Annotated in this window: 144 protein-coding genes and 1 pseudogene (1 of these 145 cut by a window edge); 68 read left to right on the forward strand and 77 right to left on the reverse strand. The window is 34.4% G+C overall.

What is annotated here, in order from left to right; translation table 11 throughout:
- The 8 genes from IRZ80_RS01000 to ychF form a co-directional block, all read right to left on the reverse strand.
- On the reverse strand, window positions 1-1,821 hold the 5' portion of the coding sequence (locus IRZ80_RS01000; RefSeq protein ID WP_194639352.1) for a DNA gyrase/topoisomerase IV subunit A. 891 nt of this gene lie to the left of the window's left edge; 1,821 of the gene's 2,712 nt are visible here — the first part of the coding sequence; it begins with the start codon at window positions 1,819-1,821; the stop codon falls past the left edge of the window.
- A gap of 48 nt (window positions 1,822-1,869) precedes the next feature.
- Window positions 1,870-2,778: a DUF4435 domain-containing protein gene (locus tag IRZ80_RS01005; protein WP_194639354.1), complete on the reverse strand. Its 909-nt coding sequence runs from the start codon at window positions 2,776-2,778 to the stop codon at window positions 1,870-1,872.
- Window positions 2,775-4,112 carry an AAA family ATPase gene (locus IRZ80_RS01010; RefSeq protein WP_194639356.1) on the reverse strand — a complete coding sequence of 446 codons (1,338 nt, stop codon included), beginning with the start codon at window positions 4,110-4,112 and terminating at the stop codon, window positions 2,775-2,777. The genes IRZ80_RS01005 and IRZ80_RS01010 overlap by 4 nt, the downstream gene beginning before the upstream one ends.
- A gap of 324 nt (window positions 4,113-4,436) precedes the next feature.
- Window positions 4,437-6,308 carry a DNA topoisomerase IV subunit B gene (locus IRZ80_RS01015; RefSeq protein WP_194639357.1) on the reverse strand — a complete coding sequence of 624 codons (1,872 nt, stop codon included), beginning with the start codon at window positions 6,306-6,308 and terminating at the stop codon, window positions 4,437-4,439.
- A 373-nt stretch (window positions 6,309-6,681) separates the two neighbouring features.
- The gene (locus IRZ80_RS01020; protein ID WP_194639360.1) at window positions 6,682-7,659 is read right to left on the reverse strand and encodes a transglutaminase domain-containing protein; all 978 of its coding nucleotides are present in this window, start codon (window positions 7,657-7,659) and stop codon (window positions 6,682-6,684) included.
- A gap of 3 nt (window positions 7,660-7,662) precedes the next feature.
- Window positions 7,663-8,184, reverse strand: coding sequence for an NADPH-dependent FMN reductase (locus tag IRZ80_RS01025; RefSeq protein WP_194639362.1), 522 nt, complete (start codon window positions 8,182-8,184; stop codon window positions 7,663-7,665).
- 20 nt (window positions 8,185-8,204) lie between these two features.
- The gene (locus IRZ80_RS01030) at window positions 8,205-8,876 is read right to left on the reverse strand and encodes a hypothetical protein (protein WP_194639363.1); all 672 of its coding nucleotides are present in this window, start codon (window positions 8,874-8,876) and stop codon (window positions 8,205-8,207) included.
- Window positions 8,877-9,212: 336 nt separating this feature from the next.
- Complete coding sequence (ychF, locus tag IRZ80_RS01035; RefSeq protein ID WP_194639365.1) at window positions 9,213-10,307, reverse strand: redox-regulated ATPase YchF; 1,095 nt, start codon at window positions 10,305-10,307, stop codon at window positions 9,213-9,215.
- Window positions 10,308-10,529: 222 nt separating this feature from the next.
- Here ychF and IRZ80_RS01040 point away from each other — a divergent pair, with 222 nt between their 5' ends.
- Complete coding sequence (locus tag IRZ80_RS01040) at window positions 10,530-13,166, forward strand: TonB-dependent receptor (RefSeq protein ID WP_194639367.1); 2,637 nt, start codon at window positions 10,530-10,532, stop codon at window positions 13,164-13,166.
- Window positions 13,167-13,300: 134 nt separating this feature from the next.
- Here the strand turns inward: IRZ80_RS01040 and IRZ80_RS01045 are convergent, their stop codons facing one another.
- Both IRZ80_RS01045 and IRZ80_RS01050 read right to left on the reverse strand, forming a co-directional pair.
- The gene (locus IRZ80_RS01045) at window positions 13,301-14,464 is read right to left on the reverse strand and encodes a hypothetical protein (RefSeq protein ID WP_194639368.1); all 1,164 of its coding nucleotides are present in this window, start codon (window positions 14,462-14,464) and stop codon (window positions 13,301-13,303) included.
- A gap of 167 nt (window positions 14,465-14,631) precedes the next feature.
- Window positions 14,632-14,982, reverse strand: coding sequence for a 4Fe-4S dicluster domain-containing protein (locus IRZ80_RS01050; RefSeq protein ID WP_194639370.1), 351 nt, complete (start codon window positions 14,980-14,982; stop codon window positions 14,632-14,634).
- Between the two features lie 155 nt (window positions 14,983-15,137).
- Here IRZ80_RS01050 and IRZ80_RS01055 point away from each other — a divergent pair, with 155 nt between their 5' ends.
- From IRZ80_RS01055 to IRZ80_RS01080, 6 genes are all read left to right on the forward strand, one after another.
- The gene (locus IRZ80_RS01055; RefSeq protein ID WP_194639372.1) at window positions 15,138-16,196 is read left to right on the forward strand and encodes an acyl-CoA reductase; all 1,059 of its coding nucleotides are present in this window, start codon (window positions 15,138-15,140) and stop codon (window positions 16,194-16,196) included.
- Window positions 16,197-16,374: 178 nt separating this feature from the next.
- Window positions 16,375-17,445, forward strand: coding sequence for a 3-phosphoserine/phosphohydroxythreonine transaminase (gene serC, locus IRZ80_RS01060; protein ID WP_194639374.1), 1,071 nt, complete (start codon window positions 16,375-16,377; stop codon window positions 17,443-17,445).
- Window positions 17,446-17,563: 118 nt separating this feature from the next.
- The gene (locus tag IRZ80_RS01065) at window positions 17,564-18,514 is read left to right on the forward strand and encodes a D-2-hydroxyacid dehydrogenase (protein WP_194639376.1); all 951 of its coding nucleotides are present in this window, start codon (window positions 17,564-17,566) and stop codon (window positions 18,512-18,514) included.
- A 103-nt stretch (window positions 18,515-18,617) separates the two neighbouring features.
- Window positions 18,618-19,175: a DUF937 domain-containing protein gene (locus tag IRZ80_RS01070; RefSeq protein WP_194639378.1), complete on the forward strand. Its 558-nt coding sequence runs from the start codon at window positions 18,618-18,620 to the stop codon at window positions 19,173-19,175.
- An 81-nt stretch (window positions 19,176-19,256) separates the two neighbouring features.
- Window positions 19,257-19,691: a DUF6146 family protein gene (locus tag IRZ80_RS01075; protein ID WP_194639380.1), complete on the forward strand. Its 435-nt coding sequence runs from the start codon at window positions 19,257-19,259 to the stop codon at window positions 19,689-19,691.
- 175 nt (window positions 19,692-19,866) lie between these two features.
- A complete protein-coding gene (locus tag IRZ80_RS01080) occupies window positions 19,867-20,166 on the forward strand; it encodes a DUF6787 family protein (protein WP_194639382.1) in 300 nt (99 codons plus the stop codon).
- 14 nt (window positions 20,167-20,180) lie between these two features.
- Here the strand turns inward: IRZ80_RS01080 and IRZ80_RS01085 are convergent, their stop codons facing one another.
- The 3 genes from IRZ80_RS01085 to IRZ80_RS01095 form a co-directional block, all read right to left on the reverse strand.
- Window positions 20,181-20,486: a hypothetical protein gene (locus IRZ80_RS01085; protein ID WP_194639384.1), complete on the reverse strand. Its 306-nt coding sequence runs from the start codon at window positions 20,484-20,486 to the stop codon at window positions 20,181-20,183.
- A 407-nt stretch (window positions 20,487-20,893) separates the two neighbouring features.
- Window positions 20,894-21,988: a hypothetical protein gene (locus IRZ80_RS01090; RefSeq protein WP_228520765.1), complete on the reverse strand. Its 1,095-nt coding sequence runs from the start codon at window positions 21,986-21,988 to the stop codon at window positions 20,894-20,896.
- Between the two features lie 61 nt (window positions 21,989-22,049).
- Complete coding sequence (locus IRZ80_RS01095) at window positions 22,050-23,558, reverse strand: sulfatase-like hydrolase/transferase (RefSeq protein ID WP_194639385.1); 1,509 nt, start codon at window positions 23,556-23,558, stop codon at window positions 22,050-22,052.
- 348 nt (window positions 23,559-23,906) lie between these two features.
- On the opposite strand from IRZ80_RS01095, the gene IRZ80_RS01100 reads away from it, so the two are divergent.
- From IRZ80_RS01100 to IRZ80_RS01130, 6 genes are all read left to right on the forward strand, one after another.
- On the forward strand, window positions 23,907-24,605 hold the full coding sequence (locus IRZ80_RS01100; protein ID WP_194639386.1) for an ABC transporter ATP-binding protein: 699 nt from the start codon (window positions 23,907-23,909) through the stop codon (window positions 24,603-24,605).
- A gap of 5 nt (window positions 24,606-24,610) precedes the next feature.
- The gene (locus IRZ80_RS01105) at window positions 24,611-25,375 is read left to right on the forward strand and encodes a TIGR02757 family protein (RefSeq protein ID WP_194639387.1); all 765 of its coding nucleotides are present in this window, start codon (window positions 24,611-24,613) and stop codon (window positions 25,373-25,375) included.
- 667 nt (window positions 25,376-26,042) lie between these two features.
- Entirely contained in the window at window positions 26,043-27,104 is a 1,062-nt protein-coding gene (locus IRZ80_RS01110; RefSeq protein ID WP_194639388.1) for a HEAT repeat domain-containing protein, read from the forward strand.
- A gap of 113 nt (window positions 27,105-27,217) precedes the next feature.
- The gene (locus tag IRZ80_RS20890) at window positions 27,218-31,030 is read left to right on the forward strand and encodes a sulfatase-like hydrolase/transferase (RefSeq protein ID WP_228520766.1); all 3,813 of its coding nucleotides are present in this window, start codon (window positions 27,218-27,220) and stop codon (window positions 31,028-31,030) included.
- Entirely contained in the window at window positions 31,031-32,323 is a 1,293-nt protein-coding gene (locus tag IRZ80_RS01125) for a YaiO family outer membrane beta-barrel protein (RefSeq protein WP_228520767.1), read from the forward strand.
- A gap of 393 nt (window positions 32,324-32,716) precedes the next feature.
- Complete coding sequence (locus tag IRZ80_RS01130; protein ID WP_194639389.1) at window positions 32,717-34,066, forward strand: DEAD/DEAH box helicase; 1,350 nt, start codon at window positions 32,717-32,719, stop codon at window positions 34,064-34,066.
- Between the two features lie 42 nt (window positions 34,067-34,108).
- Here IRZ80_RS01130 and IRZ80_RS01135 read toward each other — a convergent pair whose 3' ends face one another.
- The 3 genes from IRZ80_RS01135 to IRZ80_RS01145 all read right to left on the reverse strand — a co-directional run bounded on the left by IRZ80_RS01135 (window position 34,109) and on the right by IRZ80_RS01145 (window position 36,415).
- Window positions 34,109-34,648 carry a peroxiredoxin-like family protein gene (locus tag IRZ80_RS01135; RefSeq protein WP_194639390.1) on the reverse strand — a complete coding sequence of 180 codons (540 nt, stop codon included), beginning with the start codon at window positions 34,646-34,648 and terminating at the stop codon, window positions 34,109-34,111.
- A 68-nt stretch (window positions 34,649-34,716) separates the two neighbouring features.
- Window positions 34,717-35,292: a Crp/Fnr family transcriptional regulator gene (locus IRZ80_RS01140; RefSeq protein ID WP_194639391.1), complete on the reverse strand. Its 576-nt coding sequence runs from the start codon at window positions 35,290-35,292 to the stop codon at window positions 34,717-34,719.
- A gap of 10 nt (window positions 35,293-35,302) precedes the next feature.
- Entirely contained in the window at window positions 35,303-36,415 is a 1,113-nt protein-coding gene (locus IRZ80_RS01145; RefSeq protein ID WP_194639392.1) for a lactonase family protein, read from the reverse strand.
- A gap of 392 nt (window positions 36,416-36,807) precedes the next feature.
- Here IRZ80_RS01145 and IRZ80_RS01150 point away from each other — a divergent pair, with 392 nt between their 5' ends.
- The 4 genes from IRZ80_RS01150 to IRZ80_RS01165 all read left to right on the forward strand — a co-directional run bounded on the left by IRZ80_RS01150 (window position 36,808) and on the right by IRZ80_RS01165 (window position 41,140).
- Window positions 36,808-38,736, forward strand: coding sequence for a vWA domain-containing protein (locus IRZ80_RS01150; protein WP_194639394.1), 1,929 nt, complete (start codon window positions 36,808-36,810; stop codon window positions 38,734-38,736).
- Between the two features lie 78 nt (window positions 38,737-38,814).
- On the forward strand, window positions 38,815-40,068 hold the full coding sequence (locus IRZ80_RS01155; RefSeq protein ID WP_194639396.1) for a dihydroorotase: 1,254 nt from the start codon (window positions 38,815-38,817) through the stop codon (window positions 40,066-40,068).
- Window positions 40,069-40,119: 51 nt separating this feature from the next.
- Window positions 40,120-40,452 carry a hypothetical protein gene (locus IRZ80_RS01160; RefSeq protein ID WP_194639398.1) on the forward strand — a complete coding sequence of 111 codons (333 nt, stop codon included), beginning with the start codon at window positions 40,120-40,122 and terminating at the stop codon, window positions 40,450-40,452.
- Between the two features lie 40 nt (window positions 40,453-40,492).
- Window positions 40,493-41,140, forward strand: coding sequence for an alpha/beta hydrolase (locus IRZ80_RS01165; RefSeq protein WP_194639400.1), 648 nt, complete (start codon window positions 40,493-40,495; stop codon window positions 41,138-41,140).
- Window positions 41,141-41,221: 81 nt separating this feature from the next.
- On the opposite strand, the gene IRZ80_RS01170 is transcribed toward IRZ80_RS01165, so the two are convergent.
- Window positions 41,222-41,722, reverse strand: coding sequence for a hypothetical protein (locus tag IRZ80_RS01170; RefSeq protein ID WP_194639402.1), 501 nt, complete (start codon window positions 41,720-41,722; stop codon window positions 41,222-41,224).
- 4 nt (window positions 41,723-41,726) lie between these two features.
- On the reverse strand, window positions 41,727-42,491 hold the full coding sequence (locus IRZ80_RS01175; protein WP_194639404.1) for an MBL fold metallo-hydrolase: 765 nt from the start codon (window positions 42,489-42,491) through the stop codon (window positions 41,727-41,729).
- 98 nt (window positions 42,492-42,589) lie between these two features.
- Between IRZ80_RS01175 and IRZ80_RS01180 the strand changes: the two genes are divergently transcribed.
- Entirely contained in the window at window positions 42,590-44,053 is a 1,464-nt protein-coding gene (locus tag IRZ80_RS01180) for a TonB-dependent receptor (protein WP_194639405.1), read from the forward strand.
- 296 nt (window positions 44,054-44,349) lie between these two features.
- Here the strand turns inward: IRZ80_RS01180 and IRZ80_RS01185 are convergent, their stop codons facing one another.
- Window positions 44,350-45,312 (reverse strand): hypothetical protein, encoded by a 963-nt coding sequence (locus IRZ80_RS01185; protein ID WP_194639407.1) that lies wholly within the window; start codon window positions 45,310-45,312, stop codon window positions 44,350-44,352.
- 455 nt (window positions 45,313-45,767) lie between these two features.
- Window positions 45,768-46,220, reverse strand: a complete 453-nt coding sequence (gene bcp / locus IRZ80_RS01190) for a thioredoxin-dependent thiol peroxidase (protein WP_194639409.1) — start codon at window positions 46,218-46,220, stop codon at window positions 45,768-45,770.
- A 179-nt stretch (window positions 46,221-46,399) separates the two neighbouring features.
- On the opposite strand from bcp, the gene IRZ80_RS01195 reads away from it, so the two are divergent.
- Window positions 46,400-47,050 (forward strand): endonuclease III domain-containing protein, encoded by a 651-nt coding sequence (locus tag IRZ80_RS01195; RefSeq protein ID WP_194639411.1) that lies wholly within the window; start codon window positions 46,400-46,402, stop codon window positions 47,048-47,050.
- A 102-nt stretch (window positions 47,051-47,152) separates the two neighbouring features.
- On the opposite strand, the gene IRZ80_RS01200 is transcribed toward IRZ80_RS01195, so the two are convergent.
- Entirely contained in the window at window positions 47,153-47,296 is a 144-nt protein-coding gene (locus IRZ80_RS01200; RefSeq protein ID WP_194639413.1) for a hypothetical protein, read from the reverse strand.
- 51 nt (window positions 47,297-47,347) lie between these two features.
- Window positions 47,348-47,932 (reverse strand): RNA polymerase sigma factor, encoded by a 585-nt coding sequence (locus IRZ80_RS01205; RefSeq protein ID WP_194639415.1) that lies wholly within the window; start codon window positions 47,930-47,932, stop codon window positions 47,348-47,350.
- Between the two features lie 490 nt (window positions 47,933-48,422).
- Here IRZ80_RS01205 and uvrA point away from each other — a divergent pair, with 490 nt between their 5' ends.
- The gene (uvrA, locus tag IRZ80_RS01210; RefSeq protein WP_194639417.1) at window positions 48,423-51,218 is read left to right on the forward strand and encodes an excinuclease ABC subunit UvrA; all 2,796 of its coding nucleotides are present in this window, start codon (window positions 48,423-48,425) and stop codon (window positions 51,216-51,218) included.
- Between the two features lie 184 nt (window positions 51,219-51,402).
- Here uvrA and IRZ80_RS01215 read toward each other — a convergent pair whose 3' ends face one another.
- From IRZ80_RS01215 to IRZ80_RS01235, 5 genes are all read right to left on the reverse strand, one after another.
- Window positions 51,403-51,699, reverse strand: coding sequence for a hypothetical protein (locus IRZ80_RS01215; protein ID WP_194639419.1), 297 nt, complete (start codon window positions 51,697-51,699; stop codon window positions 51,403-51,405).
- A gap of 531 nt (window positions 51,700-52,230) precedes the next feature.
- Entirely contained in the window at window positions 52,231-53,697 is a 1,467-nt protein-coding gene (locus IRZ80_RS01220; protein ID WP_194639420.1) for an oligosaccharide flippase family protein, read from the reverse strand.
- A 47-nt stretch (window positions 53,698-53,744) separates the two neighbouring features.
- On the reverse strand, window positions 53,745-55,043 hold the full coding sequence (locus IRZ80_RS01225; RefSeq protein WP_194639422.1) for a glycosyltransferase family 4 protein: 1,299 nt from the start codon (window positions 55,041-55,043) through the stop codon (window positions 53,745-53,747).
- Window positions 55,044-55,116: 73 nt separating this feature from the next.
- Window positions 55,117-57,564, reverse strand: coding sequence for a YfhO family protein (locus tag IRZ80_RS01230; RefSeq protein ID WP_194639431.1), 2,448 nt, complete (start codon window positions 57,562-57,564; stop codon window positions 55,117-55,119).
- Between the two features lie 126 nt (window positions 57,565-57,690).
- A complete protein-coding gene (locus tag IRZ80_RS01235) occupies window positions 57,691-57,975 on the reverse strand; it encodes a DUF4834 family protein (protein ID WP_194639433.1) in 285 nt (94 codons plus the stop codon).
- Window positions 57,976-58,359: 384 nt separating this feature from the next.
- Here IRZ80_RS01235 and IRZ80_RS01240 point away from each other — a divergent pair, with 384 nt between their 5' ends.
- Window positions 58,360-60,276, forward strand: coding sequence for a DEAD/DEAH box helicase (locus tag IRZ80_RS01240; RefSeq protein WP_194639435.1), 1,917 nt, complete (start codon window positions 58,360-58,362; stop codon window positions 60,274-60,276).
- A gap of 259 nt (window positions 60,277-60,535) precedes the next feature.
- Window positions 60,536-61,303: a carboxypeptidase-like regulatory domain-containing protein gene (locus IRZ80_RS01245; RefSeq protein WP_194639437.1), complete on the forward strand. Its 768-nt coding sequence runs from the start codon at window positions 60,536-60,538 to the stop codon at window positions 61,301-61,303.
- 211 nt (window positions 61,304-61,514) lie between these two features.
- Here IRZ80_RS01245 and IRZ80_RS01250 read toward each other — a convergent pair whose 3' ends face one another.
- Window positions 61,515-62,174: a TrmH family RNA methyltransferase gene (locus IRZ80_RS01250; RefSeq protein WP_194639439.1), complete on the reverse strand. Its 660-nt coding sequence runs from the start codon at window positions 62,172-62,174 to the stop codon at window positions 61,515-61,517.
- Window positions 62,175-62,246: 72 nt separating this feature from the next.
- Here IRZ80_RS01250 and IRZ80_RS01255 point away from each other — a divergent pair, with 72 nt between their 5' ends.
- Window positions 62,247-62,945, forward strand: a complete 699-nt coding sequence (locus IRZ80_RS01255; RefSeq protein WP_194639441.1) for an SIR2 family NAD-dependent protein deacylase — start codon at window positions 62,247-62,249, stop codon at window positions 62,943-62,945.
- Here the strand turns inward: IRZ80_RS01255 and IRZ80_RS01260 are convergent.
- Complete coding sequence (locus IRZ80_RS01260) at window positions 62,929-63,891, reverse strand: ion channel (protein ID WP_194639443.1); 963 nt, start codon at window positions 63,889-63,891, stop codon at window positions 62,929-62,931. The genes IRZ80_RS01255 and IRZ80_RS01260 overlap by 17 nt on opposite strands.
- A gap of 161 nt (window positions 63,892-64,052) precedes the next feature.
- On the opposite strand from IRZ80_RS01260, the gene IRZ80_RS01265 reads away from it, so the two are divergent.
- From IRZ80_RS01265 to IRZ80_RS01280, 4 genes are all read left to right on the forward strand, one after another.
- Window positions 64,053-65,966, forward strand: a complete 1,914-nt coding sequence (locus IRZ80_RS01265) for an SPFH domain-containing protein (RefSeq protein WP_194639445.1) — start codon at window positions 64,053-64,055, stop codon at window positions 65,964-65,966.
- 277 nt (window positions 65,967-66,243) lie between these two features.
- Window positions 66,244-66,942: a hypothetical protein gene (locus IRZ80_RS01270; protein WP_194639447.1), complete on the forward strand. Its 699-nt coding sequence runs from the start codon at window positions 66,244-66,246 to the stop codon at window positions 66,940-66,942.
- 192 nt (window positions 66,943-67,134) lie between these two features.
- Complete coding sequence (gene pepT, locus IRZ80_RS01275) at window positions 67,135-68,388, forward strand: peptidase T (protein WP_194639449.1); 1,254 nt, start codon at window positions 67,135-67,137, stop codon at window positions 68,386-68,388.
- Between the two features lie 18 nt (window positions 68,389-68,406).
- On the forward strand, window positions 68,407-68,970 hold the full coding sequence (locus IRZ80_RS01280; RefSeq protein WP_194639451.1) for a YdeI/OmpD-associated family protein: 564 nt from the start codon (window positions 68,407-68,409) through the stop codon (window positions 68,968-68,970).
- A gap of 282 nt (window positions 68,971-69,252) precedes the next feature.
- Here IRZ80_RS01280 and IRZ80_RS01285 read toward each other — a convergent pair whose 3' ends face one another.
- Window positions 69,253-69,483, reverse strand: coding sequence for a hypothetical protein (locus IRZ80_RS01285; protein WP_194639453.1), 231 nt, complete (start codon window positions 69,481-69,483; stop codon window positions 69,253-69,255).
- 106 nt (window positions 69,484-69,589) lie between these two features.
- Between IRZ80_RS01285 and IRZ80_RS01290 the strand changes: the two genes are divergently transcribed.
- Window positions 69,590-69,772 carry a hypothetical protein gene (locus IRZ80_RS01290; protein ID WP_194639454.1) on the forward strand — a complete coding sequence of 61 codons (183 nt, stop codon included), beginning with the start codon at window positions 69,590-69,592 and terminating at the stop codon, window positions 69,770-69,772.
- 82 nt (window positions 69,773-69,854) lie between these two features.
- On the opposite strand, the gene yajC is transcribed toward IRZ80_RS01290, so the two are convergent.
- From yajC to IRZ80_RS01305, 3 genes are all read right to left on the reverse strand, one after another.
- On the reverse strand, window positions 69,855-70,130 hold the full coding sequence (gene yajC / locus IRZ80_RS01295; RefSeq protein ID WP_194639456.1) for a preprotein translocase subunit YajC: 276 nt from the start codon (window positions 70,128-70,130) through the stop codon (window positions 69,855-69,857).
- A 65-nt stretch (window positions 70,131-70,195) separates the two neighbouring features.
- Window positions 70,196-71,107: a transcription antitermination factor NusB gene (gene nusB, locus IRZ80_RS01300; RefSeq protein ID WP_194639642.1), complete on the reverse strand. Its 912-nt coding sequence runs from the start codon at window positions 71,105-71,107 to the stop codon at window positions 70,196-70,198.
- 214 nt (window positions 71,108-71,321) lie between these two features.
- Entirely contained in the window at window positions 71,322-72,425 is a 1,104-nt protein-coding gene (locus tag IRZ80_RS01305) for a Glu/Leu/Phe/Val dehydrogenase (RefSeq protein ID WP_317174700.1), read from the reverse strand.
- 200 nt (window positions 72,426-72,625) lie between these two features.
- On the opposite strand from IRZ80_RS01305, the gene IRZ80_RS01310 reads away from it, so the two are divergent.
- Both IRZ80_RS01310 and IRZ80_RS01315 read left to right on the forward strand, forming a co-directional pair.
- Complete coding sequence (locus tag IRZ80_RS01310; RefSeq protein ID WP_194639458.1) at window positions 72,626-74,386, forward strand: ABC transporter ATP-binding protein; 1,761 nt, start codon at window positions 72,626-72,628, stop codon at window positions 74,384-74,386.
- A 66-nt stretch (window positions 74,387-74,452) separates the two neighbouring features.
- A complete protein-coding gene (locus tag IRZ80_RS01315; RefSeq protein ID WP_194639460.1) occupies window positions 74,453-74,833 on the forward strand; it encodes a PUR family DNA/RNA-binding protein in 381 nt (126 codons plus the stop codon).
- Window positions 74,834-74,952: 119 nt separating this feature from the next.
- Here IRZ80_RS01315 and IRZ80_RS01320 read toward each other — a convergent pair whose 3' ends face one another.
- The 4 genes from IRZ80_RS01320 to IRZ80_RS01335 form a co-directional block, all read right to left on the reverse strand.
- Entirely contained in the window at window positions 74,953-75,453 is a 501-nt protein-coding gene (locus IRZ80_RS01320) for a hypothetical protein (protein WP_194639462.1), read from the reverse strand.
- Window positions 75,454-75,569: 116 nt separating this feature from the next.
- Complete coding sequence (locus tag IRZ80_RS01325; RefSeq protein WP_194639464.1) at window positions 75,570-76,688, reverse strand: GTP cyclohydrolase; 1,119 nt, start codon at window positions 76,686-76,688, stop codon at window positions 75,570-75,572.
- Window positions 76,689-76,714: 26 nt separating this feature from the next.
- Window positions 76,715-77,665, reverse strand: coding sequence for a transporter (locus IRZ80_RS01330; protein ID WP_194639467.1), 951 nt, complete (start codon window positions 77,663-77,665; stop codon window positions 76,715-76,717).
- Between the two features lie 93 nt (window positions 77,666-77,758).
- The gene (locus IRZ80_RS01335; protein ID WP_194639468.1) at window positions 77,759-78,349 is read right to left on the reverse strand and encodes a non-canonical purine NTP diphosphatase; all 591 of its coding nucleotides are present in this window, start codon (window positions 78,347-78,349) and stop codon (window positions 77,759-77,761) included.
- Between the two features lie 381 nt (window positions 78,350-78,730).
- On the opposite strand from IRZ80_RS01335, the gene IRZ80_RS01340 reads away from it, so the two are divergent.
- Complete coding sequence (locus IRZ80_RS01340) at window positions 78,731-79,177, forward strand: YhcH/YjgK/YiaL family protein (RefSeq protein WP_194639470.1); 447 nt, start codon at window positions 78,731-78,733, stop codon at window positions 79,175-79,177.
- A 338-nt stretch (window positions 79,178-79,515) separates the two neighbouring features.
- Window positions 79,516-80,244, forward strand: coding sequence for a type ISP restriction/modification enzyme (locus IRZ80_RS01345; protein WP_194639473.1), 729 nt, complete (start codon window positions 79,516-79,518; stop codon window positions 80,242-80,244).
- A 97-nt stretch (window positions 80,245-80,341) separates the two neighbouring features.
- Here IRZ80_RS01345 and IRZ80_RS01350 read toward each other — a convergent pair whose 3' ends face one another.
- A complete protein-coding gene (locus IRZ80_RS01350; protein ID WP_194639474.1) occupies window positions 80,342-81,850 on the reverse strand; it encodes an FMN-binding glutamate synthase family protein in 1,509 nt (502 codons plus the stop codon).
- A gap of 214 nt (window positions 81,851-82,064) precedes the next feature.
- Window positions 82,065-82,868 carry an NYN domain-containing protein gene (locus IRZ80_RS01355; protein WP_194639476.1) on the reverse strand — a complete coding sequence of 268 codons (804 nt, stop codon included), beginning with the start codon at window positions 82,866-82,868 and terminating at the stop codon, window positions 82,065-82,067.
- 733 nt (window positions 82,869-83,601) lie between these two features.
- Between IRZ80_RS01355 and IRZ80_RS01360 the strand changes: the two genes are divergently transcribed.
- The 6 genes from IRZ80_RS01360 to IRZ80_RS01385 all read left to right on the forward strand — a co-directional run bounded on the left by IRZ80_RS01360 (window position 83,602) and on the right by IRZ80_RS01385 (window position 89,298).
- Complete coding sequence (locus IRZ80_RS01360; protein ID WP_194639478.1) at window positions 83,602-84,864, forward strand: aminotransferase class I/II-fold pyridoxal phosphate-dependent enzyme; 1,263 nt, start codon at window positions 83,602-83,604, stop codon at window positions 84,862-84,864.
- A gap of 460 nt (window positions 84,865-85,324) precedes the next feature.
- Window positions 85,325-86,149 (forward strand): alpha/beta hydrolase, encoded by an 825-nt coding sequence (locus tag IRZ80_RS01365; protein ID WP_194639480.1) that lies wholly within the window; start codon window positions 85,325-85,327, stop codon window positions 86,147-86,149.
- A 1-nt stretch (window position 86,150) separates the two neighbouring features.
- On the forward strand, window positions 86,151-86,696 hold the full coding sequence (locus IRZ80_RS01370) for an RBBP9/YdeN family alpha/beta hydrolase (RefSeq protein ID WP_194639482.1): 546 nt from the start codon (window positions 86,151-86,153) through the stop codon (window positions 86,694-86,696).
- Between the two features lie 251 nt (window positions 86,697-86,947).
- The gene (locus IRZ80_RS01375) at window positions 86,948-87,766 is read left to right on the forward strand and encodes a sulfurtransferase (RefSeq protein WP_194639485.1); all 819 of its coding nucleotides are present in this window, start codon (window positions 86,948-86,950) and stop codon (window positions 87,764-87,766) included.
- Window positions 87,767-88,145: 379 nt separating this feature from the next.
- Window positions 88,146-88,676, forward strand: a complete 531-nt coding sequence (locus IRZ80_RS01380) for a dihydrofolate reductase family protein (protein WP_194639487.1) — start codon at window positions 88,146-88,148, stop codon at window positions 88,674-88,676.
- A complete protein-coding gene (locus IRZ80_RS01385; protein ID WP_228520768.1) occupies window positions 88,657-89,298 on the forward strand; it encodes a YceI family protein in 642 nt (213 codons plus the stop codon). Before IRZ80_RS01380 ends, IRZ80_RS01385 begins: the two co-directional genes overlap by 20 nt.
- Window position 89,299: 1 nt before the next feature.
- Here IRZ80_RS01385 and IRZ80_RS01390 read toward each other — a convergent pair whose 3' ends face one another.
- The 10 genes from IRZ80_RS01390 to IRZ80_RS01435 all read right to left on the reverse strand — a co-directional run bounded on the left by IRZ80_RS01390 (window position 89,300) and on the right by IRZ80_RS01435 (window position 99,519).
- On the reverse strand, window positions 89,300-89,635 hold the full coding sequence (locus IRZ80_RS01390; protein WP_194639489.1) for a tRNA-binding protein: 336 nt from the start codon (window positions 89,633-89,635) through the stop codon (window positions 89,300-89,302).
- A 160-nt stretch (window positions 89,636-89,795) separates the two neighbouring features.
- On the reverse strand, window positions 89,796-90,728 hold the full coding sequence (locus tag IRZ80_RS01395) for a peptidylprolyl isomerase (protein WP_194639491.1): 933 nt from the start codon (window positions 90,726-90,728) through the stop codon (window positions 89,796-89,798).
- Between the two features lie 60 nt (window positions 90,729-90,788).
- Window positions 90,789-91,925, reverse strand: coding sequence for an MFS transporter (locus IRZ80_RS01400; protein WP_228520769.1), 1,137 nt, complete (start codon window positions 91,923-91,925; stop codon window positions 90,789-90,791).
- 69 nt (window positions 91,926-91,994) lie between these two features.
- Window positions 91,995-92,342, reverse strand: a complete 348-nt coding sequence (locus IRZ80_RS01405) for a cupin domain-containing protein (protein ID WP_194639495.1) — start codon at window positions 92,340-92,342, stop codon at window positions 91,995-91,997.
- A gap of 163 nt (window positions 92,343-92,505) precedes the next feature.
- On the reverse strand, window positions 92,506-94,368 hold the full coding sequence (locus IRZ80_RS21185; RefSeq protein WP_317174701.1) for a TlpA disulfide reductase family protein: 1,863 nt from the start codon (window positions 94,366-94,368) through the stop codon (window positions 92,506-92,508).
- A gap of 212 nt (window positions 94,369-94,580) precedes the next feature.
- Window positions 94,581-95,024, reverse strand: coding sequence for a hypothetical protein (locus IRZ80_RS01415; RefSeq protein WP_194639497.1), 444 nt, complete (start codon window positions 95,022-95,024; stop codon window positions 94,581-94,583).
- A gap of 138 nt (window positions 95,025-95,162) precedes the next feature.
- Window positions 95,163-95,987: an SIR2 family NAD-dependent protein deacylase gene (locus tag IRZ80_RS01420; RefSeq protein WP_194639499.1), complete on the reverse strand. Its 825-nt coding sequence runs from the start codon at window positions 95,985-95,987 to the stop codon at window positions 95,163-95,165.
- Between the two features lie 157 nt (window positions 95,988-96,144).
- Window positions 96,145-96,483, reverse strand: coding sequence for a lysozyme inhibitor LprI family protein (locus tag IRZ80_RS01425; RefSeq protein ID WP_194639502.1), 339 nt, complete (start codon window positions 96,481-96,483; stop codon window positions 96,145-96,147).
- 141 nt (window positions 96,484-96,624) lie between these two features.
- Window positions 96,625-96,933, reverse strand: a complete 309-nt coding sequence (locus IRZ80_RS01430; protein ID WP_194639504.1) for a CPBP family intramembrane glutamic endopeptidase — start codon at window positions 96,931-96,933, stop codon at window positions 96,625-96,627.
- A gap of 474 nt (window positions 96,934-97,407) precedes the next feature.
- Window positions 97,408-99,519, reverse strand: a complete 2,112-nt coding sequence (locus IRZ80_RS01435) for a M3 family metallopeptidase (RefSeq protein WP_194639506.1) — start codon at window positions 99,517-99,519, stop codon at window positions 97,408-97,410.
- Window positions 99,520-99,669: 150 nt separating this feature from the next.
- Here IRZ80_RS01435 and IRZ80_RS01440 point away from each other — a divergent pair, with 150 nt between their 5' ends.
- From IRZ80_RS01440 to IRZ80_RS01465, 6 genes are all read left to right on the forward strand, one after another.
- Window positions 99,670-100,113: a DUF1569 domain-containing protein gene (locus tag IRZ80_RS01440; RefSeq protein ID WP_194639508.1), complete on the forward strand. Its 444-nt coding sequence runs from the start codon at window positions 99,670-99,672 to the stop codon at window positions 100,111-100,113.
- A 29-nt stretch (window positions 100,114-100,142) separates the two neighbouring features.
- Window positions 100,143-100,790, forward strand: coding sequence for a DNA/RNA non-specific endonuclease (locus IRZ80_RS01445; RefSeq protein WP_194639509.1), 648 nt, complete (start codon window positions 100,143-100,145; stop codon window positions 100,788-100,790).
- Between the two features lie 360 nt (window positions 100,791-101,150).
- Window positions 101,151-101,828 (forward strand): tRNA (guanosine(37)-N1)-methyltransferase TrmD, encoded by a 678-nt coding sequence (gene trmD / locus IRZ80_RS01450; protein ID WP_194639511.1) that lies wholly within the window; start codon window positions 101,151-101,153, stop codon window positions 101,826-101,828.
- 66 nt (window positions 101,829-101,894) lie between these two features.
- Window positions 101,895-102,266 (forward strand): hypothetical protein, encoded by a 372-nt coding sequence (locus tag IRZ80_RS01455; RefSeq protein ID WP_194639514.1) that lies wholly within the window; start codon window positions 101,895-101,897, stop codon window positions 102,264-102,266.
- A 208-nt stretch (window positions 102,267-102,474) separates the two neighbouring features.
- A complete protein-coding gene (rplS, locus tag IRZ80_RS01460) occupies window positions 102,475-102,825 on the forward strand; it encodes a 50S ribosomal protein L19 (RefSeq protein ID WP_194639516.1) in 351 nt (116 codons plus the stop codon).
- A gap of 288 nt (window positions 102,826-103,113) precedes the next feature.
- A complete protein-coding gene (locus IRZ80_RS01465; protein WP_194639518.1) occupies window positions 103,114-105,351 on the forward strand; it encodes an NADP-dependent isocitrate dehydrogenase in 2,238 nt (745 codons plus the stop codon).
- 121 nt (window positions 105,352-105,472) lie between these two features.
- Here IRZ80_RS01465 and IRZ80_RS01470 read toward each other — a convergent pair whose 3' ends face one another.
- On the reverse strand, window positions 105,473-106,483 hold the full coding sequence (locus IRZ80_RS01470) for an alpha/beta hydrolase (RefSeq protein WP_194639520.1): 1,011 nt from the start codon (window positions 106,481-106,483) through the stop codon (window positions 105,473-105,475).
- A gap of 326 nt (window positions 106,484-106,809) precedes the next feature.
- Between IRZ80_RS01470 and IRZ80_RS01475 the strand changes: the two genes are divergently transcribed.
- From IRZ80_RS01475 to uvrB, 9 genes are all read left to right on the forward strand, one after another.
- Window positions 106,810-107,409 (forward strand): TetR/AcrR family transcriptional regulator, encoded by a 600-nt coding sequence (locus IRZ80_RS01475; RefSeq protein WP_194639522.1) that lies wholly within the window; start codon window positions 106,810-106,812, stop codon window positions 107,407-107,409.
- 2 nt (window positions 107,410-107,411) lie between these two features.
- Complete coding sequence (locus IRZ80_RS01480) at window positions 107,412-107,639, forward strand: hypothetical protein (RefSeq protein WP_194639524.1); 228 nt, start codon at window positions 107,412-107,414, stop codon at window positions 107,637-107,639.
- 6 nt (window positions 107,640-107,645) lie between these two features.
- Complete coding sequence (locus tag IRZ80_RS01485) at window positions 107,646-108,917, forward strand: MFS transporter (RefSeq protein WP_194639526.1); 1,272 nt, start codon at window positions 107,646-107,648, stop codon at window positions 108,915-108,917.
- 77 nt (window positions 108,918-108,994) lie between these two features.
- Window positions 108,995-110,047: an alpha/beta hydrolase gene (locus IRZ80_RS01490; protein WP_194639528.1), complete on the forward strand. Its 1,053-nt coding sequence runs from the start codon at window positions 108,995-108,997 to the stop codon at window positions 110,045-110,047.
- A 363-nt stretch (window positions 110,048-110,410) separates the two neighbouring features.
- Window positions 110,411-112,813 (forward strand): TonB-dependent receptor, encoded by a 2,403-nt coding sequence (locus IRZ80_RS01495; RefSeq protein WP_194639530.1) that lies wholly within the window; start codon window positions 110,411-110,413, stop codon window positions 112,811-112,813.
- A gap of 4 nt (window positions 112,814-112,817) precedes the next feature.
- Window positions 112,818-113,654 (forward strand): DUF4249 family protein, encoded by an 837-nt coding sequence (locus IRZ80_RS01500; protein ID WP_194639531.1) that lies wholly within the window; start codon window positions 112,818-112,820, stop codon window positions 113,652-113,654.
- 146 nt (window positions 113,655-113,800) lie between these two features.
- Window positions 113,801-114,463, forward strand: a complete 663-nt coding sequence (locus IRZ80_RS01505; protein ID WP_194639533.1) for a thiamine diphosphokinase — start codon at window positions 113,801-113,803, stop codon at window positions 114,461-114,463.
- Window positions 114,464-114,564: 101 nt separating this feature from the next.
- The gene (gene rlmF, locus IRZ80_RS01510; RefSeq protein ID WP_194639535.1) at window positions 114,565-115,569 is read left to right on the forward strand and encodes a 23S rRNA (adenine(1618)-N(6))-methyltransferase RlmF; all 1,005 of its coding nucleotides are present in this window, start codon (window positions 114,565-114,567) and stop codon (window positions 115,567-115,569) included.
- A gap of 58 nt (window positions 115,570-115,627) precedes the next feature.
- Entirely contained in the window at window positions 115,628-117,619 is a 1,992-nt protein-coding gene (gene uvrB / locus IRZ80_RS01515; RefSeq protein ID WP_194639537.1) for an excinuclease ABC subunit UvrB, read from the forward strand.
- A 140-nt stretch (window positions 117,620-117,759) separates the two neighbouring features.
- On the opposite strand, the gene IRZ80_RS01520 is transcribed toward uvrB, so the two are convergent.
- Window positions 117,760-118,191, reverse strand: a complete 432-nt coding sequence (locus IRZ80_RS01520) for a TerB family tellurite resistance protein (protein ID WP_194639539.1) — start codon at window positions 118,189-118,191, stop codon at window positions 117,760-117,762.
- Window positions 118,192-118,218: 27 nt separating this feature from the next.
- Between IRZ80_RS01520 and IRZ80_RS01525 the strand changes: the two genes are divergently transcribed.
- Window positions 118,219-119,025, forward strand: coding sequence for an alpha/beta hydrolase (locus tag IRZ80_RS01525; RefSeq protein WP_194639541.1), 807 nt, complete (start codon window positions 118,219-118,221; stop codon window positions 119,023-119,025).
- Between the two features lie 25 nt (window positions 119,026-119,050).
- Here the strand turns inward: IRZ80_RS01525 and IRZ80_RS01530 are convergent, their stop codons facing one another.
- Window positions 119,051-120,562, reverse strand: a complete 1,512-nt coding sequence (locus IRZ80_RS01530; RefSeq protein WP_228520771.1) for a thioredoxin-like domain-containing protein — start codon at window positions 120,560-120,562, stop codon at window positions 119,051-119,053.
- Between the two features lie 171 nt (window positions 120,563-120,733).
- On the opposite strand from IRZ80_RS01530, the gene IRZ80_RS01535 reads away from it, so the two are divergent.
- The gene (locus IRZ80_RS01535; protein ID WP_194639545.1) at window positions 120,734-121,201 is read left to right on the forward strand and encodes a DUF1456 family protein; all 468 of its coding nucleotides are present in this window, start codon (window positions 120,734-120,736) and stop codon (window positions 121,199-121,201) included.
- A 46-nt stretch (window positions 121,202-121,247) separates the two neighbouring features.
- Here the strand turns inward: IRZ80_RS01535 and IRZ80_RS01540 are convergent, their stop codons facing one another.
- Window positions 121,248-122,813, reverse strand: coding sequence for a protein adenylyltransferase SelO (locus IRZ80_RS01540; protein WP_194639547.1), 1,566 nt, complete (start codon window positions 122,811-122,813; stop codon window positions 121,248-121,250).
- Window positions 122,814-123,000: 187 nt separating this feature from the next.
- Here IRZ80_RS01540 and IRZ80_RS01545 point away from each other — a divergent pair, with 187 nt between their 5' ends.
- The gene (locus IRZ80_RS01545) at window positions 123,001-124,143 is read left to right on the forward strand and encodes a geranylgeranyl reductase family protein (protein WP_194639549.1); all 1,143 of its coding nucleotides are present in this window, start codon (window positions 123,001-123,003) and stop codon (window positions 124,141-124,143) included.
- A 91-nt stretch (window positions 124,144-124,234) separates the two neighbouring features.
- Here the strand turns inward: IRZ80_RS01545 and sucC are convergent, their stop codons facing one another.
- Window positions 124,235-125,428, reverse strand: coding sequence for an ADP-forming succinate--CoA ligase subunit beta (gene sucC / locus IRZ80_RS01550; protein WP_194639551.1), 1,194 nt, complete (start codon window positions 125,426-125,428; stop codon window positions 124,235-124,237).
- Between the two features lie 399 nt (window positions 125,429-125,827).
- On the opposite strand from sucC, the gene gltB reads away from it, so the two are divergent.
- From gltB to lysA, 3 genes are all read left to right on the forward strand, one after another.
- Complete coding sequence (gltB, locus tag IRZ80_RS01555) at window positions 125,828-130,345, forward strand: glutamate synthase large subunit (RefSeq protein ID WP_194639553.1); 4,518 nt, start codon at window positions 125,828-125,830, stop codon at window positions 130,343-130,345.
- A 2-nt stretch (window positions 130,346-130,347) separates the two neighbouring features.
- Complete coding sequence (locus IRZ80_RS01560) at window positions 130,348-131,802, forward strand: glutamate synthase subunit beta (protein WP_194639555.1); 1,455 nt, start codon at window positions 130,348-130,350, stop codon at window positions 131,800-131,802.
- 322 nt (window positions 131,803-132,124) lie between these two features.
- A complete protein-coding gene (lysA, locus tag IRZ80_RS01565; RefSeq protein ID WP_194639557.1) occupies window positions 132,125-133,351 on the forward strand; it encodes a diaminopimelate decarboxylase in 1,227 nt (408 codons plus the stop codon).
- 56 nt (window positions 133,352-133,407) lie between these two features.
- Here lysA and IRZ80_RS01570 read toward each other — a convergent pair whose 3' ends face one another.
- From IRZ80_RS01570 to mnmA, 6 genes are all read right to left on the reverse strand, one after another.
- Window positions 133,408-134,373 (reverse strand): c-type cytochrome, encoded by a 966-nt coding sequence (locus IRZ80_RS01570; protein WP_194639559.1) that lies wholly within the window; start codon window positions 134,371-134,373, stop codon window positions 133,408-133,410.
- A gap of 137 nt (window positions 134,374-134,510) precedes the next feature.
- Entirely contained in the window at window positions 134,511-136,127 is a 1,617-nt protein-coding gene (pafA, locus tag IRZ80_RS01575) for an alkaline phosphatase PafA (protein WP_194639560.1), read from the reverse strand.
- 425 nt (window positions 136,128-136,552) lie between these two features.
- Complete coding sequence (locus tag IRZ80_RS01580; protein WP_194639562.1) at window positions 136,553-136,966, reverse strand: hypothetical protein; 414 nt, start codon at window positions 136,964-136,966, stop codon at window positions 136,553-136,555.
- Between the two features lie 38 nt (window positions 136,967-137,004).
- Complete coding sequence (locus IRZ80_RS01585; RefSeq protein WP_194639573.1) at window positions 137,005-137,949, reverse strand: NAD(P)H-dependent flavin oxidoreductase; 945 nt, start codon at window positions 137,947-137,949, stop codon at window positions 137,005-137,007.
- Window positions 137,950-137,960: 11 nt separating this feature from the next.
- Window positions 137,961-139,574 (reverse strand): S8 family serine peptidase, encoded by a 1,614-nt coding sequence (locus tag IRZ80_RS01590; RefSeq protein WP_194639575.1) that lies wholly within the window; start codon window positions 139,572-139,574, stop codon window positions 137,961-137,963.
- Between the two features lie 26 nt (window positions 139,575-139,600).
- Window positions 139,601-140,788 carry a tRNA 2-thiouridine(34) synthase MnmA gene (gene mnmA / locus IRZ80_RS01595; RefSeq protein ID WP_194639577.1) on the reverse strand — a complete coding sequence of 396 codons (1,188 nt, stop codon included), beginning with the start codon at window positions 140,786-140,788 and terminating at the stop codon, window positions 139,601-139,603.
- A gap of 462 nt (window positions 140,789-141,250) precedes the next feature.
- Between mnmA and IRZ80_RS01600 the strand changes: the two genes are divergently transcribed.
- A complete protein-coding gene (locus tag IRZ80_RS01600) occupies window positions 141,251-143,128 on the forward strand; it encodes a PEP/pyruvate-binding domain-containing protein (protein ID WP_194639579.1) in 1,878 nt (625 codons plus the stop codon).
- A 46-nt stretch (window positions 143,129-143,174) separates the two neighbouring features.
- On the opposite strand, the gene IRZ80_RS01605 is transcribed toward IRZ80_RS01600, so the two are convergent.
- From IRZ80_RS01605 to IRZ80_RS01650, 10 genes are all read right to left on the reverse strand, one after another.
- The gene (locus IRZ80_RS01605) at window positions 143,175-143,732 is read right to left on the reverse strand and encodes a DUF4956 domain-containing protein (protein WP_194639581.1); all 558 of its coding nucleotides are present in this window, start codon (window positions 143,730-143,732) and stop codon (window positions 143,175-143,177) included.
- Between the two features lie 32 nt (window positions 143,733-143,764).
- Window positions 143,765-144,484, reverse strand: coding sequence for a toxin-antitoxin system YwqK family antitoxin (locus tag IRZ80_RS01610; RefSeq protein ID WP_194639583.1), 720 nt, complete (start codon window positions 144,482-144,484; stop codon window positions 143,765-143,767).
- A 177-nt stretch (window positions 144,485-144,661) separates the two neighbouring features.
- Window positions 144,662-146,557 (reverse strand): membrane protein insertase YidC, encoded by a 1,896-nt coding sequence (yidC, locus tag IRZ80_RS01615; protein WP_194639585.1) that lies wholly within the window; start codon window positions 146,555-146,557, stop codon window positions 144,662-144,664.
- A gap of 120 nt (window positions 146,558-146,677) precedes the next feature.
- Window positions 146,678-148,291, reverse strand: a complete 1,614-nt coding sequence (locus IRZ80_RS01620; protein WP_194639587.1) for a CTP synthase — start codon at window positions 148,289-148,291, stop codon at window positions 146,678-146,680.
- Window positions 148,292-148,539: 248 nt separating this feature from the next.
- Window positions 148,540-148,770, reverse strand: coding sequence for a DUF3820 family protein (locus IRZ80_RS01625; protein WP_194639588.1), 231 nt, complete (start codon window positions 148,768-148,770; stop codon window positions 148,540-148,542).
- Window positions 148,771-148,836: 66 nt separating this feature from the next.
- Window positions 148,837-149,238: an OsmC family protein gene (locus IRZ80_RS01630; protein ID WP_194639590.1), complete on the reverse strand. Its 402-nt coding sequence runs from the start codon at window positions 149,236-149,238 to the stop codon at window positions 148,837-148,839.
- 55 nt (window positions 149,239-149,293) lie between these two features.
- The gene (locus tag IRZ80_RS01635) at window positions 149,294-151,240 is read right to left on the reverse strand and encodes a LysM peptidoglycan-binding domain-containing protein (protein ID WP_194639592.1); all 1,947 of its coding nucleotides are present in this window, start codon (window positions 151,238-151,240) and stop codon (window positions 149,294-149,296) included.
- Between the two features lie 90 nt (window positions 151,241-151,330).
- Window positions 151,331-153,211: a LysM peptidoglycan-binding domain-containing protein gene (locus tag IRZ80_RS01640; protein WP_194639594.1), complete on the reverse strand. Its 1,881-nt coding sequence runs from the start codon at window positions 153,209-153,211 to the stop codon at window positions 151,331-151,333.
- Between the two features lie 62 nt (window positions 153,212-153,273).
- Window positions 153,274-154,803: a glutamine-hydrolyzing GMP synthase gene (gene guaA / locus IRZ80_RS01645; protein WP_194639596.1), complete on the reverse strand. Its 1,530-nt coding sequence runs from the start codon at window positions 154,801-154,803 to the stop codon at window positions 153,274-153,276.
- Window positions 154,804-155,146: 343 nt separating this feature from the next.
- A complete protein-coding gene (locus IRZ80_RS01650) occupies window positions 155,147-155,872 on the reverse strand; it encodes a hypothetical protein (RefSeq protein ID WP_194639599.1) in 726 nt (241 codons plus the stop codon).
- 609 nt (window positions 155,873-156,481) lie between these two features.
- Between IRZ80_RS01650 and IRZ80_RS01655 the strand changes: the two genes are divergently transcribed.
- From IRZ80_RS01655 to IRZ80_RS01680, 6 genes are all read left to right on the forward strand, one after another.
- Window positions 156,482-156,868: a RidA family protein gene (locus IRZ80_RS01655; protein ID WP_115809958.1), complete on the forward strand. Its 387-nt coding sequence runs from the start codon at window positions 156,482-156,484 to the stop codon at window positions 156,866-156,868.
- A 66-nt stretch (window positions 156,869-156,934) separates the two neighbouring features.
- Complete coding sequence (locus IRZ80_RS01660) at window positions 156,935-158,191, forward strand: chloride channel protein (protein ID WP_194639601.1); 1,257 nt, start codon at window positions 156,935-156,937, stop codon at window positions 158,189-158,191.
- A 67-nt stretch (window positions 158,192-158,258) separates the two neighbouring features.
- Window positions 158,259-159,263 (forward strand): DHH family phosphoesterase, encoded by a 1,005-nt coding sequence (locus IRZ80_RS01665; RefSeq protein WP_194639603.1) that lies wholly within the window; start codon window positions 158,259-158,261, stop codon window positions 159,261-159,263.
- A 4-nt stretch (window positions 159,264-159,267) separates the two neighbouring features.
- Complete coding sequence (gene gldI / locus IRZ80_RS01670; RefSeq protein WP_194639605.1) at window positions 159,268-159,906, forward strand: gliding motility-associated peptidyl-prolyl isomerase GldI; 639 nt, start codon at window positions 159,268-159,270, stop codon at window positions 159,904-159,906.
- A gap of 11 nt (window positions 159,907-159,917) precedes the next feature.
- The gene (locus tag IRZ80_RS01675) at window positions 159,918-161,042 is read left to right on the forward strand and encodes a peptidylprolyl isomerase (protein WP_194639607.1); all 1,125 of its coding nucleotides are present in this window, start codon (window positions 159,918-159,920) and stop codon (window positions 161,040-161,042) included.
- Between the two features lie 51 nt (window positions 161,043-161,093).
- Window positions 161,094-162,311, forward strand: coding sequence for a peptidylprolyl isomerase (locus IRZ80_RS01680; RefSeq protein WP_194639609.1), 1,218 nt, complete (start codon window positions 161,094-161,096; stop codon window positions 162,309-162,311).
- Between the two features lie 76 nt (window positions 162,312-162,387).
- On the opposite strand, the gene IRZ80_RS01685 is transcribed toward IRZ80_RS01680, so the two are convergent.
- Complete coding sequence (locus IRZ80_RS01685; RefSeq protein ID WP_194639612.1) at window positions 162,388-162,825, reverse strand: hypothetical protein; 438 nt, start codon at window positions 162,823-162,825, stop codon at window positions 162,388-162,390.
- A 229-nt stretch (window positions 162,826-163,054) separates the two neighbouring features.
- On the opposite strand from IRZ80_RS01685, the gene IRZ80_RS01690 reads away from it, so the two are divergent.
- Window positions 163,055-164,974, forward strand: coding sequence for an ATP-binding protein (locus IRZ80_RS01690; RefSeq protein WP_194639614.1), 1,920 nt, complete (start codon window positions 163,055-163,057; stop codon window positions 164,972-164,974).
- Between the two features lie 390 nt (window positions 164,975-165,364).
- Here the strand turns inward: IRZ80_RS01690 and IRZ80_RS01695 are convergent, their stop codons facing one another.
- From IRZ80_RS01695 to IRZ80_RS01720, 6 genes are all read right to left on the reverse strand, one after another.
- Window positions 165,365-165,967, reverse strand: a complete 603-nt coding sequence (locus IRZ80_RS01695; RefSeq protein WP_194639616.1) for a GNAT family N-acetyltransferase — start codon at window positions 165,965-165,967, stop codon at window positions 165,365-165,367.
- Between the two features lie 105 nt (window positions 165,968-166,072).
- Window positions 166,073-166,396, reverse strand: a complete 324-nt coding sequence (locus IRZ80_RS01700; RefSeq protein ID WP_194639618.1) for a hypothetical protein — start codon at window positions 166,394-166,396, stop codon at window positions 166,073-166,075.
- A 19-nt stretch (window positions 166,397-166,415) separates the two neighbouring features.
- On the reverse strand, window positions 166,416-166,772 hold the full coding sequence (locus tag IRZ80_RS01705; protein WP_194639620.1) for a hypothetical protein: 357 nt from the start codon (window positions 166,770-166,772) through the stop codon (window positions 166,416-166,418).
- Window positions 166,773-166,860: 88 nt separating this feature from the next.
- Complete coding sequence (locus IRZ80_RS01710) at window positions 166,861-168,039, reverse strand: AIR synthase related protein (protein ID WP_194639622.1); 1,179 nt, start codon at window positions 168,037-168,039, stop codon at window positions 166,861-166,863.
- A gap of 209 nt (window positions 168,040-168,248) precedes the next feature.
- Entirely contained in the window at window positions 168,249-169,133 is an 885-nt protein-coding gene (locus IRZ80_RS01715; RefSeq protein WP_194639624.1) for an OmpA family protein, read from the reverse strand.
- A 75-nt stretch (window positions 169,134-169,208) separates the two neighbouring features.
- On the reverse strand, window positions 169,209-170,333 hold the full coding sequence (locus tag IRZ80_RS01720) for an SDR family oxidoreductase (RefSeq protein WP_194639626.1): 1,125 nt from the start codon (window positions 170,331-170,333) through the stop codon (window positions 169,209-169,211).
- Window positions 170,334-171,426: 1,093 nt separating this feature from the next.
- Between IRZ80_RS01720 and IRZ80_RS01725 the strand changes: the two are divergent.
- Window positions 171,427-173,124, forward strand: a pseudogene (locus IRZ80_RS01725) (hypothetical protein); the annotation flags it as partial.

Raw genomic sequence — 173,124 nt, forward strand, 5'->3', positions numbered from 1 at the left:
TTTTCCGTCACGGTAAATCATGTTATAAATGGTGCGTTTGTCACTTTTGTCAAAAATCGCAACGTGAATAATATCTTTTCCTACAAAGGTTTTGGCATCAACTTTTGTAATCATCATTTTTCCGTCGCGCATAAACAAAATCACATCATCAATATCAGAACAATCAGCAACATACTCGTCTTTTTTTAGACTGGTCCCTACGAAACCTTCCTCCCTGTTTACATACAATTTGGTGTTTCTCAAAACCACTTTTGTCGCTTCGATATTATCAAAACTGCGCAGCTCCGTTTGACGTTCTTTTCCTTTTCCATATTTCTCCTTTAATTTGGTAAAATATGTAATAGCAAAGTCAGTAAGGTGTTCCAAATTATATTCAACCTCCTTCATTTCGTCTTCCAGCTTCGCTATAAAATCATCAGCTTTATCAGAGTCGAAACGAGTAATACGAATCATCGGAATCTGAGTCAAACGCTGTAAATCTTCATCATTAATTTCTCTGACAAATGATTTCTTGAACGGCTCAAACCGGTCGTATAAATATTTATATAAAGACTCTCTGTCTCCATACAATTTGAAGTCAATATACATTTCTTCACGGATGAAGATTTTTTCCAACGTCGAGAAATGCCATTTGTTTTTTAACTCCTCCAATTGGATTTCCAATTCCTGACGAAGCAGATCAACCGTTCTATGCGTTGAAATTTTCAGCATTTCGGAAACTCCGATAAATAACGGTTTGTTGTCTTCGATTACGCATCCCAAAGGCGCTACCGAAGTTTCACAGGCCGTAAAAGCAAATAAGGCATCGATAGTTTTGTCCGGAGAAACGCCCGGAAAAAGATGAATCAAAATCTCTACTTCGGCCGCTGTATTATCTTCAATTTTTTTGATTTTGATTTTACCTTTTTCATTGGCTTTCAAAATACTGTCAATCAAAGTTGTCGTATTTGTCGAAAACGGAATTTGGGTAATCACCAAAGTATTTTTGTCAAGCTGGCCAATTTTAGCACGAACACGAACACGTCCGCCACGCATTCCGTCATTGTAATTCGACACATCTGCGATACCCTGAGTCAGGAAATCCGGATAAAGCGTAAATGGTTTTCCTTTCAATATCTTGATTGAAGCATCTATCAGCTCATTAAAATTATGAGGCAGTACTTTTGTCGAAAGACCAACCGCAATACCTTCGGCTCCCTGTGCCAAAAGCAGTGGAAACTTTACTGGAAGATTGTTCGGTTCAGCACGGCGTCCGTCATAAGAAACGCCCCAATCGGTAATTTTAGGCGAATACAAAACCTCCAAAGCAAATTTTGATAAACGTGCTTCGATATAACGAGAAGCTGCTGCGCCGTCACCTGTTAAAATATTTCCCCAGTTTCCTTGGCAGTCAATCAATAATTCCTTCTGTCCAATCTGCACCATCGCATCGCCAATACTCGCATCTCCGTGCGGATGATACTGCATCGTGTGCCCAACAACATTGGCAACTTTATTGTAACGACCGTCATCCAGCTCTTTCAAAGAGTGCATAATACGGCGCTGTACCGGTTTGAATCCGTCTTCGATAGCAGGAACGGCACGCTCCAGAATTACGTACGAAGCATAATCCAGAAACCAGTCTTTGTACATTCCTGTAACTTTCGTAATCACGTCCTCGCCTTCTTCTTCCTGATTTTCGTAAAAATGTGCGCCTTCAAAATGCTTGGCTTCTACGTTAATAATTTCGTCATCTCCTTCTTGATTTTCATCAATTGGGTTTTCATCGAAATTATCCTCGCCGTCATTTGGAATTATGTTATCGTCTTCTTCGTCTTTCATTGATTTTACAGGAAATTTTTAAACTCGCTTTAAACTTTTTTAATAAATCTAATTAATTACTTCTTTGATGTAATCATCCAAACATACTGGTGTTTCAGCATAAGCACTGAAAATAGAAATTGCTTGTTGATTGGTTAAAGGACTTCCAAAAGAAAACTTTAGAGATTCCTTATTTTCTTTTGAGTTGATAAGCATACAATCAATAAATTTAATCAAAAATTCCATTTCATATTTACCTCTAAACGTTTTCGATGCATCACAATCTTCAAACTCTAGAATTTTATTATCTAAATCTCCTTGACTTATTTGAGTGGCATTAGGAAATATATCATTCAAATCTTGAAAAACATAATTTTGTATAACTTCATCAATTGATATCTTTATTAATCCTTTTGGCAATTTATCTTCCAATTGAACTCCTGTAAGTATACTTTCTTTATTTCGAATTGAAATCATGCATGCATACCAAGCATTAAACATCAAAACTGTTCGATGAAATTCATTTTGTCTATCTTTAAAAAGATTCAAATATTTCTCGTGTAAAACATTAGTAGTTTCAGATAAGTGAAATTCATTACTCAAAATTTGTTTAAAAACACCTTCGCTAACATATAAATTTTCTATCGAATAACATGGAGTTTCATAAATAATTGGATCTTGTAAAGGTAAAGCCTCATTAAAATCCTTATCTATAAAGAATGCTTTTTTATATCTTTTATAAACATCTTGGTTTTTTATAAGATCATGTATTTCTAATACTTTTGATCTTCCTCCACATTTTATTGGATGAAAATCATTTGTATGTTTTTTAATTCTTGGTACGTAATATGAATTATCTTTTCCTTCAAAAAAACAAAATAAATGATTCGGTAATTTTCCGGTTGAATTCATAAATTCTGTATAGGCAACAACAGATCTCGTCGTACTATTTCTTAATTGCTCTACACTCAAACTCATAGTAAATTCTCCTTAGAAATTGAATAATATTCATTAAGTCCAACTGCATACTTATCTAATTCATTATCAAAAATAAATGGTGAGTGTGTAACTGCTAATAGAAAATCACATTTGTTTGAATTCACAATGTCTGGTAACAATTCTTTTTGCCAAATCATACTAAGAGAAAGTTCTGGCTCATCAAACAGAACAATAAACCTTTTATCTTCAGAAGAAAGGTAAACTTTAGAAAAAATAGAAACTATTTGCTTTTCTCCAGATGATAAATTTTTTAAATCAATTATATTATTAGTTATTTTAGATTTGATATATATATTAATATTACTTTCATCATAAAAAACTTCCTTATTAACAAGATACTTATTGCATGCATCTTTAAATATTTTTATTAATTTATCTAATGGTTTTTGTTTTTCATAGCTTTCAACTAACTTATTAAGTAAATGAATAGATAATGGATTATTTACTTTTTTTGCAATAACAATATTTTTTATAGATTCTTTTTGCACATCGGAAAGTAAGGACCCAACTCTAGATAATATTAGATTAATATCTTCTTCATTAGTTTTCTCAAGAACATTATTTTCAAATTCGTTATCATCAATAACTATATTTAATACATCTTTTGTAAACTGAGTTAATCCCTCTTTTAATAACTTATCTATTTTACTTTCCAATTGAGTAAATTTTCTTTGAACATCATCCATTCCAAATTGAATTAATGTAGTATCCTCCTCAAGAAATTCATCATCATTATATCCTAAATTATGTAAATCTTCTTCAACTCTTCTATAAGTTGGAAAATACATGATCTCAGAACTTCCCAATTCTTTTTGAATTTTTAAATCTAATTCTTTAAAAGCTGGATTAAATTTAAATTCTTTTTCAAAATCTTCAAAGAATCTAAATAACCTATGAATTGGATATTTTCTGAATTTTGAATTAGTTTCAAGCAATCTTTCTAGCTCATAGGAATTTCTCTTCTTTTGATTAAATCTTTTACTTAAAGATTCAAATTGAGCATATCCAAACTCTTTAATGAATTCTTTGATTTCAGTTTCTTTATAAAGTTTATCAATTGATTTTTGAATTCCATCTTTTTTTATTTCAATATATTTTTTTTCGTCATTTTCAAATACAATAATTAATTTTTCGAAATTGAAATCATTTAGTCTCAAAAAATTTCTTGTAAGTGTATAGTATAATAAATTAAGAATTTGAGTTTTTCCTAATCCATTTTCACCTATTAGTATTTTCTTATTTTCATCAAAAAGAATATCAACATTGTTTGTTCCAAACAATCCTACTACACTAAATCTTTTTATATAATTCATATTTTTTTGAGTTTTATTAAAACAAAATAATCCTTTTGTAATTTATTTTGAAAAAAAACGTGTAATCTTTATAGTTAAATCTGCCATACTTCATCGAATTTTCTATTTCAGAAAACGTAATCAGTGGTTGTAATTTTTTATTTTCAGAAACCCAGTCAGTGACTGAGATATCTTAGTATTCAATTCCCCAGTCACTGACTCGGAAATTTGTATTTGAGATTTCGTCATCAATGATGACGAATTTTGGTTTTCAAAAATACGAGACAGTGTCTCATAAATTTGAATATCGCAGAAAGTGTCTGCGATATTCAATATACTCTTAAATTATTTCACCTCTTCCAAAACATCCAACTCTACTTTCAGATTCTTGATAATAAAATCCTGTCTGTCCGGTGTGTTTTTACCCATATAGAAAGACAACAGCTGTTCTATCGAAGTATGTTTGTCCATCATGACCGGATCAAGGCGGATTGTGTCTCCGATGAAATTCTTGAACTCATCTGGCGAAATCTCCCCCAAACCTTTAAATCGGGTGATTTCCGGTTTCGGCTTTAATTTTTCGATAGCCTCTACACGCTCTTCTTCAGAATAACAGTATATCGTTTCTTTCTTGTTTCGAACCCTGAAAAGCGGTGTCTGCAAAATATATAAATGCCCTTCCTTGATTAATTCAGGAAAAAACTGAAGAAAAAAAGTAATCAGCAATAAACGAATGTGCATACCGTCGACATCGGCATCGGTTGCGATTACAATGTTGTTGTAACGCAATTTTTCCAGTCCGTCTTCAATGTCAAGTGCAGCCTGCAGTAAATTGAATTCTTCGTTTTCATACACAATTTTTTTACTCATTCCGTAGGAATTCAAAGGCTTACCGCGCAGACTGAAAACTGCCTGTGTATTCACGTCACGGGATTTGGTAATCGACCCGGAAGCCGAATCTCCCTCGGTAATAAAAAGCGTACTTTCAAGGTTTCGAGGATTTTTGGTATCCGGAAGATGCGCTCGGCAGTCTCTTAATTTTTTATTGTGAAGATTTGCTTTTTTGGCACGGTCTGTAGCCAGTTTTCTGATTCCTGATAATTCTTTTCGCTCTCGTTCTGCCTGCAGAATTTTACGCAATAAAGCTTCAGCAGTCGGCGGATTTTTATGCAGGTAATTATCTAATTTGGTTTTAATAAAATCATTTACAAACGTACGAACTGAAACCGGCGGTGTTCCATCATCAGAACCCATATCCATCGATCCCAATTTGGTTTTGGTCTGTGACTCAAAAACAGGTTCCATTACCTTAATACTGATCGCACTGACAATCGATTTACGAACATCAGAAGCTTCAAAACTCTTGTTGTAAAACTCACGAATTGTTTTTACAATTGCTTCACGATAAGCAGCTAAGTGCGTTCCTCCCTGAGTAGTATTCTGACCATTTACAAAAGAGTGGTATTCCTCGCTATACTGAGTTTTACTGTGAGTAAGAGCAATCTCAATATCATTATCTTTCAAGTGAATAATTGGATATTCCAAATCCTCAGCATTAATGGTTTCTTCCAATAAATCGCGAAGACCATTCTCTGAATAATATTTTTCACCATTGAAAATAATCGTCAGACCATTGTTTAGGTAACAATAGTTTTTGACCATTTTGATGACATATTCCAAACGGAATTTGTAATTTTTGAAAATCGTTTCGTCCGGCGTAAAAGTAACTTTAGTACCTTTTCTCTTTGTAGTTTCGATAATATCTTCTTCGGAAACTAAATTACCAGCCGAAAACTCAGCTGCTTTTTGTTTCTCTTCGCGTACCGATTCTACTCGAAAATAATTCGAAAGCGCATTCACGGCTTTTGTTCCCACACCATTCAAACCAACCGATTTCTGGAAAGCTTTGGAATCGTACTTTCCTCCTGTATTCATTTTCGAAACTACATCGACCACTTTTCCCAGCGGAATACCGCGGCCGTAATCACGAACCGAAACCGTTTTGTCCTTGATAGTTACCTCAATTGTTTTCCCCGAGCCCATCACAAACTCGTCGATACAGTTGTCGAGAACCTCTTTTAAAAGAATGTAAATACCATCATCCGGCGAAGAACCATCTCCGAGTTTTCCAATGTACATCCCGGGACGCATACGGATATGTTCTTTCCAGTCGAGAGAACGAATATTATCTTCGGTGTATTGATTTTGATCTGACATTTTGGGATTTTAGCGAATTTAACTGCTTTCTGTTCGGCATTTGCCATTTACAAATACCGCGAATGTGCTAATGTAGTGTAATTCGGGAAAATTTAAAAGAGGAAACCCGCAAAGTTATCAAGAATAATATTGACAGAGGCTTCAGATTTTAGATTGCAGATTTTAGAAGGCTGATATTTAGATTTAAACTCTAATTAATTGTTTTTGGGAGCAGAAAAATACAACATTTTCAAGAAGCATTGGTTCCGCTTTTCGTTTCACAGGAGCAATAGTGAACTGACGAAGTAATCGAAAATAAAAGGAAAATTAGGCCTTTTGTATTCAAAACAGCAACAATCAATTTTAAATCATGATTCATATTATCATTAAAACGCTATTGCTTTCTCTTAGGCATTATCTTAAAAACAGCAATTGCAGAACCTGACGCATAAATTGTTACAAACCTACCTTCTCTCTTATTATAATTCACATCAAATTGTTCAATATCATTTTCAACATTCACTGGATTTATTTTCATTAAAGTATCTGATTTCATACGATAACCTATCTCCTGATTTTTTGAACGATTTTTGATTTTAAAACTTATTCTTTGATTTCCCTCAACCTCTATAACTCCTAATTTTGGTTCTAAAATCACTACCTCTTTATAAAAATATTCCTCATAGAAAAGAGGTGATTGCAAAAAATAAGTTCCATCAATCGCTTTATTATCCCAAACTTTTGATATCGGTAAATGTTTGGTAAAAAATATTTCAGGACTCGCATCAAAATAAATTGGATTAAACTTTTTAACCCATAAATTATTTTCATTTACTATTGACCCAGCTCCCCAGGTAGCATCAACCAATCTCCATTTTCCGTCTATTAATACTGAGTTCCATGCATGATTTTGTTCGACACGCTTTCTGCCAATGTCATTAAATTTTGTTTTTGAATCTCCTTCAATAATTAATGCATGCAATCCAACTAATGTTGCTAAATGAGAATACAACAATGAATACCCACTGCAAACTCCCTTATGCTTCCTAAAAACAGTATTAATTTCATCATTTTTAATTTCATGAAGTTTTAAATCTTTTTCCTGTTCATTATTAAAAGAAAAGGTTTTAGACGCCTTTGGATTTAAATAAGCATTCATATCATAAGAAATATTCAATGCCATCCATGTAAAAACTGCTCTAGCCTTATCACTTTCAGTTGTAAAATCTAATTTAATTTTATTTGCTAAATCCAAAGGAGCACGAAAGGATTCCGGATAACTCCGTACAATATCATCTACTCTTTGATAATTTTGGGAATAACTTGTACTAAAAAAAAGAAGGATAATTAACAGTTGAAATCTATTTTTCATTATTTAAAAATTCTTTATAATCTCTTTTAATTGATTGTCTAATTCGGAGTTTGAAATAACATTTCTTTCAGTATCAAAATTATCATTGAAACTTGGCAGTAAGAAAACTGCTTTTATATCGGCGTTGAAGCGTGGAAAGTTGTTTTTGGCAATTTCCAAAACGCTTGCCCCGCCTCTTGCTCCAGGCGAAGTAGCCATTAATAACATTGGTTTTTCCTGAAATATTTTTCCGTTTATCCTCGAACACCAATCGATTGTGTTTTTGAAAGCAGCACTATAATTACCATTATTTTCGGCAAGGGAAACTACCAAAAGATCAGCAGAGGCTATTTTTTCTAAAAACGCTTGCGCTAAAGAATGCTGTCCAATCACAGCTTCTTTATCTACACTGAATAATGGCATTTCATAATCGTTTAAATCCAAAACTTCTACTTGAGCATTTTCGAATAAACTGGATGCATAAGTAACTAATTTTTTATTGATTGATTTTTTGCTTGGGCTTCCGGCAAAGGCGATGATTTTCATAGCGTTATATTTTATATAAATTAATTATTTTTCACTTTTTTATATTCTCTGATTTTTCCAAAGTTTTTTAAATTTAAAATTCGCTTAAATTCGTTTCTTGAAGGCTTTAGAATAAATAAAGTAGAGTCAATCATAGTTGATTTTATTTTTGTTAGTGAATCCATTCTTTTAAAATCTTCTTCAGAATAAATGTATTTTATTTTAAGGATATTCTTTTCTACATTGATGGTTTTTATTTTCCAATAAATCGAATCTTTGTAATTAAGCACCAACTCTCCATCGATTCGTTTTGCTTTTTGAGTATCCGAAAAAATAAAAAATGTATCAATCTGTTTATTTGAAAACTCAATAGAATCACCAATATACCTGTAATCATAAACATCATTATTGAGTTTTGAAATATATTGATCACCTTTTAAATCAAAAAAAACTTTTATAGAATCTAATTCTTTTTTGTGAAATCGGGATTTGTTATAATACTCCTGAAAAATCATTTTGTCAGTAATATTAAAATAAACAGAATCCGAATCCATAAAAAGCCCTCTGAATTTATTTGGAATTTTAGACAATTCTGAATCATTTATAGGCTGCGGGTTTTCAAAACGCATAGCAAAACCTTCTTCAGCAGGAGCATCTGCTCTTTTACAAGCCACTAAAAACAGAAATCCCAGAAACAAAAAGCATACTTTCATTTTATAGGCAAATAATTCAAGGTGAAATGTACGTATAAAAATCATAAAATCAATTCAAATAATTTTAGATCACGACATTCGCATTTAAAAAAGATAAACACGGATTTCACCAATTAACACTAATTCTTATCAAAATTGAAATCAAATTTTACAGTTTCGAATATTTTGTGTAATTAAACAGCAATCTTAATTCGTGCAAATTAGTGTAATTCGTGTCAGAAACTTTTATAAGCGAATGCCGTGATTTTAGATCAAAAAGGAAATTAAGTCCATAAAAAAACCTACAGGTTTTACTCCTGCAGGTTCTCTATTCTCTATGTTCTATTCTCTAAAAAACTACACGTTAAATCTAAAGTGCATTACATCACCATCTTTCACAATATATTCTTTTCCTTCAACTTTGAATTTACCGGCTTCTTTAGCTTTAGCTTCAGAACCATATTGAACGTAATCATCGTATGAAATCACTTCGGCGCGGATAAATCCTTTTTCAAAATCAGTATGGATAACTCCAGCAGCCTGTGGTGCTGTAGCTCCAATATTAATAGTCCAGGCACGAACTTCTTTTACACCAGCAGTGAAATACGTCTGCTGTTTCAATAACTTGTATGCTGCACGGATTAAAACCGATGCACCTGGCTCAGTCAATCCCATATCTTCCAAGAAAACCTGACGCTCTTCATAGCTTTCCAATTCAGTAATATCAGCCTCTGCTCCTACTGAGAGGATAATTACTTCAGCTTCTTCATCTTTCACTAATTCGCGAACTTGATCTACATACTTGTTACCTGAAACTGCCGAATTTTCATCAACATTACAAACATACAATACGGGTTTTGCAGTAATCAGCTGAAAACTCTCCAGCAAAACCTCTTCCTCATTACTTTGAGGAGTAATAACCCTCGCTGATTTTGCCTGCAATAAAGCTTCTCTGATTCTATCCAAAAGCGCTTTTTCAGTCTGGGCTTCTTTGTTTCCGGTTTTAGCTGCGCGGTTTACTTTTTCTAAACGTTTTTCAACAGTTTCCAAGTCTTTCAGCTGTAATTCAATATCAATTGTTTCTTTGTCGCGGATAGGGTTTACATTTCCGTCAACGTGAACAATATTATCATTATCAAAACAGCGCAAAACGTGAATAATAGCGTTACATTCTCTAATGTTTCCAAGAAATTGATTTCCTAAACCTTCTCCCTTACTTGCTCCTTTTACTAAACCTGCAATATCTACGATATCTACAGTTGCCATCTGAACGCGTTCTGGTTTTACTAATTCTTCCAATTTATTAATTCTTGGATCTGGAACGTTTACAACTCCAATATTTGGTTCGATAGTACAAAACGGAAAGTTTGCACTCTGCGCTTTTGCATTGGATAAACAATTGAACAATGTTGATTTTCCAACATTTGGTAACCCTACAATTCCTGCTTTCATGGTATGTCTGTTTACAAATAACAGCGGACTGCTACTTATTTTTTTGAAATTCTTTTTTAAAGTGTGCAAATATAATATTTAAAAATGCTAGTAAAGCAATTTTTTGAAATTAAAAGCTGTCATGTATTTCTTAATATTATTTTTAACATTTTACAGTATTTATGTTAAAAATAACTATATTTATACCAATAAACAACCAATTACCAAACAATACAACCAATTATGAAAAAAATTATTCAATTATTCTTTTTGCTAAACATCACATTTATGTTTGCACAAAAGGAAGTATCAGGAGTCGTAAAAGACAAAACAGGCAATCCGCTTCCAGGAGTTAACGTTCTTGAAAAAGGAACTAAGAATGGTGTACCTACTGATGTCAATGGTACATATAAACTAAACGTTAGCGAAGGAGCAACTTTGGTATTTAGCTATATTGGCTACAAAACTATTACTAAACCGGTCACCGGGCCTATAATTGACGTAGATTTATCTGAAGAAAGAGAACAAGAGCTGAAAGAAGTACAGGTCGTGGGTTCCAGAAACAGTAAAAGAACCGTTGTAAATTCTGCTGTACCCATCGATGTTATAAGCATGAAAGAGATTACTACTCAAAGCGGAAAGATAGAAGTTAACCAGCTGCTTCAATACGTCGCACCTTCCTTTAACGCTAATAAACAATCTGGATCTGATGGAGCCGATCACGTGGATCCTGCATCTTTAAGAGGAATGGGGCCGGACCAGACCTTAGTTTTAATCAACGGAAAAAGAAGACATCAATCCTCGCTTGTTACTCTTTACGGTACTCGCGGCCGAGGAAATACAGGAACCGACCTGAATGCTATTCCAGCATCTGCTATCAAAAGAATTGAAATTTTAAGGGATGGCGCTGCAGCACAATATGGTTCGGATGCTATTGCCGGAGTAATCAATATTGTTTTAAATGATAATGTTGACCAACTGAATGGCTCTATTACTTATGGCGCATTTAATACCAATGCAAAAGGTGATTTTTTACCAGGAACTCCAAATACGAAAGATTTTAGATTAGATGAAAATGGAAATGGCAACACTTATGGCAAAAACAAAACCTTTGATGGCAATGCGGTAAAATTAGGTGCAAATTATGGTGTTGCTCTTGGCAAAAATGGTGGTTTTGCTAATTTTACCACAGAGTATTTCAGTAAAGACAAAGTATTACGTCCTGGGTATGATTTCCGAAAAGGTTTTGGCGAAGCATCAATGGACAGTTTCAACTTTAGCGGAAATTTATCTGTTCCCGTATCAGACAAAACCAGTGTTTATGCTTTTGCAGGAAGAAATTACAGAGATACTGATGCCTATGCTTTTACAAGAAACAGCGGTAATGCCAATGTGGTAGAATCTGTTTATCCTGGAGGATATACTCCCAGAATCACTTCTATAGTCTTAGACAATTCAATAACAACCGGGGTTAGAACAGAAACTGAAAGTGGCTGGAAAATTGATATCAGCAACACATACGGAATAAATAAATTCCATTATACAATTAAAGGAACAATGAATCCTTCTTTATTAGAAGCATCACCTTTAGAATTCGATGCAGGCGGACATAGTCTGGCTCAGAATACAACCAATTTTGACTTAACAAAAAATTACAGTAAAATTTTAAAGGGACTGAATTTAGCCTTTGGAGCCGAATACAGAACGGAAAATTTTATCATTTTTGCAGGTCAGGAAGCATCTTATTCAACTTACGACACCGATCGGCAGGTTATTACTAACCCAGCTACCCAATCTCCTCCTGTGGATCCTGTTTCCGGTGAGCCAAGACCAGGAAGTTCACAGGGTTTTCCTGGTTACAGCCCTTATAATGCAGTCGATAAAAACCGCAGCAATCTTTCATTATATGCTGATTCCGAATTAGATATTACAAACAGTTTCATGCTGAGCGGTGCCGTCCGCTATGAAAATTACAGTGATTTTGGCAGTACTATCAATGGAAAGTTAGCTTCGAGACTTAAAATCACGGATCAGATTAATTTAAGAGGATCCATCAGTACTGGTTTTCGAGCTCCTTCATTGGCTCAATCGTATTATGGTCTTCACTTTACTAACATAGATTCAAATGGAGCAACAGAGATATTGCTTTCACCAAACAACAGTCCTATAACAAAATCTTTTGGAATTCAAAAACTAAAAGAAGAAACTGCTTTAAATGGTTCATTGGGAGCAACAGGTTCCTTTGGAAATTTCACAGCTACAATAGACGGCTATTACATTAAGATAAAGGACCGAATTGTATTGACAAGTTATTTTGACGCATCGGGTTTAGGATTAGGAGTCGATCAGACACAATTTTTTGCAAATGCAGCTGATACAAAAACACTTGGGTTGGACGCTGTTCTTGCATGGAAAAAAAGATTTGGCGACACAAACCTTAGTGCTGCCCTTGTAGGCAATATTAATCATATGGAAATTACAAAAGTTAATAACGGGAATCTTGATGCCGAAACTTTTTTCGGCACACGTGAACAGCACTTTTTATTAGCTTCTGCTCCAAAAAGTAAATTTGGTTTAAATCTTAATTATTCTCGAAATAAATTCGATGCTGGATTAGCTTTTACCCATTTCAGCGAAGTTATTTTAATTGACTATTCAGGCGAGGAAGATGTGTACAGTCCTAAAACTATAACTGATTTAACAATTGGATACCAAATAACAAAAGAATTAAAACTGACAGTCGGCAGTAATAACCTCTTCAATGTTTATCCGGATAAACAGGATGAAACTGGTAACACCGAAGCTGGAGGATACTGGGATGCTGTACAAATGGGATTCAACGGAGCTTATTACTACACGAGGCTAGGTTTCACTTTCTAAGACAATAAAAAAATAAAGGGCTGTCGAAAAAACAGTCCTTTGTTTTCAAATTTTAAAATCCTAAAAGTAATTAACAGAAAAACTTATGCTTATGACACTTATGTGATTATGACTCAAAAAAAAGCAAACTTGATTTATTTACTGATTTTATTAATTATTTCTAATTCTTTAGCGGTAGGAGTCAAACCTGAGAAATTCCAATATTCTGTCAGAATAGAATTTTTTGCATTAAAGAGTGTTTTGTCTTTAAAAACCTGACTATCGTTATAAGTAAAATTCTGAATATTAAAATTAGTCGTAACTAAGTTATTCAATATCTCAATGTTTTTTATTTCATTCCCTGTGTTAACACTGTAATTAATCTCCTCATTGGAACTGACTAAATAATAGTTTTCAAAATCTGCTCTGTAATTTGTTTTAAACTTAGACCTGATTATATTTTTAACCCCTTTTGTGGTGTTTTCCTCAACTGCTGCCAAAGCTTCTGGTGATATAACCGCCGTCACTTCTATTATGAGTTTTCTTTTAACATCATAAACAATTTTAAAATCGTCTAACAGCTCTTTAGATTTTTCGTCAGGAATTGGAGTTGCTATTATATTGTTATAGTCTTGATTTAAAGTATTTACTTTTACTATAAAATTGTACTTTTTTCTTATTTTATCATCTAATAATGGTCTCAAAACAGAAAAAACATAATATTTTTCCATCATGGAATTTAAATTATATCCCAGCAGATCTGAAGAAATATCGTCACCTACCAAACCAAAAGACCTGTTTTGCTCTAATAATAAAACTGATTTTACCTTTTTTTGCTCTTTATATAATTGAAAATTAATGAGCCCGTCATTAAAATAAGCATAATCTCCATTTAATTTAAAAAACTCTCTGGAATACACTTTCAGTCTTGCAGGCACATTCAGTCTTTTAGTAGAATTATTAACTAAATCTTTAATGATTTCCTTAGGATCTTTATTAGTTATTACAATATCATCCAGTGTATTGAGTTTACTTTTAAGATAAAAAATATTCTCCGGCTGATTTAATGAAGCCCACTTTATTGTAATTGGCAGATAAGAGGAATGAGTAACTTTTAAATTTGAACCTCCCTTAATTTCAAACACCACAGTACCTTCAGCGTTAGTCATTAAAACCTGTTTTGTTTTTAAAACCAAAACAACAGCCTCATCAATTGGCTGATTGGTGTCCAAATCCAATAGTATTATTCTTTTTTCATTAATTTGTGAAAAAACAGTAAAACTTATTACAAACTGAAGCAAAACAAGTATTCTTCTCATATTTATTCAATATAAATAACTAATTGCTGAAAGATATTCTAAAAATATAAAAAATAAATCATAAGCTTAACATTTCCAGAAGAAAAGAAATCAAAAAGTAAGTTTTTTATCTAAAAAAAAATACCTGCGTAAAACACAGGTATATATTTTGTATAATCTGACTGCTGCTATTCGTTATGCAGAAAAGACTGTCTGTTTAACAAAGTCTCTTCAGATTCAACATGATTATCATCTGGAATACAGCAGTCAACAGGACAAACAGCAGCACATTGAGGTTCATCATGAAAACCTTTACATTCTGTACATTTTCCTGGAACAATGTAATAGATTTCATCAGATATCGGCGTTTGTGCCTCATCTGAATCCACTTCGGTACCATCTGGCAAAATTACTTTCCCTCTTAATTTTGTACCATCTTTATATCTCCAGTCATCAGCACCTTCATATATTGCTGTATTTGGGCACTCTGGTTCACAAGCCCCGCAATTGATGCATTCGTCAGTTATTATAATTGCCATCTTCTTTAGCTTTATGCTTTAAGCTTTATGCTTTAAGCTATTTTTTTAATATCTAATTTTTAATCTAAAGCTTATTGCATAAAGCCTAGTGCCTAATGCTAAAAAAACTTATTTTTGTGCAAAATTACAATCAAAACTTTTCATAAACAAACATTATGACATTAGATACAAAAAAAAGTACATTTGTTAAACTAGGAGAATTCTTAAGCCAATTTAAAGATAAAAACTGCAGCAAGAATGAAACTGTATTTGGCAATGATTTATTTTTTGAAAAATTTACCGATTTAATTCAGCTTTCTCAATCTCATAATGGCTGGTATACCCCAGAACAAGTTCATTTTGCAATTGCCTCTTGGGCAGAAGCATTAACGGAAGAAAATCTAACAAAATGGCTTTCTAAATATGATTTCAGCACTGTAAAAACTAAGAATGTAGCCTTGATATTAGCGGGAAATATTCCGCTGGTAGGATTTCATGATTTCTTGTGTGTTTTACTGTCTGGACATAATGTCTTGGTTAAAACATCATCAAACGATCAGCACTTATTGCCATTTTTGTCCAATTATTTAATCGCTGCTGAACCCGATTTTAAAAACAAAATCACATTTATTGAAGGAAAACTGGAAAATTTTGATGCCGTAATTGCAACCGGTAGCAATAACACTGCCCGTTATTTTGAATATTATTTCAAAGACAAACCTTCAATCATACGAAAAAACAGAAATTCTGCTGCAGTATTAAATGGGGAAGAAACCAAAGAACATCTAATAGCACTGGGAGAAGATATTTTTAGATATTTTGGATTAGGATGCCGAAATGTATCCAAATTATTTGTTCCAAAAGGCTATTCTTTCGAACCCTTTTTTGAAGCTGTTTTTGAATATCAGGATGTGATTCATTATGAAAAATACGCTAATAATTATGATTACAACAAAGCGGTTTTCCTAATGAGTAATTTCAAATTGCTCGACAATGGATTTTTGACCATCAAAGAAGATTCAAGTTACAGCTCCCCTATTTCGAGCGTATTTTATGAATATTATGAAAATCTGGAGGATTTACAAAAGCGTTTAGACGATGAAAACGAACAGATTCAATGCATTGTAAGCAACAATCTTGTAAAAAACAGCATCCAATTTGGAACTACACAAAAACCAAGTTTATGGGATTATGCAGATAACATTGACACCATTTCTTTCTTATTAACAATATAATTCAATCTTATTATATTATTACGAAAAATTTAATGGTTATTCGTCTCCTATTTCCGAAATTTGCAGTCTTAAAATTCACTTTAAACTATAGTAATTTGTCTTATTTTAATAATTAATTGAAATTTGACATATTTTCAATAGTTATCAATTGAAAACAACTAAAAAAAGTTACAACACCATGAAAAAACACAACTACAGCGCAGGACCTTGCATTTTACCACAAGAAGTTTTTGAAAAATCAGCTCAGGCTATCTTAAATTTTAATGATTCTGGTTTATCACTTTTAGAAATTTCGCACCGTAGTAAAGATTTTGTCGCCGTAATGGAAGAAGCGAGAGCTTTAGTTTTAGAACTTTTGGATTTAAAAGACAAAGGATATCAAGCCATTTTTCTTGGAGGAGGAGCGAGTTTAGAATTTCTGATGGTTCCTTACAACTTAATGAAAGAAAACGGTAAAGCAGCTTATTTGAATACTGGTACTTGGGCTTCTGGAGCAATAAAAGAAGCAAAATTTTTCGGTACAACTACTGTTGTTGCTTCATCAGAAGAAGAAAATTTCAATCATATTCCAAAAGGATATACAATACCTGCTGATGCAGATTATTTTCACTGTACAAGTAATAATACCATTTTCGGAACTCAAATGAAGGAATTTCCAGAAACAGATATTCCAGTTGTTTGTGATATGAGTTCTGATATTTTTTCCAGAAAAATTGATTTTTCAAAATTTGATATTATTTACGCAGGAGCACAAAAAAATATGGGACCTGCAGGAACTACTTTGGTTGTTATCAAAGAAGAAATTCTTGGTAAAACCGGCCGTACCATTCCAAGTATGTTGGATTATGCAAAACATATCAAAGCAGACAGCATGTACAATACACCTCCCGTTTTTCCTGTTTATGCGTCTTTACTAACTTTACAATGGTTAAAAAAAATAGGCGGCATTGAGGCTATCGAAAAAATAAACGATGCTAAAGCAGCTTTACTTTATAATGAAATTGATAGAAATCCATTATTTAGAGGAACTGCAGCTGTTGAAGACCGTTCTAATATGAATGCTACCTTTTTATTGAATGATGAATCCCATGCTGCTAAATTTGACGAAATGTGCAAAGCTGCTGGAATAAATGGATTGCCAGGACATCGTTCTGTTGGGGGCTATAGAGCTTCTATGTACAATGCGCTTCCCCTGGAAAGTGTACAGGTTCTTGTTGATGTAATGAAAGATTTGGAAAGTAAAGTTTAATCGGTTAATTGTTTAGTTGTTTAATCGAAATAATCAAACATTTTAATTCAATTCTCAAAATAATAATTTATGTTAACCATCATCTAAACGATTAAACGGTTGACCAAATAAACACTAAATGAAGATATTAGCAAACGACGGAATTTCTAAAAGTGGTATTAGTGCTTTAGAAACCGCTGGATTTGAAGTTATTACTACAAAAGTAGCACAAGAACAAGTTGCTAATTTTATAAACAAAAATGACATTGGAGTCTTATTAGTACGCAGTGCTACTAAGGTTCGGAAAGATATTATTGATGCCTGCCCAAGTTTGAAAATTATTGGACGAGGCGGTGTCGGAATGGACAATATTGATGTTGAATATGCCAAAAGCAAAGGAATTCATGTCATAAATACTCCGGCATCTTCGTCAGAATCTGTAGCTGAACTGGTTTTTGCACATTTATTTACAGGCGTACGATTCCTGCATGATTCGAACAGAAACATGCCTCTTGAAGGTGACACCCAATTTGAACAGCTGAAAAAAGCCTATGCCAATGGTATTGAACTTAGAGGTAAAACCCTTGGGATAATTGGCTTGGGACGTATTGGTAAAGCGGTTGCAAGAATGGCTGTAAGCTTTGGCATGAAAGTTATCTACAGCGATATGGATGTTCCTCATAAAGACTTAAAAATTCATTTTTTTGACGGACAGACCATCAGCATATCACTTACCTCCCAATCTCTTGAATCGTTATTTAAAGAGTCTGATTTTATCACTTTGCACGTTCCTGCTCAAGACGGGTATGTGATTGGTGAGAAAGATTTTAAATTGATGAAAGACGGCGTTGGAATTATTAACTGTGCCCGCGGCGGTGCTATCGACGAAGTTGCTTTGATAGAAGCTTTGGACAGCGATAAAGTATTGTTTGCAGGACTGGATGTTTATGAAAATGAACCTAATCCAGAAATTACAATTTTAATGAATCCAAAAATTTCATTGACGCCACATATTGGTGCTGCAACTGCAGAAGCTCAAGACAGAATAGGCATTGAGCTGGCACATCAGATTATTCATTTATTAAACTAAACATTTAATTTAAAACCACATAGCGGTAAATTATTAACTCTCAATTAATAATTTACCGCTCCTTTTTTGATTATATTTGATATGAATCTTTAATCAAAAAACGATGTTTGAACAATTAACGCAGTTAGTACAGCAGTTTGGCCAGGATGCAGTTGTTAAAAACAGTGCAGTTCCTAATGAACATAATGAAGCTGTAATGGAAGAAGCCGGAAATTCTATCTTTTCGAGTTTACAACAAATGGCTTCCGAAGGAGGTGCCGAGAAAATTGCCGGATTACTCCAAGGAAATAATGCACAGGACTCTTCGAATCCAGCAGTTCAGCAGATTACCCAGCAGCTTACAGGAAGCTTGGGAGAAAAATTTGGCTTAAGCAGCAGTGATGCGGCAGGGGTTGCCGGCAGTATGATTCCAAAAATACTTGGAGGACTGGTCGGTAAGGCCAATGATCCTAATGACAGTTTTCAGCTGACGGATTTAATCGGAGCTATTTCTGGAGGCGGTGCGCAAACCTCTGGAATAATGGATGCCATTTCAAAATACGGAACTCAATTTGGATTAGACCAAAATGCCGACGGAAAACTGGATTTAAATGATGCTGTTGCAGCAACACAAAGTAAAGGCGGTATTGGCGGACTTTTAGGAAAGTTATTTGGAAAATAAGGTTTATGTTATCCTAAGACTTATTATAAAAAACAGCGGTAAAACCTTAAACACATTTTTATAACACTTAAAAAATAGGTTATGAAAAATTCTATCTGCATATTACTTTTACTCAGTATAATAATTGCGTGCAGTACTTCCAAATCTAATGTTTCCACGGCAGAGAAACCAAAAGCCGCAAGCAGTAATGACACTATAAAAATAGTTAATGAAGAATTAGAATATGAAGTCATTATCATAGAACCTGGTTTTGATTTCTGGCTGCAGTCAACAGCATATCCCAGAGGTTATTATTCTCAAGGCTATATGGAAAACAAAAACAATTTTTATATTTTGGAATGGAACAGCCGCGTGCGCCAGCCGCAAATCTATCCGCCTAATTTATATGAAATGACCATTGATTATGATCCGACAATCAATTACGGATATGAAGTAAACTATCTTATTTACAATTATATGATTTATTTCCAAAACAAATACAACCAGAGACTTTATGGACGAGTTCCTCCCAGATAGAGTAAGAGGTTTTAAAATTATTATAAAAAAAACAGTTTTCTTTAAATTACCGAAGTTTTAAAATCACTTCAGCGATATTCCTATTTTAGCCACAAAAAATGATATTGTTTTTCGCGTGTAATACTGTTTTAAATACCAAAACCTGCTATATTTGTAAAAAGGAATTAAATTAATAATGAAAGGATTAAAACAGCGCTGGGGGCTCACATCCAATTGGCAATTGGCAATAATATTTGTGGTTTTTGCAATTACAGGATCAGCATCTGCGTGGCTTTCTAAACCTTTTTGTGTATGGCTGGGAATTGCCAAAGAAGATTTAGGCCATTGGTACACTCCTCTACGGCTATTACTGATTTTCCCTATTTATCAGGTTTTATTAGTTGCAATAGGTTTTGTTTTTGGACAATTTAAATTTTTTTGGGCTTTTGAAAAAAAAATGCTCAAAAGTATGGGGCTGGGATTTATTTTTAAGTAATAAAAAATCAGTCTTTAAGCTTTATCACCGCCACTTTTAATCCAATACACATATATCCAGGTTAATGTAAAGGATGGAATCACATCGGTAAACGGAATTATTTCTTCCAGAAAAGTCAAAACACCAGCCATCTTACCTACCCGGCCCTGATACATTCTTGTCATTAAAAAACCCGCCAATGGTGCCCAGACTATATCAATGTATTCAGCAAGCCCTGGAATTCCATATGAAACCATTCCGACAGCATCAAAAAGCAGTCCCAATAACAGTTTGTTTGTTTTCTGTTTTTCAAAAGCTGCTACTGTTTTTAAATTATTCATTTGCGTAAAATTGATTCAGATATAAAATTACAAAATCCAATTCGTATTACATAAACCTTGAAATTTGTATTTTTTAACTATTTCTGGATTAAATGCTTAATCAAGTACAAAGAAAAATATGTTAAAAACAGAAACATTATTGTCTCCTTCTGTCCATGCATGCAGAAAACAATATACGCTAATAAAATACATAATATTGAAAAACAGAATTATCATCAGCCCTTGTAAAAACTAATTGCTTGAAGAAAACCAAATGCAAAAACAGAGTTTACGGCTAACCACCAAACGAATTAAAGCATCTTTAGTGCATTAGCTCAGTTACATAAAACCTCGAAAGCATTTTGCTTTCGAGGTTTTTTATTCTTCAAATTACAGTATTTTTTATCAAACTTTTTGTTTTAACATTTTTAATCTATAATTGTAGCACAATATGAAGAAATCAATGTTTCTTTTTGCTCACTGTTTTTTGAAACATAAATACCAAGTACCTTATTCAAATAAACAGTATTGGCACTTGTTATTTTTACATTCTCTTCTGGATAAGCAATATCTTTCCATTCTGCAAAACCAAAAGAGCCATTTTTATTTCGCTTTACCGTAACAAATGAGGCTCCTTCTTGAGTGCCTTGCATCCAATCGCTAGGCATATTATAACCATCATTAGTTTTATTTAGAGTAATACCTTCAAAATGAACATTTACTGTAGGTGTACTTTCGTTGTGATAGCTGAAGAATTGTAAGTTACTGAATTTTCTTGTCAGGTAATCATAATCAACCAGAAAGGCTTGTGATACTGTATCTCCAATTTTACGGGCTGAATTACCTCCCGCCATAGTGTAACTATTACCTCCATTATGCCAAATGCCATACAATGTAGGAGCCTTTAAATCATCAACAATAAAGTCGATACATTCTTGTGTTTTGACATCATAAATAAAAGCATTAACATTAATTGTATTTTCATCTGCTGCATCAGATTGATAATTGCCAACAGCCAGCCTTCCCATAACACTGTGCATAAAAACATTTTTGTTATTCCCATTATTAGGTGTCACAGTTCTCCATGTACCGCTGCCATCTATCGGGCCATTATAATAAAAACCAAGATTATTTTTTGGGCTTGAACTTTTAATATAAGCCCCCACAATTTCTACAGTCCCATTTTCACCATTGTTGGGTCCATAACAGGAAGTATTAAAAACAATATCATCGTCATCATCTTCGAGTTTGTATTGCAGCAGATGCCAGTTTTCAAGCTTGTCTGCATCTTCCAGTCTGCCTTTATAAATAAATCCCTGCCAGATGTTTTTAACTTCTGTCTGAACTTCCTGAGGCAAATCAATACCAACCAGTCCACCAGAAATATAGACTTCATGCTGTGATCCGGATACGGCTCTGATGCCTTCAATTATAGTGCGTCTTGATGTTATACCTAATGAGGGATAGTTAAAAGGGATATAATCAACCTCTTGTACTGTTATATTACTTTTTGTATGTGACATAATGTTTGTGTTTTAGAAAAGAATATTTATTCTGCTATACTATTTATTTGTTATTCAGTGTTTAGGATGAAGGAGTGTTTACTCTTAATTTTTCAATTTCGAGATCATGTAATTGTTTCGCTAATTCCTTTTTAACTTCATCGTAGTCAGGATCATAAGCAAGATTCGTATACTCTGAAGGATCATGTACCAAATCATATAGCTCATATTGCTGAAAATAAGCATTAAAGGCATCAAAATAATAGGCATATTTCCAGTTTTCTGTTCTGATACAGCGAATACGATTGGCCGCTTTTACGATGTTCCAATTACTATTTGATCCTGCCTTTATATCATCATAAGTAAACAGTATACTGTCTTGTATTGGCTTTCCGTCTTCAATAATCGGAAGCAAACTGGTTCCTGCAAGTCCATCAGGCGGATTTGAAACATTGGCCAACTCTAAGAAAGTGGGCATGATATCTGCAAGTGTGGCTAAGTTCATCGAATTTTGTTCTTCTGGCTTATCAAACAAAATTGGATTTGAAATTACTAAAGGTACACGCAGGGCTTCTTCATAAGCTACAAAAGTTTTTTGACGCAATCCACCATGTGCTAATCCCATTTCGCCATGATCTGATGTAAAGGTTACAATAGCAGTATCTGCCAACCTTTGCCCATTTGAATCTTCTTTGTATAATTCATCAATAAAAAGACCGATCTCTTTATCTACTTTGGTCAAAAGGGATGCATAAAAATTGATGTAATTTAGTTTGTCTTCTGTAGAATTAATTTCGCCTAAACTAACTGCCATATTTAATAAAATCTGTTCTTGTACCATTGGCTTTTTATTAAGAAGCAAATGTTCATCAACAGTATCCGGTAGTCCAACCTCTCTTTTTAACCAGCTTTCGGAATAGTATCCAGAGGTTCCGGCTGTTTTGGGATACGCAAGAACATCATGCGGATTTACAAGAGACAATACCAAGAGATAAGGCTGATGATGACCATTTTTGCGTTTCTCTTTTACTTGCTTTAAATAGGCAATAGCTTCTGCAGTATATTTAGCATCATGATTAGCAAATCCACCGCCAAAATTAAGTGGGTTAACGTCTTCTCCCGCATCAGGAGCTACCCAGCCCATAGCACCATACAATGAAATATCGGCTGCGGTAAGGTCTTCATAATTTGTTTTGGTCCCGTTTGGAGCCACTCCTTTACTCATGTGCCATTTACCACGGTACTGCACATCATAGCCGTCTGCCCAAAGCGTATTCATTATATTAGGCAAAGAAGTACTAAGTGTGGGCTCCTGAGGAGATAATAAACCACCTTCTGTAAGTGTCTGGCTTACACCATGTTTTGCAGGATAAATCCCTGTAAACAAAGTTGTACGACTGGGAGAACACATACAAGTGTTGCAAAAAGCCCTGTCAAAACTAAAGCCATTTTTCTTAAGAAATGTAAGCGTCTGGAGGTTTTGCTCTTCCCATCCTGGTGGAAAATGCTGGGTTGCACGTTGCTCATCGGTTATGATGAGAATCAGGTCAGGTTTTGGACCTATTTTTTCTAGTTTTTGTTTAAAATCCATCCTATTTATTTATTGATTAGTTTCTAAAAGCAAATTTTTTTTTTGACCTTATGCTGTCTTACAACATTTTGAAATATTTTTCAATTTAGGAAATTTCTGAAAAAAAATAATATCAACAAAGCGTATAAATACCTGAATTTAAAACAGATAAATATTTACTAAAAAACACTAACACTTATACAAGTTGACTAAAATTCTATTATCGGGAGTATTCACCAGAAAAATATTTTGTCTGCAGAAATATTCTAATCATACTAAAATCGTGGCCGAAGTCATAAGTTAAAAATTGCCAAAGCCACTATAATATCGACAGAAACTTTTGTTTCTTTGCGGAAACAGTTTCAAACAATGATACACGCAAAAAATATACATAAGTTTTACGATCAGCTTGAAGTATTAAAAGGAGTAGATTTACATATTAAAAAAGGCGAAATTGTTTCTATTGTTGGAGCTTCAGGTGCAGGAAAGACGACACTATTGCAAATATTGGGAACACTTGACAAACCAAGTATTCCATTAACTCCAAAAGAAGGAACTGAAATCGATAAAAACGCCATTTCATTAAGTATAAATGGTGAAGACATCCTAAAAATGAACGACAAATCATTGTCCAGGTTTAGAAATTTGAATTTGGGGTTTATTTTTCAGTTTCACCAGTTACTGCCTGAATTTACTGCATTAGAAAATGTGTGCATCCCTGCTTTTATTGCCAATAAATCCAAAACCGAAACCGAGAAAGAAGCCATAAAACTTCTAGAATATTTAGGTTTGGCTCACAGAATAAACCACAAACCAAACGAACTTTCGGGAGGAGAACAGCAGCGCGTAGCTGTGGCAAGAGCATTAATCAATAAACCCGATGTTATCTTTGCCGATGAGCCTTCTGGAAATTTAGACACCCATTCTGCCGAAAATCTGCATCAATTATTTTTTCAGCTTCGGGATGAATTCGGACAGACATTTGTCATAGTAACTCACAATGAAGAATTGGCCAATATGGCTGATAGAAAATTAGTTATGGTTGATGGTCAAATCAGCAATCCATAGCTAAAATGACTAAAACCGAACTCAAATCCTTCCTTGAAGAAAAAGTCATTCAATACAATACGCTTGATTTTATTGATAGCGACCCTGTCCAGATTCCGCATTTGTTTTCTCTAAAAGAAGATATCGAAATTGCTGGTTTTTTGAGTGCAACTATTGCTTGGGGCAACCGCAAAATGATTATAAAAAACTCCCATAGAATGATGGAACTGATGGGGAATTCTCCTTATGATTTTGTGATGTCACATACCGAAAATGATCTGGAACAGCTGGAATCATTTGTACACAGAACCTTCAACGGGCAGGATTTTGTTAGTTTTATAAAAGGATTACAGCACATTTATAAAAACCATGACGGTTTAGAATCCGTTTTCGAAAAATACAGGGAAACCGATTCTATGCAAAAAAGCATTTCTGAATTCAAGAAAATATTCTTCGAAATCCAGCATCAAAACCGAGCCCAAAAACACATCTCAGACCCAATGAACGGTTCTGCGGCTAAGAGGATTAACATGTACCTTCGGTGGATGTGCCGTCAGGACAATAAAGGTGTAGATTTAGGAATCTGGAAAAACATTTCGCCCTCACTCCTGTCATGTCCTCTCGACGTGCATTCCGGAAATGTTGCTAGAAAACTAGGCTTATTAACCCGAAAACAAAACGATGGAAAAGCATTATCCGAATTGGATGTAAAATTACGGGAACTAGATCCAAATGATCCAGTTAAATATGACTTTGCTTTATTTGGATTGGGCGTGTTTGAGGGATTTTAATTTTTTTTCTTCAAACTAAATCTATGGACTAAAAATACATAGATTTGGCTATCGGACTTAAAGCCTGCATCCTGCTAGTCTTCAATTATGAAGTTATCATTCTCATTCGGTTTTCTGTGATGTTCCAAATATTGATTCACCATTTCATCTGTGATATTACCAGTACTCCAACATATTCTATAAGACATTAATTCAGACCACCGATTTAATTATTTTTTCAATATATGACTATCCGTGACTCATACCAAAAGTCTAACATATTGAAAATATGCTTTGCGTCCCTACTCCTTTGCGTGAAATTTGGCAAAGACGCAGGGACGCAAAGAATAGAGAGAATAAAATACGCTGCAACTAATTTATTCTGAGAAATAGTACTAGTCACGGATAGTCACATTCAAATAAAGATGTATTTGTGAAAATTAAACTATAATTTATTAAAAAAACTCCCTTCCTTTAACCTTCAAGAAATACTTGTCGTTCTTTCCAATATTAGGAATTGTGCTACTCACAGGAATCCGAACATACATCCTCTAACAAAGTGTTTTTATATTATTTTATTAAAAAACATCTGGAATAATCATTATCTTTATGTAGATTTTTTTTTATTAAATACCAAAAACCAGTAATGTCTTAGTTTTTGTATCTTACCAAAACACAAACTCATTTAATGGATGTATTAATATATTATTTTGTCCTAATCGTTTTATCCGTATTGATATGTGGATTTATTCTATTAATATCTGTATTAATCATCAATAGGTTTCGATACGATTTATTCAAACCAAAATTTGATGCCGTCAAAAGCGACATAGGCAGTTTTCTAACCAAAATGATTTTTTCTCCTTTTGACGAAGCACAGTTTAAAGCCGAAATTGAACAGTTCAAAAAAACAATTCCTTTTGAAAAAAAATGGTGCAGAAAATTAATCCTTAATGAAATTATTTTTTTGAAACTGAATTTAAAAGGTGAAGTAACCAACACTTTCCATTTTTTATATGAACAGTTTGATTTATTTGAATATACCAAAAGACTCTTGAACAGCCATTGGTTTTATTTAAAATGTTCTGGAATGTACCAGCTGGAATCTTTGGAATACAAAAAAGGAATTTCATACGTCACACCTTTTCTAAACCATAAAAACAGAGATGTAAAATCAAGTGCTTTTCTATCGCTAATATCATTGGAACCGGATAAACTGGAAACTCTAATCAATTTTTCGCATCAGATCACGATTGCCGAAGAGATAAACATAATGGATATTTTACATCAGAAAAAAACAAAAATGCCAGCCAATTTGGATCAATGGATTATTTCGGATAATGACACCATCATAAAATTAGGACTTAAACTAATGATGTTTTACAATTACACGAATAAGAATAAAACCATAATTCAATTATTAAAGCATCCAAATAAATCGGTGCGTTTTGAAGCTATTGCTGCTGTTAACTTTTTATACATTTATGAAGCTGAAAACGTTTTGATTGAACGGTTTCAAAGCGAAGATACCCAAAACAAATTAGAAATTTTCAATGCTCTTTCCATTATTGGAGCCGCCGATTCTGAGAATTTCATTTCACAGTTATTAAAAAATAAAACAGACGAAAATATCAAACTGGAAGCGGTATATTGTCTCAATAAAATAAACAGTAATTATTTTGAAAATCACTTTTTGGATAACGAAGATGTACTGCAAATGGTAAAACACGTAAAAACCCCTTATTTATAATGCGGAATGATATCCTGAACATATACATTTATTTCATAGGCGCTTTTTCGTTTACCTGTGTCATCTGCATTGCAAAATTACAAGTCAAAATTCACTCTTTTTAAACAGACATTATGATGAAAACACTATTAGATATGTATGAAATATTTGTTGGATTTTTTTCCATCACATATATTTTGTGCTATATAGTATTTGCTTTTTTATCCTATTATGCCATAAAAACATACCTCAACACCCAGCATTTCATTCCGTCCAACGTATTGATAAAATCGAATCACATACCTGGAGTGTCAGTAATTGCGCCTGCATTCAACGAGGGAGCAACGGTGGTTTATAATGTAAAATCACTGCTCTCACTTACTTATCCAAAATATGAAGTGGTCTTGATTAATGATGGAAGTTCCGATGATACACTAGAAAAACTGATACGCGAATTTGAGTTAGTCAAAGTCGATTTCTACTATGAAGCCAAAATCCCAACCGGGCCAGTTCGAGGGCATTACAAATCGACCAATCCACTGTATTCAAAACTTTTGGTGGTTGATAAAGAAAATAGAAAAAGCAAAGCCGATGCCTCAAATACAGGAATAAATTCAACCAAATACCCGCTGATATTATGCACCGATGTAGACTGCATCTTAAAAAATGATGCCGTAATAAAACTAGCAAAACCTTTTATTGAAAGCGAAAAAAGGGTAATTGCAACCGGAGCCGGCATCCGAAGTTCCAATTCTTGTGAAGTAAAGGATGGTTTTTTGGTAAAAGTTCATTTCCCAAAAGGCTGGTATCCGCGTTTTCAGGAACTGGAATATGTAAGAGCATTCCTGTTTGGGCGTATGGCTTTGAGCCAAATCAACAGTTTACTATTGGTTTCGGGAGGTTTAGGAATGTTTGACAAAGAAATTGTAATCAAGGCTGGCGGTTATTGGCACAAATCATTGGGTGAAGATATGGAACTCGTGATCCGAATGCGGAAATATATGTACGATAACAAACTTCCGTTTTTAATAAAATACATCCCAGAATCACTCTGCTGGACCGAAGTTCCTTCGACCAAAACCATCTTAATCCGTCAGCGGATGCGCTGGGCCAGAGGATTGATTCAAACTTTATACCTGCATCGAAATTTGGTTTTTAACCCAAAATATAAAAAAATGGCTTTCTTCATAATGCCTTATTTTATTATTTTTGAGTTTATGATTCCAATTATGGAAGTTGTTGGAATCCTTGCTACCATTCTCTTTTTCATATTTTTTGAGGTCAACTTTTTGTTCTTTTTTTATATTACATCTCTGGTTTTCATATTCTATCTGATACTCACGATTGTTTCGATTTTTCTGGATGACGTCATTTATAAAAACTACGCCAATACTAAAGAAATAATCGTTTTAATTTTAATGTCCATTATCGAACCCTTGTTTTATCATCCCGTAAACACCTATGCTTCCCTGAAAGGTTATTACCATTTTATAAAACAAAAAGAACAAAACTGGGGAAATATGCAGCGACAGGGCTTTAGTAAAAAACCTGAAAAACAATTTAATATAGAAAAGAAGAACCCAGTCTCAATAACTAAAATCAAAATGAAATCTCACTACTTAAAATACTTATATCTTACTACTTCGCTAATAGCTGCCTTTTGGCTGTCGAGTTTGTTTGAAATATATTCAAAAGTATCAAATGGGATTGAAATTCCTAATATTGGTACGGATATCTGCTGCAAACTAATTAATGATTTTTGGTCTGTCATAATTATAAGTGTAATTCTTTTGCCATTATTTCTGCTAATTGGATATATACGAAAAACATTTTCCATACCATTTATGAAGGTGTTTTTTACTCTAATTGTACTCATTCAATTTGCATTGATAAAATACAGTTCTACTACGCTTGTCAACTTGGGTGCCGATTTATTAGGCTATTCATTTTCGGACATGTATCTCACGGTAACAGCATCAGAATCATTCTCTTTTATATTCTTTTTGCCATTTATTATCATTCCGCTGTTATATTTAGGAATCAATTTTGCTTTTACAAAATTAGACAGCAAACGTCCGGTTTTAATTATTATGCTGACATTGCTTCTTATTGCAGGCAGTTTAAAATTATTTCTTCCTGATTTATCCGATAGCAGATATGAAAATAAATTAGCGTTTCTAACAAAGGATATTATTCGGCTTGAAAAAGATAAAAACTTAGCCGGCAATGGACAGAACATCAAATTCAAATCGGAATATCCAATGCTGAAACCTTTCAAATCGACACCAGATGTTTTGGCTCCTTATTTTAACATTACCGATGAAAAACCAAACATTGTTTTTATTATCGTTGAAGGTTTAGGAGATGAATTTATTGGTAAAAATGAATACGCAGGATTTACCCCTTATTTGGATTCAATGACTTCAAAATCATTATATTGGGAAAATTTTTTAAGCAACGGAGGAAGGACTTACGCTGTCCTTTCATCATTATTGGGTTCACTAACCTATGGCGAAAAAGGATTTTTGGAACTAAATCCGCTGCCTTCACATTTGTCTGTAATAAATATACTGAAAGCTAATAAATACACTACCTCTTTCTATTCTGGCGATGATTCCAGTTTTGATAGAAAAATTCTTTTTTTAGAGAAAAACGGTATTGATAATATAACCGATAAAAATAAGTATGGTTCTGGATATACTCAAACCAAAGCAAATTCTGAAGGTTTCTCCTGGGGATATCCTGATGCCGAAATTTTCAAGAAAGCATTGATCGAAACTGATAAAATAAAATCACCCCGACTGGATATTATACAGACACTTACCAATCACGAACCTTTTGATTTCCCGACAAAAAATGAATATTTGAAAAAAATTGACGGCATAATTGCTGCGCATCCAAATCTCAGCTCTCAAAAAGAAAATATCAATTCTTATAAAGACATTTTTGCCTGTTTGAATTATACCGATAATTCAATCAAAGAATATATGGGAGCCTATGCCAAAAGACCCGATTATAAAAATACGATCTTTATAATTACCGGCGACCACCGTTTGATACCGATTGAACAAAAAGATAAATTATGCCGTTTTCACGTGCCTTTATATATTTTCAGCCCAATGCTCAAGAAGGCTGAATCTTTTAAATCGGTTTCTTCACACTGGGACGTTACGCCAAGTTTGATCTCTTTTTTATTTAATAATTACAAATTCAACAAACTGGATCAAACTGCCTGGATGGGTAAAGGACTTGACACTGCAAAAGAATTTAGAAATTCCCAAGACATTCCTTTGACTCGAAACAAAGGAACTATTGATGATTTCATTTACAAAGATTACATGTATTCAGGAGGCGGACTGTACAAAATAAAAGAGAACTTTGATACCGAAAAAATCAGTGATGATGCTGTTTTAAACACAATATCTGAAAAATTTAATGCTTTCAAACAACTGAATGCCTACTTAACAAAGAAAAATAAAATCATTCCAAAATCATTGGATTTAAACAAGCAGCAAGATTATCAGTTTTCAAAAGAAGAGCAGATCACTATTAATAAATTGACAAAAGGGCTGAATAGTGACCAAATTTTCATAACCGCCAGAGATTTGGCTGGCAAAAAAGACTACAAAACAGCTCGGTTACTTTGCGATTTTATACTCAATGAACTGCCTAATTATACTGATGCACAAATATTAAAAGCCAAAACATTGGGCTGGGAAGGAAACTTTAAAAAAGCAGAAGAACAATTGCTTATTGTAATCAAAAATGCGCCATTTTATGACGAGGGTTATTTAACTTTGATGGATGTCTATTGGTGGGACAATCAAAACCAAAAAACCATAGAAATAGGTAAACTTGCATTATCAAAAGGCATAAAAGACCCTAATATCAAGAAAAAAATGGCAAGGTCTCAAGAAATAATAAACAAATCAAAAAAACAAAAGTAGATGAGTAATCATATAAAAAGCGAATATAAAAATTTTCGGAAAATTTATATTTTTCTTATTGTAACGTTATTTTCAGGCACGTTTTTAATGATTGGACAAGAAAAAGCATTCAAAGGCGACCCCGATGTGTCGTTTAAAACGGCTCGTGATCTGGCTTTCAGTAAAAATCGAAAGCAGGCACAAGACACACTGCTCCATATCCTGACAAAATATCCCGATTATCATGATGTACGTGAATTTTTAGCCTCTACTTATGCTTGGGATGGAAATTATGAAAAAGCAAGGGCCGAATTTCAAAAAATTTTAGGAAAAGATTCAAAAAGAAAAACCACATGGGCAGCAGCCATTAAAAATGAAATGTGGGCAGACAATCCTTTTCTTGCTTTAAAGTTATCCCAAAAAGCATTGAAACATTTCCCAAAAGATACAGAAATACTGAACCTTCAAAAAAGTGCCCAAGAAAGCACCATGCTTCCTACTGCTGGCGCTGGCGCAGTACAAACGATATCAAGTAAGATTCCAAACGATTCTATACCCAAGGAAACTGAATCGAATTTAGAAAAGACAGTTCGAAATAATACAATCGGTGTTTCTTCTGAAATCGATATTTACTCGGAAGTGTATGATCCTATGATTTACAATGCTATAAAATATGGACGGCAAACCAAGTACGGAAGTATCATTGCCAGAGCAAATATCGACAGAAGACTTGGTGAATACGGGACTCAGTTCGAGGTAGATTTATATCCAAAAATTGCAAAAGGAATGTACGCCTATTTAAACTTTGGTGTATCAGGTTCGGATTTATTTCCTGATTATAGATATGGCGCCGAAATTTTTAAATCGCTTCCCAAAAGTTTTGAAGCTTCTATAGGACTTAGAGCATTACAATACGACACGACCACTATGATTTATACAGGTTCTGTAACTTGGTACAACGGAAATAACTATTGGTCCTTTCGTCCTTATTTTACTCCGGGGGACAACGGTTTAAGCACTTCAGGAACACTTTCGTTCAGAAAATACAGAAGTGATGCTGATAATTATTTCGGAATCAATGCCGGAATTGGAATTTCACCAGAACTTAATCAGAATTATTTCTATGCAAATGATAAACGAATTGTGAATCTTAAATCCCAAAAACTGAATGTTGGATATTACTTTTCTACCAGCAATAAACAAAATGCATGGGGAGCACAGCTTGGAATTATTCATCAGGAAATTCCATTCGACCAAGGCAATTTTTTCTGGATTTCGACGCTTTCATTGTCATGGGAAATCCGATTTAGGTAATAACATTGGTACATTTTTACAAAACATTTTGCGGTTTAGTCAGGTAATCAAATAAAATTAATTTGGGCTTGCCCCCACAGGCCAGCTTTCTTTTCCCGATTTTTTATCCAAAAAAACGATTATAGAGGTTTATTCGTTTTATGTGATTTAGGATTTTTCCAAATATTTATAAATAATTACCCTTTTGTCCCAATAAAAAGAAAATATAGCGGGTTTTGTCTCGTTCAAAAAAGACAACATAAGACTCGTACGTTTTATATAGAAAGCTGTAATCGTAAATTGCTAAAATCTGCCAGCCATCTTTCAAAAACATATTATATCTCATTCCTAATCAATAAGAGTTTTGCCTCCTTAGTTTCAAAAAACCTATCTTTGCACAAAATTTAAATACAAATGAGTACTTTCGAACAATTCAATCTCCCTAAATCTGTACAAAAAGCAATAGACGATTTAGGTTTTACATCGCCAACTCCTATTCAGGAAAAAACTTTTTCTGTAATAATGTCAGGCCGTGATATGATGGGAATTGCCCAAACAGGTACTGGTAAAACATTTGCCTATTTATTGCCTCTTTTAAAATTATACAAATTTACTCCGGGACATACTCCAAAAATTGTAATTTTGGTTCCAACCCGCGAACTTGTTGTTCAGGTTGTGGAAGAAGTCGAAAAACTGACTAAATATATGTCGGTTCGTACTATTGGTATTTTTGGCGGAGTTAATATTAACACCCAAAAAACTACAGTTTATCAAGGATGTGATATTTTGGTTGGAACGCCTGGACGGGTTATGGATTTGACATTAGACAATGTGATTCGTTTTGAAGAAATGCAAAAACTGGTAATCGATGAGTTTGACGAAATGCTGAATTTAGGTTTCCGTACACAGCTGACAGCGATCTTGGCTATGATGCCAAAAAAACGCCAAAATATTCTCTTCTCGGCTACCATGACTGATGAAGTAGATACTGTTTTGAATGACTATTTTGATTATCCGGAAGAAGTGACTCTTTCACCATCAGGAACACCTTTAGAAAATATTACACAAATTACTTATCAGGTTCCTAATTTCAATACCAAAATAAATCTTTTAAAACACTTATTACAAAACAATGAAGACATGAGCCGTGTTTTGGTTTTTGTGAATAACAAAAAGATTTCGGATATGGTTTTTGACCAAATTGAGGAAGATTTTCCAAATCAGTTTGGAGTAATTCACTCTAATAAATCGCAGAATTACCGTTTGAGTACGATGGCTGAATTTCAGAAAGGAAATCTTCGCGGATTAATCACCACTGATATTATGGCAAGAGGTTTGGATATTTCAAACATCACGCACGTCATCAACTTTGAAATGCCGGAATTACCAGAATTGTACATGCACCGTATTGGTAGAACTGGTCGTGCCGATGCAACAGGAACTGCCATCAGTTTCATCGCTCCCCGCGAGGAAGAATCAAAAATCGCGATCGAAATTTTAATGGATATGGAAGTGGTTTATGAAACTTTCCCTGAAGAAGTCGAAGTTTCGGATAAACTAATTGGCCCTGAAAAAGACAGACAGCCGATTAAACTCCTATTCAAAAAACAAAAACAGGAAGGAGACGGCGCTTTTCATGAAAAAAGCAAGAAGAACCAAAAAGTCAATTTAGGTGGCCCTGGCGTTACCAAGAAAAAAACACACGGTTCTGTCAATAGAAATATGCTGAAAAACCAAGCTAAGAAGCGTAAGAATAAAAAGTAAATTCCAAAGCCTAAAAATGAGTTACATTTTTAGGCTTTTCTTTTAGATATTTAAAAGTAACTCCTCTAGCGGAAAATGGTCAATTACACTATTTCCATAATGTGCTATTTGAATCTCTTTGTCTTTACCAATTAAAAAATCAGCTGGAATTTGATGAAACGTTCCTTCCACTTTTCCTCCTGCCTTAAAACCTAATTGAATTGCTTCTGACAAATGCTGAAATCCCTTAACAGACATTGTTTGCATTGTTTTTAACCAAGATGGACGTACTTTATAAAGATTGTACAAATCCCTATTAGTATCAGCAATGATTGTGAAGTCAAAATTGTGCCGATCTGCAATACTTACTTTTAGACTTTCTGCAGGCGATTCGAAAACGGTTATCAATTTTATTCCCTTTTTATCAATTGCCTCCTTATGTTTCATAATTTTAGAAATTTGAAGATTGCACATTGCACATTCAGCGTAACGAAAAAAACTCAACAGAATTTTTTGGTTTTGAATCTGATCCAAATCTATAGTATTTCCAAAAATATCTTTGGCAACAAACAAAGGTGCTTTTTGTCCTGAAACTAATTTCATAATCAATGATTTTTAAATTTTACAATGACAAATTTGAAATTTTAAAAATCCATTCTTCTTGATTAAAATCAAGAAATCTTGGCTCGGATCCTACTCAAGGTTTCAGGTTTCATCATAAGGTAAGAAGCAATATATTTCAAAGGTATTCTATTAATAAGATGTCCGCTTCTTTTAATAAATACCGAATATCGCTCGTAGGGTTTTAATGTAAGTAACTCCACTTGTCTCTGAATATGTCCTGTCAAAGTATATTCTAACATTGACTGATACCATAATGCAATTTCAGAATTCGTATGAATTAACCGCATTAAATCAGCTTTGGCAATGGCAATCAATTCAGTATCCAAAATGGCTTCAATACTCATCAACGAAGGTTTCCCTTCTATAAAAGTCTGAAAACAGGTAATCAATGAATTTTCATAACCAAAACCCAAATTAATTTGTTCTCCATTCTTATCAATCACAAACAAGCGCACACAGCCTTCCTTCACAAAATACAAATTAGAATCCTGTTGATTGAAATTCAATAATATTTCTTTGGATTTAAGTCTTTTATCCTTATTCCAAAACTTTAATAAAATCTCAACTGAATCAGCTCCTAAAACTGATTTTTGGGATAAGAACTGTGATAATTCAGTCTCCATAATTATACACTTATTTAGCAAACACCAAACAGACGGGTGAACACAAATCAAATCTTTTCTTGGTATCAGTAAGCGTTCCTTTACTTTTGTTAATCTTAAAAATAATAATGTCATTGGTGTATTGATGTGCAACCAAAAGAAATTTGCCCGTTGGGTCAATCGTAAAATTTCTTGGGCCTTTACCTAAAGTGCTTATCTGCCCTTTCAGTGTTAACTTCTTTCCCTTTCCTGAAATTTTAAATATAGAAATATTATTGGCATCACCTCTGTTTGAAGCGTATAAAAATCTTCCGCTTGGCGAAACGTGAATATCTGCTGAGCTGAAAGTGCCGGTGTAATCCTTTGCTAAAATGGTGGTTTCGCCTATTTGAGTCAGCTTTCCTTCTTTATAACTAAAAGTAGTCAGCGATCCGTCCAATTCCTGTAACAGATAAACATATTTCCCTTTTTTGCTAAATGTTAAATGTCTTGGCCCGCTTCCTGCTTTTACCGAAACACTGTCTTTTAAAACTAAAACATCATTCGTAGCAGTTGGGTTATAACTATAAACATATACCTTGTCGTTTCCTAAATCATTGCTCAAAACGTATTTTTTATCCGGCGAAAAATAAACCATATGCACGTGTGGTTTTTCCTGTCTAACAGTATTCGGCCCTTTACCATAATGCTGAACAACCTGCTTGGCTTCTGTCAGACTGCCGTCAGCATTTTTTCCAAAAACCGATATATTTCCACCCGAATAATTAGCCGTAATAACATTTTTATCATCATTGATAAGATAGCACGGATCGGCTCCTTTGGAACTTACACTATTGATAAGAAGTGGTTTTCCGCTTACCGGATCAAACGAAAAAGAACTCACAGTACTTTCTCCGCCGTTTTCATTTACTGCATACACGAATTTTTCGTCTTTGGATAGCGACAGATAACTTGGATTAACAATACTGTCTGATGATTTTTTTAATCGTATCTGGGCATTATTGGTGTCAAATTCATATACGTAAATCCCTCTGCTCGAACACGAATTGGTGTAAGTCCCAACAAGAAGATTGACTTTGTTTTTTTGCGCTTTTATTGAAAAAAAAGAAAAAACAAGAAGAAAAAAAAGAAAAGCTTGTTTCATTTATTTATGATATTGATTTAAATTTATTATTGTATTTGTTATTGACATTATTATTTGTCGTTATTATTTATTGGCTAAAAGTTTTTTGGCTAGCAACATTACCTCCTGCTGTGCCACTTTCAAAATACAATGCTGTTTCTTTTGTCATTTTTCTAAATTGAATATAAAAGAGGAAATTCCACATTTAACACATTAAAAAACAATAATTTATTTGGCTTATATTTTTGTAAAAAGCTAAAATACTTATTTTCTTTCAGAATTGCCCTATTTACAGGCTATTTTGAAAAATAATAACAACTGCATAAGAAACTGTCAACAAATTTGTATTTTTGACTCACAAAATTCGGCGAAGCCCATTTTCATTAACTCCGTGAAGCAAACAAAATCTCAGAATGCATTTTAAACACCCCGAAATTCTATATTTTTTGTTCTTATTGATTGTTCCAGTTTTGGTGCATTTATTTCAATTAAGGCGTTTTAAAAAAGAATATTTCACCAATGTCCGTTTTCTGAAAGCTCTTTCGATTCAGACCCGAAAAAGCTCCAAAATTAAAAAATGGCTGCTTTTGGCGTGCCGGCTGCTTTTAATTGCGTTTATTATTCTTGCGTTTGCACAGCCTTTTTTTGAATCCAAAGACAGTAAAAATGCCAGCAACGAAATGTACATTATACTCGATAATTCGTTTAGTATGCAGGCCAAAGGAAAAAAAGGCGAACTGCTAAAACGTGCCGTTCAGGAACTGCTGGAAGAAACACCTGAAAGTGCCAATTTTTCTTTGCTTACCAATAATGAAAACTATTGGAACACCGATATAAAAACGATTCGAAGCGAACTGCAAAATCTAAAATACAGCGCAGTTCCTTTTCAATTGGACAATATTCTCGCAAAGGTAAAAGCGCATAAATCAGCTTTCAAAAAAGACATCGTTATCATTACCGATGCGGTTGGCTTGACGGCAAACCAGTTAAAAAACATTGGGACCGATAACATTCCGTATTTTATTATTCCAAAAGCGGAACAAAAAAATAACGTGTCAATCGATAGTGTATTTATCCGCCAGACACTTGATAATTTTTACGAATTAAGTATCAACACCACAAATTACAGTGATGATTTCAAACCCATTTCTGTGGCTTTGTACAACCAAAACAAATTGGCTGCTAAAACAATTATCAATTTTAAAAACAAAAAGGAAACCATCAATTTCACGATTCCAAAACAGGCTTTTCATGGATACGTTTCGATAGAAGACAATGACTTGACTTATGACAACAAGTTGTTTTTTAGTATTTCAAAAATTAAAAAAACGAACATCATCAGCATTGGAACTCCAGAAAAAAATAATTTCCTCTCCCGAATTTACACTAATGATGAATTCAATTATGGTTCGTTTACACTAAACGCATTAGATTACAACAGCATAGAAAAACAGGACGCTATTATCCTGAACGAGCTTGATGAAATTCCGCAGGCTCTGCAGACTACATTAAAATCATTTGTAAACAAAGGCGGAAATCTGATTGTAATCCCGTCCGAAACTGCTTCAATTCCCAATCTGAATACCTTTTTGAAGCAATTTGGCTCCACGCAGTTTCAATCATTAGAAACAAATGAAAAACTGATTACCAAAATCAATTTCAGCCATCCATTATTTGCAGGTGTTTTCGAAAGTAAGACCAATAATTTTCAATATCCAAAAACAAAAAAAGAATTCACTGTTTCGGACACAAGTCCTGCGGTTTTAAATTTTGAGGATCAATCTCCGTTTTTAACGGGAATCCGAAATGCCGTTTCCTCAGTTTATGTATTTTCTGCACCGATAAATATTTCAAATTCCAATTTTCAGCAGTCACCTTTGATTGTTCCCGTATTTTACAAAATGGCTTTGAGCCAGTTAAATAACGGCATAAACGCCAATATAATTGGCAACAGCAGTTCCTATCTTGTTTCTGTTTTATTGTCCAAAGATGAAATTCTGACTGTAAAAAATCAAGAGGAACAATTTATTCCAGTACAGCAGTTACTGAATAATAAAGTACAATTATTCTTTAATGACTATCCTGAAAAAGCAGGTAATTACACGATTTACGATTCCAAAAATCCAATAGAAAACATCAGCTTCAATTACCCAAGAACCGAGAGCAATCTCGATCAGGTAAACGATAATCTGTTATCCGATTACAAAACCAGCGATTCAATCGCAACGATTTTTGACACCTTACAAACCAGCCGGACAGACAATCAGATTTGGAAATGGTTTATTATCTTTGCGCTGTTATTTTTAGCATTGGAAATGGCAGTTATCAAGTTCATGAAATAATTTTTTACCATTAAGAAATTAAGTTCTAATGTTATAAACATTTTTTTTATTATTTCAATTAAAGTAAATTCCCTACATATGAAAATAATCATCCGAAGTGCCAAAATTATTGATTCGAAAAGTCCTTTTCACAATCAGACTGTAGATCTTTTAATTGCTGATGGTTTTATTAAAAAAATAGGAACGGCACTTCCAAATACAGACAATCTTGAAGAACTGAAATTAGAAAATCTTCATATTTCACAAGGATGGTTCGACAGCAGTGTTTCCCTTGGAGAACCTGGTTTTGAAGACAGAGAAACCATCGCAAACGGACTCGAAACTGCAGGAAAAAGCGGTTTTACGGGAATTGCACTGCAGCCCAACTCTTTCCCTATTATAGACAATCAAGCGCAGGTTAATTTTGTAAAAAACAAGGCTAATGGTTTTGCCACAGAACTTTACCCAATTGGAGCTTTAACCAAAGGAAGCGAGAGTAAAGATATGGCTGAACTGTATGATATGAAAAACTCTGGTGCTGTGGCTTTTGGTGATTATGCTAAAAGTCTGGATAATGCCAATCTACTGAAAATAGCCCTGCAATATGTACAGGATTTTGACGGACTGGTTATTGCTTTTGCACAGGACGAAAAAATAAAAGGTAACGGCGTTGCCAATGAGGGAATTGTTTCCACAAGATTGGGACTGAAAGGAATCCCAGATTTGGCCGAAGAACTTCAAATTGCCAGAAACTTATTTTTATTGGAATACACCGGCGGCAAAATGCACATTCCGACTGTTTCCTCTCCAAAATCAGTCCAAATGATTAAAGAAGCGAAAGCAAAAGGATTGAACGTAACGTGTAGTGTAAGCGTACATCATTTGGTTTTAACCGATGAAAAACTGGAAGAATTTGATACTAGATATAAAGTAACCCCGCCGCTGAAAACAGAAAGTGACAGACAGGAATTGATTAATGGAGTTCTTGACGGAACCATCGATTTAATCACTTCTGACCACAATCCAATCGATATCGAACATAAAAAAATGGAATTTGATTTGGCTAAAAACGGAACTATTGGTTTAGAAAGCGCTTTCGGAGCTTTGATGACCGTACTTCCGCTAGAAACGGTAATTGAAAAATTCACCGGTGGAAAAGCAGTTTTCGGTATTCCAAACCACAGCATCAGCGAAGGAGAAACTGCCAATATTTCTTTATTCAACCCCGAAGGCAATAGTGTTTTCACAAATGAAAATATACTTTCAAAATCCAAAAACTCAGCATTCCTTGGCACCGCTCTAAAAGGAAAAGCATACGGGATTTTGAACCAAGGGAAATTAATTTTAGGATAAAAACAAGACCTGACAAGTTTTTAAAACCTGTCAAGCCTAATTCATACAAAAATGAACAATAATACAATCGAAGCTGGAAAAACAACCGCAATAACCAGCTATATTTTAGGAATTGGCGTATTTATTGCCATGTCCATGAATAGCGGAGAAGACAAAAACGAATTTGCTTCTTTTCATATCCGCCAGGGATTAGGACTCACAATTACTTTTTTTTCATTGGGATTAATCATAGGCAATTTTGACAGCCTTATGATTTCTGCTCCTATGTGGATTTTCATTTCTGTTTTATGGACTTATGGAATATTTAGCGCAATAAAAGGCGAAACAAAACCGGTTCCGCTGCTTGGTGAATATTTTCAAAAATGGCTTAAAAGCATCTCGTAAAAAATCAAATAGTCAAAACTGAACACTGATTACTAAAAAAATGAATCTATCTTTAGAATATAAAATACGTGAACCCAAAGTCATACTTGACAAAAACCCTGTATTGATTCTGCTTCACGGCTATGGCAGTAATGAATCGGATTTATTTTCCTTTGCCAGCGAACTGCAGAACGAATATTACATCATATCTGCTCGAGCACCTTATGATTTACAATACGGCAGTTATGCCTGGTATGCCATTAATTTTGATGCTGACCAAAACAAATTTTCGGACAACGACCAAGCCCGGATTTCAAGAGATATTATTGCTGGATTTATTGATGAATTGACAGCCAGTTACCCTATTGATACCAATGAAGTAACTCTAATTGGTTTTAGTCAGGGTTCTATTTTGAGTTATGCGGTGGCACTTTCCTATCCAGAAAAAGTAAACAAAGTAGTTGCTATGAGCGGTTACCTCAATTTGGAAATCGTTGCGGAAGATTACTTGAAAAACAATTTAAGCAAACTTAAAATATTTGCTTCCCACGGAACAGCCGACCAGGTAATTCCAGTGGAATGGGCTAGAAAAACGCCCGGAATTTTAGAAAAATTAGGGGTAGCCATCACTTACAAAGAATATCCCGTAGGCCACGGTGTGGCACCGCAAAACTTTTTTGATTTCAAGAATTGGATAACTGAAAATTAATATTTATTTCTTGCCCGCAAATTCGCAAATTTTTTAAATGACTTTCAATTGTAATAATCTGCGAATTTGCGGTGTTTTTTTTTATTTCTGATAAATAACCGATTGGATTATTTCGAAAGAAACGCTTTCATCATCATTGATAAAATATTTCAGCAGCACTTCGCCCCAATATTCGCCATCACTGTAATCAGCAATTATCCATCGGTGGTTCAGTACTTTTACTTTATTAATCGAAAATTTATTAGCTCCTAACTGCACTTGACCAGTATAAGGATTTCCTTTTGGATTGGCATTTAAATCCAGAAGCTGCTCGGTAACGTAAGGAATTAAAGTCTCATAATTTCTGATTTTGTCAGACTTAGCCGATTCAAAATAATTTTGTGCATTTTCATTTTTCTCTAAAGAAAAATAATTTATATCAGCCATTTTATTGGTAACCGCCTGCACACTGTCTTTTAATTTAGTGGTTGATTTTTTATATTTATCCTGCTCAAAAGTTACTTCTTTGCTCAAATACATATAGGTATAAACATTAAAAACTAAAGACAAAATTAAAGCATAAAGGAGTAGTGATTTTTTCATTGTATTAAATTGTAATTTCTAAATTATCATAGGCTAGAAAAACATTGTCAGGCAGCTTTTTTTGAACTTCCTCGTGAAAACCAAGCATGTGGCTAATATGTGTAAGATAAGCTTTTTCAGGTTTCAGCAAAGCTATAAAATCAAGGGCTTCCTGCAAATTAAAATGTGTATTATGAGGCTGTTCCCGCAATGCATTAACAACTAAAACCTTGAGTCCCTTCAGCTTCGCTGTTTCCTCTTTATCAATGGTTTTTACATCTGTTAAATAAGCAAAATCATCGATTCTAAAACCAAAGACCTGCAGATCACCATGCCAGACACTTACTGGAACAGCAGTTTTGCTGCCTATTGAAAAAGGCATATTATTTTCAATCTCAAAAGTTTTTACTGAAGGTGCTCCCGGATATCTATTCACCGTTTCGAATATATAACTGAAGCGCTTTTCGATATCGGTAAGTACTCTTTTATGAGCATATATCGGAATGGCTCCCTGCTTAAAATTAAAAGGACGAATGTCATCCAAACCGGCTGTGTGGTCAGCATGTTCATGCGTAAACAGGATTCCGTCTAATTTCCGGCAATTCGACGAAAGCATCTGCTGTCTAAAATCGGGGCCACAATCGATTACATAAGAGTGGTCTTCCCATGTAATCCAAACGGAAACCCGTAGTCTTTTATCCTTAAAATCAGTGCTTTTGCAAACTTCATGATCAATCCCAATAATTGGAATTCCCTGAGACGTACCAGTACCTAAAAAATATACCTTCAATTGCTTCGTTTTTTTTACAAAAATAGGATTAATTTCTCTTTCATTAAGAGCCTAATTAATTAACTTTGTAACATAATTGCCGAATTTAAATTAAAAAAATGGAAGCCAAACAGATAAAACTAAAAGGAGACAAGGTTATCGAGCAGATTCCTTCCCTCAAAGATAAAGCACTTCGTATTAATCTTAACGAAAACATATACGGAACTTTTGCTGAAATTGGAGCTGGTCAGGAAACAGTCAGACATTTTTTTAGATCAGGCGGATCTTCTGGAACAATTGCAAAAGCAATGTCTGCTTACGATAAAGATTTTAGCGATGCTGTTTATGGAACTGAGGAAGACGGCCGCTATGTAACTGAAAGCAGACTAAAAAAAATGCTGACTTTTGAAGGAGAATTAATCGAAGAACGGTTAAGCCGGACAAAACATCCTAACAAAATGTTTTTCAGTTACGCTAATACAGTTGCTACCATAGATTTTGCAAAACAATTTAAAGGCCATGGCTGGGTTGGAATCCGATACCAGCTGGATCCAGCCGAAGACTATAACGAAATTATCATCCATATCCGTTTCAAAGAAACTGATTCCCGATTACAGCAGGAAACACTAGGAGTTTTAGGAGTTAACCTTATTTATGGTGCCTTCTACAAATACAATGATCCAAAAAAATTACTCCGTTATTTATATGACCACCTTGACAAAGACCAATTAGAAATTGATACTATTAACTTTTCAGGCCCTCGTTTTGCCGATGTTGACAATCGTCTGATGAGTTTACAATTGGTAAAAAACGGAATGACTGATGCCGTAATGTTCAATCCAAAAGGTAAAAATGTCCTGCCGGCTGCAGTTCTTTACAAAAAAAACATCCTTGCTTTTAGAGGAAGTTTCCGTCCGGTTACTAAGGTAAACATGGACATGTACAAAGAATCCCTGAAAATGTTTCTGGAAGAGAACAAAGTAGAGAAAGAAAACACCTTGGTTATTTTCGAAATCACATTATCTAACCTCCGATCTGACGGAGAAATTGACGAAAGAGATTTCATGGACCGTGCCGAACTGCTATGTTCATTGGGACAAACGGTAATGATCTCTAATTTTCAGGAATATTATAAAGTAGTTGAATATTTCTCCAATTATACCAAAGCCAGAATGGGGCTTTCAATGGGTGTCAACAACTTAGTAGACATATTTGACGAAAAATATTACCGTCATCTGAGCGGCGGAATACTGGAAGCCTTTGGTAAATTATTTTACCGCGACATGAAAGTCTTTTTGTACCCAATGCTGGGGGAAGAAGGAGAAATCATTACTTCCAAAAATCTAAAAGTACATCCAAGAATGAAAGAATTATACAAATTCTTTAAATTTAATGGAAAAGTAGTTGATATCGAAGATTATAATCCAGAAATCCTGGAAGTATTCTCCCGTGAAGTATTAAAAATGATTAGTGCCGGAAAACCAGGATGGGAACCAATGCTGCCACCAGGAGTTCCAGAAATCATTAAAGAAAAAGGTCTTTTTGGCTATCAGTCCAATCCGCTTTTAGAAACGAGCAAATAGAGGTTAATAGCTTTTAAAAAACAAATCCAAGAAAAGATAATTTTTTCTTGGATTTGTTTTTTGTAAAAATAAAGTCTTTTAAAATCATTTGGTTGTGCCTCCGTCCCGATAAAAAGGGCAATTCTCTTTGTGGTGACACCCCTTTTTATCGGGATGCTGTCGTGCTGTCCGCGCTACTAGGTAACTTGCTCCCATCACTAACGTGGATTAAGCTATAACAAGAAATTAGATTGCTAATAGTTTGATAACACTTAACTGAACAATTTTTGATATTCTATTCTCGCTTTCAGATAATGTTATTCTTTTTTAATTTCAGTCGCAATTTGTTTTTTTATACTTGGATACAAACTGTTTTTTTTGTCTAAATAATTTACAATCAATTTGTATGGGATTGTTATTTTTGAAGTATATTCCCCAATTTTCTCTCTTTTTTCATCCATGTTTAAATTTCCATCTATAACATTCACTGTAAAAATAATACCCTTAGGACTAAAATAATAAAAATCATTTGAATTAATTTTGCATTTTATTTTATTTAAACTGTAATCTGATTGTTCAAAGGCAAGCATAGAATGATATAATAAATCACCAAATCCTTGAGATTCTCTTTCTATATAATTTTTTACTATCTCTTTTTTACGATTATAGACATAATTTAAAATAGTTTTATCAAATGCACTTAATTGATTAACTGCTATTAATGAATTAAAATCGACCAATTTCATTTTATTTAAATCTATATTTAAAAACTCATCATATGGAGATACTTTATCATTTGAATAAACTTCAACATTATAAACGAGTATTTTATCTAAATAAAACACATTTGAGGAAATACTTTCTTGACCATTAATAATTTGCATTTCTTCATACATTTTTTGATACGATTCCGATTCTGAATCCAAACTAAAAATTTTTGATAGATTAAGACTATCAACCAAATCTTGAAATTTTCTATTTTCTACGGAATAATCAAAAATGGTATCTGGTTTATGAAACATTATAACATAATCTTCAAGATCTAGTTCTAGAATATTTTCGCTGTTTTTTATAATAAACTTGTTTAGCGCATCAAAATGTTTCCCATTTTTATATGAAAACAATTTTATAGACCCAACTTTAAATGTATTTCTATCATTATAATAATACTCATTAACCTTTAAATCAGAACAACTAAGATTACTTTTGGATTTTACACTTGACTGTGAATAAGCAAATGTTATCGATAGCAGAAACATTAAAATTATTTTTAGTTTCATTTTTTAATGGAAGTAATTAAGTGATAAATATCCTTTGTAGCTTAATTATTATTTGTTTATCGAATTCTGCAAAAACCTATCATTCAAAAAATCTTTTTTACTCATTGGTTCTAGCCCCTATATTTACAGTATCTGAATTTGGATAGTCAATACTAACTCGTTGTCGAAATTGAATATAGGTACTAAGCTTATTATCATAATAAGTATCCGCAAATAAAACATTTATCTTTCTATCCTTAGTTTTTACATAAATATCGTTCTTTTTGAATCTTTAATGAGCTGTTATGTTTTAGCCAAGAAGTAAAAAAAGAATTATTATATAATATACTTTTGTCAATTTCACATTCCAATTACACTGTTATTAATATCTGTTTTTACATTATTTAGGTCTTGAATTGCTAAAAATTTTTCGAATTTTTTATTTTGAAAACATCGATTATCTTAAGATAACGTCTTTATCCCAAAATCTGCCCTGCATGTTCTTTTGTCTTCACAGCGGTGATAACATCTTCAATGATTCCGTTTTCGTCTATCACAAAAGTAGTTCTGTGAATGCCGTCGTATTCTCTTCCCATAAACTTTTTTGGTCCCCAAACACCAAAAGCATTTATCACCGATTTGTCCTCATCAGCCAGTAATGGAAAAGGAAATTCATACTTATCCTTAAATTTAGCCTGCGCTTTTGCACTATCGGCACTTACACCCAAAAGAGCATAATTATTAGCCTGAAAACGCTCAAAATTATCTCTTAAATCACAAGCTTCTGCAGTACAGCCTGGTGTAGAAGCTTTAGGATAAAAAAATACAACTAATTTTTTTCCTTTATAATCTGATAATTGACGTGATTTTCCATCTTGATCTATTCCTGAAAACTGAGGTGCCTGATCGCCTATTTTTAATGTAGTCATTTTTTTAAGATACTAAGTTACTAAGTGGCTAAGATACTAAGATTTTGAAAAATTAAATGAAACAACACAATTTTAAACTTAAAAACAATCCTAGATTCTTAGGTTCTTAGTAACTTAGCAAATTCACATTAAAAATAGTCTTAAAAACTTAGCCCCTTAGTAACGAAGCAGATCAAAAAATGACCAAACAAGAACGCGTAACATTTGTTATAAATACCTTAAACGAGTTATACCCAACTATCCCGATTCCGCTAGACCACAAAGACCCATATACTTTATTAATTGCAGTTTTGCTTTCGGCTCAATGTACAGACGTACGCGTGAACCAAATCACGCCTTTACTTTTTGCCAAAGCCGACAATCCGTATGATATGATCAAAATGTCTATTGAGGAAATCAAAGAAATTATTCGTCCCTGTGGTCTGTCTCCAATGAAATCGAAAGGAATCCATGGATTGTCCCAAATTTTGATCGAAAAACACAATGGCCAGGTACCACAAAGTTTTGAGGCTCTCGAAGAATTACCTGCAGTAGGGCATAAAACAGCGAGTGTGGTGATGTCACAGGCTTTTGGAGTACCGGCTTTTCCAGTTGACACCCATATTCATCGGTTGATGTACCGCTGGAATCTGACTAATGGCAAAAATGTAGTTCAGACCGAAAAAGATGCCAAACGTATTTTCCCTGAAGAATTATGGAATGATCTTCACCTTCAGATTATTTGGTACGGACGCGAATATTCGCCGGCAAGAGGCTGGAGTCTGGAGAAAGATATTATCACCAAAACAATTGGCAGAAAATCAGTTTTGGATGAGTTTGCAAAAAAATAATCACAATTATAAACAACAAATTTCACTAGTTTCATAAGTAAACTAGTGAAATTTGCACTTGTTTCAGCACATACAGATTGAAATACTTTTCACTTGCAAGAATTAATTTGCTATAATTTCAAAAACCTTCTTCTCTATTTTAACCATTTTCAATGCTTTAGAGTAGTTTAATAAAAAAGAAACAACTTCTTTATCAGGTTTCATTTTTTGAGTAATTTTCAATTCTTTAGAGTAATTCTTTTCCATATGAATATAAATTTTATTTTATATTACAACGGAGGAATCTGTCATTTATTGTCAGTTAGTCAAAATAACTTGATGCTTGTCGATAATTTTTCTCAAATTCATTATGGCATACCGCATTCTTCCCAAAGCTGTATTGATACTAACACCTGTAGTTTCTGAAATTTCTTTAAAACTCATATCCTGATACATACGCATGATTAAAACCTCTTTTTGGTCCAAAGGAAGCTCATCAACAAGTCTGCGGATATCAACTTCGACTTGATCTGCTATGATTTGATTTTCGACAGTAAGAGAATTATCAGACATTATAGAAAAAATAGAAAATTCCTCTGTCTCTCGGTACAGCGGCATCTTTTTTAATTTTCTAAAATGATCAATGATTAAGTTGTGGGCAATACGCATCACCCAAGGCAGAAATTTTCCTTCTTCGTTATACGAATTTAGCTTTAAGGTTTTGATTACTTTGATAAAAGTATCTTGAAAAATGTCATTGGAAACATCTTTATCTGAAACTTTAGAATAGATAAATCCAAACACTTTGGATTCATGTCTTCTTATTAATACAGCCAATGCATTTTCATCACCAGCCATATAATCCTTTACTAATAAAGCATCTGTTTTTTGTATAATTGCCATAGCTATTCCTTTTTAGGTTAATTCTTGGGGGTAGTCTTTCTAAAAAGTAGTTCTATGCTATAGGCTTACAAAGTTTTAATAAAGTTAAACATTTGTCAAATTTAACAATTTTTTATTAAAAGAAGCAAGAAAAAAGATGATAAATATCATTTTTAAAAATTAAAACTTCTTTTTTTAACAAATTACACTTGATAAAAAAAAGATAAAACATTGTTTTACATCAAAATAAGCTGGATAAACCGAAGTTTCATAAATCTTTTAGACATTATACAACAGGCAAAAAACAATTTCTATTTCGAAAAAAATTTAATAGCTTCTCATAAAAAAATCAATCTTTTTTTAACTGTTTTAAAAAACAGCTTGACATTAATTTGACAAGTATCAAATATAGACTTCAGAACAAATACATACTTAAAAGTAAGTTTTGATTCTAATTCTTTAGAGACAGTCATACTAAAATTGAGTACTTTTGTGAAAATTCATTTTTAGTATGCCAGCTGACATTTCCAAACTCGATCCAAAGAGGAACATCATAATAAAAGGAGCACAAGTACATAATTTAAAAAATGTAGATGTAGCAATTCCCAGAAATAAACTCGTTGTTATTACAGGGCTTTCCGGTTCGGGAAAATCCAGTTTAGCATTCGATACTTTGTATGCCGAAGGGCAGCGCCGTTATGTAGAAAGTCTGTCTTCCTACGCCAGACAATTCTTGGGCCGTTTGGACAAACCAAAAGTAGAATACATTAAAGGAATTGCTCCTGCTATTGCTATTGAGCAAAAAGTAAATACCACTAATGCACGTTCTACTGTAGGAACTTCGACTGAAATATATGATTACATAAAATTATTATTTGCCCGAATAGGAAGAACTTATTCTCCTGTTTCAGGGCAAGAGGTCAAAAAAAATACGGTTACCGATGTTGTCAGTGAAGTAAAAAAATTTGAATTAGACAGCAGATGGCTCCTCCTCGCACCTATTCATCTCGAAGAAGGCAGACAGCTAGAAGACAAACTGAAAGTATTACTGCAGCAAGGATTTGCAAGGATTCTGATCAACAATGAAATGATTCGTTTGGATGATTTTACAGCAGAAAATCAACATTCATTAGACCATAAAGATATATTACTTGTTATTGACAGGATTATCGTAAAAGATGAAGAAGAATTCTACAACCGATTATCGGATGCTGTGCAGACTGCTTTTTTTGAAGGTAAAGGTATCTGCTATTTACAGGAATTAAACACGGATAAAAGACTTTCGTTTTCTAATAATTTTGAATTGGACGGTATTACTTTTCTCGAACCGAACGTACATCTATTTAGTTTCAATAATCCTTACGGCGCATGTCCTGCCTGTGAAGGCTACGGAAATATTATTGGAATCGACAGTGAATTAGTTATTCCAAATACTTCACTTTCTATTTTTGAAAATGCCATATTTCCATGGAGAGGTGAAAGCATGAGCTGGTTTAGGGACGAATTAGTAAACCATGCCTATAAATTTGATTTCCCTATTCATAAACCTTACTTCCAGCTGACTGAAGAACAAAAGGAACTGATTTGGACAGGAAACAAATATTTTCAGGGGCTGAATGACTTTTTTAAAGAACTCGAAGAGAAAAATTATAAGATCCAGAACCGAGTAATGCTTTCCCGTTACAGAGGTAAAACTAAATGTCATGTCTGCAAAGGAAAGCGTTTGAGACCAGAGGCTTCATACGTTAAAATAAATGGAAAAACGGTTTCTGATTTAGTAGATTTACCAATCAGGCATTTAGCTGCATTTTTCAAAGACATTACATTAGACGAATATGAAAATCAGATTGCAAAAAGATTATTAATCGAAATCAACAACCGATTATCCTTTTTATCCGAAGTAGGATTGAATTATCTAACATTAAACCGAAATTCATCAACACTTTCCGGGGGCGAATCACAGCGTATCAATCTGGCCACTTCACTAGGCAGCAGTCTTGTAGGATCTATGTATATATTAGATGAGCCAAGCATTGGCCTACATCCAAAAGACACTGAAAGATTGATAAAAGTACTGCTTTCACTGCGTGATTTAGGCAATACAGTAATTGTTGTCGAACATGATGAAGATATCATGAAAGCAGCTGACATGATTATTGACATAGGTCCCGAAGCAGGAACACTGGGCGGAAATCTGGCTGCACAGGGCACTTATGATGAAATCCTTACATCGAGTTCGTTAACCTCAAAATACTTGAATGGTGAACTCGAAATTAGTGTTCCAAAGAAAAGACGAACATCAAAAAATTTCATCGAAATAAAAGGAGCCAGAGAAAACAATTTACAAAATATAGATGTTACCTTCCCTCTCGACGTTTTAACTGTCATTACAGGAGTTTCGGGGAGCGGAAAAAGTACGCTTGTCAAGAAAATTCTTTTTCCCGCCATGCAGAAAAAACTGGATAATGCAGGTGAAAAAGCGGGACAGTTTAGCGAATTATCTGGGTCTTTTTCACATATAAAACATATTGAATATGTAGATCAGAATCCTATCGGAAGAAGTTCTAGATCTAATCCTGTTACTTATATTAAAGCTTATGATGATATTCGGGAATTATATGCCAAAGAAAAACTTTCCAAGGTAAGAGGCTACCAAGCCAAACATTTTTCTTTTAACGTTGACGGCGGAAGATGCGAAACCTGCAAAGGTGAAGGTTCAATAAACGTAGAAATGGTTTTCATGGCCGATGTCCAATTACCTTGCGAAACCTGCAGCGGAAAACGTTTCAAAAAAGAAGTTTTAGAAATATTTTTTGACGGCAAAAACATTAATGACATCCTAACGATGACAATTGATGATTCTATTTCTTTCTTCGAAAAAAATAAACAGACAAAAATCACTCAAAAACTGCAGCCTTTACAAGATGTTGGTTTGGGATATGTACAGCTGGGACAATCCTCATCTACACTTTCTGGCGGTGAAGCACAGCGAATCAAACTTGCTTCATTTTTAGTAAAAGGAACTATAAAAGAAAAAGCTCTTTTCGTTTTTGATGAGCCTACAACTGGATTGCATTTTCATGATATCAAAAAACTAATGGCTTCGTTTGATGCCTTAATTGAGAAAGGACATTCAATACTGGTTATAGAGCATAATCTTGATTTAATCAAATGTGCAGACTGGATAATTGATCTTGGTCCAGAAGGAGGAGAAAACGGCGGACTGCTCTTAGCTAAAGGAACACCGGAAGAAATTATAAAAGACAAAAAATCTGTTATTGCCGAGTATCTAAAAGAAAAACTTTAAAACATAACAATCTTTTATCCAGCTAAAAAAGCCATAACATTTTATTATGTCATGGCTTTATTTTGTACTCCCTTTATATTTGTACTAAAGTATCAATATTAATCTAAAAAATCTAAATTCCTTGCTGTTAACTTTTTTAATTGACACTTATCAATCTTCAAAAAACTATTCAGGTATAAAAAAATTAGCCCAAGTAGCAATTTTCCTCAAAAACAATTCCCTCCTCGTCTATCGCAATCAAAACCTTTTTATCTTTCGCAGTAACAAGTGACATATATAACCAAGCGAATGACCATGTTCCTAATGTAGCACAGCAAATCAAAAAATTCATACTGTGATTAATTTTTTTGCCTTCTTTATATAATACCGTGAAAGGTGTTTTTTCGTTTTTTTCTATAACTACAAAACCATTTTGAATCTTATCAGCAATAACTTTTGTAAACAGATTGAATTTATCCGGTTTAATAAAATGATTTTTCATTCTTTTTGTTATTTAAATTAATAAGGATTTATGTCATATTTCTAGCACCAAAGATAAGATGCATTTTAAAACTCCGCAATACCTACTTTTAGTGATATTCAAAAAGAAAACAACACAAGTTGCTGATATTCATGTAATTATATTTTTAATAAAATTAAGAAAAGCATAAATAATCGTTATAATGTCTTACAATAAAAAATAAACAATACTTTACCTACATGATTATTGCAAGAAATACACATATTCTCTACAAACAGTTTAAATTCTCGTTTTCCAGCAATTTAAATCAGGAAGAAGAATGGCATAAATCAAGATTTGATATGAAGTTAATTTTAATATGGAAAAAAACATTCGCTAAAAGCGGCAAAAGAAGAGAAATTACTATAAAAAACTAATTCACAACTTAATAATAAAATATTTTAAAGCTGTTAGCAAAGTATTATCAAGTTTTCTCTAATAACCCATTTTTAAAGAGTACATCAAAAACGACAGTATAAAAAAAACAAATCTGATTTTGAAACAGGATTTTATTTATTTTTTTCTGGTTTTCAAAATAATTTTATCCAAAGCCTGATTTATTTCTGGAGAAACTACAAATTTATAATTAATGTATACATAGACAAGAGTCACCAGAATAGATTTCAAAACTATTGCTATAATAGGACTAATTGGAAACTTCCAAAAATAAAACAATAAAAAAACAATAAAGGTTATCCAGATAGAATGAAGTGTCTGCTTTGTAAATGGATACAAATGCATCCTTTTCACAACAAAAAGCAATTTGGCAACACTATAACAAGTAATCGATAATAAAGTTGCAAATGCAGAACCTATAATCCCATATAAAGGAATAAAAATCATGTTCAAAATAACTGTCAAAACCACCAGTCCTACTCCTAAAAACAATACTGCGCGATAATACTTAGAGTTAAAAATAATCGCATTGTTATTCCCTAAAATCAGATCAAAATATTTTGAAAGCCCAATAATAAACACGACAACTATTCCGCCAGCATAATCTTTTGGTACAATCTCATACAGCTGATTGATATTAACAAAAATACAAAGCATCACAAATCCCCCAACAATTTGAAGGTTTATCGAAGTTTTTTTATATAAATCATTCAGCTCATCATGCTTATTCTCATGCATTAATTTCGCAGTAATTGGATATACAATCTGATGCATGGCACGGCTTGGCACAGAAATCACCAAAGCTATATATGTAGCAACCGAATAATAAGCAATATTTCCGATCGCCATATACTGATTAAGCATAATTTTATCACCATCCAAAAGCAGATTTGCAACACTGCCTGATAAAATAATGTACGATGTATATTCTAAAATCTCTTTTACGTTATAAGGAATCGTAAACTGAAAAACTGGTTTTTTAATTCGGAATGCATAAAACATCGTTACCAAAAAAGCCACAAAGTAAATACCCGCAGTCAAATAAATAAAATCGACCACTGTAATCCATTTAAAATAAATCCCTAAAAGAGCTATTAACGAAAACAATCGCAGCCCTACTTCTTTAATAAAATTACCAAATACGGAATGCATATGAACTCTTGCCCAAGCATAAAAAATTTCGAAATAAGCCATACAAATTCCAATGAAAGGAATCAGCCAGATAAAATCTTTTACTATTGAATTCTTCTTAGTGACAAAAAAAGAAATCTCATCATAAAAAAATAAACCAATCAAAATGATCAGGACAATTAATATAATAGGAAATAATACCGTAAATGATAAAAACTCATTACGTTCTTTCTCAGTTTTGCATTGGGAATAAAACTTAACCAATGTATTTTGCATACCAATAGCAAATAAAGGCATTATTACATTGGCACAAGACAAAATATAATTAGACAATCCATAAAATGTTTTACCTAAAATATGAGGAAATAAAAAAAGAGTGCTTATTCCTCCAATTCCAAAACCGATATATGTTATTATAGTGTTTTTTAATGACTGATTTAATACTATACCCATTAATTGGAGTTTAAAGTTTAATGTTAAAAGTTTAAGGCTGAAACACCTTAACTTTTTGAATGAATTAATTGCGCCAGTTCTTTGGTCAAATTCTTTCTGGAATATTTTTGCAAACCTACACCATAGGATTGTAATTTCCCTTCTAAAAACTGATTGTAATAGGATATGATGGTGTTTTTTAATTTTTCTTTCTCGTAATATTCAAAAAAGACACCTGTATTTGTTCCCGTTATTATATCTGCAAAATCTGAATCCTTTGGTCCAATGGCAATTATAGGTCTATTCGAAACCATATATTCAAATAACTTGCCTGGAATAATGCTTTTAGTTTCTTCAGAATTAATTTCGATAAGAAGCAGCACCTGAGAATTTCTTTGATAAGCAACAGCCTCTGAATGGGAAACATATCCAATATTATTCAGATAGGAATCAAGATTATATTGAGAAATAGTATCTAATACTTCCTGACTGACGGCTCCAATTAATTTTAATTCTAAATGTGATTTAAATTCAGGAATTTCAAGAATTAATTCAGCCAAAGTTCCCCATAAAACAACAGGATTCCGTTCAGAAAGAAATGAACCGATATGCGCAAGGCTAAACTTAGAATCAAGAACCACTTCAGTTCCTGGTTCATTATCATAGCCATTGGTAATAACGCTAATTGGCTTACCAGTTATTTCTTTGAACTCCGTTTTTGTAGTTTTACTGGTTACTATAACCCGGTCTGCAGTATTAAGCACTCTATATTCAAGAGCTTTATGCTTTCTTTCTGCTCTCACAGATAAACGCAATGATTTGTGATATCCAATTGTCGTCCAAGGGTCACGAAAATCGGCAAACCAAGTAAGTTTAATTTTTTGTTTTAAAACCAAACCGATTAAATGCAGACTATGCGGCGGACCCGAAGTAATAATAGTATCAATATTATTTTCAATAATGTATTTTTCCAAATAAGCAACAGAAGGTTTAACCCAAAAAACACGAGCATCCGGAATAAAAAGATTCCCGCGTATCCATAATAAAGCTTTATCCAAAAAAGTCTGCTTCTTCTTATTAGGAATAATACCCGAACTGATTTTTTTAGTTTTATTTTTAGAAAAGACCGAAGCTAACTGATAGGGTTCAAAAATCTTATTTTTTAAAATAATAACATTATCGGCAACTTCTTTTTCTAAATTGCCATCAACAATGGGATATGTTGGATTTTCAGGAATATAAACAATCGGCTCGATATCAAAATCAGGCAGATATTTGACAAACTTAAGCCAGCGCTGCACACCTGGACCTCCAGCTGGCGGCCAGTAATAAGTTATGATAAGAATTTTTTTTAATTCTGGTTTCAATTTTTTAATTTGTTATTATATGTAAATATGGATTATAGAGTTATTCAGCTGTATAACTCCATAGTTCATATTTCTACATATCTTTACTATTTACTACTTCTTTCTTTCTCTCAACATACAATCCGCCTGCTAAAAGAAATAACATTCCAATACAGCTAACTAATGTAATTGTACCTCCTGTTTTTACTACCTGAGGATCAAATTTAAACTCAATACTATGTTTTCCAGCTGGAACTACTATGGCTCGTAATGTATAATCTGCTCTCATAATAGAAGTTTCTTTACCGTCTATAAGTGCTGTCCAGCCTTTTTCATAATACATTTCGGAAAAAACAGCTAAACCTTCTTTTGAATTAACAGAAGTATATTTTAAATCATTAGGCTGATAGGAATCTAAAGTTATTACCGCCGAACTATCTTTGGCAAAAGCCTTACCTTTAATAGCTGAAAACTCATTTTCGTTAATTACTGCCGTTTCTTTAGAATTAAACTTATCCAATGCCTTCATCTCGCCGTCAGCATTTTTTACAAATTGTATTTTGCTTACAAACCAGGCATTCCCATTGGCATCTGTATTAATAATTGGCTGCTCCTTACCTTCTTTATCCGTTTGTATTACATACTTAACATTTAGCATATTAAGAATTTCCATATTGTTTTTGGCGATTTGGTAATCAAAAAGCTGCTGCATTCTTTGAGGTTTTACAGCACTGTATCCTCCTATCGCTTTATGAAAATAAGATGTTCTTCCCTGCATCAGCCCTTGAACGTCAAATACTCGGTAATTAGTAGGATCTTCAAGAATCTTAGCATCCGCAGGAGTTTCTTGGAATGGAACTTCTACATCTCTGGCATTTACAAAATCTTTATTGGAAACATAGTTTTTATCTACAAAAAACAAATCGGTAACCATAAATAAACCAACTAAAATAATTGCTGTATTCTGTGCAATTCTATTTTTGACAAACAGCCACAAAGCGCCTGCCGAAATCAGGATAAAAAATCCAGAACGCAGTAAATCGGCACTATACAATGTTCTTCTGTCTTCTTTAAGCGCATCGACAAAATTTGGCCCATAATTTTGCATTAAACCGCTATCACCTGCTCCCGCAAAACTGAACATACTTTTACATAAAAATAAAAATATAATCAATCCCAAACCTACGGCACCTGACTGTAATAATGGCTTTAACTGTTTTTCTTTTTCTAATTTGAAGAAAGACTGCAATCCCATAATGGCTAATATTGGAAAACACAATTCGAGAATAACCTGAATAGATGATACTGCCCTAAATTTATTATACATAGGGATATGATCGATGCAAAAATTAGTCAATAAAGGAAAGTTTTTCCCCCAGGAAAGAATTAAAGTTAATACAGCTCCACCTAAGAAAACGTATTTAATCTTTCTTTCATCTGTAAATAAAGCCAAAATCCCTAAAAAGAAAACTACAGCCCCAATATATGCAGGAGCTGAAACTATTGGCTGATCGCCCCAATACGTTGGCATTCCTCCCTTAGCATACTCAACAGCCTGCTCTTGTGTAATATATTGTCCTTGCCCTACTTGCTGCTGCTGTAAAAAATCAACTATTTTAGAATCCTCACTTAAACTCTCATTATTAGAACCGCCAAACAATCGAGGGGCTATCAAATTGAAACTTTCGGCAATTCCATAACTGTATTCCGTAATATAATCATAGGTCATAGCCATATCAGTTACCTTTTTGGTACCATCAGGATTGAAGCTCAAATCACTTTTCCCGCGGGTACTGAAAGAAGCATACTCAGCAGTTGCCAATAAATTACCTGCATTAGAACCAATCGCAAAAATCCCTGCACCAATAAGTGTTCCGATAGAAAGCAGCAGAGGCTTATACTCTTTTGATTTAATTCCTTCATAAATAAAATATCCCGAAAGAATTAACAGCAATATCAATAAATAAAAGGTCATCTGAAAGTGATTCGCATTTACTTCCAATGCTACAGCAAACATAGTAAGCAATCCACCCCAAATATATTTTCGCTGAAAAGCCATTATAAAACCGGCAACAACCATCGGCATGTAAGCTATAGCATGTGCTTTGGCATTATGCCCGACTCCAAGAATTATTATTAAATAGGTAGAAAAACCAAAAGCCACTGCTCCAAAAAAAGCTTTTAGCGGGTCGGCTTTTAAAACCAGCATTAAAATATAGAAACTCAAAAAGTATAAAAACAAATAATCAGCCGGACGCGGTAAAAAACGAAGTACATCATCAATAGCACCAACATAATCATGAGGATATTTTGCTCCTAACTGATAAGTAGGCATACCGCCAAAAGCTGAATTAGTCCAATACGGTTCTTCATTATGGGCTGCTCTAAAATCATTTTGTTCTTTGGCCATACCCGTATACTGGGCAATATCCGATTGAAAAATCTGCTTTCCTTGTAATACTGGAAAAAAATAAAGAGTAGATACGAGAACAAAACCAAGAATGGCAAGTGCGTGCGGAAAGAACTTTTGAAGTTGCTTCATTAAAATGATTTTAGATTTTAGGATTAACTGTTTTTGATTTTTCAGCTTTTGGAAATTGATTTTGAAATTGATTTTTGAATACTTTAAGAAGTCTATAGAAATCAAAAAACATATATTCAGAGATCACTAATCAATCTCTTCATAATCTACATAATCCCCAACTTTTTTAGTTTCGCGGGGATTTTTACTATTGGCTGTATCAATTATAATTTCATCATTATTAGACGTTCTCTGCCAAGAAGACTGCTGCTGATATCTCTGTTGCTGCTGCTGAAAATTTTGTCCCGCTTTTTCTACCACCTTTTTTACTACCAAAGGCAAAAACAATCGAGCCAAAAATTTAAAAATATAATAGAAGGCAATCATAAAGAATACCATTTCTATAAAACCCGAGAAAGAGGCTGTCTGCATAATCAAATAATTTTTAGGCAAAATTAATAAATCAATATTGAAACTTTGGAGGAATTTAAAAATATCATTCTTAAAGAAATGATAAAAAAAGCCGATAAACTTCCAAAATTAAGAATAAAATACAAATTCTAAACCGTTCCAAAAACATTTTTAAAAACACAAAAAGCCAGATATACTTCAAAAACACTTTTATATTCTTTTTTTTAACAAAAACACTACATTCACGACATAATTTCACATCAAAAACTAAATTAAAAATTAAAAAAGGAAAAACAAATCCATAACATTTTGATTTTCAAAACATAATAAAAAACTAATTCTTAAAATTGCATTAGTTTATATGGATTATAAACAGTAATTTTGCACCCTATTTTAAAAATACATATGAATAAATTTGAACAATTAGGATTGAATGAGTCGTTACTGAAGGCGATTATCGATCTAGGATTTGAGAATCCGTCAGAAGTACAGGAGAAAGCGATTCCCCTATTATTGGAAAAAGACACAGATATGGTTGCGTTGGCTCAGACAGGGACAGGGAAAACAGCAGCTTTCGGTTTTCCGCTAATCCAAAAAATTGATGCCGACAACAGAAATACACAAGCATTAGTTTTATCGCCTACAAGGGAGCTTTGTTTACAGATTACCAACGAACTTAAAAACTACTCAAAATACGAAAAAGGTATTAATGTGGTAGCAGTTTACGGCGGGGCTAGTATTACAGAGCAAGCCAGAGAAATAAAGAGAGGTGCACAAATCATTGTTGCTACTCCAGGAAGAATGCAGGACATGATCAACAGAGGTTTGGTAAACATTAAAAACATAGATTACTGTGTTCTTGATGAGGCTGACGAAATGTTAAACATGGGATTCTATGAAGATATCTGCTCTATATTATCAGATACTCCAGACGAAAAAAGCACTTGGCTGTTCTCTGCAACCATGCCGCAGGAAGTTGCCAGAATTGCAAAACAATTCATGAGCGAACCGGTAGAAATAACTGTAGGAACTAAAAATTCAGGTTCTGCAACAGTTTCTCACGAATTTTACTTAGTTAACGCACGTGATCGTTACGAAGCTTTAAAAAGACTGGCTGATGCTAACCCAGATATTTTCTCTGTGGTTTTCTGCCGTACAAAAAGAGACACTCAGGCTGTTGCCGAAAAATTAATCGAAGACGGATACAGCGCAGCAGCATTGCACGGAGACTTATCTCAAGCACAGCGCGACGGTGTAATGAAATCTTTCAGAGGAAGACAAATTCAAATGCTTGTTGCAACAGACGTTGCTGCTCGCGGAATTGACGTTGACAATGTAACTCACGTAGTGAATTATCAATTGCCTGACGAAATCGAAACTTACAACCACCGTTCTGGACGTACTGGACGTGCTGGTAAACTAGGAACCTCTATCGTAATTGTAACCAAAAGTGAATTACGCAAAATTTCTTCTATCGAAAGAATCATCAAACAAAAATTCGAAGAAAAAACAATACCATCTGGAATTGAAATCTGCGAAATCCAATTATTGCACTTAGCAACTAAAATTAAAGATACTGAAGTTGATCACGAAATTGACAACTACTTGCCAGCTATCAATAATGTATTGGAAGGTTTATCTAAAGAGGAACTAATCAAAAAAATGGTATCAGTAGAATTTAACCGTTTTATTGCTTACTACAAGAAAAACAGAGATATCTCATCTCAATCTTCTGGTTCTGAAAGACGTGAACGTGGTGATGACAGAGAATCAAGAGGAAACAATAATGGCGGTGCTACAAGATACTTTGTAAACATTGGTTCAAGAGACAATTTCGATTGGATGTCATTAAAAGACTACTTGAAAGAAACATTAGACTTAGGCCGTGATGATGTATTCAAAGTAGATGTAAAAGAAGGATTCTCTTTCTTTAACACAGACCCTGAGCACACTGACAAAGTAATGGAAATATTGAACAACGTACAATTAGAAGGACGCCGCATCAATGTTGAAATCTCTAAAAATGACGGTGGCGGAAGACGTGATCACAACGGAAGAAATTCTGGCGGTGGTTTTGGCGGAAGAAGCTCAGCTCCGAGAAGAGAAGGGAATTTTGCTCCAAGAAGAGAAGGATCAGGCGGATTTAGAGGCGACAGAACTCCTAGAGAAGGCGGTTTCAGATCTGAAAGAAGCTCATCTCCAAGAAGAGAAGGCGGTTTCTCGTCTGACAGAGGCTCAAGAGACGGTTCTTCAGAAAGAGCTCCAAGACGTTCTGAAAGTTTTGGTGATTCATCTAGACCAAGAAGAACAAGAAGAGACTAATTCAATTAGCAGTTTATAAAAAAAACTCCCGAACATTCGGGAGTTTTTTTTTAAAGCAATTAGTGTCATCAAAACATTATTTTTGAAAAAGCTGTTAAACTTTTTCAAAAATATTTAGTCTAAAAATTTGTATTTTTAATAACAAATTCCACAATAAATAAGGCATAAAAAATTACAGATTGTTAATTTTCTTATAATTATAAACGAACAAGAAAATATTTAATGCCGTTTTACTACTTTTAAAGCTTTAAATCAGTTTATGAAATATTTTATACTTTTTTTACTCTTTGTTACCTCTTTAAATTCAGCTGCCCAAAACACTGGAATTCCAACAAAAATATCTGGTACCATTATCACTGACAACACAGGCACTCCTTTGGCAGATGTTAACATCATTAATATCAACCAAGTAACAGGAACAACAACAGACAATAAAGGTCATTTTGAACTGGCGGTAACCCAAAACGATACATTACACATTACCCTTCTTGGCTTCGAATCTTTACGTGTTCGTGTAACCAATGACTGGATTAAAAATAAAACAACTACAATACAGCTTACTCAAAAAGCAATTCCATTAAACGAAGTAGTTATCAGCCCATATTACCTGACAGGCTATCTTGAAATTGACGCTAAATTAATACCTATAAAAGAAGACTATAGATACAGTATTTCTGGTTTAGGTCAAGGCTATGAAGCAGGACAATATGCTCCCGAAGCTTTCGGAAAAGTATTAGGATCCATCTTCAATCCGGCAGACATGCTCTATAATTTCTTTGGAAAAAGACCGCAGCAGCTCAAAAAACTCCGTGAGATGCGAAAGGATGATACTGTTAGGAAACTATTGGAAACAAAATATGACCGAGAAACCATCTCATTACTTTTAGGCGTTTCTCAATCTGAAATTTCCGAAATATTAAACCGCTGCAGTTATTCTGAAGCCTTTATTAAATCCGCTAATGATCTGCAGATTATGGATGCCATAAGCGGCTGTTATGAACAATACAAAATCCTAAAAAAGAAATAGCTGATAGTTTTTAAATTTAGTAACAGAATTTAGATATAATCCTATTTCAATATTATTTGGAAGTGCCCCCATTGAGAAAAAGGGATTTCTTTTAGTATCGCTTACAAAGCCCCTTTCCTTAACGCGGTCGGGCTATCCGCGCTACTTCGGCACCATGCTCCTATTCCTCACTCGGACAAACGAGAAAATTTGTTATCTGAATTCTGTATAATTATTTCTCATCACCATAATACCGCGCTTCAATGCGCTTAATATCCTTAATAGACTTCTTCGCCCAATCCAATCGTTTCTCCAAAATTTCATCATCTGTCAGTTTCCAGTCAATATCCGAATTACGCAATCGGTTCGTCAGGTTCTGAATAATAATTGCCGCCGAAACCGAAATATTAAGACTCTCTGTAAAACCCACCATCGGAATTTTAAGAAAACCATCCGCTTTTTGAAGAATCTCTTCCGACAGCCCGTCTCTTTCTGTTCCAAAAAACAGCGCACTAGGTTTCGAAATATCAAAATCTTCCAGCAGGCAGTCATTTTCATGAGGTGTAGTCGCAATGATTTGGTAGCCTTTATTTTTCAAAGTATCAATACAATTCGTAACACTGTGATAAGTCGAAATATCAACCCATTTTTGTGCTCCCATCGCTATTTCCTTATCGATCCTTTTACCATAACGTTCTTCAATAACATGCAGCTCCTGAATCCCAAAAACTTCACAGCTGCGCATCACTGCACTGGCATTATGCATCTGAAAAACATCTTCAACAGCAATCGTAAAATGTTTGGTTCTGTCTTTCAAAACCTTTAAAAATTTTTCTTTTCGGTTATCAGTTAAAATATTTTCTAAAAATTCCAGATAATCAGTATCAATCATTACAAATTGTTTTTGGCAAAAATACTAAAAAAGAGTAGTTTTATAATCTAAGATTGCAATCCATAAAAAAACATGAAAAAGAAATTAGTCGTTCTTACCGGAGCCGGTATCAGTGCCGAAAGCGGTATCAAAACATTTCGTGACAGCGACGGTCTATGGGAAGGCCATAATGTAATGGATGTTGCCACTCCCGAGGGCTGGCACAAAAATCCTGCATTAGTTTTGGATTTTTACAATCAAAGACGTCAGCAGTTAAAAGAAGTACTGCCTAATTTAGGCCATCAGATTTTAGCTGAACTTGAGAATGATTTTGACGTTTACATCATTACCCAAAATGTGGATGATTTACATGAACGTGCCGGAAGCTCCAACATCACCCATTTACACGGCGAATTATTAAAAGTGAGAAGTTCAAAAAATGAAAGCTACATTTTGGATTGGCATGCTGATTTGAATTTTGGAGATATAGACCCTAAAGGCAATCAGCTTCGTCCGCATATCGTTTGGTTTGGTGAGCAGGTTCCTGCTTTGGAAGATGCCATTACAATAACCGAACAAGCCGATTATTTTGCAGTCATTGGCACTTCACTGCAGGTATATCCTGCTGCAGGATTAATCAATTTTACACCAAAAACAACACCCATTTATTATATTGACCCAAAACCAGCAAAAATCCCAAATCTTAGAAATCCGCTTGACGTAATTCCCAATATCGCGTCAGAAGGAGTGAGAATTTTAAAAGAAAAGCTTCTTGCTAATCTACAGCAATAGGATAAAAAGTATTTAATAATCCCATATCAAGAACCGTGCTTTGATTATCTTCACTTTTGGTATACATTGGCTTAAATTTAGCTCCATAGATAATTTCTTCAAAAGTGTAAGAGGTTCTAGTCGCAACAGTGGTACTAAACATATCGTCAAAAGTTTTTATAATCACTATAATTTCACCCGAAATTGACTCAAAATCTGCCGCCAAAAAACCATCCAAAGGACTCTCACTGGTTATAGGATGTACTAATGTCCATGCCAATGCAAGTGAATTTATTTTTTGATATTCTAAATCCAATATAAAAAATTTGTTAACCATCACCCCATTCTCTTCCATTCGCATTCCAAGAGTTACATTCACTTCAGCATCTATGTAATTCGTGTTTTTATAAGGAGCTAACCTAAACATCAATGCTTTACCATTATTAAAAGGTGCAATAATAGCATTATGAGAAAATTTTAAATAAATAGCAGGCTTGCTAAACCTCCCAAAAAACAAACCAGTAGCAATCGCAAAACTCAACAGTCCTATTAATGCTTCAGCAGATGATAATGCACTGGTATAAAATCCTATCGGGCTGACATGCCCATATCCAACGGTTGTGAATGTCTGTGCACTAAAGAAATAAGCCTGCCCAAACTGCACCCATTCATTATCAGTAGTATCAATTCCGTTAAGATGCTCAATTCCGATACCAAAATAAAGAATAGCAAACACAAAATTTATAGAGATATAAAACAGCAGCAAAACAGAAAGGAACTGCCAAGAAGACATATCTAACAAAGTGTGATACCAGCTAATCCTGTCTAGAATTCCGATACCTTTTTTGGCAGCATTTACCGATCCGTCTTTATTAATAAATCGTCCCCCTGTATTGGATGCACTACTGCCGAAACCAGTATTTATCAGTGTTTTTGCTTTACTATTAAATTGATGAAATAATGCCATACTTTGTTTATTAAATAGACTGCAAAATACTAATAAATCTAATGTAACAATAAATAAAAACGACACACTAATCAGGACAAAACATTCAATAGAAATCTAGCAGAATATGTTAGAATTACATTAAAGTGTTGATGTTTACAATCTAAACCCTCATTATCATTATGGAATTAATCTTTACTTATTGGTGGATATTCTTAATTGTTTTATCCATCTTATTTTACAAATTTGTTTTGCGTGTTTTCTTTGGAATGGTCATCGTTCCTGAAAACAAAATCGGATTGGTTACCAAGAAATTTGTTCTTTTTGGTTCTGAAAAATCGCTGCCCGACGGCCGTATAATTGCCACCAGAGGAGAAGCGGGATATCAGGCCAAAACTCTTGCTCCCGGATTATACTGGGCCATGTGGCCTTGGCAGTTTTCTATCGACATGGCTTCTTTCACCATTATTCCCGAAGGAAATATTGGTTTGGTATTAAGTAAAGACGGAGCAGAAATACCAACAGGACGCATTCTCGCCCAAAAAGTAAACTCAGACAACTTTCAGGATGCAACGATGTTTCTTGATAACGGAGGACAGAAAGGAAGACAATCTGCTTTTGTTACCACTGGTTCTTATCGTATCAATACACATCTATTTGAAGTAATAATTTCTCCTCAAGTGGTTATTTCTGAAAATATGGTTGGTATTGTAACCGCCATGGACGGTGAGCCGATCCCAATCGGGCAGATTGCAGGTAAATTTGTAGAAGGACACAATAACTTTCAGGATTTTGATCAATTCTTAAAAAATGGAGGAAACCGCGGATTACAGCCACAAGTAATGCTTGCTGGTTCCTATTACATTAATTCATGGGCAGTACAAATTGAACAAACCCCCATGACCGATGTACCTATTGGATATGTAGGAGTAGTTATTTCCTACATCGGAGAAGACGGTCAAGATGTAACCGGCGATAATTTCAAACACGGAAATATTGTCTCCAAAGGACAGCGCGGTGTCTGGATGGAACCTTTTGGCCCTGGAAAATACGCTCTTAATAAATACACTACCAAGTTAGAACCGGTTCCTACAACGAACTTAGTATTGAACTGGGCCGATGCCAGAAGCGAATCCCATAATTTGGATAAAAACCTCTCTACAATCACGGTTCGTTCCAAAGACGGTTTCCCTTTCAATCTGGATGTATCACAAATCATTCACGTTCCTGCCAATGAAGCACCAAAAGTAATTGCCCGCTTTGGAAGCATGAACAATTTAGTTTCTCAGGTTTTGGAACCAACCATTGGTAACTACTTTAGAAACTCAGCTCAGGAAAGCGATGTGATTTCATTCCTTTCCACCAGAAAAGAGCGTCAGGAATCGGCCAAGAATCACATCAAAGTTGTTTTGGACGAATACAATGTGAATGCAGTGGATACTTTAATAGGTGACATTGTTCCTCCTGAATCACTGATGAAAACATTAACAGACAGAAAAATTGCCGAAGAAGAACAAAAAACCTACCAAACCCAAAAAATGGCTCAGGAACAGCGCCAGGGAATGGAAAAAGAAACAGCTATCGCCGATATGCAGAAAGAGATCGTAAAAGCTTCGCAAAGTGTTGAAATTGCTCAGAGAACTGCGGATGCAACTGTTAAAAAAGCTGAAGGAGATGCGACAAGTCTAAAACTTAATGTAAATGCCGAAGCCGAAGCTACAAAAATGCGAGCCAATGCCGAAGCCGAAGCTACAAAAGCAAGAGCCGGAGCACAAGCCGAGGCAACCAAACTTACCGCCAGTGCGGAAGCCGAAAGAATCTCCAAAACCGGTCTTGCAGAAGCTGAAAAAATCATGGCTATTGGTAAATCTACTGCTGAGGCTTATCAGCTGCAGGTTTCTGCAATGGGCGGTGATAACTTTACGAAATATAAAATCACTGAAGAAATCGGAAAAGGAAAAATCAAAGTCATTCCAGATGTTCTTATCTCCGGAAGCAGCGGTACCGATGGATCTATGAGCGGATTATTAGGACTAAAGCTTATGGAAATCATGGACACCGATAAAAGCAAAGGGATCTCAAAAAAAGGAGAATAATTACAATTCCAATAACAAAAAAATCTGCTGTACTCAGCAGATTTTTTTTATAAGCACATCAAAAAACCCTAACGTAACAAATACGTAATCAATATTTTATCTGTAAAAAAAATAATTTCATCACATAAAAAGTAAGATATTTTAGTTAAATTCATTCATAAAAACAAGTTTAAATTCCGCTACAGCCAAAATCAAAATTTTTCATTTGGAAAAAATTTAAAATTTAAAAAAAAAGCTATATTTGTTTTTCCTAAATCAACCTAATACCACTTAACCTATGAATCTAAAATTACCTTTTAGTATTGTTCTTATTGCTTTTTCACAATTTTTTTTCGCCCAAGAAACAAATAATGAAACAGCAAGTACTGAAACAACTATTACCACTACAGCAAAAGCCCCAGTTGATTTTAAAAAGCAAATACAAGATTTAAAAGATCAGAAAAAAGCGTATTTAGCCCAACAAGAGGCTGACAAAAAAGCTGCTAAAAAAGTAAGTAAAGAAGCTCAAAAATTAGCTAAGAAAGCAACTGATCAAGCAAAAACTACAGAAGCTAAAGCAGCTAAAGAGAAAGCCATTGCTGACAAAGCCCAAGCCAATGCAGATAAAAAAGCTGCAAAAGCTGCAAAAAAAGCCGCTGACAAAATTGCAAGAGAAGAAGCTCTTACCACAAAAGCACAAGCAGAAGCTGACAGAAAAGCCTCTGAAGAATCTGAAAAAATTTCCAAAGAAAAAATAGCAGCTTTTAAGAAAGAAGCTGCCTCAGCAAAAGAAGCTCAGGACAAACTTGCAAAAGATGTTGCGAAACTGCAAAAGGAAAAAGAGGAAGCTGATCAAAAATTAGTAGAGTCAGCCAAATTAGCTTTAGAAAAATCAAAAATGCTAGAAGAGCAAATCGCCAAAGCAAGTGCTGAAGCTGAAAAAGCCGCCGCTGCCGAAGCAAAAATAACTGCTGAAAAAGCAGCAAAAACAAATTAGCCCCATATAATAAAACAATACCTAACCTGCTTAATTAAACATTTTTAAACTAAAATCCGTTTTTCAACGGATTTTTTATTTAAGCTATGTACAAATTCTATTAGTTTTAAAATTCATATAATTAAAACCCTGAAAGCAAATCTCCTAACCTGCCTTTTTTAAAATTACCTATCTTTACAAAAAATAAATACCATGCAGCATATAATTGACCGTTTTATAAGTTATGTCACGATAGACACCGAATCTGACCCTAATTCAAACACAACCCCAAGTACAGCTAAACAATGGGATTTAGCCAATAAATTAGCTGACGAATTAAAAAACATAGGACTGGAAGATGTCACCATAGACGACAAAGCGTATATCATGGCTACTCTGCCAAGCAATGTTGATCATGAAGTGCCTACGATTGGATTTATTTCACATTTTGACACTTCTCCCGACTTTTCTGGTGCCAATGTAAAACCACAGATTATTACCGATTACGATGGTAAAGACATTGTTTTAAATACCGAAAAAAACATCATTTTATCGCCTTCCTATTTTAAAGATTTGCTGCAATATAAAGGACAAACGTTAATCACTACCGACGGCACAACCTTACTGGGAGCAGATGACAAAGCTGGCATTACAGAAATTGTTACTGCAATGGAATTCCTAGTTCAAAATCCAGACATTAAACACGGGAAAATCAGAATTGGATTCACGCCTGATGAAGAAATTGGACGGGGAGCTCATCATTTTGACGTTGAAAAATTTGGAGCAGAATGGGCTTACACAATGGACGGAAGTCAAGTAGGAGAATTAGAATTTGAAAATTTCAACGCCGCAGGAGCTAAAATCACTTTCAAGGGAAAAAGTGTTCATCCTGGTTATGCCAAAGGAAAAATGATCAATTCCATGCTTATTGCTAATGATTTCATCAATGAATTACCTGAAGATGAAACTCCTCAGGAAACCAGAGGGTATCAAGGTTTTTTTCACGTACATCATTTATCTGGAAGTATTGAAGAAACAGTTTTGGAACTAATTATCCGTGATCATAACAAACAAAAATTTGAAAAAAGAAAAGAACTGATTCATAAAATAACTAAAAAAATCAACAAAAAATTTGCTAAGCAGTTTGGAGAAGATATTGTTATTTCAGAAGTAAACGATCAGTATTACAATATGAAAGAAAAGGTTGTTCCTGTAAAACATATTGTAAACATTGCTGAAAAAGCAATGAAAGAACTCGGCATTAAACCAATCATCAAACCCATCAGAGGAGGAACTGACGGATCTCAGCTATCGTTCAAAGGACTTCCTTGCCCAAACATCTTTGCCGGCGGTCATAATTTCCATGGCAAATACGAGTATGTTCCTGTTGAAAGCATGCAAAAAGCTGTAGAAGTAATTGTTCGAATTGCCGAATTGACTGCTAACGGAGATTATTTGAAAAAGTAAAACTAAAACCATTGCTATATGGACATGATTAACCATTGGGCTAATGAATTGGACATTTTGAAAGCAATTATAGCCAAAACAGCATTAGTTGAAACCAATAAATGGGGAGGCTGTGTCTATGTACTAGGTAATAAAAATATTGTTGGCGTTGGAGGTTTCAAAAAATTCTTCACTCTTTGGTTTTTTAACGGTGCTTATCTCAAAGACGAAAAAAAACTTTTAGTAAATGCAAATGAAGGAGTTACCAAATCATTGCGCCAATGGCGGTTTACATCCAAAAATGAAATCAATGAAGAGGAGATTCTCACCTATATTCTAGAAGCAATTCAAAACGAAAAAGAAGGTAAAATCATCAAACCTAAAAAAGTAACAGAACCAACGATAATCCCTGATTTACTGCAAAAGGTACTGAATGACAATATCCAATTGAAGGATGCATTTCTAAAGTTCAGTCCTTATAAACAAAAGGAATTCATAGAATTTATTGAAACAGCCAAACGGGAAGAAACCAAACTATCGAGAATCGAAAAAATAAAGCCCATGATTTTAGACAATATTGGTCTAAATGATAAATACAGATAAAAAATTAAAATCCAAATTACAAATCCCAAATTCCAGCACTATTGGAATTTGGGATTTTTTTATTAAAAACAATATCAATTTTCTTGCCTTTCAATTCAAAACAGATCCTTTAAATCAGTAAAACCTTAACATTGGAACATTAAAATATTTATTACATTTGTTAATATACCGAAAACAATTTGGTAACACTGAGGTAATTTTCAGAAAAACTTCCCAATTCAGTATCAGTATAAAATTAAATAATTCCTAAAATTAACTAATTATGATAGAAAAAAAAGAAGATCAGCCCACTCCGGAAAAAGTGATACTTCCAGAATCACCAATAAATGAAAACAAAGAAGTTCCAAAGCCGGCTGTTTCTAAACCGGCACCAAAACCAAGAACAGTCAGAACTGTCGCTGCAAAACCAGCAACAGTTAAACCTGCAGCCACAAAACCAGTTACAGCAAAACCAGCAGTCTCAAGACCTTCTGCTGTAAAAACACCATCAAGACCAATCAATGCTAGTGTCACTCCACTAACTTCAGAAACTGCTGCTGAAGAAATAAAAACAGAAAAAACTGCTGTAGTTTCTCAAGAAGAGAAAAAAGATAAAAAGAAGAAAAAAAACAAATCAAAAATGAAAGAAAAAGAAAAAGAGAAAAAAGCAAAAGCTAAGGCCAAAGAAAAAGCGAAGAAGAAAGCAAAAAAGGCTAAAAAAGCCAAGAAAGAAAAAGCTAAAAAAGCAAAGCTGAAAGCCAAACTCAAAGAGAAAAAAGCGAAAGCAAAAGCTAAAAAAAGCAAAAAAGGCAAGAAAAAATAACAGTCTTTTTATAAAAAGAAAATCCCAAATTCCAGTTACTAAATTGGAATTTGGGATTTTTTATTGTAATAACAGTATCTGATTAAGCTTTTTTATTCAAAGTAGCGCTTAACTCCAAAGAAATTGAAGAACGCTCCATTTTTAATTTTCCAGCCATTGTTTCAATAATTACTGTTGTATCTGCAAGCTCAGCTATTTTACCGTGAATACCGCTTTTTGTAATTATTTTATCACCTACTTTTAAGCCGTTTTCAAATTCTTTTTCGTTTTTAGCTCTTTTCTGCTGTGGACGAATCATAAAAAAGTAAATGACTACGAACATCAATAAAAACGGCAAAAACTGTTGTATTTGTCCCATAATTTAAAAATTTAATATTTGTTAATTGTTTTATATTTAATAGAAATGAAGCTGTGTTAAAAAAACTACATTAAACCTCTTCCAATTTTTACGATTCTTTTATTACCTTCCAATTCTTTAACCAAATTATCCAAAATTCCGTTAATAAAAATACTGCTCTTTGGAGTTGAATATTCTTTGGCTAGTTCCAAATACTCATTCAAAGTTACTTTCACAGGGATAGAAGGGAATTTCAGGAATTCGCAAATAGCCATTTTTAAAATAATGGTATCAATTTCTGCGATACGTTCGCTGTCCCAATTTGGCGTTTTATCAATGTACTCTTTAGCCAGCTCAGATTCATTCAGAACTGTTTTTCTAAATAAATCTTTAACATAAGCTTTATCTTCGTTGTCTTTGTATAATTTTGGAACTCTAAAATTATCATCTTCGCCTTGTGTTATTCCTTTTAACTGCTTAACGATAAAAGTGTTCACCAATGGAATATCATCAATCCATGTTAACTTATCATCTTCCAGATAATCGTATAATTTTTCATTTGGAACAATAATATCCGAAAATACATCTACGACAAAAGCTTTATCTTCCTCAAAAGTATTCACCCTGTTAGTCATGTATTTAGCATACAACTCACTCTCCTTGATAGCATTAAGAAGCAGAATGATATAATCGTCATTCAGCGTCCAATTGTTTATTGAACGGTTTTCTAAAGCAATGCTAAGAGAATTATTTTCGGCAAGAATCTGAAAAATACTGTTCTTAATGAATTTTTCATTTGGATTGCGCTCTTCTTTGGTAGCCAAATGTTTCTGGCTTGACAGATGTAAAAAAACAGTTTCTTTTTTACAGATCTCTATCAGTGAAGAAAGCATGGTAAGGTATAAATCTTGAATGGCGTCAATACTATGCATAAGGAATTTTTCCTCTTTTTCTAAATTATCAGAACCATTTTGATGCATTGCATAAATGGATTGCATGACTTTAACGCGGATGTGTCTTCTGTTTACCACCTTGTAAGAACTTTTAAAATTAGGTCTGCAAAATTAATACTTTCTTGTCTTAAATGAAAATTTATAGTCTTTTAATTTTAGTACAGCTATTTTAGATTTTAAAACCTTTAAAGAAAAATGCCACTCATTCACAGATTAAAAATAAATCAGTGAATGAGTGGCAAAAATTTGTTTTAAAATATTATTTTGCGTTTTCTATTTTTCTTAAATCAATGCGGTTTTGAGCAATAGTCAAAGCGGCCTGGTGAGTTGTAATACTATTTGCAACGGCATAATCAAAGATTTCCAATGTAGTATTGTAAATATTTTCAGTTTTACGCATAATTTCGGCTTTGCCATAATGTTCTAATTCAGCATAAACATTGATAATACCGCCTGCATTAATCAGGAAATCCGGAGCATAAAGAATACCTCTTTCCTGCAGAATCAATCCATGTGTATTTTCATTAGCCAATTGATTATTAGCCGCACCGGCAATCACTTTTGCTTTTATTTTATTTACAGTTGTATCGTTGATAGTTGCCCCCATTGCACAAGGCGCATAAATATCAACATCTGCAGTGTACAAATCCTCTCCGGTAAATATCTGAGCATTATATTTAGCAGCTACCTGATATAATTTTTCTTCATTGATATCAGTAATAAAAACCTGCGCTCCTTCTTTTGTCAAATATTCAACCAAAGTTTCTCCTACGTGTCCAATTCCTTGAACCAATATTTTTTTTCCTTCTAATTTTTCGGAACCAAACTGCTGTTTTGCGGCTGCTTTTATCCCCATGTACACCCCAAAAGCGGTAACAGGTGATGGATTTCCAGATCCGCCTCTTTCTTCAGAAATACCCGTGACATATGGAGTCACATCTCTTACAATATCCATATCGGCAGTTTCCATTCCAACATCTTCTGCTGTAATATATCTTCCGCTCAGCGAGTGTACAAACTCACCAAATTTACGCATCAATTCAGGTGTTTTCTGCGTTTTGGCATCACCAATAATTACTGCTTTACCGCCGCCAATATTTAATCCGGTAATGGCAGCTTTATAAGTCATCCCTCTCGAAAGACGCAGCACATCATTCAAAGCTTCCCATTCATTAGCATAATTAAACATTCGTGTTCCTCCCAAAGCCGGTCCCATAACCGAATTATGAATACCTATAATTGCTTTTAATCCTGTATCTTTGTCATTGCAGAAAACAATTTGCTCATGACCGTTAAAAGACAATTGTCCAAAAACAGGATCCATTTTTTGAAGATCTTTACCAGTTGTAACAGTAGCATTCATAATACTATTTTTATTAGTTAAAAAATACGAATTTATCAAAAAGACACTTCAAACATACGTAAAAAATAAATATACATCAATAAATCTACTTAAAAATAAATATTTATTAATAATAATTGAAAATATTTATTTTAATATAATTGTTAAAATTTAGACATTAAACAAAAAACAAAATTAATTCCATACTGAATCCTCATAAAATGAAAGAATTACGCTATTTAAATAAATATTTTATCAAATATAAATTCAGCTTCTTACTTGGTATAATTATCACCATAATCGCACAAATATTTTCTTTATTTACTCCAAAACTCATTAGTAAATCATTTAATGAAATAGAAGCTTTTGCCAAAAGCAATGCTTCCGATACCAGCGTTATCAGCCAGCAGCTGATTTCTAATATTTTATTAATTATTGCTACTACAATCGTTGCAGGATTTTTAACTTTTCTGATGAGACAGACACTAATCGTAATGTCCCGCCATATTGAATTTGACTTAAAAAATGAAGTTTTTCATCAATACGAAAGACTTTCCCAAAACTTCTATAAACAGAACAGAACTGGTGATTTAATGAACAGAATCAGTGAGGATGTTTCCAAAGTCAGAATGTATGTTGGACCAGCTGTTATGTATTCAATAAACACCTTTATCCGCTTTGCGATTGTGATTGGCTATATGTATAATGTTTCGCCAAGATTAACTCTTTACACAATACTGCCATTGCCTATATTGTCGTACTGCATTTTTAAATTAAGTTCTGAAATCAATAAACGTTCGACCACTTTCCAGCAGTATTTATCAAAAGTATCCAGTTATACCCAAGAAGTTTTCTCAGGAATCAGAGTTATAAAAGCATATTCATTAGAAAATCAGCATCAGGACAACATTGCCGATCTGGCTAATGAAAGCAAAAGCAAAAGTTTGAGTCTTGCCAAAGTACAGGCTCTTTTTGGCCCGCTTATGATTGCATTGATTGGTGTGAGTAACTTGGTGGTGATTTATTTTGGAGGTTTAATGTACATAAACGGCACCATCAAAAGCATAGGAACTATTGCAGAATTTATCTTGTATGTCAACATGCTGACTTGGCCGGTTGCTTCATTAGGATGGGTTTCCTCTATGGTTCAGGAAGCAGAAGCTTCGCAAAAAAGACTCAATGAGTTCTTGAAAATAGTCCCCGAAATACAGAACAAAAACCCAAACAGTTCAAAAATAGAAGGAAATATTTCATTCAGCAATGTAAGTTTTACTTATGAAGATACAAATATAAAAGCACTTCAAAATGTATCTTTCACAGTAAACAAAGGAGAAACTTTGGCGATTTTAGGAAAAACAGGTTCCGGAAAATCGACAATTCTAGCGCTGCTTTCTCGCCTCTATGATGTCACAAGCGGACAGATTCTGATTGACAATAATGAAATCAGCCAAGTCAATTTATTCGATTTAAGAAATAATATTGGCGCTGTTCCCCAAGATGCCTTTCTATTTTCGGATACTATCAAAAACAACATAAAGTTCGGAAAAGAAGATGCCTCTGATAATGAAGTAGAATCGGCAGCAAAAAGCGCCGCTGTTCATGACAATATCACAGGTTTTAAGAATGGATATGATACGATATTGGGCGAAAGAGGGATTACGCTCTCCGGCGGTCAGAAACAGCGTGTATCTATCGCCAGAGCCATTATAAAAAATCCTCCCATTTTACTTTTTGACGATTGCTTGTCAGCAGTGGATACAGAGACCGAAGAAACGATTCTGAACAACCTTTTTGAGATATGCAGGAATAAAACTACCATAATTATAAGCCATAGGGTATCTTCTGCAAAAAATGCCGATAAAATCATAATTCTTGATGAAGGCAGGATAATCGAACAAGGCACTCATAATCAATTAATAAACTTAGAAGGATATTATGCCTCTCTTTATTTAAAGCAGCTTTCGGAAAAAGAATTGCTTTAATTGTTGGATAATACATATATTTTTATGATTTTTGATTGCTATTAAATAAAAAATGACGAAAAGATTATGAGAGAAAATGATATGTTAGAAAAAGAAGAAATATTCTCAAAAGTTTTAAGAGCTGGAAGAAGAACGTATTTCTTTGATGTTAGAGCTACCAAAGCTGATGATTATTATATTACAATTACCGAAAGTAAAAAATTCACAGAAGAAGACGGTTCTTTTCATTTTAAAAAACATAAAATCTATTTGTACAAAGAAGATTTTACTGCATTTTCAGAAATTTTAGAAGACATGACTTCTTATGTTTTAAACCATAAAGGTGAAGAAGTAATCTCTGAAAGACACCAAAAAGATTTCAAAAAAGAATATGCTTCAGACAAAACAGATGAAGAAAGTGTACGAAGCACTTCTAGTTTTACTGATATCGATTTTGACGATATTTAATTAAAAGACAAAAATAAAAAAGTCCAAAGATCTTATGATTTTTGGACTTTTTTATTTTTATAAAATCTATTTTACATTGACCAACAATCATAACACACTCCAATTGTGCAAGTCATTGATTATTTATTTAATTCAAACAGCTTTTCTAAAAAAACTACTTTTTTATTTTCATCCCAGCTGTTTGTATACACGAGCAGGTTTATGAAATTATCTTTAACTGAGCCAAACAGAAATACATTATCGAGTTTTTTATCATTATATTTCCAGATTATATATTCCAGCTTAGAATTTTCTTTAATCTTATCAGTTTTGAAATTATTTTCTTTCCAATAATTTGAATCCCAAACATAAAATGACGTTACGTTTTCAAAATCAGTTACATTACTTTTAAAAAAAGGATAGGATTTTTTTGGATTTTGAGCAACAGCAATAATTATTCCTTCTTTATTTTTCAAATAAGTCTGACCAGAGTCATCTTCAGTATTCAGCTGCATCCACTTTCCTGGAATTTTTACATCACCTGCATTTGTCTTTACACTAGAGTAATCTATATTATCCTGGCAAAAAATGAAATTTGGCAGAAGAAAAAGCATCACAAACACTAATCTTAATTTATTCATATTAAAATATTATAATTATATCCAATGTCACGCCTAGGAAAGTTATACAGCAAAATTGATCTCAATTTTCAGAAAATGTTCAATAAACTGTTCTTTGATCGTAAAACACTGTTAGTTTACAATTCTTTTCTAAAGGTTTTTCTTCGGCAGTGAATTACCGGATTAAAATTTTTCCAAATCAGCTGTATAGCAAGATTATCAGCCAGCTCCGGTGTTCTAAAACAGTTTTCTACGCCATTCTCAGTAAAAGTCTTGTGATATTCATTAAAAATAACTGCAGTCACTCCCTTATTCTGATAATCTGGGTGCACTCCAATAAGATAAAATATAACATCTTTACTGCTGCGTTTGGCTTTTAATAAATGTAAAAAACCAAAAGGGAATAATTTTCCATTGGCTTTTTGAAGTGCCCTTGAAAAACTAGGCATCACAATAGCAAATGCAACAAGCTTACCATCTTTATCCTCTACATATTTTATGTATTCAGGATTAATAAAACTAATGTATTTATTCTTAAAATATTCTTTCTGAATATCAGATATTGCAACAAATGAAGACAGCTTTGCATACGATTCATTGAATAAATCAAACATTTTATCTACATAAGGCATTACATCCTTTGTTGATTTAAAATTAATCGGTTTAAGCTGGTATCTTTTTTTAACTAACTCATTAATCTTTTCAAAAAATTCCGGTTTAGCATTTGCAAACGGAAATTTATTTTCAACATATTCCTTTTCGGTAACGTATCCCAATTGTTCAAAATGTGCCGCGTAATAAGGATGATTGTACCAAGTAATCATTGTTCCTAATTCATCAAAACCTTCCGTTAAAACACCTACTTTGTCCAGATTTGAAAATCCCATTGGTCCTTCGACATATTCCAGATTATTTTTTCGGCCGGTTTCATACACCTTTTCAAGCAGTGCTTTAGTTACTTCAATGTCATCTATAACATCAAACCAGCCAAAACGAACTTTCTTTTTCTGCTGCTGATTCACCTCATCCCAATTGATAATTACTGCAATCCGGCCAACGATAACATTATTTTTACGAGCCAGATAAAACGCAGCTTCGGCACTGTCAAAAGCGGGATTTTTGGTTTTATCAAATGTTTCCAGTTCATCTGAAATTATTGGAGGAACCCAATATGCGTTGCCCTTGTATAAAGAAAAAGGAAATTTTATAAATTCTGTTAACTCGTTTTTGGTCTTAGCTTCTTGTATGGTAATCATTGCAGTCTATGTGGGGGAATATTATTTTATTTCTTCGATTTTTTAAGTGATTCTTTGGTATTTGTCTTTTTAGCCATGTCCTTAACAGCCTTTTCTTCTTTGGTCATAAGATATACGTCTTTATAACGCGCGTCATATCGCCACGAAACTCCTACGCCTCCGTAAAACACTGAAGGAGTATCTTTAAAATTACCGCTTATAGAAGCATCAACCTGAAGGTTTCTGTTAATTAAATAAGCTGCGCCGCCTCGTACGATTGCATCACTGTAAAAATCACTTTTTATTCCTTGATTTTCAACAAAAGCAGACCAGTTTTTGTTAATCCCTTTAGTCAGCGTCAAAATATAACTCAAACTTGAATAATCTGTTGTTATATAATTACCAATAATATTTGCTACAAAAACCCAAGAACCGTCACCTAAGTGATTCTGCAGAATCAAAGCTACTTTTGGAGAAATTTCAGAATTAGGAGAGAAATAAAACGGATTGTTATGTCCTGCAAAATTGACTCCAGCAAAAACAGCTACCGAAGGGATGACCTGATGCCAGCTGAATTTATGATTGGCTTTCCAGCTGTAAATATTAGGTTCTTTTTTGTACCCCTTATTAGGATCATACAGCAAATATTTTGCTCCAAAAACAGTTTGCTTAAAATCATATTTATCTACAGTTTTCATTGGATAATTAAAAGTTTCAAGCACATACTGAGCATCAGCAATAAACTCTAATTCTTCCAGAAATGCTCCGTAGCGCACTTCTAAATCCATTCCAAAACCATAGGCATCATACCGCAGCAGGCTATGATTTTCTTTAATACCGAACACACCTGTTTCTACCTGCAAAACTGTTTTTCCAACAGCAAATGCCGACATAGATTCGCCTGGCCTGTTCGAATTAATCTCATCGGTATGCTGACCGTAATGAGCTATTGGAAATAAAAAAAGGGAAACTAAAAAAACTTTTTTGAAATTGAACATACTGAATTAGTTGAATGAAAATAGATAACGTTTTTCAAATGTACTATATTTTATCGTAACAATCATTCGGTTAAAAATTACTTAAGAATATAGTTAAAAATTGTTAATAGAATCTTGGTTTAAAAAAGCTATTAGTTCCTTAACAGCTTTACCGCGATGGCTTATTGCATTTTTGGTTTCTAATGAAAGCTGTGCAAAAGTTTCCTGAAAACCTTCAGGTTTAAAGATCGGATCGTAACCAAAACCTTGGTCGCCATATTTTTCTAAAGTAATTGTACCGCGGGCAATTCCGGTAAAAAGATGCTGTTCTCCCTTTATATTTAAAGCAATAACAGTTTTGAATTGCGCATCTCTATTGGTTTTATTATCCAGATTCAAAAGCAGTTTATCCATATTATCAGCAGCTGATTTTTGTTCGCCAGCGTATCGTGCCGAAAAAACACCTGGCTCACCGTTCAAAGCATCAACTTCCAGTCCCGTATCATCAGCGAAACAGTCATAACCATATTTTTGGGTCACATAATCAGCTTTCAAGACAGCATTCCCTTCAATAGTAGCGGCAGTTTCAGGAATATCTTCATTACATCCGATACTTTCCAGACTGATAATTTCAATACTTTGTGGCAGCATACTTTGTATCTCTTTGATTTTATTTTTATTATTGGTCGCAAAAACGATTTTCATAATGGCACTTTTAAAATGAGAAACCAAAAATACATTTTTTTGCTGACCAATAAAGAAAACTGCCTTTTAAACCACGGCATTCGCTTTTAAAAGTTTCTGACACGAATTACACTAATTAAGATTGCTATTTTATTACACAAAATATTCAAAACTGTAAAAAGTTATAAAATTTGATTTCAATTTTGATAAGAATTAGTGTTTATCTTTTTTTAAATGCGAATGCCATGCTTTTAAACAATCGAATATACTGCATAGAAATCTGCTGAAATGCAAATCGTTTTCGAAGCTGATCTTAATACTTATTTTAGATTAAAAATACCTTTCAATTCTGTAATTTTCGCATTAATTTTACCATTCAATTAATTCAATCTAAGAGAAATTATGATTATAGATTTTATAGAAAATGCAGCCCGATACGAAGCAGTTCATCCGTCATTTAAAACTGCTTTTGATTATTTAAAGCAAGATGACAAAGACGCTTTGGATGGTTTAATCGATGAAAAAGCAGGCGTGAAAATGTTTGCTTACAAAGGAGAAGGAAAAAGCAGAGCAAAAAGTCTGGAAACATTTGAATGCCATGACAAAAATATTGACATTCAGTTCTGCATCAGCGGAAGCGAAGGTTTTTTGTGGAAACCAAGAGCGAAATGCGTTTCTCCAAACGGAGAATATAACACCGAAAAAGATGTTCGCTTTTTTAACGATGAACCAGACACTTATTTTGAACTGAAGGCCAATCAGTTTGTTATATTTTTTCCTGAAGATGTTCATGCGCCAATGATCAGTGAAAATGATCTGGATAAAATAGTTGTAAAAGTATTGGTATAACCCAAATTTTAATATTACTATTTTTATTAATAAAGTCCTGACTGTTAAAAACAGGTTAAAACATAGTTAAAATACTTATTTTAAGCTTTTTAATACAATAAAGTTGTAAATTTGAGTGTGGTTTTGATTAATTACTTGAGGTATAATATCACAAAATATTTAAGTATTAGAAAAAGTATCTCAATAGTCAGCTATACCGAATTATAGTAACGTATAAGTTAGATAATGATAAATCAGAACTACAAAATTGGAGGGCCGTAAAAAGCCCTCCTTTTTTTTGAAGTAAAAATCCAGATTTAAGTACTATAATGCATCTGACAAATCAATACTTTCTGGCAATGAAAACATTTTCCCTTTATTCTTCAATTCTAAAACTGATTGCCCAGAAAAAAATTATTGATACAGCTGAAAATCAGTTTAACATCAATCCAAAAATTATAAAGCAGTCTGCTGCTGGTTTAGGTTTAACATTTGTCAGTAAAAAAGAACAGGAAGGCAGCGTCTGTCTGGCAGACAGTCATGAAGTGCGTCCTGAATTTAAAGAGACATTTACTTCTGAAGATTTATTCAATTACATCTACGCGGTAATTCATTCATCAAAATACAGGGAAGAAAATTTAAAAACAGATTCCCAAAATATTCCAATACAAACTGACAGTCTTAAATTTTGGAAGTTAGTGCAGTTCGGCAGAGAATTACGTAAAATTCATTTGCTAAAAAATGACAATACTGTCAACTCCAGTGCACAATTTACAAATGAAGGCAATACTATTGTTAAACATCCAAAATTTAAAACATTTTCCGAAACTCATTTTTCACCATCAGAGGAAAATTGTGCCGACAGAAATTTAGGGCGCGTGTACATCAGCGAAAATCAGTTTTTTGACAATATACCCGAAACCGTATGGAATTTTTGCATAGATGATTATCAGCCTGCAAAAAAGTGGCTCCAAGACCGAAAAGAATGCGAGCTTACTCCTGAAGACATTTCACAATACCAAAAAATAATCGCGGTTCTAACTGAAACAGTTCAGATTGCAAAAAAAATTAATAAACTAGATATTTAGCCTTTACTTTGAAATTAATGAAAACAATAAATAATCGATGAAATCTATAATTTTCTAAAAAGACAGAACTGTAATAGAAATATTAATAGCTGTGTTTTTAATATTTGGTCACATTCGTTAAATTATCTGGAAAATAGGAATCTGATAAATTGGTAAATTCATCACCTCTCATAAAAATATTGATATCGACTTCGCTAAAACTGTTTTTCCCGGCTGCAGCCAAAAGCTCGTTAGCAGCGTGAAGAGTGTTTTTATGAAAATGATACACTCTTTCAGATTTATCGGTTACGACTAATCCTTTCATCAGCATTTTATTCTGAGTGGCAACTCCTGTCGGGCATTCGTTATTATTGCAGCGCAAAGCTTGAATACAGCCCAAAGAAAACATAAAACCGCGGGCTGAATTACACATATCAGCCCCCAAAGCTACAGCTCTCAAAATGGAATATCCCGAAATGATTTTACCGCTGCAGATTACTGTTATCTTATCTCTTATTCCTAAACGGACCAATGTTTTGTTTACAAAAATAATTGCTGGTTCAAAAGGCATTCCAACACCGTCTGCAAATTCGAGCGGTGCGGCTCCAGTACCGCCTTCGGCACCATCGACAGTAATAAAATCAGGAAAGCAGTTTTGATGAATCATTTCCTGACATAGCATTTCAAATTCAGAAGTTTCACCGATGCACAATTTAAAACCAATTGGTTTTCCATTAGATAATTGACGTAAATGAGCAATGAATTCTATCAGACCTTTTGCATCTGAAAAGGCATTATGGCTGGGTGGAGAAAGAATAGTCGTATGTGGTTCAACCCCTCTTATTTTTGCAATCTGTGCTGTGTTTTTCTGCGCAGGAAGAACACCGCCGTGACCTGGTTTTGCTCCTTGTGATAATTTAATTTCAATCATTTTTACAGCAGGAAGATTCGCTTTTTCTGCAAATTTATCAGCATCAAAATTTCCTTCGGAATTACGGCAGCCAAAATAACCAGTACCAATCTGCCAGGTAATATCCCCTCCATTTTGATGGAACTCGGTCAATCCTCCTTCTCCCGTATTGTGATAAAAATTTCCTTTCTGTGCACCTTTGTTTAGTGCTACAATAGCATTTTCGCTTAATGAACCAAAACTCATAGCCGAAATATTCAGTAATGAAGCAGAATACGGCTGTTTACAGTCTGAACCGCCAACGAGAACCCGCGGCAATTCATGATTGACAGATGCTGGAAACATCGAATGCTTTATTCCTTCGTAACTCGATTGGTTTAAAACTAACTGCGTCCCAAAAGGAGAAGTTGCATCAATATTTTTAGCTCTTTGGTACACTAAAGAACGCTGGTTTCTTGAAAACGGCTTACCGTCGGTGGTGCGTTCTATAAAGTACTGCTGAATTTCGGGAGCAATCATTTCAAACAAATATCTAAAATATCCCAATATTGGGAAGTTTCTTAAAATAGCATGTTTTTGCTGAATGGTATTATAAAAGCCAACAATTATAAGGATTATCATTATCGCCGAAAAAACAAATCCTGTTTTTAGAAAATAATTAAAACCGAGAGAAATTAGTAATAATGTAATACTGATAATGAATAACTGTTTTCTCATTACTGAAACAATTTAAAAGTTACTAAGATTTATTTATATGCCTATCCTTAACTAATTAATACCAAACAGATCGAATTATCCACAGATTAAAAAGATTTACACAGATTTAAAAAAAACAGTAATAAAATCTGTGAGACTCTGTGTAATCAGTGGCAAAAAAATTACATGGTATTATTTGCGGACATCATATTTATTTATTTTCATTCTGAAATAACTACGTATAACGCAATCTCACAAAAACGTGTTTGATGCCTTTTTTGTCTGATTCTCTTTCATCAATTTCAAGGATATCTGTCATTGATTTGAGCATTGGTGTCAGTTTTGAAAAACCATAATTTCTAGGATCAAATTCTGGTTTCTTTTTTACAATGAGATTGCCCACATCGCCTAGAAATGCCCAGCCGTCTTCGTCACCGATAGCATCCAGCGAATCTTCGATAAGTTCTATGGTTTTATTGTCAATTTTGACGGAGATTTCTTTTTCTGCAGCTTTTTTAGATTCTGCAGGAACTGTAGCAGTGGGTTTTGGTGCTTTGCTTTGGGCATTGGTAGTTTTTCTGGTCTTTTTGATAGCACCGTCCAGTACTTCAATAAAAACAAACCGGTCACAAGCCGCAATAAAGGCACTTGGTGTTTTCTTTTCTCCAATGCCAATTACTTTCATGCCCGATTCCCGCAAGCGAATGGCAAGGCGTGTAAAATCGCTGTCGCTTGATACAATACAAAAACCATCCAATTTGCCCGAATACAATAAATCCATAGCGTCAATAATCAAAGCAGAATCGGAGGAATTCTTCCCAGTCGTATAGCTGTACTGCTGTATAGGCGTGATGGCGTGTTCTAGCAAAACTGATTTCCAGCCGTTGGCATTTGGTTTCGTCCAGTCGGCATAAATACGTTTAGTGGTTGGTGTTCCAAAATTAGCAATCTCTTCCATCATTCCTTTTACGTTGCTGTAAGGAACATTGTCGGCATCAATAAGTACGGCGAGTTTTAATTCTTTGGTGTTTTGAGGCATACCTTAATCTTAAATTATTGGATAGTTTGATTGTCGGATTTTTAAACTGTCTTTGAAACAGTTATTTCATCTCTGCTAACCTGATTCAAATATACATTTTTTATTAAAGAAAAGCTGTTAATTTTCACCTTAGGCCCTGATGTAAATGGAAAGCCTCTGATTCATAAAATACAGTTTTGAATAAAACAAAAAACCTGTAAATACTAATAAGATTTACAGGCTTTTTGATTTTTGCTACGGTTCATTCATTAAACCTCATATCTGAAATAAATAAATTTTACTTAATTATAAATAAACAAATCATGTCTCCAAACTGGCCAGCTACGCCCTCCGGGATATTCACTGTGCTTGTAGTTATACTAAAAACATATATTCATCATTTAGAAATAGCAAACAATCCAATTACCCCCTCTCGATTGGAGAAGACCGGAAGGGTGAGGCAAAAAACATTTTATATTTCTAAAAAGCATTATCTATGAATATCCAATTTATTAGCTGCATATAATAACAATAAACCTATTATTTCCTGTGCAGCCGTATCCAAAAATAACTACAGCAGCAACATCAGAAACAGCAAACAATACAATCCAAGCGAAGCAGATTATCAAAGCAGCCAGCTTCTAAAAATAAATTTACTTTCAAGATGCTAATACATTATAAATAATTATTTTTGCTCCCGATTCCGGAACTTTGTAACGGGACTTAAAATTAATAGTACTACAGAATATATATTATGGTAAAAGATTTATTTGAAAGAATTCAAAACAACAAAGGTCCGCTGGGAAAATGGGCTTCACAGGCTGAAGGTTATTTTGTTTTCCCTAAATTAGAAGGAGAATTAGGACCAAGAATGAAGTTTCAGGGGAAAGATATTTTGAACTGGAGTTTAAACGACTATTTGGGTCTTGCGAATCACCCAGAAGTGCGTCAGGCCGATACTGATGCGGCAATTGCATTTGGAGCAGCAGCTCCAATGGGAGCGCGTATGATGAGCGGTCACACTAAATATCATGAGCAGTTAGAACAGGAATTAGCTGCTTTTACGATGAAAGAATCAGCTTATTTATTGAATTTCGGTTACCAGGGAATGGTTTCTATCATCGATGCTTTGGTTACCAGAAACGATGTGATTGTATATGATGTTGACGCTCACGCCTGTATTATCGACGGTGTTCGTTTACACAGCGGAAAACGTTTTACCTACAAGCACAACGATGTCGAAAGCATGGAAAAAAACCTGGCACGTGCTACAAAACTTGCCGAAACAACAGGCGGAGGGATTTTATTCATTACCGAAGGTGTTTTTGGAATGCGCGGACAGCAGGGAAAACTGAAAGAAATTGTAGCAATGAAAGAAAAATACAATTTCCGTTTACTAGTTGACGATGCACACGGTTTTGGAACACTTGGAAAAACAGGTGCCGGAGCAGGTGAAGAGCAAGGATGTCAGGACGGAATCGATGTTTACTTCTCCACTTTTGCCAAATCTATGGCGAATATCGGAGCTTTCGTTTCTGCAGACAAAGACGTTATCGATTATTTGAAATACAACCTGCGTTCACAGATGTTTGCCAAAGCGTTACCAATGATCCAGACTATCGGTTCGTTGAAACGTTTGGAATTACTGCGCCAGTCTTCGGAAATCAAAGACAAACTTTGGGTAAACGTAAACGCACTGCAGAATGGTTTAAAAGAAAGAGGATTCAACATTGGTGACACCAACACCTGCATCACTCCTGTTTACTTGGAAGGAAGTATCCCGGAAGCAATGGTTATGGTAAACGATTTGAGAGAGAACTACGGTATTTTCCTATCGATCGTGGTGTATCCAGTAATCCCAAAAGGAATCATTTTATTGCGTATGATTCCGACAGCTTCTCACACTCTACAAGACATTGACGAGACTTTGTCTGCTTTCGAAGCTATCCGTGAGAAATTAACAAACGGTACTTACAAAGAAATCGCAAGCAAAACTACTGTTGATATGGAAGCTTAACAATAAGCAACCTTACATATAAAAAATCCATCGGTCAAAAGGCTGATGGATTTTTTTTGGGGAGCAGAACATCAGTATATTTGATCAGGTTCAGTCCCGCTTTTCGCTATATCTGTGGTCCTGAACCCCAGGACCACAGGATGCCGCTGTAATCCTACCGTGTGGACACAAATATTTTATGTTAAAATAGCACGCAGATTGGGCAGATTATCGCTGATTTTTTGGTTGTATACTAAAAATATTATGTATAAAACTTATGTTTTTTTCAATACATTTTTTAAAAAACAACAAATTTATCGATTTAAATCCGTTCAATCCGTGTCATCTGTGGCCTATTAAAAGATGTGTCCACACGGTAGGCTGTAATCGGGGCTATTCTGAAAGTTTATATTTTCATAAGAACCAGCACAGACAGCGCATAAAAATTCTGTACTTTTATGACACTAAACCAAAAAAGAAAATGAAAAGATTTATTCTTTCAGCATTACTGTTATTCACAATAACAATAATCACCGCCCAAAAAACAGAATACACCACTGTTACCAGTATTCCCTATTACAGTGAAGCAGTTTCCAAAACAGATTCATATATAAAAGAGCGCTGCGTACTCGATATCTATTACCCAAAAAACGTCAAAGGATTTACCACCGTGATTTGGTTTCATGGCGGCGGTTTAACTTCAGGCAGTAAAGAACTTCCGGAAGGATTAAAAGACAAAGGATTTTGTGTAGTTTCTGTAAACTATCGATTATCGCCAAAAGTAAAAACACAAAAATGTATTGAGGACACCGCAGCTGCCATAGCCTGGACATTCAAAAACATAGCATCTTATGGCGGTGACAATTCCTTAATTCTGGTTTCAGGGCACTCGGCCGGCGCATTTTTGACGTTGATGGTGGGTCTGGACAAAAAATGGCTGAAGACTTATGACATAGACGCCAATTCCATAGCAGGATTGATTCCGCTGAGCGCTCAGACCATCACCCATTTCGAAATTCGAAAAGAAAGGGGCATTGCTGAAACACAGCCCATAATCGATGAATTCGCTCCCTTATATCACGTTCGTGCCGATGCTCCGCCTTTATTACTAATCACAGGTGACAGAGATAAGGAAATGCTGGGCCGCTACGAAGAAAACGCCTATATGGCACGAATGATGAAAATTGCCGGACATACGCAAACCGCTTTATACGAGTTACAAGGCTACGGCCACAATATGACGGAACCGGCTTTCCCATTAGTTGTACAGGAAATCAAAAGAATTACAGCATTAAAAAAGAAATAAAATGACCCCACACTTATTAATCATTCCAGGACTCGGTGATTCGGACGAAAAACACTGGCAGAGTTATTGGTTACAAAAATTCACCAATTCAACCAAAGTCATTCAGGACAATTGGGACGAACCGCAGCTCAGCGAATGGCTCGCAAGACTTAACGAAACTATTAAAAAAATAAATGAACCAACAATTTTAGTTGCACACAGCCTTGCCGTTTCCTTAATAATGCATTGGGCAGCCCAAAACAGCAGTCCAAATATCATAGGCGCTATGCTCGTTGCCCCCGCCGACGTGGATTCTCCTGCACACACACCAGATTTTCTGAGACACTTCTCTCCTATTCCAACGCAGACCGTGTCTTTTCCTACGCTGGTTATTGGAACCGAAAACGACACTTACATGTCACTAGAAAGAGCCAAAGAATTAGCAACTCATTGGGGAAGTGATTTCATAAATATCGGTCAGCTGGGACACATCAACTCCGATTCCAATCTCGAATATTGGGAAGAAGGCCAGAATTATTTACAGCTGTTAATCAAAAAAATTACTTAATTCTACAAATAACATTATTTCGTCAAATACATTTTTGAAACATATAAGTCATATAAGTTTTTAATTTAAAAAAATCAAGTAAAATCAAAAGTTCATTTAAGCAAAGCCATTTAAACCTTCATAGATTTTTTTTAGCTTATATTCACTTTTAATTACTCTTTTGACAAACTACCCGCTTTTAACTTACATGACTTATATGTTTAAAAATTAATACCGTTTATTCTATAACATAAGCACAAAAAACTTTTAAAATGACAAACCCTATAGTTTCCGCAGCTTGGCTTCAAGAACATTTAAACGATACTGATCTAATTATACTTGAAGCAAGATTAGAACAGAATCAATCAAATTTAGAAAACCAAAATCCCAATCTGCAGATAAAGGGCGCTCGTTTATTTGATATCAAAAATAATTTCAGCAACACCAGTAATCCCCTGCCAAATACTTTCCCTTCGGAAGAGCAATTCACTGCTGAAAGCCAAAAATTAGGCATCAGCTCCCACAGCACAATTGTAGTTTATGACACTTTAGGAATTTATTCCAGTCCCAGAGCCTGGTGGATGTTCAAAGCGATGGGACATTCAAAAGTTTTTGTTTTGGATGGCGGACTTCCGGAATGGATTAAAGAAGGATTTCCAACCGAAAAACAAAATCGGATAAATTATCCGAAAGGGAATTTTACCGCCAAATTCCAGCCAGAATTAATCAAAAACAAAGAACAGATACTGGAAAACATCTCCACTAAAGAAGCCGTTCTCATGGACGCAAGATCAGCTGACCGATTTCACGCCACTCACGAAGAACCGAGAGCCGGATTGAGAAGCGGACATATTCCCGGTTCCATCAGCGTTCCGTTCACCGAACTGCAGCAAAACGGAAAATTCAAATCAAATGAAGAATTGAAGGAAATCCTAAAACTAGACAGCCAGCCATTATATTTTACCTGCGGTTCCGGAATTACCGCCTGCATTGTTTTGCTAGCCTGCGAATTGATTTCGGACAATCCAAAAGCCGTTTACGATGGTTCCTGGACTGAATGGGGTATCAGTGATCTGCCTATCGAGAAATAAAAAACAAACAATAAATTCCATATAAAAGACGGTTTTATTTTAAATAGAACTGCCTTTTTTAATCTGTTTTACATATTTAAAATTATCCCGCCAGAAAAACGATCCTGTTTTCTTCAGCCATAAGATGCGGAATCATCTTTTCTTAAAATAAAACATAATACATTACACAGCAATTAATTACATGATAAAAATCACTTTAAAATGAGTTTAAAATTATTACCTTTATGTATCATTTTTATTCTCACTATTAAAGAAAAAATCATGAAAAAATATGCATCCATCATCTTGGTAAGAATATTTATAATTTCCCTTTTGCCATTTAGCACCATCGAGAAGGACTGGAAAAAATTGAACTGCAACAGCATTTTTTAGTCCTCACATGAAAACGCACGCATACATAGGAACCAGCCTTGATGGTTTTATTGCGCGAAAAGAGGGAGAAATCGATTGGTTAATTCAATTCGACAGTCCAGAAACCAGCCAAAGCTATACAGAATTCATCAGTAAAATTGACGCTATTGTAATTGGCAGAGGCACTTTCGAAAAAATACTCACTTTTCCCGATTGGTTCTATCAGCAAAAAGTTTTTGTATTGAGCTCCCAGATTAAACACATACCTGAAAGTCTAAAAGAAAAAGCCACCGTTCTTTTGATGCCACCAAAAGAGTTACTGCTCTATCTTTCGCAAAATGGATATACTAACATTTATATAGACGGCGGGAAAGTAATACAAAGTTTTCTGAAAGAAAATTTACTCGATGAACTAATAATTACTACAGTCCCTATTCTTATAGGAGAAGGCATTCCTTTGTTTGGAGGGCTTGACCATAACATTACTCTTAAACACATTCAGACAAATGTCTTTTCGAATGGGCTTGTAATGAGCCGTTATGAAAAGAATAACGGATAATCAACAGATAAAAACAACTCTAAATTACAATACGATGATACCTCAAATTGACACCCTTAAAGATTACCAAAGTTCAAAAAACAATACCATAGAAAATATGAAATGGGAAATAGATCCTTCACATTCGGAGGTTATGTTCAAAATAAAACACCTTGAAATCGCTTCCATAACCGGTCGTTTTGATGAAATTAAAGGAACTGCCGAAGCGGAAGAAGATTTTGAAAATGCTGTATTTTCTTTTTCTGCTGCTATAAATTCCATCAATACCAATAGCAAAAACAGAGATGCTCATTTAAAAAGTGCAGACTTCTTTGATGCCGAAAAATTTCCAAAAATCTCTTTCTATTCTACTAAATTTAAAAGAATCGGTGAAGCGTCATTTGAAATAATCGGCAGACTGACCATCAAAGAAATTACAAAACCAACAATTTTACATTTAGACTACGGAGGCAGCAATATAGATCCTTGGGGAAACACAAAAGCAGGGCTTAAATTTAAAGGAATTATAAATCGTAAAGATTATGGTTTATCATGGAATACAGCTCTGGAAACCGGCGGTGTTTTAATTGGTGAAGAAGTAAGGATAAACGGTAATATCGAATTAATAAAAAAACTGGAATAAACTAACCGATCCGCAGTCCGTTTTCAATTTTAAAATCAGGAGCCAGCAGAATCACATCTCCCTCCTCACCTACGGCACCAAGTACTAAACACTCACTCATGAACTTTCCAATCTGTTTTTTGGGAAAATTGATTACGGCCACAATCTGTCTTCCTGCTAAAACTTCTTTGGAATATCGTTTAGTTATTTGCGCCGATGTTTTTCGTATTCCAATAACGGTTCCAAAATCAATTGTGAGCTGAAAAGCAGGTTTTCGGGCTTCAGGAAAATCATTGACTTCGAGTATTGTTCCTACCCGCATTTCTACTCTTTCAAATTCTGACCAAGATAAATCCATTTTCCTTAAAGTTTATAGAATTCTAAGATACTAAGTTTTTTCTTTTTCTGACTTAGAAACTTAGAGTCTTAACCACATTAAAAGAAAAATCCCAAAACTGTAATTATTTTGGGATTCTCTATTTATTCTAAAATAATCATTAACAATTAATAACTAATAATTATTTAACGTCCATCAATTCTACATCGAAAATCAGGATAGCATTTGGAGGAATAACACCGCCTGCTCCTGCTGGTCCGTAGCCTAGGTCAGAAGGGATTACGAAACGGGCTTTGTCACCCACTTGCAGTAAAGCAATACCTTCGTCCCATCCTTCGATAACATTTCCTCTTCCTAATGGGAATTCGATTGGTTTTTTTCTTGGGTAAGAAGAATCGAAAACTTTTCCGTCTGGTAATTGTCCTGTATAATGTACAGAAACCGTTTTACCATTTTCTGCTTTTTTACCAGAACCTCTTTGGATAAATTGGTAACGCAGACCGCTCTCTGTTTTTTCAAAACCTGCAGCCAATGCTTCCATTTTCGCTTCAGATTCTGCTTTTGCAGCAGCTTCTCTTTTCATGCGGGCCCCTTTTAAACCAATAAAAGCTTCAATTGCGTTCCATTTTTCAGCTTCTTCTCCAACTCTGATAATTTCTAATGTGTCCAATGAATCACCTTGAGCAACAGCATCAACTACATCTTGTCCTTCTACCACATGCCCAAAAACAGTGTGTTTATTATCTAACCAAGAAGTTGGCACATGTGTGATAAAAAATTGAGAACCATTAGATCCTGGACCAGAATTAGCCATAGAAAGCACTCCTGGTTTATCGTGTTTCAAAGAAGGATGAAACTCATCATCAAATTTATAACCTGGATCTCCTGTCCCAGTTCCTTTTGGACATCCTCCCTGAATCATAAAATCAGGAATCACTCTATGGAAATTTAAACCATCATAGAATTTCTGCCCTTGCGGTTTTACTTTGTTTTCCATGTTCCCTTCAGCAAGAGCAACAAAGTTACCTACAGTTCCTGGTGTCAAATCGTGTGTTAATTTTACTAAAATCGTTCCTTTTGCGGTATTGAATTTAGCGTATATTCCGTTTTCCATTGTGTTTATTTTTTATTGAAGCGCAAATTTACAAATTAATTCAATATTAATCTGCCCTTTCTATTTTTTAGAATTTGGTTTATAAGTAAGTCCGTAAACTAATAATGAAAATAATGCCAAAACAGCACATCCGATAGTCACCGCGTGCCAGCCTCCCAGTTTCCAGAGCAATAACCCATAAGCAGAACCGGCAGCTGTTCCCAAAAAGCTAAACGACATAAATACTGTATTTAATCTGTTTCTCGCTTCAGGCAAAAGTGAATATACCCGCGTCTGGTTTGAAATATGCACACTCTGGATTCCAAAATCCATTAAAACAATTCCAATAATAATTCCGATCACACTTTCTGCAGAAAAATAATAAACAATAAAACTGATTAGAAGCAATAAACAGCCGTAACCGATTGCTATCCTGGAATTTCCCTTATCCCCAAATCGTCCGACTAATGGCGCAGCTAGAGCTCCTGAGGCGCCAACAATACCAAAAAGTCCTATTGTCGCACTATTAAAATAAAATGGTTTGTCTGAAAGCAGTAAAACCATTGTTGTCCAGAAAGCGCCAAATTGTCCAAAGCAGAATATATTGATTAAAGTTGCTTCTCTCAAAACTGGCTGTGTTTTTATCAGTGTAAAAAGTGATTGGATTAATTGACCGTAGGAACCTTTAAATTGCGGCTTATTCACAGGAAATCTATTCTGAATAGCAAAAAATATCAAAAGACAAATTCCGGCAGCAATCCAAAACATGGACCGCCAGCCAAAAAGCTCACCGATAAATCCGCTTAAAGTTCGAGAAAGCAAAATTCCTAGAAGTAATCCGCTCATAATTGTCCCTACAACTTTCCCGCGCTGTTCGGGCACCGTCAAAGAAGCTGCCAATGGCAAAATAAGCTGCGGTACTATTGATGTGATTCCAATAAGCAGTGATGCAGCCTGCAGAACAAAGAAACTCTGAGCTGTTGCAGCAATAATCAAAGCAATTACAGAAGCAAAAGTCGTTATCAGAATCTGCTTTTTGCGTTCGATTTTATCTCCCAGCGGTACCATAAAAAATAACCCAATTGCATAACCTGCTTGGGTTAGATACGTAATAGTTCCCGCATTGGCATCTGGAATTTTAAATTCGCTGGCAATTAAAACAATTAGAGGCTGGCAGTAATAAAGATTGGCAACTATAAGCCCTGTACAGGCTGCCATAAACAAGACATTCGTTTTGGATAGATTCATGCTGCAAAAATAGTATTCTAATTTTGACTCACACTTTAATTATTTCATAAAATCTTCGCGAATAGGGCTGAAAACATCAATCAGCAGACCATCTTCCAGACAAAGCACGCCGTGAATCACGTGAGGCGGAATATAAAAACAATCCCCTTCTTTCATCACTTTTGTACTACCGTTAATGGTTACTTCAAATGCACCTTTGGCAACATTAGTAACCTGCGAATGGTAATGCTCATGCAGTGTTCCTACAGCTCCTTTTTCAAAAAGGACATTCACCATCATAATGGTATCATCATATCCCATTATTTTTCGTTTTATACCTTCACCTACAGCTTCCCACTCAAATTCATCATCTTTTATAAATTCTTTACTTGCTCCAAAACTCTGCATTGCTTTTTATTTTATCGTTTAAAATCTGCCTTAAATATTATGTCTGGCTATCGTTCTATGCAAAAATAACTCAAAGACTGCAATTCAGACAATCGTAAGATCATTTTATTGCATCCTTTGAGTTATTTATAAAAATTTGTGAGCTAGCCAGTAGTTATTAAAACTACATGCTTAACTGCTCATCAATCAGATGTATTAAATCTTCCTCAGAAGAACCAAATGTAACTACGCTTCCATTTTTGTCAATTAAAATTTTAGTTGGAATACCCTCAATTTTATATTTTGCAGTAATAGCATCGTCATAATCAAAGACTACATTAAAACTGTATTTTTTATCATTAATAAAATTGGTAACTTTCTCAGTAGTTTCATTTTCCTTCCCTTTTTCCCATGTATTCACAAATAAAAATTCTACGTTCTTGTCTTTGTATTTGGTCACTAATTCCTGCATTGCAGGGAATGAAGCCTTACAGGGACCACACCAAGTCGCCCAAAAATCCAGAACTACTACTTTTCCTTTTAAATCGGACAGATTAATTACTTTTCCTTCCAGATTTTTCAAACTAAAATTGATAGCGTCAGTACTGCCGTATTTTTTAACAATAGCTGCTTTTGCACTTGCATTTGCAGCTTCAATGGATTTTGCTTTAATAACTTTAAAAGAATCCAATGGCAGATTTAATTTTCCATATATTGCTTCCAATTGAGCAAGAAGCACTCTTGAATTTGTTCCTTTTGAAAGCTCGCCCTCAATATATTTTTTGGTAACTTCTAAGCCTTTTACTTTTTCCATATAAACTGCATAACGCTCTTTTCCATCTGGGCCAAAATCTCCCATTTGATAAATCTTATCCTGATATTGAAAAGCTTCTTCAAACCTATTTAACTTATATAATATTAGGGCATAAGTATCTGCGTACATATCATGAGTTCCCTGCAGATCTTCAGGAAAAGCAGCTTGTTTTTGAAGATCTGCTATTATGTCCAGCGATCTTTTTGATACTTTTTCGGCTGATTCAATATCTTTAGCAGGAGTCTCAAAATCTTGTCCGGATAATCCCCATGCATAATTATTATAAAGTCCCGCCGCCTTATTCTTATTGGATAATAATTTTTCATACTGATCCAGTTTTTCAAAATCTTTATTGTCTAAATATATTTTCATTAAACTGGTATAAAAATAATCTTTATACATTATTGGAATATTTTTAAAGGAAGCTGTATAAAAATTCAATCGTTCCAAAATATAAGTTTCTGTTTTATCCGGATGGTTTGCAAAATCAAAAAAGAAATTGCTGGATTCAAAACTGCCTTTTGGATATTTTGCTTTTATTTTATCTTCCAGCAGTTTGTTTTCGTCAGTCATTTTAAGACGCGCATAAAGCCGCGCAGCAACCAGCAAATAGTCTTCAGAATTCTTTTTTTCGCATTTTTTGGCAAATGCCAGCATTTCAGTTTTCGTTTGTTCTTTATTAGAAGCCTCTTTTATGTATAAATAATTCTCATAACTTTTACTCTCCTTCATCTTGGGATACTTCATGAACATTTTATTGTACTCAGATAATACCCCTGCAGGACTGGAATCAAGTTTTAAATTAAGTTTTGATGCCAATGAATTACTTGCATAGTTTAAAATCTCAATTTTTGCTGCCCAGCATTTTCCTATATCGGCTGGAGACGAATTTAAAAACACATCATATCCAGTATTTTTATTGTTTTCAACTACTTTTTTCCCATCAACGATTGCTGCTGCAAAATATTTAATTGAGTCTGGAACCTGAAGAGCGAACTCGTAACCAACAGCTTTTTTAATTAACAAAGCACCGCCGCCTGTAAAATCAAAATTGTCATTATAAATAACTCTAACTTTGGCTCCATCTGGAATTTCTGTTCCTTTGGGCGGTTCGTAAACATAAGTGTTTTCTTTTCCAATTATTAGTTTTGAATTTTTCAAATACAGTTTCCCGATTTGCGAAAATCCCATATTAAAACACACCAAAAAAAGCAACAGTACTGTTTTTTTCATCTTATAAATATTTAGCATTAGTGCCAGCAGGCCATAAAAGCTAACTGACTGATTAGATAGAAACTCTAAAGTAAATATAATTGATTTTTACTACAGAAAAATCCTCTGTTATAAAAATAACTTTTATTTAAGATTTAAACAGGCAAGTCCGTTAAATAAAGCAGATGGGATTATTTTTTGCGTTTGAAAAATAATGTTGAAAATGCTTAAAATCATTCAAAAAGGGATTTGACTTTTGGAGATTCTTCCCCTTTTTCGGTCAAGTATAAAGCAGCGCCGTCTGCATTTATAAAGTTTAAAATTACAGTCAAAACGATTCCGTCTTTTTTATCATACATAATAGTAAAAATGCCGACTTCAGATTTATCAACTGAATTGTGAGTATTTTTTTTAAAATCAGTTTTATATTCTACAAAATAAAAACTATTGTTTTCATCGTAAAATTCTTTTCTAAACTCAATATAATACTTGTTTTCTATATTGTCCTTAGTGTTTTTTTTATTCAGAGTTCCTTCTTTTAAATCAAAAACAAATTCGTTATTCTCCAGCGAAAACTCTTGTGGCGGAATGCTTTTATACAGTGTCTGCACAATAATTTTCTGAGAATACAATTGATTGAACAATAAAAATGTGAATATATAAAATGTAAATTTCATTTATTTTATTAAAAATGTATTAAGGGTTTAGGAAATTATAATATCCCGCCTGCTCTAGTGGTTTGGGACGAAATTAAGCCCATTATTCGGATTTGCCAAATCTCCTAAATACAAAACCAACTTTCTATTAAGCAGATTTTAGCAGATTTGTTTTAATATTTCTTTTATTATTTTTAGAGTTTTAGTTGAAGTTTCGCGAATAATAATTTTATTTTTCTTGTTTTTAATTAGTTCTGTAAACAAATTATCTTCTGTATTTATATCAACGATTGTCCCTCCATATTTTAATGTTGTTTCTGCTATTGTCATTGGCAAATTTGTTGCTCCAGAAGTTCCCACAATGAAAAGAATTCCTGAATTTTTAGCAATTTTTAATGAGCTAAATTTTTTATTTGTTTCTTCATTATAAAATTCATCAAACCACAAGATATTTGGTCTCATCCAATTTCCACATTCTTTGCATTTTAGTAATTGAATATCTCTTTCTGTTAAATCTTCGTCTATATTCTTTCCTTCAATTTCAACAGGAAGACATTCTATTCCTTTACAACCATTGGAACATTTAATCTCTCTATTATTTCCATGTATTTCGTAAATTCTATTTGTCCCAGCACGTCTGTGTAAATTGTCTATATTTTGAGTTATTAAATGAAATTTATCTTGTAAAAGATTCTCAATTTCTACTATTTCATTGTGACTTTCATTTGGTACAGCATTTTCAAACATCTTTTTTCTAAAAAGTGAGTATTGCCAAACTTCTTCAGGATTTTCTTTAAAATATTTAAAAGTTCCAAATTCCTCTGGTTTATGGAATTTAGTTCCTTTTATCCATATACCATCTGTACCTCTGTAAGTAGGTATTCCACTTTCGGCAGAAATTCCAGCACCAGTTAAAAACGTGAATAAATTTCTATTGTTTTTATTATATACTTGCTTTATTATTTTATCAAGTTGTTCATTCATATTCAGATTTTCTACAAATTCCTACAACATCCAGCTACAAGAGATTTGGTACTAAATTAAGCCTTATTTTTCGGATTTGCCAAAACTCCCAAATACAAGACCATTTTCAAATTAAGCCAATTGCCCAAATCTATTGTAGCAAGTGTGGCTGGTTTTTTTATCTGTCATTCCAATTTTCAAATTCCTTAGTCCTTTCCATTGTACATCGAATTAAACAATCTATTTTAACTTTCTGTTCATATGGACCACCTCCATCACCAGGATCTTGACTATAGAATTTACAATTTAAATCTCTAAATTTTATCCAAGCTTTTTGAGCTTCAATTAGATTTTTTTTGTCTGTTTCGTTGAGCTCTTTTTTGAGTTTGTTGTACACAACATTTAATTTTTTATCAACTTTTTGATATTGCTCATAAAGTTCTCCTTCTCCAGTTACAGATTGTGAAAAGGAAATTGCTGTAAAAAAGAATAAAAGTGTGCAAATTATTTTTTCCATTTTGAGTCCATTTTTTATACTATCGTTGTTTAAGCTTGCCACTGACTAATAGCTCTGTGCAATTTTTTCACAAATTTCAAGTTAGCTAATATATTAAAATTAACCTAATACAACTTTAAAAGAAGAATTTCGATACTCTTTTTAAAATATAAACCTCTCAATAACTGCAATAGCATTGCCTGTCATATGCATTGTTATTGGTGTATAAAGTGATTTTGTATATTGTCGTGCATATCCAAATAATATGGCATCAACTAAACTTTGCACTATTCCGATATTCGAAGACATAGTATTTTGATACGTAAAATTATGGAGAAGAACAAAGAAACAGGCCTGAATTAAAACTGCAAGATGATTGTTTATTTTTTTCTTGTTCAATAAATTTAAGATACAGCCTCTAAACAGCAATTCTTCGGCTATAGGAGCAAGAATAACAGCGCCTGGGATCAAGATAAGTGATGAAGACAGTGAATGATTCTATTTATCGATTTCCAAAATTGATGATGAATAAAGCAAAAATTCCACCAGCAATGAATACAGCAGAAACCCAATTGTCCAAATTAGAAAGTATTTGATCGACTGAGGTTTTCTAAGATCTAATTCTTCAGATTTGAATTTCCCGCGTTTAATTAATATCATCACAGCACAAATAACGATGAAAAACGGTAACGTCCTAACTAATGCCAATCTTATTTCATTGTTCATTTTAAACTATTATTTAATTGACTAATAAAAATATAAGCTATTTAATTTTCTGCTAACAAAAAACGAAGTTATGGAAATTACTGTTTGCATTTACAGAAAAATCTGCAGATACTCTTTATGTAAACAATTGTCTGAACGAAGCAAACTGACGAAAAACAACTAACTCCAAAAAAAATGACATCCTTTCGAATGCCATTTTTATATATTGAGTTTTATAAATTACTCTGCTGATAGTCCCGCATTTTTTAAATAGGGTTCGGTTTTCATATCATGACCGATAAAATCTTTGAACGCCTTATTTAAATCCACACTGTTACCAACAGATAAAATGTATTTTTTGAAGCGCTCGCAGTTTTCTCTTGTCATACCTCCATTGGCCTGCATCCAGTCGAACGCATTATAATCTAAAGTTTTTGACCAAGTGTAAGCATAATAACCCGCGGAATAACCGCCTCCCCAAATGTGCGCAAAATAAGGAGTGTGATAGCGAGTAGGCACTTCATTAACCAATAAACCGTATTTTTCTAACGCTTCTTTCTCAAAAACCAATGCTGGTTTAAAATCAGATTCTTTTTCGACACTGTGCCAGGCCATGTCAAGTGTTGATGCCGCTAAAATTTCGGTTACATCATAGCCTTTATTAAAAGTTTCTGCTTTCTTGATTTTATCAATTAATTCTTGTGGTATTGGCTGTTTAGTCTGATAATGAACAGCATAGTTTTTTAGAACTGCTGGATCTAACGCTGCATGCTCATTGATTTGAGATGGGAATTCTACGTAATCTCTCGGCACCGAAGTCCCTGACAATGAAACATATTCCTGATTAGCAAATAATCCGTGTAATGTGTGCCCAAATTCATGAAACATAGTAGTCACATCGTCAAAACTAATTAAAGATGGATTTCCGCCAACTGGTTTCGAGAAATTGTAAACGTTTACAATTACTGGTTTTTGTTTTAAATAATGCGACTGACTCACCAGATTATTCATCCAAGCTCCTCCATTTTTATTGTCACGGGTATAAAAATCTAAATAGTATATGGCAATTGAAGTTCCTTTGTCATCAAAAACTTCATAAACTTTTACATCTGGATTATATACAGGCAAATCATTTCGTTCCTTAAAACTGATACCATACATTTGTTTAGCCGCATAGAACACTCCTTTTTCTAATACGCTTGTCAGCTCAAAATATGGTTTAATCTGACTTTCGTCTAAATCATATTTGGCTTTACGAACTTGTTCAGCGTAAAAGTTCCAATCCCAGGCTTCCAGTTTAAATCCGCCGTTTTGAGCATCAATTAAACCTTGTATTTCCTGTGCTTCTATTTTAGCTTTGGCTACAGCCGGCGCTGCAATTTTGGCCAGCAGTTCCATAGCTGGTTCTGGTGTTTTTGCCATTTGATCTTGTAACTTCCACTCAGCAAAACTTTTTTTACCCATCAAATTGGCTTTTTGCAAACGCAGTCTAGCTATTTTTTCGAGTACCTCACGCGTATCTCCTTCATCATTTTTTTCGGCGCGGTACCAGGATGATTTGTATATTCTTTCTCTGGCTGCTCGGTTTTTCAAACTAACCAGCAAAGGCTGCTGCGTTGTGTTCAATAATCCTATTAAATATTTATTTTCGTATCCTGCTTCTTTAGCTTTCTGCTTGGCAGCTTCAATTTCGGCGGCACTTAGCCCGTCTAAATCAGCTGCATTGTCAAATAAAACAGCTCCATTTTTTCGGGCCAGTAGTAATTTATTACTGAAAAGAGTGCTTAAAGTCGCTAATTCTTCATTTATTTTCTTCAGCTTTTCTTTATTCTCTTCGGATAAATTAGCTCCGTTTAATTCAAATTGCTGCAAGTAATATTCAGTCAGTCTTTTGTCCTCACCTTTCAATTTATTCAAATCAATTGCTTTGAAACGATTATACAATTTACTGTTCAAATAAATTTTATCAGTGTGTGCTGAGAAAACTGGCGCATATTCAGCTTCAATTGCCTGTAATGCCGAATTGGTATTGGAACCAGTCAGATTATAAAAAATTCCTGTTGCTCTGTTCAAAACTTCACCACTGGTTTCTAATGCCAAAACGGTATTTTGAAAAGTAGGTTTTGCAGGATTGTTTGCAATAGTTTCAATCTCCTGAACATTAATTTTCAAACCATAGTCAAAAGCGGGTTTAAAATCTTCATCTTTTATTTTACTAAAATCAGGTGCCTGATATTGTAAAGAACTTTTTTGCAACAAAGGATTTTTCATTTTGATATTATTATTTTGAGCCTGAAGTGAAAAAATAAAACACAATGAACTGATAAAGAACAATCTATAGCGAATCTGCATAATTAATATTTTTTTTACATTAAAATACGAATATAACAAAAAAAACTATTTCCGTTTCATTAATCACAAATAGTATTTAAAATGTTAATTTTTTAATACAATTCATACAAAAAAAAATTATATTTGTGATATTTAAGTTTACAAAATAATATGAATTCAATATTTGACAAAATTGACAATCAATCTATTATAGATAGAATCAACACTCTTAATTCAGAGACTGCTCCATTATGGGGAAAAATGTCCGTTGATCAAATGCTTAAACACACAAATGAAGCTATTATAGTAGCATTTGGCGAAAGGAAAATAAAAGTAAATTTTTTCATTAGACTTTTGGGCAAAATGTCTAAAAAGAGTACTTTTAACTTTGGATTTAACAAAAACAGTCCAACTGCCAAAGAGTTTATTTTTACAGGAAAATATGATTTTGAACAGGCAAAGAACGAATTAATAAAAAACTTTAGCCGTTTTACAGAAAAACCTGTACCTATTACAATTATGGATCATCCTTTTTGGGGAAAAATGACTTACAAAGATTGGAACAAGTTGATGTGGAAACACATTGATCACCACTTGACACAATTTGGCGTTTAGTCTCTAACCCCATAAAAGAAAACTCATTTATGAGTATAATTAGACATAAGCATTATTTCTTATCCTACTCTGAAGAACATGAACAAGCAGAATGGACCGCTTATTATCTGACTGGAAAATCTCAGTATGAACACCATTATGAGCGTCCTTATTTTAAGCAGGATCCTCTTATAGATACTGAATCGGCACATTGGAGAAATTACAAAGACACCGGTTATGACAAAGGACATCTTGTACCTGCGGCTGATATGAAATTTTCTAAAGAAGCTTACACAGAAACTTTTTACACTTCGAATGTCTCACCCCAAAACAGGGACTTTAATGCCGGTATATGGAACAGACTAGAACAAAAAGTGAGATACTGGGCCGATAAATACACAGCTCTATTTATTGTAACTGGAAGTATTTTACAAGACAATCTATTAACTATCGGCGATGAAGAAGTTTCGGTTCCTCATTATTTTTTCAAAATTGCGGTTCGGGTTGAAAATAACAGCCTGAACATGATTTCGTTTTTAGTTCCAAATGAAAAATCCGATTTACCGCTCTATAAATTTGCTAAAACTATTGATGAGATTGAACAAATAACCGGTATTGATTTCAACCAAAAACTATCTGAAAAAATAGAAGAAAAAATAGAAAAGGAGCTAAGCTATAAGGAATGGAGTTTTAGTTAAGCTTTTTTAACCGCTAAGTCACGGCATTCGCATTTAAAAAAAGATAAACACGAATTTCACCAATTAACACTAATTCTTATCAAAATTGAAATCAAATTTTACAACTTTTTACAGTTTCGAATATTTTGTGTAATTAAACAGCAATCTTAATTCGTGCAGATTAGTGTAATTTGTGTCAGAAACTTTTAAAAGCGAATGCCGTGCCGCTAAGTTCACTAAGCTTTATTTTAAATTTCTAGCAGATACGCAATGATGCAAACCTTTTTGTTCTTTGCGTAATACTTTGCGAACTTAACGGTTAAATTCCTCTTGTGGTTAAGCCTCTTTTATTTGTACATTTACCGTTCCTAAAAAGTCATAATGAGAATTGATATTATAACCGTATTACCTGAATTATTAAGAAGTCCCTTCGAAGCTTCGATTATGAAACGTGCCATAGATAAAGGACTGGTAGAGGTTCATTTTCACAATTTAAGAGATTATACAACTAATAAGCAAAAAAGTGTAGACGATTATCCTTTTGGCGGCGGTGCAGGGATGGTTATGACTATTCAGCCGATAGATGCCTGTATCACTCATTTGAAAAGCGAAAGAACTTACGACGAAATCATCTATATGTCTCCCGATGGTGAAACGCTAAACCAAAAAATGGCCAATACTATGTCGATGTATGAAAACATTATCATTTTATGCGGGCATTATAAAGGAGTGGATCAGCGCGTGCGTGATCATTTTATTACCAAAGAAATCTCAATAGGTGATTATGTTTTATCGGGCGGCGAATTAGGCGCTCTCGTTCTGTCTGATGCCTTAATCCGATTAATACCTGGTGTATTAAGCGATGAAACCTCAGCATTGACAGACAGTTTTCAGGACGGCCTCCTTTCTGGACCAATTTACACCCGTCCAGCTGATTACAAAGGCTGGAAAGTTCCGGATGTTCTATTGAGCGGTCATTTTGCAAAAATTGACAAATGGAGAGAAGACACTGCCTACGAACACACTAAGAACAGAAGACCCGATTTATTAAATGATTAATTTTCATACCTTTATACTTAAACTAAAAGTTAGTTCACTGCCTTTTAACCTTTAAAAGTATATATCATGAAAAAAATAATCTTAAAAGTTATTTTAATTACTGCTTTTTTCATTTCATCTGCTTCGTTCGCTCAAGGAATAAATAAAAAATCCCTGCTGAATGAACTCAACAAAACATACGGGGTTGCACTAAGCGCAGACGAAAAAACCTATTATGAAAATGCAAACAGTGCCTTAGTCTTGGAATTATTTGGTCTTGACGGAAAGAATCTATCAAAAGAAAACCACGATAAAGAAATTGACAAATTATTTGACAAAAGAGACAAAACACTGACTTCGTCGTTAGGCATTAACAAATACAGCGATATTAAAGCAAGAACAGACGGAAAAACTGCAGAAACTATAAAAAAAGTAAAACAAGCAAAAATGACTCCCTGAAATTCTTTTTAAACAACAGATTACACAAAGAGCTTATAGAAATAAGAGTTCTTTTTTTTAGCCCCATTAAATAAACTATCGCTTCAAAATAATTTGTAATTTCATATTTCACAATTCATAAATATTTTCTACATTTGCACCCTCATTAGACCAACCTCTGGCGAAAACCGTGAATGTTGCTCTTTTTAAACCATAAAATAAAAATAAAATGGCAGATTTATTGAAATTCGTTCAAGACGAATTCGTAACAAGAAAAGATTTCCCTGTATTCGGAGCTGGAGACACAATCACAGTTTTCTACGAAATTAAAGAGGGTGAAAAAACAAGAACACAGTTTTTTAAAGGTGTTGTTATTCAAAGAAGAGGATCTGGAAACACTGAAACTTTTACAATCCGTAAAATGTCAGGAGCAATTGGAGTTGAGCGTATCTTCCCAGTTAACTTACCAGCTTTGCAAAAAATTGAAATCAACAAGAAAGGTGCTGTACGTAGAGCTAGAATTTTCTACTTCAGAGAACTTACTGGTAAAAAAGCTAAAATTAGAGATAAAAGAAGATAGTTTACTACACTTCTTTACTAACAAAAAAGTCCCAGTTCGATATAAGTCGAATTTGGGCTTTTTTTTTGATAATTTTTAGGGGTCAAAAATCACAATTTGAAAATCAAACAGTACTAAAAATATCAAATTAAGAATATCACAGAATAGGCGTTTAATATTATTTTTTTATATAAATTTTAAAACACTATTACAACTTCATTTCATATCTTTGCCCGCCTTATCTCAATCGTTATATTTGCTAATAAGGCTCGTTATAAACTTATGATTTAGATCAAAAAAATAAAAAAAATGACATCAAAAGCTAAAATTTTTTACACATTAACTGATGAGGCTCCTTTATTGGCAACCTACTCTTTTCTGCCAATTGTTCAGGCATTTACTGCTGCTTCTAATATCGAAATAGAAACAAGAGACATTTCTCTAGCCGGCAGAATCTTATCCAACTTTCCTGAATTTTTAAAAGAAGATCAAAAAACAGCTGATGCTTTATCTGAACTTGGAAAATTAGCTACTTTACCTGAAGCTAATATTATAAAACTGCCAAACGTTTCTGCATCGGTACCGCAATTAAAAGCTGCTATCGCTGAATTACAGTCACATGGTTATGCAGTGCCAAATTTCCCAGAAGACCCGCAAAACGATTCTGAAAAAGAAATTAAGACAAAATATTCTAAAGTTTTAGGTTCTGCCGTAAACCCAGTTTTACGTGAAGGAAACTCTGACCGTAGAGCTCCAAGAGCTGTAAAGAATTTTGCGAAAGCAAATCCTCATTCTATGGGGGCTTGGTCTTCAGCTTCTAAAACAAAAGTAGCATCTATGTCAAAAGGTGACTTTTACGGAAGTGAAAAATCAGTTACTGTTGCTGAAGCAAATGATGTAAAAATTGAATTCACAGCAAAAGACGGTTCTACTACTGTTTTAAAAGCAAGCACTCCATTAAAAGCAGGTGAAATCATTGATAGTTCAGTATTGAATATTGCAGCTTTAAAATCTTTCGTTGCTGAAACTATTGCTGATGCTAAAAAAGAAGGCGTTTTACTTTCAGTACACTTGAAAGCAACAATGATGAAAGTTTCTGATCCAATCATTTTTGGCGCTATTGTAGAAGTTTATTTCGCAGCTGTTTTCGAAAAATATGCTGCATTATTTACCGATTTAGGTATTGATACCAAAAATGGTTTAGGTGATGTATATGCTAAAATAGCTGGGAAACCAGAACAAGCAGAGGTTGAAGCTGCTATCGATAACGCTATTGCAAATGGTCCCGCATTGGCCATGGTAAATTCTGAAAAAGGAATTACCAACCTGCATGTTCCTTCTGACGTAATTGTTGATGCTTCTATGCCGGCAATGATTCGTACATCTGGACAAATGTGGGATAAAGACGGAAAACAGCAAGATACTTTCGCTGTTATTCCAGACAGATGTTATGCTGGCGTTTATACAGCTACTATCGATTTTTGTAAAAAACATGGTGCTTTTGACCCAACTACAATGGGAAGTGTTCCAAACGTAGGTTTGATGGCTCAAAAAGCAGAAGAATACGGATCTCATGACAAAACTTTCCAAATGAAAGCTGATGGTGTTGTTCGTGTTGTAGATACAAACGGAAACGTATTAATGGAACAGACTGTTGAAGCTAATGACATTTTCAGAATGTGTCAGGCAAAAGATGCTCCAATTCAGGACTGGGTAAAACTAGCTGTAAACAGAGCACGTTTGTCTAACACTCCAGCTGTTTTTTGGTTAGACGAAAACAGAGCTCATGACAGAGAATTAATCGTTAAAGTTCAGAAATATTTAAAAGATTACGATACATCAGCTTTAGATATTCGTATTCTTAATCCTATTGCAGCAACTGAATTTACTTTAGAAAGAATCATCAAAGGTTTAGATACTATTTCAGTAACTGGAAACGTACTGCGTGATTACTTAACTGATTTGTTCCCTATTCTTGAAGTAGGAACTTCTGCAAAAATGTTATCAATCGTTCCATTAATGAACGGCGGCGGTTTGTTCGAAACTGGTGCTGGCGGATCTGCTCCAAAGCACGTAGAGCAATTTATCGAAGAAGGCTATTTACGTTGGGATTCACTAGGTGAGTTCTTAGCTTTAGGAGCTTCATTAGAGCATTTAGGACAAACATTAAATAATTCAAAAGCAATTGTTTTATCAGAAACTTTAGATGAAGCAAATGATAAATTTCTAGCTACTGATAAATCACCTGCTCGTAAAGTAGGACAGATTGACAATAGAGGTTCTCACTTTTATTTATCATTCTACTGGGCTCAGGCTTTAGCTGCACAAACTAAAGATGCAGAATTAAAAGCTCTCTTCACTCCTATTGCTGCTGAATTTGAAGCTAACGAGGCAAAAATCAACAGCGAATTAATTGGTGCACAGGGAAAACCGCAGACTATTGGAGGTTACTACCAGCCAACACCTGAGTTGGTTAGTAAAGCAATGCGTCCAAGCGAAACATTCAACACCATTTTAGATAAAATTACAGCATTGAAAACTGCTTAATTTATTCTGGTTTATATATTTCAAGAGACAGCTCGAAAGGGCTGTCTTTTTTTTACACTTGTTTTTTTGACCTCATAACAAATTACAATTCAGACCATTTTCCTTAGCCGCTTTTAAATTTCTATTTAGTAAAAACTTGCTTCAAAAAACCATCTATATATTGAATTGTCGGGTCAAACCAAGGATTAAAAAGACAGAAAGAATGCGGTGAATTTTCAAATTCATGAACTTCTGAATAAATTTCATTTTCAGCCAAAACTTTTCTATAATCATCACGGCCAGCATGCATTCTCGCTACCGAACTATTAATAAACAATGTTGGTGGCGTAGCTGCACCGACATAACTCAATGGCGAAGCTGCTTCCCAAAGTTTCGGATTTTCTTTTTTTGAATATCCAAACCAATATGTTCCGGCCGACATTTTTTTGCTGTCATCACCTTCACTCGATTCTGGATGAACAAAAGACAAAGTACCGTCTATATCGACAACAGCATTTACCAGCGATAACGAATTAGAGTTTGTCACCATACCTTCAAAAAGCGGCATATTTCCAGTTGTCCCCAAAAAAGAAGCAAGCTCGCCCCCTGCTGAAAATCCCAATACAGCTATTTGATTTGGATCGATATTATATTGATCAGCATTTTCACGAACCCAGCGAATAACTGTTTTTAAATCATAAATAGCAGCCGGAAAAAGCGCTTCGGTAGAAAGACGGTATTCTGGAGTAAAACACACATACCCTAAACTTGCCAGTTTTTGTGCCATTGGATGGTGCTGCTGTCTGTTTCCAGAACGCCAGCCTCCACCATGAATAATGACAACTGCGGTTTGCTTTCTCTTTTCATTTATATCAAAAAAAACATCCAGCTTCATTTTCCGTTTTCCATAACTGCAGTAAACAATATCCTTTTTTTGTTTTACAAAATCAAAATGTATTACGGGAACCATGGTACAATTAGGAAAGTCTTTCAATGTTTTTTTGAAAGCACTGGCAGTTGTATAAGAAGTATCTCTTACATTAGTCAGTCCTTTTAAATATTGAGCATGTAAACTTTGAAAAGAAACTGCAGAAAATAGATACAATAGTATTCCAAGACTTCGATTTTTATAAAACTTCTGAACTGCTCCCATTTATACTTTTTTAATTTATTTACTTATCTAAAACGATAAATTTAAGAAAACCATTCTCTTTTAGAATCGATTAAAGCGAAAATATTTCTGTTTAAAATTTCAATTCTACTATTTTTTAGAATCATACAATAACCCCAGAAATGAATTTTTGTTTTTCATTCAAAAAATTCTCTTTTCATAAAACACTAAAAAACAATTAGATACAAACAAAACAAAAAAATTAAAATCACATCACTAATTGACTTAGGATCGAAACAAAAAAATATTTTTATAAATAAGCGAACATTCATTTATAATTAATACATTTGTTTTCCAATAATAAAAAAATGCGAACAAGAGACACAAATAAAGAAGAGCTGGTCAGACAAAAAGCTATAGAAATGCTTGTAAAAATGGGGATTGAAGGTTTTGGAATGAATCGTTTGGCCAAAGAATGCAGTGTATCAGTGGCTACTTTGTATATCTATTATACAGACAAAGATGATCTGATAAAGAAAATTGGTGTAGGAATTGGTCAGAATTTCTTTAACGAAATGATTAAAGATTTTTCTCCTGATATGCCATTCAAGGAAGGCTTGCGAAAACAATGGGAAAACAGGGCACGCCACACCATAAAACATCCGCTTGATGTTGCCTGTTGGGAACTTTTGAGTCATTCCAGCTACAGAGACTGCATTTTGGAAAAAAGTGTACTCAATTTTAAGACTATAATGGGTGATTTTTTAAAAAATGCTATTGACAAAAAAGAATTAACCTGTATGTCCAAAGAGGTATTTTGGAGCATTGCCTACGGTCCGTTATACACTTTACTCCGTTTTCATAATGAGGGCAAAAATATGGCAGGCACACCTTTCAAACTAACGAAGGAAGCTACCGAAGAAGCATTTGAATTAGTAATAAAAGCATTGACACCACAAAAAGTTTAACTATGGAAAACCAAATAGAAAATATATTGGTATTTGCAACCAATATTAAAACCGAAAGTGATAAACAAAAAATAAGCAGTATACTGAATAATAACTCTGAAATACAGCAATGGAATATTGATCAGGAAGATATTGACTGTGTCTTGCGGATTGTAACCGAAACACTATCCGAAGGGCAGATAATCAAAATTTTAGACCAATACAATTTCAATTGCACACCATTAGATTAAAATAAAATGAAACAAAAAAATACACAGACCATACCGTTTACGTCCTGTCAGAAATTAGCCGTTTTTTTACTGGCTATAACACAATTTACAGTAATTCTAGATTTTATGGTTATGTCTCCAATGGGAGATATACTAATGAAATCGTTAAGCCTAAAACCTGCTCATTTTGGTTTGGTCGTTTCTGCTTATGCTTTTAGTGCCGGTATTTCAGGTTTGCTTACAGCTGGTTTTGCAGATAAATTCGACCGAAAAAAATTACTATTATTTTTCTATGCTGGTTTTATCGCAGGAACTATTTTATGCGGCATAGTTACAACTTATCCTCTATTAGTAGCAGCACGAATAATTACAGGACTTTTTGGAGGCGTTATAGGTTCAATTTCTATGGCGATAGTTGCCGATTTATTTACACTGCAGCAGCGCGGTCGCGTGATGGGTTTTATACAGATGGGATTTGGCGCCAGCCAGATTTTAGGAATACCAATCGGATTATATATTGCTAATGCCTGGGGCTGGCATGCACCATTTCTCTGGGTTGCTGGAATGGCAGGAATTGTAGCTTTAATAATAGCTGTAAAATTAAAACCAATTATAAAACACTTAGAAATACAATCAGATAAGTCCGCTTTTAAACACTTACTGCATACCATTAGCAAAAAAGACTATCGGGTTGGATTTACTGCCACAGCATTACTTTCAATCGGAGGTTTTATGATGATGCCTTTTGGCAGTGCTTTTGCAATAAACAATTTACACATCACAGAAAATCAATTACCTATGATTTTTATGATTGCAGGCATAGCAACACTGGTAGTAATGCCGTTAATTGGAAAAATAAGCGACCGAATAGACAAATACAAAATATTTGCGTTTGGCTCCATTTGGACCATTGTAATGATTACCATTTATACAAATCTTGGAGTTACTCCATTTGCAATTGTCGCTGTTATGAATGTACTGATGATGATGGGAATTATGGGGCGTATGGTACCTTCCACAGCTTTGGTAACTGCAATACCTGAAATGCAGGATAGAGGAGCATTTATGAGTATTAATTCATCATTACAGCAGATAGCCGGCGGTATTGCAGCAGCCTTTGCAGGCACAATTGTTGTACAAAAAGACAAATGGAGTCCGCTGGAACATTATGACACTTTAGGAATTATAATTGTCTGCATTTCGGTTATATCCATAATATTGATGTACAGGGTTGATAAACTTGGTAAAAAAAGAGCAAAAGAAAAGACGGAAGATTTTTTTACTGTTAGCGAAATATAATTGCAATAAAATTATTTTACTGATTAAACCATTTATCAAAATATCTATCCAACTGCAAACCAAATAAAACCTAATGTATGAAAATTAATTTACCCCTAATTTTAATTTTTACCGTGCTTATCACATTATCTTGTTCTAAAAATGATGATACACCAACAACACCTGCTAATATTGATGATGATTTGGCTGGACCAATTTCGAGACCCCAAAGCGGTTATGGATCCGATGGAACTTACACTGTTGCCAAAATATCATTCCCAAGTCCACTATATAGCGGAAAAAATGTAGAAATATTTTATCCGAAGGGTATTACCGCTCCAAGACCAACTATCTTTTATTCCCATCCTTTTGGTGGTGAAGAAAGCAGCTACAACATTGGTCTATATGAATTCATTGCCAAAAAAGGTTATGTTGTTGTTTTTGCACCCTACCCGACAACCGGTGTCACTGTAGATGAAAGATACAGCACTTTGTGGGAAAGTTTTAAAAAAGCAGTAACCAATTACCCAAATATTATCGATACTTCCAAAGTGGGGTTCATGGGACATTCTTTTGGCGGCGGTGCTTCTTTCGCATTGGCTCACAAAGCATTTATTAACGAAGGCTGGGGACAAAACGGACGTTTTATTTTTACAATGGCACAATGGTATGCACATCAAATCACTCAGGAAGACCTGCAGAATTTTCCAGCCAACACTAAACTTATCACCCAAGTCTATGACGACGACGTAACCAATGACCACAGGCTGGCAATTGATATTTTCAAAAACATTGCTATTCCAGATTCAGAAAAAGATTTTATTTTAATCAAAAAAAGTGTTCTCCCATCCTATACTTATACAGCCGAACATAACTTACCCAACACACAATCTGCTTATGATGCATATGATTACTATGGCATTTACAGACTATTGGATGCTTTGATCGATTATAGTTTTAACGGAAGTGCTGCTGGTAAAAAAACAGCATTAGGAAATGGTTCTGCAGAGCAGATTACAATGCCAAGCTACAATGGACAGGCATTATCACCTCTAGAAGTAACTGATAATCCAACTGCTCTTTACCCTCAAAGTAAGTATCTATTTCCATGCAATAACGCTAACAACCCAAGAATTGCTAATTGTAAATAAACCACTATGGACAGAAAGTTCATAGTTTTGGTTGGCTGACTAAAAGTCTACAAGGCTGGGTTCCGAAAAATTTATGAGATTGCCACAGATTCACAAAGTAAAATGATTTTAAAATCTGTGAATCTGTGGCAAAAGAATATTTTTCAGAAGCTAAAGTGCATAGTTTTAAACTTTATTTGAGACCAATAACCCCAAATAACAGCAGTACTATTTATCAGCCATTTGATTGAAACCAAAAGTTTCTTCAAATGGCTTTTACTATTTATAAAATATGCAAGAAAACGTTATTAACGATAGATTAACATATTAAATGTACGAATTGAACCTCAATTTATTGACATTTGCAAAATCAAAACCAAAACGATGATTTTTAAGAAATTTATTTCCATTCCCCTTCTCCTATTGATTTCTTTTACTGTTTTTTCGCAAGAAAAGAACAATAGCGACTCCAACAAACAAAAATTCACAATTAGCGGAACCATTTCGGATACCAAAAGCAACGAAACCCTAATTGGAGTAAACGTAGCTGTCCCTGAATTAAAAATAGCCACTACCACCAATGAATATGGGTTTTATTCAATCACCCTGCCAAAAGGAGAATATGAAATCAGCATTAGTTATGTTGGTTTTGAAAGTATATCAGAAAAAATCTCATTAGTTAAAAACACAAAAAAAAGTTATTCTCTTAGTGAATCTGGGCAGGAGCTGAAAGAAGTAGTAATTAGTACCGAAAAAAATACTGCCAACATTAGAAAACCAGAAATGAGCGTTAACAAACTGTCTATTTCGGCAATTAAAAAAATGCCTGTTGTTATGGGAGAAGTAGATGTTATCAAATCTATTTTGTTTCTGCCGGGTGTTACTAATGCAGGTGAAGGCCAGTCTGGATTTAATGTTCGTGGCGGTGGTGCCGATCAAAATTTAATTCTCTTAGACGAAGCCACTATTTTTAATTCCTCTCACGTTTTTGGTTTTTTCTCTGTTTTCAATCCTGACGCTATCAAGGATTTAAAATTATACAAAGGCGGAATTCCTTCTAAATATGGAGGAAGAGCATCATCGGTTTTGGACATTTATCAAAAAGATGGAAACAGTAATGATTTCCACATGAATGGAGGAATTGGATTAATTACCAGCCGAATTCTTGCTGAAGGTCCAATCGTAAAAGACAAAGGATCATTTCTGGTTGGAGGCCGTGCTTCTTACGCGCATCTCTTTCTAAAATTAGCCGATAATGACAACTCAGCTTATTTTTATGATTTAAATACTAAGCTCAACTATAAATTCGACCCAAACAACAGTTTATATCTTTCTGGGTATTTTGGCCGGGATGTATTTTCTTTAAACGAAACTTTTGCCAATACATATGGTAATGCAACATTAAACCTAAGATGGAATCATCTTTTCAGCGAAAAATTATTTTCTAACTTATCGTTTATCTACAGCAATTACTATTATGGATTAACACTTGATTTTCTTGGATTTAATTGGGATTCCGGAATCAAAAATTACAATCTGAAATACGATTTCAAACATTATATATCCAATAATATAAAACTAAACTACGGATTCAACTCCACCTACTACAACTTCAATCCGGGAACAATAGATCCTAGCAGTCCCGATTCTACCATCAACTTTAAGCAGTTAGAAAAAAAATACGCTTTTGAAAATGGAATTTACGCAGAAGCGGAACAGATTCTAACTGATAAACTTGCCATCAATTATGGTGCCCGTTTCAGTATTTTTAACAGACTCGGAAATTCCACTGTCAATCAATACGAGAATAACCAGCCGGTAGCTTACGATTCAGATTTAAAAATTTATGAAAAAGCAACACCTATCGGAACTACTTCATACAAAAAGAATCAATCTATAGCTACTTACAATTATTTCGAACCACGCCTTTCGGCAGCATACGAATTAAACAAAAACCAATCGGTAAAAGCAAGTTATAACCGCATGGTACAGTACCTGCAGTTGGTTTCTAACACTGCTTCCCCAACCCCGCTCGATGTCTGGACACCAAGTGATAATTACATCAAACCTCAGATTGCCGACCAAGTAGCTATTGGCTATTTCAATAATTTTAAAGATAATTTATACACCTTAGAATTAGAAAGTTTCTATAAAAAAATTAAAAACAGAATGGATTATATTGACGGAGCCGATTTAGTTGCCAATGAAGCCATCGAACAGGTAATCCTTAACGGAGAAATGCGCTCCTATGGTTTAGAAGTATTACTGCGGAAAAATTCAGGAAAGTTAAATGGCTGGATTGCCTACACAATTTCCAAATCACAGCAGAGAACTCCAGGAAGAACCCCGGACGAAATTGGAATCAACAATGGCCAATGGTACCGTTCAGCTTATGACAAACTTCACAACATAGCTGCAACGGCAAATTACACTTTAAATCAAAAATGGAATTTTGGCGGTAATTTTACCTTACAGTCTGGACAGCCTACAAACTTTCCAAACGGACAATATGTTTACCAAGGCATTACGATACCAAGCTATGGAGAGCGAAACAGAAACAGCCTTCCTATCTATCATCACTTAGATATTTCGGCGACTTACATTCCAAAACCATACAAAAATAAAGGCTGGCAGGGCGAATGGGTTTTTAGCATCTATAATATTTACAACCGAAAAAATGCCGCTTCAATCAGCTTTAGAGAAAATGCAGATACTGGTGCAAACGAAGCTGTAAAACTATCTATTTTTGGAGCTGTTCCTTCAGTTTCTTATAACTTTAAATTTTAACACGATGAAAAACATTAAACGATACATAGCCCTTTTAATAGCTTCATTATCAATAATCAGCTGCGAAGATGTAGTCAATGTAGATTTAGAAACTGCCGCGCCAAAATTAGTTATAGATGCTTCTATCAAATGGGAAAAAGAAACAACTGGAAATGTTCAGAAAATTAAATTAACAACCACAACCGATTATTATTCTACAACAATCCCTGCTGCCACAGGAGCTGTAGTCACAGTAACCAACACTACAATGAGTACACCTGCCGTTTTCCAATTCATCGAAGACGGACAGACCGGAGAATACACTTGCAATAATTTCAAGCCCGTTATCGGAAATGAGTATGCCCTTAACATAACCTACAAAGGACAGACATTTACTTCAAGCTCTACTTTTATGGCCAGTCCTGTCATTACAGAAACTGAGCAGGCTTTAAAACCAGGAATCGAAGGTAAAGACGTATATGAAATCAAATTCTATTTTCAGGACAATGGATCCGAAGACAATTTTTACCTGATAGGTGCAAAAAACAAAAATATTGCTTATCCTGAATACGGTGTTATTAACAACGAATTTTATCAAGGCAATCAAATGTTTGCATTCTACAGAGACGATAAACTAAAAAAAGGTGACGAAATTCAGTTCAGCCTGCAGGGAATCACCGAAAAATACAGCAATTACATGAGTAAACTACTCAGCATTGCGGGCAGTGATACCGGCAGTCCATTTGCCACTGCACCGGCAACCCTGAGAGGAAATATCGTAAACAAAACCAATCCCGATGATTATCCGTTAGGCTTCTTCCATCTCGGCGAAATAGATTCAGACACTTATACAATTCAGTAGCTGATCCAGCTATCCATTTAAGACTGAAGATTAACAATTTTAGATTTTAGATATTTCATAACTTTACAGAAAATCTAGGTAGAATTCAAAAAATCTATATTCTATATTCTGAAATCAAAAATCTGCATTCTAAAATCTAAAATCAAATGTCCTCACACCATATCGTCCGCGACGACCAAGAACCCGCTTTGATAATTGCCAACGGAGCCGCCTGCCATCCCGAGTTACTGGGACAGCTGCTTGAATGGTCTCCACTGGTAATTGTACTCGACTCTGCTATTGAGCGCGTTATGGAACTGGGCATAAAAGTAGATGTGTTGTTGGGTGATTTTGACAGGGGATTTGACCCCGAGTACTATAAAGAAAAGCAGTTTCCGCTGGAAATTGTCTACACTCCAGATCAAACCAAAACCGATTTAGAAAAAGCGCTGGATTATTTAATCGAAAGAAAAATTCCAGCTGTAAACATTATTTGGGCCACTGGCAGAAGAGCCGATCACACTATTACCAATCTTACCAATATTGTCCGTTATCGCAATCTGATTAAAATTGTCATACTCGACGACCATTCCAAAATATTTTTGCTACCTAGCAAATTCGAAAAATGGTACACAGCAGGCACTCCTATTTCATTAATACCTATTGGAGTTGTAAACGGAATCTATTCTGAAAATCTGGTTTATCAATTGGAAAATGACACTCTGACCATGGGATACAGAACCGGAAGCAGTAATGCCGTTGCCAATGATGGAATTGTTACCATCAGCCACACCGATGGCGATCTGTTACTAATGGAGTGTTTTGATTAGCTTAAGTTTTAAGCCTACCCAATTTTAAATAAACAACTATAAATAAGCGCAATAGAAATTTAAAAAAAGTAATGACTATCTTTGCAGCGAAATTTAAAATAATGAAACCTACAAAGAATACCGAAAAGACAACACTGCACCCAAGAAATCTCCACCGATTTGGATACGACTTTAAACTATTGACGCTAAATTACCCCGAATTAAGCGAATTTGTTTTCGTCAACGAACACAGCAGTGGCTCGAGCGATAGTGAACAGACGAAGCAAACAATTGATTTCAGTAATCCTGATGCAGTAAAAGCACTTAACAATGCTTTACTTATTACCAATTACGACATACAAAACTGGGATATTCCAGCAAATTTCCTTTGCCCTCCCATCCCTGGAAGAGCTGATTATATTCATTTTCTCGCCGATTTACTGGCAACGGCAAACAATGGTGTCATTCCGGAAGGAGAAAACGTTATGGGACTCGATGTTGGTATTGGTGCCAACTGTATTTATCCGATTCTCGGGAACTCTATTTACGGCTGGTCATTCGTAGGAACAGACATTGATGAAAATGCACTTCAAAACTGCAAAAAAATCATTGGTCAAAATCCAAAATTAACCGAAGCTGTCAGTCTGCAGTTACAGGTAAATTCCCGTTTTATTTTCAAAAATATAATAACTCCCGAAGACCGTTTTACGTTTACTATCTGCAATCCGCCTTTCCATTCCTCATCGGAAGAAGCTGCAAAAAATAATCTCCGTAAAGTAAATAATCTGGCATCAAATGCTTCCAAAGCAATGACCCGAGGCAGAACCGAACGGAACGAAGTTAAACCAGTTCTCAACTTTGGCGGACATAATGCTGAATTGTGGTGCGAAGGCGGTGAATTGGGTTTTGTCAAACAAATGATTTTTGAAAGTGTCAAATATCCAATGCAGTGTCTTTGGTTTACAACTTTAGTCTCCAAGCAGTCCAATCTGAATACAATCTACAAAACTTTAAATCATGTAGGAGCTATTCATAAAACCATAGAAATGGCGCAAGGGCAAAAAACAAGCCGTTTCGTTGCTTGGACCTTTATGAGTGAATCACAGCAAAAAGCGTGGAAATTTTAGGATTTTAGCAGCCAATTTACTTTGTATCTTTACGGTTCAGTATCATAGACTCTAAAACATGAATTTTCAAGTCATATCCGATTATAAGCCAAAAGGCGACCAGCCGCAAGCCATTGAGAAATTAACTCAAGGTATTGAGGCAGGCGAACAATTCCAAACTTTACTTGGAGTTACAGGTTCAGGAAAAACGTTCACTGTCGCTAATGTAATTCAGGAAGTGCAGCGTCCAACTTTGGTTTTGGCACACAATAAAACCTTGGCGGCACAGCTGTATTCCGAATTCAAACAATTTTTCCCCAATAATGCGGTAGAATATTTCGTTTCTTATTACGATTATTACCAGCCAGAGGCTTTTATGCCTGTTACGGGTGTTTTCATCGAAAAAGATTTATCCATTAATGAAGAGCTTGAAAAAATGCGTTTGAGCACCACTTCTTCTCTGCTTTCAGGCCGACGCGATATTTTGGTTGTCGCATCAGTTTCCTGTCTGTATGGTATTGGAAATCCTGTTGAATTTCAAAAAAATGTAATTGCGATTGAGCGCGATCAGGTCATTTCGAGAACCAAATTACTGCATAGTTTAGTGCAAAGTTTATACTCCAGAACAGAAGCCGATTTTACGCCCGGTAATTTCCGCATTAAAGGTGACACGGTCGAAGTCTATCCAAGTTATGCTGATGATGGATTCCGGATTCATTTTTTTGGAGATGAAATAGAAGAAATAGAAAGCTTTGATGTAAAGACATCCAAAGTTATTGAAAGATACGAAAAACTGACAATTTACCCAGCCAATATGTTTGTCACTTCGCCTGATGTACTGCAGAATGCTATTTGGGAAATCCAGCAGGATTTGGTTAAACAAGTTGATTATTTCAAAGAAATAGGCAAGCACCTTGAAGCCAAACGATTAGAAGAACGAACTAATTTTGACTTAGAAATGATTCGGGAATTAGGTTATTGCTCAGGAATTGAGAATTATTCCCGTTACCTTGACGGAAGAGAAGCAGGAACTCGTCCTTTTTGCTTATTAGATTATTTCCCTAATGATTATCTCATGGTTGTTGACGAAAGCCATGTAACGGTTTCACAAGTGCACGCTATGTATGGAGGCGACCGAAGCCGTAAGGAAAATTTGGTTGAATATGGTTTTCGACTGCCTGCAGCTATGGACAACCGTCCGCTGAAATTTGAAGAGTTCGAAGCCATGCAAAATCAGGTTATTTATGTTTCTGCAACACCAGCCGATTATGAACTGCAAAAATCAGATGGCGTGTATGTTGAGCAAGTAATCCGCCCAACTGGATTATTAGATCCAATTATTGAAATTCGTCCGAGCTTGAATCAAATCGATGATCTGATTGAGGAAATTCAGCAGCGGTGTGAATTGGACGAACGTGTTCTAGTAACGACTTTGACCAAAAGAATGGCAGAAGAATTAGCCAAGTACTTAACAAAAGTTAGTATTCGCTGTCGTTACATCCACTCGGATGTTGACACGCTGGAACGCATTGAAATCATGCAGGATTTACGAAAAGGAATATTTGATGTTTTGATTGGTGTCAACTTATTAAGAGAAGGTTTGGATTTACCCGAAGTTTCTCTAGTTGCGATTCTCGATGCAGATAAAGAAGGATTTTTGAGAAGCCATCGTTCTTTAACACAGACCATTGGCCGTGCAGCGAGAAACCTGAATGGAAAAGCAATTATGTATGCGGATAAAATTACTGCCAGTATGCAGAAAACCATTGACGAAACTAGTTACAGAAGAACCAAACAAATCAATTTCAATACAGAAAATAATATTGTCCCGCAGGCATTGAACAAAAAAATTGAAAGTGCCTTCACTAACAACAAATTGGCTGAATACGAATTAGGACACACTATGAATATTGCTGCCGAACCGGAAACCGCCTATATGTCCAAACCTGATTTAGAAAAACTCATCCGCGAAAAGCGAAAAGCAATGGAAAAAGCAGCAAAAGATCTGGATTTTATGCAGGCAGCAAAACTGCGTGATGAGATTAAGGCACTGCAGGAAAAAATCAATTAAAAATTAAAACACTTTTTTAAAATTTAAAAATTTAAAAACCATTAAGATATTAAGAATCATTAAGCCTCTAAAAGCTTAACTTTCTTAATATCTTAATGGTAAATAATGTTTTGAAAGAGAAAAACGACAAGACTTTAAAATCAATTAAGCTGTTCCTGAAAGAGTTCCAGCAGTACTTCAGCAGGAATCATAGTGTTAGGAGAATTTTTCATTAATTTCAAAATACGGTTTGTAGCACTTGGATTTAATCCCATATTAATTGCAATCTGACGGATGGCTTCTTCCTCTTTTGGGTGCAGAATTCCGTCACAATGCATCAGCAGTGCCAGACGGTAAAATTGCTGAATCCTTTCAAATTCAGATTTAATAACACCTGTAGGCAATTCTTGATGAAACAGATCATTGAATTCATTTTTCTCAATTCCTAATTCCTGAGCTACTATCCAGACGAATTGATATTCTCTCTCATGCAGTCTGCCGTCAACAACCGAGAATGCAATCATATCTGCTAATAATTTCATTTTTTCTTCCTGAGTATTCATCGAATTAGTATTTTTAGCTAAAATATTCATTTTTTCTAAATCTAAAATATATTTGCCTTGAAAATATTTATCTTAATTCCGTTTCTTTTATTTATAGGAAAAACAGATGCTCAAGAAAGTACCGCTTCCAAACAGATTTCTACTTTTACCATCGAAGCGCCCCAATTAAAAACGAGCCGAAAGATTTGGCTTTATTTACCAAAAAACTACAAAACTTCAACTAAAAAATATCCTGTAATTTACATGCATGATGCCCAAAATTTATTTGATGCCAAAACTTCATTTGCAGGAGAATGGAATGTTGACGAAAAACTTGACAGTCTGAATGCCCAGGTAATTGTTGTAGGAATCGAAAACGGCGGTGAAAAACGTCTCGAAGAACTGACTCCTTACAAAAATGAAAAATACGGCGGAGGAAATGCCGATAAATATCTTGAATTTATCGTAAACACACTAAAACCTGAAATAGACAAAAAATACAGAACGAAACCTAACGCTAAAAACACAACAATTATAGGGAGTTCTTTGGGTGGTTTGGTTTCATTTTATGCCGTTATAAAACATCCCGATGTTTTCGGGAAAGCAGGTGTCTTTTCTCCCGCTTTTTGGATTAACAGAAAAGACATAAATAATTATATGACAAACAGTAAAAAACTTAAGGCTAAAATTTATTTGCTCTGCGGTGATTCAGAAGGCGATGATGACAGTATGGTAACCGATCTCAATTACATCGAAAAATTACTGAACACCAACCGCTGTTACTGTCTGCATCTCAACAAAAAAGTAATTGTAAAAGGAGGCCATCACAACGAGAAATTATGGCGTGATAATTTTGACGATGCTGTTCTTTGGCTTGGATATTAATTCTTCAGGCTTCTAAATAAAAAACTTATTTTTTCGAATATTCTTTTTCCATTTGATTAATGATACCTCTTATGGATTCAGCGCCAATTCCTTTGGCCTTGATAACTTTATTTTTGTCCAGAATATAAATCACCGGCGTTGTCACCACATCATATTTATCTTTAAGGTTATTAATATGAACTCCGTCATACACATTAATCCAGTCGATTTTATTATCTATGATGTATTTTTTATATTTATCAAATTCATTCTGCGTATAAACCCCAAAAACCTTAACATCTTTCTTTTCTTTCAATAATTCATGATAAAGTTCCAATATTATAGGGACTTCTTTTTGGCAGTGACTACAGTCTACATCCCAAAAAAGAAGAATCAGATAATCTGCTTTTACGCTGGATAACCTCATATAGTTTTTTTCGATTTCTTCTTTATTTGCATAATAAATTTTGGTAATCTCTTCGCCGGTTTTCGCTGTATCAAAACCCATTTTCGCAATTTTATCATGACCAGGAATATCTATCATATAGAGCTCTGGAGCTGTTTTCCCAAGCTGCAGCGGTGTTAGAACATTACCCCTGTTTATAATAATTTTAATAACACTATCATCATAAACACCTTTGGCTTTGCCTGTTTTAAAATAATTGTCCACCATGTAAACAAACACTTTGTCCATTCCCATTATTTTTGGAATCTCATAAGTCGAAGTAAAATAAGCTAATAAAAACATATTCATTTTAGTGCCTTGCTTAGTTTTGAGCATCATTCGATCAATCTCAACACAAATTGAATCGGGATTATGAACAACAACATTATTAAAATATTGTTTTATTTTATTTGCAAAAAATGGATTGTTCAGCATCGCATCATCTTCAAAATTAACTCCATGCCAAAAATGCTTTTTGTAATAGTTATAAGAATAAATACTATCGGGTCTGCCATTGGAAGCTTTCGGGATATCCTTTGCAGTTTTCTCCGATTTTAAATTGATAATTTCAGAAAGATAATTTCCTTTGTTTTGCGTAATTACATTCAAATCAGTTTCTACAATAGCCTCATTCAAGACTTTGAATTCCTTAGTTATAATTGCAGAAGAATCTGATTTTTTCTGCTCTTTTATTGATTTTTTAAAACTGTCGAATTCTTTATTTTTGGCAGATACAAAACGAATATAATTAAAGAAATTTTCATTTTGTTTCGAATTAATGGCTTTCAGATTTTCGAGTAAATTGGATTTATCAGAAGTGATTTGCAGTTTTTGTGATTGCTCATCAATAATAAAATCAAAATAATTCCCTTTCTCCTGACTGAGTAAAAAGTAGACTCCTTTGTCTAAATTTTTCTTTCCCTTAAACACAATATTTCCATTGATCACTTTTTTGCAAGTATCGGAAATATATAATTTATCAAATTGGTAATAGGCCAGATAGGCTACTGTATCTTTACAGTTCTTCAAATTAATTTTAATCTCATGACCAGTCTGAGCTTGTACAGACAATAAACAAAAAAAGAGAACAAAACTTAGTGCAATTTTCTTCATAGTTCAAAATAATCTTTAAAGACAATATCATTTTATCCGTCAAAAATAATCGAATTAAAATTTATTTTCAAAACTAACAATATTATTTATTTTAAGGAACAGAGATTCGTAATTCTTAATTCATAAATCGTAATTAGCAAATGCTTATCTTTGCACTTTAAACATACAAAAATGACAAATAACGATATATTCAAAAAGCTTCGGGTAGCATTAATGCTCCGTGATGACCAAATAGTGGAAATTTTAGAATTGGTAGATTTCCGAATTTCAAAATCTGAATTGGGAGCTTTTTTCCGTGATGAAAAACATGAAAACTATATGGAATGCGGTGATCAGGTACTCCGTAATTTCCTAAACGGATTGGTAATTCATTTGAGAGGAACAAAAGAAAATCCAAAAAATCCGAATGACGTTATTGCCAAACACAAAGCGCAAATCCCTGTAAAAAACAGTGATTCAAAAAGACCTGAGTTTAAGCCAAAAACCAAAGACTCAGAAAAAGAAAGAGCTGATCAAGCTCCAGGAAAATCAAATTCTGCAGCAAAAAAACCAGCAAAAAAGCAATTCCCAAAAGGTAACGGTAAACCGTCAGTTGTAGAAAAAGTGAAATACAATTTCGGCAAAAACAAAAAATCCTGAGTTTTCTTAGGATTTTTTGTTTACAGTAATATCACTCAAGAGCTAATTAAGAACTGCAGCTCAACATCGAACAGCCTACTTTATCCCTAGCCCAGTCAGGTCTTTTGGCAAACCATTTTTGGTTCTCTGGCTGTTCTTCATAAGGCTTTTTTAGCAATTCAAACAATTCATTCAGTAAAGAATAATCACCTTTATCGGCATCATCAATACATAATTGAGCCATATAATTTCGCAAAACATATTTAGGATTCACTGAATTCATCTGCTCTTTTCTTTCAGCATCTGTAAGCGTTTCTTCATTTATTCTGCTGCTATAATGCCCAAGCCAGATTTTCCAGTTATCCAAAACAGATTCTTCAAGATTTTGTTTATTGTAAAAAGCTTCGGCTATTTTATCAAAAGCAATTACATCTGAATCTTCTTTTAGAATAATACCCAAATTTCTAAAGAAAATAGTCATATCAGTTTCTGTCAATTGAAGCAGTTCAGTCAAACTTTCAATTAGAACAGCATCTTGATCCTTAATTATTTTAAAACCAAGTTTATTGCGCATCATACTCAAGTACTCCGTTTCATAATCACTGCTAAAAGCTTTTAAAATTTCCTCAAGCGGTTTGGCATCGTTTATCAAAGGAAACAAAGCATTTGCCAATTGATATAAATTCCATAAAGCAACATTAGGCTGATTACCGAAGCGGTATCTTTTATTCTGCCTGTCTGTTGTATTTGGAGTCCAATTTGGGTCGTAATCTTCCAGCCAGCCATAAGGACCATAATCTATAGTTAATCCGTGAATCGACATATTATCAGTATTCATTACACCGTGAACAAAACCAACTCTCTGCCAATGCACAATCATCTCTCGGGTAGTTTTGGATACCGTTTTAAAAAATTCCAGATACTTTTCCGCACCTTCACTTTTAATATCTGGAAAATGATGTTTGATAGTATAATCAGCCAGTAATTTGAGATTAACACGATCATTTCGGGAATAAAACAATTCAAAACTGCCAAAACGAATAAACGAAGGCGCAACCCTGCAGACAATAGCTCCTTTCTCGTAAGCTGGATTTCCGTTATAGAGAATATCACGTAAAACCTGATCACCTGAAAGCATCAGCGAAAGCGAACGCGTAGTAGGCACACCTAGATAATGCATCGCTTCGGCACACAAATACTCTCTTATTGAAGAACGCAGTACAGCAAAACCATCTGCTGTGCGGGAATAAGGCGTTGGCCCTGCTCCTTTTAACTGCAATGTATATGATTTATCATTATAAACCACTTCGGTTAGATTAATCGCGCGGCCGTCACCTAATTGCCCTGCCCAATTCCCAAACTGATGCCCAGCATAAGCTAAAGCATAAGGCCGGGTTTCCGTATATACAGTATTACCGGAAAAAACATTCAAAAAATCTTCTGATAAAACATCTTCATGAGACATTCCCAACAAATCAGCCACATCTTCTGATGCATGAATCAAAGAAGGATCTGAAGACTGTTTTGGCAGTACATAGGAAAAACAGGCTTTTTCAACCTGTCTCGGAATATTGGTTTCATTAGAATCGGCAGGCAGTTCGGCTGTAAAAGTATTTTGGATATGAAGTTTCATTTCTTGCTGAATTAATATTATGTAAAGTTATTCCATATCTGAGACATAATTAAAACCCTGCAATAACTTTATTTTATAAGCGTCTTCGATATACTTATGAAGTGAAAGTAAAACGATATTTATAAAATGCAGACAGCAGATAATTTTGAAGATTCCGAAATATTAATTTAGTTTTGCTAAAAAACTCATGAAATCATTTGATGTAGCTATTATTGGCAGTGGTCCTTCAGGAGCATCGGCAGCTTTTGAATTATCCAAATCAGGAATTTCAACAGTAATTATAGAAAAAGAAACCTTACCAAGGTATAAAACTTGTGGCGGAGGTCTTGTTTTTAGAGGACTGAAAATGATGCCATTTGATATATCTTCTGTAGTTGAAAAGGAATTTTATGCAATTGACACTTATTTTTCCAAAAAACATCCCTGCATAACAACCAGAAGAAAAGAACCAATCGTCAGCATGGTAATGCGTGATGCTTTTGATAATTTAATTGTTGAAAAAGCCAGAAACAATGGAGTCACTTTATTACAGAATCATAAAGTAGTAGACATTACATTTGGAGAAACCCAGACAATCCATACAACTGAAGGAGATGTTACTGCAAAATTTATTATCGCCGCAGACGGCGCATTAAGCCCAATAGCAAAAATAGCGGGTTGGAAAGAAACAAGAACAATAATTCCGGCATTGGAATATGAAGTTGAAGTTCCAGCAGCCGATTTTGAACGATTGTCAAATGATGCACGTTTTGATATTGATGCAATTCCTTATGGGTACGGATGGTGTTTTCCTAAAAAAAATCATCTTTCGATTGGTGTTGCTGTTGTCATAAAAACCAATAAAAAAATCAACCTTAAAGAATATTATGCTGCCTATTTAAAAAGATTAGGTATTACCGAAATTCTTAAAGAAGAAGGACATGGTTTTGTTATTCCCGTAGCACCTAGAACAGATTTTTTTGTTCAAAAAAATGTTTTTTTAACTGGAGATTCTGCGGGTCTCGCTGATCCATTAGTTGCAGAAGGTATTTCAAATTCTATTTTAAGCGGCATACAGGCAGCCGAAGCAATCATCGAAAGTCAATTAGATCCCGAAAAAGCTGCAGTTTTATATACTGAAAAATTAAAAACCGGCATTCTGCCTGAAATCGAAAAGGCCAAAGTGCTCTCCTACCATTTCTACAGCAAAAAAAGCTTCAGAAATATTATTTTAATGAAATACGGACAGTATGCAGCCGAAGCACTGACTGATTTGTTCATGGGAGAAAGAACATACCCAAAAGACTACTTAAAAAGCATCACCAAAAAAATTAAAGACGCTATTTTTTAAAAAACCATAAAATCTGCAGATTCATTAACTCCATAAAAAAAATCCTGAGCATAAACTCAGGATTTTTAGTATAATAAATTGTCTTATTGAATTAAGATAGAGCAGCCTGAACTTGATCAGCAGCTTCTTGAAACTGTACAGCAGATAAAATCGGCATTCCAGAATTATCAATTAATTCTTTTGCTATTTCAGCATTTGTACCTTGAAGACGAACAATGATTGGCACTTTAATAGCGTCTCCCATGTTTTTGTAAGCATCAACAACACCTTGAGCAACACGGTCACAACGAACGATTCCTCCAAAAATGTTAATTAAAATTGCTTTTACGTTTTGATCTTTCAAGATAATACGGAAAGCTGTTTCAACACGTTTTGCATCAGCAGTTCCTCCGACGTCAAGGAAGTTTGCTGGTTCAAAACCTGCATATTTAATCAAATCCATAGTTGCCATTGCAAGACCGGCACCGTTTACCATACATCCCACTGTTCCGTCAAGATCTACGTAGTTCAATCCTACCTCTTTAGCTTCAACCTCGATTGGATTTTCCTCACGGATATCACGCATATCAGCATATTTCTTTTGTCTGAATAAAGCGTTATCATCAATATTTACTTTAGCATCAACAGCTAAAATTTTATCATCAGAAGTTTTTAAAACTGGATTGATTTCAAACATAGAAGCATCAGAACCAATGTAAGCATTGTATAATGAATCAATGAATTTAACCATTTCTTTGAAAGCATTTCCAGAAAGACCTAAGTTGAAAGCAATTCTTCTTGCTTGGAAACCTTGCAAACCAACAGCTGGATCAATTTCTTCTGTAAAAATTAAGTGCGGTGTGTGCTCTGCAACTTCTTCGATATCCATACCTCCTTCAGTAGAATACATAATCATGTTGCGTCCTGTAGCTCTGTTTAAAAGAACAGAAACATAAAACTCAGAAGTTTCGCTTTCACCTGGATAATATACATCCTCAGCAATTAAAACTTTGTGAACTTTTTTTCCTTCAGCAGAAGTCTGTGGCGTAATTAACTGCATTCCGATGATTTCTTCTGCAATTCCTTCTACTTTGTCAATTCCTTTAGCAAGTTTAACTCCACCGCCTTTTCCGCGGCCGCCTGCGTGAATTTGTGCTTTAACCACATACCAGCTTGTACCAGTTTCAGTAGTTAATTGTTTTGCAGCAGCTACAGCTTCTACTGAACTATTAGCTACAATACCGCGCTGAATGCGGACTCCGTAGCTAGCTAAAATCTCTTTTCCTTGATATTCGTGTATGTTCATAATTTATGTTTTGACTGGATCCTGAATTTATTTCAGATCGAAAGTGGCACAAAAATAGCAAAATTTAATTTAATTGAAATTTTTTTTAAGCATATATCCTGCTTACTTTTAAAAATGTGACCAATACTCAATCAGATAAACTAAATTTAAAAATAATCATATATTTTGTTAAAATAATCACTCAGATGAAGTATAACCCTATATTTATTACAAAAAAAGACTCTTTTAAAAAATAAAAAAAATATTTATTGCTGATATGTCAATTCAAAAGTAAAAAATCAGCATTATTGTCAATTATACATTACTTTTTTAATTTTATAACAAAAATCAAGCCTTATGCAATAGATTCATTCGTTATATGTTAAGAAATATTTAATTTTGTAAAAAAAAATATCAAGCATGAGAGTTAAAGAACAAGGGCTTTATTTACCCGAATTTGAGCACGACAACTGTGGCGCAGGATTTATATGTAATTTGAACGGAATTAAGTCTAATGACATTATTCATAAGGCTCTGGACATCCTAATCAAGCTGGAACATCGTGGAGCGGTAAGCTCGGATGGAAGAACTGGAGACGGAGCTGGAATCTTATTTGATATCCCACATGATTTCTTCAAAAAAGTCTGTGATTTTGAAATCCCGGAAGTTAGAGAATATGCTGTAGGTATGACATTTATGCCAAAAAGCCCTAACCAGGTTGCTTTTTGTAAAGAAACTTTTGAATCTGCCATAAAAGATCAAAACCTATCAATTTTAGGATGGAGAGATGTTCCTGTGGATGTTTCTAATTTAGGACAGATTGCAGCAGAAAAAGAACCAACCGTTAAACAAGTATTTGTTGGTAAAAATGGTTTAGATATTACTGAGCAGCAGTTCAATGCCAAATTATTTATGGCTAGAAAAATTGCTGAACATAAAATCCGCAATTCAAGAACTTCGGAAAGTCATATGTTTTACTTTTCAAGCTGTTCTACAACTACTATAATATATAAAGGACTATTGATGCCGGAAGACATCAGCAGATACTATACTGATTTATTAGACAGTGACTTGGTAACCCGTTTAGCTTTGGTTCATCAGCGTTTCTCTACAAACACTTTCCCTTCCTGGGATTTGGCACAGCCATTTAGATACATGTGTCACAATGGTGAAATCAATACATTAAGAGGAAACGTGAGCAGAATGCGTGCTCGTGAAGAATTGATGAAAAGTGATGTTTTTGGAGAAGATTTGAAAAAATTATTCCCAATTATATTAGAAGGAAAATCAGATTCAGCTTCTATGGATATGGTTGTCGAGTTATTATTAATGACTGGACGCTCTTTACCTGAAGTAATGATGATGGTTGTTCCTGAAGCATGGGAAAAACACAAAACCATGTCAGATGAGAAAAAAGCATTCTACGAATACAATGCCTGTATCATGGAACCATGGGACGGTCCTGCTTCTATACCTTTTACTGACGGTAATGTAATTGGTGCATTATTGGACAGAAACGGATTGCGTCCATCTCGTTATACATTGACAAAAAGCGGATTTGTAATCATGTCATCAGAAATTGGTGTTCTTGACATCAAACCGGAAGATGTTGTACAGCACGGAAGACTGGAACCAGGAAAAATGTTCCTTGTAGACATGAATGAAGGCCGTATCATCGAAGACGAAGAGGTTAAACATTCAGTAGTTTCAAAACGCCCTTACAGAGAATGGCTAAACAGCAATTTATTGCAATTGGCCAACATTCCTTATACAAATAATGAAATTCCAACTGAACAAATTGATTTCGAAACCAGACTTCGCTTATTCGGATACACTCATGAGGATTTAAAAACAATGATCAACCCAATGGGAGCTCAAGGTAATGAAGCATTGAGTTCTATGGGTAATGACACGCCTCTTGCGGTATTATCAGATCAGCCGCAATTATTGTATAACTATTTTAAAGAATTATTTGCTCAGGTAACAAATCCGCCTTTGGATGGTATCCGTGAAGAAATAATTACTGATACAAGTTTAGCAATTGGAGGTGATTACAACATCTTTGACATTACTGATGTTCACTGTAAAAAAATCAAAATTCAGAATCCTGTAATATCCAATGAGGATTTAGATAAAATAAAAAACCTTGACCACGCTGATTTCAAAACAGTTACTATTTCTACTTTATACAAAATAGAAAAAGGAGTTAATGGTATGGAGCGTGCTTTGGAAAAATGCGTTCAGGCAACTTTCAAAGCAGTTTCAGAAGGATGCAACATCGTTGTACTTTCAGACAGAGGCGTAACAGAAGAATTGGCTCCAATACCTATGTTATTGGCTACCTCTTACATACACCACACTTTGAACATTCTTAAGGTTCGTTCAAATTTCGGAATCATAATCGAATCTGCGGAACCTCGTGAACCACACCATTTCGCTTTATTGTTCGGATATGGAGCAAGCGCAATCAACCCTTACATGGTAAACGAAATTATTCACAACCAAGTAAACGAGGGTCACATAACTGGCGTTAAAGCTGATTATGCGATTGCAAACTTTAACAAAGCGATTGCAAAAGGAATTGTAAAAATCATGAACAAAATTGGTATCTCTACTTTACATTCATACAGAGCTGCCCAGATTTTTGAAATTTTAGGTCTTAACAAAACATTCTCTTCAAAATATTTCCCATACACTCCATCCAGAATTGAAGGTATTGGTCTAATGGAAATTGAAAGAGAAGTTAAGAAAAGACACCAGAATGCATTCCCTAAATCTAAAATTGCAAATCTATTGCCTTTAGAAATAGGCGGTGTTTACAGATGGAGAAGAAACGGTGAGAAACACATGTTCAATCCGACAACAATTTCTAAACTACAGCAAGCCGTTCGTTTGAACAGCCCTGAAAGCTATAAAGAATACTCTAAAATGGTCAACGAACAAAGTGAAAACTTAATGACTATCAGAGGTTTATTCGAATTCAACAACCTTGACCCTATTTCTATTGACGAAGTAGAGCCATGGACTGAAATCGTGAAAAAATTCAAAACTGGTGCGATGTCATACGGATCTATCAGTCAGGAAGCTCACGAAAATCTAGCGATTGCCATGAACAGAATCGGAGGTAAATCTAACTCTGGTGAAGGTGGAGAAAACCCAAAACGTTTCCAGAAAGAAATGAACGGAGATTCAAAAAACAGTGCTATTAAACAAGTAGCTTCTGGACGATTTGGAGTTTCTATCAACTATCTGACAAACGCTCAGGAGATTCAGATTAAAATGGCTCAAGGTGCAAAACCTGGAGAAGGCGGGCAATTACCTGGTGAAAAAGTAGTGCCTTGGATTGCAGAAACAAGAAACTCTACACCTTATGTAGGTCTTATTTCTCCTCCGCCACACCATGATATTTATTCTATTGAAGATTTATCTCAATTGATATTTGACTTAAAAAATGCCAACCGTGAAGCAAGAGTTAACGTTAAGTTAGTTGCCGAAGTAGGTGTTGGAACCATTGCTGCCGGTGTTGCCAAAGCAAAAGCCGATGTTATATTGATTTCAGGATATGACGGAGGAACTGGTGCTGCACCATTGACTTCTTTGCAACATACAGGTATTCCATGGGAACTTGGTCTTGCCGAAGCACAGCAGACTTTAATATTAAACGACTTAAGAAGCCGTGTAGTTTTAGAGTGTGACGGTCAATTGAAAACAGGACGTGACGTTGCTATCGCAGCATTGCTTGGAGCTGAAGAATTTGGTTTTGCAACTGCACCGCTTGTTGCTTCAGGATGTATCATGATGAGAGCCTGTCACTTGAATACCTGCCCAGTAGGTATTGCAACACAGGATCCAGAATTGAGAAAAAACTTCAAAGGAACGCCAGAACACGTTATTAACTTTATGTACTTTATTGCAGAAGAGTTAAGAGAAATCATGGCACAGCTTGGATTCAGAACATTGAAAGAAATGGTTGGACAATCTCAGAAATTAAATGTTAATAAAGCGATTAAACATTATAAAGCAAATGGATTAGACTTATCTACCATTCTTTACAAACCAGAGAAAGCGAAAACAGTTCCAAATCATAATACAACTACTCAAGATCACGCATTAGAAAATGTTCTTGACTTTGATATTATTAAAGCAGCTATTCCTTCTATTTACAGAAAAGAAAGAACAAGAGTTACTTTTAACATTAAAAATACGGACCGTTCCGTCGGAGCTATCTTAAGTAATGAGATATCAAAAATATACGGCGCTCAAGGATTACCAGAAGATACAATTCTTGTTGACTTTACTGGTTCTGCCGGACAAAGTTTCGGAGCATTTGCAACCAACGGTTTATCATTCAAAATACACGGAAACTGTAATGACTACTTAGGAAAAGGACTTTCCGGAGGAAAATTAATCATTAAAGTACCACCGACTGCAACTTTCAGTCCAGAAGATAACATTATCATTGGTAACGTTGCCCTTTATGGAGCAATTACTGGTGAAGCTTACATCAACGGTATGGCTGGTGAGCGTTTTGCAGTTAGAAACTCTGGAGCTACAGCTGTTGTTGAAGGAATTGGAGACCACGGATGTGAATACATGACCGGAGGAACAGTAGTTGTACTTGGCAAAACAGGAAGAAACTTCGCAGCTGGTATGAGCGGCGGTATTGCTTATGTATATGACGCCAAAAAGAAATTTGAAAATGGATTGTGCAATATGGAAATGGTTGCCCTAGAAACATTGGAAGAAGAAGATTTAGCCAAATTGAAACGCTTAATCAAAAACCATTCGATGTATACCAATAGCCCATTGGCGAAACGCCTATTGGCAGATTGGGAAAACGAAAGCAAAAATTTCACAAAAGTTATGCCAACTGATTACAAAAAAGCATTGCAAAGATTGGCAAAAGAAAAGCAAGTTCAAGAATTAATAGCACAATAGTCATGGGTAAAATAGGTGGATTTAAAGAATATAGCAGAACCGACGAAACTAACGTTGCTGTTTCTGAAAGAGTACAAAATTATAATGAGTTTACAATACCGGTAGAAAAAGAAAAACTAAAACAACAAGGTTCCCGATGCATGGATTGCGGGATTCCTTTTTGCCACAGTGGCTGTCCGTTAGGAAATTTAATTCCAGATTTCAACGACATGGTACACCATGAAGAATGGGAAAGCGCACTGCAGATTTTACAGTCTACAAACAACTTCCCAGAATTCACAGGCCGTTTATGTCCTGCACCATGTGAAAAATCATGTGTATTGGGAATTATCCAAGAGCCGGTTTCTATTGAAAATATTGAAAAAAGCATAATCGAAAGAGGTTTTGCCGAAGGATGGATCAAACCTCAGACTCCAGAAGTAAGAACTGGAAAAACTGTTGCTGTAATTGGATCAGGTCCTGCCGGATTGGCAGCAGCACAGCAATTAAACCGTGCCGGACATACCGTTACTGTTTTTGAAAGAGACAATGCAATTGGAGGCTTATTACGTTACGGAATTCCAAATTTCAAATTGGAAAAAGGAATAATCGACAGACGCGTAAAAATCTTGGAAGCTGAAGGAATCACTTTCAAAACTAACGTTAACGTAGGTGTTAACTTTAGTGTGGAAGAATTGAACTCTTTTGATTCTATCGTTTTATGCGGCGGAGCAACTGAAAGAAGAGGATTACCTACCAAAGGTGCTGACAGCAAAGGTGTAGTTCAGGCAATGGATTTCCTTACACAGCAGACTAAAGTATTGTACGGAGAAAAAATCGAAGACCAAGTATTGGCAACAGGCAAAGATGTTATCGTTATTGGTGGCGGGGATACAGGATCTGACTGTGTTGGAACATCAAACAGACACGGAGCAAAATCAGTTACTAATTTTGAGATCATGCCTAAACCGCCAATCGGAAGAAGCGAGACTACTCCTTGGCCATTTTGGCCTTTACAGTTAAAAACATCTTCATCTCACGAAGAAGGATGTGACAGAAACTGGTTAATTAATACTAAAGAATTCCTTGCTAATGAAAAAGGAGAACTAGTTGGATTAAAAACTGTTGAAGTTCAATGGAAAATAACTCCAGGACAAAGACCTGAATTAATCGAAAAAGAAGGTTCTGAGAAAATCTGGCCTTGCGATTTAGCTTTATTAGCTTTAGGTTTTACAGGTCCAGAAAAAACATTAGCAGAGCAGTTAGGTCTGGAAACTGATTTTAGAACTAATTATAAAGCAACCAATTATCAGACTAATGTTCCTCATATTTTCACCGCTGGTGATATGAGAAGAGGTCAGTCTTTAATTGTATGGGCTATCTCTGAAGGACGAGAAGCTGCTAGAGAAGTTGATTTGTACTTGATGGGTTATAGCAATTTACCAACAAAAGGTAATGGCGATTTACCAGCTTTATAATATTTGAAACAATAAATTTAAAAATCCCTTGATAGCACTTTTATCAAGGGATTTCTTTTTTAGGCAAAAACAAAATTTCAATTCGTTAAAAATTTAATTATTTGACAAAAAAAATGTTAACAGCTTATTCATTTAAGTCTTTTAAATTCCCTTTCTTTTGACATTTAATACAAATTTGAAGAAAACCTAAAAAGTTAAAAAAACAAACAAATAAGAACTATTTGTTACAATGAAAACAATTTGTTACATTTTGTTAAATAGTATCAATTAATTTGGTCGTAATATTAAAGAATAATAAATTTGTAAAAAATAATAATTAAAGATGCAAGCAAACGATTTACTACACTTAGCAGAACAATTTGGAAGTCCACTTTATGTGTATGATGCCGAAAAAATACAATCCCAGTATAATCGATTAACGAAGGCTTTTTCAAAAGTACCTAATTTACGCATCAACTATGCAATGAAAGCATTATCCAATGTTGCCATATTGCAGTTATTGAGAGATATGGGATCTGGACTAGATACCGTTTCTATTCAAGAAGTTTTGTTAGGCTTACATGCTGGTTATGCTCCAGAAAAAATATTTTACACTCCAAACGGTGTTTCTTTGGAGGAAATCGAAGAAGTACACGCATTAGGCGTACAGATTAATATCGACAACTTATCCATATTGGAACAATTTGGTGCAAAACACCCGCATGTTCCAGTTTGTATACGTATCAATCCGCACGTAATGGCGGGTGGTAATGCAAACATTTCGGTAGGACATATTGATAGCAAATTTGGCATTTCAGTACATCAATTACCTCATTTGGTTCGTATTGTGGAAAACACTAATATGAATATCGCAGGTATTCACATGCATACAGGATCAGACATTCTGGATATTGAAGTGTTTTTATACGCTGCCGAAATTTTATTTGACGCTGCCAAAAACTTCAAAAACTTAGCGTTTTTAGATTTCGGAAGCGGATTTAAAGTTCCTTACAAAAAAGATGATATCGCAACAGATATTGATGAATTAGGTAAAAAGTTATCAAAAAGATTCAACGCTTTCTGCGCAGAATATGGTAAAGATCTGACTTTGATATTTGAGCCTGGTAAATTTTTAGTAAGTGAGGCTGGGTTCTTTTTAGCAAAAGTAAACGTAGTAAAACAAACTACTTCAACAGTTTTTGCTGGAATTGACAGTGGTTTCAATCACCTGATCCGACCAATGTTTTACGGATCACAGCATTTTATCGAAAATATATCGAATCCAAAAGGGAAAGAGCGTTTTTACTCAGTTGTAGGATACATTTGTGAAACGGATACTTTTGCAACTAACAGAAGAATTGCTGAAATTAAAGAAGGAGATATTCTATCTTTCCGCAATGCAGGAGCTTACTGCTTCTCAATGTCTTCTAATTACAATTCAAGATACAAACCAGCTGAAGTTTTATGGATGAATGGACAAGGATATTTAATCCGTGCTCATGAAAAATTCGAAGATCTGCTTCAAAATCAGATTCCGCTGCCTGCTGAAATAGCTGCAACAGCAGTATAAAACTAAAAAATCCCGAGACTGATGTTTCGGGATTTTTTTTTATAATAATCAGCTTGCTAATTCACAAATTTGATTACGCTATTCTTAATAGGTCTAATCGTTTTCAGATAGGCATAAATAGCTTTTAAATCCTGCTCTTTCATACCTCCGTACATTGTCCATGGCATAACAGTGTTAAAATTACCTTTGCCGACTTTAGCAGAAACATACGAACTGTCAGTATAGAATTTAAAACGTTTCACAAAATCATCTTCAGACCATTTTCCAATCCCGGTAGCTTCATCCTGAGTAATATTGGACGAAAATGCAGTACCTCCAGTAACCATTGGGAATTCAAAACCGCCGGCCAATTCCATTCCTGCAATCGGTTTACCTTTTTCTTGTTTGGAATGACATTCTGCACAGGAAGCTGCGTTAAACAAATAACCGCCGTAAGCAACAGCATCACTTTCACTTGGCTTATTAGAAAAATGAGGTTTCTCAGGAATAGTATTAATTATAAAATTCATTGGAAAGTCTGCTTCAGATTCGGGAACTATATTTTCGATCGGTTTTAAGCTTCTTAAATAAACAATAATAGATTCCAAATCCTCTTTATCCATTTGTCCAAAATGCGGATGCGGCATGATTGGAAACAGCGCTGTACCGTCTTTTGAAACACCGCTGGCAATTGCTCTCAAAACTTCGGCATCTGTCCAGTCACCAATACCGGAAGGGGTAATATTTTTAGAATAAAAACTTCCCGGAAAACCAAATCTTTGATCAAAAACTTCACCGCCTTTTCCAAGAGTCCCTTCAGCCAATGGCCCCGAAAACTCATTCCAGTTCCTTGTAGAATGGCAGTCTACGCAGACGCAGACGTGAGTTGCCAGATACTTTCCTCTTTCTAATCGGCTAGCTGTTGGCTTAATACTGAGATATTCCATTTCGCCAACATTTGGCAGAGCCAATTTAACATACAATAAAACTGCAGCCACAGCAATAACAAACAACAGCAAAAATCTTTTTATAATTTTCTTCATAATTAATATTTTACTAAATAAAACATTCAAATTTAACAGTTTTACTTAAAATATCACACTATTAACAAACAAAAAGATATAAAAAAATCCCCATTCAAATGCATGAATGGGGACATTTCTGTAACTGTAAAAACAGTCTATTTTTTAACTAACAATTCCTCCAGAACTTCTGATTCAGTACCATTAGGAAAAGTAATTTTTAGCATTTTTGAAAGCGTAGGAGCTATTTCCGTTATATATTCTTTTTTATAAGATTCGCCTTTTGGAACATTCCAGCCATAAAAAAGCAATGGAACATTAGTATCATAACTATTAGGCGTTCCATGAGTTGTCCCAGTTTCTATACTCTCCAAAAATCCAGCTCCTTCAAGAATTACAAGATCACCGCTTTGTTTAACATCATAACCTTTGAAAATAAAACTCAAATAATAATCCTGTGCAGAACCTGTTAAAATATCTTCCTGAGTGTATACTCTTTTTACAAAAAACTGTGACATCAAAAATTCTTTGAAACTCTGCTTCACTTTAGCCAATTCCAATCCTTTTTCCTTAATCAGATCTCTGTTTAAAAAAACATTAAAATTAGAGTAGCTCAAAACTAAATTAGTCCCAAAAGTATCTGTTGAAAATTTATTCATCGAAGCAAGAATATCTTTTGAAGAAATATTAGTTACCTCATACTTACGATCTTTCAGATAAATCGGATTTTCGGCAACAGCATGGTCTGCAGTCAGGAAAACCAAGTAATTACCCTTACCTACTGTTTTATCTAAATTCTCCAAAAATGAAGCAATCGTAAGGTCCAAACGCAGATAAGTATCCTGGATTTCCATAGATCTTGGACCAAAAGTATGCCCAACATAATCAGTTGAAGAGAAACTTACAGTCAGGAAATCAGTAATATTGTCTTTTCCTAACTCTTCTTTCTCAATAGCTCTAACCGCTAATTCAGCCAAATAATCATTTCCAAACGGAGTAGTCTTCAAGACTTCCATTCCAGATTCTTTATAAATTTTATTCAAGTCATAAGGAAAAACAGGAGGCATACTTTTATCCAGTCTTCCCTCATATGGATTATTATCAGGAAGACTTTCGTTGTAAGTATCAATCGGCTTCAGCAGACTCCATCCTTTTTCGATATATTTCATAAAATTCTTTTCCTCATTAAATTGAGTCACCCAATCCGGCATTTTATCTCCATAAAAAGTACTAGAAATAAAAGCTCCAGATTTAGTACACCAAAAGGCCCAATTAGCAAAATGACCCGCAGGCAAAATAGCGCCGCGGTCCTTAATACTCATACCAATTACTTTCCCTTTGAAGTTGGTTGCCATACGAAATTCATCTGTAATCGTAGTACTCAAAAGATTTTTTGGCGACATTGCCCCTTCTTTTTCAGTACCTTCAACCAGCGTTTTCACACTGGCATCGTCAGTGCAGTACATATTTTTTCCTGTAGAGCGAACATACCAGTCATTCCCAATAATTCCATGCACAGCAGGAGTTGTCCCCGTATAAATAGAAGCGTGTCCTGGAGCAGTAAATGTGGGTACATAATTATAATTCATATTATAAAAAGTAAAACCGCTGTTCATCATTCTTTTAAAACCTTTAGCGGAATAATCATCTGAAAACCGGTATAAATACTCCATTTTCATCTGATCGACAACTATACCAACAACCAATTTTGGACGCTGCTGTGCTTGACTTTGTAAAGAAAAAACACATACTAAAAACAAAACAAATTTTCTCATAGATACAATTTATATAAAAAACAAAAATACACTTTATCTTGTAAAAACAGCAAAAAACAAAAAATACAAAGAATAAAATAATCAATTCTTAACCATAAATTATTAAATCATCAAAAATAATATGGGCGTGCCACCATTGAGAAAAGGGGCTCACATACAGTACCGCTTATACAGCCCCTTTTCTCAATGCTGTCGGGCTATCCATGCTGCTTCGGCAGCTTATTTCTATCCCTCACGGTCACTGCTGATAAGAAGTTTAATGGAAATTACTGCAGTTCATCTTTTCATTATTAAAAAAATAACAGCCAAACAGCTGCCTGTCTTCAAATCAAAGAAGAGTACTATTTCCGAAATAATTAAATGAATAACTAAAAAATGGAGTCTTTCCAGACCAAATTACCAAACTGAACCGGGTAAAAACCTCTCTATTTGAAATTGACAATATTGTAAACCAGCACTCTGTCGGCATATTTAACATACAGCTGCTGTATGTTGTTCTGGTTTTTTCGGGTAATAAACGAAAGCATACAGTCTTCACCGCTGTTATCTTTGCAGACAAAACCGTAAATTAAATCTGTTTTACTTTCTTCAGTTGGGGAATATTCTACAATCTCAAACAATTGAATCACCTCCGAATAAATAGCAATTCTATTTTTTTTGGTATCAAGATTGACAATTATGCTCACTGGTTTAATCGGACTCCAATCACCAAATTTGCCGTTTGTTCCTTTTACGGAAACACTTAATCCTGTCGTCTTAAATTTATACGTCTGGCTAAATCCTTGGTTCAAACCCAAAAAAACAAAAAGCAGGAGAAGTTTTATTCTGAATATATTCATTATTTAAAAAATTTGTAGAAAAAACAAAGGTAAGAATTTTAAAAATCAAATGAAACCACTTGCTGTTTGGCCTGCTCAAATTCGGCCATCATATTATCGATGATAACTTTAACCGGCAGAACTTCTTTTATCAATCCGGCAATCTGTCCTATTTCCAATTCGCCTTCTTCCAAATCACCTTCAAACATACCTCTCTTAGCTCTTGCTCTTCCCAGCAAAGCAGTTAATTCCTCTTTGCTTGGACATTGTTTATACAGCTGCTGTACATCTTGGTAAAATTTATTTTTAATCAAACGGACAGGCGCTAATTCTTTCAATGTCAATTGAGTTCCTCCTTCCTGAAGTTCTACAATAGTCTGTTTAAAATTTTCATGCGAGGAAGATTCTAATGAAGCTGCAAATCTGCTTCCAGCCTGTACGCCGTCTGCACCAAGAACCATCGCGGCAAGCATTCCCCGGCCGGTTGCAATTCCGCCTGCGGCAATTAACGGAATCGAAATTTTCTCTTTCACCATCGGAATCAAAGTCAAAGTTGTTGTTTCCTCCCTCCCATTATGTCCTCCAGCTTCAAAACCTTCAGCTACCACTGCGTCCACACCTGCATCCTGCGCTTTTAAAGCAAAAACAGAACTGCTCACAACATGAACTACCGTTATACCGTTTTCTTTCAAAAAAGACGTCCAGGTTTTAGGATTTCCAGCCGATGTAAAAACAATTTTCACGCCCTCATCAACAATAATCTTCATTATTTCCTCAATATTAGGATACAGCATCGGAACGTTGACACCAAAAGGTTTGTCGGTTGCTTTTTGACATTTCTGAATATGTTCCCGTAACACTTCCGGATACATCGACCCCGCTCCTATCAATCCCAATCCTCCTGCGTTACTCACAGCACTGGCCAATTTATAACCGCTGTTCCAGATCATTCCGCCTTGAACTATCGGATACTTAATATTGAAAAGGCTTGTAATTTTGTTCATAAAAAATTAGTTTATTGCTTTATTAGTTTACCGGAAAACATTTTATCTTCCCAATTTATGGTATAAATGTACATACCGGTCTGTAATGCTTTTAACAAAATTGAAGGCTGTTCTTTGCTAATTGTCTGTTCGAGCAATTTTTGACCAAGAACAGAATAGACTCTCACTATTCCAGAATCAAAATTTCCTGAAAAAGAAAAAGTACTCGAATCGCTTGCTGGGTTGGGATACAGAAAAACATCTTTTACCGTAAAATCAGTAACCTTCAATCCGCTGGACAAAGTCAGACTGAAATCGGGAATTCCATAGCCGTATCGGTTGTCTGGACTTGTATACTTATCGGCAGACTTTACAATTAAAGCTCTAATTTCCTTATTGGTTTTATTTGGGAAAGCATGCCACAAACAAGCAGCCATTCCTGCAGTAATAGGACTCGAAAAGGAAGTCCCGTCCGCTGTTACAATATTCCCAGACGAATCAGATAAAACCACAGATTGTCCTTGTGCCATTACATCAGGTTTTATTCTTCCGTCAAAGGACGGACCGACAGAACTAAAAGCAGTTACGGCTTTGGCAGCATCTACCGCCCCCACAGTAAGCACCGAAATACCGTCTCCAGGAGCTCCGATATGCGGATTCATAGTCTCCCCTTCATTACCCGCCGAAACTACCACCATCATACCGCGGGAAAAAGCAATTTCTGCACCACGGGTTATAAAAGCCGTTTTACCATCCATTTCATTATAAGTATGGCTATAATTAGCATTATCATACTCAAAATAACCTAAGGAAGTATTAATCACATCCACGCCCAGACTATCCGCTTTCTCGGCCGCCTCTACCCAATAGGATTCTTCAACAGGATTTTCTGAAGAAGAATCCTCTGTTTTGAACAGGTAATAAGAAGCATCAGGCGCTGTGCCTACAAAAGCATTTTCCTTATAGCCGCCCATACACGAAAGAACCATCGTTCCGTGTGAGTCTCCAGTATAAAAACTAGTGCTTCTATTTACAAAATCATAACCGCCCAAAATTCGGCTGTTATCTCTAAGTCTCTGAAATGGCTGTGCAGTATTAACCCCAGGAAAACCGGCATCCAAAACAGCTATTATTTTGCCTGATCCCGTATAATTCTGCTGATGAAGCACATCCCCATGAAGCATTTGAATCTGATTAGCCGAATTACCGTAAACAAAATTCACTTGGGCTTCCATGACTTTATTTACTGTCTTTGTTTTTGCTTCTGCAGCCTTTCTTCCTGTACTGTTAAGTGATTTATTAGCAAAATCAACTTTTTCAACAAACGAAAAACTCTTCAAAGAATTAATAACGGTTTGTGTACCTCTAATATGCAAAGCATTCAGCCATTTGGATTTGGCTTTAACAGTGATACCTGCAACGGCTTTAATTTGAGTAATAAAACTAAGATCAATTGGAATATCCTTTGAATCCAAAGGAATATTCTGCGCCGTTCTTCGATCCAAAGCTCTTTGGGAAAGCATGTTCAAAGGATTGTCGTAAAAACTTTGGGAATTATTTTTGACATTAAAATACACCCAGGCATCCTCTTGGGAATACCCTGCAAAACAGGAAAAAAACAAAATAACAAAAAACGTTTTCTTCATATCCTGCATAAAATTAAGATTTTGACTTAAGAGATAACTCCAGAACCAATCAACTCATCATTGTGATACCAAGCAGCGAACTGCCCTTCGGTAATGGCTGACTGCGGTTCTTCAAATGAAATATACATACCGTTCTCAAATTGGTGCAAAACCGCTTTCTGCAGAGGCTGTCTATAACGAATACGCGCCATCACATCCATCGTTTCACCATTGGCCAAAGTCAGATCTTCTCGTATCCAATGCACTTCGGATTTATCAATAAACAGAGCGCTTTTAAACAGTCCCGGATGACTGCTGGATAAACCAGTGTAAATCGTATTGGTGTCCACATCGGTAGCAATAACAAAAAGCGGATCCGTTGTTCCTCCCACATTCAGCCCTTTTCGCTGTCCTACGGTAAAATAATGTGCTCCCTGATGTTTCCCCATAACCTTTCCCATTTTTGGAGTATATGGTAATTTTCTGGAAGCATAAAGCAATTCTTCCTCTAATGACAGTTCGTTCTGAATTTCATTAGAATATACAGGATCATTTTTATCAATCTGAATAATTGTGCCTTCTTTCGGCTGTAATTTTTGCTGCAAAAATTCAGGCAGACGCACCTTACCGATAAAACATAAACCTTGTGAATCTTTCTTATCAGCTGTCACCAGCTCCATTTCTGCAGCAATTTCACGCACTTCTGGCTTGGTCAGTTCTCCGATTGGAAACAAGGCTTTGGCTAATTGCTCCTGTGATAACTGGCATAAAAAATAAGACTGATCTTTATTATTATCAACACCAGCAAGAAGCTGATATGTTTTAACGCCATTCACTTCGATTTCACCTTTTCGGCAGTAATGCCCGGTTGCCACATAATCGGCACCAAGACTCAAAGCGATTTTCATAAAAACGTCAAACTTTATTTCGCGGTTACAAAGCACATCAGGATTTGGAGTCCTTCCTTTCTCGTATTCGCTGAACATATAATCAACTATTTTCTCCTGATACTGTTCACTCAAATCAACTGTCTGAAAAGGAATCCCTAATTTTTCAGCTACTAAAAGAGCATCATTGCTATCTTCCAGCCAAGGACATTCATTGGAAATAGTCACCGAATCATCGTGCCAATTTTTCATAAAAAGACCTATTACCTCATATCCCTGATGCTGCAGTAAATATGCCGCAACACTTGAATCCACACCTCCAGAAAGACCTACAACAACTCGTTTCATTTACTGATACTTTTTTTATCAAATGCAATTCTCTTATCAATATTCGTATTCAATGCCAGATAAAGAGAATGCTGATTATATTATTCGTAATTTAATCTTTTGCAAAAGTACAAATAATATAGCTAGCTGCCATTATTTGAAATTGATGAAAACAATACTGCAATAAACGGAACTAATGTCTTTATCGCATATTCATTTTTAGAATCGCAGCATGGTATCTGCATTTTAAAGTTTCTGACACGAATTACACTAATTTACACGAATTAAGATTGCTATATAATTACACAAAATATTCGAAACTGCACAAATTTGTAAAATTTGCTTTCAATTTTGATAAGAATTAGTGTTAATTGGTGAAATTCGTGTTTATCTTTTTTTAAACGCGAATGCCGTGGAATCTTAGTGGCTTTTATAGATTACCTGCTTTTTTACTTACCTTTAATACTGAACAAAAAATTGAAAATGAAAAAATCGATTCTGTTATTTTTATTATTTTTCACTATAACCGGCAAAGGTCAAAACTTTGTAGCAGACATACCTACATACGAAGTTTATAAATCGCTGAAAGGAAAACCGCTGTCGGATAAATTCTCAAACATCGAATCGGTGAAAATTGTGTATGATTTAAAATGGAAAAAACTCTATTATTTCAATAGCGGCATCATCTCACACCATTATCAATTTGTAACGGAATATTTGGGATACAGCCAAGAACTGACTGTTTTCAATACAGAAAATTACAGCAGCAAAGAAACAGGGCGTGATTATCTGCTAGGGAATTTAAATCACATCAAAGGGACAGATAAATGGATTTTTGAATTGGCTGTTTCCGACAAAATGCCTGTTCCTGTAATTGAAAAATTTTTCAAGCTTGTTCAGGAAACAGCTTTTATGGGCAAATCATTGCAGTTCTATTTAAATGACCCAGAAAAAACAGAGCTCTACCGGCAAGGCAGATTCAAAATTCCCTGCGTGGATTCAAAATTTATTTTCAGCGAATTAAAATATCAGGAAGTTTCGTCGGGAAACTGCATCGGGATTTTAAAAGAATATAAAATCAAAGACTTGAATCCCATCAAACCAAAGGAAAATGAAATCGTGGTTCTGGACGGAACACCAGAAGTTCTGCCAAACGTAAAAGGAATCATCGTTAATGAACTGCAGACACCTTTGAGCCATTTAGTAATTTTGGGCAAAAACAGAAAAATTCCAATCATGGGCTACACAATGGCTTTGACTGACAGCAGAATAAAATCACTTCTGAACAAAAAAGTAGAACTGCAGATAGCCATTGATACCTTTTACATCAAAGAAACCGACAAGAAAATAAAATCTGCCGGCAGCACTAAAAAGCGTAAACTCGTAATGGACACCACCGTGACTGGACTTGTCGACTTATCCAAAATAAACAAAAAAGGAGTTGAATCCATAGGTTCCAAAGCCCAAAATCTATCGTATTTAATCGCCATTGCAAAAGATTCTACATTCAAAGTTCCCGAAAATGCATATGCGATTCCATTTTATTACTACAACAGACACATTCACAGTAAAACCATTTTTACGTTAATCAATGAACTTATAAACAATCCCAACAAAGATGTTCAGTGGATAAATATACAGCTGGAAAAAATCAGGAAAGCCATCAAAAAGAAACCTATTGATGCCGATTTAATTACAGCATTAAACGAAAAGCTGGGTACACAAAAAAAGTTTAAAAATTTCAGATTCCGCTCTTCGACAAATGCAGAGGATATTGATGGATTTAACGGAGCAGGACTTTATGAATCAAAAACTGGAATTGTAGGCGATTCGATAAAATCTTTTGAAAAAGCCATCAAGCAAGTATGGGCAAGCGTTTGGAATGAGAGTTCGTATTGGGAAAGAGAAATTTTCGGAATTGACCAAAATAACATTGCAATGGGAGTTTTGGTACACCGATCTTTTCCGGATGAACTGGTAAACGGCGTTGTAATCACCACCAATTTATTTCGAAAAGATTTTGAAGGTATAACAGTGAATGTTCAAAAAGGCGAAAACTCGGTTGTAAAACCTAATAAAGGAGAAATCTGCGAACAGTTTACAGCTTATGATTTGAATATATTTGGAGAAAAAAGCGATAATGTCGATGTAGATTATATTTCGAATTCTTCCCTTAACGACAGCAAGCCATTGTTAAGCATTGCTGAAATCAATAATTTGTTCAAAACCTGTAAAAAGATTGAAAGCAAAATGAATCGCTATTGGAATAAATTTACCCGAAAATCAGTTGACATTGAATTTAAAATAGTAGGCGAAAAAAGAAATCTCTACATCAAACAGGTCCGCGTGTTTAATGACTGATATTACAAAAGACGAATCATTGACGACAATTTTTGATTATTAAACCCTAATAAAAAATCAGAATTTCAACTTGATTTGACGCCCTGTTAATAGTTAAAATTTCGAAATCGAAAACGGGAAACGGAACAATCTCTTCTATTTTTGTCTTTTGATTTGAAGCGTCAATGCTAAAAAATTCATCGTAAGTGAAAATCAATTTACAGCTTTTTCTATTATCAGGAGAAACGTGAACCAGCATCAGGGAGCCTAGCGTATAGAAAAAAATAATACTGATCTGGAAAAAAATCAAGACGCCATATTTTTCAAGCGGATACATGATATCCAAAATCGAGAGCGTAATAGTTGCAAAAAGAAATATTATTGCATTGAGCGAAAATGTCTGTCCCCTGAAACGCAAAATTGAAAAAATAGCAAAAAGCCCGAAACCAATCCCCACGCCAATTTCCACTTTGGTAAATAAGTAACACAGCGAAAATGTGCAAAAGCCAACGACAATTATCAATGGATTAATAGCTTCTTTATTCTTTCTGTTTGAGAAAAAATATAAAAAAAGCACCGAAAAAGTGAGTAACAGAAAACGGGATAACAGTTCGATTACATCCATACAATCACAAAGTTATTTTTTTTAAATTCACCCTATTTATCAGTTTTAATATTATCTCTTTTAAGCTGAGGCTTTTTTGGCTTATCCATATTTTCCTCACTGTCCAGTTTGCCATTGATAAAAAACTGCCACTTTCCTATTTTCTTGCCATTTTTGAATTTTCCTTTGGCAATCACAAGATTATTCGGGTCTTTGTAAACAGCTTCACCTTCGTACTCATTATTTTTAAAAAAACTTAGTTCCAAAACAATTCCTTTCTCAGAATATTTTTTATAGACACCTTCTTTTAATCCGTTTTTATAAATCGTTTCATCCACAGCTTTCCCGCTTGGATAATAAACTGTCCGCACACCGTCGAGTTTTCCATTCTTGTAATTCTCCAAAGTCATCAACGATTTGGAGGCCTTATGATAATATTTCCATTGCCCTTCACGCAGTTTGTTTACTTCCTTTCCTTCACTCACAATATTCTTGTTCTGGTCATAAAAAACAGTGTAGCAGGAGTTATCTGCAGCATTGAAAGTCCTTGTGGCAATGATAGATTTGGCTTTTGTATCATCATAAAAATTAAAAACACCAACTTCTTTTCCGTGGTCAAAAGTACCTTCGTAACGCTGTCTCCCCGATTCGGCATAAAAACCTTTCCAAATACCGTGTTTTTTACCATTGACATCTACAGGATTGGCATCAGTCTGCGAAAAAACTGCCTGACAGCATAAAAAAAGGACAAAAACTCTAAAAACAGCTAACATATAATTCTAATTTAAATTATTCAAAAATCAATACTATAACATCAAAAAACGGCTAATAGTATGATCTTTTATTTATTTCATAAAAGTACAAAACCAAGTACTATTAAAATTAATTCTCTTTATAAAAAACAAAAAGCTCCTATTTTACTAGGAGCTTCAGCAATATTTATCAAAATATTATTTCTTTTTTGCTTTTTGAGCCTCGGCCTGTTCCATAGCTTCTTGTAATCGCTGCTGGAATTTACCTGGTTTTTTAGGCTCTTTCAGTTTGTTTTCCTGAATCTGAGCATGAATTTTATCCGAATCTACAATGTAATTCTTGATCACAAACATAATCCCGATAGTGATTAAGTTCGATATAAAGTTATACAAACTCAATCCTGCACCATAACTGTTGAAGAAAATCAACATCATAATTGGCGAAACATAAATCATCATTTTCATCATTTTGGCCATATCCGGCATACCTTCCTGCTGAGGAGCTGCCATCTGCTGATCACCAGAAGTCATTTTCATGTAGAAGAAAATCGCAATTGCTGCCAAAATTGGAAACAAACTGATATGATCACCGTACAATGGAATATGGAAAGGCAGTTTATAAACAGAGTCAAATGAAGATAAATCATCTGCCCAAAGGAATCCTTTTTGTCTTAACTCAAAAGCAGACGGAAAAAACTGAAACGAAGCATACATAAACGGAATCTGAATCAAAGCCGGAATACAGCCCGCCATAGGATTGACACCAGCTTTTGAATACAGTTTCATCGTTTCCTGCTGTTTTTTCATCGGGTCTTTTTTATATTTTTCACCCAGCTCAGTAATGTCCGGACGTAACACTTTCATCTTCGCCTGCGACAGGAATGACTTATAAGTAATAGGTGACATCGCTAATTTTATAAGAATCGTAAAAATAATAATAGCGATTCCATAAGAAATTCCTCCTGTTAAAAATCCAAATAACGGAATGAAAATAAATTTATTAATCCATCCAAAAATCCCCCAGCCAAGCGGAACAATTTTTTCAATGTTTTTATCATAAGCTTTCAAAGTAGCATAATCAGTTGGTCCAAAATACCAGCTCATTTTATAATCCAGTTCACCATTATGGAAAGCCAAAGGTACTGCCGCTTTTAGATCCTTTATAAAAACAGTATCTTTTGTTTCATCCAAAGCTAATTTATTCGATTTTAACTGTGCTTTTTCAAAAGGAGTATCTGTTATCAGAATAGATGCGAAAAAATGCTGTTTGAAAGCAATATAAGACACTTTGTCTGGTGTTTCTTCTTTATCTTTTCCGTCATTAACATAGTTATGCTTATTGTCTTCGTATTGATAGCGGACTTCGGTATAACGATTTTCATAAGCGATGCTTTTCTCGCTTCTGTACGTTTTCATATTCCACTGTAAATCCAATGGTTTGCCCGTATTAAGTACTTTATTCAAACCTTGAGAACGAATATCGAAACCAACCATATAGTCGTTTGGTTTCAAAATATATTTGTATTCTAAATATTCATTGGCACCCGCTTTCAATTTCATAGAAAGGATTTGGTCAGCACCAGATTTAGTCAATGCAGGCTCAAAATAAAGGTCTTTAGTATTTAAAATGCGATTGTCGCTTGTCTGCAGCTGAATGTTCAAATCGGCATTGTTGTCTTTGATTAAAGAAACCAGCTGTCCAGAATTTTTCTTGAATTTTTCAAAATTCTTCAAAGTAGCTTCAACAATGTACCCTCCTTTATTTGCAATTTTCAATAATACATAATCATTTTCGATTGTTGTAACATCATTTTTTGCAGAAGGCAACGTTGCAGAATAAGCAAACCCGCCTAATGTTTTTTGCAATTGTGCCAATTGGGTAGAATCTCCAGGCGTAATAACTGCTGCTGGAGCCACAGCTTGTTTAGCAGCCACAGCCTTTGCCTGAGCTTCTTTTGCGACCAATTCTTTTTTAGCCTTTTCTGCAGCAAGCTGTGCCTCTGAAGGTTTGTTTTGGTACATCATCCAAAAGAATATACCAACGATTAATAACATACCTATAATCGAGTTAAGGTCTAATTTTTTTTCTTCCATTTTTTTATTGTTGTTTTTCGTCTTCCTAATTTAAACCAAATCTAGAGACTGATTCTGTTAGTCATCAATACTCATTCAATGTTACATTCTGACGATAATCTTTTCTAAAAAACTAATTTATTACTTCTTTTTCCCTTTAACCGCCGCTGCCACAAAACTCACAAAAAGCGGGTGCGGATTTGCTACCGTACTCTTATATTCCGGATGGTATTGTACACCAATGAAGAAAGGATGATCTTCTAATTCAACAATCTCTACTAAACCTGTATCAGGATTTACACCCGAAGAAATCAAACCTGCTTTCTGCAATTGATCAACATACTGGCTGTTGTATTCATAACGGTGGCGGTGACGCTCTGATATTGAAGTCTTACCGTAAATTTTATATGCTAATGAATCTGGAGTAATGTCACATTTCCATGCTCCAAGACGCATTGTTCCTCCTTTGTCTGTAACATTTTTTTGATCTTCCATCAAATTTACTACAGGATTAGAAGTTTTGTCGTTCATCTCAGTAGAATTGGCATCTGCCAGTCCTAATATATTTCTGGAATACTCAATAATTGCCATTTGCATCCCCAGACAGATTCCAAAAAACGGCACTTTATTTTCACGCGCAAATCGAATAGCTTCGATTTTACCTTCAATCCCTCTCTCTCCAAAACCAGGAGCTACAAGAATTGCATCTAAATTTCCTAATTTTTCAGTAATATTCTCTGAATCAATAAACTCAGAATGAATAGAAACAACGTTTACTTTGGTTTCGTTAGCAGCGCCTGCATGAATAAACGCTTCCAAAATAGATTTATAACAATCCTGCATTTCTACATATTTCCCAATCAGACCAATGTTTACTGTATGTTTTGGGAATTTCAGTCTCTTTAGAAAGGTGTTCCAGTTTTTTAAATCCGGAGCTGCTTTTTTTGGTAAATCTAATTTTTTCAAAGCAACAACATCCAATCCTTCTTCCAGCATTAAATTTGGCACTTCATATATAGTAGAAGCATCGATAGACTGAATAACCGCTTCTCTTTTTACATTACAGAAAAGAGCTAATTTATTACGGATTTCGTCTGAAATTTCATTTTCTGTTCTGCAGACCAAAATATCGGCTTTAATTCCGCTTTCCATCAGAGTTTTCACAGAATGCTGTGTCGGTTTTGTTTTTAATTCTCCGGCAGCAGCCAAATAAGGCACTAAAGTCAAATGAATAACGATAGCATTATTTTCACCTAAATCCCAAATCAGCTGACGCACAGATTCGATATAAGGCAATGATTCAATATCACCTACTGTACCGCCAATTTCGGTAATAACAATATCATAATCACCAGATTTACCCAGCAATTGCATTCTTTCCTTAATTTCATTGGTGATATGAGGAACAACCTGAACCGTTTTACCCAAAAATTCACCTCTGCGCTCTTTTTCGATAACCGAAAGATAAATTCTGCCTGTGGTTACATTGTTAGCCTGAGAAGTCGGAACAGTTAAAAAACGTTCGTAATGGCCTAAGTCCAAGTCCGTTTCTGCACCATCATCAGTCACATAGCATTCTCCATGTTCATAAGGATTTAAAGTTCCTGGATCAACATTGATATAAGGATCAAATTTTTGAATTGTTGTCCTATAACCTCTTGCCTGTAACAATTTCGCCAAGGAAGCCGCTATAATTCCTTTTCCTAAAGAAGAAGTCACACCTCCTGTAACAAAAATATATTTCGTTTGATTCATTCTGTTGCTGTTTGTATTGTAGTTGTGTAAAAAACGTGGCAAAAGTACAAATTTAATTAGACAATTTGCTAATTAGAAAATTAGAAAATGTGCCAAATCAAAAATTAATCCATGAGTCAATCTGATAATTTAAGAAATAGATAAATGATAATTAAAAAACAATGAATTAAATTCATTTCTAACCAATATTTTATAATTATCTATCTAAAGATTATGTAATTTTCTAATTCTCCTATTATCTAATTATTTTAAGGTTTCGGATATTTCTTTTTTATATTCCGAATCAGTTCTTCGAGTCCGTTGAGTTTTAACTCATGAACTAATTTCAATTGTTCGCCCAGTTCTCCTTTTGGAAAACCTTTATTGCTGTACCAGACAATGTAATATTCAGGAATATCAATAAGAAACCAGCCTTCGTATTTCCCGAAAGGCATTTTGGTGTGAGCAAGTTTTATAAGCTGTTTTTGGTTTTCGTCCATTTTTAAAAGTAAAAAGAAGCCCAAACAAAGAGCTTCTTTTCATTGAAATTACTAACAATTTAATTTTTATTTCCAGATGAAACTAATATCTTTTTTAATTTCAGTATTCAGGCTCAGGAAAACAGGGCAGGTCATTGCAGCTCTTTCCAGAATTGTCTTGTCTTTTTGCTCGGAAACACCCTGCATTTCAAAAACAATTTCGATAGCACCGATTCGTCTTGGTTCGGCGTTCATGATTTTGGTAACTGCCGCTGTAGAACCATTAAAATCAATATTCAGATCCCGTGCTTTGATTCCCATAATTGTCATCATGCAGGTAGCCAAAGCATTGGCAACCGAATCAGTTGGAGAGAAAGCTTCTCCTTTTCCGTTATTATCTACTGGAGCATCTGAAAGGATTTCGCTGCCTGATTGTATGTGTATGGATGAAGTTCTTAAATCTCCTAAATAAGTTACTTTTGAAGTCATTTTTTTAGTTGTTGGTTGATGGTTTTTTGTTGTCAGAATACTTAAAACTACGTTTCTACTTTGCTTCTTTTACTGTCAAATCGGTGTCGTAATACAGAATGTAAATTCCTTTATTGACATAGCCGCCTTCTTCTTTTTTATGATATTCGAATTTATTTTCCACTTGTTCTGTTATCATCGTTTCGGCAGTTTCCTGATACGTTTTGCCCTGAGACAAACGCATCATCGTATCGAAAGTTATATCAAAACCACGGATTGCAAAGGTACTTGGATTGACTTTATTCTTTTTTCTATAACTCTGCATGAATATTTGAGCTTCTGGAGAATTGTTCTCGCGAGTTGCTGAAGGGTACATCAAATGCAGTTTTGTCAAATTTTCAAAACTAATTTCATCAGTATCTAAAGTTTCATTTGGCTCCAAAATAACCAATTGCACCTGATAAGCAGCCATTACGCTGACCATTGCATTTATGGTATATTTAATCATTCCTGTATTGGCGGTTTCTAGAATGATATAATTCATTTTATCCTTAACCAGCTGACTTTTGAAACCTTCAACATTCAAACCACCTGTCGGAATCAAAGGCGCAATTTTCACTTGTTTTTGACTCTCAGAAATGTATTTCCTAATTGTTTCTCTTTTCTTATCAATAACCGCAATTATATTACCTTGTTTTGTATTTAAAAAATCAAACATAGCCGTTTTTAAAACCGAAGCCGGAACAATTGACTGATATAAATTTGGTGTTGGATTTCCTGCATCTTTTGAAAGCGGTGAAATAACCGGCACATTACTCTGACCAAGAAGGTTTGCCATTTTTTCTACATTTGTCTGATAAAAAGGACCAACAACGGCATCGGCATTTGCCAAATCATCAGCACTAAAAATAGTTCCAACATTTGAAGTTGTTTTTGCTTCATTCGAATCAAAAATCTTAATATCCATAGTAACTCCAGCCTGTTTTGCCGAATCAATCGCAACTAAAGCACCTGCATAAAAATCTAAAGTCATATTCAGGAATTTATCATTGTTCAGACGATTAACATTAGAACTGATAGTATCTCCTCCATTCTTGGCAATATTGAAAGGCAATAACAATACTAAAATTTTCTTGTCATTACTGTTTTTCTTAGTCAAAACAACTTTTTGTTTAGCTGAACTGGATGCAATCTGATTTGATTTTGATGGTACCTTTAAAACCATTCCTTCCTGAACACCAGCCGATAAACCAGGATTCAAATCCACTAACTGCTGCTGTGTCAGTCCATACTGCTTAGACAAACTATAAAAAGTTTCTTTGGCTTTTACAGTATAATCAATATAACTTACAGGTTCAGACTTAGGAGCGGGCAATGATTTTACCGGCACCTCTTTGGTTTCTGAAACAACGGTTTTTGGTGCTGCTTTCGGTCTGGTTCCTTTTATTAATAACTCATATCCGATCGTTAGATTAGGTATAATCTCAGGATTTTTTCGTTCCAATTCTTCAATAGTAATATCATATTTCTTTGCTATCGAAAATTTGGTTTCTTTTGGCAGTACCGTATGATAAATTACTGTGCTTTTAGCCACAATATTTGTTTTTGGACTGTTCTTGGATGGAATATTTAAAACCTGACCCACCTGCAAACCTAATTTTTCAAGATCGGGATTTACTTTCTTTAAATCGGCATCAGTTACATCGTATTTTTTTTCAATGCCAAATAATGTTTCCTTTGGAAGTACCTCATGAGTTTTCGGCTGCTGCTTAACCGCTGATTTTGCAGGCTGTTCAGCAGTTTTCCCTTTACCTTTTGGGATCAGCAGAACACTATTAGGTTTCACTCCTTTTTGTGCATCAGGATTTAGCTTATAAATATCATAAGGAGTAACATTAAATTTTTGAGCAATCTGATTTACTGTTTCCCCTTTACCGACGATGTACTTATCAATTTTTTCCTGAGCAGCGATTGAAGTCAGTGAAAAAAATATCGTGCAAATTGTTACAAAAAAATAATTCATAGTTAGATCGGGTCATTTATATTTTAGTAAAAATACTGTCTTTATAACAGATATTTTCTCTAAAGACTGTTAATTTATTCTTTTATTGAATTACTCAGAAACTACATTTGCAATAAACATTTTTTCAAAAAGCGGTTTCCCTAGTTTTTGAATACACTCATACTGCGCCTCTTCTTTAGTTGCTTTTACTTTTGAATACACATAATATGAAATTACATTTATGTTATAAAAGAAATTACTTTCCAAAGAACCGGAATCAGACAGCTTCTTGATAAAAGCATCTCTTTCCCTGGCATCCTTAAAATTTCCTAAAATGACATAATAACCAGCTTTCAAATCCTTAACACCTTCTACTTTCTCAATTTTTATTGATTTAACTTTTGCCGGCTGTTTAGCCAATTCTTTTTTCATCTGCTCTAATGTAAGCGGTTTTGCAACAGCAGTTTTAGTTTTTGCCTGCGCTTCTGATGCTTTATTCTGGTAGCTTTGATTTTTTAATTTGGCCAAATTATCATCAAACGTTCTGGCTTGTTTACTGTAAAAATCGGCTTTACTAATGTGCAGTCTCAATTCGGCTTTACTTTCATTATTAAGCGAGTCCAATTTTGTAATCAGTTTAATATTATTCAAATCACGCACCCGTTGCTGCATTTCCATTGTTTTTAATTCGGCAGGAGTCAATTTGGAAACTTTTGCTTCAGCAGGCTGAGATTTACTGTTCTCTCTGATGCTTTTTTTATAAGTCTGATTTTCTTCTACAGCAATACGCTCCGCTTTATCCATCAGGTTCGTATATACCTTTCTATTATCAGCCAGCTGTTTTTTTAACTGCTGTGATAATTCATTCGTCTTCTGAATATTTTCATTTGAAATTTTTTGCAGACGAACTGACTCATCAAGATCTACCAATTCTGTCTTTTTTAACACCGACAAATCTTTACTCATCGTATTAACCAAAGAATCCAGTTTCACTAAAAGAATTTCCTGTATATTTTTATTTGCCTCTAAAACCAATTTTAATTTTTCAGCAGAACTTTCCTTTGTATTATCAATTTCTTTCAAGTCTACCAAAAGACCGTTAACCTTAACTACTCTTTGATTGATTTCCTGCTGTAGTTCCAGTTTGTTTTTTAGACTGCTGATTTCTTTTTCATTTGCTTTAGATTTCTCTACCACCACTTGCTTTTCTGCCAAAGCGAGCATCAATTCTTCATTTTCATTAGCAGGTTTAACTTCCTTAATATTGATTGCCAGTCTATTTCCTTCTGTCAAACCATTAACAATTTCTGGATTTTGAGATTCCAATTGCTGTACGGTTATCCCAAATTGTTTAGCAATCGAATATTTAGTTTCTTTTGCTTTCACCACATAAAAAACAGTTTCAGCATTGATAACCCTTACTCTGCCGTCAAGCGTTTTCTTTTTATTTGGAATAGTAATTTCCTGCCCGATCTGTAATCCGTTTTTTAAAAGAACGGTATTTACCTTATCTAAATCTTCAACCGATACATTATAAAGTCTGGCAATGCTGAACAATGATTCTTTTGGCTGTACTAAATGAGTATTTTTGGATGATGCAGTCTCTATTTTGGAATCATGCGGTATAACCAATTCTTGCCCAACCTGTAATCCATTAGCTAATGCAGCGGTGTTTGCATTTTGAATAGCTTCCACTTTTACATTATACTTAGCTGCCAATCCAAACAATGTTTCTTTTGGGGCAACAGTATGCGTAATAGAACTTGGGGTTTGAGTGAGTAATTCCGGAACATTCAGTATTTGATTTTCTGAAATTCCGTTCTGGGCTTCTGGGTTTAATCTGTAAATTTCAGAAGGCGTAGTTTTGTAGTTTTGAGCGATCTGGGGGATTGTTTCGCCTTTTAAAACTGTATGTCTGGCTGCTGACTGCTGTCCGAAAGAGACATTTGATACAAAAGCAACAAACAATAAAAATCTTGAAAATTCTTTCATAAATAAGTAGGTTTAAACAATTAAGTCGTTACAAATGTAACGACTTAATGTTAAAAAAATTACTATTCCCACTCAATTGTTGCAGGCGGTTTTGAACTAATATCATAAACGACACGATTCACACCTTTTACTTTATTTATAATATCATTAGAAACTTTCATTAAGAATTCATAAGGTAAATGTACCCAGTCTGCAGTCATTCCGTCAGTAGATTCTACTGCGCGAAGTGCTACCACTTTTTCGTAAGTACGTTCATCGCCCATTACTCCAACACTGTTTACAGGAAGCAAAATCGCTCCTGCCTGCCATACTTTATCATACAGTCCCCAAGATTTTAATCCGTCGATAAACACTTTATCTACATCTTGTAAAATCTGTACTTTTTCTAATGTGATATCTCCTAAAATACGAATAGACAATCCTGGCCCTGGGAAAGGATGTCTTCCTAATAATTCTGGATCAATTCCAAGAGTTGCTCCCACTCTGCGCACCTCATCTTTGAAAAGCATACGCAAAGGTTCAACAATTTTCAGTTTCATATAATCCGGCAGACCGCCCACATTATGATGCGATTTGATTGTTGCCGATGGACCTTTTACCGAAACAGATTCGATAACATCAGGATATATTGTTCCTTGAGCTAACCAAGTTACATCTTCAATTTTGTGTGACTCATCATCGAATACTTCAATAAATGCGTTACCAATTGCTTTTCTTTTTAATTCAGGATCAGTAACTCCTGCCAAAGCATCATAAAAACGCTGCGAAGCATCTACTCCTTTCACGTTCAATCCCATTCCTTCGTATTGATTCAAAACGCTTTGGAACTCATTTTTACGAAGCAGTCCGTTATTTACGAATATACAATACAGGTTTTTGCCAATTGCTTTATTCAATAAAACAGCTGCTACTGTTGAATCTACTCCTCCAGAAAGACCTAAAACAACTTTGTCGTTTCCGATTTTCTCTTTCATCTCCGCTACGATTTCTTCAACGAAAGCATTTGGAGTGAAATTTTGAGGAACCTCAGCAATTTTCACCAAGAAATTCTCTAACATTTTTGAACCATCTGTAGAGTGAAAAACTTCAGGATGATATTGAATCGCATAAGTAGTTTCTCCTTCTATTTTGTAAGCAGCATATTCCACATCATGCGTGCTTGCCAATTTTACTCCATTTGCCGGCAGGGCTTTAATACTGTCACTGTGGCTCATCCAAACCTGGCTGTTTTCAGAAACGCCGTCAAAGAAAGTTTCATTTTCTTTAATATAGGATAAATTCGCTCTTCCGTATTCTCTTGTGTTGGATGCTGCAACTTCACCGCCGCTGAAATGGGCTAGATATTGCGCTCCGTAACAAACGGCAAGCATAGGAAGTTTACCTCTAATTTGTGATAAATCTGGATGCGGTGCATCTTCTCCTCTAACAGAAAAAGGGCTTCCTCCAAGAATTACGGCTTTATAACTTGATAAATCACTCGGAAAATGATTGTAAGGAAAAATTTCGCAGAATATATTTAATTCGCGAACTCTACGCGCAATAAGCTGAGTGTATTGCGATCCGAAATCTAAAATAAGTACGTTGTGTTGCATGCGCAAAAATACTTTATATATTCGAAATTGAAAAATTGTATTTTGAAAAATTTTTCAATTTATTTTTCTGGAAAAAATTTCCTTTGTTTTGGAACAAAGAATCAAATAAATTCAAAAAAAGCAGTTAAAATCAAAAACTAGACAAATACATCAAAGGTTCCAGCTATAAAATAAGAAACAACATTACAACTAGAGACTTTTTTGGTCAGGATATAGATGTAAAAGCTAATTTGAGTTTTAAAGTAACAGCTGATCCTTTTTAACTAAAAGTCCTCAATCTATTCTTTTACAATAATAATAGTCGCTTTAAAACCGGTTCCTAAATTCCATTCACTAGCCGAAATTACTCTTTAACAATTTTAAACTTCGCTTTTACCCCTGTATCCAAATTACCCCAAGCATCATGAACTAACATTTTTCCAGTATTGTCATGAATCTCAAATTCACCTGTATTCCCTCCTAATTGTCCTCTATTAAGTGCTTCTAAAACTAAAAAACTGAAACCCTCATTAAGAAAAAATTTAACATCTTTAAAATTAATATCAAGAAACAATCTGTTTACTAAAACTACTTCTTTATAATCATGAGTTAATGCAGCTTTTATAAAGTCTCCATCAATAGCACCATAATCTCTAAATTTAATAATTAAATACGGTGACTTCGTGTAAATAACTCCAAAATCCAAGTCCACTTTTCGGAGATAAGAATCATCTTCTTTTAGTCCATTTCTAACCAAAGAATTACCAACACTCTTACTTAATCTATCTCTCACATCATCACCCGGATTAATAAACTCACTTTCTTTTTGAATCATTGACATTTCGGTCTTGGTCTCAACCTTATAATCATCAACAGGATTTGTAGCCGGCTGAATTGCATTTGGATTCTTATAAATATTTGGAGGAATGATCACAGGAACGTTTGGGTCAACAGGCGGTATATCTTTTTTCTCAATTTTTGGTTTCTTATTTGCAGGAGGAATCCCTTTAAACTTATTATTAAACTCAATCTGAGCCTGTAAACAAGTTATAAAACCAATTAGAAAAATAAATAAAAAAAGTTTCTTCATCGTATTAAAAAAGTAGGTTTTTTGCCTTAAAACATATTTCAAAAATAAAAAAACAATATTTATAGAATCACAAAACTAACATAATTTATTTTCACAAGCTTGTTAAGAAATTCTAAATAACTGAATTACAAATCCAAATTACCACGGCATTCGCATTTAAAAAAAGATAAACACGAATTTCACCAATTAACACTAATTCTTATCAAAATTGAAATCAAATTTTACAACTTTTACAGTTTCGAATATTTTGTGTAATTAAACAGCAATCTTAATTCGTGCAAATTAGTGTAATTCGTGTCAGAAACTTTTAAAAGCGAATGCCGTGCTAAATTACACAGTTTTAGTTTTTTTTTAAACATAAGACATTAAGATTCATTAAGCATAAATGAACACTATATCAGCTTAGGTTTTTAAATCATATAATCCGAAGAAATTAAAATATCTCAACGATTTTGTGATAAAAAGTCTAATTCAATCACAATAAGACCGCTCTCCAAAAAGTGGCTCCTATATTAATTCTAATTTTTATAAATTCGCACTTTAATCGAATTTCAATGCTAATTTGAAAGCCGAATTAAACAGCAATTAACAAATTTAAAAAACTTAACAATGAAAAGAGAAAACATCTTAACTGGATCGCCTTGGGAAGACAAAATGGGATATTGCCGAGCAGTTCGTATCGGAAACATAATTGAAGTATCCGGAACAGTTGCAATCGTAGATGGTGAAAAAGTAAAAGCAGATGACGCTCATGCACAAACTCTGAACATCCTTGAAAGAGTGGAAAAAGTATTGGAAGACCTTAATGTAGGAATGAAAGATGTGATCCGTACACGAATTTTCACAACCGATGTTTCTACTTTTGAAGCCGTTGCAACTGCGCATGCTGCTTTCTTCAAAGACATCAAACCAACTACAGGATTTTACGGTATCAATCAATTGGTTGCTCCTGAATATTTGGTAGAAATTGAATTTACTGCTGTTGTATCAGAATAATTCGAAAAACATTATAATTTGTAATACTTTAGCATAAAAATTTATTTCAAAAAAGTATTGCAGTTAATGAATTTTCAAAAAATAAAACAAATAATGCTTATCATGCTCAAATGGATTTTCATTTGTGGTTTGATAGGCATTTTTTCTGGAACAGCATCAGCTTTATTTTTAGTCTCATTAGAATTTGTTACTCAAATCAGAATCGAAAATACTTGGATTATTTGGCTCTTGCCTCTTGGAGGCTTACTTATCGGGTATCTCTACTACATATCAGATTCTAAAATTTCAAAAGGAAACAATCTCCTTCTGGAAGAATACAATAAGCCTGAAAAACAGATACCCTTTTTGATGGCGCCATTAGTTCTTTTAGGAACTTTGATCACTCATTTATTTGGAGGATCAGCGGGAAGAGAAGGCACTGCAGTACAGATGGGAGGAGCAATTGCCGATTTGTGTACCTCAATTTTCAAACTGAATCATACTGAAAGGAGAACTTTAATCATTCTGGGAATCAGTGCGGGTTTTGCATCTGTTTTTGGGACACCGTTAGCGGGAGCGGTATTTGCCTTAGAAATTGTTTTTTTCAGTAAGATTAATTTCAAAAGCATTATTCTTTCTTTTCTGACCGCCTATATTGCTTATTTTACTGTTGAATTTTGGGAAATAAAACATACTCATTACAGTATTCCTGTGATCCCTGATATTAATTTTACAGCTTTATTTTGGGTAGTTACTGCCAGTATTTTATTTGGATTCGCAGCCTTGCTTTTTTCCAGAAGCACACATTTTTGGGGGAAATTATTTTCCAAAAACATAAAATATCCGCCATTAAGGCCTTTTATCGGCGGTACTGTTTTAGCTATTGTAATTTATTTTATTGGAACCACAAAGTATATTGGACTGGGAGTTCCCATGATTGTGGACGCGTTTTCAATTCAGAATGCCCCTTATGATTTTCTTCTAAAAATACTTTTCACTGGATTTACTCTTGGAGCTGGATTTAAAGGAGGAGAAGTTACTCCGCTTTTTTTTGTAGGTGCTGCATTGGGAAGCGCATTATCAGTTATGATTCCTTTGCCAATTGCTTTATTAGCCGGAATGGGATTTGTAGCTGTATTCTCGGGGGCAACGCACACTCCTATTGCATGTACTGTCATGGGAATGGAGCTTTTTGGAATTAACTGCGGTGTTTACATTGGAATTGCCTGCATTACTGCTTACTTTTTTTCGGGATCTGTCGGAATTTACAAATCCCAAATCGTGAAAGGACCTAAATCTATTTTGTATCAAAACATTAGAAAAAAGGGACTAAAATACCTGTAACCTAATATTTCTTTATAATTTCTTAAATGTTTTCAACTTTTGGTTAAAAAATGTAATTTCGCAGACTATGAATAAACAAGACATACAAGCGATACAGCTTTTATTATCAGCTCCTAAAAAGATTGCTATAATTCCTCATAGAGGTCCCGATGGAGACGCTATGGGCTCTACATTGGCATTATACCATTTTCTGCTAAAAAACAATCACTTTCCAACAGTTATTTCCCCAAATGATTTTCCCGATTTTCTGACCTGGATGCCAGGTTCTGAAACGGTAAAAATATACGAGAAAGACAAAGAGAACTGCACTAAAATACTTGAAGAAGCTGAAGTAATTTTTACTTTAGATTTTAATGCACTCCACAGAACTGGTGAAATGGAACTGGTTTTAGAAAAACTGGCTGCTCCCTTTATCATGATTGATCATCATCAAAAACCTGATAATTATGCAGCATATACTTATTCGGATGTAGCTTTTGGATCTACCTGCGAAATGATTTATAATTTCATTTCTTTTCTGGATAAAAAACAAGACTTAGATAAAACAATTGCAACCTGCATTTACACAGGAATATTAACAGACTCTGGTTCATTCCGCTTTCCAAAAACAACAGGAACAACGCATCGAATCGTAGCCGAATTAATTGACCTAGGGGTAGAAAACACACTCATTCCTGCTTTATTATTTGACAACAGCTCTTATAACCGCCTGCAGCTGCTGGGACGTGCTCTTCAGAATATGAAAGTCATGATGGAACATAAAACATCATACACTACGCTGACTCAAGAGGAATTAAACAGTTTTGATTACATAAAAGGAGATACTGAAGGTATTGTAAATTATGGTTTAAGCATAAAAGGCATTGTATTTACAGCCATTTTTATAGAAAATAAAGAGGAAGGAATTATCAAAATATCTTTCCGTTCTCAAGGTGATTTTGATGTGAACCAATTTGCCAGAGATCATTTTCATGGAGGCGGACACAGTAATGCTGCTGGAGGGAAATCAGAAGTTTCAATGGAAGAAACCATAAGCAGATTTGAAAAATTAATACAAAATTTAAAAATATAGCCCCATGAATTATTTTAAAGTATTACTGATTGTTTTTTTCTCTGCCATTTTGGTATCGAGCTGCAAACAGCCTCAGGAAGCAAGAAGACCTATTTCGCATTCATCAGGAAGTTTCATGAAGCAGTCTATTGCCCGAAATAAAAAAATGATAGCAAATGAAGAGGATCAGATTGAAGCTGTAATTAAAAAAGATCCGACTAAACAATATATAGCTTCCAAAAAAGGATACTGGTATTATTATGAAACCAGAAACCTTAACGACAGTCTTAATCCGAAAAAAGGTGATATTGCGCTTTTTGACTATGAAATAAAAGACTTAGACGGAAAGATTATTTATTCGCAGGAAGAATTAGAACCTCAAATCTATAAAGTAGATAAACAGGAAATCATGATGGGATTGAGAGACGGAATCAAATTAATGCGAAAAAAAGAAAAAGTACACTTCCTTTTCACCTCACACATGGGATACGGTTATCATGGAGACAATAACAAAATAGGGACTAACCAGCCTTTATTATGTACTGTGACACTTAATGATTTTATGCCAGAATCCGAGTATAATAAACAAATGCAGACCACTGTTGCTGCTTCAAAAGTAAATGCCCCAGTAAAATCTAACACAAAAGACAGCTTAACCAATTAAAAGAATTCAGAATGAAAAAAAATATTTTATTTGTACTGCTTCTTATCACAGCTTTAATTTCCTGTAACAAAGAGCACAATAATCTGCCTGATGGCTTATACGCCGAAATTGAAACTAACAAAGGGAACATCTTACTTGAATTAGATTATAAAAAAGCACCTGTAACTGTTGCAAATTTTATAACATTAGCCGAGGGAGAAAATGAATTTATTATAAATGACACCCTAAAAGGAAAACCTTTTTTTAATGGATTAAAATTCCATAGAGTTATTAAAGATTTTATGATTCAGACCGGAGATCCGCTGGGAACGGGATCTGGAGATACAGGTTATAAATTCAAAGATGAATTTTCGGATATAAGGTTTGATAAAGGAGGAATTTTGGCAATGGCAAACAATGGTCCGGGCACAAACAGCAGTCAATTTTTCATCACCCATTTAGAAACACCCTGGCTGGACGGAAAACATACTATTTTTGGACATGTTGTAGGTTATAATCTCGAAGTGGTGAACAAAATAGAGCAGGATGACTTTATAAAAAGCGTAACAATTATCAGAAATGGTGAAGATGCCAAAAAGTTTGATGCCAAAAAAACTTTTTACGATTATTTCAAAGTAGAATCTGAAATCCAAAAACAAAAAGTAGCGGCTGAAGCAGCAGCAAAAAAAGAATACGAAATCAAATATAAAACCGTTTGTGATCAAAAATCGGCTCAATTCACAGCTTTAAAAAGTAAGTCATCTAAAACCGCTACCGGTCTTCAATATGTAATTACTAAAAAAGGCAATGGTAAAAAGCCAGCCAAAGGATCTATCGTTTATATCCATTATGCCGGATTTTTAGAAAACGGTACTTTGTTTGATTCCAGCCTTGAAGATGTTTCCAAAACTTTTGGAAAATTTGATCCAGCAAGAGCTGCTGCAAAACAATATATTCCAATTCCATTTCAAATTGGAAGAAAAGACGGTTTAATTCCTGGTTTCATAGAAGGAATCGAAAAAATGGCGATTGGAGATAAAGCAGTTATTTTTATTCCGTCTCATCTTGGCTACGGTGAAGCTGGAGCTGGAGATGTAATTCCGCCTAACACCAATATCATTTTTGAACTAGAATTAATGGATAAAATACCTAATTAACTACTTTTCGCGAAGATCAACAATTAAATGAACCATATAAAATTTTTAAAAATGAAATCTAAAACCGCATTGACATTATTACTCTTTTTAGGGATAATCAATCTAAACGCACAAAATACTCCAAAAAAAACTGCATCAAAAAAACCTCTAAACACTGCTTCAAAATCTGTGGCTGTTACTAAACCGGCTGCAACTGATGGTATTTTTGCAACTATAGCCACCAACAAAGGAAATATCACAGTTCAATTGTTCTACAAAAAAACGCCTGTTACTGTAGCAAACTTTATTAGCCTTGCCGAAGGAAAAAATCCATTTGTAACTATTGAAAAATTAAAAGGTAAACCTTTCTTTGACGGTTTAAAATTTCATAGGGTAATAAACGATTTCATGATTCAGGGTGGAGATCCAGAAGGCAATGGTTCTGGAGGTCCTGGATATAATTTCAAAGATGAATTCAATGATTCAAAATTTGATAAAGCCGGAATATTGGCAATGGCAAATTCTGGCCCTGCAACGAATGGAAGCCAATTTTTCATTACTCATAAAGACACACCTTGGCTAACAGGAAAACATACTATTTATGGACAGGTAACACAAGGAATGCCTATAGTGAATTCTATTGTGCAAAATGATGTTATTACAAAAGTTACTATTACCCGAAAAGGTGAAGATGCCAAAAAATTTGATGCTGTAAAAGTATTCTCTGATTACTTTAACAACAAAGCTGAAGATCAAAAAAAACAAGCTGCAATAGATGCTGAGAACAGAAAAAAGCAAGCTGAACTAGAAGCAGTGGCAAAAAGAGCTTACTTAGAAAAATATGCCCCAGTTATCAAAGCAAAACTAGCCTATTTTACTGCTGAAAAAGCCAAAGCGACTACTACTCCATCTGGATTAGCTTACAGCGTAATAAAAAAAGGAAACGGTATTAAACCTGCTGATGGTTCTACTTTTTACTTCCACTATGCTGGTTATTTTGAAGACGGAACACTTTTTGACAGCAGCTACGAAGAGGTAAGTAAAGAGTATGGAAAATTTGATGCTAACAGAGCCGCTCAAAACGGCTACAGATCATTTCCTTTTGAAGCTGGAAAAAAAGACGGCTTAATCCCAGGATTTTTAGAAGGAATTGGAACTATGTCTTATGGCGAAAAAATAATTGTATTTATACCATCTAACTTAGCTTATGGCGAAAGAGGTGCCGGCGGGGTAATTCCGCCAAATGCTAATTTAATTTTCGAATTGGAAATGTTTGAAAAACAGCAATAATCCAATTTTAAAACATAAAAAAGCCACGATAACATATAACTATCGTGGCTTTTATTTTTTTGAAGCAATCTAAATATTACTTTTTAAACTTCCACTCAAATTCATCTTTAGCATTGATGATCGCTCCAATCTCGAATTTAACTACCTCTTCAAATTCGGTTTGAAAAATTATCCAGTTCTCTTCATTAAAATAATTTTCAAAAGTATCAAACTCTTCCTGAGTAAATTTGGTAATTCCTTTTTGAGCCAGATCTTTTTTTACATCAGTAATTTTTCGATTAATTATTTTATTTCCAAATAATTCTAAATTTGAACTGGAAGCTACTAAATATCCCAGTTTCATCTCCTCATCTTTATAAAAAGTCATTCGGATTTTCAGATCATTGTAAACAAAAATAACGTTATCATCTTCATCCTTATAATTTTTATCAGGCTTGCCGTAAATGGCAGTAACATCATTTTGTTTCATTCCAAAAATGAGCTTATCAATTCCGTTTTTAAGATTTATTTTCATGTTTATACTTTTATTACTTTCTCTGCAAAGGTATCTATTTTTATGTCAATAGTATTTTAACCCAAAACAAAAAACATATTTAAAATCATGGCAAAGACAGAAAATTCATAAAAAAATAAAACCATAATTTGTGCGGACTGCAGGCTGTATAAAAGGTTATTCTTTTTATTTTTCTTTTCCACAGCGTATTAGATAATTTAATGTATTTTTGAAAAAAAATCATTTATTAATGTTTCAAAAGAGCATCTTTTTTTTATTACTTTTTTTAACTTTTTGCAGCAACCGTATTCACGCACGTAATGATGACAATAAAATTATTGATTCATTAAAAACAGAATTAAAAAAGGCAAAAAAAGATTCTCAAAAGACAGTTTTATTAATAAAACTGTCCTCATACTCAGAATATATTGGGACTGATAATGCAATCCGATATGCAAAACTGGGGCTGCTTTATGCAAAAAAAACAAACAATAACGAACAGATTGTTTTGGCCTGCACCAATTTAGGCATTTCTTATGAAATAAAATCGGACTATCCTCATGCTTTAGAAAGTTTCTATAATGCTCTTCAAATCAGCGAAAAGACTAATGATCTTAAAACAATCACTGCTTTATACAACAATATAGGGTTAATTTATATAGATCTTAAGAATTACAAACAAGGTCTTATTTTTTACAACAAAGCTTTAAAATTAAGCTATCAGACAAAAAAAGAAAGAAATATTTCGCTGCTTTTAAATAATATAGGAGATGTATATCTGCAAAAAAACGAATACAAAAAAGCATTAATATACTTTTATAAAGCATTAATAATTAACAAAAAAAACGAAGCGGTCACTGGAATTGGCATAAATCTTACCAACATAGGCATTTGCTATATCAACATCAAAAATTATGAAAAAGGAATTGAAATGCTCAATAAGTCTATAAGTACTTACAATGACAATTCAAATTTGTATAACACCTATAATCATTACGAACTTGGCCGTGCTTATTACTTAATGTCACATGACAATAAGTACTCTAATGATAAAAAGATTTATCTTAACAAATCTATCAGCCTGCTTGAGGATGTTTTAAAAAAATTCATAAAATACAACTCTTTAAAAGACATTCAGGACACCTATTATTATTTGGCCGAAGGAAATAAAGACAAGGGAAATTTTAAAACATCATCAAACTTTTTTGAGCAATACGCCAAAATCAAAGACTCCATATTTTCTGAAGAAAGCGAAAAAAAAATGGCTAATCTTGACTTTCAAAGGGAAATTGATTTAAAAGACAAACAGATAGAAATCCAGACACTTAGAATATACAGTGACTCCCGAAAAGTATATTTTTTAATTGCAGTAGCTGCCGCTGTGGCTACATTATTGGGACTGTTTTTATTCTTATATATTTCAAAAAGAAGCAACAACGAATTGCTGAAAGAAAAAAACACTTTAATTTCAAATATCAATTTACAGAAAGATAAGTTTTACTCTATTGTGGCACACGATTTAAGAGGTCCCTTCAATGGCTTTCTGGGTTTAACCGAATTAATGGCCGAAGATATCGATGAAATGAGCAATGAAGAAATAAAATTTGCAGCCACAAATATGAGAAGCTCTGCAAAAAATCTTTTTAATCTCTTGGAAAATTTACTGGAATGGACCCGCATGGAACAAAACTTAGTCCCATTTGAACCAAAAGAATATCCATTAGAATCTACAATTTTAGACAGTATTCTCACATTACACGACATTGCGGAAAAAAAGGAAATAAGCATCAAAACCCAAATTCCAAATACTATCTCTGTATTAGCAGATAAAAATATGTTTCAGGCAATAATTCGGAATACGGTTTTGAACGCAATAAAATTTACGCCAAAAAAAGGCACAATCGATATCCATGCCATAGAAACCCCCGCAGACATTACCATAACAGTTAAAGATACGGGAATTGGAATGAACCAAGATTTAATCGATGACTTATTTAAAATTGACACCAAAAATAATCGAATTGGAACCGAAAACGAACCAAGCACTGGTTTAGGGCTGATTTTATGCAAAGAGTTTATCGAAAAACACAAAGGCCGGATCTGGGTCGAAAGCGAGGAAGGAAAAGGAAGTGCATTTCATTTCAGTTTCCCGAAAAAGCAGTATTCATAAACCTCAACTCAAAATTTTAGGAGCAGAAACATTTGGCATTTTTGGCAACATGGTTCGTGCTCTGCACTGCAATCTTTTATCTCGAAAAAAATCGAGATAAAAGGATTTCCGCTTCGATCAGGACTAAAGGAAAACATGGTGCCTTTCTTCCATCATTTATAATCAAAATCATCTAAACCACTATAGACTGAATGTCCATAGTGGTTTAGTTAGGCAGACTGAAATCTGCAAGGTTGGATTGCAAAAAATGGTAAAATTTTGCCACAGATTACAGATTTTGAAATCATTTTTTATCTGTGAATGTGTGGCAAAAACTTTTTTAAAAGCTAAAGCGAGATGCACTGAAAGTGTATAGTTTTAAACTCTATTTGATACCAATAAAATTAAATTCTAAAGCTTTTTAATCAGATTCTCTTTAACCTCACCAAACCATTCATCTTTCAAAATACTCAATATAATACTGTCACGCCGTACTTCGTTTTCATATGTTGGCATATTACTGCGCAGTACGCCTTCTACTTTACACCCAATGCTTTTCATCGCTTCAATACTTCGCTGATTATTGTTGTCGGCACGAAATTCTACACGTTCCATACCAAGAGTTTCAAAAGCAAACTGCAGCAAAAGAAATTTGCAGTGCTTGTTAAGGCTTGTTCCTCTAAAATCTTTTCCATACCAGGTATAACCCAATTGTACGGTTTTGAAAGGAAAATTAATATCATAAAAACGGGTACTCCCAGCATATTTACCTGATTTCTTATCAAAAACTGCAAAAGGAAATTCGGTTTTATTTTCCCTAGCTTTTATTGCTATTTGAATATAGTTTATCAGGTTTTCTTTTCCGTTAGCAGGAACTAACGAATACTTCCATGTTTCGGGTTCATTGAGGGAAATATCCAAAAAATTATCAACATCTGTTAATTCTAAAGGCCTAAGTAAAACGAAATCGTCTTCTAGAATTGTATTTTGAGGGAAAATAGAAATTATTGACATACCTAAAATTATATTGAATGACACAACACAGATGAAACGAATAAAACCGATTTAGACAGTTTTTTATTTAAATTTAATTGGAATTAATTCCAAAACAAAAACATTCTATTCGTTCTGTTCAATCTGCTCTTTATTATATCTTTTTCTTCTTGAATACTGCAACAGCATTACAATCAACATAAATATTGTGATAAAAAAACTAAAAAACGGAATAGCTACTGCTCCTGTTGCACACTTATTTCCGGCACTGGTTATTGAATATATAGACAATAGAAAACTTACAATTGTTATTACAAACTGTATAATTAAGCTAATTACACAAATACTCAAAAAACTCATATCAATAGATTCACGTAATGATTTATTTCCAATTTTGTACTGAAAAACTGTAGGAACAAACAATAGCAATATTGATAATAATATTAACATTTTCTTCTTTTAGAAAAAACTATTCATTCATTTCATCATAACGTACTGGAACCTGCGGATCATACAGCGGACATTTGAATTCTTCCAAAGTATCTGCCAGTAGATTCATTGTTTTGCCTTCGGTTCCATAACAATCAATCTGTATGCTCTGCGGAGTGGTTTTAACTTGAAAAGCACCTTTGCCTTTGGTATTTTTCCAGCTGTTTTCATCTACTTTTTCCCAGCTCGAAAACACCGAATTAATACGATTCAGAATTACCTGAACCGGAAGTATTTCAAGACCTTCTACTTCCTGCTGTTCTGCCAAAGCTTCATAAACCAAATGATGGTTGAGATAGATTCCGTCCTGATATTGCCAAAAAAGTAGTTCGTACATATTGAGAAAAAGTTTAATCGTTTAATTGTTTATTTGTTTAATCGCTGATTGGCTAAACGTTTAAACGAATAAACGATTAAACAACCCTTTAGTATTCGAAAGTCCCGTATTCACTTGTAATTGTTAATTTCTTAGTATCAGAAGCTTCTACTCTGCCGACAATCTGAGCATCAACATTGAATGATTTTGAAATATCTATAATGTCCTGTGCAATGGCTTCGGGAACATAAATTTCCATACGGTGACCGCAGTTGAACACTTGATACATTTCTTTCCAATCGGTTTTGGACTGTTCCTGTATCAATTGAAACAAAGGCGGAACCGAAAATAAATTGTCTTTTATGATATGCAGGTTCTGTACAAAATGTAAAATTTTTGTCTGAGCTCCTCCGCTGCAATGCACCATTCCGTGAACATCCTTTGAAGTATATTTGTCTAAAATTTTCTTGATAATTGGTGCATACGTTCTTGTTGGAGAAAGTACTAATTGCCCGGCATCGATTGGTGAATTTTCGACAGCATCTGTCAATTGAACCTGACCTGAATAAATAAGGTCACTTGGAACTGCAGAATCGTAACTTTCTGGATATTTGGCTGCCAGATATTTTTCAAAAACATCATGACGAGCAGAAGTTAAACCGTTACTTCCCATTCCTCCATTATAGCTTTTTTCGTAAGCCGCCTGACCAAAAGAAGCCAGTCCAACGATAACATCTCCTGCTTTTATATTAGCATTATCAATCACTTTAGAACGTTTCATTCTTGCCGTTACAGTCGAATCTACGATTATTGTTCTTACTAAATCTCCAACATCTGCAGTTTCTCCACCGGTTGAATGGATGGTTACCCCAAAAGAATCCAGTTCTTTTATTAATTCTTCGGTTCCGTTGATGATAGCTGAAAGAACCTCAGCAGGAATCACATTTTTATTTCTTCCGATAGTTGAAGAAAGCAGAATATTATCGGTGGCACCTACACACAATAAATCGTCAATATTCATGATTAATGCGTCCTGAGCGATACCTTTCCAAACCGAAATATCTCCGGTTTCTTTCCAGTACATATAGGCCAATGAAGATTTTGTACCTGCACCATCAGCATGCATAATTAGACAATAATCCTCATCCTGAGTTAAATAATCTGGGACGATTTTACAAAATGCCTGTGGGAATAAACCTTTGTCAATATTTTTTATCGCGTTATGCACATCTTCTTTGGATGCCGAAACACCGCGCTGCGCATATCTTTTTGAAGTATCTGAACTCATTTTCTAGTTGTGTGTATGAGGGGCAAAGATAATTTTAATGTAACAATTATACAATAGCAATATCAATGGCAATATCAATGACAAAATTCAATTTAAATAGCAATAAAAATTAATAGCAATATCAATGGCAAAATGCAATTTATATAGCAATATCAATTTTATAAAATCAGCAATATTAATGCTGCAGTGTTTAATATTGATTCTTTCTTCTAATTAGCGATGATTTCAATTTCGACACGGCGATTTGCTTCTCTCTCAGCTTCGTTTTTTTCGGGTAAAGGATACAATGGTTTTGTGCTGGCGAAACCTCCAAAAGTCATTCTGCTTTTTTCAATTCCGTTAAATTCAAGAAACTTGTAGATAGCTTTAGCCCTTTGAGTGCTCAGATCTCTAAAATCTTTCTGAACACAGCAGATGTGGCCTTGAATCTGTATTTTCAAATCGGGTACATTTTTCATCACCGTCAGCAGTTCATACATTACGGATCTCGATTGCGGCATTATTGCAAAAGTGTCTGTAAAAAAGTTCATGTTTTCTAACTTGAGTTTTTCACCTACATTAGCAGTACTCACTTTTTTCATAAAAACAGTATCGATTTTTATAGTAACAACCGTGCCGTTAGGATTTTCATAAGCATAAGTATCAGGGAATTTAATACTTGGTTTTTTCTTCTCTGCAATGCCTTCCTTCTTTTCCTCTATTATTTTTTCTTCATTTACAAAATCTTTGGGCAATATATAAAACAAGGTAACTTTTCTGTTTTCTGCTTTAATGGGAGATAAAGTATGTAATTTTCCAAAACTTCTTGTTTTGAAATCCTCTCTGATTTTTACTTTTCCTTTAATTGTATTGAATACATAATCGATTCTTTTTTTGGCCAGAGTATCATTATAACCAATAGTTCCTTCTTCGTCGCAAAAACCATAAACTCCCACGATTTTAACTTCTTTATTCGAAGACAGCCACTGATTTAACTTTAATAATTCGGTATTTTTTAATACAAATTTATCACTGTCAAAAAAAAAGGAAACCTGTTCCTGGGCAAAAACACAAGAAGCTGTAAGACAGAATAACAATGAAGTAAGAAATTTCATAATTTGGGTTTTATTCCTCAAATTTACAATAAAACTTATTGGTTTATCCTGCTGTTCAAATTTATTAGTAAGAAGTCAGACATGAATATCTTTAAAACCGTTTAATTTAGCATATCGAATCATTTGGGTAAATGTTTCATCATCCAAAATTGGAATTTCAAGAATAGAATTTAATAAAACTGTATTGTATTCTTTGGCACTTGCAACAAGATAAGGTTTAAGATGTTTTCCTATGCTCTCGTAATATAATCTTTCGGTATTGTTCTGATATTCAAAGTGGAGAGTATTTTCAACTATTGTGTAATTAGAATAACCTACTTCAGCCATAATCAGCTCTAATCCTTTCACTAAATTTAGACTTTTATGATTTACAATATTAAGCTGCTGGATATCATCTCTCCTAAAAACAGAAACAATTACTTTGGCGACATAATCAACTGCTATAATATTTAGTCCTGTATTTCTATTCATTATAAAACGGACATTTTCCTGTTCAGAATTTCTTTGTGCTGCAAAATAAAAGAACTTGGCCAGGAGATAGAAAACCATGTATTTGCTGATGAAATACCGATGTTCGTCACCCAGCATTTTTCCGCAGATAACACTTGGACGCAAAATTTGAAAAGGAAGTCCCAATGCTTTACAGCGCTGTGCTACAAAATTTTCCGAATGAAATTTTGCATTTTCATATGCATTACGGTGTTTGGGAATAAAACCCAAATTATGAAAATCGTTTTCAACAAGGCCAGAACGCTCTCCTGAAGAAAAAGCAGTCCCTATGTAAATGATTTTTTTTATGGAATCATGGAAGTTATTCAAAATGAATTTAGTGATTTTTGTATTTTCATCAAAAATCTTTTGACGGTGTTCCTCATCTGTTGATAAATTGACATACCCGGCAGAATGAATAAAATAAGCTCCCTTAATTCTCTCAGCAAAATTTTCTCCGACAGCATCCAGATCAGTGTCTGCTATTTCAATAAAAGTGTCCAATTTTTCAAGACCTGCATCTTTCAAATTTTTAGGTGCAAAATCACTGGAAAGCAATTCATTAATTCGCTCTAATGCTGTTTTCCTTTTTTTTCCTCTGGAAATCAAGATAAGTTTACCCTCAATTGATTCTTTGATAAACAACTCGAGGATTTCATACATAACCTGAGAACCCAATACGCCTGTCGCGCCTGTCAGTATAATTTTCATCTGAATATAATTTAATTGAAGACTGATTCTGATTAAGGATACAGAGTAAGAGATGCTAAAGGCGATTAGTATTTAAGTATTTGGGGGTCAAATATATAAATCCAGAGTCTTCATAATAAAAGTACAATAAAGTTAAGTTTTTTTTCTTTAATAAATAATTCTTTGAATAAAATTAAAGCCTGATCCCGATCAAATTTTAATCTTAAAAAAACTTAAACAAGATATTTCTAACAAACTTTTCCATACCAATCGTCTCCTTTTATTTACCCTCAAAAAAGCTGTTTTTAACTAAAAAGACTGAGTTTTTTTTTCAAAATACTTCATAACACTGCAGTCTTTATAATTTTAAGTGTTTTTTATTTTAAAAACACAAAATAATTAACACGTATTTAATTGATTATTAATAGTTTGCATCTTTATTTTTTAACAAGCATGAACTATGTCCCCTGTATTCCAATTCCTATACAGCTAGTATTTCATCGTAATTATCAGGATTTCATCGGGTTTAAAAAACTTTTTCAATCATCCTTTTTTTAATTTAATTAATTTTACATCGTCACTTTTAAGGTGCTTTCAGCTATTCAGAATAATAGTTAAAAGGCCAATAAGAAATTGGCTGCTGTTCTTTAATAATAGATCTTTTGATGATTGAGGAGTTATCCACACTAGTTATACGGATTCCCGAAAAATTATTATTAAGAATACGTTTTGTGAACTTCTGTATTTTTGAAGTTACTCATTTGCCAAATGCTGCATTATCCCTAAAGATGGGCTTTTGGTTTTTTAATCTATTTTTTCAATTAATTTTTTAGAGCCTTTTGGGGTTCGGATTTTTCAGCTTTATACATTTTGCCTGAAAAAGAATTTAATTATTGTTCTGCAGTAAAATTTCTTTTTTAATGCCTGCGTGCATTTCAGATTTATTGATGAAGACTGTATGGATCACTGCTTGTTTAAAGCAGTAATCTATAAATGTCTGTCTATTTAATTCACTAATAACTATTTTAATATGAAACAACATTCATTGGTTTCCCAAAAACCCAACATCTGCTGATCTTTCCTATTGATACTATGGTTTAAAAACTATATCAATATGAAAAAAATTTTCTCTTTTAAGATAAAAAGTGTTCAAGAATATTGGTACGCTTTTTCCTGTTCACTCAAAACAGGCTTCTCGAATTTAACCTCAACGGGCTTTTTAATTCGAGATAAAAAACCCCAATTTGCCAGCTGGCTTCAAAATCTAGCTTTACCAGCGGCTTTTATGGGAATCCTCTTGACCGGATATACAACGGTTAACGCACAAAACATTAAAGGTGTAGTACCAGTAGCAACTCCTTTATCTGGCGAGGCTATCGATGGGGATGGATGGGCACATGAACCCACCGGTACTATTTATGAAAACGTAGGAGACTTGTTTGACAGAGTTTATTACGGCATACCGAATCCTCCGCCTATTCCAGATCCAGCAAATCATGGAGTTCTTAATTTACTTGACGGAAGTCTTCTTTACCCAACCCAGACATTTTTTCTGCAAGATAGATATGTTAACGATTTAACCATATTTACTTCATCCAATAAAATAAATGACAATCCAAATACCTATACCTGGGGGGCAGGAAGCTCTCCTAATAAAAATGAGATTCAAAATTGTGGTGCTCATTTTAGTTTTGGTAATCCTGCAATAATTGGAGGAGAGAGTACTAATGGCACCTCATTTGTCAGCGGTACAAGCAGAGCTGGTAAAGCTACCGATTTGTGGTGTATTTTTGCAGGTGACCGTCAGGTTACAAACGGAAGCAGTTATATTGATTTCGAATTTCTGCAAAAACCGTTAAACATTACAGGTGCCACATTCGGAGATTTTGATCCTACCAAAGGTGTTATGCCAATTACTGGCGGCAGCGGCGGATTTACTACTCAGGGTCTTGATGGCGGCCGTACTGTGGGGGACATATTAATCACTATAGAGTTTACTCAGGGCGGCGGCGATGCTACTGTTGTAATTAGAGTCTGGAAAGCAAAAGCTGGAGGCGGATTTGAATATGTAGTAGTCCCTAACAATACATTTCCAGGTAACGTCTTCTGCACCAATAACAACGTAACAACTACTGTCCCTTTTGATACTTACGGAACAAATCCTGGAAGTTATGCTCCTAATCAATGGGCTGAAGGTGCTATTAATTTAACAGAAGTATTTAAAAACACAAATTCAAACGATCCGTGTTTTAATATCAGTACACTGTTTATCAGAACAAGATCTTCAGGAAACTCTGCGCAGTCTGAGTTAAAAGATTTCCCTGGAGCTCCTATTCAGTTAAACTTGAATTTGATTCCAATAGCAGTGGCAGGAGATGATTTTACAAAAACTTGTATTACAAATCCTGACGGTAAACAAATTGGAGAAACTCCCCAAGCTGGATTTACCTATTCTTGGTCACCAACAGCAGGTCTAAGCGATCCAAACATTGCAAATCCAATTGCGAATCCTTCTGCAACTACAACCTATACTGTTACAAAAACTAAAGTGGGTACAGAATGCAGTGCTACTGATTCGGTTATTGTAACCGTGAATAAACCAGAAGTAACAGCAGCAGCCGGAGCCGACTTTACCAAAAACTGCAGCATGAATCCAAATGGCGGCACTATCGGCGAAGCTGCTCAGCAGGGATATACCTATTCCTGGACTTCTTCTCCTATAGGATTTACTTCAAGTGATGCAAATCCAAGCGTGAATCCGAGCGTTACTACCACTTACACAGTTACAAAAACTCACACCGCTTCGGGCTGT

Source organism: Flavobacterium sp. HJJ (genome assembly GCF_015351475.1).
In the GTDB taxonomy this organism is placed as follows: domain Bacteria; phylum Bacteroidota; class Bacteroidia; order Flavobacteriales; family Flavobacteriaceae; genus Flavobacterium; species Flavobacterium marginilacus.

What these genes read in the sequence shown, in the direction of transcription:
- IRZ80_RS01685 (WP_194639612.1), bottom strand. Translation starts at nt 162,825, where the DNA reads ATGAAAATAAATCTTAAAAACGGAATTGATAAGCTCATTTTTGGAATG.
- pepT (WP_194639449.1), top strand. Translation starts at nt 67,135, where the DNA reads ATGCAGCATATAATTGACCGTTTTATAAGTTATGTCACGATAGACACC.
- IRZ80_RS01530 (WP_228520771.1), bottom strand. Translation starts at nt 120,562, where the DNA reads ATGAAGAAAATTGCACTAAGTTTTGTTCTCTTTTTTTGTTTATTGTCT.
- IRZ80_RS01125 (WP_228520767.1), top strand. Translation starts at nt 31,031, where the DNA reads ATGAGTAATCATATAAAAAGCGAATATAAAAATTTTCGGAAAATTTAT.
- IRZ80_RS01520 (WP_194639539.1), bottom strand. Translation starts at nt 118,191, where the DNA reads ATGAATATTTTAGCTAAAAATACTAATTCGATGAATACTCAGGAAGAA.
- IRZ80_RS01270 (WP_194639447.1), top strand. Translation starts at nt 66,244, where the DNA reads ATGAATCTAAAATTACCTTTTAGTATTGTTCTTATTGCTTTTTCACAA.
- IRZ80_RS01065 (WP_194639376.1), top strand. Translation starts at nt 17,564, where the DNA reads ATGAAGATATTAGCAAACGACGGAATTTCTAAAAGTGGTATTAGTGCT.
- IRZ80_RS01015 (WP_194639357.1), bottom strand. Translation starts at nt 6,308, where the DNA reads ATGTCAGATCAAAATCAATACACCGAAGATAATATTCGTTCTCTCGAC.
- IRZ80_RS01405 (WP_194639495.1), bottom strand. Translation starts at nt 92,342, where the DNA reads ATGCAGAGTTTTGGAGCAAGTAAAGAATTTATAAAAGATGATGAATTT.
- IRZ80_RS01080 (WP_194639382.1), top strand. Translation starts at nt 19,867, where the DNA reads ATGAAAGGATTAAAACAGCGCTGGGGGCTCACATCCAATTGGCAATTG.
- serC (WP_194639374.1), top strand. Translation starts at nt 16,375, where the DNA reads ATGAAAAAACACAACTACAGCGCAGGACCTTGCATTTTACCACAAGAA.
- IRZ80_RS01590 (WP_194639575.1), bottom strand. Translation starts at nt 139,574, where the DNA reads ATGAAGAAAACGTTTTTTGTTATTTTGTTTTTTTCCTGTTTTGCAGGG.
- IRZ80_RS01415 (WP_194639497.1), bottom strand. Translation starts at nt 95,024, where the DNA reads ATGAAATTTACATTTTATATATTCACATTTTTATTGTTCAATCAATTG.
- IRZ80_RS01655 (WP_115809958.1), top strand. Translation starts at nt 156,482, where the DNA reads ATGAAAAGAGAAAACATCTTAACTGGATCGCCTTGGGAAGACAAAATG.
- IRZ80_RS01465 (WP_194639518.1), top strand. Translation starts at nt 103,114, where the DNA reads ATGACATCAAAAGCTAAAATTTTTTACACATTAACTGATGAGGCTCCT.
- IRZ80_RS01350 (WP_194639474.1), bottom strand. Translation starts at nt 81,850, where the DNA reads ATGAGAAAACAGTTATTCATTATCAGTATTACATTATTACTAATTTCT.
- IRZ80_RS01110 (WP_194639388.1), top strand. Translation starts at nt 26,043, where the DNA reads ATGGATGTATTAATATATTATTTTGTCCTAATCGTTTTATCCGTATTG.
- IRZ80_RS01180 (WP_194639405.1), top strand. Translation starts at nt 42,590, where the DNA reads ATGGAAGCCAAACAGATAAAACTAAAAGGAGACAAGGTTATCGAGCAG.
- IRZ80_RS01560 (WP_194639555.1), top strand. Translation starts at nt 130,348, where the DNA reads ATGGGTAAAATAGGTGGATTTAAAGAATATAGCAGAACCGACGAAACT.
- IRZ80_RS01500 (WP_194639531.1), top strand. Translation starts at nt 112,818, where the DNA reads ATGAAAAACATTAAACGATACATAGCCCTTTTAATAGCTTCATTATCA.
- IRZ80_RS01370 (WP_194639482.1), top strand. Translation starts at nt 86,151, where the DNA reads ATGACCCCACACTTATTAATCATTCCAGGACTCGGTGATTCGGACGAA.
- IRZ80_RS01650 (WP_194639599.1), bottom strand. Translation starts at nt 155,872, where the DNA reads ATGAAGAAACTTTTTTTATTTATTTTTCTAATTGGTTTTATAACTTGT.
- IRZ80_RS01195 (WP_194639411.1), top strand. Translation starts at nt 46,400, where the DNA reads ATGACCAAACAAGAACGCGTAACATTTGTTATAAATACCTTAAACGAG.
- IRZ80_RS20890 (WP_228520766.1), top strand. Translation starts at nt 27,218, where the DNA reads ATGATGAAAACACTATTAGATATGTATGAAATATTTGTTGGATTTTTT.
- IRZ80_RS01230 (WP_194639431.1), bottom strand. Translation starts at nt 57,564, where the DNA reads ATGAAGCAACTTCAAAAGTTCTTTCCGCACGCACTTGCCATTCTTGGT.
- gldI (WP_194639605.1), top strand. Translation starts at nt 159,268, where the DNA reads ATGAATTATTTTAAAGTATTACTGATTGTTTTTTTCTCTGCCATTTTG.
- IRZ80_RS01140 (WP_194639391.1), bottom strand. Translation starts at nt 35,292, where the DNA reads ATGGAGACTGAATTATCACAGTTCTTATCCCAAAAATCAGTTTTAGGA.
- IRZ80_RS01535 (WP_194639545.1), top strand. Translation starts at nt 120,734, where the DNA reads ATGACAAATAACGATATATTCAAAAAGCTTCGGGTAGCATTAATGCTC.
- sucC (WP_194639551.1), bottom strand. Translation starts at nt 125,428, where the DNA reads ATGAACATACACGAATATCAAGGAAAAGAGATTTTAGCTAGCTACGGA.
- IRZ80_RS01025 (WP_194639362.1), bottom strand. Translation starts at nt 8,184, where the DNA reads ATGAAAATCATCGCCTTTGCCGGAAGCCCAAGCAAAAAATCAATCAAT.
- IRZ80_RS01315 (WP_194639460.1), top strand. Translation starts at nt 74,453, where the DNA reads ATGAGAGAAAATGATATGTTAGAAAAAGAAGAAATATTCTCAAAAGTT.
- IRZ80_RS01290 (WP_194639454.1), top strand. Translation starts at nt 69,590, where the DNA reads ATGAAAGAAAAAGAAAAAGAGAAAAAAGCAAAAGCTAAGGCCAAAGAA.
- IRZ80_RS01310 (WP_194639458.1), top strand. Translation starts at nt 72,626, where the DNA reads ATGAAAGAATTACGCTATTTAAATAAATATTTTATCAAATATAAATTC.
- IRZ80_RS01250 (WP_194639439.1), bottom strand. Translation starts at nt 62,174, where the DNA reads ATGATTGATACTGATTATCTGGAATTTTTAGAAAATATTTTAACTGAT.
- IRZ80_RS01330 (WP_194639467.1), bottom strand. Translation starts at nt 77,665, where the DNA reads ATGTTCAATTTCAAAAAAGTTTTTTTAGTTTCCCTTTTTTTATTTCCA.
- IRZ80_RS01455 (WP_194639514.1), top strand. Translation starts at nt 101,895, where the DNA reads ATGAAAAAAATAATCTTAAAAGTTATTTTAATTACTGCTTTTTTCATT.
- trmD (WP_194639511.1), top strand. Translation starts at nt 101,151, where the DNA reads ATGAGAATTGATATTATAACCGTATTACCTGAATTATTAAGAAGTCCC.
- IRZ80_RS01265 (WP_194639445.1), top strand. Translation starts at nt 64,053, where the DNA reads ATGGAATTAATCTTTACTTATTGGTGGATATTCTTAATTGTTTTATCC.
- yajC (WP_194639456.1), bottom strand. Translation starts at nt 70,130, where the DNA reads ATGGGACAAATACAACAGTTTTTGCCGTTTTTATTGATGTTCGTAGTC.
- IRZ80_RS01040 (WP_194639367.1), top strand. Translation starts at nt 10,530, where the DNA reads ATGAAAAAAATTATTCAATTATTCTTTTTGCTAAACATCACATTTATG.
- IRZ80_RS01070 (WP_194639378.1), top strand. Translation starts at nt 18,618, where the DNA reads ATGTTTGAACAATTAACGCAGTTAGTACAGCAGTTTGGCCAGGATGCA.
- gltB (WP_194639553.1), top strand. Translation starts at nt 125,828, where the DNA reads ATGAGAGTTAAAGAACAAGGGCTTTATTTACCCGAATTTGAGCACGAC.
- IRZ80_RS01475 (WP_194639522.1), top strand. Translation starts at nt 106,810, where the DNA reads ATGCGAACAAGAGACACAAATAAAGAAGAGCTGGTCAGACAAAAAGCT.
- IRZ80_RS01635 (WP_194639592.1), bottom strand. Translation starts at nt 151,240, where the DNA reads ATGAATTATTTTTTTGTAACAATTTGCACGATATTTTTTTCACTGACT.
- IRZ80_RS01085 (WP_194639384.1), bottom strand. Translation starts at nt 20,486, where the DNA reads ATGAATAATTTAAAAACAGTAGCAGCTTTTGAAAAACAGAAAACAAAC.
- IRZ80_RS01165 (WP_194639400.1), top strand. Translation starts at nt 40,493, where the DNA reads ATGAATCTATCTTTAGAATATAAAATACGTGAACCCAAAGTCATACTT.
- IRZ80_RS21185 (WP_317174701.1), bottom strand. Translation starts at nt 94,368, where the DNA reads ATGAAAAAAACAGTACTGTTGCTTTTTTTGGTGTGTTTTAATATGGGA.
- IRZ80_RS01255 (WP_194639441.1), top strand. Translation starts at nt 62,247, where the DNA reads ATGAAAAAGAAATTAGTCGTTCTTACCGGAGCCGGTATCAGTGCCGAA.
- lysA (WP_194639557.1), top strand. Translation starts at nt 132,125, where the DNA reads ATGCAAGCAAACGATTTACTACACTTAGCAGAACAATTTGGAAGTCCA.
- rlmF (WP_194639535.1), top strand. Translation starts at nt 114,565, where the DNA reads ATGAAACCTACAAAGAATACCGAAAAGACAACACTGCACCCAAGAAAT.
- IRZ80_RS01260 (WP_194639443.1), bottom strand. Translation starts at nt 63,891, where the DNA reads ATGGCATTATTTCATCAATTTAATAGTAAAGCAAAAACACTGATAAAT.
- IRZ80_RS01020 (WP_194639360.1), bottom strand. Translation starts at nt 7,659, where the DNA reads ATGAAAAATAGATTTCAACTGTTAATTATCCTTCTTTTTTTTAGTACA.
- IRZ80_RS01420 (WP_194639499.1), bottom strand. Translation starts at nt 95,987, where the DNA reads ATGAATGAACAACTTGATAAAATAATAAAGCAAGTATATAATAAAAAC.
- IRZ80_RS01570 (WP_194639559.1), bottom strand. Translation starts at nt 134,373, where the DNA reads ATGAAGAAAATTATAAAAAGATTTTTGCTGTTGTTTGTTATTGCTGTG.
- IRZ80_RS01715 (WP_194639624.1), bottom strand. Translation starts at nt 169,133, where the DNA reads ATGAAATTTCTTACTTCATTGTTATTCTGTCTTACAGCTTCTTGTGTT.
- IRZ80_RS01585 (WP_194639573.1), bottom strand. Translation starts at nt 137,949, where the DNA reads ATGAACAAAATTACAAGCCTTTTCAATATTAAGTATCCGATAGTTCAA.
- IRZ80_RS01245 (WP_194639437.1), top strand. Translation starts at nt 60,536, where the DNA reads ATGAAATATTTTATACTTTTTTTACTCTTTGTTACCTCTTTAAATTCA.
- IRZ80_RS01220 (WP_194639420.1), bottom strand. Translation starts at nt 53,697, where the DNA reads ATGGGTATAGTATTAAATCAGTCATTAAAAAACACTATAATAACATAT.
- nusB (WP_194639642.1), bottom strand. Translation starts at nt 71,107, where the DNA reads ATGCAATCCATTTATGCAATGCATCAAAATGGTTCTGATAATTTAGAA.
- IRZ80_RS01010 (WP_194639356.1), bottom strand. Translation starts at nt 4,112, where the DNA reads ATGAATTATATAAAAAGATTTAGTGTAGTAGGATTGTTTGGAACAAAC.
- IRZ80_RS01580 (WP_194639562.1), bottom strand. Translation starts at nt 136,966, where the DNA reads ATGAATATATTCAGAATAAAACTTCTCCTGCTTTTTGTTTTTTTGGGT.
- IRZ80_RS01435 (WP_194639506.1), bottom strand. Translation starts at nt 99,519, where the DNA reads ATGCAGATTCGCTATAGATTGTTCTTTATCAGTTCATTGTGTTTTATT.
- IRZ80_RS01625 (WP_194639588.1), bottom strand. Translation starts at nt 148,770, where the DNA reads ATGGACGAAAACCAAAAACAGCTTATAAAACTTGCTCACACCAAAATG.
- IRZ80_RS01345 (WP_194639473.1), top strand. Translation starts at nt 79,516, where the DNA reads ATGAAAACATTTTCCCTTTATTCTTCAATTCTAAAACTGATTGCCCAG.
- ychF (WP_194639365.1), bottom strand. Translation starts at nt 10,307, where the DNA reads ATGAAAGCAGGAATTGTAGGGTTACCAAATGTTGGAAAATCAACATTG.
- yidC (WP_194639585.1), bottom strand. Translation starts at nt 146,557, where the DNA reads ATGGAAGAAAAAAAATTAGACCTTAACTCGATTATAGGTATGTTATTA.
- IRZ80_RS01605 (WP_194639581.1), bottom strand. Translation starts at nt 143,732, where the DNA reads ATGGATGTAATCGAACTGTTATCCCGTTTTCTGTTACTCACTTTTTCG.
- IRZ80_RS01100 (WP_194639386.1), top strand. Translation starts at nt 23,907, where the DNA reads ATGATACACGCAAAAAATATACATAAGTTTTACGATCAGCTTGAAGTA.
- IRZ80_RS01720 (WP_194639626.1), bottom strand. Translation starts at nt 170,333, where the DNA reads ATGAAAATTATACTGACAGGCGCGACAGGCGTATTGGGTTCTCAGGTT.
- IRZ80_RS01150 (WP_194639394.1), top strand. Translation starts at nt 36,808, where the DNA reads ATGCATTTTAAACACCCCGAAATTCTATATTTTTTGTTCTTATTGATT.
- IRZ80_RS01325 (WP_194639464.1), bottom strand. Translation starts at nt 76,688, where the DNA reads ATGATTACCATACAAGAAGCTAAGACCAAAAACGAGTTAACAGAATTT.
- IRZ80_RS01540 (WP_194639547.1), bottom strand. Translation starts at nt 122,813, where the DNA reads ATGAAACTTCATATCCAAAATACTTTTACAGCCGAACTGCCTGCCGAT.
- IRZ80_RS01380 (WP_194639487.1), top strand. Translation starts at nt 88,146, where the DNA reads ATGAAAACGCACGCATACATAGGAACCAGCCTTGATGGTTTTATTGCG.
- IRZ80_RS01355 (WP_194639476.1), bottom strand. Translation starts at nt 82,868, where the DNA reads ATGCCTCAAAACACCAAAGAATTAAAACTCGCCGTACTTATTGATGCC.
- guaA (WP_194639596.1), bottom strand. Translation starts at nt 154,803, where the DNA reads ATGCAACACAACGTACTTATTTTAGATTTCGGATCGCAATACACTCAG.
- IRZ80_RS01505 (WP_194639533.1), top strand. Translation starts at nt 113,801, where the DNA reads ATGTCCTCACACCATATCGTCCGCGACGACCAAGAACCCGCTTTGATA.
- IRZ80_RS01050 (WP_194639370.1), bottom strand. Translation starts at nt 14,982, where the DNA reads ATGGCAATTATAATAACTGACGAATGCATCAATTGCGGGGCTTGTGAA.
- IRZ80_RS01045 (WP_194639368.1), bottom strand. Translation starts at nt 14,464, where the DNA reads ATGAGAAGAATACTTGTTTTGCTTCAGTTTGTAATAAGTTTTACTGTT.
- IRZ80_RS01480 (WP_194639524.1), top strand. Translation starts at nt 107,412, where the DNA reads ATGGAAAACCAAATAGAAAATATATTGGTATTTGCAACCAATATTAAA.
- IRZ80_RS01375 (WP_194639485.1), top strand. Translation starts at nt 86,948, where the DNA reads ATGACAAACCCTATAGTTTCCGCAGCTTGGCTTCAAGAACATTTAAAC.
- IRZ80_RS01185 (WP_194639407.1), bottom strand. Translation starts at nt 45,312, where the DNA reads ATGAAACTAAAAATAATTTTAATGTTTCTGCTATCGATAACATTTGCT.
- IRZ80_RS01365 (WP_194639480.1), top strand. Translation starts at nt 85,325, where the DNA reads ATGAAAAGATTTATTCTTTCAGCATTACTGTTATTCACAATAACAATA.
- mnmA (WP_194639577.1), bottom strand. Translation starts at nt 140,788, where the DNA reads ATGAAACGAGTTGTTGTAGGTCTTTCTGGAGGTGTGGATTCAAGTGTT.
- IRZ80_RS01155 (WP_194639396.1), top strand. Translation starts at nt 38,815, where the DNA reads ATGAAAATAATCATCCGAAGTGCCAAAATTATTGATTCGAAAAGTCCT.
- IRZ80_RS01095 (WP_194639385.1), bottom strand. Translation starts at nt 23,558, where the DNA reads ATGGATTTTAAACAAAAACTAGAAAAAATAGGTCCAAAACCTGACCTG.
- IRZ80_RS01630 (WP_194639590.1), bottom strand. Translation starts at nt 149,238, where the DNA reads ATGACTTCAAAAGTAACTTATTTAGGAGATTTAAGAACTTCATCCATA.
- IRZ80_RS01485 (WP_194639526.1), top strand. Translation starts at nt 107,646, where the DNA reads ATGAAACAAAAAAATACACAGACCATACCGTTTACGTCCTGTCAGAAA.
- IRZ80_RS01640 (WP_194639594.1), bottom strand. Translation starts at nt 153,211, where the DNA reads ATGAAAGAATTTTCAAGATTTTTATTGTTTGTTGCTTTTGTATCAAAT.
- IRZ80_RS01135 (WP_194639390.1), bottom strand. Translation starts at nt 34,648, where the DNA reads ATGAAATTAGTTTCAGGACAAAAAGCACCTTTGTTTGTTGCCAAAGAT.
- rplS (WP_194639516.1), top strand. Translation starts at nt 102,475, where the DNA reads ATGGCAGATTTATTGAAATTCGTTCAAGACGAATTCGTAACAAGAAAA.
- IRZ80_RS01675 (WP_194639607.1), top strand. Translation starts at nt 159,918, where the DNA reads ATGAAAAAAAATATTTTATTTGTACTGCTTCTTATCACAGCTTTAATT.
- IRZ80_RS01090 (WP_228520765.1), bottom strand. Translation starts at nt 21,988, where the DNA reads ATGTCACATACAAAAAGTAATATAACAGTACAAGAGGTTGATTATATC.
- IRZ80_RS01440 (WP_194639508.1), top strand. Translation starts at nt 99,670, where the DNA reads ATGAATTCAATATTTGACAAAATTGACAATCAATCTATTATAGATAGA.
- IRZ80_RS01200 (WP_194639413.1), bottom strand. Translation starts at nt 47,296, where the DNA reads ATGGAAAAGAATTACTCTAAAGAATTGAAAATTACTCAAAAAATGAAA.
- IRZ80_RS01695 (WP_194639616.1), bottom strand. Translation starts at nt 165,967, where the DNA reads ATGTCAATAATTTCTATTTTCCCTCAAAATACAATTCTAGAAGACGAT.
- IRZ80_RS01680 (WP_194639609.1), top strand. Translation starts at nt 161,094, where the DNA reads ATGAAATCTAAAACCGCATTGACATTATTACTCTTTTTAGGGATAATC.
- IRZ80_RS01215 (WP_194639419.1), bottom strand. Translation starts at nt 51,699, where the DNA reads ATGAAAAATCATTTTATTAAACCGGATAAATTCAATCTGTTTACAAAA.
- IRZ80_RS01545 (WP_194639549.1), top strand. Translation starts at nt 123,001, where the DNA reads ATGAAATCATTTGATGTAGCTATTATTGGCAGTGGTCCTTCAGGAGCA.
- IRZ80_RS01030 (WP_194639363.1), bottom strand. Translation starts at nt 8,876, where the DNA reads ATGAAAGTATGCTTTTTGTTTCTGGGATTTCTGTTTTTAGTGGCTTGT.
- IRZ80_RS01360 (WP_194639478.1), top strand. Translation starts at nt 83,602, where the DNA reads ATGGTAAAAGATTTATTTGAAAGAATTCAAAACAACAAAGGTCCGCTG.
- IRZ80_RS01205 (WP_194639415.1), bottom strand. Translation starts at nt 47,932, where the DNA reads ATGGCAATTATACAAAAAACAGATGCTTTATTAGTAAAGGATTATATG.
- IRZ80_RS01610 (WP_194639583.1), bottom strand. Translation starts at nt 144,484, where the DNA reads ATGTTAGCTGTTTTTAGAGTTTTTGTCCTTTTTTTATGCTGTCAGGCA.
- IRZ80_RS01105 (WP_194639387.1), top strand. Translation starts at nt 24,611, where the DNA reads ATGACTAAAACCGAACTCAAATCCTTCCTTGAAGAAAAAGTCATTCAA.
- IRZ80_RS01005 (WP_194639354.1), bottom strand. Translation starts at nt 2,778, where the DNA reads ATGAGTTTGAGTGTAGAGCAATTAAGAAATAGTACGACGAGATCTGTT.
- IRZ80_RS01075 (WP_194639380.1), top strand. Translation starts at nt 19,257, where the DNA reads ATGAAAAATTCTATCTGCATATTACTTTTACTCAGTATAATAATTGCG.
- IRZ80_RS01340 (WP_194639470.1), top strand. Translation starts at nt 78,731, where the DNA reads ATGATTATAGATTTTATAGAAAATGCAGCCCGATACGAAGCAGTTCAT.
- IRZ80_RS01160 (WP_194639398.1), top strand. Translation starts at nt 40,120, where the DNA reads ATGAACAATAATACAATCGAAGCTGGAAAAACAACCGCAATAACCAGC.
- IRZ80_RS01425 (WP_194639502.1), bottom strand. Translation starts at nt 96,483, where the DNA reads ATGGAAAAAATAATTTGCACACTTTTATTCTTTTTTACAGCAATTTCC.
- bcp (WP_194639409.1), bottom strand. Translation starts at nt 46,220, where the DNA reads ATGACTACATTAAAAATAGGCGATCAGGCACCTCAGTTTTCAGGAATA.
- IRZ80_RS01710 (WP_194639622.1), bottom strand. Translation starts at nt 168,039, where the DNA reads ATGAGTTCAGATACTTCAAAAAGATATGCGCAGCGCGGTGTTTCGGCA.
- IRZ80_RS01145 (WP_194639392.1), bottom strand. Translation starts at nt 36,415, where the DNA reads ATGAAACAAGCTTTTCTTTTTTTTCTTCTTGTTTTTTCTTTTTTTTCA.
- IRZ80_RS01700 (WP_194639618.1), bottom strand. Translation starts at nt 166,396, where the DNA reads ATGTTAATATTATTATCAATATTGCTATTGTTTGTTCCTACAGTTTTT.
- IRZ80_RS01335 (WP_194639468.1), bottom strand. Translation starts at nt 78,349, where the DNA reads ATGAAAATCGTTTTTGCGACCAATAATAAAAATAAAATCAAAGAGATA.
- IRZ80_RS01620 (WP_194639587.1), bottom strand. Translation starts at nt 148,291, where the DNA reads ATGAATCAAACGAAATATATTTTTGTTACAGGAGGTGTGACTTCTTCT.
- IRZ80_RS01705 (WP_194639620.1), bottom strand. Translation starts at nt 166,772, where the DNA reads ATGTACGAACTACTTTTTTGGCAATATCAGGACGGAATCTATCTCAAC.
- IRZ80_RS01470 (WP_194639520.1), bottom strand. Translation starts at nt 106,483, where the DNA reads ATGGGAGCAGTTCAGAAGTTTTATAAAAATCGAAGTCTTGGAATACTA.
- IRZ80_RS01400 (WP_228520769.1), bottom strand. Translation starts at nt 91,925, where the DNA reads ATGGCAGCCTGTACAGGGCTTATAGTTGCCAATCTTTATTACTGCCAG.
- IRZ80_RS01170 (WP_194639402.1), bottom strand. Translation starts at nt 41,722, where the DNA reads ATGAAAAAATCACTACTCCTTTATGCTTTAATTTTGTCTTTAGTTTTT.
- uvrA (WP_194639417.1), top strand. Translation starts at nt 48,423, where the DNA reads ATGCCAGCTGACATTTCCAAACTCGATCCAAAGAGGAACATCATAATA.
- IRZ80_RS01240 (WP_194639435.1), top strand. Translation starts at nt 58,360, where the DNA reads ATGAATAAATTTGAACAATTAGGATTGAATGAGTCGTTACTGAAGGCG.
- pafA (WP_194639560.1), bottom strand. Translation starts at nt 136,127, where the DNA reads ATGAGAAAATTTGTTTTGTTTTTAGTATGTGTTTTTTCTTTACAAAGT.
- IRZ80_RS01690 (WP_194639614.1), top strand. Translation starts at nt 163,055, where the DNA reads ATGTTTCAAAAGAGCATCTTTTTTTTATTACTTTTTTTAACTTTTTGC.
- IRZ80_RS01235 (WP_194639433.1), bottom strand. Translation starts at nt 57,975, where the DNA reads ATGCAGACAGCCTCTTTCTCGGGTTTTATAGAAATGGTATTCTTTATG.
- IRZ80_RS01490 (WP_194639528.1), top strand. Translation starts at nt 108,995, where the DNA reads ATGAAAATTAATTTACCCCTAATTTTAATTTTTACCGTGCTTATCACA.
- IRZ80_RS01280 (WP_194639451.1), top strand. Translation starts at nt 68,407, where the DNA reads ATGGACATGATTAACCATTGGGCTAATGAATTGGACATTTTGAAAGCA.
- IRZ80_RS01665 (WP_194639603.1), top strand. Translation starts at nt 158,259, where the DNA reads ATGAATAAACAAGACATACAAGCGATACAGCTTTTATTATCAGCTCCT.
- IRZ80_RS01445 (WP_194639509.1), top strand. Translation starts at nt 100,143, where the DNA reads ATGAGTATAATTAGACATAAGCATTATTTCTTATCCTACTCTGAAGAA.
- IRZ80_RS01320 (WP_194639462.1), bottom strand. Translation starts at nt 75,453, where the DNA reads ATGAATAAATTAAGATTAGTGTTTGTGATGCTTTTTCTTCTGCCAAAT.
- IRZ80_RS01305 (WP_317174700.1), bottom strand. Translation starts at nt 72,425, where the DNA reads ATGAATGCTACTGTTACAACTGGTAAAGATCTTCAAAAAATGGATCCT.
- IRZ80_RS01395 (WP_194639491.1), bottom strand. Translation starts at nt 90,728, where the DNA reads ATGGAAAACGGAATATACGCTAAATTCAATACCGCAAAAGGAACGATT.
- IRZ80_RS01055 (WP_194639372.1), top strand. Translation starts at nt 15,138, where the DNA reads ATGACATTAGATACAAAAAAAAGTACATTTGTTAAACTAGGAGAATTC.
- IRZ80_RS01600 (WP_194639579.1), top strand. Translation starts at nt 141,251, where the DNA reads ATGAAAAAATCGATTCTGTTATTTTTATTATTTTTCACTATAACCGGC.
- IRZ80_RS01660 (WP_194639601.1), top strand. Translation starts at nt 156,935, where the DNA reads ATGAATTTTCAAAAAATAAAACAAATAATGCTTATCATGCTCAAATGG.
- uvrB (WP_194639537.1), top strand. Translation starts at nt 115,628, where the DNA reads ATGAATTTTCAAGTCATATCCGATTATAAGCCAAAAGGCGACCAGCCG.
- IRZ80_RS01130 (WP_194639389.1), top strand. Translation starts at nt 32,717, where the DNA reads ATGAGTACTTTCGAACAATTCAATCTCCCTAAATCTGTACAAAAAGCA.
- IRZ80_RS01495 (WP_194639530.1), top strand. Translation starts at nt 110,411, where the DNA reads ATGATTTTTAAGAAATTTATTTCCATTCCCCTTCTCCTATTGATTTCT.
- IRZ80_RS01390 (WP_194639489.1), bottom strand. Translation starts at nt 89,635, where the DNA reads ATGGATTTATCTTGGTCAGAATTTGAAAGAGTAGAAATGCGGGTAGGA.
- IRZ80_RS01385 (WP_228520768.1), top strand. Translation starts at nt 88,657, where the DNA reads ATGAAAAGAATAACGGATAATCAACAGATAAAAACAACTCTAAATTAC.